This window comes from Williamsia sp. M5A3_1d, assembly GCF_053345315.1.
This window is the reverse complement of the sequence record NZ_JBKEZX010000002.1, coordinates 345,032-571,614: the sequence shown is the minus strand read 5'-3', so window position 1 is coordinate 571,614 and position 226,583 is coordinate 345,032. Positions and strand designations below refer to the sequence as shown.

The 226,583-nt window shown below is 68.5% G+C and carries 214 protein-coding genes, 4 tRNA genes, 1 pseudogene and 1 riboswitch (2 of these 220 running past the window's edge); of the genes and pseudogenes, 123 read left to right on the top strand and 96 right to left on the bottom strand.

Annotation, left to right across the window (positions count from 1 at the left end):
- Positions 1 to 90: the final stretch of a ferritin-like domain-containing protein gene (locus ACLBW1_RS10225; RefSeq protein ID WP_447811722.1), read on the top strand. The gene continues 903 nt to the left of window position 1, outside the view; 90 of the gene's 993 nt are visible here — the last part of the coding sequence; its start codon lies off the left edge, out of view; the stop codon is at positions 88 to 90.
- A 64-nt stretch (positions 91 to 154) separates the two neighbouring features.
- The gene (locus ACLBW1_RS10220; RefSeq protein WP_447811721.1) at positions 155 to 1,069 is read left to right on the top strand and encodes a hypothetical protein; all 915 of its coding nucleotides are present in this window, start codon (positions 155 to 157) and stop codon (positions 1,067 to 1,069) included.
- Between the two features lie 42 nt (positions 1,070 to 1,111).
- On the opposite strand, the gene ACLBW1_RS10215 is transcribed toward ACLBW1_RS10220, so the two are convergent.
- Complete coding sequence (locus tag ACLBW1_RS10215) at positions 1,112 to 2,017, bottom strand: LysR family transcriptional regulator (protein ID WP_447811720.1); 906 nt, start codon at positions 2,015 to 2,017, stop codon at positions 1,112 to 1,114.
- Between the two features lie 114 nt (positions 2,018 to 2,131).
- Here ACLBW1_RS10215 and ACLBW1_RS10210 point away from each other — a divergent pair, with 114 nt between their 5' ends.
- Positions 2,132 to 2,980, top strand: a complete 849-nt coding sequence (locus tag ACLBW1_RS10210; protein WP_447811719.1) for an SDR family NAD(P)-dependent oxidoreductase — start codon at positions 2,132 to 2,134, stop codon at positions 2,978 to 2,980.
- 12 nt (positions 2,981 to 2,992) lie between these two features.
- On the opposite strand, the gene ACLBW1_RS10205 is transcribed toward ACLBW1_RS10210, so the two are convergent.
- Entirely contained in the window at positions 2,993 to 4,771 is a 1,779-nt protein-coding gene (locus tag ACLBW1_RS10205; protein ID WP_447811718.1) for an acyl-CoA dehydrogenase, read from the bottom strand.
- 116 nt (positions 4,772 to 4,887) lie between these two features.
- Here ACLBW1_RS10205 and ACLBW1_RS10200 point away from each other — a divergent pair, with 116 nt between their 5' ends.
- Complete coding sequence (locus ACLBW1_RS10200) at positions 4,888 to 5,469, top strand: TetR/AcrR family transcriptional regulator (protein ID WP_447811717.1); 582 nt, start codon at positions 4,888 to 4,890, stop codon at positions 5,467 to 5,469.
- Positions 5,470 to 5,483: 14 nt separating this feature from the next.
- On the opposite strand, the gene ACLBW1_RS10195 is transcribed toward ACLBW1_RS10200, so the two are convergent.
- From ACLBW1_RS10195 to kstR, 3 genes are read right to left on the bottom strand one after another with little or no spacing between them, the layout of a single operon-like run.
- Positions 5,484 to 5,897, bottom strand: coding sequence for a hypothetical protein (locus tag ACLBW1_RS10195; RefSeq protein WP_447811716.1), 414 nt, complete (start codon positions 5,895 to 5,897; stop codon positions 5,484 to 5,486).
- Positions 5,898 to 5,945: 48 nt separating this feature from the next.
- Entirely contained in the window at positions 5,946 to 7,109 is a 1,164-nt protein-coding gene (locus tag ACLBW1_RS10190) for an iron-containing alcohol dehydrogenase (RefSeq protein WP_447811715.1), read from the bottom strand.
- Positions 7,106 to 7,816, bottom strand: coding sequence for a cholesterol catabolism transcriptional regulator KstR (kstR, locus tag ACLBW1_RS10185; RefSeq protein ID WP_447811714.1), 711 nt, complete (start codon positions 7,814 to 7,816; stop codon positions 7,106 to 7,108). Before kstR ends, ACLBW1_RS10190 begins: the two co-directional genes overlap by 4 nt.
- 205 nt (positions 7,817 to 8,021) lie before the next feature.
- On the opposite strand from kstR, the gene ACLBW1_RS10180 reads away from it, so the two are divergent.
- A complete protein-coding gene (locus ACLBW1_RS10180) occupies positions 8,022 to 10,208 on the top strand; it encodes an acyl-CoA dehydrogenase (RefSeq protein WP_447811713.1) in 2,187 nt (728 codons plus the stop codon).
- Between the two features lie 23 nt (positions 10,209 to 10,231).
- Here the strand turns inward: ACLBW1_RS10180 and ACLBW1_RS10175 are convergent, their stop codons facing one another.
- Positions 10,232 to 12,646 (bottom strand): sensor domain-containing protein, encoded by a 2,415-nt coding sequence (locus tag ACLBW1_RS10175; RefSeq protein WP_447811712.1) that lies wholly within the window; start codon positions 12,644 to 12,646, stop codon positions 10,232 to 10,234.
- Positions 12,647 to 12,922: 276 nt separating this feature from the next.
- Here ACLBW1_RS10175 and ACLBW1_RS10170 point away from each other — a divergent pair, with 276 nt between their 5' ends.
- From ACLBW1_RS10170 to ACLBW1_RS10140, 7 genes are all read left to right on the top strand, one after another.
- The gene (locus tag ACLBW1_RS10170; protein ID WP_447811711.1) at positions 12,923 to 14,083 is read left to right on the top strand and encodes a beta-ketoacyl synthase N-terminal-like domain-containing protein; all 1,161 of its coding nucleotides are present in this window, start codon (positions 12,923 to 12,925) and stop codon (positions 14,081 to 14,083) included.
- A gap of 155 nt (positions 14,084 to 14,238) precedes the next feature.
- Positions 14,239 to 15,291: an acyl-CoA dehydrogenase family protein gene (locus tag ACLBW1_RS10165; RefSeq protein WP_447811710.1), complete on the top strand. Its 1,053-nt coding sequence runs from the start codon at positions 14,239 to 14,241 to the stop codon at positions 15,289 to 15,291.
- A 1-nt stretch (position 15,292) separates the two neighbouring features.
- Positions 15,293 to 16,459, top strand: coding sequence for an acyl-CoA dehydrogenase family protein (locus ACLBW1_RS10160; RefSeq protein WP_447811709.1), 1,167 nt, complete (start codon positions 15,293 to 15,295; stop codon positions 16,457 to 16,459).
- A gap of 6 nt (positions 16,460 to 16,465) precedes the next feature.
- Positions 16,466 to 17,464: a bifunctional MaoC family dehydratase N-terminal/OB-fold nucleic acid binding domain-containing protein gene (locus tag ACLBW1_RS10155; RefSeq protein WP_447811708.1), complete on the top strand. Its 999-nt coding sequence runs from the start codon at positions 16,466 to 16,468 to the stop codon at positions 17,462 to 17,464.
- Positions 17,461 to 17,916, top strand: a complete 456-nt coding sequence (locus ACLBW1_RS10150) for a MaoC family dehydratase (RefSeq protein ID WP_447811707.1) — start codon at positions 17,461 to 17,463, stop codon at positions 17,914 to 17,916. The genes ACLBW1_RS10155 and ACLBW1_RS10150 overlap by 4 nt, the downstream gene beginning before the upstream one ends.
- Complete coding sequence (locus ACLBW1_RS10145; RefSeq protein ID WP_447811706.1) at positions 17,913 to 19,088, top strand: lipid-transfer protein; 1,176 nt, start codon at positions 17,913 to 17,915, stop codon at positions 19,086 to 19,088. The genes ACLBW1_RS10150 and ACLBW1_RS10145 overlap by 4 nt, the downstream gene beginning before the upstream one ends.
- Entirely contained in the window at positions 19,085 to 20,734 is a 1,650-nt protein-coding gene (locus tag ACLBW1_RS10140) for an AMP-binding protein (protein ID WP_447811705.1), read from the top strand. The genes ACLBW1_RS10145 and ACLBW1_RS10140 overlap by 4 nt, the downstream gene beginning before the upstream one ends.
- Here the strand turns inward: ACLBW1_RS10140 and ACLBW1_RS10135 are convergent.
- Positions 20,731 to 22,392, bottom strand: a complete 1,662-nt coding sequence (locus ACLBW1_RS10135; RefSeq protein WP_447811704.1) for an MFS transporter — start codon at positions 22,390 to 22,392, stop codon at positions 20,731 to 20,733. The genes ACLBW1_RS10140 and ACLBW1_RS10135 overlap by 4 nt on opposite strands.
- A gap of 137 nt (positions 22,393 to 22,529) precedes the next feature.
- On the opposite strand from ACLBW1_RS10135, the gene ACLBW1_RS10130 reads away from it, so the two are divergent.
- Together ACLBW1_RS10130 and ACLBW1_RS10125 are read left to right on the top strand one after the other, a co-directional pair.
- Positions 22,530 to 22,658, top strand: coding sequence for a hypothetical protein (locus tag ACLBW1_RS10130; protein ID WP_447811703.1), 129 nt, complete (start codon positions 22,530 to 22,532; stop codon positions 22,656 to 22,658).
- Between the two features lie 95 nt (positions 22,659 to 22,753).
- Complete coding sequence (locus ACLBW1_RS10125; protein ID WP_447811702.1) at positions 22,754 to 23,368, top strand: TetR family transcriptional regulator; 615 nt, start codon at positions 22,754 to 22,756, stop codon at positions 23,366 to 23,368.
- Here the strand turns inward: ACLBW1_RS10125 and ACLBW1_RS10120 are convergent.
- Together ACLBW1_RS10120 and kstD are read right to left on the bottom strand one after the other, a co-directional pair.
- Positions 23,352 to 24,215, bottom strand: a complete 864-nt coding sequence (locus ACLBW1_RS10120) for a MaoC/PaaZ C-terminal domain-containing protein (RefSeq protein ID WP_447811701.1) — start codon at positions 24,213 to 24,215, stop codon at positions 23,352 to 23,354. The genes ACLBW1_RS10125 and ACLBW1_RS10120 overlap by 17 nt on opposite strands.
- Positions 24,215 to 25,933, bottom strand: coding sequence for a 3-oxosteroid 1-dehydrogenase (gene kstD / locus ACLBW1_RS10115; RefSeq protein ID WP_447811700.1), 1,719 nt, complete (start codon positions 25,931 to 25,933; stop codon positions 24,215 to 24,217). The genes ACLBW1_RS10120 and kstD overlap by 1 nt, the downstream gene beginning before the upstream one ends.
- 172 nt (positions 25,934 to 26,105) lie before the next feature.
- Here kstD and ACLBW1_RS10110 point away from each other — a divergent pair, with 172 nt between their 5' ends.
- The 3 genes from ACLBW1_RS10110 to dmpG are packed head-to-tail and all read left to right on the top strand — an operon-like array spanning position 26,106 to position 28,859.
- Positions 26,106 to 26,912: a 2-keto-4-pentenoate hydratase gene (locus tag ACLBW1_RS10110; protein ID WP_447811699.1), complete on the top strand. Its 807-nt coding sequence runs from the start codon at positions 26,106 to 26,108 to the stop codon at positions 26,910 to 26,912.
- Positions 26,909 to 27,808 carry an acetaldehyde dehydrogenase (acetylating) gene (locus tag ACLBW1_RS10105; protein WP_447811698.1) on the top strand — a complete coding sequence of 300 codons (900 nt, stop codon included), beginning with the start codon at positions 26,909 to 26,911 and terminating at the stop codon, positions 27,806 to 27,808. The genes ACLBW1_RS10110 and ACLBW1_RS10105 overlap by 4 nt, the downstream gene beginning before the upstream one ends.
- A gap of 1 nt (position 27,809) precedes the next feature.
- Positions 27,810 to 28,859 (top strand): 4-hydroxy-2-oxovalerate aldolase, encoded by a 1,050-nt coding sequence (gene dmpG / locus ACLBW1_RS10100; protein ID WP_447811697.1) that lies wholly within the window; start codon positions 27,810 to 27,812, stop codon positions 28,857 to 28,859.
- A gap of 62 nt (positions 28,860 to 28,921) precedes the next feature.
- On the opposite strand, the gene ACLBW1_RS10095 is transcribed toward dmpG, so the two are convergent.
- The 4 genes from ACLBW1_RS10095 to ACLBW1_RS10080 form a co-directional block, all read right to left on the bottom strand.
- A complete protein-coding gene (locus tag ACLBW1_RS10095; protein ID WP_447811696.1) occupies positions 28,922 to 29,842 on the bottom strand; it encodes a type IV toxin-antitoxin system AbiEi family antitoxin domain-containing protein in 921 nt (306 codons plus the stop codon).
- A gap of 113 nt (positions 29,843 to 29,955) precedes the next feature.
- Positions 29,956 to 30,756, bottom strand: coding sequence for a VOC family protein (locus tag ACLBW1_RS10090; RefSeq protein ID WP_447811695.1), 801 nt, complete (start codon positions 30,754 to 30,756; stop codon positions 29,956 to 29,958).
- A gap of 68 nt (positions 30,757 to 30,824) precedes the next feature.
- Positions 30,825 to 31,187, bottom strand: a complete 363-nt coding sequence (locus ACLBW1_RS10085) for a hypothetical protein (protein WP_447811694.1) — start codon at positions 31,185 to 31,187, stop codon at positions 30,825 to 30,827.
- A 4-nt stretch (positions 31,188 to 31,191) separates the two neighbouring features.
- Complete coding sequence (locus ACLBW1_RS10080) at positions 31,192 to 32,409, bottom strand: Rieske 2Fe-2S domain-containing protein (RefSeq protein WP_447811693.1); 1,218 nt, start codon at positions 32,407 to 32,409, stop codon at positions 31,192 to 31,194.
- Positions 32,410 to 32,591: 182 nt separating this feature from the next.
- Here ACLBW1_RS10080 and hsaA point away from each other — a divergent pair, with 182 nt between their 5' ends.
- Genes hsaA through ACLBW1_RS10050 form a run of 6 tightly spaced genes read left to right on the top strand, consistent with a single transcriptional unit; the run spans position 32,592 to position 38,481 of the window.
- Positions 32,592 to 33,773 (top strand): 3-hydroxy-9,10-secoandrosta-1,3,5(10)-triene-9,17-dione monooxygenase oxygenase subunit, encoded by a 1,182-nt coding sequence (gene hsaA, locus ACLBW1_RS10075; RefSeq protein ID WP_447811692.1) that lies wholly within the window; start codon positions 32,592 to 32,594, stop codon positions 33,771 to 33,773.
- A 4-nt stretch (positions 33,774 to 33,777) separates the two neighbouring features.
- Positions 33,778 to 34,704, top strand: coding sequence for an iron-dependent extradiol dioxygenase HsaC (gene hsaC, locus ACLBW1_RS10070; protein ID WP_447811691.1), 927 nt, complete (start codon positions 33,778 to 33,780; stop codon positions 34,702 to 34,704).
- A gap of 1 nt (position 34,705) precedes the next feature.
- A complete protein-coding gene (gene hsaB, locus ACLBW1_RS10065; RefSeq protein WP_447811690.1) occupies positions 34,706 to 35,278 on the top strand; it encodes a 3-hydroxy-9,10-secoandrosta-1,3,5(10)-triene-9,17-dione monooxygenase reductase subunit in 573 nt (190 codons plus the stop codon).
- Positions 35,269 to 36,489: a hypothetical protein gene (locus tag ACLBW1_RS10060; protein WP_447811689.1), complete on the top strand. Its 1,221-nt coding sequence runs from the start codon at positions 35,269 to 35,271 to the stop codon at positions 36,487 to 36,489. Before hsaB ends, ACLBW1_RS10060 begins: the two co-directional genes overlap by 10 nt.
- A gap of 7 nt (positions 36,490 to 36,496) precedes the next feature.
- Positions 36,497 to 37,279 carry an SDR family oxidoreductase gene (locus ACLBW1_RS10055; protein WP_447811688.1) on the top strand — a complete coding sequence of 261 codons (783 nt, stop codon included), beginning with the start codon at positions 36,497 to 36,499 and terminating at the stop codon, positions 37,277 to 37,279.
- Between the two features lie 35 nt (positions 37,280 to 37,314).
- Positions 37,315 to 38,481 carry a sulfotransferase family protein gene (locus ACLBW1_RS10050; RefSeq protein WP_447811687.1) on the top strand — a complete coding sequence of 389 codons (1,167 nt, stop codon included), beginning with the start codon at positions 37,315 to 37,317 and terminating at the stop codon, positions 38,479 to 38,481.
- Here ACLBW1_RS10050 and ACLBW1_RS10045 read toward each other — a convergent pair.
- The 6 genes from ACLBW1_RS10045 to ACLBW1_RS10020 all read right to left on the bottom strand — a co-directional run bounded on the left by ACLBW1_RS10045 (position 38,478) and on the right by ACLBW1_RS10020 (position 44,889).
- Complete coding sequence (locus ACLBW1_RS10045; protein ID WP_447811686.1) at positions 38,478 to 39,725, bottom strand: sensor domain-containing phosphodiesterase; 1,248 nt, start codon at positions 39,723 to 39,725, stop codon at positions 38,478 to 38,480. The two genes, ACLBW1_RS10050 and ACLBW1_RS10045, sit on opposite strands and share 4 nt — an antisense overlap.
- Positions 39,726 to 39,800: 75 nt before the next feature.
- Complete coding sequence (locus ACLBW1_RS10040; protein WP_447811685.1) at positions 39,801 to 40,913, bottom strand: acyl-CoA dehydrogenase family protein; 1,113 nt, start codon at positions 40,911 to 40,913, stop codon at positions 39,801 to 39,803.
- Positions 40,910 to 41,878 carry an acyl-CoA dehydrogenase family protein gene (locus tag ACLBW1_RS10035; RefSeq protein WP_447811684.1) on the bottom strand — a complete coding sequence of 323 codons (969 nt, stop codon included), beginning with the start codon at positions 41,876 to 41,878 and terminating at the stop codon, positions 40,910 to 40,912. Before ACLBW1_RS10035 ends, ACLBW1_RS10040 begins: the two co-directional genes overlap by 4 nt.
- Complete coding sequence (locus ACLBW1_RS10030; protein WP_447811683.1) at positions 41,875 to 43,056, bottom strand: acyl-CoA dehydrogenase family protein; 1,182 nt, start codon at positions 43,054 to 43,056, stop codon at positions 41,875 to 41,877. Before ACLBW1_RS10030 ends, ACLBW1_RS10035 begins: the two co-directional genes overlap by 4 nt.
- Entirely contained in the window at positions 43,057 to 43,953 is an 897-nt protein-coding gene (locus ACLBW1_RS10025; protein ID WP_447811682.1) for an enoyl-CoA hydratase, read from the bottom strand.
- 42 nt (positions 43,954 to 43,995) lie between these two features.
- Positions 43,996 to 44,889, bottom strand: a complete 894-nt coding sequence (locus ACLBW1_RS10020; protein ID WP_447811681.1) for a helix-turn-helix domain-containing protein — start codon at positions 44,887 to 44,889, stop codon at positions 43,996 to 43,998.
- A gap of 58 nt (positions 44,890 to 44,947) precedes the next feature.
- Between ACLBW1_RS10020 and cysD (ACLBW1_RS10015) the strand changes: the two genes are divergently transcribed.
- From cysD (ACLBW1_RS10015) to ACLBW1_RS09995, 5 genes are read left to right on the top strand one after another with little or no spacing between them, the layout of a single operon-like run.
- On the top strand, positions 44,948 to 45,862 hold the full coding sequence (gene cysD, locus ACLBW1_RS10015) for a sulfate adenylyltransferase subunit CysD (protein ID WP_447811680.1): 915 nt from the start codon (positions 44,948 to 44,950) through the stop codon (positions 45,860 to 45,862).
- Positions 45,862 to 47,724, top strand: coding sequence for an adenylyl-sulfate kinase (cysC, locus tag ACLBW1_RS10010; RefSeq protein ID WP_447811679.1), 1,863 nt, complete (start codon positions 45,862 to 45,864; stop codon positions 47,722 to 47,724). Before cysD (ACLBW1_RS10015) ends, cysC (ACLBW1_RS10010) begins: the two co-directional genes overlap by 1 nt.
- Positions 47,721 to 48,494 carry a 3'(2'),5'-bisphosphate nucleotidase CysQ gene (locus ACLBW1_RS10005; protein WP_447811678.1) on the top strand — a complete coding sequence of 258 codons (774 nt, stop codon included), beginning with the start codon at positions 47,721 to 47,723 and terminating at the stop codon, positions 48,492 to 48,494. Before cysC (ACLBW1_RS10010) ends, ACLBW1_RS10005 begins: the two co-directional genes overlap by 4 nt.
- On the top strand, positions 48,491 to 48,853 hold the full coding sequence (locus ACLBW1_RS10000; protein WP_447811677.1) for a DMT family transporter: 363 nt from the start codon (positions 48,491 to 48,493) through the stop codon (positions 48,851 to 48,853). Before ACLBW1_RS10005 ends, ACLBW1_RS10000 begins: the two co-directional genes overlap by 4 nt.
- Positions 48,853 to 49,173 carry a DMT family transporter gene (locus tag ACLBW1_RS09995; protein ID WP_447811676.1) on the top strand — a complete coding sequence of 107 codons (321 nt, stop codon included), beginning with the start codon at positions 48,853 to 48,855 and terminating at the stop codon, positions 49,171 to 49,173. The genes ACLBW1_RS10000 and ACLBW1_RS09995 overlap by 1 nt, the downstream gene beginning before the upstream one ends.
- 16 nt (positions 49,174 to 49,189) lie before the next feature.
- Here the strand turns inward: ACLBW1_RS09995 and ACLBW1_RS09990 are convergent, their stop codons facing one another.
- On the bottom strand, positions 49,190 to 49,600 hold the full coding sequence (locus ACLBW1_RS09990) for a YbaB/EbfC family nucleoid-associated protein (protein WP_447811675.1): 411 nt from the start codon (positions 49,598 to 49,600) through the stop codon (positions 49,190 to 49,192).
- A complete protein-coding gene (locus ACLBW1_RS09985) occupies positions 49,597 to 50,070 on the bottom strand; it encodes a hypothetical protein (RefSeq protein ID WP_447811674.1) in 474 nt (157 codons plus the stop codon). Before ACLBW1_RS09985 ends, ACLBW1_RS09990 begins: the two co-directional genes overlap by 4 nt.
- 255 nt (positions 50,071 to 50,325) lie before the next feature.
- Between ACLBW1_RS09985 and ACLBW1_RS09980 the strand changes: the two genes are divergently transcribed.
- From ACLBW1_RS09980 to ACLBW1_RS09950, 7 genes are all read left to right on the top strand, one after another.
- Positions 50,326 to 50,643, top strand: a complete 318-nt coding sequence (locus tag ACLBW1_RS09980; RefSeq protein WP_447811673.1) for a type VII secretion target — start codon at positions 50,326 to 50,328, stop codon at positions 50,641 to 50,643.
- Between the two features lie 71 nt (positions 50,644 to 50,714).
- Positions 50,715 to 51,962, top strand: coding sequence for a hypothetical protein (locus tag ACLBW1_RS09975; protein ID WP_447811672.1), 1,248 nt, complete (start codon positions 50,715 to 50,717; stop codon positions 51,960 to 51,962).
- Between the two features lie 57 nt (positions 51,963 to 52,019).
- Positions 52,020 to 52,322: a WXG100 family type VII secretion target gene (locus tag ACLBW1_RS09970; RefSeq protein WP_447811671.1), complete on the top strand. Its 303-nt coding sequence runs from the start codon at positions 52,020 to 52,022 to the stop codon at positions 52,320 to 52,322.
- 39 nt (positions 52,323 to 52,361) lie between these two features.
- The gene (locus ACLBW1_RS09965; protein WP_447811670.1) at positions 52,362 to 53,318 is read left to right on the top strand and encodes a PPE domain-containing protein; all 957 of its coding nucleotides are present in this window, start codon (positions 52,362 to 52,364) and stop codon (positions 53,316 to 53,318) included.
- A complete protein-coding gene (locus tag ACLBW1_RS09960) occupies positions 53,315 to 54,100 on the top strand; it encodes an ESX secretion-associated protein EspG (RefSeq protein WP_447811669.1) in 786 nt (261 codons plus the stop codon). Before ACLBW1_RS09965 ends, ACLBW1_RS09960 begins: the two co-directional genes overlap by 4 nt.
- 86 nt (positions 54,101 to 54,186) lie before the next feature.
- Positions 54,187 to 54,516, top strand: a complete 330-nt coding sequence (locus ACLBW1_RS09955; RefSeq protein WP_447811668.1) for a WXG100 family type VII secretion target — start codon at positions 54,187 to 54,189, stop codon at positions 54,514 to 54,516.
- Between the two features lie 45 nt (positions 54,517 to 54,561).
- On the top strand, positions 54,562 to 54,855 hold the full coding sequence (locus ACLBW1_RS09950) for a WXG100 family type VII secretion target (protein WP_447811667.1): 294 nt from the start codon (positions 54,562 to 54,564) through the stop codon (positions 54,853 to 54,855).
- Between the two features lie 82 nt (positions 54,856 to 54,937).
- On the opposite strand, the gene eccE is transcribed toward ACLBW1_RS09950, so the two are convergent.
- Positions 54,938 to 57,016, bottom strand: coding sequence for a type VII secretion protein EccE (gene eccE / locus ACLBW1_RS09945; protein WP_447811666.1), 2,079 nt, complete (start codon positions 57,014 to 57,016; stop codon positions 54,938 to 54,940).
- 113 nt (positions 57,017 to 57,129) lie between these two features.
- Here eccE and eccB point away from each other — a divergent pair, with 113 nt between their 5' ends.
- Positions 57,130 to 58,569, top strand: a complete 1,440-nt coding sequence (eccB, locus tag ACLBW1_RS09940) for a type VII secretion protein EccB (protein WP_447811665.1) — start codon at positions 57,130 to 57,132, stop codon at positions 58,567 to 58,569.
- Between the two features lie 25 nt (positions 58,570 to 58,594).
- Here eccB and ACLBW1_RS09935 read toward each other — a convergent pair whose 3' ends face one another.
- The 5 genes from ACLBW1_RS09935 to eccD form a co-directional block, all read right to left on the bottom strand.
- Positions 58,595 to 60,286 carry a hypothetical protein gene (locus ACLBW1_RS09935; protein ID WP_447811664.1) on the bottom strand — a complete coding sequence of 564 codons (1,692 nt, stop codon included), beginning with the start codon at positions 60,284 to 60,286 and terminating at the stop codon, positions 58,595 to 58,597.
- 83 nt (positions 60,287 to 60,369) lie between these two features.
- Positions 60,370 to 61,092, bottom strand: coding sequence for a hypothetical protein (locus tag ACLBW1_RS09930; protein ID WP_447811663.1), 723 nt, complete (start codon positions 61,090 to 61,092; stop codon positions 60,370 to 60,372).
- A 118-nt stretch (positions 61,093 to 61,210) separates the two neighbouring features.
- Positions 61,211 to 61,987, bottom strand: a complete 777-nt coding sequence (locus ACLBW1_RS09925) for a hypothetical protein (RefSeq protein WP_447811662.1) — start codon at positions 61,985 to 61,987, stop codon at positions 61,211 to 61,213.
- Positions 61,987 to 63,426: a type VII secretion-associated serine protease mycosin gene (mycP, locus tag ACLBW1_RS09920; RefSeq protein WP_447811661.1), complete on the bottom strand. Its 1,440-nt coding sequence runs from the start codon at positions 63,424 to 63,426 to the stop codon at positions 61,987 to 61,989. Before mycP ends, ACLBW1_RS09925 begins: the two co-directional genes overlap by 1 nt.
- A 47-nt stretch (positions 63,427 to 63,473) precedes the next feature.
- Positions 63,474 to 65,039 (bottom strand): type VII secretion integral membrane protein EccD, encoded by a 1,566-nt coding sequence (gene eccD, locus ACLBW1_RS09915; protein ID WP_447811660.1) that lies wholly within the window; start codon positions 65,037 to 65,039, stop codon positions 63,474 to 63,476.
- Between the two features lie 78 nt (positions 65,040 to 65,117).
- Between eccD and eccCa the strand changes: the two genes are divergently transcribed.
- Entirely contained in the window at positions 65,118 to 69,128 is a 4,011-nt protein-coding gene (gene eccCa, locus ACLBW1_RS09910; protein ID WP_447811659.1) for a type VII secretion protein EccCa, read from the top strand.
- Positions 69,129 to 69,148: 20 nt separating this feature from the next.
- Here eccCa and ACLBW1_RS09905 read toward each other — a convergent pair whose 3' ends face one another.
- From ACLBW1_RS09905 to eccA, 5 genes are all read right to left on the bottom strand, one after another.
- Entirely contained in the window at positions 69,149 to 69,901 is a 753-nt protein-coding gene (locus ACLBW1_RS09905; protein WP_447811658.1) for an SDR family oxidoreductase, read from the bottom strand.
- Positions 69,902 to 70,174: 273 nt separating this feature from the next.
- The gene (locus ACLBW1_RS09900; RefSeq protein WP_447811657.1) at positions 70,175 to 70,516 is read right to left on the bottom strand and encodes a hypothetical protein; all 342 of its coding nucleotides are present in this window, start codon (positions 70,514 to 70,516) and stop codon (positions 70,175 to 70,177) included.
- Between the two features lie 743 nt (positions 70,517 to 71,259).
- Positions 71,260 to 73,422 carry a TPR repeat region-containing protein gene (locus ACLBW1_RS09895; protein WP_447811656.1) on the bottom strand — a complete coding sequence of 721 codons (2,163 nt, stop codon included), beginning with the start codon at positions 73,420 to 73,422 and terminating at the stop codon, positions 71,260 to 71,262.
- A gap of 200 nt (positions 73,423 to 73,622) precedes the next feature.
- Positions 73,623 to 73,970 (bottom strand): hypothetical protein, encoded by a 348-nt coding sequence (locus ACLBW1_RS09890; protein ID WP_447811655.1) that lies wholly within the window; start codon positions 73,968 to 73,970, stop codon positions 73,623 to 73,625.
- Between the two features lie 84 nt (positions 73,971 to 74,054).
- Positions 74,055 to 75,851, bottom strand: coding sequence for a type VII secretion AAA-ATPase EccA (gene eccA / locus ACLBW1_RS09885; RefSeq protein ID WP_447811654.1), 1,797 nt, complete (start codon positions 75,849 to 75,851; stop codon positions 74,055 to 74,057).
- A 153-nt stretch (positions 75,852 to 76,004) separates the two neighbouring features.
- Here eccA and purL point away from each other — a divergent pair, with 153 nt between their 5' ends.
- From purL to ACLBW1_RS09855, 6 genes are all read left to right on the top strand, one after another.
- Complete coding sequence (gene purL / locus ACLBW1_RS09880) at positions 76,005 to 78,290, top strand: phosphoribosylformylglycinamidine synthase subunit PurL (RefSeq protein ID WP_447811653.1); 2,286 nt, start codon at positions 76,005 to 76,007, stop codon at positions 78,288 to 78,290.
- Positions 78,291 to 78,338: 48 nt separating this feature from the next.
- Positions 78,339 to 78,992, top strand: coding sequence for a hypothetical protein (locus ACLBW1_RS09875; RefSeq protein WP_447811652.1), 654 nt, complete (start codon positions 78,339 to 78,341; stop codon positions 78,990 to 78,992).
- 13 nt (positions 78,993 to 79,005) lie between these two features.
- The gene (locus ACLBW1_RS09870; RefSeq protein WP_447811651.1) at positions 79,006 to 79,347 is read left to right on the top strand and encodes a DMT family transporter; all 342 of its coding nucleotides are present in this window, start codon (positions 79,006 to 79,008) and stop codon (positions 79,345 to 79,347) included.
- A gap of 40 nt (positions 79,348 to 79,387) precedes the next feature.
- The gene (locus tag ACLBW1_RS09865; RefSeq protein WP_447811650.1) at positions 79,388 to 80,452 is read left to right on the top strand and encodes a GGDEF domain-containing protein; all 1,065 of its coding nucleotides are present in this window, start codon (positions 79,388 to 79,390) and stop codon (positions 80,450 to 80,452) included.
- A gap of 77 nt (positions 80,453 to 80,529) precedes the next feature.
- On the top strand, positions 80,530 to 81,609 hold the full coding sequence (locus tag ACLBW1_RS09860; RefSeq protein WP_447811649.1) for an NAD(P)H-dependent amine dehydrogenase family protein: 1,080 nt from the start codon (positions 80,530 to 80,532) through the stop codon (positions 81,607 to 81,609).
- A gap of 44 nt (positions 81,610 to 81,653) precedes the next feature.
- Positions 81,654 to 82,499, top strand: a complete 846-nt coding sequence (locus tag ACLBW1_RS09855) for a phytanoyl-CoA dioxygenase family protein (protein WP_447811648.1) — start codon at positions 81,654 to 81,656, stop codon at positions 82,497 to 82,499.
- Positions 82,500 to 82,508: 9 nt separating this feature from the next.
- On the opposite strand, the gene ACLBW1_RS09850 is transcribed toward ACLBW1_RS09855, so the two are convergent.
- Positions 82,509 to 82,961, bottom strand: coding sequence for an Rv0361 family membrane protein (locus ACLBW1_RS09850; RefSeq protein ID WP_447811647.1), 453 nt, complete (start codon positions 82,959 to 82,961; stop codon positions 82,509 to 82,511).
- Between the two features lie 29 nt (positions 82,962 to 82,990).
- Positions 82,991 to 84,499, bottom strand: a complete 1,509-nt coding sequence (locus ACLBW1_RS09845; protein ID WP_447811646.1) for a glutamate--cysteine ligase — start codon at positions 84,497 to 84,499, stop codon at positions 82,991 to 82,993.
- Positions 84,500 to 84,701: 202 nt separating this feature from the next.
- Between ACLBW1_RS09845 and ACLBW1_RS09840 the strand changes: the two genes are divergently transcribed.
- Both ACLBW1_RS09840 and purF read left to right on the top strand, forming a co-directional pair.
- Positions 84,702 to 85,085, top strand: a complete 384-nt coding sequence (locus tag ACLBW1_RS09840; RefSeq protein ID WP_447811645.1) for a sterol carrier family protein — start codon at positions 84,702 to 84,704, stop codon at positions 85,083 to 85,085.
- Between the two features lie 120 nt (positions 85,086 to 85,205).
- A complete protein-coding gene (gene purF, locus ACLBW1_RS09835) occupies positions 85,206 to 86,801 on the top strand; it encodes an amidophosphoribosyltransferase (RefSeq protein WP_447811644.1) in 1,596 nt (531 codons plus the stop codon).
- A gap of 16 nt (positions 86,802 to 86,817) precedes the next feature.
- Here purF and ACLBW1_RS09830 read toward each other — a convergent pair whose 3' ends face one another.
- Positions 86,818 to 88,809 (bottom strand): OPT family oligopeptide transporter, encoded by a 1,992-nt coding sequence (locus ACLBW1_RS09830; protein WP_447811643.1) that lies wholly within the window; start codon positions 88,807 to 88,809, stop codon positions 86,818 to 86,820.
- A gap of 147 nt (positions 88,810 to 88,956) precedes the next feature.
- Here ACLBW1_RS09830 and purM point away from each other — a divergent pair, with 147 nt between their 5' ends.
- Complete coding sequence (gene purM / locus ACLBW1_RS09825) at positions 88,957 to 90,066, top strand: phosphoribosylformylglycinamidine cyclo-ligase (protein ID WP_447811642.1); 1,110 nt, start codon at positions 88,957 to 88,959, stop codon at positions 90,064 to 90,066.
- A gap of 64 nt (positions 90,067 to 90,130) precedes the next feature.
- Here purM and ACLBW1_RS09820 read toward each other — a convergent pair whose 3' ends face one another.
- From ACLBW1_RS09820 to ygfZ, 3 genes are all read right to left on the bottom strand, one after another.
- The gene (locus tag ACLBW1_RS09820; RefSeq protein WP_447811641.1) at positions 90,131 to 90,310 is read right to left on the bottom strand and encodes a DUF3073 domain-containing protein; all 180 of its coding nucleotides are present in this window, start codon (positions 90,308 to 90,310) and stop codon (positions 90,131 to 90,133) included.
- A 155-nt stretch (positions 90,311 to 90,465) separates the two neighbouring features.
- Positions 90,466 to 91,134, bottom strand: coding sequence for an MOSC domain-containing protein (locus tag ACLBW1_RS09815; protein WP_447811640.1), 669 nt, complete (start codon positions 91,132 to 91,134; stop codon positions 90,466 to 90,468).
- Positions 91,131 to 92,252 (bottom strand): CAF17-like 4Fe-4S cluster assembly/insertion protein YgfZ, encoded by a 1,122-nt coding sequence (ygfZ, locus tag ACLBW1_RS09810; RefSeq protein ID WP_447812150.1) that lies wholly within the window; start codon positions 92,250 to 92,252, stop codon positions 91,131 to 91,133. The genes ACLBW1_RS09815 and ygfZ overlap by 4 nt, the downstream gene beginning before the upstream one ends.
- 78 nt (positions 92,253 to 92,330) lie before the next feature.
- Here ygfZ and ACLBW1_RS09805 point away from each other — a divergent pair, with 78 nt between their 5' ends.
- The 5 genes from ACLBW1_RS09805 (at position 92,331) to cydC (ending at position 99,355) form a co-directional block, all read left to right on the top strand.
- On the top strand, positions 92,331 to 93,248 hold the full coding sequence (locus ACLBW1_RS09805) for an aminodeoxychorismate lyase (protein WP_447811639.1): 918 nt from the start codon (positions 92,331 to 92,333) through the stop codon (positions 93,246 to 93,248).
- A gap of 134 nt (positions 93,249 to 93,382) precedes the next feature.
- Entirely contained in the window at positions 93,383 to 94,891 is a 1,509-nt protein-coding gene (locus ACLBW1_RS09800) for a cytochrome ubiquinol oxidase subunit I (RefSeq protein ID WP_447811638.1), read from the top strand.
- Positions 94,892 to 94,900: 9 nt separating this feature from the next.
- Positions 94,901 to 95,944 (top strand): cytochrome d ubiquinol oxidase subunit II, encoded by a 1,044-nt coding sequence (cydB, locus tag ACLBW1_RS09795; protein WP_447811637.1) that lies wholly within the window; start codon positions 94,901 to 94,903, stop codon positions 95,942 to 95,944.
- The gene (cydD, locus tag ACLBW1_RS09790) at positions 95,941 to 97,605 is read left to right on the top strand and encodes a thiol reductant ABC exporter subunit CydD (protein ID WP_447811636.1); all 1,665 of its coding nucleotides are present in this window, start codon (positions 95,941 to 95,943) and stop codon (positions 97,603 to 97,605) included. The genes cydB and cydD overlap by 4 nt, the downstream gene beginning before the upstream one ends.
- Positions 97,598 to 99,355, top strand: a complete 1,758-nt coding sequence (cydC, locus tag ACLBW1_RS09785; RefSeq protein ID WP_447811635.1) for a thiol reductant ABC exporter subunit CydC — start codon at positions 97,598 to 97,600, stop codon at positions 99,353 to 99,355. Before cydD ends, cydC begins: the two co-directional genes overlap by 8 nt.
- 164 nt (positions 99,356 to 99,519) lie before the next feature.
- Here cydC and ACLBW1_RS09780 read toward each other — a convergent pair whose 3' ends face one another.
- Together ACLBW1_RS09780 and ACLBW1_RS09775 are read right to left on the bottom strand one after the other, a co-directional pair.
- Positions 99,520 to 100,104 (bottom strand): mycothiol transferase, encoded by a 585-nt coding sequence (locus ACLBW1_RS09780; RefSeq protein WP_447811634.1) that lies wholly within the window; start codon positions 100,102 to 100,104, stop codon positions 99,520 to 99,522.
- Between the two features lie 55 nt (positions 100,105 to 100,159).
- Positions 100,160 to 100,840 carry an FABP family protein gene (locus tag ACLBW1_RS09775; protein ID WP_447811633.1) on the bottom strand — a complete coding sequence of 227 codons (681 nt, stop codon included), beginning with the start codon at positions 100,838 to 100,840 and terminating at the stop codon, positions 100,160 to 100,162.
- 183 nt (positions 100,841 to 101,023) lie between these two features.
- On the opposite strand from ACLBW1_RS09775, the gene ACLBW1_RS09770 reads away from it, so the two are divergent.
- On the top strand, positions 101,024 to 101,389 hold the full coding sequence (locus tag ACLBW1_RS09770; protein ID WP_447811632.1) for a nuclear transport factor 2 family protein: 366 nt from the start codon (positions 101,024 to 101,026) through the stop codon (positions 101,387 to 101,389).
- Between the two features lie 72 nt (positions 101,390 to 101,461).
- On the opposite strand, the gene ACLBW1_RS09765 is transcribed toward ACLBW1_RS09770, so the two are convergent.
- From ACLBW1_RS09765 to ACLBW1_RS09755, 3 genes are all read right to left on the bottom strand, one after another.
- Complete coding sequence (locus tag ACLBW1_RS09765; protein WP_447811631.1) at positions 101,462 to 101,770, bottom strand: DUF1416 domain-containing protein; 309 nt, start codon at positions 101,768 to 101,770, stop codon at positions 101,462 to 101,464.
- A 2-nt stretch (positions 101,771 to 101,772) separates the two neighbouring features.
- Positions 101,773 to 102,609 (bottom strand): sulfurtransferase, encoded by an 837-nt coding sequence (locus ACLBW1_RS09760; RefSeq protein ID WP_447811630.1) that lies wholly within the window; start codon positions 102,607 to 102,609, stop codon positions 101,773 to 101,775.
- A gap of 245 nt (positions 102,610 to 102,854) precedes the next feature.
- A complete protein-coding gene (locus tag ACLBW1_RS09755) occupies positions 102,855 to 103,787 on the bottom strand; it encodes an LmeA family phospholipid-binding protein (protein WP_447811629.1) in 933 nt (310 codons plus the stop codon).
- A gap of 108 nt (positions 103,788 to 103,895) precedes the next feature.
- On the opposite strand from ACLBW1_RS09755, the gene ACLBW1_RS09750 reads away from it, so the two are divergent.
- From ACLBW1_RS09750 to pstB, 6 genes are all read left to right on the top strand, one after another.
- The gene (locus ACLBW1_RS09750; protein ID WP_447811628.1) at positions 103,896 to 104,663 is read left to right on the top strand and encodes a winged helix-turn-helix transcriptional regulator; all 768 of its coding nucleotides are present in this window, start codon (positions 103,896 to 103,898) and stop codon (positions 104,661 to 104,663) included.
- Positions 104,653 to 105,582 carry a mycothiol synthase gene (gene mshD / locus ACLBW1_RS09745; RefSeq protein WP_447811627.1) on the top strand — a complete coding sequence of 310 codons (930 nt, stop codon included), beginning with the start codon at positions 104,653 to 104,655 and terminating at the stop codon, positions 105,580 to 105,582. The genes ACLBW1_RS09750 and mshD overlap by 11 nt, the downstream gene beginning before the upstream one ends.
- A gap of 309 nt (positions 105,583 to 105,891) precedes the next feature.
- A complete protein-coding gene (gene pstS, locus ACLBW1_RS09740; RefSeq protein ID WP_447811626.1) occupies positions 105,892 to 107,004 on the top strand; it encodes a phosphate ABC transporter substrate-binding protein PstS in 1,113 nt (370 codons plus the stop codon).
- A gap of 160 nt (positions 107,005 to 107,164) precedes the next feature.
- Positions 107,165 to 108,196 carry a phosphate ABC transporter permease subunit PstC gene (pstC, locus tag ACLBW1_RS09735; RefSeq protein ID WP_447811625.1) on the top strand — a complete coding sequence of 344 codons (1,032 nt, stop codon included), beginning with the start codon at positions 107,165 to 107,167 and terminating at the stop codon, positions 108,194 to 108,196.
- Positions 108,193 to 109,092, top strand: coding sequence for a phosphate ABC transporter permease PstA (gene pstA, locus ACLBW1_RS09730; protein WP_447811624.1), 900 nt, complete (start codon positions 108,193 to 108,195; stop codon positions 109,090 to 109,092). Before pstC ends, pstA begins: the two co-directional genes overlap by 4 nt.
- An 83-nt stretch (positions 109,093 to 109,175) precedes the next feature.
- The gene (gene pstB / locus ACLBW1_RS09725) at positions 109,176 to 109,952 is read left to right on the top strand and encodes a phosphate ABC transporter ATP-binding protein PstB (RefSeq protein ID WP_045824265.1); all 777 of its coding nucleotides are present in this window, start codon (positions 109,176 to 109,178) and stop codon (positions 109,950 to 109,952) included.
- Between the two features lie 156 nt (positions 109,953 to 110,108).
- Here pstB and phoU read toward each other — a convergent pair whose 3' ends face one another.
- From phoU to ACLBW1_RS09680, 9 genes are all read right to left on the bottom strand, one after another.
- Complete coding sequence (gene phoU / locus ACLBW1_RS09720) at positions 110,109 to 110,777, bottom strand: phosphate signaling complex protein PhoU (RefSeq protein WP_045824264.1); 669 nt, start codon at positions 110,775 to 110,777, stop codon at positions 110,109 to 110,111.
- A gap of 90 nt (positions 110,778 to 110,867) precedes the next feature.
- Positions 110,868 to 112,871 carry an LCP family glycopolymer transferase gene (locus tag ACLBW1_RS09715; RefSeq protein ID WP_447811623.1) on the bottom strand — a complete coding sequence of 668 codons (2,004 nt, stop codon included), beginning with the start codon at positions 112,869 to 112,871 and terminating at the stop codon, positions 110,868 to 110,870.
- 77 nt (positions 112,872 to 112,948) lie between these two features.
- Positions 112,949 to 114,034, bottom strand: a complete 1,086-nt coding sequence (dusB, locus tag ACLBW1_RS09710; RefSeq protein WP_447812149.1) for a tRNA dihydrouridine synthase DusB — start codon at positions 114,032 to 114,034, stop codon at positions 112,949 to 112,951.
- A 139-nt stretch (positions 114,035 to 114,173) separates the two neighbouring features.
- Positions 114,174 to 115,166, bottom strand: a complete 993-nt coding sequence (locus tag ACLBW1_RS09705; RefSeq protein ID WP_434216373.1) for an acyl-ACP desaturase — start codon at positions 115,164 to 115,166, stop codon at positions 114,174 to 114,176.
- 135 nt (positions 115,167 to 115,301) lie between these two features.
- Complete coding sequence (locus ACLBW1_RS09700; RefSeq protein WP_447811622.1) at positions 115,302 to 115,808, bottom strand: nuclear transport factor 2 family protein; 507 nt, start codon at positions 115,806 to 115,808, stop codon at positions 115,302 to 115,304.
- A gap of 17 nt (positions 115,809 to 115,825) precedes the next feature.
- Positions 115,826 to 116,641, bottom strand: a complete 816-nt coding sequence (locus ACLBW1_RS09695) for an amino acid ABC transporter ATP-binding protein (RefSeq protein WP_447811621.1) — start codon at positions 116,639 to 116,641, stop codon at positions 115,826 to 115,828.
- On the bottom strand, positions 116,638 to 118,110 hold the full coding sequence (locus ACLBW1_RS09690; RefSeq protein WP_447811620.1) for an ABC transporter substrate-binding protein/permease: 1,473 nt from the start codon (positions 118,108 to 118,110) through the stop codon (positions 116,638 to 116,640). Before ACLBW1_RS09690 ends, ACLBW1_RS09695 begins: the two co-directional genes overlap by 4 nt.
- An 88-nt stretch (positions 118,111 to 118,198) precedes the next feature.
- A complete protein-coding gene (locus tag ACLBW1_RS09685; RefSeq protein ID WP_447811619.1) occupies positions 118,199 to 119,050 on the bottom strand; it encodes an endo alpha-1,4 polygalactosaminidase in 852 nt (283 codons plus the stop codon).
- Positions 119,029 to 119,937: an alpha/beta fold hydrolase gene (locus ACLBW1_RS09680; RefSeq protein ID WP_447811618.1), complete on the bottom strand. Its 909-nt coding sequence runs from the start codon at positions 119,935 to 119,937 to the stop codon at positions 119,029 to 119,031. Before ACLBW1_RS09680 ends, ACLBW1_RS09685 begins: the two co-directional genes overlap by 22 nt.
- A 185-nt stretch (positions 119,938 to 120,122) precedes the next feature.
- Between ACLBW1_RS09680 and ACLBW1_RS09675 the strand changes: the two genes are divergently transcribed.
- The 4 genes from ACLBW1_RS09675 to ACLBW1_RS09660 all read left to right on the top strand — a co-directional run bounded on the left by ACLBW1_RS09675 (position 120,123) and on the right by ACLBW1_RS09660 (position 124,344).
- Positions 120,123 to 121,559 carry a CitMHS family transporter gene (locus ACLBW1_RS09675; RefSeq protein ID WP_447811617.1) on the top strand — a complete coding sequence of 479 codons (1,437 nt, stop codon included), beginning with the start codon at positions 120,123 to 120,125 and terminating at the stop codon, positions 121,557 to 121,559.
- A gap of 82 nt (positions 121,560 to 121,641) precedes the next feature.
- Positions 121,642 to 123,309 carry an ATP-binding protein gene (locus ACLBW1_RS09670; RefSeq protein WP_447811616.1) on the top strand — a complete coding sequence of 556 codons (1,668 nt, stop codon included), beginning with the start codon at positions 121,642 to 121,644 and terminating at the stop codon, positions 123,307 to 123,309.
- Positions 123,309 to 123,977 carry a response regulator gene (locus ACLBW1_RS09665; protein ID WP_447811615.1) on the top strand — a complete coding sequence of 223 codons (669 nt, stop codon included), beginning with the start codon at positions 123,309 to 123,311 and terminating at the stop codon, positions 123,975 to 123,977. The genes ACLBW1_RS09670 and ACLBW1_RS09665 overlap by 1 nt, the downstream gene beginning before the upstream one ends.
- Positions 123,978 to 124,056: 79 nt before the next feature.
- A complete protein-coding gene (locus ACLBW1_RS09660) occupies positions 124,057 to 124,344 on the top strand; it encodes a hypothetical protein (RefSeq protein ID WP_447811614.1) in 288 nt (95 codons plus the stop codon).
- Between the two features lie 22 nt (positions 124,345 to 124,366).
- Here ACLBW1_RS09660 and ACLBW1_RS09655 read toward each other — a convergent pair.
- Both ACLBW1_RS09655 and ACLBW1_RS09650 read right to left on the bottom strand, forming a co-directional pair.
- Positions 124,367 to 124,439: transfer RNA gene (locus tag ACLBW1_RS09655), tRNA-Lys, on the bottom strand.
- A gap of 44 nt (positions 124,440 to 124,483) precedes the next feature.
- Positions 124,484 to 125,179 (bottom strand): TetR/AcrR family transcriptional regulator, encoded by a 696-nt coding sequence (locus ACLBW1_RS09650; protein WP_447811613.1) that lies wholly within the window; start codon positions 125,177 to 125,179, stop codon positions 124,484 to 124,486.
- Positions 125,180 to 125,280: 101 nt separating this feature from the next.
- Here ACLBW1_RS09650 and ACLBW1_RS09645 point away from each other — a divergent pair, with 101 nt between their 5' ends.
- The 4 genes from ACLBW1_RS09645 to ACLBW1_RS09630 all read left to right on the top strand — a co-directional run bounded on the left by ACLBW1_RS09645 (position 125,281) and on the right by ACLBW1_RS09630 (position 127,238).
- Positions 125,281 to 126,795: a DHA2 family efflux MFS transporter permease subunit gene (locus ACLBW1_RS09645; protein ID WP_447811612.1), complete on the top strand. Its 1,515-nt coding sequence runs from the start codon at positions 125,281 to 125,283 to the stop codon at positions 126,793 to 126,795.
- 115 nt (positions 126,796 to 126,910) lie between these two features.
- A tRNA-Glu gene (locus ACLBW1_RS09640) sits at positions 126,911 to 126,983 on the top strand.
- A 61-nt stretch (positions 126,984 to 127,044) separates the two neighbouring features.
- Positions 127,045 to 127,121, top strand: a tRNA-Asp gene (locus tag ACLBW1_RS09635).
- 43 nt (positions 127,122 to 127,164) lie between these two features.
- Positions 127,165 to 127,238, top strand: a tRNA-Phe gene (locus tag ACLBW1_RS09630).
- A gap of 59 nt (positions 127,239 to 127,297) precedes the next feature.
- Here the strand turns inward: ACLBW1_RS09630 and ACLBW1_RS09625 are convergent.
- Positions 127,298 to 128,503, bottom strand: coding sequence for a Fic family protein (locus ACLBW1_RS09625; protein ID WP_447811611.1), 1,206 nt, complete (start codon positions 128,501 to 128,503; stop codon positions 127,298 to 127,300).
- 55 nt (positions 128,504 to 128,558) lie between these two features.
- Positions 128,559 to 129,500: a GTP pyrophosphokinase gene (locus tag ACLBW1_RS09620; RefSeq protein WP_447811610.1), complete on the bottom strand. Its 942-nt coding sequence runs from the start codon at positions 129,498 to 129,500 to the stop codon at positions 128,559 to 128,561.
- 169 nt (positions 129,501 to 129,669) lie between these two features.
- Here ACLBW1_RS09620 and ACLBW1_RS09615 point away from each other — a divergent pair, with 169 nt between their 5' ends.
- Positions 129,670 to 131,070, top strand: coding sequence for a DUF222 domain-containing protein (locus ACLBW1_RS09615; protein ID WP_447811609.1), 1,401 nt, complete (start codon positions 129,670 to 129,672; stop codon positions 131,068 to 131,070).
- Positions 131,071 to 131,165: 95 nt separating this feature from the next.
- On the opposite strand, the gene ACLBW1_RS09610 is transcribed toward ACLBW1_RS09615, so the two are convergent.
- Positions 131,166 to 131,387, bottom strand: a complete 222-nt coding sequence (locus ACLBW1_RS09610; RefSeq protein ID WP_447811608.1) for a PASTA domain-containing protein — start codon at positions 131,385 to 131,387, stop codon at positions 131,166 to 131,168.
- A gap of 331 nt (positions 131,388 to 131,718) precedes the next feature.
- Here ACLBW1_RS09610 and ACLBW1_RS09605 point away from each other — a divergent pair, with 331 nt between their 5' ends.
- From ACLBW1_RS09605 to ACLBW1_RS09595, 3 genes are read left to right on the top strand one after another with little or no spacing between them, the layout of a single operon-like run.
- Positions 131,719 to 132,759, top strand: coding sequence for a spore photoproduct lyase family protein (locus tag ACLBW1_RS09605; protein WP_447811607.1), 1,041 nt, complete (start codon positions 131,719 to 131,721; stop codon positions 132,757 to 132,759).
- 49 nt (positions 132,760 to 132,808) lie between these two features.
- The gene (locus ACLBW1_RS09600; protein WP_447811606.1) at positions 132,809 to 133,111 is read left to right on the top strand and encodes a putative quinol monooxygenase; all 303 of its coding nucleotides are present in this window, start codon (positions 132,809 to 132,811) and stop codon (positions 133,109 to 133,111) included.
- 3 nt (positions 133,112 to 133,114) lie between these two features.
- Positions 133,115 to 133,795, top strand: a complete 681-nt coding sequence (locus ACLBW1_RS09595; RefSeq protein WP_447811605.1) for a TetR/AcrR family transcriptional regulator — start codon at positions 133,115 to 133,117, stop codon at positions 133,793 to 133,795.
- A 9-nt stretch (positions 133,796 to 133,804) separates the two neighbouring features.
- Here ACLBW1_RS09595 and ACLBW1_RS09590 read toward each other — a convergent pair whose 3' ends face one another.
- The 4 genes and pseudogenes from ACLBW1_RS09590 to ACLBW1_RS09575 form a co-directional block, all read right to left on the bottom strand.
- Complete coding sequence (locus tag ACLBW1_RS09590) at positions 133,805 to 135,235, bottom strand: Na+/H+ antiporter NhaC family protein (RefSeq protein WP_447811604.1); 1,431 nt, start codon at positions 135,233 to 135,235, stop codon at positions 133,805 to 133,807.
- Positions 135,236 to 135,310: 75 nt separating this feature from the next.
- Positions 135,311 to 136,323: pseudogene (locus ACLBW1_RS09585) on the bottom strand (zinc-dependent alcohol dehydrogenase).
- On the bottom strand, positions 136,320 to 136,535 hold the full coding sequence (locus ACLBW1_RS09580) for a hypothetical protein (protein ID WP_447811603.1): 216 nt from the start codon (positions 136,533 to 136,535) through the stop codon (positions 136,320 to 136,322). Before ACLBW1_RS09580 ends, ACLBW1_RS09585 begins: the two are co-directional and overlap by 4 nt.
- Before the next feature lie 101 nt (positions 136,536 to 136,636).
- Positions 136,637 to 137,281, bottom strand: coding sequence for a TetR/AcrR family transcriptional regulator (locus ACLBW1_RS09575; protein WP_447811602.1), 645 nt, complete (start codon positions 137,279 to 137,281; stop codon positions 136,637 to 136,639).
- A 131-nt stretch (positions 137,282 to 137,412) separates the two neighbouring features.
- Between ACLBW1_RS09575 and ACLBW1_RS09570 the strand changes: the two genes are divergently transcribed.
- Complete coding sequence (locus ACLBW1_RS09570) at positions 137,413 to 138,873, top strand: MFS transporter (protein WP_447811601.1); 1,461 nt, start codon at positions 137,413 to 137,415, stop codon at positions 138,871 to 138,873.
- Positions 138,874 to 138,894: 21 nt separating this feature from the next.
- Here ACLBW1_RS09570 and ACLBW1_RS09565 read toward each other — a convergent pair whose 3' ends face one another.
- From ACLBW1_RS09565 to ACLBW1_RS09555, 3 genes are read right to left on the bottom strand one after another with little or no spacing between them, the layout of a single operon-like run.
- Positions 138,895 to 140,508 (bottom strand): MFS transporter, encoded by a 1,614-nt coding sequence (locus tag ACLBW1_RS09565; RefSeq protein WP_447811600.1) that lies wholly within the window; start codon positions 140,506 to 140,508, stop codon positions 138,895 to 138,897.
- 29 nt (positions 140,509 to 140,537) lie between these two features.
- On the bottom strand, positions 140,538 to 141,539 hold the full coding sequence (locus tag ACLBW1_RS09560) for an NADP-dependent oxidoreductase (protein WP_447811599.1): 1,002 nt from the start codon (positions 141,537 to 141,539) through the stop codon (positions 140,538 to 140,540).
- Position 141,540: 1 nt separating this feature from the next.
- On the bottom strand, positions 141,541 to 142,425 hold the full coding sequence (locus ACLBW1_RS09555) for an alpha/beta fold hydrolase (RefSeq protein ID WP_447811598.1): 885 nt from the start codon (positions 142,423 to 142,425) through the stop codon (positions 141,541 to 141,543).
- A gap of 181 nt (positions 142,426 to 142,606) precedes the next feature.
- Here ACLBW1_RS09555 and ACLBW1_RS09550 point away from each other — a divergent pair, with 181 nt between their 5' ends.
- From ACLBW1_RS09550 to ACLBW1_RS09535, 4 genes are all read left to right on the top strand, one after another.
- The gene (locus ACLBW1_RS09550; protein WP_447811597.1) at positions 142,607 to 143,056 is read left to right on the top strand and encodes an SRPBCC family protein; all 450 of its coding nucleotides are present in this window, start codon (positions 142,607 to 142,609) and stop codon (positions 143,054 to 143,056) included.
- A gap of 123 nt (positions 143,057 to 143,179) precedes the next feature.
- The gene (locus ACLBW1_RS09545; RefSeq protein WP_447811596.1) at positions 143,180 to 143,878 is read left to right on the top strand and encodes a GAF and ANTAR domain-containing protein; all 699 of its coding nucleotides are present in this window, start codon (positions 143,180 to 143,182) and stop codon (positions 143,876 to 143,878) included.
- 25 nt (positions 143,879 to 143,903) lie between these two features.
- A complete protein-coding gene (locus tag ACLBW1_RS09540; protein WP_447811595.1) occupies positions 143,904 to 145,163 on the top strand; it encodes an acyl-CoA dehydrogenase family protein in 1,260 nt (419 codons plus the stop codon).
- Positions 145,160 to 145,912 carry an SDR family oxidoreductase gene (locus ACLBW1_RS09535; RefSeq protein ID WP_447811594.1) on the top strand — a complete coding sequence of 251 codons (753 nt, stop codon included), beginning with the start codon at positions 145,160 to 145,162 and terminating at the stop codon, positions 145,910 to 145,912. The genes ACLBW1_RS09540 and ACLBW1_RS09535 overlap by 4 nt, the downstream gene beginning before the upstream one ends.
- Positions 145,913 to 145,928: 16 nt before the next feature.
- On the opposite strand, the gene ACLBW1_RS09530 is transcribed toward ACLBW1_RS09535, so the two are convergent.
- On the bottom strand, positions 145,929 to 146,669 hold the full coding sequence (locus ACLBW1_RS09530) for a hypothetical protein (RefSeq protein ID WP_447811593.1): 741 nt from the start codon (positions 146,667 to 146,669) through the stop codon (positions 145,929 to 145,931).
- A gap of 112 nt (positions 146,670 to 146,781) precedes the next feature.
- On the opposite strand from ACLBW1_RS09530, the gene ACLBW1_RS09525 reads away from it, so the two are divergent.
- Positions 146,782 to 147,345 (top strand): TetR/AcrR family transcriptional regulator, encoded by a 564-nt coding sequence (locus ACLBW1_RS09525; RefSeq protein WP_447811592.1) that lies wholly within the window; start codon positions 146,782 to 146,784, stop codon positions 147,343 to 147,345.
- A 9-nt stretch (positions 147,346 to 147,354) separates the two neighbouring features.
- On the opposite strand, the gene ACLBW1_RS09520 is transcribed toward ACLBW1_RS09525, so the two are convergent.
- Positions 147,355 to 148,413: a hypothetical protein gene (locus ACLBW1_RS09520; protein WP_447811591.1), complete on the bottom strand. Its 1,059-nt coding sequence runs from the start codon at positions 148,411 to 148,413 to the stop codon at positions 147,355 to 147,357.
- A 100-nt stretch (positions 148,414 to 148,513) separates the two neighbouring features.
- On the opposite strand from ACLBW1_RS09520, the gene ACLBW1_RS09515 reads away from it, so the two are divergent.
- The 8 genes from ACLBW1_RS09515 (at position 148,514) to ACLBW1_RS09480 (ending at position 157,434) form a co-directional block, all read left to right on the top strand.
- Positions 148,514 to 148,915: a winged helix-turn-helix transcriptional regulator gene (locus tag ACLBW1_RS09515; protein WP_447811590.1), complete on the top strand. Its 402-nt coding sequence runs from the start codon at positions 148,514 to 148,516 to the stop codon at positions 148,913 to 148,915.
- A 143-nt stretch (positions 148,916 to 149,058) separates the two neighbouring features.
- On the top strand, positions 149,059 to 149,622 hold the full coding sequence (locus tag ACLBW1_RS09510; RefSeq protein ID WP_447811589.1) for a thioesterase family protein: 564 nt from the start codon (positions 149,059 to 149,061) through the stop codon (positions 149,620 to 149,622).
- Positions 149,619 to 151,109 carry a flavin-containing monooxygenase gene (locus ACLBW1_RS09505; RefSeq protein WP_447811588.1) on the top strand — a complete coding sequence of 497 codons (1,491 nt, stop codon included), beginning with the start codon at positions 149,619 to 149,621 and terminating at the stop codon, positions 151,107 to 151,109. The genes ACLBW1_RS09510 and ACLBW1_RS09505 overlap by 4 nt, the downstream gene beginning before the upstream one ends.
- Positions 151,106 to 151,972, top strand: a complete 867-nt coding sequence (locus ACLBW1_RS09500) for a short-chain dehydrogenase/reductase (RefSeq protein WP_447811587.1) — start codon at positions 151,106 to 151,108, stop codon at positions 151,970 to 151,972. The genes ACLBW1_RS09505 and ACLBW1_RS09500 overlap by 4 nt, the downstream gene beginning before the upstream one ends.
- Positions 151,969 to 153,723 (top strand): alpha/beta fold hydrolase, encoded by a 1,755-nt coding sequence (locus tag ACLBW1_RS09495; RefSeq protein WP_447811586.1) that lies wholly within the window; start codon positions 151,969 to 151,971, stop codon positions 153,721 to 153,723. Before ACLBW1_RS09500 ends, ACLBW1_RS09495 begins: the two co-directional genes overlap by 4 nt.
- Positions 153,720 to 154,547: an SDR family NAD(P)-dependent oxidoreductase gene (locus ACLBW1_RS09490; protein WP_447811585.1), complete on the top strand. Its 828-nt coding sequence runs from the start codon at positions 153,720 to 153,722 to the stop codon at positions 154,545 to 154,547. The genes ACLBW1_RS09495 and ACLBW1_RS09490 overlap by 4 nt, the downstream gene beginning before the upstream one ends.
- 23 nt (positions 154,548 to 154,570) lie before the next feature.
- The gene (locus tag ACLBW1_RS09485; protein WP_447811584.1) at positions 154,571 to 155,722 is read left to right on the top strand and encodes a PucR family transcriptional regulator; all 1,152 of its coding nucleotides are present in this window, start codon (positions 154,571 to 154,573) and stop codon (positions 155,720 to 155,722) included.
- A gap of 230 nt (positions 155,723 to 155,952) precedes the next feature.
- Positions 155,953 to 157,434: a DUF222 domain-containing protein gene (locus tag ACLBW1_RS09480; RefSeq protein WP_447811583.1), complete on the top strand. Its 1,482-nt coding sequence runs from the start codon at positions 155,953 to 155,955 to the stop codon at positions 157,432 to 157,434.
- Positions 157,435 to 157,473: 39 nt separating this feature from the next.
- Here the strand turns inward: ACLBW1_RS09480 and ACLBW1_RS09475 are convergent, their stop codons facing one another.
- From ACLBW1_RS09475 to ACLBW1_RS09465, 3 genes are all read right to left on the bottom strand, one after another.
- Positions 157,474 to 157,581 carry an LPXTG cell wall anchor domain-containing protein gene (locus tag ACLBW1_RS09475; protein WP_447811582.1) on the bottom strand — a complete coding sequence of 36 codons (108 nt, stop codon included), beginning with the start codon at positions 157,579 to 157,581 and terminating at the stop codon, positions 157,474 to 157,476.
- A 250-nt stretch (positions 157,582 to 157,831) separates the two neighbouring features.
- Entirely contained in the window at positions 157,832 to 160,069 is a 2,238-nt protein-coding gene (locus tag ACLBW1_RS09470) for an NADP-dependent isocitrate dehydrogenase (RefSeq protein ID WP_447811581.1), read from the bottom strand.
- 113 nt (positions 160,070 to 160,182) lie between these two features.
- A complete protein-coding gene (locus ACLBW1_RS09465; protein ID WP_447811580.1) occupies positions 160,183 to 160,803 on the bottom strand; it encodes a TetR/AcrR family transcriptional regulator in 621 nt (206 codons plus the stop codon).
- An 84-nt stretch (positions 160,804 to 160,887) separates the two neighbouring features.
- Here ACLBW1_RS09465 and ACLBW1_RS09460 point away from each other — a divergent pair, with 84 nt between their 5' ends.
- Positions 160,888 to 162,603, top strand: a complete 1,716-nt coding sequence (locus tag ACLBW1_RS09460; RefSeq protein WP_447811579.1) for an N-acyl-D-amino-acid deacylase family protein — start codon at positions 160,888 to 160,890, stop codon at positions 162,601 to 162,603.
- 19 nt (positions 162,604 to 162,622) lie between these two features.
- On the opposite strand, the gene ACLBW1_RS09455 is transcribed toward ACLBW1_RS09460, so the two are convergent.
- Positions 162,623 to 162,922 carry a hypothetical protein gene (locus ACLBW1_RS09455; protein ID WP_447811578.1) on the bottom strand — a complete coding sequence of 100 codons (300 nt, stop codon included), beginning with the start codon at positions 162,920 to 162,922 and terminating at the stop codon, positions 162,623 to 162,625.
- A 129-nt stretch (positions 162,923 to 163,051) separates the two neighbouring features.
- Here ACLBW1_RS09455 and ACLBW1_RS09450 point away from each other — a divergent pair, with 129 nt between their 5' ends.
- The 5 genes from ACLBW1_RS09450 to ACLBW1_RS09430 all read left to right on the top strand — a co-directional run bounded on the left by ACLBW1_RS09450 (position 163,052) and on the right by ACLBW1_RS09430 (position 168,554).
- Positions 163,052 to 163,270: a dodecin gene (locus tag ACLBW1_RS09450; RefSeq protein ID WP_447811577.1), complete on the top strand. Its 219-nt coding sequence runs from the start codon at positions 163,052 to 163,054 to the stop codon at positions 163,268 to 163,270.
- 138 nt (positions 163,271 to 163,408) lie between these two features.
- Positions 163,409 to 165,040, top strand: coding sequence for an ABC transporter substrate-binding protein (locus ACLBW1_RS09445; protein WP_447812148.1), 1,632 nt, complete (start codon positions 163,409 to 163,411; stop codon positions 165,038 to 165,040).
- A 4-nt stretch (positions 165,041 to 165,044) separates the two neighbouring features.
- The gene (locus tag ACLBW1_RS09440) at positions 165,045 to 166,043 is read left to right on the top strand and encodes an ABC transporter permease (RefSeq protein WP_447811576.1); all 999 of its coding nucleotides are present in this window, start codon (positions 165,045 to 165,047) and stop codon (positions 166,041 to 166,043) included.
- Entirely contained in the window at positions 166,036 to 166,929 is an 894-nt protein-coding gene (locus tag ACLBW1_RS09435) for an ABC transporter permease (RefSeq protein WP_447811575.1), read from the top strand. Before ACLBW1_RS09440 ends, ACLBW1_RS09435 begins: the two co-directional genes overlap by 8 nt.
- Positions 166,926 to 168,554: a dipeptide ABC transporter ATP-binding protein gene (locus tag ACLBW1_RS09430; protein ID WP_447811574.1), complete on the top strand. Its 1,629-nt coding sequence runs from the start codon at positions 166,926 to 166,928 to the stop codon at positions 168,552 to 168,554. Before ACLBW1_RS09435 ends, ACLBW1_RS09430 begins: the two co-directional genes overlap by 4 nt.
- Before the next feature lie 21 nt (positions 168,555 to 168,575).
- On the opposite strand, the gene cysC (ACLBW1_RS09425) is transcribed toward ACLBW1_RS09430, so the two are convergent.
- The 4 genes from cysC (ACLBW1_RS09425) to ACLBW1_RS09410 all read right to left on the bottom strand — a co-directional run bounded on the left by cysC (ACLBW1_RS09425) (position 168,576) and on the right by ACLBW1_RS09410 (position 172,747).
- On the bottom strand, positions 168,576 to 170,450 hold the full coding sequence (gene cysC, locus ACLBW1_RS09425) for an adenylyl-sulfate kinase (protein WP_447811573.1): 1,875 nt from the start codon (positions 170,448 to 170,450) through the stop codon (positions 168,576 to 168,578).
- Positions 170,450 to 171,379 (bottom strand): sulfate adenylyltransferase subunit CysD, encoded by a 930-nt coding sequence (gene cysD, locus ACLBW1_RS09420; protein WP_447811572.1) that lies wholly within the window; start codon positions 171,377 to 171,379, stop codon positions 170,450 to 170,452. The genes cysC (ACLBW1_RS09425) and cysD (ACLBW1_RS09420) overlap by 1 nt, the downstream gene beginning before the upstream one ends.
- Positions 171,376 to 172,194, bottom strand: a complete 819-nt coding sequence (gene stf0, locus ACLBW1_RS09415) for a trehalose 2-sulfotransferase (RefSeq protein ID WP_447811571.1) — start codon at positions 172,192 to 172,194, stop codon at positions 171,376 to 171,378. Before stf0 ends, cysD (ACLBW1_RS09420) begins: the two co-directional genes overlap by 4 nt.
- 67 nt (positions 172,195 to 172,261) lie before the next feature.
- Complete coding sequence (locus ACLBW1_RS09410) at positions 172,262 to 172,747, bottom strand: DUF309 domain-containing protein (protein ID WP_447811570.1); 486 nt, start codon at positions 172,745 to 172,747, stop codon at positions 172,262 to 172,264.
- A gap of 109 nt (positions 172,748 to 172,856) precedes the next feature.
- Between ACLBW1_RS09410 and ACLBW1_RS09405 the strand changes: the two genes are divergently transcribed.
- Positions 172,857 to 173,648: an HpcH/HpaI aldolase family protein gene (locus ACLBW1_RS09405; RefSeq protein ID WP_447811569.1), complete on the top strand. Its 792-nt coding sequence runs from the start codon at positions 172,857 to 172,859 to the stop codon at positions 173,646 to 173,648.
- Between the two features lie 7 nt (positions 173,649 to 173,655).
- Here the strand turns inward: ACLBW1_RS09405 and ACLBW1_RS09400 are convergent, their stop codons facing one another.
- Positions 173,656 to 174,867: an acyl-CoA dehydrogenase family protein gene (locus ACLBW1_RS09400; RefSeq protein ID WP_447811568.1), complete on the bottom strand. Its 1,212-nt coding sequence runs from the start codon at positions 174,865 to 174,867 to the stop codon at positions 173,656 to 173,658.
- A gap of 180 nt (positions 174,868 to 175,047) precedes the next feature.
- Here ACLBW1_RS09400 and ACLBW1_RS09395 point away from each other — a divergent pair, with 180 nt between their 5' ends.
- On the top strand, positions 175,048 to 175,410 hold the full coding sequence (locus ACLBW1_RS09395; protein WP_447811567.1) for a TraR/DksA family transcriptional regulator: 363 nt from the start codon (positions 175,048 to 175,050) through the stop codon (positions 175,408 to 175,410).
- Positions 175,411 to 175,512: 102 nt separating this feature from the next.
- Positions 175,513 to 175,974 carry a DoxX family protein gene (locus ACLBW1_RS09390; RefSeq protein ID WP_447811566.1) on the top strand — a complete coding sequence of 154 codons (462 nt, stop codon included), beginning with the start codon at positions 175,513 to 175,515 and terminating at the stop codon, positions 175,972 to 175,974.
- An 11-nt stretch (positions 175,975 to 175,985) separates the two neighbouring features.
- Here the strand turns inward: ACLBW1_RS09390 and ACLBW1_RS09385 are convergent, their stop codons facing one another.
- The gene (locus tag ACLBW1_RS09385; RefSeq protein ID WP_447811565.1) at positions 175,986 to 176,471 is read right to left on the bottom strand and encodes a MarR family winged helix-turn-helix transcriptional regulator; all 486 of its coding nucleotides are present in this window, start codon (positions 176,469 to 176,471) and stop codon (positions 175,986 to 175,988) included.
- Positions 176,472 to 176,637: 166 nt separating this feature from the next.
- On the opposite strand from ACLBW1_RS09385, the gene ACLBW1_RS09380 reads away from it, so the two are divergent.
- The 4 genes from ACLBW1_RS09380 (at position 176,638) to ACLBW1_RS09365 (ending at position 179,980) form a co-directional block, all read left to right on the top strand.
- On the top strand, positions 176,638 to 178,233 hold the full coding sequence (locus ACLBW1_RS09380) for an AMP-binding protein (protein WP_447811564.1): 1,596 nt from the start codon (positions 176,638 to 176,640) through the stop codon (positions 178,231 to 178,233).
- A gap of 49 nt (positions 178,234 to 178,282) precedes the next feature.
- On the top strand, positions 178,283 to 178,936 hold the full coding sequence (locus ACLBW1_RS09375; protein ID WP_447811563.1) for an NUDIX hydrolase: 654 nt from the start codon (positions 178,283 to 178,285) through the stop codon (positions 178,934 to 178,936).
- A gap of 127 nt (positions 178,937 to 179,063) precedes the next feature.
- Positions 179,064 to 179,615, top strand: a complete 552-nt coding sequence (locus tag ACLBW1_RS09370; protein ID WP_447811562.1) for a YceI family protein — start codon at positions 179,064 to 179,066, stop codon at positions 179,613 to 179,615.
- 155 nt (positions 179,616 to 179,770) lie between these two features.
- A complete protein-coding gene (locus ACLBW1_RS09365; protein WP_447811561.1) occupies positions 179,771 to 179,980 on the top strand; it encodes a hypothetical protein in 210 nt (69 codons plus the stop codon).
- Positions 179,981 to 179,991: 11 nt separating this feature from the next.
- Here the strand turns inward: ACLBW1_RS09365 and ACLBW1_RS09360 are convergent, their stop codons facing one another.
- A complete protein-coding gene (locus ACLBW1_RS09360) occupies positions 179,992 to 180,573 on the bottom strand; it encodes a TetR/AcrR family transcriptional regulator (protein WP_447811560.1) in 582 nt (193 codons plus the stop codon).
- Positions 180,574 to 180,703: 130 nt separating this feature from the next.
- Here ACLBW1_RS09360 and ACLBW1_RS09355 point away from each other — a divergent pair, with 130 nt between their 5' ends.
- The gene (locus ACLBW1_RS09355; RefSeq protein WP_447811559.1) at positions 180,704 to 182,491 is read left to right on the top strand and encodes an adenylate/guanylate cyclase domain-containing protein; all 1,788 of its coding nucleotides are present in this window, start codon (positions 180,704 to 180,706) and stop codon (positions 182,489 to 182,491) included.
- Between the two features lie 12 nt (positions 182,492 to 182,503).
- On the opposite strand, the gene ACLBW1_RS09350 is transcribed toward ACLBW1_RS09355, so the two are convergent.
- A complete protein-coding gene (locus tag ACLBW1_RS09350) occupies positions 182,504 to 183,493 on the bottom strand; it encodes a threo-3-hydroxy-L-aspartate ammonia-lyase (protein ID WP_447811558.1) in 990 nt (329 codons plus the stop codon).
- Between the two features lie 77 nt (positions 183,494 to 183,570).
- Here ACLBW1_RS09350 and ACLBW1_RS09345 point away from each other — a divergent pair, with 77 nt between their 5' ends.
- The 3 genes from ACLBW1_RS09345 (at position 183,571) to ACLBW1_RS09335 (ending at position 187,004) form a co-directional block, all read left to right on the top strand.
- Positions 183,571 to 184,443, top strand: coding sequence for an oxidoreductase (locus tag ACLBW1_RS09345; protein ID WP_447811557.1), 873 nt, complete (start codon positions 183,571 to 183,573; stop codon positions 184,441 to 184,443).
- A gap of 104 nt (positions 184,444 to 184,547) precedes the next feature.
- Positions 184,548 to 185,246, top strand: a complete 699-nt coding sequence (locus ACLBW1_RS09340; RefSeq protein WP_447811556.1) for an LppU/SCO3897 family protein — start codon at positions 184,548 to 184,550, stop codon at positions 185,244 to 185,246.
- A gap of 279 nt (positions 185,247 to 185,525) precedes the next feature.
- Positions 185,526 to 187,004, top strand: coding sequence for a DUF222 domain-containing protein (locus tag ACLBW1_RS09335; protein WP_447811555.1), 1,479 nt, complete (start codon positions 185,526 to 185,528; stop codon positions 187,002 to 187,004).
- Between the two features lie 4 nt (positions 187,005 to 187,008).
- Here the strand turns inward: ACLBW1_RS09335 and ACLBW1_RS09330 are convergent, their stop codons facing one another.
- Positions 187,009 to 187,641 (bottom strand): alpha-ketoglutarate-dependent dioxygenase AlkB, encoded by a 633-nt coding sequence (locus ACLBW1_RS09330; RefSeq protein ID WP_447811554.1) that lies wholly within the window; start codon positions 187,639 to 187,641, stop codon positions 187,009 to 187,011.
- A gap of 47 nt (positions 187,642 to 187,688) precedes the next feature.
- Positions 187,689 to 188,849 carry a pyridoxal phosphate-dependent aminotransferase gene (locus ACLBW1_RS09325; RefSeq protein ID WP_447811553.1) on the bottom strand — a complete coding sequence of 387 codons (1,161 nt, stop codon included), beginning with the start codon at positions 188,847 to 188,849 and terminating at the stop codon, positions 187,689 to 187,691.
- Between the two features lie 101 nt (positions 188,850 to 188,950).
- Between ACLBW1_RS09325 and ACLBW1_RS09320 the strand changes: the two genes are divergently transcribed.
- Both ACLBW1_RS09320 and ACLBW1_RS09315 read left to right on the top strand, forming a co-directional pair.
- Positions 188,951 to 189,733, top strand: a complete 783-nt coding sequence (locus ACLBW1_RS09320) for an LppU/SCO3897 family protein (protein ID WP_447811552.1) — start codon at positions 188,951 to 188,953, stop codon at positions 189,731 to 189,733.
- A gap of 13 nt (positions 189,734 to 189,746) precedes the next feature.
- The gene (locus ACLBW1_RS09315) at positions 189,747 to 190,358 is read left to right on the top strand and encodes an LppU/SCO3897 family protein (protein ID WP_447811551.1); all 612 of its coding nucleotides are present in this window, start codon (positions 189,747 to 189,749) and stop codon (positions 190,356 to 190,358) included.
- A gap of 19 nt (positions 190,359 to 190,377) precedes the next feature.
- On the opposite strand, the gene ACLBW1_RS09310 is transcribed toward ACLBW1_RS09315, so the two are convergent.
- Positions 190,378 to 192,030 (bottom strand): DNA repair helicase XPB, encoded by a 1,653-nt coding sequence (locus ACLBW1_RS09310; RefSeq protein WP_447811550.1) that lies wholly within the window; start codon positions 192,028 to 192,030, stop codon positions 190,378 to 190,380.
- A gap of 118 nt (positions 192,031 to 192,148) precedes the next feature.
- Here ACLBW1_RS09310 and ACLBW1_RS09305 point away from each other — a divergent pair, with 118 nt between their 5' ends.
- The gene (locus ACLBW1_RS09305) at positions 192,149 to 192,652 is read left to right on the top strand and encodes a GrpB family protein (protein WP_447811549.1); all 504 of its coding nucleotides are present in this window, start codon (positions 192,149 to 192,151) and stop codon (positions 192,650 to 192,652) included.
- 232 nt (positions 192,653 to 192,884) lie between these two features.
- Here ACLBW1_RS09305 and ACLBW1_RS09300 read toward each other — a convergent pair whose 3' ends face one another.
- Positions 192,885 to 195,248 carry a helicase-associated domain-containing protein gene (locus ACLBW1_RS09300; RefSeq protein ID WP_447811548.1) on the bottom strand — a complete coding sequence of 788 codons (2,364 nt, stop codon included), beginning with the start codon at positions 195,246 to 195,248 and terminating at the stop codon, positions 192,885 to 192,887.
- Positions 195,249 to 195,281: 33 nt separating this feature from the next.
- On the opposite strand from ACLBW1_RS09300, the gene ACLBW1_RS09295 reads away from it, so the two are divergent.
- Genes ACLBW1_RS09295 through ACLBW1_RS09280 form a run of 4 tightly spaced genes read left to right on the top strand, consistent with a single transcriptional unit; the run spans position 195,282 to position 196,872 of the window.
- Positions 195,282 to 195,476 carry a hypothetical protein gene (locus ACLBW1_RS09295; RefSeq protein ID WP_447811547.1) on the top strand — a complete coding sequence of 65 codons (195 nt, stop codon included), beginning with the start codon at positions 195,282 to 195,284 and terminating at the stop codon, positions 195,474 to 195,476.
- 60 nt (positions 195,477 to 195,536) lie between these two features.
- Positions 195,537 to 195,962 (top strand): cyclic pyranopterin monophosphate synthase MoaC, encoded by a 426-nt coding sequence (moaC, locus tag ACLBW1_RS09290; protein ID WP_447812147.1) that lies wholly within the window; start codon positions 195,537 to 195,539, stop codon positions 195,960 to 195,962.
- The gene (locus ACLBW1_RS09285) at positions 195,959 to 196,435 is read left to right on the top strand and encodes a MogA/MoaB family molybdenum cofactor biosynthesis protein (protein WP_447811546.1); all 477 of its coding nucleotides are present in this window, start codon (positions 195,959 to 195,961) and stop codon (positions 196,433 to 196,435) included. Before moaC ends, ACLBW1_RS09285 begins: the two co-directional genes overlap by 4 nt.
- Positions 196,435 to 196,872 (top strand): molybdenum cofactor biosynthesis protein MoaE, encoded by a 438-nt coding sequence (locus ACLBW1_RS09280; RefSeq protein WP_447811545.1) that lies wholly within the window; start codon positions 196,435 to 196,437, stop codon positions 196,870 to 196,872. Before ACLBW1_RS09285 ends, ACLBW1_RS09280 begins: the two co-directional genes overlap by 1 nt.
- A gap of 180 nt (positions 196,873 to 197,052) precedes the next feature.
- On the opposite strand, the gene ACLBW1_RS09275 is transcribed toward ACLBW1_RS09280, so the two are convergent.
- The 5 genes from ACLBW1_RS09275 to ACLBW1_RS09255 form a co-directional block, all read right to left on the bottom strand.
- The gene (locus ACLBW1_RS09275) at positions 197,053 to 197,694 is read right to left on the bottom strand and encodes a transglycosylase family protein (RefSeq protein ID WP_447811544.1); all 642 of its coding nucleotides are present in this window, start codon (positions 197,692 to 197,694) and stop codon (positions 197,053 to 197,055) included.
- A gap of 9 nt (positions 197,695 to 197,703) precedes the next feature.
- Positions 197,704 to 197,842: riboswitch (cyclic di-AMP (ydaO/yuaA leader) on the bottom strand.
- A gap of 390 nt (positions 197,843 to 198,232) precedes the next feature.
- A complete protein-coding gene (locus ACLBW1_RS09270; protein ID WP_447812146.1) occupies positions 198,233 to 198,481 on the bottom strand; it encodes a MoaD/ThiS family protein in 249 nt (82 codons plus the stop codon).
- 17 nt (positions 198,482 to 198,498) lie between these two features.
- Positions 198,499 to 199,530, bottom strand: coding sequence for a GTP 3',8-cyclase MoaA (gene moaA / locus ACLBW1_RS09265; RefSeq protein ID WP_447812145.1), 1,032 nt, complete (start codon positions 199,528 to 199,530; stop codon positions 198,499 to 198,501).
- Between the two features lie 154 nt (positions 199,531 to 199,684).
- Complete coding sequence (locus ACLBW1_RS09260) at positions 199,685 to 200,194, bottom strand: flavin reductase family protein (protein WP_447811543.1); 510 nt, start codon at positions 200,192 to 200,194, stop codon at positions 199,685 to 199,687.
- Complete coding sequence (locus tag ACLBW1_RS09255; RefSeq protein WP_447811542.1) at positions 200,191 to 200,400, bottom strand: hypothetical protein; 210 nt, start codon at positions 200,398 to 200,400, stop codon at positions 200,191 to 200,193. The genes ACLBW1_RS09260 and ACLBW1_RS09255 overlap by 4 nt, the downstream gene beginning before the upstream one ends.
- Before the next feature lie 223 nt (positions 200,401 to 200,623).
- On the opposite strand from ACLBW1_RS09255, the gene ACLBW1_RS09250 reads away from it, so the two are divergent.
- The gene (locus ACLBW1_RS09250; RefSeq protein ID WP_045824184.1) at positions 200,624 to 201,046 is read left to right on the top strand and encodes a cold-shock protein; all 423 of its coding nucleotides are present in this window, start codon (positions 200,624 to 200,626) and stop codon (positions 201,044 to 201,046) included.
- Here the strand turns inward: ACLBW1_RS09250 and ACLBW1_RS09245 are convergent.
- A complete protein-coding gene (locus tag ACLBW1_RS09245; protein WP_447811541.1) occupies positions 201,043 to 201,630 on the bottom strand; it encodes a DUF2771 family protein in 588 nt (195 codons plus the stop codon). The genes ACLBW1_RS09250 and ACLBW1_RS09245 overlap by 4 nt on opposite strands.
- 6 nt (positions 201,631 to 201,636) lie before the next feature.
- Entirely contained in the window at positions 201,637 to 203,469 is a 1,833-nt protein-coding gene (locus ACLBW1_RS09240) for an MFS transporter (protein ID WP_447811540.1), read from the bottom strand.
- An 80-nt stretch (positions 203,470 to 203,549) separates the two neighbouring features.
- On the opposite strand from ACLBW1_RS09240, the gene ACLBW1_RS09235 reads away from it, so the two are divergent.
- The 3 genes from ACLBW1_RS09235 to ACLBW1_RS09225 are packed head-to-tail and all read left to right on the top strand — an operon-like array spanning position 203,550 to position 207,909.
- Positions 203,550 to 204,458, top strand: a complete 909-nt coding sequence (locus tag ACLBW1_RS09235) for a DUF3027 domain-containing protein (protein WP_447811539.1) — start codon at positions 203,550 to 203,552, stop codon at positions 204,456 to 204,458.
- A 36-nt stretch (positions 204,459 to 204,494) separates the two neighbouring features.
- Positions 204,495 to 207,335, top strand: coding sequence for a sacsin N-terminal ATP-binding-like domain-containing protein (locus ACLBW1_RS09230; RefSeq protein ID WP_447811538.1), 2,841 nt, complete (start codon positions 204,495 to 204,497; stop codon positions 207,333 to 207,335).
- Between the two features lies 1 nt (position 207,336).
- On the top strand, positions 207,337 to 207,909 hold the full coding sequence (locus ACLBW1_RS09225; RefSeq protein ID WP_447811537.1) for a phosphatase PAP2 family protein: 573 nt from the start codon (positions 207,337 to 207,339) through the stop codon (positions 207,907 to 207,909).
- Here ACLBW1_RS09225 and ACLBW1_RS09220 read toward each other — a convergent pair.
- Positions 207,888 to 208,745 carry an MmyB family transcriptional regulator gene (locus tag ACLBW1_RS09220; RefSeq protein WP_447811536.1) on the bottom strand — a complete coding sequence of 286 codons (858 nt, stop codon included), beginning with the start codon at positions 208,743 to 208,745 and terminating at the stop codon, positions 207,888 to 207,890. The genes ACLBW1_RS09225 and ACLBW1_RS09220 overlap by 22 nt on opposite strands.
- 131 nt (positions 208,746 to 208,876) lie before the next feature.
- Here ACLBW1_RS09220 and ACLBW1_RS09215 point away from each other — a divergent pair, with 131 nt between their 5' ends.
- Positions 208,877 to 209,767 (top strand): alpha/beta fold hydrolase, encoded by an 891-nt coding sequence (locus tag ACLBW1_RS09215; RefSeq protein ID WP_447811535.1) that lies wholly within the window; start codon positions 208,877 to 208,879, stop codon positions 209,765 to 209,767.
- On the opposite strand, the gene ACLBW1_RS09210 is transcribed toward ACLBW1_RS09215, so the two are convergent.
- The gene (locus tag ACLBW1_RS09210; protein WP_447811534.1) at positions 209,760 to 210,017 is read right to left on the bottom strand and encodes a DUF2530 domain-containing protein; all 258 of its coding nucleotides are present in this window, start codon (positions 210,015 to 210,017) and stop codon (positions 209,760 to 209,762) included. The genes ACLBW1_RS09215 and ACLBW1_RS09210 overlap by 8 nt on opposite strands.
- Positions 210,018 to 210,178: 161 nt before the next feature.
- Between ACLBW1_RS09210 and ACLBW1_RS09205 the strand changes: the two genes are divergently transcribed.
- The 3 genes from ACLBW1_RS09205 to ACLBW1_RS09195 all read left to right on the top strand — a co-directional run bounded on the left by ACLBW1_RS09205 (position 210,179) and on the right by ACLBW1_RS09195 (position 213,501).
- The gene (locus ACLBW1_RS09205; RefSeq protein WP_447812144.1) at positions 210,179 to 211,618 is read left to right on the top strand and encodes an NCS2 family permease; all 1,440 of its coding nucleotides are present in this window, start codon (positions 210,179 to 210,181) and stop codon (positions 211,616 to 211,618) included.
- A 106-nt stretch (positions 211,619 to 211,724) separates the two neighbouring features.
- Positions 211,725 to 212,156, top strand: a complete 432-nt coding sequence (locus ACLBW1_RS09200; protein ID WP_045824141.1) for an Rv0880 family HTH-type transcriptional regulator — start codon at positions 211,725 to 211,727, stop codon at positions 212,154 to 212,156.
- 94 nt (positions 212,157 to 212,250) lie between these two features.
- Positions 212,251 to 213,501, top strand: a complete 1,251-nt coding sequence (locus tag ACLBW1_RS09195) for an MFS transporter (protein ID WP_447812143.1) — start codon at positions 212,251 to 212,253, stop codon at positions 213,499 to 213,501.
- 87 nt (positions 213,502 to 213,588) lie between these two features.
- Here ACLBW1_RS09195 and ACLBW1_RS09190 read toward each other — a convergent pair whose 3' ends face one another.
- A complete protein-coding gene (locus ACLBW1_RS09190) occupies positions 213,589 to 214,812 on the bottom strand; it encodes a GNAT family N-acetyltransferase (protein ID WP_447811533.1) in 1,224 nt (407 codons plus the stop codon).
- 67 nt (positions 214,813 to 214,879) lie between these two features.
- Between ACLBW1_RS09190 and ACLBW1_RS09185 the strand changes: the two genes are divergently transcribed.
- Entirely contained in the window at positions 214,880 to 216,127 is a 1,248-nt protein-coding gene (locus tag ACLBW1_RS09185; protein ID WP_447811532.1) for an MFS transporter, read from the top strand.
- Positions 216,128 to 216,200: 73 nt separating this feature from the next.
- A complete protein-coding gene (locus ACLBW1_RS09180) occupies positions 216,201 to 217,031 on the top strand; it encodes a TrmH family RNA methyltransferase (RefSeq protein ID WP_447811531.1) in 831 nt (276 codons plus the stop codon).
- 4 nt (positions 217,032 to 217,035) lie between these two features.
- Here ACLBW1_RS09180 and ACLBW1_RS09175 read toward each other — a convergent pair whose 3' ends face one another.
- Complete coding sequence (locus tag ACLBW1_RS09175; RefSeq protein WP_447811530.1) at positions 217,036 to 218,445, bottom strand: phytoene desaturase family protein; 1,410 nt, start codon at positions 218,443 to 218,445, stop codon at positions 217,036 to 217,038.
- 78 nt (positions 218,446 to 218,523) lie between these two features.
- Here ACLBW1_RS09175 and ACLBW1_RS09170 point away from each other — a divergent pair, with 78 nt between their 5' ends.
- Complete coding sequence (locus tag ACLBW1_RS09170; protein WP_447811529.1) at positions 218,524 to 218,799, top strand: DUF2537 domain-containing protein; 276 nt, start codon at positions 218,524 to 218,526, stop codon at positions 218,797 to 218,799.
- On the opposite strand, the gene ACLBW1_RS09165 is transcribed toward ACLBW1_RS09170, so the two are convergent.
- The 3 genes from ACLBW1_RS09165 to serC all read right to left on the bottom strand — a co-directional run bounded on the left by ACLBW1_RS09165 (position 218,800) and on the right by serC (position 222,110).
- Positions 218,800 to 219,594: a DUF6928 family protein gene (locus ACLBW1_RS09165; RefSeq protein WP_447811528.1), complete on the bottom strand. Its 795-nt coding sequence runs from the start codon at positions 219,592 to 219,594 to the stop codon at positions 218,800 to 218,802.
- 36 nt (positions 219,595 to 219,630) lie between these two features.
- Positions 219,631 to 220,665, bottom strand: coding sequence for a septation protein SepH (sepH, locus tag ACLBW1_RS09160; protein WP_447811527.1), 1,035 nt, complete (start codon positions 220,663 to 220,665; stop codon positions 219,631 to 219,633).
- 311 nt (positions 220,666 to 220,976) lie between these two features.
- Positions 220,977 to 222,110, bottom strand: coding sequence for a phosphoserine transaminase (gene serC / locus ACLBW1_RS09155; protein WP_447811526.1), 1,134 nt, complete (start codon positions 222,108 to 222,110; stop codon positions 220,977 to 220,979).
- Between the two features lie 160 nt (positions 222,111 to 222,270).
- Between serC and ACLBW1_RS09150 the strand changes: the two genes are divergently transcribed.
- The 4 genes in view from ACLBW1_RS09150 to ACLBW1_RS09135 are tightly spaced (at most 35 nt apart) and all read left to right on the top strand, a layout consistent with a single transcriptional unit that may run on beyond the window.
- Entirely contained in the window at positions 222,271 to 222,903 is a 633-nt protein-coding gene (locus tag ACLBW1_RS09150; protein WP_447811525.1) for a TetR family transcriptional regulator, read from the top strand.
- A complete protein-coding gene (locus ACLBW1_RS09145) occupies positions 222,900 to 223,847 on the top strand; it encodes an ATP-binding cassette domain-containing protein (protein WP_447811524.1) in 948 nt (315 codons plus the stop codon). Before ACLBW1_RS09150 ends, ACLBW1_RS09145 begins: the two co-directional genes overlap by 4 nt.
- Positions 223,834 to 225,450: an ABC transporter permease gene (locus ACLBW1_RS09140; RefSeq protein WP_447811523.1), complete on the top strand. Its 1,617-nt coding sequence runs from the start codon at positions 223,834 to 223,836 to the stop codon at positions 225,448 to 225,450. Before ACLBW1_RS09145 ends, ACLBW1_RS09140 begins: the two co-directional genes overlap by 14 nt.
- A 35-nt stretch (positions 225,451 to 225,485) precedes the next feature.
- Positions 225,486 to 226,583: the 5' portion of a THUMP-like domain-containing protein gene (locus tag ACLBW1_RS09135; RefSeq protein ID WP_447811522.1), read on the top strand. Its footprint extends 93 nt past the window's final position; only the first 1,098 of its 1,191 coding nucleotides appear in the window; its start codon is at positions 225,486 to 225,488; the stop codon falls past the right edge of the window.

Here is a 226,583-nt window from a genome sequence, read left to right as displayed (position 1 = left end):
GAAGAGGCCCACAAGGATCGCCAGGGCGTCGTCTCGGCCGCGCAGACGCAGCTCGCGTCGATCGCGAAGGAGATCGCCGGCACCAACTGAGTCGAACCCCTTCGCTCACGCTTGATACCGTACGGACGTCAAGCGCGAGCGAGAGGTCGAACCGGTGAGTTTTTCGAGTCACGAGCCGAATTCGGGTGCGCCCTTTGGCCGCCCACCGCTGCCACCGCCCCCACCGGGCGGTGGCAGCGGTCGTTCACTGCTCATCCTCACCGTGGTGCTGGCGGTACTGGTCGCCGTCATCGCTGCCGTGGGTGTGGTGGCATACCAGCAGTTCGGTCCGGGCGAGGATCCGTCCACGGTCGCGGCCACTGCATCGACGTCGTCGACGGCGGCCGAGGCTGAGCCCGGTGAATCGGACGAGGCGCCGCCGTCCTCTGCCGAACCGTCGTCACCGGACTCCGGTGACAGCGATCAGTGTCCGACGCCGTCGGCCGGTCCCGCCACTCCGGCCGGGTGGAAAACGGTGACCGGCAAGCGCGGCCTCGCCTACGACGTCCCGCCCACCTGGACCGTGCAGTCCTGCGGCACGGTCATCGGCTGGGAGAAGAAGTGCGCCGACGGACCCTTCGGGGTCTGTCCGATCCGCACCATGAGCGGCGCCGCGACCCTCGAGTCCCCGGCGTGCCCGAAGAGCACGTTGGCCGACGCCGGTCTCCCCGGAGCGTCCGACACCAGCGACATCGTGCAGGCGGTGCGAGACGAGTCGGCATTGGTGGCCGACATCTACACCTCCGATTCCGGCCGCGTTCCCCGCGTGCAACTGAGTGCGCCCAGGCGTTTCAGAGTCGGCGGAGCCGACGCGGTCCAGGTGGTCGCGTCAGTCACCGGTATCGAGACGACGCCCTGCCAGGGCCCCACCGCGTTGCACAGCATGGTGGCGACCACCGTTTCCGGGCAACCCGGTTCGGTGATGTTCGTGATCGCCCTCCCGCAGGGCATGGCCGGTGCGGTCGCGCCCGCGGTCGGCGACCAGATGGTCGCGACCCTTCGTCGTGTCGGCGGAGGGATGCCCGGCTAGGTGTGTGGTCAGGTGGGTTCCGGCCCTGGGGTCACGGCCCGCTCAGGTGAGCTGGTCCCGAAGCAACGATGCCTCTTCGCGTATCGCCCGCACGGCCGACACGGTCCGCGGGTCTCCGCCCGGCCTGGTGAGGATTAGACTGCCCCGCCCGGTGTCGGGCTGATCGGCGACTCGTGCCGCCGTGACACCCGGGGGAAGGGCGGCGGCCAGGGTCCCGGGCAACACGCTGAGGCCGAGCCCCGCCGCGACCATGCCCAGTCGTGTCGACCAGTTCCGGGCACTCTGCACGATGCGCGGGTCACGTGCTCCGGGCCACGGTCCGAACTGTGGTTCACCCGGTGACCCTGCGCCGACGATCCACGACTCGTCGGCGAGGTCGTCGACCGTGATCTCGGCACGCTGCGCGAGACGGTGACCGACCGGGATCGCCACGCACAGTCCGACGATCGGGAGAGCAAGCGACACCAGATCGCCGATGTCCGTCTCGTCTGTCCCGGCGCCGACGACCGCCACGTCCAGCCGCTTCGCGCGCAGTCGACGAAGCAACACGGGGGTGGAGGCCTCGTCGACGACGACCTCGACGCCGGGGTGCGCTCGCGTCAGTGCGACGACGGATCGCGGGATCAGCACGGCGCACGCGGTCGGGAAGGCTCCGATCGCCACGCGCCCCGCGAGGCGGTCTCGACGACCCGCGAGCTGGTTGTCGGCTGCCTCGAGTTCGGCGACGACGCGACCCGCCGTCGCCAGGACGATCCGTCCGGCAGGCGTCGGCGTGACGCCACGCCGTCCGCGGTCGAACAGCGGCTCGCCGACAGCGGCCTCGAGCACGCGCATCTGACGCGACACCGCCGACTGGGTGTAGTCGAGCTCCAGCGCGGCACCGGAGAACGACCCTGTCGCCGCCACCTGTCGGAGCACTCTGAGCCCGATCAACGTCACGTCGTCCACACCGTGATCCTGCCATGAGCAACCAGCATGGCTCGCGCGCCGAACCATCACTACAGATCAGAGCACATCAGGGGCAGGGTGGGAGGTGCACATCGGACGAGAAGAGGGGACACCATGACGGCACACGAATCGAAGGTCTGGTTCATCACGGGCGCATCGAGCGGATTCGGGCGGCAATGGACCGAAGCGGCACTCGACCGCGGCGACCGGGTGGTCGCCACCGCGCGATCGGTGGACCGGCTCGACGACCTGGTCGACCGCTACGGGGAGGCCCTGTTCGTCCAGCGCCTCGACGTGACGGACCGCGACCGGGTCTTCGCGGTGATCGACGTCGCGGCGCGGCATTTCGGTCGGCTCGACGTCGTGGTCAACAACGCGGGGTTCGGCCACGTCGGGATGATCGAGGAACTCGACGAGGACGAGATCAGGGCCGTCCTCGACACGAATGTCCTTGGGACCCTGTGGGTCACGCAGGCGGTGCTGCCCGTCCTGCGCGCGCAGGGACGTGGGCACATCCTGCAGGTGACGAGCGAGGGCGGCGTCACCGCCTTCCCGGAGTTCGGGGCCTACCACGCCGCGAAATGGGCCGTCGAGGGTCTAGCGCAGTCGCTTCGGCAGGAGGTGGCGGACTTCGGTGTCCGTGTCACCTGTGTCGAGCCGGGTCCGTATGCGACGTCGTTCGCCGGCAGTGGACTCGGCCGGAGTCCCCACCTCGGCGCATACGACGACCTCCGCGATCGAATCGACCGCAGCGCATGGCAACTCGGTGACCCCGCGGCAACTCGCGCGGCGATCCTCGAGGTCGTCGACGCCGACGATCCGCCGTCGCGGATCATCCTCGGGCGGGCGCTCGAGGGGATCGAACGCGACTACGCGGAACGACTGCGTGTGTGGCGCGCATGGCGGGAGACCTCGCTGGCCGCTTTCGGTGCTCCCGTCGCGCCCACCGCGTCCGGCATCTGATCCGCCTCGGCACTACAGCCAGGCGGGTTCCAGGTCGAGGGTGGTGCGGTCGAGGGATGCGAGGAGGTCGAACTGCGGTCCGGTCTTGGGGAGTTCGTAGCGGAAGAAGTACTGTGCCGCAGCCCGTTTGCCGTCGTAGAAGTCGCCGGTGGAGTCACCGACCGCGAGCAGCTGCTCGAGCCAGATCCAGCTGATCACCACGTGGCCGGCGGCCTCGAGGTACACCGTGGAGTTCGCCAGTGACACCGACACGTCCCCGGCCGACCACAGCGCGACGGTCACCTCGGCGAGGCGGTCGGCCGCGGCCTTGAGCAGCGTCGCGTACTCGGCGACCGGTCCACCCGCGGCCGTCCCACGCACGGCGGTCTCGGTGATGGTCCCGACGAGGAGTTGTAAACCCTTGCCGCCGTTCATCACGACCTTGCGCCCAAGCAGGTCGAGGCCGTGGATCCCGTGGGCGCCCTCGTGGATCGGGTTGAGGCGGTTGTCGCGGTAGTACTGCTCGACGTCGAACTCCTTGGTGTAGCCGTAGCCTCCGAGGACCTGGATCGCGAGGCTGTTCGCCTCCAGGCACCACTGCGACGGCCAGCTCTTCACGATCGGGGTGAGCACCTCGAGCAGCGTGTGCGCGTTCTCGCTCGCCTCGCCGTCGGTCGTCTGCTCCTCGTCGACGAGCTTGGAGGCGTAGAGCCCCAGGGCGAGAGCGCCTTCGACGTAGGACTTCTGCGCCAACAGCATGCGGCGCACGTCGGCGTGGTCGATGATGGGGATCGCCGGCGACGACGGGTCCTTGTTGTCCAGCGGCCGTCCCTGGGTGCGCACCTTCGCGTACTCCAACGATGCGAGGTATCCGGCGTATCCGATCGCCGTGGCGAGGAATCCGACCCCGATACGGGCCTCGTTCATCATGTGGAACATGTACATCAACCCGTGGTGCTCCTCGCCCACGAGATAGGCAACCGCACCCTTCTCGGGTGCGGGGGAGTGGGTGCCGTCACCGAAGTTCAGCAGGCAGTTCGTGGTTCCGCGGTTGCCCATCTTGTGGTTGAGGCTCACCAGCGCGATGTCGTTACGGGTGCCGTCGGCGAGGTACTTCGGCGCGATGAACAGCGAGATGCCCTTGACGCCCGCGGGCGCTCCGGGGGTCTTCGCCAGCACCAGGTGGACGATGTTCTCGCTCAGTTCGTGTTCGCCCGCGCTGATCCACATCTTCGTGCCGGTGAGGCGGTAGCTGCCGTCGTCGGCGGGGATCGCCTTGGTGGTGATGTCGGCGAGCGTCGAGCCGGCCTGTGGCTCCGACAGGCACATCGTGCCGTAGAAGCGGCCCTCCACCATCGGACGTACCCAGGTGTCGATCTGCTCGGGTGTGCCGTACTCGGCGAGGAGATTCGCGTTGCCGATGGTGAGGAAGGGATACGTCGACGACGACGGGTTCGCGGCCTGGAACCACGCCAGCGACGCTTTGCTCACCACCGACGGCAGCTGCAGTCCGCCGACGGACTCGTCGAACGATCCCGCGATGAGACCCGACTTGGTGAACTCGGCCAGCGCGGTGCGCACCTCGTCGATCAGGACGACCTTGCCGTCCTCGCCGACGTACGGCTCGTTCTGGTCGCCCTTCTTGTTGTGCGTCGCGAACAGCTCGATCGCCATGTCGGCGCTCAGCGACAGCACGTCGTCGAAGGTGTCACGGGAGTGCTCGGAGAAACGCTCGCGCTCGGTGAGCGCGGTGACGTCGAGCCACTCGTGGAGCAGGAAGTCGATGTCGCGACGGGACAACGGGTCGGCCATGAAGATCTCCTCGATATGAGCGCTCGCTAATAAATGAGCGCCCGCTTATGATGCTCCCCGGGTGCGCGGATCGTCAATGGTCGACACCCGTCACACGTCACGAGTCGAGAAGGTTCATGAGCATCACCACCGGGCGGGCCGGGGCCGCCGATCGTATTCGTCGCGCCGCGATCGACGCCTTCGCCGAGTCGGGGTACGCCGGCACCTCCACCCGCGAGATCACCCGGCGACTCAACATGAGTGCGACCGCGATGTACCCGCACTTCGACTCCAAGGAGGAGTTGCTGTTCGACATCGCGCTGGAGGGTCACCGCAGTGTGCTGGCCGCGATGCGTGCCGCCGACGACCCCGCGGCGACGCCGGCGGTTCGACTCGAGGCCGTCGTCGCGGCCTTCGCGCGGTGGCAGGCCGAGTTCTCGAGCCTCGCCCGTGTGGTCCAGTACGAACTCGGTGCCCTCACCCCCGCCCACTACCGCGAGATCGTGGCGATCCGCCGGGAGACGATGGGCGTGATCGCGGCGATCGCCGAAGCGGGCCGCGCAGCAGGCGATTTCGACATCGACGACGTCGACGGGATGGTGCTGGCGATCTCCTCGCTGTGCGTCGACGTGTGCCGGTGGTTCCCGTCGGGGGCCTATCGCGACCCCGTCGACCTCGGTGTCGCCTACGCGCGCATCGCGTTACGCATGGTGCGCTGAACCACTCGCGTCGATCACGGCACGACGGTGCCCATGAGCCCGAACCACACCGCCACCAACAGGCACTGGATCGCGATGCCGGCCAGCGGCACCCAGAAGGCGATGCGGCGGCGCGCCATCAGCACGATCGCTGCGATCGACGCGGCGAGCAGCACGATCCCGCCGACCCCGTCGAGCAGGATGTAGGCGAGGTTCATGTTCCCGTAGTTGCAGTCGTTCACCCCGCACGAGTCGGTGATCATCATCCCGAACAGGCTGAAGAACGCGACGAATGCGAAACCACCCCAGTAGAGGGCGAGCAGCAGCGAGGTGACGATCACGTCGGCGGTACGCGACGGACGCTGCGGGGTGCGGTACGGATACACCGTCGACGATCCCGGCCCGGGTGGCATCGGTGGGGGCGGGTAGAAGCTGAACTCGTCTCTCATAGCGGAGACGGTAGGTGACCCGAGCCGGTCTGATGAGGGTGAAACTACCTACTGATAGATCCCGCGGTAGATCTCGACGATCTCGTCGGCGTCGGGGATGCGCGGGTTGTTCGCCGGTGATCCCGAGGCGAGGGCCTGCGACGCCATCACCGGCAGGTGCGCCGCCCAGTCATCGGCGTCGATGCCGTAGATCGCGGGGGTGGGGACCTCGACATCGGCGCACAGTTGCGTGAGCTCGTCGACCAGCGAATGGGCGGCGGTCCGGTCGTCGGCGGTGTCGGCGACCACGCGCATGGCGCGGGCGCAGTCGGCGTAGCGCTCGAGGGCCGCGTCGACCGAGAACCGCGTGACCGCGGGCAGCAACATCGCGTTCGACAACCCGTGCGCGACATGGAAGTGGCCACCGATGGGGCGACTCATGCCGTGCACCAGGGCGACCGAGGAGTTCGAGAACGCCATCCCCGCCTGGGTGGAGGCGACCATCATCGCCGCACGGGCCTCACGGTCGAAGCCGTCGGCGTACACCCGACGCAGGGCCCCGGCGACGGTGCGCATCGCGGCGAGCGCGAGACCGTCGCTGAACGGGTTGGCCTTGCGGCTGACGTAGGCCTCGATGGCATGTGTCAGCGCGTCGACGCCGGTGTCGGCGGACAGGCGCGCCGGCATCGACATCGTGAGGTCGACATCGACGATGGTGGCGATCGGCAGGAACGACAACCCCGGGCACAGCATCTTCTCGTCGGTGTCGCTGTCGGTGATCACCGTGAACTGTGTTGCCTCCGAGCCTGATCCGGCGGTGGTCGGGATCGCGATGATCGGCAGGGCCGGACCGGTGTAGGGACCGGGCGCCCGGTAGTCGCCCATGGATCCGCCGTTCGCGAACAGCACCGACAGGGCCTTCGCGGTGTCCATGGGGGAACCGCCGCCCAGCCCGATGACGGCGTCGGCGTCGGCCGCGCGCACCGCCTCGAGCCCCGGACCCAGCGATGCGGTCGTGGGGTCGGGCACGGTGCCGTCGAACAGGGTCGGGGTGACCCCGGCGTCGGTGAGGAGGTCGAGCACCCGCTGTGCGACGCCCGCGGTGACCATGAACTCGTCGGTGACGACCACCGGGCGACGCACCCCGAGGGTCGTGACCACCGACCCGAGGCGGTCGAGGGCGCCGGAGCCGATGTGCGCCAATCGCGGCAGGGCGATGGCCGCGACGGTCACGGGCGCGACTCGCGCCCGGCCAGCAGGAGTTCGATCGTCAGCTCGAGGCGGTTCGTGACGTCGGTCGCCGTGGCACGCCGCGTCAGCCACTGCACCAGGTTCGACATCCACACGTCGGAGATGACGCGCGCGATCTTGAGGTCTTCGTCGGTCGGCGTGCCGGTCACCATCGCGTTGGCGAGCAATCGGTCGATCACCGCGGCGACGGCGTCGACCTCGGCGGCCGCCGAGGCGTCGGCGAACATGAACGCGCGGGTCATGGCCTCGGTGAGCAGAGGATCGCGCTGCATCGCGAGGGTGATGAGGTCCAGGACGTGGCGGAGACGCTCGAGCGCGGTGTCGCCCTGCAGTTTGCTGCGGTCGGCCCTGCCCTCCACGCGTTCGAGTTCCCGCGCGAGGGCGGTGACCAGCAGGTGGACCTTGGAAGGGAAGTACCGGTAGAGCGTCCCGACGGCGACGTCGGCGCGGTCGGCCACCGCGCGCATCTGCACGGCGTCGTAACCGCCCTTCGAGGCCAGCGCGAGGGTGGAGTCGAGGATGCGGCGCCGTCGTTCGCGCTGCGCGGTGGAACCGAGGTCGGTGTCGGCGCCGCTCTGCTGCGCGGCGGCAGGCCGACGGGAGTCCGCGGCACTCTCACCCGGTGGGTTCTGCGCAGGTGGGCTGTCGGTCGTGGGCGCGTATCCGCCCGGTGTCGCCGGCGTGGCCATGGGTCACATCCTCACTTCGCACGCCTCGCGGCGCACGAACCGGTTCTCGAATGGATCAACGATATGCCGCGGCCGCCGAAGTCGACGACTTGCCGCACCGTTCCCACCACACGACGTCCTCCCCGGCTTCCGGCCAGGCCGGGCGCCTGGCATGATTAGAACACGTTCTAGTTTCGTGATCGGTGAGATAGATGAGGGCGGATCCATGGCGATTGCCGACAGCAGCGAACACGCGTCGTTCATCGACGCCGTCCACCAATTGGCGCAGCACGTCGACACCGTCGGCCTGGTCCGCACCGACATCGACCACACCGACCCCCGCGGCGGCACGGACACGTGGACCGAGGTGTGGTCGCAGGTCGCCGACCTGGGACTGTTCGCGGTCACGGTGCCCGAGCAGCACGACGGACTCGGCGCCTCGGCCGTCGACCTCGCCGTGATGCTCGAACAGAGCGGACACGATCTCGTGCCCGGTCCGCTGGTCGCGACCGCGGTGACCGCCCACCTGCTCGCCGGGTCCGAACTCGGAGCCACGCTGCTCACCGGTGCGCGCGCTGTCGCCCTCGCACCGGCGGGGGTCGCCCCCGGCGCGGACGTCGGCGCGAGCATCCGCGAATCTCCCGATGGCACGCTGGTCGACGCCGACGGGATCACCGTCGTCGGTGCGATCGACAACGGTCTGGTCCTGCTCGCGGCCGACAGCGACAGCGACAGTAGCGGCGAGCGGCGTCGGTGGCTGGTCGTCGAACTGAGCTCACCCGGTGCCGACCTCAAGACCGCCACCGCGCTCGACGGCCGGGCCGGGGTGGCGTCACTGTCGCTGCGCGGGGTCGCCGCGGCCGCCGTGATCGACACCCGCTCCGAGCTCGTCGCGGCACGCCTCGTCGCCGGACTCGCCGCCCAGGCCTCGGGCATCACGCGCTGGGCGCTCGACACCGCCGTCGCGTACGCGAAGGTCCGCACCCAGTTCGGCGCCCCGATCGGGTCGTTCCAGGCCGTCAAACACCTGTGCGCCGAGATGCTCTGCCGCAGCGAGCAGATGACCGCCGCCGCCTGGGATGTCGCCCACGCCGTCGCCGACGGGGCACACGGGGACGGGGACCAACTGGCGCTGTCCACCGCGGTCGCCGCCGCAGCGGCCGCCGACCTTCCGGTGGCGACGACACAGGACTGCATCCAGGTGCTCGGCGGCATCGGGTTCACCTTCGACCACCCGGCGCACCTCTATCTCCGTGCGGCCCTGTCGATCCGGACCATGCTGGGCGGCACCGAACCGTGGCGGGCCCACTGCGCCGACGCGGCGCTGGCCGGGGTCCGCAGGCGGGTCGACATCGATCTCTCGGCCGTCGAGGACCGACGGACCGAGGTACGCGCGACCTGTGAGCGCATCGCCGCGTCGGCAGACACCCGTCGGGCCCTCGCCGAGACCGGCTACCTCATGCCGCACTGGCCCGCCCCGTACGGCCTCGGTGCCGGCGCCGCCGAACAGATCCTCCTCGACGACGAACTCGAACGCGCCGGGGTCGTGCGTCCCGACATCGTCATCGCCGGCTGGGCGATCCCCACGATCCTCGAGCACGGCACCGACGCGCAGCGGAGCCGGTTCGTCGCACCGACCCTCGCCGGCGACATCGTGTGGTGTCAGCTGTTCTCCGAACCCGAGGCGGGATCCGACCTCGCGTCGCTGCGCACCCGCGCCACCCGCACCGACGGCGGGTGGCGGCTGCAGGGTCAGAAGATCTGGACCTCGGAGGCCCACACCGCAGACTGGGCCATCTGCCTCGCCCGCACCGACGCCGACCTACCGAAACACAAGGGCATCAGCTACTTCCTCGTCGACATGCGCAGCTCCGGCGTCGATGTGCGGCCGCTGCGGGAGATCACCGGCAACGCGCTGTTCAACGAGGTCTTCCTCGACGACGTGTTCGTGCCCGACGACTGCCTCGTGGGGGAGGTGAACGGCGGCTGGCGGCTCGCGCGCACCACCCTGGCCAACGAACGCGTCGCGATGGGCGGCTCGGGCCTGGGCAAGGAGATGGAATCGCTGCTCGACCAGCTCGCCGACGCCGACCCGCTCTCACCGGTGGGCCGCGACACCCTCGGCGCCCTGTGCGTCGACGCGCAGATCGGCCGCGTGCTCGACGCGCGCTCGGTGCAGGCGAGCATCGCAGGCATGGATCCCGGCGCCATCTCCAGCGTTCGCAAACTGATCGGCGCGCGCCATCGGCAGGCGGTTCCCGAGTTCGCGGTCACCGCGCTCGGTCAGGCCGGACTCGCCGCGTCCGACGCCGCCGATCTCTATCTGCGCAACCGATGTCTCACCATCGCGGGGGGTACCTCGCAGGTGCTCGCCTCCGCGGCCGCTGAACGGATCCTCGGCCTCCCCCGCTGAGAAACCCTGGTGTCGGGACGATCTCAGGCCGGCCCGACACCGTCGTGGCCGGCGGCGACGACGAGCGGCCTGATCGCGGCCAGTGACGTGGGTGTCGCGTAGTAGTACCCCTGCGCGAAATCGCACTCGACGCCACGCACCTTCGACGCCTGGCTCGAGGTCTCCACACCCTCGGCGACGACCCGCATACCCGTGGTGTGCGCCATCGCGACAATGCTCGAGAGGATCGCGCGGGCCTGGACGCTCTCGTCGAGCGCGTCGACGAACGGCTTCGCGGTCTTCAGGATGCTGATCGGCAGGCGGTAGAGCTGGTTCAACGACGATGCGCCGGTGCCGAAGTCGTCGATGGCGACCTGGATGCCGAGTTCGCGGATGGCCGCGAGGGTCGCCGGTGCACGCGCGTCGCTCTCGGCGAGCGCGCTCTCGGTGATCTCCACGCACAGTCGCTCCGGTGCCATACCCGACTCCGCGATCGCCTCGGTGAGGCGCGACAGCAACCGACGGTCGGTGAGCTCGCGTCGGGACATGTTGACGCACAGGGTCAGCTCCGACGTCCACGGCGCGGCTGCGAACTCCGTTGTGGCGGTGCGCACCACGTGGTCGCCGATGAGATCGATGAGATCGGTCATCTCGGCGATCGGGATGAACTCCGTCGGCGAGATCCGGCCCAGCGTCGGGTGATCCCAGCGCAGCAGCGCCTCCACCGCGACGACCCGCTGATCACCGGTCGCCACGATCGGCTGGTATTCCATGAACAGGCCGCGAGCCCCCGAGTGCAGGGCCTCGCGGAGATCCTGCTCGATCGACTGACGGCGTTGGAGGTCCTCGCGATGCTCCACCCGGAAGTGCACATAGGGTGTGCGCGAACTGGATTCGAGCTTGGCCTGGTAGAGCGCGATGTCGGCGTCACGCAGCAGATCGGTCGGCGACCGTCCGTCGCCGATGCCTGCGACGGCCACGCCGATGCTCAGCGTCAGACGTTCGCTGCGGCTGCCCAGCGCGATCGCCGAGACCATCGCGGCGTGCACGGCCTGACTCTGCGCGTCGATGCGGTCGGCGAAATCGTCCGACAACGGGGTCACGATCACGAACTCGTCGCCCCCGATCCGGCCGATCGCGCTGCCCGCGGGGGTGATCGCGTCGAGCCGGCGCGCGATGGTCTGCAACACCTCGTCGCCCACGGAGTGGCCGAGGGAGTCGTTGACGAGTTTGAAGTTGTCGAGGTCCAGGTAGTAGACCGCGACGCGGTCGTCGGGGTCGGTCAGACCGTCGAGTTCCCGTGCGAGCCTGCGCAGCACCCCGCCGCGGTTGAGCAGGCCGGTGAGGTGGTCGTGGTTGGCCTCCCACGCCAGCTGTGAGGTCCGCTCGTGCCGGTCGGTGATGTCGACGATGGAGACCAGTGCCGCCGCGCCGTGGGCGTCGTCGTCGATGATGCGGGCGCTGCACGACAGCCACCGGCGGCCGTCGCTCGTGGTGAGTTTCGCGGTGCGGTCGGCCACCGGTAGCCCCGTGCGCAGGCACGCGGTGATGGGTGACTCGACGTCGTCGGGGAAATCCAGTGCGAGCGAATCGATGTCGACTCCGGGCACCGCGGTCGGGTGCAGTTCGAGCATCGCCACCGCGGCGGGATTGGCCAACTCGATGCGGCCGCCCTCGCGCACCACGATGACCGCCTGGTGCAGGGACATGAGGATCGCGCCGAGCCGCTCGATGAGCGGACGGCGGGTGGCCGCACAGACGAGCAGGTAACCGTCGCCCATCGCCGTCGCCGACACCCGCGTGAGCAGTGACCGACCGTTGTCGTAGCGGTGGTGCAGCTCGTCGACCACGCCGCCCATCGCGACGATCGCGCTCGGATCGGTGCCGGCGCCGACGACCGTCCGCAGGGGGCGGCCGATCGCGTCGAGCGCGCTGAGGCCGTACATCCGCGACGCGCCGCGGTTCCACGACCGTACGTGCAGATCGCGGTCGACCGAGATCACCGCGTCGCTGACGTGGTCGATGAGCGCGGCCTGGTGTCGCAGCGCGGTCTCGGCCGCCCGGATCGCGGCGACGTCGCGCAGGATGACCTGATAGGCGGGGGCGTCCTCCCAGATGGTGCGGACGGAGGTGACCTCCATCGGCCGCGTCTCCCCGCCGGCGTTGCGCATCAACACCTCTTCGGGCATCGTCGCCGCGCCCGGCTCGTCGCCCATGTCGGTGAAGCGTTCGAGCATCCGCGGCAACGAGTCGGGATGGACGAAGTCGGTGATCGGCAACCCCAGGAGTTCCTCGCGGGTCTCCACGCGCGCGAAGCGCATCGCCGCGGAGTTCACGTAGACCACGCGGCCGTTCTGGTGGACCACGATCGGATCCGGGCTGAGCTCGAGCAGCAGCCGGTACCGCTCGGCGACCGGAGAGATCGCCGACGGCGTCATCGGGGCCGCAGCCGGGGCCACGACATCCCCGCGGACCTCCCCGTCCGACGTTCCCCCGACCGACACGACCACCCCGATTCCTCGCCTGCGGCCGACTCGTCGCGAATCGACGGTGCCCATTGTCTCGCACATGGGTAGCCCATGGGCCGGGTGATGCGGAAGTGCATCCGCGAGGTCTGTGAAATCTCCCGGACTCGCCATCCGGGACGAAAGTACGGGATCGTGGGAAGTGCCGTCTGACCTGGGCGGATTAACGATAGGCGACTGCTTATCGCGACAAATGACAAGGAGTTCATCATGGCAAAGAACCTGCACTCTCGTGTGTCCGGTGTCGGCGCGGTGACCGGTTACGGATGGGGTCGCGACCGCCTGTGGGAGGGGTTGGCGTCAGGCAAGCCCGCGGCCGGCCTGCACGCGGGATTCGGCTCGACACCCGACGAGGCCGGCTGGATCGTCGCGATACCCGACGGCGGCGAGCCCACCGACGGCGCCACACGTTTCGCGCGTGCGATGCGGTGGGCGGCCCGCGAGGCGATCGAGGACGCCCTGGCGCGCGGGTGGACGCCCGGCCGCCGCGTCGGACTGGTCCACGCGACGGTCATGAACGACACCGCCATGCACCCGATGTTCTCGTGCGCGCCCGGTGCGTTCAGCCCGAGGCAGTACGTGGCCGTCACGCCGTCGACACCCATCACGTTGCTGATGAGTGAATACGGGTTCCACGGTCCCGCCATCAGCGTGTCGGCCATGTGCACCTCGGGGTCGGCGGCGGTGATCACCGCGAAGATGTGGCTCGACGCCGACATGGTCGACGACGTCGTCGTGGTCGCCACGGACCTCTCGGCCACGCCCGAGATCGTCAACATGTTCATGCGTCTCGGGGTCGCGATCACCGACGACGAGCCGCTCTCGGCCTGCCGCCCTTTCCAGGAGGGCAGCCGCGGCTTCACCTTCGGCGAGGCCGCGGTCGGGTACGTGATGACCAATCGGCGTGATGTCGACGGATACGCCGACGTCCTGGGCGGCGCCATGGCCCACGACGGTTTCCACCCGACCTCGATCGACCCGGAACTGACCCACGTCCTCGGGTGCGTCGATGAGGCGCTGGAGAACGCAGGTGTCTCCGGCAACGACATCGCCTTCCTCAACGCACACGGGCCCGGCACCGCCCAGTGCGATGCCGCCGAGGGGACGATCGCGACCACGCGTGTGCCCGACGCGGGGGTGTTCTCGGTCAAGCCGTTGGCCGGGCACTGCCAGGCCGCGGCGGGTGCGGTCGAGTTGGCGGCGTCGCTGCTCGGGTTCACCCACGGTGAGGTGCCGGCGACCCCGCAGGTGTCGCACGCGGCGATCCCGAACCTGCTCGACGGTCTCACCCGCGCCGAGCCGGGTCTCACCCTCAAGACGTCGCTCGGCATGGGCGGCTACACCTCGGCCCTCGTCGTGTCACCGGTCTGACCCCTCACCCGAACACTCCGGGGGTGTTCGGTGCGATCGGGGGCGGTCGCGAGTCGTGACCGCCCCCGACGATCGGCCGGTCGCCGCCCTGTGGTCCGGGGCCCATCTCTGCTACAACTAGAACAGGTTCTAGTTGGAGATGAGGTGTTCGCCCCGTGGACTTCACCGTCGATGCCACCGCGACCGCGGTGGGCGATGTGGTGTCGGACCTGCTGCGCCGTCACACACCGGTCTGGGATGCCGACTTCGCCGATCCGGGCGGATTCGACACCGATCTGTACGCGTCGGTGCACCGGGCCGGTCTGCTCGCGCTCGCCCTACCTGCCGCCCACGGCGGCGACGACGTCGGCCTGATCGGCCTGCACCCGCTGCTGCGCGCGCTGGGCGCTGCGGCCGCCGTCACCCCGACCCTTCCGACGGTGGTCGCCGCCGCGGTCGCGACCGATCCGGACACGGCCTCGGTGATCGAGGAGATCGTCGGTTCCGGCGGCCACATCGCGGTGGGGGTGTCGGAGCCGGGTTCGCCTCTCACCACCACCCCGCAGACTTCCCTCTCCGACGGCCGCCTGCGCGGCACCAAGACCGCGGTCCTGCACGCACAGGGCAGCGCGGCCCTGCTCGTCACCACCGACTCCGGTGCGGTACTCGTCGACACCGCCGCCCCCGGGGTGGAGGTGACGGCGACCCCGTCGTCGACGGGCTGGGGCGAGTACACCGTGCGTTTCGACGACGTCGCCGTACCCGACGACCGCGTGGTGGCCCGAGATGCGCGGGTGGTCCGCGACGCCCATCGCTTCGCACTGTCCGCCTACGCCGACGGTGTCCTCGCGGGCGCTCTGCGCATCACGGCCGACCACGTGACCAACCGTGTCCAGTTCGGCAAACCGATCGCGACGTTCCAGGCCGTCACCCAGCAGCTCGCCGACATCTACGTCGTCGGGCGCTCGATGAACCTGGCCGTCACCTCCGCGGTCTGGCGGATGTCGGAGGGCCTCGACGCCGACCGCGACCTGTCGATCGCCGCGTACTGGCTGGCCGCGGAGATGCCGTCGACACTGCGGACCATGACCCATCTGCACGGCGGTGTCGGGGTCGACATCACCTACCCGCTGCACCGCTACGCCTCCATCGTCAAAGACCTCGCACGGCTCGTCGGCGGCCCCACCGCTCGACTCGACGAGCTCGCGGAGTCCATGGAAGGGATCTGACGTGTTCATCGATCTGACACCCGTGCAGAAGGCGCTCAAAGCGGAGCTGCGCGAGTACTTCTCGTCGCTGATCTCGCCCGAAGACGCGGCGACCATGCGCACCGAACGTCACGGACCCACCTACCGGAAGGTGATCCGGCAGATGGGGTCCGACGGCTGGCTCGGTGTCGGTTGGCCGACGGAGTACGGCGGCAAGGGTTTCGGTGAGATCGAACAGCAGATCTTCGTCAACGAGGCCGCGCGCGCCGACGTCCCGCTGCCCGCGGTCACCCTGCAGACGGTGGGGCCCACCCTGCAGGTCCACGGCACCGCCGAGCAGAAGGCGACGTTCCTGCCCGCGATCCTCGCCGGCGAGGTGCACTTCGCGATCGGCTACAGCGAGCCGGGCGCCGGGACCGACCTGGCGTCGTTGACGACCGCCGCGGTCCGCGACGGCGACGACTACGTCGTCAACGGCCAGAAGCTCTGGACCACAGGCGGTCACGACGCCGACTACGTGTGGCTCGCGGTGCGCACCGACAAGACCGTGGCCAAGCACAAGGGCATCTCGATCCTCATCGTCGACACCCGCGACCCGGGCTACAGTTTCACCCCGATCATCACCGCCGACCGCGCGCACCACGTCAACGCCACCTACTACTCCGACGTCCGCGTCCCGGCGAGCATGCTGGTCGGTGACGAGAACGGCGGCTGGAAGCTGCTGACCACCCAGCTCAACCACGAACGGGTGATGCTCGGTCCGGCGGGCCGGATGGACGGGCTGCTGGCGCGGATCACCGCATGGTCGCACCGCCCGGCCGCCGACGGCGCCGTCCCCGCGAAGAACCCCGACGTGCGGCGCGCGCTGGCCGAGATCGCCGCCTACACCCGCATCAACGAACTGCTGAACTGGCAGATCGCGTCGTCGGGCGACGAATCCATCTCGATGGCCGACGCCGCCGCGACGAAGGTGTTCGCCACCGAACGGGTACAACGGATCGGACGGTTGATCGACGAGATCATCGGTCGCTACGGCGATCTCACCGATCCGGCCACCGCGGAGCTGGCGGAGTGGTTCGACGCGCAGGCCAAACGCAACGTCGTGATCACGTTCGGCGGAGGGGTGAACGAGGTGATGCGCGACATGATCGCGACCGCGGGCCTCGGTCTGCCACGAGCGGCGCGGTAGCCGCACGTGACCGTCGACTCCACCATCCGCTCGGCCACCGACGCGGTTCGCGCCGCGGGTGCGAGCACCCCCGTTCGTGGTCGCGATCCGATCAACACGCCCATGATCGCGAACTGGGTCGAGGCCATCGGAGACACCAACCCGATCCACACCGACGACGCCGCGGCCCGCGCCGCTGGGTGGGACGGTGTCGTCGCGCCACCGGCGATGGCACAGGTGTGGACCATGCGAGGGCTGCACGGTGCGCGTCCCGACGACGACCCGCTCTCGGCGGTGTCGCAGATCTTCGACGACGCCGGCTACACCTCGGTCGTCGCGACGAACTGCGACTCGATCTATCACCGCTACACCCGTCCCGGCGAGGAGGTCGCGATCTCCTCCGCGCTGACCGACGTGGTCGGTCCCAAACAGACCGGGCTCGGCGAGGGCTGGTTCTTCACCACCCACAGCGTGTGGACGGTCGGCGACGAAGTGGTCGCCGAGATGGACTTCCGCATCCTCAAGTTCCGGCCCGCCGAGCAGGCGGGCACACAGTCGATCACCTCGTCGCTGGGTGCCGACACCGCCGACCTCGACGCCGAGACGATGATGCGGCCCAGCGCGTCGCGCGACACCGCGTTCTTCTTCGACGGTGTCGCCCGACACGAATTGCGGATCCAACGCCTCCCCGACGGGACCTTCACCCACCCCCCGGTCCCCGCACTGTGGAAAGACCACACGGAGCCGACCGACTATCAGGTGGCCGCGGGCACCGGCACCGTCTACAGCTTCGTGGTGCACCACGCGCCGAAGGTGCCCGGCCGCGCGCTGCCGTTCGTGATCGCGCTCGTCGAACTCGACGAGGGTGTCCGCATGCTCGGTCAGTTGCGCGGGGTCGACCCGTCCGAGGTCGCCATCGGGATGGGTGTGACCGTCGAATTCCTCGACGTCGCGGCGGGTGCCGCAGACGAATCCCCCTGGAGTCTCTACGCCTGGCGACCCCTCGAAGAGCAGGAGCGATCATGACCGCCCCGACCGTCCCGGCCCAGCCGCCGACCGCGGGTGTCGGCGACACGTTGCCGCCGTTGACGATCGAGGCCACCCCGACGTTCGTCGTGTCCACGGCCCTGGCCACCCGCGACTTCCAGGACGTCCACCACGACCGCGATCTCGCCCACGCCAAGGGCTCGAAGGACATCTTCGTCAACATCCTGACCGACACCGGTCTCGTCGGCCGCTACGTGGCGCACTGGGCCGGGCAGCGGGCACAGATCCGGTCGATCACCCTGCGCCTCGGGGTGCCGTGGTACGCCTACGACACCCTGACCTTCGCAGGCACCGTCACCGCACTCGAGAAGGGCACGGCCACGGTCGACGTCGTCGGGACCAACTCGCTCGGCAAGCACGTCACCTCGACCGTGGTCGTCACGCTCGATCACACTGCGGTGGATCATCCCGGACAGGAGGCGGTGTCGTGAGCGGCGGACTGTCCGGGGCGGCCGCCATCGTCGGGATCGGCGCCACCGACTTCTCCAAGGACTCCGGTCGCAGCGAACTGCGGTTGGCCGCCGAGGCCGTGCGGGCCGCGGTCGTCGACGCCGGGCTGTCGCCGTCCGACGTCGACGGGTTGGTCTCGTTCACGATGGACACCAACACCGAGATCGCCGTCGCCCGCGCGGCCGGGATCGGTGAGCTGACGTACTTCTCACGCATCCACTACGGCGGCGGCGCAGCGTGTTCCACCGTCCAGCAGGCCGCGATGGCCGTCGCCACCGGTGTCGCCGACGTCGTCGTCGCATACCGCGCGTTCAACGAACGTTCCGGCATGCGCTTCGGACAGGTCAACGCCGGCCTCGCCGCACAGGACAACTCCTCCGGCACCGACAACGCCTTCAGCTACCCGCACGGACTGTCGACACCGGCCGCGTTCGTGGCCATGGTCGCCCAGCGCTACATGCACGAGTACGGCGCCACCAGTGCCGATTTCGGTGCCGTCGCCGTGGTCGACCGCAAACACGCCGCGGTCAACCCGAACGCCTTCTTCCACGGCAAACCCATCACCATCGACGATCACCAGAACTCGCGCTACATCGCCGAACCGCTGCATCTGCTGGACTGCTGTCAGGAGTCCGACGGCGGTGTCGCACTGGTCATCGTCTCCGCCGAACGCGCCCGCGACATGCCGCACACCCCGGCGATCATCGCGGGTGCGGCGTCGGGAAGCGGCACCGACCAATACATCATGACCAGCTACTACCGGGACGACCTCGCCGGTCTGCCCGAGATGGGGCTCGTCGGACGACAGCTGTGGGAACAGTCGGGTCTGGGCCCCGGCGACATGGATGCGGCCATCCTCTACGACCACTTCACGCCGTACACGCTGATGCAGCTCGAGGAGCTCGGCTTCTGTGGACGCGGTGAGGCCAAGGATTTCGTGCGCGTCCACGGGGCGCTGGAGGTGGGCGGCGCACTGCCGCTCAACACCCACGGCGGTCAGCTCGGTGAAGCTTACATCCACGGCATGAACGGCATCGCCGAGGGCGTCCGGCAGTTGCGGGGCGACTCGGTCAATCAGGTCGACGGCGCGGCACGCGTCGTCGTCACGGCGGGGACCGGTGTCCCCACGAGCGGATTGGTGTTGACCCGATGAGCGAGATCTCCACCGACTTCAACCTGGGCGACATCTTCGAGACCATCGCCGATGCGGTGCCCGACCGGATCGCGATCGGCTACGAGGGTGTCGACGTCAGCTACCGCGAGCTCGACGAGCGATCGAACGCGATGGGTCATCTCCTGCGCGACAACGGGATCGGCGCCGGTGACCATGTCGCGCTGTACCTGAAGAACAGTCTCGAGCACGTGTACGCGATCGTGGCGCTCCTCAAGATCGGCGCCACGGCGATCAACATCAACTACCGCTACACCGCCACCGAGCTCGCCTACATCCTCGACAACTCCGATGCCGTCGCGGTACTCGTGGAGCTACCCGAGCATCAACGCACCCTGTCCACGGTGCTGCCGCAGACGTCGGTGCGTTCGGTGTTGGTGATCGGCGACGTCACCCCGGAACTCGATGCCGCACAGGGGGATCAGGTGTCGATCGGAGGCGTCGACCTGAGCGCGCACAGCACCGCCCGCGATTTCCCGACCCGCTCGGGGGATCAGCGCTACATCCTCTACACCGGCGGTACCACCGGCTACCCGAAAGGCGTGGTGTGGCGCCACGACGACTTCTTCCACAAGCCGCTCTCGGGTGGGAACCCCTACGGCCCCGAGCCGCTGGCCGATCACGCCGCGATCGCCCACAACGCGAGCACCTTCGCGCCGATCTCGTTCCTGCTCGCGGCGCCGCTGATGCACGGTGCGGCCATCTATTCGCTGTTCATGTTCTTCATCAACGGCGGACGCCTGGTCCTGCAGCGTGATTTCGTGCCGTCGGCCGTCCTCGACTCGATCGAGCACCACGGTGTGCAGATCGTGCTCATCGTCGGCGACGGCATGGGTGCGCCGCTCGTCGAGGAGATGGAACATCGAGCGGCACAGGGCACGCTCGACGTGAGCGGTCTGCTGTCGATCACCAACGGCGGGGCCATCTGGTCGGCCGCGGTGCGCGAGCGGATGCGGGCGATCAAGCCCGACCTGTGGTTCCGCGACAACTTCGGTGCGTCGGAGACCGGGAACGACGGCGAGTTGGTGATGGGCGACGACGGTCTGTTGCGCTCCACCTCGAACCCCGCGTTGACCGTCCTCGACGAGAAGCTCGAACCGATCGAGCCCGGGTCCGACGAGATCGGTTTCATCGCCCGCGTCGGGCGCGTCCCGGTCGGTTATCACAAGGACCCGGAGAAGTCGGCCCGCACCTTCGTGACGCTGCCCGACGGGCGTCGGGCCGCGATCCTCGGCGACATGGGGCGTCTCGACGCCGATGGCAGTGTCGTGTTCCTCGGCCGCGGCTCGGGATGTATCAACACCGGTGGCGAGAAGGTGTTCGCCGAGGAGGTCGAGGCCGCGGTGCAGGCGCATCCCGCGGTGCACGACGTTCTCGTGGTCGGTGTCCCCGACGAACGGTTCGGTCAGAAGGTGGCCGCGGTGGTCTCGGTGGTCGAGGGGTCGCCCGCGCCCACGCTCGACGACGTCCAGAGCGTCTGCCGCGAGCACATCGCGGGCTACAAGGTGCCGCGCGCGCTCACCGTCGTCGACGCCGTGAAACGCTCCCCGGCGGGCAAGGCCGACTACAAGTGGGCCACATCGGCGGCACAGGGTGCTGCTGCGGAGGGATCGGCCGCGGTGGTCTAGCGGACCGGATCGGTCTCGCGGCCGGCGGGTGCCGCGACGACCGTGGTCCCGGTCGCCTTCTCGTCCAGGCGGTTCGGGGCCCAGAATCCCAGGACGACAGATCCAGCGATCACGAGTGCGCCGAGCACGATGTAGGCCTGGTTCGACGGGTCGAGGAACGCCCGTTGCGCCCCGTCGAAGATGTCGGGGCCGATCCGGCCGGGGATGTTCTGACCGATCTGATCCGACACCGCTCGCGCCTGCGCCAGTGACCGACCGATCGTGTCGCGCACGGTGTCGCTCTGCGAGATGAGCATCTGACCGCGGACGGTGTCCCCGCTCGCGACGACCTGGTTGCCGAGGGCTCGCAACTGTTCGCGCGCCGCGTCGGCGGTGGTCCCGATGCGCGCGGTGTACCCGGCGGCCACAATGCTTCCGGCCAGCGCCATACCGATGGCGGCACCGAGCTCGCGCGCGGTGTCGTTGACGGCCGAGCCGACGCCCTGGTTCTCCACCGGGGTCGACACCATGATCGCGGTGGTGGCCGGGGCGGTCGCGATACCCAGCCCGAAGGCCATGACCGACAACAGGATCGCGATGGTGGAGTACTCGGTGTAGCTCAGCGCGCCGAGCAGCACGATCCCGATGCCGAAGATGCACATCCCCGGCGCCAGCACCGCGCGGAAGTTGAAACGCACCGCGAGCCAGTTGCCGAGGAGCGACATCACCATCACGACGACCACCAGCGGGAACATGGCCACCGCCGACTTCAGCGGCGAGTAGCCCATCACCAGTTGCAGTCGCTGCAGGATGAGGAAGAACGTCCCGAACGAGCCGAGGAACTGCAACGCGATCGCGAAGGCACCCGAACCGAATGCGCGACGGCGGAACAGCCGGACATCGAGAAGTGGGTGTTCCCGCCGGATCTCGAGCCGGATGAACGCCCCGGCGAGACCGAGACCCACGATGAGGGCGGCCAGCACCAACGGATCGTCCCAGCCGCGTACGGGGCCCTCGATGAGCCCGAACACGAACGCCGCGATGGCGACCGCGGAGGTCACCGACCCCGGGAGGTCGAAGGGCGGCGGGTTGCTGTCGCTCGAGGAGCCGATGGTCAGGGCGAGCAGCACGATCAGCACCGACGCCCCGGCGAACGTGATGAAGATGGAGTGCCAGCTGAAGAACTCGAGGAGGATGCCGGTCACGAAGAAGCCGCCGATGGCCCCGGCGCCGGCGACACCGGCCCAGATGCTCACCGCGATCGGTCGTTTCGACTCGGGGACACCGGAGGTGATGAGCGACAGCGTCGCCGGCATGACCAGCGCAGCACCCGCCCCGGCCAGGCAGCGGGTGGCGATGATGAGGTTCGGGTCGCCGAGGAACACCGGCAACGCCGAGGCCACGCCGAAGACGACCATGCCGCCGATGAGCATGCCGCGCCGCCCGAACCGGTCGCCGAGAGCGCCGGCCGGCAACAGCAGGGCCGCGAGCGTGAGCGTGTAGCCGTCGACCAGCCAGGTGATCTGTGCGGAATCGGCGGAGATGTCCGGCGCGATCTCGGCGAGTGCGGTGTTCAGCGCGGCCATCGCCGCGACGACCGCGGACAGTGCCGCGCACGCGACGGCGATCAGCCAGATGTCGCGCATCGCGAGACGGTCGGCGCTGCTCTGCTCGGTCATGTGTTGCCCAATCGTGACGTCGCGATGCGGCGTCGTTTCTCCGCCACAAGTGTTACTTCTGTCACTCTTTTCACACGAGCACCACACAGCTCGCCCGACCGGGTCATCGCTGCCCCGGGGTGAAAGGAACCGATCCCATGTCCGTCACCATGCACAATCGCCATCACTCACCCGCGTCCATCCGCCTCTGGCGCGTCGTCGCGATGATCGCGCCGCTCATCGCACTCGTCATCGGCATGCTGCTCGTGGTCGGCTCGATGGGCTGACCCTCGCTCGATCCCCTGAGGTCGTCGAGATTTTTGAGACTAACAGTCTTGTGTAGTCTCGTCCTCGATTCGCCCAGAGTGGAGGTGGTGTCCCGGTGCGTCGTCGCGACCCCCGCCCCGCGCAATCGCGCGCGAAACTGATCGACGCCGCCGCAGACCTCCTGCGCGATGCGGGACCGTCGGCGGTCACCGTCGATGCCGTCGTGGCCGCCGCAGACGTCTCGCGCGCCACCTTCTACCGCCACTTCGCGGGTACCGCCGAACTGGTCGCGGCCGCGTTCCACGTCGTCATCCCGCCCGCGCCCGCGCCGCCGGTGTCCGGTTCGGTACGAGAGCAACTCCTGGCGCTGACCTTAAGTCAGGCCCGACTCATCGCCGCGGTCCCGGCGACCACGACGTTCCTCGCCTGGCTCTCGCTCGGCGCCGATCTCGGTGAGGGCTTCCGGCCCGGTGATCCCGACCAGCTCGTCGAGCAGCGCACCCTGCGTGAGCGTGTCGCCGAGCAGTACCTGCGACCGTTCGACGAGGTGCTCGGCAGTCCGCAGGCCGTGGCCCAGCTCGGCCATGTCGACCGCATCACCGCGATGGCGTTGCTCGTGGGGCCGTTGGCGATGGGGCGTCTGAGCACGCTCACGACGTTCGACTACGAGGCCGTCGCCCGCGCGGCCGTCGACGGCTTCTGGGCCGCGCGGGTCACGAACGACGACTGAGGACCACGTTGCCCAACACAGGGGCGTCGTCGCGTTCGGCGACCGTCGCGGTCGCGAGGATGTCGGCGCCGTTGTCCCACAGCGAGATCCGGAACGTCTCACCGGGGAAGAAGACGCCGGCGAACTTCGCGCCGAATGATCCGACCTCCTCCACGTCGCCGCCGAGCACCTCGTCGACCAGGGCCCGACACACCGTGCCGTAGCTGCAGAGCCCGTGCAGGATCGGCGCGGGGAAGCCAGCTCGCGCGGCGAACGCGGGATCGGAGTGCAGTGGGTTGCGGTCGCCGCAGAGTCGGTACAGCAGGGCCTGATCGGGTCGTGTGGGCACAGTCAGCACGGTGTCGGGGGCGCGGTCGGGGTACTCGACACGGTCGGATGTCCCGCGCTCGCCACCGAAACCACCCTCGCCCTTGGCGAAGATGGACGACCGTGCGCTCCACAGCAGTTCGCCGTCGCTGTCGAAGGTCTGCGACTCGGTGAACACGACCGCCGCCGAACCCTTGTCCTGGACCTCGGCCAGTCGCGATCGGGTCGTCGCCTTGCCGCTCGCGGGGATCGGCCGGTGCATCGTGACCTGCTGACTGCCGTGGACCACCTTGGCGAGGTCGATCTCGATACCCGGGAACGACACCGTCGGCGCCGCGGTCGCGTGGAAGTTCTCCGCGACGGTCGCGAAGGTCGGCAGCACCGCGGGTGCGGTGTCGTCGACGTAGCGCAACCCGCGGGTGTCGAGCGGGTCGGCCGCCGCACCCACGCCGAGGTTGTAGAGCGCGACGTCGGACGCACTCCACTCGAACGACGTCTCGCCGAGGTCGGCGCCGACCGCGACCGACGGATCGATCGGCATCAGCCGGCCCGTCGATCCGAGCCGACCTGCTGTGCCGGCGCCGATCCGGCGCAGTCCATCGCCGCGAGGTAGCCGAACACCATGGCCGGGCCGATGGTGGCGCCGGGTCCGGCGTAGGTGTGGCCCATCACCGGGCTGCTGGTGTTGCCCGCGGCGTAGAGGCCGTCGATGATCGAACCGTCCTCGCGCAGAGCGCGTCCGGCGACGTCGGTGTTGATACCACCTTTGGTGCCGAGGTCGCCGGGGTACATCTTCACCGCGTAGAAGGGGGCCTTCGTCAGTTCGCCGAGACTCGGGTTGGGCTTGTTGGTGATGTCGCCGTAGTAGTGGTCGTAGCGGCTGACGCCACGCCCGAAGTCGTCGTCGGAACCGTTGCGCGCGAAGCCGTTGAAGCGTTCGGCGGTGGCCACGAGTGCGTCGGCGGGCACCTCCATCTTCTCGGCGAGGCTCGCCAGCGAACCGGCCTTGAGCACGGCGCCGGTCGTGAACCACTTCGCGGGCAACGGCTGCCGACCCGAGACGGAGGCGAACATGTAGCGGTCGCGGTAGGTCTGGTCGAACACCAGCCACGCCGGGATGTTCTCGCCGGGACCTTCACCCTGGCCGTACTCGCCGCCGAACATCTGGTGCACGGCCTCGACGTAGGGGAGTGACTCGTTCATGAACCGCTTGCCGCGGGTGTTGACCATGAACGAACACGGCAGCGAGCGTTCGGCGAGGGCGAACCACGGGCCCCGGGGCAGCATGATCGTGGGACCCCACCACGAATCCTCCATGAAGCTCACCGCCGCACCGATCTTGATGCCCGCGTTGATGCCGTCGCCGGTGTTGCTCGGTGCGCCGGTGGTCCATTCGGTGCCGATCGGCTCGCGCTGGTACTTCTTGCGCATCTCCTCGTTGTGCTCGAAACCGCCGCAGGCGAGGATCACGCCCCTGCGGGCGCGGATGGTGCGTGGGGTGCCGTCGGCGTCGACGGTGACCCCGACGACCCGGCCGTTCTCGGTGACGAGATCGGTGAGACCGGTGTTGAGCATCAGCGGGACACCGAGTTTCCGCACGCCGAGCAGCAGTTCACCCATCAGCGCCGCGCCCATCCCGATGAGGTGCTTGCGGGTCACGCGGCCCCAGATCATCCGCAGACCGACCTGCATGATCTTGAGCGGTCCGCGCCAGTGGCGCAGTCCGGTCGACAGCCAGCGGTAGTCGGACTGCTTCACCACCACACCGAGGGGGGCCTTGGTGTACTGCGGGTGCAGGGTCGCGAAGTCGGCGCCGAGTCTGCGGGCGTCGAACGGTCTCGGTTCACACGACCGCCCGCCGACCCGGCCGCCGGGCGCCTCGGGGTAGTAGTCGGAGTAGTTCTTCACCCACTCCAGATCCAACGGTGCGTGTTCGGAGAGGAAGTCGAGCACCTTCGGGCCGTTGTCGATGTAGGCGTCGATGCGTTCGGGGGCGACGACGTCTCCGACGATCGACCGGACGTAGGTGCGCGCGGCCTCGGGGTCGTCCTTCACGCCGTCGCGCTCGAGGACGGAGTTGTTGGGGATCCACACGCCGCCGCCCGAGCGTGACGTCGAGCCTCCCCAGTAGGCCGACTTCTCGATGATGACCGTCTTCAGGCCCTGTGATGCGGCGGTGATCGCGGCACTCATCCCCGCTCCACCCGCGCCCACGACGACGACGTCGTATTCCGCTTCGAGGTGGTCTGTGCTGGTCATGGCCGGCCCTTTCGCCTGTCTTGCGTGGGCCGATCGGTGGGCACCGGCCTCCCGCAAATCTAGAACACGTTATAGAATTGCTCTTCGTGCAGGCTATATCAGGTGGACGATGGTTCACCACCGACGTTTGTCGGCGAAACGGCAACACGTTCATACGGAAGAGGGCGCAGACGTGACGGTCCCCGACAACGTGCGCGATCACATCGCCCACACCCTCGCCGACGCCGAGGCGCGTGCGCAGGCCATCGAGCCGCCGACCGCGTCGCATCCCGATCTCGACGTCGTCGACGCCTACGAGATCCAGTTGCGCAACATCGGTCGGCGCGTGGCCGGCGGCGCCCGCGTGGTGGGCCACAAGGTCGGCTTGGCGTCGGAGGCGATGCAGCAGATGATGGGCGTCGACGAGCCCGACTATGGGCATTTGCTTGACACGATGGGCTACCGCCAGGACGCGCCGATCGACGCGCGGCGGTTCTGCTTACCCCGCGTGGAGGTCGAGGTCGGGTTCATCCTGGGCACAGATCTGCCCGGTGCGGGCTGCACCAACGACGACGTCATCGACGCGGTCGAGTGGGTGGTCCCGGCGATCGAACTGATCGACTCGCGTATCCGTGACTGGCGGATCACTCTGTGCGACACGATCGCCGACAACGCGTCGTCGTGTGGGTGGATCCTCGGCGACGAACGTGTCGCGATCGCCGACATCGACACCGGTGACATCGACGCCGAACTCACCCGCAACGGCGAGGTCATCGCCAAGGGGAACTCCTCGGCGGTGCTCGGCCACCCGCTCAACGCGGTGTCGTGGCTCGCGCGCAAGGTCGACGCCTTCGGCGTGCGCCTACGCGCCGGCGACGTGATCCTCCCGGGCACCGCGACGCGGGCGATCGACGTGCGACCGGGCGACGAGTTCCGTGCCGAGTTCATCGGTCTGGGCACGGTGACCGCAGATTTCCGCACCAGCAAGGAGACGACGTGACGACCAAGGTCACCGCCGCGATCATCGGATCGGGCAACATCGGGACCGACCTGATGTACAAACTCGAACGCTCCGAGGTGATCTCGCCGCGCTGGATGGTCGGGATCGACTCGGACTCCGAGGGCATGAAGCGTGCCGCCGACCACGGGTTGATCACCATGTCGGGTGGGGCCGAGGAGTTGTTGTCGTCGTCGGAGAAGCCGGATCTGATCTTCGAGGCGACGTCGGCGTACGTCCACCGCGAGTACGCGCCGCGGTACGAGGCGGCGGGGATCACCGCGATCGACCTGACGCCGGCCGCGGTCGGCCCGGCGGTCGTGCCGCCGGCGAACCTGCGCGAACACCTCGACAAGCCCAACACGAACATGATCACGTGCGGCGGTCAGGCGACGATCCCGATGGTGCACGCGGTGTCGTCGGTGGTGCCGGTGGCCTACGCCGAGATCGTCGCGTCGGTCGCCTCGGTGTCGGCGGGTCCGGGCACGCGGGCGAACATCGACGAGTTCACCAAGACCACGTCGAAGGGCATCGAGACGATCGGCGGCGCCGACCGGGGGAAGGCGATCATCATCCTCAACCCGGCCGACCCGCCGATGATCATGCGCGACACCATCTTCTGCGCCATCCCCGAGGACGCCGACACCGACGCGATCGCCGAGTCGATCCACCGGCGTGAGAAGGAGATCCAGGCCTACGTGCCCGGATACCGGCTGCTGCAGGACCCACAGTTCGACCCGCCGAGTGTGGTCAACGGCGGCATGGCGCGGGTGTCGATCTTCGTCGAGGTCGAGGGCGCCGGGGATTTCCTCCCGCCGTACGCGGGCAACCTCGACATCATGACCGCCGCCGCCACCAAGGTCGGCGAAGAGCTGGCCAAGCAGAAGCTGGGGATCTGACATGACCGCCATCGCGTACTCCGACACCCTCGACATCCGCGTCACCGACTCGTCTCTGCGCGACGGGAGCCACCACAAGCGCCACCAGTTCACCGAGCAGGACGTCCGCGACATCGTCGGCGCGCTCGACGGCGCCGGGGTCCCGGTCATCGAGGTGACCCACGGCGACGGCCTCGGTGGGTCGTCGTTCAACTACGGGTTCTCCAAGACACCGGAGCAACAGCTGATCCGCGCCGCGGTGGAGACCGCCACGACGGCGAAGATCGCGTTCCTGATGCTGCCCGGGCTGGGGGTCAAGGACGACATCCGTGCCGCGCAGGACAACGGCGCGCAGATCTGCCGCATCGCCACCCACTGCACCGAGGCCGACGTCTCCATTCAGCACTTCGGGCTCGCCCGCGAGCTCGGGTTGGAGACGGTGGGGTTCCTGATGATGAGCCACAGCCAGCCGCCGGAGGTCCTCGCGCAGCAGGCCCGCATCCAGGTCGACGCGGGATGTCAGTGCGTCTATGTCGTCGACTCCGCGGGTGCCCTGGTGCTCGAGCAGGTGTCGGATCGGGTGTCGGCGCTGGTCGCCGAACTCGGTGACGACGCGCAGGTCGGCTTCCACGGCCACGAGAACCTCGACATCGCCGTCGCCAACTCCGTCGCCGCGGTACGGGCAGGCGCACGTCAGATCGACGGCTCGGTGCGACGGTTCGGTGCCGGCGCGGGCAACACGCCGGTCGAGGCGTTCGTCGCGGTCTGCGACAAGCTCGGCATCCGCACCGGCATCGACTTCATGAAGATCGCCGACGCCGCCCAGGACGTCGTCGCGCCGATCATGCCCAGCGAGTGCCTCGTCGACCGCGCCGCGATGATGATGGGCTACGCCGGCTGCTACAGCTCGTTCCTCAAGCACGCCGAGGGTCACGCCGCGAAATACGGTGTCTCGGTGGCGGAGATCCTCCTCGAGGCCGGCGCCCGCAAACTCGTCGGCGGCCAGGAGGACCAACTCATCGACATCGCCCTCGAACTCCGCAAGAAGCAAGACGCCAACGCCGGAGTCTGAACGCGCGCCCACCGTTCGTTCGCGTGCCGAGTGTGCCGCGCGGATGAGCGGCGGGTCCGCGTTCACGCCGCTACGAGTCGCAGACGCGCGAGCCAGTCCCGGATCATCGGCACCACTCGTCCGCGTTCGAGGTCCTGCCACGTCCACCGGATCACCATGATGCCCCTTCGTCGCAACGCATCTTCGCGCTCCTTCTCGCGTCGCATCGCATCGAACGGGGTCTCGCCCGAACGCAGGTGCTTCTGATATTTGGCCATCCCGTCGAACTCCCCGACGAGCAGGCCTGCCCAGTCGAAGTCGGTACGCGCGATGAGGTTCCCGTCGTCGTCGCGGAACTCGTGCTGAAGACGCGGGGACTGTAGGCCGGCCTCGATCATCTGTGCACGACTCCACGATTCGCCCGGGTTCTCCGCCTCGCCGTCGGCATGACGAAGGGCTCTCCGGGCCTGGCCGATACCGCGAGCCGACGTCGTCATCATGGCGGCCATGACCTCGCGATCGGCGCCGAGGCGCAATGCCGAATCGAGGACGGCCAGTGCGCCTGCGAAGCCCATGGTGGTCGTCCGCGCAACGTCGACCGCGGTGCGTTCGAGCGAGGTCGCTCGGACACCGTCGATGGTGACGATCTCGGACTCGGTGAGAACGCCGACATGCTCGTGACGCACCGGACTCCGACGACCTCCCGAGGGCGTCCCCGTCGTCAGGTGGACGCGCCGAAGATTCGGGCGGAGCAGTTGCAGGTTGTGCACCGTTGCCGCCGACTGGTGACTGAGAACGGACGACGTGGAGGCGTCGATCGCGATCGCGGCCAGCCGGTGCAATTCCTCGGGTGTGCGATCGGCGGGCACCACGAAGACGCCCCGGGTCACCCGGACCAGCTCGCGGCGGGAGACCGCACGCGTGACGTCGGTGTCGCTGAAGCCGGAAGCGAGCGCTGCGGCGCGGTGGATCAGTCCGTGACGATCCGTGGGAAATATGGTCACGGCACTTCGACGCTGCCGTGCAGCCGCCGGTTCCCCGGCACCCGTTCGCGCGGCCGCCGTTCATCTGCGCCCCATGATGGAAGCGCGAATGAACGGTCGGCGCGCGAAGCCGGCTACATGCCGCCGGCGGGAGGGGAGGCGTAGCAGAACATCGCACCCATGGGGTCCTTGGCGGAGGCGAGGGTGCCGTAGGGGGTGTCCTCGCCGGCCATCATGACCTCGCCTCCGAGTTCGGAGATCTTCGCGGTGGCGGCGGCGACGTCGTCGACCATGACGTACACCTGCCAGAACGACGGGGCCTCGGGCGGCAGGAGTGTCGCGGCGTCCATGATCCCGCCGTAGCCCATCTCGCCGAACATCATCTGCGAGTACCGATCCGGTCCGACCGAGTCCGGGTCCCCGCCGGTGCCGACCTCGAGGAGCGAGACGCCGGTGACCGCCGGGTAGAACGCGGTCGACGCCGCGTAGTCCTTGGTCAGACAGTCGAACCAGTACGGCGCGCCGTGCTCGCCCCAGGTCGTGAAACCGACGTGGTCGGCGGGCTGCCAGAAGCCGATCGCGGCACCGGCCGTGTCGGTCACGATCGCCATGGAGCCCTCGGTCCCGACCGCCATGGGCGGGAACATGGCCTGGGCGCCCGCCTTCTCGGCGGCCGCGACGGTCGCGGCGATGTCGGGAGCGTGCAGGTACACCGTCCACACGTCGGAGACGACGCCGGCGCCGTCCATGACCGGGCTCATGCCGGCGACCCGTCGGCCGCCGCGGGTGAAGTTCTGATAGCCGCCGAACTCCGCTCGCGGCGCCTCGACCTCCCAGCCGAAGAGCGCGCCGTAGAAGTCCGCGGCACGCGCGGGGTCGGAGCTCATCAGGTCGAACCAGATGGGTGCGCCGGTGGGCGCGGAGTACTCGGTCATCGTCAGATCCTCTCGCGGGTGGGTGTCATCGGTACAGACCACCGATACCGCGAGAAGTCATCGGCGCCTCACTGGTGCGGCGGGATGATCCCCTCGATGACTCCGTGGTCGATGCTGGCCGAGAGTCGCGAACACGTCGGGGTCATCGCCGGGTTGCCGCCGTTCTCGCGGACGCGGGTCAGCTCGGAGCACTGCGCGCGGGCCTCACCCGACCACTGGACGCTCGTCTGGAACTCGCTGATCTTCTTCACCATCACCCGGGCGTGACAGGCGCGGCATTCGATCTCGCGCAACCCGTCACGTAGGTAGTGGGCCCGGTCGCGGTCGGTGGCCGAGGCGATCTCGGCGCGCCGCTGCGGGTTGTCGGTGAAGTCGGGGGCCTTGGCCCAGGTACCTGCCGAACCGGCCGGTCGGTCGACGGCGCGCGTCACCGCGTCACACCTTCGCGGCGTCGTTGGTGGCGGCGAGCTTCGACTGTTCGGCGCGCACCGACGCCTCGGTGTCCTCACCCGCGGCCTTGCGGCGCAGGTTGTCCTCGACCTCCACGCCCCAGTTCTCCAACGCCTTGGTGGTGTCGATCTCGTACTCGTAGCGCGCGGTCATCTCGTCGGTGACGTCGGCGACGTCGACGTAGAACTGCTCGTACCACCGACGCAGTTGGTACACCGGCCCGTCCTCTTCGACGAGGAGCGGATTGTCGATGCGGCTCTTGTGCTTCCAGATCTCGACGTCCTGCAGGAAGCCGACCTCCACTCCCTCGGAGATCTTGCGCGCCATGCCCTGGGCCTGCTTCTCCGACAGCCCCTCCGGCTTCTTCGCCATCACGCCGAACATCAACACGAACGAGTTGTTGTCGATGGGGTAGTGGCAGTTGGTGAGGATCGTCTCGATCGCGTAGCCGCCGTAGGTCTGGTGCATCGGGTTCAGCATGTAGGCCGGACCGTAGTACGCCGCAATCGATTTGAGGTAGCTGTCGCCGTATGCCGAGGTGAGCTCGATGTCGGGCCGGCCACGCGAGTTCATGTACTGCGCGGCGGTCTCACCCTCGAAGACGTTCTTGAAGTAGTCGGGCAGTGCGTAGTGGATGTAGAAGAAGTGCGCCATGTCGACGACGTTGTCGATGATCTCGCGGCAGTTGGAGCCCTCGATGACGATGCGGTTCCACGTCCAGTCGGTCCATTCGTCGGTGGCGTACTCCTCGATCTCGGGGATCACGACGTCGGCGGGCGGCGGGTTGCCCTCGGGGTCGTTGTAGACGAACAGCTGTCCGTTGCGGACCATCGTGGGCCACGACCGGGTCTTGGCGAGCTTGGGTGTGCGCTTGGCGTAGGGGACGCCCGCACAGCGACCGTTGCCCTTCCAGCGCCAGTCGTGGAACGGGCACGCGATGTTGCCGTCCTTCACGCTGCCCTTGCTCAGGTCGCCGCCCATGTGTCGGCAGTAGGCGTCGAGGATCTTGATCTCCGGGTCGCCGCCGTCATCGGACGCGGCCGACCAGACCACGAGCTTGGTGCCGAACGCCTCGATGGAGTGCGGCGTGCCGTCGGTGAACTCCGAGGCCAGGCCCAGGCAGTGCCATCCGCGGGCGAAGCGGGTGGGTGGGGTGCCGGTGTCGATCTCGCGGACGGCGACATCGGTCTGCAGATCAGTCATCTCAACGCTCCTCGCGTACGGCCACACGCGGCGTGTACCCGCGGCATCATCAGTAGAACACGTTACAGAAATGCCCCTCGGGACGCCACTGTACCGGCGCAAACGCGCAGGCCTCGACATAAATGAGAACGTGTTCTAGTCTTGATTCCGAGATTGTTCACCATGAGTTGGGAGTTGCGCGCATGACACAGCGGAGTGAGATCGGCACCGAGGTGCTGAACAAGATCGATTCCCTGCTGCCCGAGATCGAGAAGCGTGCCCAGGAATGCGAGGACCAGCGTCGCATCCCCGTGGAGACCATCGACAGCCTCGACGAGGTGGGCTTCTTCAAGCTCGTCCAACCCGCCCAGTGGGGCGGCTACGAGGTCGACCCCGTCACCTACTACGAGGCGGTCCGTCGGCTCGCGAGCGCGTGTGGATCCACCGGGTGGGTCTCGTCGATCCTCGGTATCCACAACTGGCACCTCGCCCTCTTCCCGCAACAGGCGCAGGAGGAGGTGTGGGGTGACGACCCGACCACCCGCATCGGTTCGTCGTACGCCCCGATGGGCATGGGCGAGGTCGTCGACGGTGGCTACAAGGTGAACGGTGAGTGGCATTGGTCGTCGGGATGTGACCACGCCGCATGGACATTCGTCGGCGGGCCCGTGTTCAAGAACGGCAAGCCCGTCGACTTCGTGAGCTACCTGCTGCCCCGCAGCGACTACGAGATCCGCGACGTCTGGCACGTCGCCGGGCTCAAGGGCACCGGCTCGAACACCCTCGTCGTGAAGGACGCGTTCGTACCCTCGCACCGCATGCTGAGCTTCAAGGCGATGGCCACCGGCACCGCACCCGGGCTCGAGACCAACACCGCCCCGGTTTACAAGATGCCCTGGGGCACCATCCATCCGACCGTCATCTCGACCCCGGTCGTGGGCATGGGCTACGGCGCCTACGCCGCGCACGTCGAGGCCCAGGGCAAGCGTGTCCGTGCGGCCTACGCCGGCGAGAAGGCGAAGGACGACCCGTTCGGCAAGGTCCGAATCGCGGAGGCCGCCAGCGACATCGACGCCGCGTGGCGTCAGCTGTCGGGCAATGTGCAGGACGAGTACGACCTCATCCTCGCCGGCAAGGAGGTCCCGATGGAGCTCCGCCTGCGTGCCCGTCGCGACCAGGTGCGCGCATCGTCGCGGTCCATCTCGGCGATCGACCGGCTCTTCGAGGCCGCCGGTGCCCGCGCGCTCGACAGTGACCAACCGCTGCAACGTTTCTGGCGCGACGCGCACGCCGGTCGCGTACACGCCGCGAACGACGCCGAGCGTGCCTACCAGGCCTTCGCCAACGGGGAGTACGGCATCCCCATCGGCGACACGATGGTCTGACCGCATGGTCTCGGCAACCACCGACACCGGACCGATCCGCTCCCTGGGGTACATGCGCATCGAGGCCACCGACATGGCGGCCTGGCGTGAGTACGGCCTCAAGGTGCTCGGCATGGTGGAGGGCAAGGGCACCATCGACGGTGCGCTGTACCTGCGCATGGACGACTTCCCGGCGCGACTCGTGATCGTCCCGGGCGACCGTGACCACCTCGCGTCGTCCGGGTGGGAGTGTAAGAATGCCGCAGGGCTGCAGGAGGTCCGCGACCGCCTCTCGGCGGCGGGCATCGTCTACCGCGAGGCCAAGGACGAGGAGCTGCTCGACCGCCAGGTGGTGGAGATGATCGTGTTCTCCGACCCCACCGGCAACGTGCTCGAGGCGTTCCACGGCGTGGCGCTGCAGCACCGGCGTGTGGTGAGTCCGTACGGTCACACCTTCGTCACCGGCGAGCAGGGTCTCGGTCACGTGGTGCTCACCACCGACGACGACGAAGCCTCGCTCGAGTTCTACCGCGACGTCCTCGGCTTCCGGCTCCGTGACTCGATGCGTCTGCCCCCGCAGGTGGTGGGGCGCAACGAGGGCGATCCCGCCCCGTGGTTGCGGTTCTTCGGGTGCAACCCCCGCCACCACAGTCTTGCGTTCCTGCCCATCCCGAACACCACCGGGATCGTGCACCTCATGGTGGAGGTGGGCAGCACCGACGACGTCGGCCTCGCCCACGACCGTGCCCTGCGCAAGAAGGTCCCGATGTCGGCGACGTTGGGCCGCCACGTCAACGACCTCATGTACTCCTTCTACATGAAGACCCCCGGCGGCTTCGACATCGAATTCGGTTGCGAGGGGCGGACGGTGGACGACCACGAATGGGTCGCGCGGGAGAGCACCGCGGTCAGCCTCTGGGGCCACGACTTCTCCATCGGGTTCGCGAACTGACATGAGTCACGCCTCGCGAGGCACCACCGATTTCGACCCGCGGCAGTTCCGCACCGCGATGGGGCAGTTCTGCACCGGGGTCACCGTGATCACCACCCTCGACGCCGAGGGTGCACCGGCCGGGTTCGCCTGCCAGTCGTTCGCGGCCCTGTCGCTCGATCCGCCACTCGTGCTGTTCTGTCCCCAGAAGACCTCGCGTAGTTGGAAGGTCATCGAGACCGCGGGCCGGTTCTGCGTGAACATCCTGTCCAACCACCAGCAGGACGTGAGCGCCACGTTCGGTGCGCCCGGCACCGACAAGTTCGCGAACATCGACTGGGACCCGTCTCCCGAAGGCCTCCCGGTGATCCGTCACAGCATCACCTGGGCGCAGTGCGACGTCGAACGCGTCGACGACGGCGGCGACCACTTCATCGTGATCGGACGGGTGACGGTGCTCGGGGAGATGTTGCAGGACAAGCCGTTGCTGTTCTACCGCGGCGGCTATCTGTCGACCGAGCACCCGCGGGTGACGCCGGCGCAGGCCGAGCTCGAGAACTTCCTCACCTGGACCGGAGGCGACACATGGCTGTGAGCAGCGACATCCCGGCTCCGGCGTTGCTGCCGGTCACCGACATCACCGCGCCGCTGACCGCGGCGATAGCCGAGGCCGAGGAGCTGATCCGGGGAGCGGAGTTCATCCGCACCGACATCGATCTCGCCGAGGGGTACAGCTACCTCGGGCAGAGCATCCACGCGGTGATGGCGCTGGCGTGGACGCGGGCGCTGACCCACCCCTTCTTCGTCACCTCGACCGGCCCGTACACGAAGATGGGGCTCGACAATCCCGACACCCTCTACTACGGCGCCGATCTCGTGGCCGGTGCCGAGTACCGGGTCACCGGGACGCGCGGTACCACCACCGACCTCAGCTTCCAGGTGATCACCGGCAACTACGACCCCGACCGCGTCCCCGGCGGCGACGATGCGTTCGATGACCGACGCCTCGACGTCGCCGCCGACGGCACGTTCGAGCTGTGGTTCGGGCCCTACGGTCCCGATGAGTCGCGACCGAATCGCTTCACCCTCGCCGAGGGCGCGACGACGCTCGCGGTACGAGAGGTGTTCGGCGACTGGCAGGCCGAGCAGAAGGGGACCATCGCGATCGAACGTGTCGACACCGTCGGGACCCCGGCCGACGAACCCGACATGACGGTGCTCACCAAGCGGTACCGGGTGGCCGGCAAGATGCTGCTCTCCCGGATCAACACCTGGTTCAACTTCCCGAAGTGGTTCTATCTCGACCTGCCGGTGAACACCCTCACCGAACCACGCCTGACCCCCGGCGGACTGTCGACCCAGTTCTCCTCGGTCGGTCACTACGACCTCGCCGACGACGAGGCCATGATCATCACCGTCCCCAGATCCGATGCGCCGTACCAGGGTTTCCAGCTGGGCAGCATGTGGTACATCTCGCTCGACTACATCAACCACCAGACCAGCCTCAACACCGCCCAGGCGCAGACCGACCCCGACGGCATGATCCGCATGGTGGTCTCCCGTCGCGATCCCGGTGTCGCCAACTGGATCGAGACCACCGGACGCAGCCACGGCATCCTCCAGATCCGGTGGCAGCGTGTCTCCGCGCCGATCCCGTCGACCTCAGGCCCCACCGCGCAGGTGATCGCCTTCGAGGATGTGGCACAGCACCTCCCGTTCCACGCCCACAACGTGATCGACGCCGACGGTTGGCGGGAACGGATCGCCGCCCGTCAACGTGGCGTCGCGAGCCGGATGCTGGGGTGAGGGCGAGATGACCGGACTCCTGCACGACAAGGTCGTCGTGGTCGGCGGTGTAGGGCCCGGGTTGGGTCGGTCGATCTGCCTGCAGGCCGCCGCGGCCGGGGCGTCGGTGGTGCTGGCCGCGCGCACCGCCGAGCGCCTGCGAGCGGTGGCCGACGAGATCACCGCCGCCGGCGGGGTGGCACATGTCGTGCCCACCGACATCACCTCCGACGACGCGGTCGATGCCCTCGTCGAGGCGTCGGTGGAGCGGTTCGGTCGTGTCGACGCACTGGTGAACAACGCCTTCGCCCTCCCGTCGATGAAACCGCTGGCCCGCACCGACTTCGACGCGATCACCGCCGGCCTCGACCTCACGGTCCTCGGCGGGTTGCGTATGACGAAGGCGTTCACCGACGCCCTGGCCGCGACATCCGGCGCGGTGGTGATGATCAACTCGATGGTGCTGCGCCACAGCGAACCCCGCTACGGCAGTTACAAGCTCGCCAAGGCCGCGTTGCTGGCGATGTCGCAGACCCTCGCCACCGAACTGGGCGACAAGGGCATCCGGGTGAACTCGGTCGCCCCGGGATACATCTGGGACGACCAGCTGAAGTGGTACTTCGGCGAGGTGGCGAAGAAGTACGAGATCAGCCCCGACGACGTCTACCGCGAGACGGCGTCGAAGACGGATCTGAGACGCCTGCCCGAACCCGACGAGATCGCCCGCGCCGTGGTGTTCCTCGCCTCCGACTGGGCCAGCGCGATCACCGGACAGACCGTGGACGTCAACTGCGGCCAGTTCCACAGTTGATTCCGACACCACTCGTAGCGGGAAAGGGTGAACCGATGACCGGACGTACCGGAGTGGGAACCGTCGAGGACCTGCACGCCTCGGCGATCAAGGCCTGCGGCCTCGAGGATTTCGGCAGCGACGAGCCCGGCGGGGACGACTACCGCGAAGGCCTGGCCGTCCTGCTGGAGAGCTATCAGCGCGACGCCGGGTTGACCGAGCTGGGCAGCAAGATGTCCCGGTTCTTCCTCCGCGGTGCACTGGTGGCGCGGCTGATCAGCCAGGCCTCGTTCACCGCCAACCCCGGACTGTCCACGGTTCCGATCACCCGACCGATCTTCGTCACCGGGTTGCCGCGCACGGGCACCACCGCGCTGCACCGCCTGCTGACCGCCGACCCCGGTCACCAGGGGCTCGAGATGTGGCTGGCGGAGTTCCCGCAGCCGCGCCCACCCCGCGACACGTGGGCGACGAATCCGGTGTTCCAACAGATCAATTCCGGCCTCGAGCAGCATCACGTCGAGAACCCGGAGTTCATGGGCCTGCACTACATGAGCGCCGACGACGTCGAGGAGTGCTGGCAGCTGTTACGACAGACCATGATGTCGATCTCGTACGAGTCGCTGGCCCATCTCCCGACCTACTCGCGCTGGCTCGACGGGCGCGACTGGACACAGGCCTACGAACGGCATCGCCGAAACCTGGCCCTCATCGGCTCGAACGAACCCGAGAAACGGTGGGTGCTCAAGAATCCGAGCCACCTGTTCGCCCTCGATGAACTCCTCGCCGTGTATCCCGACGCGCTCGTGGTGCAGACGCACCGCCCGCCGCGCACCATCATCGGGTCGATGTGTTCTTTGGCCGCGAGCGCCACCGACGGGTGGTCGACCACCTTCGTCGGCGAGACCATCGGCGCGACGCAGCTCGAACTGTGGTCGCGCGGACTGCAGCGCTTCACCGAGTCCCGTGCCCGCCACGACCCGTCGTCGTTCGTCGACATCGACTTCGCCGATCTGCGCGACGACCCCATCGGTGCGGTCGAGACCATCTACGCCGCCCTGGGCACCCCGCTCGGTGACGAGGCGCGCGCGGCGATGGTCGCGATGGACGCCGAGAGCAAGAGCGGCGATCGCAAACCGGCGCACCGTTACTCGCTGGCGGACTTCGGTCTCACCGACACCGCGGTCGACGAGGCCTTCGACGGTCTGGTGGCTCGGCGCTAGATGCTCTCGGTCTGCTCGGCCGTGCGCAGCGCGATCGGATAGGGCTGCGGGATCTGGAAGTGGTACCCCTGCGCCAGCGGGCAGTGCAACGCCACCAGCGATGTCACCTGCTCAGGGGTCTCGATACCCTCGGCGATCACGCTGAGATCGTTGGCCTCGGCATGGGTGATGAGCCCGCTGAGCAGGTGGTCGACGACATCGGTCCCCAGCCCGGCGGTGAGGGACGCGTCGATCTTGAAACCGTCGATGGGCCAGGTGATCATGCGGCTCAGGGACGACCATCCGCGTCCCACGTCGTCGATCACGATGTGGGTGCCCAGGGCGCGCAGGGCGGAGATCGCCTCGATCGCCGGGTCGTCGTCGAGGGTGGCCGACTCGACGAGCTCCAGGCAGAGGCGTTCGGCGGGCAACGCGCCCTCGGAGACCGCGTCGCGCAGCAGTTGCAGCCGCGCCGGCCGGATCAGGTGCGCGCCGTCGATGTTGACGTGCAACACGGTGTCGGCCGAGCCGGCCATCACCGTCATGGCGGTGCGCATCACCGACAGGTCGATGTCGAGCATGATGTCGGTGTCGCGGACCGCGGGCAGGAACCGACTCGGCGGCAGGAGACCATCGGTGGGGTGCACCCAGCGACACAGCGCCTCGTACCCGTGGGTGCGGCGGGTCCGCGGGTCGACGATGGCCTGGAAGTAGGGGCGGATCTCGCCGCGCTGCAGGCCGGTGATGATCTCGTCGAGCGGGTAGACCCCGGCGGTCACCTCCCGGTCGCGCTGCAGTTCGAGTTGCTCCTCGAGGACGCGGGCGTATTTCTGCAGCAGCGTGAGGCCGTCGGCGTCGAGTTCGTGGGGTTCGGTGTCGGTGAGGCACAACGTCCCGATCGCGGTGTGTTCGCGGCTGAACAGCGGTACACCGACGTAGGTGCGCAGACCGGCTCTGCGGAGCGGGTCGAGCAACGAATCGTCGATGGTCGATTCCGTGGCGTCGGTGATGACGAGAGGTTGACCGGTGTCGACGACCTCGCGACACGTGGTGGCCTGGCGCCGTGTCACCACGCCGTCGGCCCCGCGGATGCCGTGTGAGGCGAGCACGTACTGGTTCTCGTCGTCGAGGATGTGCAGGAGTGCGATCGGATAGCCGACCGCGCGCGCGGCGAGCTCGAGCGTGGTGGTCAGCGCAGCGCTGACGGCGTTCGGGTCCACGTAGTTCGCCGCGTTGCCACCGCGCGAACTCGAGCGGTCGTTCATCATCGCGATGGTAATACGACAGGAACGGTGGCGGACCGATGTCGCCGCAAGTCGGTCGATCGGCTGAATTCTTTTCTAGAGACCGAGGGACTCGGCGAGGCCGTCGGTCACCGTGCGGGGTCGTCCGAACAGCTGAACACCCGCGTGGGCTCGTTTGAAGTACAGGTGTACGTCGTGCTCCCAGGTGATGCCGATGCCACCGTGCATCTGGACCGCCTCGCCGGCGACCGCAACCGCCGCCCGGGAGCAGTGGATCCGGGCCGCGGCGATGGCGGGGTCGGTATGGCTGTCGGCCGCCAGCGCGTACGCGGCGGCGTAGGAGATCGATCGCGCCGACTCTACCGAGACGAACATGTCGGCCATCCGGTGCTTGAGGGCCTGGAACGAGCCGATGGGGCGGCCGAACTGGGTCCGCGAGCCGGTGTGGGCGACAGTGCGGTCGAGCAGTTCGGCAGCGACGCCCACCTGCTCGGCGCTCACGGCGACCGCCGCGACGGCCCGCAACCGTTCGACGAGGTCGCCCGGGGCGGCGATCGTCTGCGACGGCGTGTCGTCGAAGGCGACCCGGGCGAGCGGTCGCGTCGGGTCGAGGACGGGCAGCGCGACCCGCGAGACGCCCTCGGCGTCGGGGGAGACCTCGTGCAATGTCGTGTGGGTCCCCGAGCGGGCGATGACCAGCAGCACGTCGGCGTACTCGCCGTCGAGCACGTAATGGGCTGTCCCGGTCAGCAACCCCCCTTCGGCGACGACACCGTCGACGACCCCGGGTGTGTCCCATCCCGATTCGTCGGCCCAGCACACCGCGGCGACCGACGTGCCCTCGGCGATCGGTGGGAGCAGCCGCTCGCAGGCGTCGTCGTCGCGCGTGAGCAGCAGGGCCTGCGTCGCGAGCACCGAGCCGAGCATCGGCACGGGGTGCAGCGACCGCGCGAGTTCCTCGAGCACGATGTGGCTCTCCACCAGGGTGGCCCCGACCCCGCCGAACCGTTCGGGGACGGCGAGGGCGGCGACCCCCACCTGCTGGGCCAACGTCGTCCACAGCGCGTGATCGACCCGGGGGCTCGCGGCCATCGCCGTGCGCAGCGCCGCCGAGCCGCCCTGGCGGGCCAGCACCGTGCGCACCGAGTCGCGCAGCGCGGCCTGCTCGGCGGTGTCGATGCCGGGTGCGGCGAACACGGTGTCGCTCATGCGGTGATCGCCGACAACACCGTGCGACGATGTCGCGCCGCGGTTCCCCACGCGGACTGCAGCGCACGGGTCTTGGTCAGGTACAGCGACAGGTTGTGTTCGGCGGTGTAGCCGATCGCGCCCAGGGTCTGCAGGGCGGTGCGGGCGGCGAGGTCGGCGGCGCGGCCGCAGGCGACCTTCGCGGCCGAGACGTCGCGGCCCGTCGTCGCGGCACCGGCGTCGATCGCGAGTGCGGCCCCGTGCACGAGAGGACGCGCCATCTCCACGGCGATCGCGACGTCGGCCAGGTGGTGTTTCACCGCCTGGAACGATCCGATCGGGCGGCCGAACTGGGTGCGGTTGCGCGCGTGATCGCTCGCGGTCGCGAGCATGGCCGACGCGAGACCCACCAGCTGCGCTGCGGTGGCCAGCGCGCCGAACTCGAGGGCCCGGCGCGCGTCGACGTCGGTCGCCACCGATTCCCGGGCGACGACGGTGGAGATGCTGCGCGACCGGTCGACCGAGGGGTGGGTGACCTCGGGCTCGGCGAGGTGCAGTGTCGAATCCTGCAGGAGCAGAACCAGGTCGGAGGTGACCGCGTCGGCGGCGTAGGGCACGTCGTGCGGTACCGCGATCGTCGCGAGTCCCCCCGCGAGCAGGGATTCGGCCAGATCGTCGCGCCCGGCGTCGGACAGCACCACCGGGACGGCGGCGACAGTCTCGGCCACCGGGCCGGGGACGCAGTGGCGACCGAGTTGCTCGGCCGCGACGACCATCTCGACCGCGCCCGCACCGACCCCGCCCGACTCCTCAGACACCAGTAGCGCGGTGACGCCGGTGTCGGCGAGCCTGCGCCACACCGCCCGGCCGGGCGCGTGATCGCCGTCGTTCCACGCGCGCACCACCGCGGGCATGTCGGCGCGGGCGAGCATCGCGTCGATGCTGCCCGCGAGGTCGAGGTGCTCGGTGTCGAGCAGGAATCTCATCGGTCGCCTCTCGGGAGGCCCAGCAGGCGTTCGGCGATCACGTTGCGCTGGATCTCGTTGGTGCCGGCGTAGATCGGGCCCGACAGCGAGAACAGGTGACCGCCCATCCAGTCGTGCCCACCAGGCGCGTCGGCGCGTTCGGCGTCGGCGCCGAGGAGGTCGAGTGCGGTCTCGTGGGTCGCGATGTCCCACTCCGACCAGAACACCTTGGTGATCGACGACTCCATCCCGAGCTGCCCACCCTCGGCGAGGCGGCTCACCGTGGCGTAGGTCGCCAGTTCGTAGGCGCGGGCACCGATCCAGGCGTCGGCGACGCGCGCACCGAGCGCCGTGGTGTCGGGGTTCGCGGGATCGTGGTTCCCCCACAGTTCGAGCAGTCGGTCGGTGGTCGCGAGGAACCGGCCCGGCGACCGCAACGACAGGCCGCGTTCGTTGGCCGCGGTGCTCATCGCGATCTTCCACCCGTTGCCCGCCTCACCGATGACCCCCGACTCGCCGGGGTTCTCCGGGTCGTCGGGCACGAAGACGTCGTCGAGGAACAGTTCGGCGAAACCCGGTTCACCGTCGAGCTGGGCGATCGGCCGGACCGTGACACCCTCGGCGCGCAGGTCGAACATGAAGTACGTCAGCCCCTTGTGGCGGCTGGAATCGGGGTCGGTGCGGAACAGTCCGAAGCCGCGGTCGGCGAAACTCGACCGCGAACTCCACGTCTTCTGCCCCCGCAGCAGCCAGCCGCCGTCGGTGCGGACCGCGCTCGACCGCAGCGACGCGAGGTCGCTGCCGGCCTCGGGCTCGCTCCACGCCTGTCCCCAGATGTCCTCCGCGCGGGCCATTCTCGGCATGATGCGGGCCAACTGGTCGGGATGTGCGTGGTCGAACAGGGTCGGGGCGAGCAGGAAGATGCCGTTCTGGCTCACCCGGCCCGGGGCGCGGGAGCGGTAGTACTCCTCCTCGAACACCACCCAGTGCAGCAGGCTCGCGTCGCGACCACCGAACTCCTCCGGCCAGCTCACCACCGACATCCGCGCGTCGGCCATGGTGGCCTCCCACGCGCGGTGCGCCTCGAATCCCTCAGCGGTGTCCATCGACGGCAGCGGCGTCGGAGGAACGTTGGCCTGCAACCAGTCCCGTACCTCGAGCCGGAAATCCTCCACGTCGCGCTCGACATCGAGATCCATCTACGACGCCCCTCTGGCCTTCATCGATCGGGCGTCCATGCCGCCCAGGGCATCGCCGTCGGTCGCCTCGGCGTTCGCGCTGTGGGCGAAGTGATGCCAGCCGAACACCGAGTCCATCGAGTTGCGAAGACCCATCTGATCCTCGGAGATGTTGACGGCCTTCTTGCACAGCGCCAGACCCAGCGGGGGCATCTGGGTGATCGAGGAGGCGATCTCGGCGACCTTCGCCGACAGCTCGTCGCGCGGCACCACGTGGTTGACCATGCCCCAGTCGAGCGCCTCGGCCGCGGTGAAGCGCCGCCCGGTGAAGAGGATCTCCTTCGCCCGGCGAGGGCCGAGCACGAACGCGTGGGCGAAGTACTCCACCCCCGGGATGCCCATGCGGGCAACGGGATCGGAGAAGAAGGCGTCGTCGGAGGCGACGATGAAATCGCAGATCCAGGCGAGCATGAGACCGCCTGCGATGCAGGCGCCGTGCACCTGTGCGATCACCGGCTTGGGGATGTCGCGCCACCGGCGACACATCCCGACGTAGACCTCCATCTCGCGTGCGAGACGTTGATCGCCCCCGGTGCGATCGGTGTGGTCCCACCAGATGGTCGCCGTGTTGGGGTAGGCCACGTGGAAGTCGCGTTCCGGCGTGCCGATGTCGTGGCCGGCGGAGAAGTGTTTCCCGTTGGCCCGCAACACGATCACGGACACGGCGCGGTCGGCTACCGCCTTCACGAACGCGGCGTCGAGCGAGTAGGTCATCACCGAGTTCTGCGCGTTGCGGTAGTCGGGACGGTTGAGGGTCACGTAGGCGACACCGTCGACCACCTCGTAGGCGACCGGGGTGGAGTCCGCGGTCAGCTCGGCACCGGTCAGCGGTGCCGGGATCTCCGGTGGCGACGTCATGAACCGACCATACCTAGCAAGTGCTTGGTTGGTAAAGCGACCTCAGGGCGCCGTCGCACCGTCGGTGGAGGCGACGACCTCGCGCAGGCGCGCGACGATGCGGTCGACCCCGTTGGTGTCGGTTGCCGCGCCCGGACAGGCCACCAGCGATGCGATCACCCGGTGCGACCCGCCGGCCCCGACCTGGCCGATGCTCGCGATCGGTACCGCCACCGACATCGTGGGCACGGTCGCCGACAGTTCCTCCGGGCGGTAGTCCGAGGTCATGAGGTCGATGAGCAGGTCGGCGACACGGCGTTGCACGGCCGGGGCCGAGTCGGCGCGATGTACCGAGTGCAGCGTCGCCATCACCTCGGTCGCCTCGCGTCCCAGGTTCTCGACGGTGAAGCCGCGGTCGCGCACGGTGTCGAGCAGCCGCGCGACCGTCTCGCGGGCCGGCGGCGGCACGGTGTCCAGCCACTCCGAGCGTTCCGTCGGCTGTTCCCACGCGATGAACTCCCGACACAGGGGAGCCCCGACGGGTATGCGCGTACCGACCTGCGCCCACGCGATGTCGCCGGCGATGTCGGTGACGATGATCGACGCGTCCTCGCGTTCGGCGAGGAGGATCGGCATCGCGAGATCGTCGGCGGCGGCGCGTATCGCCGGACCGCAAATGGTGACCATTGGACGGGTCCGCGCCGATGCGGCCATCCGACCGAGGAACGCCGACGCGGGGGCGAAGCGGTTGTCGTCGCCCCGGACCACCCACCCGTCTGCACACAACTGGGTGAGCACGGCGTGTGCCGTGGCCCGTGTCATCCCGACCGCACGCACGATCTCGGCGAGGGAGGGACGCGCGGTGGGGTCGGAGACGAGGAACTCGACAACGGTGACCACGCGGTGCGTCGGGGCCGACACCGGTTGACGCTCCGATGCTGCGGTGTTTACTGTCACATAGTCGAACGCTACTGTCGAATAATCGACACCACAAGTTCTGAGCCGAAGGATCCACATGCTCGACGGCGGATATGAGCTGTCGCACCTCGCTGCCCTCGAGGCGGAATCGGTGCACATCATCCGGGAGGTCGCGGCCACCGCGCAGCGCCCCGGTCTGCTGTTCTCCGGCGGCAAGGACTCGGTGGTGATGTTCCACCTGGCGCGTAAGGCCTTCTGGCCCGCGCCGGTGCCGTTCGCCCTGATGCATGTCGACACCGGGCACAACTTCGACGAGGTGATCGAGTTCCGCGACCGGATCGTCGCCGAGACCGGGGTGCGGCTGCTCGTCTCGAGCGTGCAGGACGACATCGACGCCGGCCGCGTGGTGGAACAGACCGGGCCGGGCGCGAGTCGCAACCGGTTGCAGACAGCCGCCCTGCTGCGCGGCATCACCGACAACCGCTTCGACGCGGTGTTCGGCGGGGCCCGCCGCGACGAGGAGAAGGCTCGCGCGAAGGAGCGGGTCTTCAGCTTCCGCGACCGGTTCGGCGCCTGGGACCCCCGCGCACAGCGCCCCGAGCTGTGGAACCTCTACAACGGCAGACATGCTCCGGGAGAACACATCCGGGTGTTCCCGCTGAGCAACTGGACCGAACTCGACATCTGGCAGTACATCGCGGCCGAGTCGATCGATCTCCCGCCGATCTACTACGCCCACGACCGCGAGGTCGTCGAGCGGGACGGGATGTTGTTGGCCCACACCCGTTTCCTCGAGACCGCCGAGCACGAGACGACCCGTACCGAGACCGTGCGCTTCCGGACCGTCGGTGACGCGACCTGCACGGGATGCGTCCTGTCGACCGCGACCACCGTCGCCGAGGTGATCGACGAGGTCGCGGCGACCCGTCTCACCGAGCGCGGCGCCACCCGGGCCGACGATCGCATCTCCGAATCGGGGATGGAAGACCGCAAGAAGGAGGGCTACTTCTGATGGCGCTGCCGATCGCGGCCGAGGGCCGAAAAGAACTGCTGCGCCTCGCGACCGCGGGAAGCGTCGACGACGGGAAGTCGACGCTCATCGGACGGCTGCTCTACGACTCGAAATCGATCTTCACCGATCAGATGGAGTCGATCGAGCGGACCAGCGCCGAACGCGGCGACGACTACGCCAACCTCGCGCTGCTCACCGACGGCCTGCGCGCCGAGCGCGAGCAGGGCATCACCATCGACGTCGCCTACCGCTACTTCGCGACCCCGCGGCGCAAGTTCATCGTCGCCGACACCCCGGGGCACGTGCAGTACACACGCAACATGGTGACCGGGGCGTCGACCGCCGACCTCGCGATCGTGCTGATCGACGCCCGCAAAGGGGTGCTCGAACAGACCCGCCGCCACGCGTTCCTGTCGTCGCTGCTCGGCATCCCGCACCTCGTGCTGGCGGTGAACAAGATGGACCTCGTCGATTTCTCGCAGGCCCGCTTCGACGAGATCCGCGACGAATTCGCCTCCTTCGCATCAAAACTCACCGTCACCGACCTCACCTTCATCCCGGTGTCGGCGCTGCTCGGCGACAACGTGGTGACCCCGTCGGCGAACATGGACTGGTACCACGGCGCGCCACTCCTCGACCATCTCGAGGAGGTGCACATCGCATCCGACCGCAACCTCATCGACGCCCGACTGCCCGTGCAGTACGTGATCCGACCCCAGCGCGGCGACGGATCCGACCACCGCAGTTACGCCGGGACCGTCGCAGGCGGCACGTTCTCGCCCGGCGACGAGGTCGTGGTCCTGCCCGGAGGGTTCACCACCACCATCGACCGCATCTGGGCGCCCGGCGGGGTCGAGGTGGCGCAGGCCTTCCCGCCGATGGCGGTGTCGGTGTCGTTGCGCGACGAGATCGACATCACCCGGGGCGAGATGTTCGCGCGACCGAACAACCGTCCGTGGGTGGGCCGCGACGTCGACGCGATGCTGTGCTGGTTCTCCGACGACACCACCCTCGCGCCGGGCAACCGGTACGTCATCTCGGCGACCACGGCGTCGGCGCGTGCGGAGATCACCACTCTCAACTACCGGCTCGACATCAACACGCTGCACCGCGACGAGGCCGCGGAGGCGTTGTCGGTCAACCAGATCGGGCGTGTCACCCTGCACGCACAGCAACCGCTGATGTTCGACGCCTACCGCCGCAACCGCGACACCGGCAGCTTCATCCTCGTCGACGAGGCGACCAACACGACCGTCGCCGCGGGGATGATCAGCGGCCCCGTCGACCGTCAGAGCACCATCGTGTGGCACGGGTCGAAGGTGTCGGCCGATCAGCGCCCGTATCGTGGTGCCACGATCTGGCTCACCGGACTGTCCGGATCGGGAAAGAGTTCGATCGCGGTGGAGGTGGAGCGTCGCCTCGTCGCGGCCGGGCGCCCCGCCTACCTGATGGATGGTGACAACTTGCGGCACGGACTCAACTCCGACCTCGGCTTCGGTGACGACGACCGGCGGGAGAACATCCGACGCACCTCCGAGGTCGCGTCGCTGTTCGCCGACTCCGGATCGGTCGCGATCGTCTCGCTGATCAGTCCGTTCGCCGCGGAACGGCGGCGCGCGCGCGAGATCCACGCCGCCGCGGGACTGCCGTTCTTCGAGGTGTTCGTCGACACCCCGCTCGCCGAGTGCGAGCGGCGCGACCCCAAGGGGCTCTACGCCCGCGCTCGCCGGGGAGAGGTGAAGCAGTTCACCGGGATCGACTCGCCCTATGAGCGTCCTACCGACGCCGAGCTCGTGGTGACCCCCGACCATGGGTCGCCGACCGACATCGCCGAGGCGATCATCCGGGACCTCGGCCTGTGAACGGCGGCGCGTCCTCGGATGCCCGTCTCGCCGCCGACCTGGCCACCGCGGCCGGGGAGTTGCTGGTGCACCTACGGACCGAGAGTGGGTTGACCGGCACCGATCTCGGTGACGCCGGCGACCAGCAGGCCAACGAGCTGCTGCTGGAACGGTTGCGGGCGGAGCGCCCCGACGACGCGGTGCTGTCGGAGGAGTCGGCCGACGACCGGCGGCGGCTCGCCGCCGACCGCGTCTGGATCGTCGACCCCCTCGACGGGACCCGCGAGTACCGCACCGAAGGTCGTCGCGACTGGGCCGTCCACGTGGCGCTCTGGTTCGCCGGCAGCGGCCTCGTCGCCGGTGCCGTCGCCCTCCCCGCGCTCGGGGTCACCTACGACACCGGCTCGCTGCCGGTGGAACCCGTTGCCGGACTCCTCGATCCGCGTACCGACGACACACCCCGCGTGGTCGTGAGCGGATCGCGACCGCCCACGTTCTCGGATGCGGTCGCCGACGCTGTCGGGGGCGTCGTGACGCCGCTCGGATCGGCCGGGGCCAAGGCCATGGCCGTGGTCCGCGGCGAGGCCGATGCCTACGTCCACGCCGGTGGACAGTACGAATGGGACTCCGCCGCACCGGTTGCCGTCGCCGAGGCCGCCGGGTTGTTCTGCAGCCGTGTCGACGGGTCGCCGCTGCGCTACAACTCCGACGACGTGTACCTGCCCGACCTGGTGATCTGTCGGCCCGAACTCTCCGACACCATCCTGTCGGCGCTGCGCCGGGCGCGGTGACCCACGCGGTGGCCCCGCGCACCTGGGGGCTGCTCGGGTGCGCGATCGCCGCCGAGGTCGCCGGATCGCTCGCCCTCAAGGGCGCGCTCGACCACCCGGCCCTCTATGCGGTGGTCGCCGCCGGATATCTCGGCGCGTTCGTACTGCTCGACCGCGTATTGCGCGCCGGGCTCGGACTCGGTGTCGCCTACGGGATCTGGGGTGCGCTGGGCGTCGCCGCCACGGCGCTGCTGTCGGCGGTGATCTTCGGCGAGGCGTTCACCGCGCTGATGATCGTCGGCATCGTCCTGGTGATCGGCGGTGTGCTGTGTATCGAGTTCGGCTCACCTGCACGACGCTCGCCGGGAACGGGCGACTGATGGGGTGGCTGTTTCTCGCGATCGCGGTGCTGGCCGAGGTGTCGGGCACGGTCGCGCTACGTGTGGCCGCGGGCGGGCGCCGAGCGTTCTACGCCGCCGTCGCGGTGGGGTACGCGATCTCGTTCGTCGCGCTCTCGGCCACGCTCGCCGCGGGTGTCGGACTCGGTGTCGCCTACGGCATCTGGGCCGCGACCGGCGTCGCCCTCACCGCGCTCGCCGGGCGCATCCTGTTCGCCGAGGCGCTCACCCGGGTGATGGTGCTCGGCATCGTGGCGGTGATGGCCGGCGTCGTCCTCATCGAGGTCGGTGCCGGGCACTGACCGTCCGTCGGAGGCGTCAGTCTCGCGGGGCCTCGCGATCCTGCAGAACGGCCAGGACGCCGGGGTCGTTGGCCATCGTCTCGGTGAGCTGCTGGATCTGATGACCGAGCGACCCGAACGCCTGCCCCGCGGCGGCCTGCGCGGTGGAGACCACCAGCCGAGCCAACTCGTCGGGATCCATGCTCATCGCCGAGTCGGAGATCCGTAGGTCGAGGAGTTCACCGGTCCCCGACACCACGACGGTCACCCGCTCGTCGTCGTCGGTGTGTTCATTGCGGATCCCCGCGATCGCCTCCGAGGCCGACTGCATCCGGTCGAGTGCCCTGCGCGCACTGGCCTCGAGGTCGTCGAAGGTGATGGGGAAGGTGGGGGGCATGGGTGCCGTCGCGGGCAACGGGGCGCGCGGCGGAAAGTTCTGGTCGCTCATACTCGCCTCATCCAGGTTCCGGTCTCGTCCTCGTCGAAGAAGTCGTCGACCGTGCGATCGATCGCCGCTACCTCGCGGTCGCCCGGCAGCCCGGTGTACGAGACCGCCTCGAGGGTGTGGCCGTCGGCGAGCAGTGCCGCCCGCTGACGCGCGCCCGCCCGGACACCGGCCTGTCGACACAGCAGCAGGATGGTCTTGGCCAACGTCGCCGCCGGCTTGTCCATCTCGGACCGTTCCAGATGGATCGCCGTCGGCAGCCCGCCGAGTGTCGTGCGCACCTCGATCGAACCGGTCGGTGTGGCGGCTCGCCCGACCGTCTCGAGGGAGTGTTCACCGTCGGGTGTCGAGGTGCTGTCGGCGTCGTCGTCGGTGCTCGCCGCGTGCTCGTCCTGCGCCTGCTCGTCGTCGGGTTCGTCGTCCCATTCGTCCCAGTACGGATCCGGGGAGGAATGGCCGGTGTGTCGTGTCACGCGTCCATCGTGGCATCTCCGGGACGTATCGGCCCGTGCCACGGGCAGGTTCTCCACAGACGTCTGCGAAAAATTTTCGAGGTTGCGGGAACCGATCGGGCTGCTCGCGCATCAGAGATGTGAGCGCGGTCGACACCGATCGTGACAGTCTCTAACTACCGCGTGGAATACCGATCCGAACTCGGCTATTCTCTCCAACGACATGACTGCTGGACATGCGTCCGGCTGCCTCGACACCCAGGGGGTCGATCTCTGATGACGAACATTTCGGTAGCACCCGACGCGATCCGCGCCTACGGCACGACCGTGGCCGGCATCGGCACGGCCATCGAGAGCGCGAGTGCCATGGACCTCGCCGCGAACGTCGCGGTGATGGTGCCGGTGTTCGGTCTCATCGGCCAGGATTTCCTCGCGTCATTCGGTGGCGCCCAGTTCGCGAACGCGGTGTCGACCGCGTCGCTGGTCGCGGTCCACGCCTCGACCGCCGCCTCGGCCTTCGAGTCGGCGGCGGGCTACGAGTCCACCGACGGCGGGACCGCGGGCGCGCTGGGCTCGGCGGGCTCGACACTGTGACGCCCGGCGCGGGCAACGCGCCGGCACCGGGAGCCGATGGTGGTGCGGCCCACGGCCCCACTGTGCTCGACATGCTCGAGCACAGTGGTGTGGCGCCGCTTCTTCACATGCCCGTCGGCGACATCCTCGCCGGCCGCGGGATCACTCTCCCGCATATGCCCCCGGCGCCACCGCTCCCGCAGCTGCCGCCTATACCCACCATCGACCTCGCGCAGCTGTTCAAGCCGCTGACCGATCTGCTGGCGGGTTTCGGCTCGGGCAACATGGCGTCGGCGCCGTTCGATCCCACCCAGCTGTTCAGTGGCCTGCAGCAGGCTTTCGAGAGCGTTGTCGGCGTGGGAACGCAGGCCGTGTCCGCGGTCGCGCCGTTCTGGGCGGGAGCGGGTGGTGCGTCGGCCGTCGTGAAGGGCACCGAGACGACCACGAACAGCGCGACCACCGGCGCGCAGAGCGGTGACATCTCGCGGATCGTCGCCACCGCCACCGCCACCGTCGGAAAGGGTGTCGCGCTGCTCGAGGGGGTGATCGCGAACTTCGCGGCCTCCCTCGGCGCGATCATCCCGTTCATCACCACCCCACCGGGTATCGCCGCGGCGGTCGCGTCGGCGTCGGCGCACCTGACCACGGGACTCGGGATCGTCGCCGAGACGAGAGCGGAACTCACCGCCCACACCGCCAACATGACCTTGTCTGGTACCCCCGTACCGATCACGGCGGCACCACAGATGATGTCGGCCGTGCCGGGTATGGCCTCCTCGGCCATCGGTGCGGTGACCACTCCCATCCAGTCCATCGCCGGTGCCCTCGGAGGTGCCGGAGGAAGCGGTGGCGCAGGTGGCCGGTCGTTCGCCGCCGAGCAGGCGAGACTGCGCGGAACCGACGGTGTGGGCAAGCCGGCGTCGACCACGCCGGGCAGCGCAGGCGGCGTCGGAGGTGCCGGCGGCGGCGCGATCCCGGGCCTCGCCGGACTCGGTGGCGCGGGCGGCGGGAGCAGCGCGCCCACCACCCCGTTCAGCGCCCGAGCCGCCGAGACGCCGGTGGCGTCCGCGCGCGGTGCCGGGGGTAGTCAGTCGGAGGAGGTCGTGACCCGCACCTCGGCCACCGCAGCGCCCGGCGCCATGCCGATGGGGGCAGGTGCGGCCGGGGCGACGGCGTCGTCGACGTCCAATCACTCTGCCGACCGTGACACCTCGGTGGACGCACGTCACGCCTCGGAGGTCGTCGGCGACGTGCCGACGGCAGGTCCCGCGGTCCTCGGCGGCGTCGAGCCGTCGGTCGCCGAATCCGTCTGGGACAGCCCCGATGAGATCGAGTCCTGACATCACCGTCCGCCGACACCGGTCGGCAGTCCACATCGTGAACAGAGGAGCGAGACAATGGCAGAACTTTCGGTCGATCCGCAGCAGATCCACAAGGCGGTGAGCCGACTCGAGGGCATCGCCACGGAGATCGAGCGCACTGTCGGCGAACACAGGAGTGCTCTCGACACGGCTCCGGCCGGCCGCGACGAGGTCTCTGTCACCGCCGCGAAATCTTTTTCGGAAACAGCGGAACTTTTCGACCAGGAGATCGTCAAAGGAGTGAAGGCGATACGCGATGTCGCGAGCGCGCTGCGCGACGGGACCGCGGCGGTCAGTGCCACCGACGATGCGATGGCGGAGAACCTGTCCGGCATCTGAACCACAACACGACCAGGTACATGAGAGAGGGCGAGGACGATGATCGGGTTCACCGGGGTGCGGTGGGAGACGCGGCAGGCCGAGCGCCTGAGTCGCGACCTGTCCGCGGGCGCCGGACCGAAGCCGCTCTTCGAGGCCGGACTGGCGTGGTCGGCGGTGGCCACCTCGCTCTCTGAGCTCGAGAAGGAGATCGTCCACCTGCGCAAGTCTGTTGTGGAGGGGTGGTCGGGCGATTCGCTCGCCGGTGTGTTGGCTGCTCTCGATTCCCTCCACGCCTGGGTCCGTGACACCGGCGACATGGCGACGCGCACGGCTCAGGCCGCCGAGCGGCAGGCCATCGCCCACACCGTGGCTGTCGCCGCCATGCCCGATGCCGCGGTGATCGAGGGTGTCGCGCAGATCGAGGCGGCCATCAAGATGGTGGCCGCGCCGCCGTCTGCCCTCATCTCGGGCAGTCTCGCCCGCCTCGACGACCAGGCGGTCAGCATGAAGGCGCAGGCGTCGCGGGTGATGGAGTCCTACGAACAGGCGACCACCCCGGTGTCGAAGCCGACAGTTCCCCCGCACGCGCCGTCGAACGCCGCCAAGCAGCATCTGGCCAGGCAGTCGAGGGAAGAGGCCGAGGCGAAACTCGCCGCCGCGAACGGTTCGGCTCTCATGGCCGCGCAGGCGGCCATGCTCGGAGCGATGACCCGGCCCACCGGCACCCTCCGGGCGTCAGACCAATACGTCACCCAGACCCGACGCGCACAGACCGTGGTGGAGGTGACCGCGGCGCAGGAAGCCGCGACGGCCGAACGGACCACCGTGGCGTCGACCGCCGCGGGTTCCACACCATTCGTCCCTGCGGCCGGCGCATCGGCGTCGGGTTCGCAGGGCACTTCCTCCCCGGTCGTGGCATCGACGAACTATGATTCTGTACAGGACGTCGTGCCTGCTACGAGCGCCACTGCGGCCCCATCGGTCATCGGTGAGGCAGAACGGGAGGGATCGTGACCGTCATCGGTGTCGACACCCCCCACGAATTCATGGGCGACGAGATCCTGGTCCTCTGCGCCGCCCTCGGCATCCAGACCCTGCCGTCGGTTCTGCGCATCGAGGGACACGACGTGGACTTCCCGGCCACCGATCTTCCGGGCGCGCGGGAACGACTGCTGGAATCTGAGGTGATCGACGACGCGGGCAATGTGTCCCCCGATGTCCGCATCGCTCTCGAGTCCGCCGTCGCGCCCGACTGGTCGGTGCAGATCCGCCGGATCGATGCGACGCAGATGCTGCGCGGATGCCTCGTGGGTGTGGGCGAGCGACGGTTCCTGGTCACACGCAACGGACGTCGAGTCACCACCCGTGAGGTGCTGGCCGGCGACGATGTCGCGCTGGTCCAGATGCAGATCGGGATGCTCATCGGTGAGGCGCCGGGAGCGGACATCCGGGAGCTACAGCATCCCAGTGACGAGCTCGATCGAGACCTCGCGACATGTGTCACCGAGGACGATCACGCAGAACTGTTCTTCCGACGCGGCCTCGACGTCACCGACGCACGCGCGCTGGCTTCGGCGCTGATGGCCTGCAACGGACAGACACAGATCATCGCCAACGATGATGTGCCCGCCGCGCGCACGGTGGTGGCGGTGTTCGACACCCACCGCGGACGCATCGTCTCGTCGGCGACGCCGTCGGTGACCGGGGAGCGATGGACCACCATCGCGCCCGGTGACCCGCATCGCGTTGCTGCCGCCTTGCGGCAGCTCGCCCACACACTTCCCGGAGGAGTCTGAATGGCTGCCGGCGGGGATCGGCGGGAGGTCCACTCCCGTGACAACGCAGAAGTCCGACAGTCGGACAACCATGGAGGGAAACGCGAATGAGCGGACCGGGTAACGGTACGAATATCAACACCACCGACGCGGCTGGGTTCTCCAACCGCGCGATGGACATCCAGCAGCACATGCAGAGCCTTCTCGGAAAGACCCAGGGCGCTGTGCAGGATGCGGTCAGCCCCGCTGTGTGGCAGGGCAGCGCCTCGACGCAGTTCGCCGGTGTCACCGAGCGCTACAACACCGCCGCGAAGAAGCTGCAGACCCACATGCAGGACATCCTCGAGCTGGTCAAGCAGGGTGCGCAGCAGTTCGACAGCAAAGAAGAGGCGAACAAGGCCAGCATCGGCTCGGCCGGCGCCAGCCTCAACCTCTGACGGTTTCCCGTCACCCAGCCAACCTCGACCAACAAAGGACATTTCATGGCAAGCGATGGCCAGATCACTTACAACCCCGCGATTCTCGATCACCTGCACACGATCCAGCAGTGCAAGACCGAGTTCGACGGTCTGCTCAATGACGTGACCACACTCCAGAAGAACCTCGGCGAGAGCTGGCACAGCAGCTCGAACCAGGCGTTCAACACCACGTTCGACAACTGGCGCAAGGACGTCACCGAGATCCAGGAGACGCTCAGCCAGATCATCCGCGCCTCGACCGACGGTGTCGGGGACATGGGTGAGCAGGAGCGTGCGGTGGCAAAGTCGTTCAGCTGATCCAACTCGCTCGACAACAAGGGCGGGGAGCCCCGAAAGGGCTCCTCGCCTTTGTCGTTTCCGTGCCTCTGGTGACGGTGACTCAGTCGTCGTCGGCGGACCGCGTGTGGCGTCCGCTGCCGGGGCCCTGCTCGAATCCTGGGGGCACCTGACGCGGATCGGGCGGTGGAGGGCCCGGCTGCATCGGGCCGGGCATGCGGAATCCGTTGTCGGGCATCGGGGGTCTGTGTTGCGGCGGGGGACCGTCGGGACCCGGCCGGAAAGGCTCGCGACGAGGAGGGCCTCCGGGGCCATCAGGAAGGCGGCCGCGGAACCCGGGGCCGTCAGGGCCATAGCCGCCGCCGGGTCCGGGTCCGGGTCCGGGTCCGGGTCCGTCGGGATTGCGTCTCCAACCGTCACCCGGGCCAGGGTCCGACGGCGGTCGCGAATGATCGGCGTGCCCAGGATGGTTCGAGATCGGGGGAAGCGGAGCGCCCGCGCCAACCGGCTCGGGAACCCGAACCCGTTGCCGTGGCCGCTCGATCAACTCACCCTCCGCCGGCAGTGCCACCAACGACACCGCGAGCGTCCCCGACCGCGTCACGACGTACACGCGATGGACGTCGGACTGGACCTGATAGATCGCGACGTCGGAGGCGTCGTCGATGCGGGTGGGCGTCGCGGCCGTCCGGTGGATGCGCAGCTGCGTACCCACCATGTGGTCCTCGGTCGCCTCTCGGGCGTCGAGGATGCACAGGGTGTAGACGTTGAGCGTGTTCCGCTGCTCGACCGGAGAGTCGAACATGAACAGCGTGCTGGAGTCGTTGACGTTGTCGACCATCGCCCGCCACACCTCGGGCCGATCGGTCCTGATGACGACGCGCGCGCCGACGGCGATGGCGCGCACCACGATCTGTTGTGCGAGGAAGGCGGAACCGAAGAGATCGACGCGACGAACATCGGAGCCGAACAGCGGCACCGCGACCGCCTGCCCCTCGGTATCGGCGCCGAACAACTGGCCGTGCCCGCCGTCCACGAATCGGAGCGCGTCGAGTTCGTCGAGTGTCATCGAGGTCGTCGGCAGGCCCGGCACGTGATCGCGACCGACGGGGAGCGTGCGCCGCAGCGCCGGCATCTGACGTCCGTCGAGTAGGCGTAGTTCCTCGGGAACAGTCAGCGATGTCCCGCCGGCGGTGGAGTACCGCACGACGGTCGTCATCGCGTAGCGGTCGCCGTCGCGTTGCAGCCTCACCGCGCAGGTCGTGGAGCCACTCGGTGTGGTCCAGATCGACGTCATCAACTCGTCGTCGAGCGGTCCGTCGACGCTGTACGCGGTGGTGGAGTGCGAGCCGTGGTCGACCGACGTCCACTGCTCCACGGGATCGCTCGTCGAGGCCCGGTCGATGAGATCGGAGGCCATGTCGGTGATGCCGCGGGCGGTCAGGATGGTCGGTCGGTACCCCTCGTGGGCGAGTTGGTTGGCGACCCTGCGGGTGGCGGCCATCGCCGTCTTCAACACCCCGGCCGAGCCGCCGCCACGGGATGCGATGGCGTCGGGGCAGCGGAGCGGGTCGAGGCGCAGCACGATCCACACATCCTGCTGGGGCACGGTGGGCAGCCGTGCGATGAGGCGCAGGTAGGGATCGGTGAGGTGCGCCGCGGCGCGTGCGCGCCATCCGTGGGCGATCACGTCCACCGACTCGAGCTCGATGTCGAACTGCGACAGCGCTTTCGCGACCGCGCCGAGAGACAGCTGCGACTTCGAGACGATCGTGCTGGACGGGATCAGTCCGGTCGGTGCCACCGGTCGCGCGATGCGCACCACGGTGATCAGACGGTCGTCGGCCCAGCGCGCGCCGATCGTGGTGCCGTCGGCTTGCGGCAGGTCGAACGGGATCGCGAGATCGGCCGGGTAGCGACGTGTGCGCCGGAGGAATGCGAGTCGCCGGCCGATCCGGCCGTAGACCGAGATCCCCGTGGAAGGGTGTGCGGCGAGCGCGGCGCCGATGAGACCGACGGCGACAGCTGCTGCTGCCGCCACGGCGAAGGTGTTGCCGGTCGACCGCAACAGCACGAAGACGCCGATCGCGACGACCTCGGATGCGATGACCGGCCACAGGGGCAGAATTCGCGTCAGGCCCCCCGTCGGCGCGGAGGTGCCGAGGCGAGTCGATGAGGCCACGTCGAGTACCTTAACAGCAGTTCTGTACAGGTGAATGGCTGCTCGGACCGTCGCTTTCGGCGTCGCAGGGCGGTGCGGGGCAGCGGGCCTTCGAGGGCGAACGGGGTCGAGACATGGCACAGCGAACTACCAAGTCACAGGTCAGCGGTTACCGCTTCCTCCTGCGTCGGCTCGAGCACGCGCTGGTCCGGCGTGATGTCCGGATGATCCACGATCCGATGAGCGCGCACGTGAAGTCGCTCGTCGTCGGTTTGGTGCTGACGCTGGTCGTGCTCGGTGGTGCGGTCGCCGTGTCGTTCTTCAAGCCGCAGGGTTCGGTCGGCGACTCGAAGATCCTGATGAGCAAGGACTCCGGTCAGCTCTACGTGCTGCTCAACGGACAGCTCCGGCCCGCGCTCAACCTCGCGTCGGCACGGCTGGTCACCGGTTCGTCCGCCAAGCCCAACTCGGTGAAGGACTCCGTGCTCGCCGACTATCCCCGCGGACCTCAGGTCGGGATCCCCGGCGCTCCCAGCAGTCTCGCGGCGCGGGGCGCTCCCGGTGTGTCGGAGTGGACGGTCTGCGATCGACTCACCGAGCCTCGTGACCCGGAGGGATCTCCGACGCTCGGCGTGGTCGCGGGCACGCCCAGCTACGCCACCGGGACCCAGCAGCTCGGATCGAACGACGCGCTCTTCGTGCGTAACGGGGACTCCTCGTATCTGATCTATCGCAACACCCGGGCTCAGGTCGATCCCGACGATCCGGTGATCCGACAGGCCCTGGCACTGCAGTCGATCCAGCCCCGTGCGGCCAGCACGTCGTTCCTCGACTCGGTGCCGCCGGCACCGCCGATCGTGGCCCCGACGATCGTCGGTGCCGGTGACCCCTCGAGCTTCACACTCGGCGGCGCACGTGTCGGCTCGATCCTGCGGGTGTCGAGCCTCGACGCACAGGCGGGTTCCCGCGAGCAGCTCTATGTGGTGTTGAACAACGGGATCCAGGCGGTCTCGCCGTTCGTGGCCGACCTGATCCGCGCCTCGATCGCCTCGAGTGGGCAGCCCGTCACGCTCGAGCCCAACGCCATCGTCTCGGTGCCGCAGGTCGACACGCTGAAGCTGGACGGATACCCCGACACCACGCCGGTCGAGGTCGACGGGACCTCCCAACAGGCGCTGTGCCTCGGGTGGCGCAAGGATCGGGATCGACCCGCCACCCTGTCGGTGTCGTTGACCCCCTCGATCCCGGTGGCCGATCAGAAGGAGCTGATCCCTTCGGTCGGTTCGCGAGTCGACGGCGTGAGCGCCGACCTCACCTACATTCCGCCGGGATCGGGCTATTTCGTCCGCACCACGGGCTCGAACCCAGACAGCGGAGCGACGGCGTCGGACTTTTACGTCTCCGACACCGGTGTCCGTTACGGGGTGCCGGACAGTTCGATCCAGGCGCTGGGGATGCCCGAACCCCTGCTCGCGCCGTACCCGGTGGTGAAGCTGATCCCGCCCGGTCCCGCGCTGGCCCGCAATGCCGCCCTGATCGCGCAGTCCGACATCGAGCCCGGCGTCGGTTCCTAACCGCGGACCTACGGCCCGCAGTCGCTCACGGTGTGGGTGGGTTGTCGGTGGTGTCGAGGTTGAGTCCGCCGATGACGTCGGGTGCGACGTCGGGGAGTTCGCCGGCGATTTCGTCGCCGTGTTCGGCGGTGATGAGGTAGCGGGCGACGGTGTGTTCTTTGTCTTCTTCTTTGTTGCCTGCGCCGCGGCCGCCCATGCCGGGTGACATTGCGCCTGCGCGTCCGGTTGCGGGGGCGGCTTGTTGTCCGGCGAGGGCGCGTTCGGCGGCGGTGAGCGCTGAGCCGCTGGAGCGTGCGGACAGTGATCCTTCTGCGGCGGCGGCACCTGCTCCGGCGCCGATGCCGCCGAGTTTCCCGGCACCACCACCACCGCTCGCGCTACCACCTCCGCCTGCACCGCCACCGGCTTTACCGAGAGCTGCTGCTTTAGCGGCCTTCTCCGCGTCGGACAAGCCACCGAGCCCAGCGGAGCGGGTCAACGGTGACCCGCTACCGCTGTTGCCGCCGAGGCTTTTCGCACTGTCACCGGCTTTCGACATCGCTGATTGCGCCGCCGACGCCGGATTCTGACCACCTTGCCCTGTTTGGTTGGCTGCGGTTTTCGCGGCGTTGGCTGCGGGGTCACCGGTCGCTTGGCGGCTCAGGGTGCCGGCGGCGTCATTTCCTGTGCGGTTCCCGCCGGGCCCGGATCCTCCGCCGGCACCTGATGACCCACTACCGCCGGATCCTGTCAGCCCAGTGGTCGATCCGCTGGCCGGGTTGGTGGCGCCACCGCCGCCTTGGCCGGTGGCGCCGCCGACACCGATGGCAACCCCGGTGACCGGGCTGGCGGGGTCGGTGAGGTTGGACAGTCCACTGGCGATCGCGGTGACGCCAGGGTTGTAGATGGTGTCGATGGTGGTTCGGGCCAGTGTGTCGAACTGGTTCTGGGTGGCGATCATCGCCTCAGGCGGCGTGGTCGCCATCGCGGCTGTACGTGAACCTGTGATTTGTTCGATGGCGGTTTTGGTGGTGCCCAGGGCGCCGGCCCAGGCGACGATGGCGCCACCGTTGGCGGCTGCTTCGGCGGAGATCTCGACGCTGGTGTTGACCAGTTTGTGTGCTGCAGCCCCGACCGCTGGCCCGGAGGTGCCTGTCCATCCTCCGGCCGCCATCTTCGACTGCACGATCTGGTGGAACGCGGTCACTGCGTCGGTGAGGTCCGCGCCGAGTTGCTGCCACTGTTGGGCCAGGCGCTGTAGATACCCGGCATCTGCGGGCGACAGGTTGGCCTGGCAGATGTCGAGGGTGAGACCACCGGTTCCCTCCGGTGCTGCTCCGCACGGGAATCTTCCTGCCGCGTCCGGGCTTCCGGAAGGCACCGGCGGCAGGTCGTAAAAGGTGGACTGCATCTGATCGGCGAGACTCGGACCATTGGGGATCACGGTGGGTGTGCTTCCCGGCAAAGCGCTGCTGGCCCCGAAAGGGAGTGGTATCGAAGACGGCTTGTCGCTGCTCCCGGCCGCGCCGATTGAACGAGCGTTGTCGGACTCTTGCTGCGTGATCAAACCGCCCGCCGCGATGATTGCTTTGTTGTATTCCTCGATTGCCGAATTAAGTCGGTCGCTCATCTGGCTCGCAACATCACCGAGTGTGGAAAGTGCGGCGCCGACCGCCTGTCCGGACGCAAAAGTGCCATTACCGCCGCTTTTGCGAAGGCCACTCACTAGATCGGACAATCGAGAAACCGCTCCAGCGAACCCCTGGGCTGCGGAGGAGACACTCTCCGCTGTCGACGGTCTGAAGGTGAAACCCGGAGGGGTCATGGAGCGGCTCTCATTTCGGACGGACTTTTGGGCATATTCGGCGCGAGGATGCGGGCGGCGCGGATTGCGCCTTCGCAGGGGTCATCGGTCGCAGGAGTCTTGGTTCGATAGTTGACGTTAATGGAACCAAAGAATGTTCCCCAGGCCGCGCCGCACTCCTCTCGAAATGTGGAGTCGTCTGGCCCGTAGGGTGGCAGCTTTGTAGTGATTGCCGTGATCTTGTCCGTGAGTTTTATTCCGCGCTGCTGGATTACAGCTACATCAGGTGTGGTGATCTGAGAAAAATTGCTTACATAAAAGGATGGGGTGACGCTATACGTGACGTTTCCGGAATCGAGGTGCTGCATCACACAGGACTGTGTTACCAGCTGTGTCCCGCGGAATCCGCGAGACTTGTTCTGCACGCCCAGTTGTTGCATTGCGGTGTCGGGGACGAGGCCGCAGATGTCGGGAAGGTGATCGATGTAGGGGCTTTCAGGTCCGCTGACCGTGGTGACGACGCCGGTCATGTCTTTGGTGGAGTTGAGGTCGAGGACGGAGTCCTTCTGGACGCCGGGTGGGACGGATTCTGACGGGAACGCTGGTGACGATGCAGCGGCGTCGGCGCTCGACGAGGAGGACGCGTCGTTTGTGGTGGTGGCGGAGCTGCAGGCGGTAATTGTCGCGAGGAGCCCGGCGAGGCCGATGGTTGCCAGTCGGGCGGTGCGGCGGGACGTCACTGTGTAAGCCTCGTTACCTAGTCGAACGGTCGGTGGGACATCGAGCGTATGCCATCTCGACGGGATTGTTCCTGCCAGCGCGCCTACTTTTCTACCAGACGCTGTACATGTGTACCGGTCAGGTGCGAGCCCGTTGATTGTGTCGATTGCGCAGTGTGTTGATGACACGGTTGAGGGTCTTTGCGAACGAGGTGTCGTCGATGGGGAGGGCGGCGCCGGGCGAGTCGATGATGAGCAGGTAGCGGCCGTCACCGGGGATGTCGCGGTAGCGCAGTTCCATGCTGAGCGGGCGGAGTTCGTCGGTGATCGATCCGACTTGGACTCGAATGCTCCCGCACGTGGCGGGCTGTGGATTGGTGAAAGCGCTCGCAGCGCTCGGGTGCTGCGGAGCGACGACGGTGGCGACGGTCGAGGTGTCCGCGCCGGGGAGCCGGCCGAAACCGACATTCGTGTCCGACGGGAGAGAGCCGGCCGATGCCGCGGCCGGTAGCAGCCCGACGAGATCCCTTGTCCACGTTTTGAGGGCGTGGCGGGTGATCGACACCGTGGCGCCGATGCTGGGTGAGTCGCCGAGCTTTTGTCGGGCGATGTAGACGTGTTCGGTGTCGCGGGTCGCCGACACCAGTCGCGACTGGTGCGAGGTGTCGGTGAACGGTTTGCGCGCATCGAGCCCCCCGACGCCGATGGTGATCGACGGTTTGCACAGCGCGGTCATGGCCTCCCGTTGCGGGGTCGTGAGGCGCTCGGCTCTGATCGACGGTGCCGAGGGACCGTCGGAACCTCGATGAATGTCGTCGGTCCCGGTGTAGGCGAACTCGAGCGGGTAATCGCTGGCATCGAACTCTTCCCACAGCAACCGGAACTCGCGGGTGCTCAGGTTCCAGGCGTCGGGCATCAGTAGTCGATTCCCTCACGGAGTTGCCTGCGGTCGCCGTTTCGGCGGTGGAGCAGCAGCCAGCCGATGGCGGCGAGTGCGAGGGCGCCGGCGCCCACGCCGATGGCGATGTAGCGGGGGACCGGGTCGGGGCCGGGGTTGTTCGCAGGGGGCGCGATGGGGGCGGCGGCATAGACGTTGCGGGTGTCGCCGGTGCGGGGGTCGGCGGGGTTGGCGCCCGTTTCGAGGGTGTCGGGGCTGGTGGTGGTCAGCGCTGCGACGGGGTCGATGAGGCCGTATCCGACGGCGCCGTCGCGACCGTCGGCGGGATGGTGCGCGGTGCGGGTGATCCGGTTGATCACCTGTGCAGCAGTGAGATCGGGGAATCGTGCTCGGATGAGTGCGGCGAGTCCGGACACGAACGGTGCGGCGAAGCTGGTGCCGGTGATCGGGGAGACACCGTTCTGGGTTCTGGTGCCGTCGATGATCGCCGGCGTGGCAGCGATGTTGAGTGAGGCGAGGTCGGAGCCGGGTGCGGCGACGGTGACCCAGGGGCCGGCGAGGGAGTAGCTCGATGGGCGACCATCGTTCTCGACTGCGCCGACGCTGACCACGTACGGGGAGAAGTAGGCGGGCGATGATTTGGTGATCACACTCGCCCACGGGTCGGCGTCACGACCACCCAGCGCCGCGGGGTTCTGCGCGCTGCACCCCTCTTTGCCCTGGGTGACGTTGTCGGCCGCGGCCACCACCACCACGTTGCGCTGGTAGGCGTACTTCACCGCCGCGCCCAGCGACTGATCGCGTAGATCGGTGCCCGCCGAATTGCAGGCCCCCTCGGAGATGTTGATGACCGTCGCTCTTAGATCGACGGCTCGCACAACAGCTTTGGCGAGTGTGGTCACGTCGCCGTAGCCATCCGGCGTCAGTGGGGTGCCATCGGGCTTGCGCTGCGAATCGGCGGCCTCGTACGCCCCCGAGGTCTGCCGGATCGCGATGATCGATGCGTCGGGCGCGACGCCGGCGAAGCCGTCGGAACTCGACTGCTTGGCGGCGATGATGCCGGCCACCTGGGTGCCGTGTCCGTCGCAGTCGCGCGTGCCGTCGGAGTTGGAGACGTAGTCGCCGCCACCGCTCACCGACAACCGCGGGTGCCGGAACACGCCGGTGTCGATCACCGCGACACGCTGGCCGGCTCCGCGGGAGAACGCCCAGGCCTTCTCGACCCCGAGAAGGCTGAACGCAGCGGGTGGGGAGATGTAGTCGCTCTTCGACGCCACCGTCTCGACACACGTGGCGACGGTCTGCTTCGTCGGCACCGTGGGCCCCACGGGATTCTGCGACGGCACGGGACCCGAGATGGTGGGCGGGGTCAGAGTCCGCGCGGGACCCGGGAGTGCGAGGGCCGTCATGGGCGCCGCCGATGTGGCGCCCATCGCGATGGCCGAAGCCAGCAGCACACGCGGGACGATGGCGCGACGTCCGAGGACGCGTGACGTCCGCGCCCTCATAACCCGCGAGCGAGCGAGTACAGGCCCACCACCCAGGCCGCGATCGGCACGGTCGCGGTGATGATGAGGTATTCGATGATCTCGCCGATGCGCCGCAGCACCGGTGAGAACTCCATCGACGGGGTGATCACGCCGAAACCGAAAGCGGCGCCCGCCAGGAGTAGCGACACCCCGACGCCGAGCACCACCCAGCCGCCACCGGCGAACACCTGGGCACCGATGACTCCGAGCAGGGTTGCCGCGCCGACACCGATCATCCCCGCGGCCTGCACCAGATCGGTGTGCGAACGCCCGCGCAACACGATCGCCGCAGCGATCAGCACGCCGAGAAGCGCCGACTTCCAATCGAAATCCGGTGTCGGCACCGCGACGATCACCGCGCAGACCCCGGCGACCGCGGCGGCACCGAGCATCAGCCCGGACATGTGAGCGTTGGCGGCCTTCGCGCGCAGTTCCAGCGCGGCGGTCTCGGGGAGGGCGACGGCGCCGATGGCGGCCACACCGGCGTTGATGTTCTGTTGATTCGGCGGGTCGATGTCGTCGAGCGAGGCACCGGCCGAGGGGACGGTCGGGATCGGCAACCGCACAAGAAGGATGGTGAGGCGCGGCGCGATGAGGGCGACGAGCAACGCCGCGACACCGAGCGCGGCCGCCGTGTGCTGCACCGGCGCGGCGGACAGCAGCTGACCGAGGGCGCCCAACGACACCAGCGCCGAGACGGTGATGAGGGCGAGGTGCGTGAAGGGCTCGCCGGTGGTCATGCGCAGTGCCATCACCGCCACGAGGACCGAAATCCCAGCTCCGAGCAGGACGTTTGCGGAGTGATCGTCGGCGGGAAGGGTGGCGAAACAGCCTACGAACACGGTCATGCACATCGCGACGGTGAGTGCGGCGCCCACCGATCGGTGGTCGGCCGCGCCGCGCGAGGCGATCCCGGCCACGGCAAACACCACGAACGCGACGAACGCGACCGCACCGATGTCGAGTCGCTGCTCCGACCACGACGCGATCATCGCCAACACCGTTGCCGCGGTGACAGTGGTCAGGAAGGCGATCACACCGACCCATCGCGCGGCGACCGGCGACCACGACTGGAACTCCCGGCGGGTGATGCCGGCGACGGCGTCGATCACGTCGTCGTAGACGGTGGGCAGTTCGGTGGTGGCCTCCGAACGCAGCACCAGCAGGTCACCGTCGACCACACCGGATTCGAGGAGGGTGCGGGTCTCGTCGAGGACCTTCTGGCCCACCTTGCCCAGCGTCCAGTGCAACGACAGATCGTCGGGAACCCGTTCGGGCTCGCCGAACTGGTTGCGCAGCAGCAGGCCCGCGAGTTCGGGGATCAACGACGCGATAGGCACCTCGGCCGGCAACGCGACATCGACCTGGGTGCGACCCGACAGCACCGATACGCGGCACAGTTGCGGTTCGACCCGCGTGGGCGTCGCCGAGGGAGTGGGGTTCGACAGCATGGCGCCGGCCGACATCGGCGGGGCGAACGCACCCGCGGTGGCCATCCCGCCCGGCGGTCCCGACACCGGATGAGGCGGTTGAGTCGTCATCTGTATCCAGTGCCTCCCTGTCACCTGTGCGAAACGTACGATAGCCGACGCAACGACTCGCAGCACCGGGGAGGTCACATGACGACTGAGGGATTCGTTCGTCGGGCACGGCCGCCTCGTCCACGGCTCCCCGGCGGCGAGATGTCGGTGCAGCCACCGCCCGAGATCCCCCGCAACGTGCCGGGCAGCATCCTCATGCGTCTGCTGCCGCTGGTGATGGTGGTCGCCATGGTCGGCATGATGGCGCTGTTCTTCACCGCCGGATCGTCGGCACTGCGCAACCCCGTCACACTGCTCTTCCCGATGATGATGCTGATGTCGATGGTCGGCATGTTCGCCGGCGGCGGCCGGGGAAACGGGCCCAAGGCCGCCGAACTGAACGAGGAACGCAAGGACTACCTCCGCTACCTGGGTCGGCTCCGCAAAGACGTCGACGACACCGCGCACGACCAGCTCAAGGCCCTGTCGTGGTCGCATCCCTCGCCGGGATCGCTGCTGCCCGCGGTGGGTTCGCGCCGCATGTGGGAGCGACGTTCCGACGATGCCGACTTCGCGCACGTCCGGCTCGGTCTCGGTGCCCAGCGACTCGCGACCCGACTCGCCCGACCCGAGACCGGTCCACTCGAAGACCTCGAACCGGTGTCGGTGATGGCCCTTCGCCGCTTCATCCGCATGCACGCGGTGGTCCGCGGGCTCCCGACGGCGGTGTCGCTGCGGGCGTTTCCTGCCATCACCATCGAGGGCAACACGGATGCGGTGAACTCGCTGGCGCGCTCGATGGTGCTGCAGCTGTGCATGTTCCACGGTCCCGACCTCCTGCGTGTCGCGATCGTGTGCCGCGACCCCGACACCGCCGAGTGGTCGTGGGCAAAATGGCTCCCGCACGCCGGACACCCCACGCGCCGCGACGGCGCCGGCCCCGCACGCATGCTCTATCAGTCGCTGCGCGAATTCGAGCAGGATCACGATCCCGAGCTCACCGAACGACCGCGGTTCTCGCGCAACGCATCCCCGGTCGACGGACGGATCCAGTGGGTGGTCGTCCTCGCCGGCGGCTTCGTCGCCGGCGACGAGCGCAGCATCAACGACGGCGGACTCGACTCGGTGAGCGTGATCGGGTTGAGCGAGACCCCGGTGACCCTCGCCGCGCGCCGCGGGACGCAGCTGGTGATCGACGGCTCCAACCTCGGCGCGCGTTCGGCGTTCGGGGTCGAGAACTTCGCCCGCCCCGACGAGATGCCCGTAGCCACCGCCGAGGCCATCGCCCGTCGCATGGCGCGGTTCTCGCTGGCGACCGCAGCACAACTGATGAACCTCGACGCCGACACTGGCCCCCGCGACCCCGGGCTGATGCGGCTCATCGGTGTCCCCGACGCCGCGGCCATCGAACCCGACCGCGTGTGGCGGCCCCGGACGCCACGTGATCGGTTGCGTGTCCCGGTGGGGGTCACCGAGGACGGCGCGCCGCTCGAGATCGACATCAAGGAGGCCGCCGAGAACGGCATGGGCCCGCACGGCCTGTGCATCGGTGCCACCGGTTCGGGCAAGTCGGAGTTCCTGCGAACACTGGTGCTGTCGATGGTGACCACCCATGCGCCGGAGTCGTTGAACCTCATCCTCGTCGACTTCAAGGGTGGTGCGACGTTCCTCGGGCTCGACGAGTTGCCGCACGTCGCAGCGGTCATCACCAACCTCGAAGACGAGTTGGCAATGGTCGACCGTATGCGGGACGCGCTGGCCGGTGAGATGAACCGACGCCAGGAGCTGCTGCGGTCGTCGGGCAACTTCGCCAACGTGGGTGAATACGAGAAGGCGCGTATCAACGGCGCGACCCTCGACCCGCTCCCCGCATTGTTCATCGTGGTCGACGAGTTCTCCGAGTTGCTCTCGCAGAAACCGGATTTCGCGGAACTGTTCGTGATGATCGGTCGCCTCGGTCGGTCGCTGCAGATGCACCTGCTGTTGGCGTCGCAGCGACTCGAGGAGGGCAAGCTCCGCGGCCTCGATTCGCACCTGTCCTACCGCATCGGCCTGAAAACGTTCTCGGCCAGCGAATCTCGTGCCGTTCTCGGTGTTCCCGACGCGTATCACCTGCCCGCGGTCCCGGGCTCGGCGTACCTCAAGTGCGATTCGCAGGAGCCGACCCGGTTCAACGCCTCCTATGTGTCGGGCCCGTACCTGCCGGGTCGAACGGTCGTCCGCGGGGCCGGCGGGGCGGCCCGGTCGGGGCCGAGTGTGCCGATCCGGGTGTTCTCCGCGACGTATGTGCCCGAGGTGGTGATGCCCGAGCCGACGGTGATCGAGGAGCCCGTCGCCGACGACGCCGGACCGATCCTGCAGGATGGACGCACCGTCACCGAACTCGACATGGTGGTCTCTCGACTCGTCGGACACGGTCGGCCCGCCCACGAGGTGTGGCTGCCGCCGCTCGAGGACTCCCCGCCGGTGTCGTCGTTGCTGCGTGCACGCGACTGGCGATCCGCGGCGTCGGCATCGACACCGTCGCTGCGTTTCCCCGTCGGGATCGTCGACCGCCCCTACGATCAGCGTCGCGACGTCCTCGAACTCGATCTGTCGGGAGCGCAGGGCCACGCCGCGATCGTCGGTGGCCCGCAGTCGGGCAAGTCGACGGCAGTGCGCAGCTTCATCATGGCCGCGGCCATCACCCACACCCCCGAACAGGTGCAGTTCTACTGCCTCGACTTCGGTGGCGGCACCCTGGCCGGTCTCGCCGGTCTCCCGCACGTGGGATCTGTCGCGACACGACTCGACGAGGATCGCGTGCGGCGCACCGTCGCCGAGGTGATGTCGGTGCTGCGGCAGCGCGAAGCGCGTTTCCGCGACCTCGGTATCGATTCGATGCAGGAGTTCCGGCGTCGCCGCGCCGCGGGCGACGAGCGCCTCTCCGCCGACAAGTTCGGCGACCTGTTCCTCGTGGTCGACGGCTGGGCCACGGTTCGCTCGGAGTTCGACGTGATCGAGGACGCGTTCAGTGCCATTGCCGCGCAGGGACTGTCGTTCGGTGTTCACCTGGTGATCACCGCGTCGCGCTGGATGGAGATCCGTCCGGTGGTGAAGGATCTGCTGGGCACCCGCATCGAGCTGCGTCTCGGTGATCCGTCCGATTCCGAGGTCGATCGCAGGGTCGCGGTCACCGTCCCCGTGGGTCGCCCGGGTCGCGGCCTGAGCCCCGACAAGCTGCACATGCTGCTCGGTCTGCCCCGTGTCGACGGATCGTCGGCGACCGATGATCTGTCCACAGGTGTCGCCGACGCTGTCGGGCAGGTCGGTGAGTTCTACCGGGGCCGGTCGGCTCCGGGGGTGCGGATGCTGCCCGAACGGGTGGATCGCGACGAGGTCGTCGCACGCGCCGAATCGCTGGTTCCCCGCTCGGCCATGAGGGTCACGATCGGTATCGACGAGGCCGAATTGGCGCCTGTCACGCTCGATTTCGCCACACAGCCGCACTTCATGGCGTTCGCGGATGTCGAGAGCGGCAAGACCACGCTGCTGCGGACCATCGTGCGCGGACTCGTGGCCAACGGTTCGCCCGCGCAGACGAAGATCATCGTCGTCGACTACCGGCGTTCGCTGCTCGGCGAGGTGGAGGGCAACCACCTCGCGGGGTACGCGAGCACGGCGGCGCAGGCCGAGCCCTACCTCCTGCAACTCGCCGGCGTACTGCAGGAGCGGATCCCGGGGCCCGAGGTGACCGCAGCCCAGCTGCGAGACCGGTCATGGTGGCAGGGGCCGGAGATCTATGTGGTGGTCGACGACTACGACATGGTGGCGGTCGCCTCGGGCAACCCGCTGAGTCCACTGGTCGATCTGCTCGCGCAGGGACGCGACATCGGTGTGCACCTGATCCTGGCCCGCCGCAGCGGCGGAGCATCACGCGCGATGTACGACCCGATCATCGCCCGCCTGAAGGACCTGTCGGTCGACGGTCTCGCGATGAGCGCGTCGAAAGACGAAGGCGTCCTGCTCGGCTCGGTACGCAGCGCCCCGCGTCCACCGGGGCGGGGTGTGCTCGTGGCGCGCAGCGGCGAGCGCCTCATGCAGGTCGCCTGGTCGGCTCCGCTCGACTGAGACGCCGGTGCGCAAGCCGCTCAGAGCGACTGCTCACTCGGGCGGATGAGGATCTCGTTGACCGCGGCATGATCGGGCCGGGTCACCATGTAGACGATCGCGTCGGCGATGTCCTCAGCGAGCAGCGGGGTGCCCTGCGTGGCGTCGGGTGCGCCTTTGGAATCGCCGGTCGTCATCTCGCTGCGGACCACGCCGGGCTCGACCACCCCGACTCGGACCTGCTTCTCGGCGAGTTCGCGACGAAGTGCCTCGGAGAACGCGGTGACGGCATGCTTCGTCGCCGAGTAGACATTGCTCTCGGGTCGGGGCACCCGCCGTCCGGCGACAGAGCTCAGGGTCACGATGTCGGCTATCCCGCGGACGCCTCCAGGTGCGGCGGCGACGAGCGGAAGGGCGGCATGGGTGATGTTGAGGACGCCGTTGATGTTGACGTCGACCATCTGGTGCCAGTCGGCGAGATCAGCCTCGAGAGCCGGTGTGTTGGCAAGGAATCCGGCGTTGTTGACGAGGATGTCGATGCGTCCGAACTCGTCGCCGATGGACGCGATGGCCCGAGCTACTGCGTCAGCGTCGGTCACGTCGACCTCATGGGCCTGCGCGCTACCGCCGGTTGCCTCGATGTCGGAGACGAGCTCGGTCAGACGGTCGACGCGTCGAGCCAGGACCACGACTGTCGCACCCTCGGATGCGATCGCCCGCGCGGTGGCGGCCCCGATCCCGCTCGATGCCCCGGTGATCACCGCAACCGTTCCGCTGAGTCGTGGCTGGTTCATGTCCGTCGTTCCTCCCGTCGACCGAGTGTGTCAGTCAGTACGGACACCCCCACGGCAGGGAACATTCCCGCTGCCTTTTAGCGGCGATTGGGACTGATCGCCGATCGGCGCAGGGTTTACGACGGCTCGCCGTCGCGAGTACCGAAGTCGTCCGACACCTTGGGCGACGAGACGCTGCAGGAGGCCCCCGAGACCGTCCACAGTAGATGTTGCTTTAAGCGGCCGGCGACTGCTTTCGGTGCCGATTCTGCATAATCAACTATCGGACAAGCTTCAGCTCGATGTCATGCGCGCGGCGAGGTGCGCGCGGTGACGCCGGACCATGTCATTCAAGACGTCCTGAGGAATGGTGCCGCCGTTGTCGTCGAGCCACTCGTCGATCTGCTCGTCGAGTGTTTGGAATCGGCCTCGATCGTCGATTTCCTGCTGTCGTTCGGCGGGAGTAAGGACCGGATGTCGCAAGTGGGCGGGAACCCCCTCGGATTCTGGCGACAGCGAGAGAGCGGGCTGTTTTCGCCCCTCGGCGACGCGTGCCTGCAAGGCCTCGATCTCGCCGGGTCGCGCGGATCGCCGCAGAGCGTCGGCGACACCATCGGGAAGATCGCTCAGCCGCACGGGGCGACCGGACGCTGGATGGTTCATCGGGTTCCCGTGGACGAGGACGGAACTTGTGGTGGGGCGGGCCAACCCGGGCTTGAAGTTCGGCCTAAATACCGGTCGAGCCCCATATCTGCACAACGCTGACTTTCAGGCGATGCGTCGGCCCTCAGTCGGTTATACGACTGAAGGCGCCAACCGCCAAAGACATCGATGGATGGCCTGCTCGCGGGACCGGGTGGCGAGGCAATGGGATCAGGGCCCGTCCGGAGGTAGCGAAGCTCTAATCTATCGATCTCGATGTCGGAGGGCTGCATTCCTTCAAATGTTTGTTGCGCCGCCGAGCAAATCACAGCACGCCTGACACTTCCGCCAAGGTCGCCGATTGACATGACAGAGTAAGCCGATGTCGACTTCGGCCTCATCTGATCGAGGGGCGCCGCGGGAATGGCGTTCACGTACCTGATGTCGGAGCTGTCAACGAAGCCCGGGTACGCGAAACTGCCGTCGGATGAATAGACAATCCCGGCGTATGACTCGAGAGCGGCGCGTAGGAAAGTACCCTCCGGAGAAGAGAGACGAACCGGGTCGGTTTGCAACCAGAAGTTTTGTGCGGAGTCAGGCCCATTGACGATGGTGCTGGTCGGTCCGACTGCTACATCTGGCTGCTGATTGTTGCCACACGCTCCGGTAAGCACAAAAAGGGTTGCCAGTAGCGGACACAACCACAGGCCCTTGCCCGCAGTCTTCACTCTAAGGTCCTATCGTGGTTTCGGGTTCAGGTCATCGGCTTGCAAGCCGCCATCGTAGTAGGTCTTCCACTTGTCCGACTCTGGCATCCGTGCGAACAAGTCGGTGAAAACCTTGGGATCGTCGTGCACTTTGGTCCAGTCCAGCCGGCCGTCGGTCATGAAGTCCTGAAACAGAGGTATGGCATCGCGATGCTGCTGCAGGTAGCCCTCGGTCCAGGCGATCTGCGGCGGAAGGGGGTTCACGCCCGACCGGCTCTGCAACTGCGCCAGGTCGCGGAGATCTTGTGTGGTCGGAGGTGCTCCCGGAACGTCTGGGCCGCCCTGAAGGGCCAGTTTCGCCTCGGGAGAAATGACACCCACGAGAGGTCCAACGCCGGGAATGAGGGAGGCTGCACCACTCGCGGTGTCGTACATTGTGCCCCATTGATTGTCGTGGACTGCCTTGCCATAGTCGCTGTTCTGCTGGATGGCTTCGTATTGGCTGGCAAGCCCATCTTTGAGAGCCTGCTGAAGCGATCCAGCGTTTGACGCGAAACCGGTATCGAGCTCAGGATGCTGGCCCGCCTCGAACGCGGCCACCCGAATCCAGTCTTGTGCTCCATGGTGAATCGTTTGCGCGGCCTGCGGATCGCCCGCGAAAACGCCAATCATGTCCGACAGTTGCTGTCGGTGTTCAAACCCGGACACAAACGTGTTCGACAGTGTCGAGTCGGGCATTCCGGCGAGCCCACCCAGGTGTGGTGTCAGGTCGCTTGCCACGCCGCGTGTCAGTTCTGGGTTGATTCGACCCAACGAGGTGTACTCGTCGCCCCCTGAGACCTGAATATGATTCAACGAGTGGGCATTCTCTGATAGATATCGACCGAGACCGGTGGCGGTCTCCCCGGTCAGCTGGCCCTGGTGCCCGTGGTCGACCACCGATCCCGGATCTCGCACCCAATCGAACAAGTTCCGCGCGCCTTGCTCGTCTGGCGACCATTGGTGCTGCATCAAGCCGTTCAGGTGGTCGTTGACGTTGTACGCACCGCCGCCGCTGATGGTTGCTTTCATGTTGTCACCGGTCACGAGGTCGTGGACTGCCTCGTGGTCACCGGAGGCATTGTTGAGCATTGCGTCGAGTGTCTTGCGCACCTCGATGTCCTGGTTGGGGATGTTGGAATCAGCGGTGTATTCCTGCGCATCGGTCGACGGAGTAACTTGCCCCGCGATCTCGGAGGCTTGCTTCAACAGGCCGCGATCCACATCGGAGCCCAACCTGAGATCCTGATCGCCCGAACTGAGCGTGTTGGTGAACGCGCGCCAGTCGTCGAACCGCTTGAACTCCGATGTCGGAACAGACTCTGTGGTGTTCGGGTTCTTGGCGTCGATGGGGTGACGGGACACCGATCGGGTTCCGGTTGGGCTCTCCGTCAGCAAAGTGCGGACATTCTTGGGAAGTTTGTCCATCCCGCCCCGATCGCCGTTGAGCGTGCTCACGGACGGGTTCCCGAGTATGCGCAACGTGTCCGCGACGTCGCCCTGAACGGCCTTGTGCTGCTCGGGGGTGAGATCGCCGCCGATGTCGTCGTAGTTGCTGACATTGTCCGGGAGTTGCGCCGCAACGCCTTCGAGATAGTCGTACTTCTCCTGCGAGATCCCCGCTTGTCCTGACGATTTCAGGGCGTCGCGAGTTCCGTCACTCAGATCGGCCGCGGCATGGAGGCGGTCGGCCGCGGCCTTCTTCTGCGCGTCGGTGGGCTCACTGCCGTCGAGGTTCTGTCCCGACAGCGTCGCCATGTCCTGCGTCGCTCGCTTCTTCGACAAGTCGGCGGAGGCCGGCGTCAGCTTCGCGATGGTGTCGAGGTGTGAGGAGATGGCCTTTGCGGCCTGCTGATCGATCTGGGTCAGCTCAGTCGCGTTCGCGACGAGGTGTCGCGTTTCGTTGGCGGCCTCCTGAGCGCGCTGTTGTTGCAGCTTTTCGAGCTGAGCGCGAGCAGCTGTGTCATCGTTGGCGTCGGCTATGAGGAAGCCCAGCTCGTAGTTGTACAGATCTTTCACGGTCCAGTCGTCGGAGACGCTGTACATGTCTCCTTCGAGAGCTGACGCGTCGCGGACGAGTCCTTTGCACAGGGTGTCCATCCGGTCGGCGTCGTTGTTCAAGCTCCGCGCGAGCGCACGAAAGTCGGTCGACACCTTCCGATGCTCACGTCGCTCCTCCTCAGCCCTGTGGTCCGCCGAGTTCTTTGCCGCTCCAACCCAGGGCGCTCCGGCAAAAGTCGACGTGAGAGTGTCCGCGTTCGTATCGATCGACTGTGCCTGGGCTACCAGCGCTGAGGCTGACGACCTCATCGGAGCGAAGTTCGCAGCCGACACAACCGCACGCCCCAGCATCGTCAGCGACTCCCCGGATCGTTGAGGTAGCCGGCGGTGTTGATGGCGCGCGCGGCGGCCGTGTCGCTGTCGTGGTACCTCGCGGCGGCGGTGTCGACGAGCTCCCCCAGAACGTAGAAGCGGCCCGCGAGCGTGTGCGCGGCCTGGGCGGCTGCGTCGGGTATGCGTCGGAGTGGTCCGTCGGTGGCGAAGCCCGAGAGGTTTCCGCCCGCCAACGCGCCGGCGATCAACTGGGTGAGGCCGGAACCGCCGGCAACCGCACCGTCGGTGCTGTCACCGAGTTCGATGATCTTCTTCGACGCCGCTTGCAGGCCGTTCAGATCGACCTGCAGCTTGTCTCCGTCAGCCATGTTCTACCTCCCGAGTCGAATGATCTGAATCCTTGGACGGGTGACGAGTCAGATGGGTTCCACTGAGATCCGAGAAAGTTTCTCTCAGCGCACGCGGGCATCCAGGTTCATCGACGCGATGATGCTGTCGACGGCGGTCTGGATGTCTTGGGGCTCGATGCGCATGAGGGCGTCGGCGTCGAGTTCGGTGATGTCGATGTCGCCGGAGCTGAGGCGGAACTCGCGCTCCTCCTCGGCGCTCTCGATGACGTTGCGGACGAAACGGCCGTTGCCGGCGAGGTCGATGAGGCGGACCTGCTGGCCGCTCTGGTCGGCCACGACGGTGTCGTAGAGGGGGATGCACGCGCGGTGCAGCACCGACGCCGACGCCGCGGGCAGCACCGAGTCGCGTGCCTGCGCGATGACCTCGGCGATCTCGGCGAGTTCCTCGGGGCGGTAGGAGTCGAAGCGGATGCGGCGGGCGAAGCGCGACGCGAGACCGTCGTTCGACGACAGCAGGCGGTCGATCTCGCCGTCGTACCCGGCGATGATGACGACGAGCCGGTCGCGGTTGTCCTCCATGCGGGCCAGCAGCGTGTCGACGGCCTCACGGCCGAACGCGTCACCGCCGGACAGACCGGTCTGGATGAGTGTGTAGGCCTCGTCGATGAACAGCACGCCGTCCAGCGCGCGGTCGATGACCGCCGAGGTCTTGGGGGCCGTGGAGCCGAGGTGTTCACCGACGAGGTCGCGGCGGCTGGCCTCGACGATGGAGTCGGTCTTGAGCAGTCCGAGACCGCAGTAGGTCTTGGCGATGATCCGCGCGATGGTCGTCTTGCCGGTACCGGGAGGGCCGGTGAACGCGAGGTGCAGGCTGCGCGACTGGCTCGCGAGTCCCTTGTCGGCGCGCACCTTCGCCAGGGCCACCGCCGACGACAGCTTCGCCACCTGGCTCTTCACCGAGGCCAGCCCCACCTGGCGTTCGAGTTCGGCCTTGGCAGCGGCGAGCTTGTCGGTGGAATCACCTGTCACCGGGTCGATCACCGACGACGTCTCCTCAGGGACCGACGCCGGGTCCCAACGATCGGTACGGCGCGCGATGCGGTCGGGTTCGACCACCACGAGGCGATAGCGCTGGTCGGCCAGAGCGCTCGCGTTGGCGGTGAAGCTGGGGTCGCGGGAGTAGACCTGCTCGAACAGCGCGCGGGCCTTGTCCTCCTGGCCCTCCTCGCGGAGCACGAGCCCGTGGGTGAACATCGCCGCGGTCGACGCGGCCGGGATGGGGCCGGTCTCGGCCTCGGACAGCCTCCGGTTCGCCTCGGCGAACATGCCCAGTTGCGCGCACGCCGAACCGGCCATCACGTTCGCGCCCGCCTGCATGTACTCGTCGGTCCACGAACCCGAACCGGAGAGGATGGTCAGCACATCGGGCCAGCGCTGGGTGCGGAAGTGCATGATCGCCCGCACGTAGGCGGCGATGGGGGCGTCGGTGCCCGCGGGGATCTCGTCGAGCACCTCCTCGGCCCCGGTGTAGTCGAGACCGCCGATGAGCGACGCCGCGTAGGCGGCGATGATCTCAACACGATCGGTGATGGGGTAGTCGATGTAGAGCCCTGTCGCGAACCGGCCGACCAGGGTGCGCGGCGGCAGGCCCAGGCGCCGCAGTTCGGCGTTCACCGCGCCGCGCGAGCGGTAGAGGTTCATGATCGCGTCGGGGGCGTCGTCGCCGCAGGCGAGGCGGCCCAGCCAGGCGTCGCACATCTCCGGCGCGTACTCGGTGGCGCGGGTGAACGCGAGCTTCGCCTGGTTCGGATCGCGCGCGGCCTCCTGGCCGTCGACGGGGATCCCCAGCGACAACACACCCAGATCGAACAGCGCACGCGCCTGACGGATATCGACCACGACCACGACCCCCGGCATGTCTGGAGCGGGTGCGGTACGAACGCTCCCGCACATTCCTACGATTGCGCCCGCAAGACTATCGCGCGGATGTGACGGCGACCTCGCTCGGGCGCGAGGAGGCGGCGCGGGGACCCGACCACCTACGATGTTCCCGTGATCGCACAGGTAGATACCGTCTCCGTCGCCGCCGACACCCCCGACGTCCCCCAGCCCTTCCGCGAGCTCGGTCTCAAGGACGACGAGTACGCGCGGATCCGCGAGATCCTCGGCCGGCGTCCCACCGACGCCGAGCTGGCCATGTACTCGGTGATGTGGTCCGAGCACTGCAGCTACAAGTCGTCGAAGGTGCACCTGAAGTACTTCGGTGAGACCACCACCGACGAGATGCGCTCGGCGATGCTCGCCGGGATCGGCGAGAACGCCGGCGTGGTCGACATCGGCGACGGCTGGGCCGTCACCTTCAAGGTCGAGTCGCACAACCACCCGTCCTACGTCGAGCCGTACCAGGGCGCTGCGACCGGCGTCGGCGGCATCGTCCGCGACATCATGGCCATGGGCGCCCGACCGATCGCGGTGATGGATCAGCTGCGGTTCGGCGCGGCCGACGCCCCCGACACCCGTCGCGTCGTCGACGGTGTGGTTCGTGGTGTGGGTGGCTACGGCAACTCGCTCGGACTGCCGAATGTCGGTGGCGAGACCGTCTTCGACGCCAGCTACGCGGGCAACCCGCTCGTCAACGCGCTGTGTGCGGGCGTACTCCGGGTGGAGGACCTACAGCTCGCCTTCGCCTCGGGCGCGGGTAACAAGATCATCCTGTTCGGCGCCCGCACCGGCCTCGACGGCATCGGCGGCGTGTCGGTGCTCGCATCGGAGACCTTCGACGACACAGGCGAATCCGGGCCGAACCGGAAGAAGTTGCCGGCCGTGCAGGTCGGTGACCCGTTCACCGAAAAGGTGCTCATCGAGTGCTGCCTCGAGCTGTATCACGCAGGCCTCGTGGTCGGCATCCAGGATCTCGGTGGTGCGGGGTTGTCGTGTGCCACCTCCGAGCTGGCGTCCGCCGGTGACGGCGGCATGAGCATCGCGCTCGAGACCGTCCCGATGCGCGCCGAGGGCATGACGCCGGCCGAGGTGCTCTCCAGCGAGTCGCAGGAACGCATGTGCGCCGTGGTCACACCAGAGAACGTCGATGCGTTCCTCGCCGTGTGTCGCAAGTGGGATGTGCTCGCCACCGTGATCGGTGAGGTCACCGACGGTGACAACCTCGAGATCACCTGGCACGGAGAGACCGTCGTCGACGTGCCGCCGCGCACCGTCGCCCACGAGGGCCCCGTGTACCAGCGTCCGGTGGAGCGGCCCGAGTGGCAGGACACCGTGATCGCCTCGCGTAGTGCCGATCTCGCCAGGCCCGCTTCCGATGACGAGCTGCGTTCGACGCTGCTGACCATGCTCGCCTCGCCTGCGCTGTGCAGCCGCAAGTTCATCACCGAGCAGTACGACCGCTACGTCCGCGGCAACACGGTGCTGGCCGAGAACGCCGACGGCGGGGTGATCCGCATCGACGAGAACACCGGTCGCGGAATCGCTCTCGCCACCGACGCCTCGGGTCGCTACACCTATCTCGATCCGTACCGTGGCGCGCAACTGGCGTTGGCCGAGGCCTACCGCAACGTGGTGGTCACCGGGGCGACCCCCAAGGCGGTCACCAACTGCCTCAACTTCGGTTCGCCCGAGGACCCCGCGGTGATGTGGCAGTTCTCCGAGGCCGTGAAGGGCCTCGCCGACGGCTGCGCGCAGCTGGGCATCCCGGTGTGCGGCGGCAACGTCAGCTTCTACAACCAGACCGGCTCGACCCCCATCCTCCCGACCCCCGTGGTCGGGGTGCTCGGCGTGATCGACGACGTCCACCGCCGTATCCCGACCGACATCGGTACCGAGCCCGGCGAGACCCTGATCCTGATGGGCGACACGAAAGATGAACTCGACGGGTCGATCTGGGCGCAGGTCACCCATGATCACCTCGGCGGCGTCCCGCCCGAGGTCGATCTCGACCGTGAGCGACTGCTCGGTTCGATCCTCACCGCGGCCTCACGCGACGGACTGATCTCGGCGGCACACGACCTGTCCGAGGGCGGGCTCGCGCAGACCGTCGTCGAATCGGCGCTCGCCGGTGAGACCGGTTGCCGCATCATCCTCCCCGAGGGTGCCGATCCGTTCGTGTGGCTGTTCTCCGAGTCGGCCGGCCGGGTGCTCGTCGCCGTGCCCCGCACCGAGGAGACACGGTTCTGCTCGATGCTCACCGCTCGCGAGATGCCGTGGACGCGAATCGGTGTGGTCGATCAGGGCAGCGACTCCGTCGAGATCCAGGACCACTTCTCGGTCACCCTCGCCGAACTGCGCGAGGTCCACGAGGCCACGTTGCCCGCCCTCTTCGGCTGAGCCGTACACTCGTGCGGTCGAGATGCAGCGCCCGCACAGGAGGCAGTGATGACCGGTCCGGACCCCTCGTACGACCTGAATCGATTCCCGCCGCCCCCGAATTACGGACCCCCGCAGGGCTACGGACCCCCGCAGGGCTACGGACCCCCGCAGGGATACGGGCCGCCACAGGGATACGGTCCGCCTCCCGGTTACGGACCCCCGCCCGGATACGCACCGACGCAGGGGTATCCGCAGCATCCCGGTGGTCCGGGTGGCTGGACGCCTCCTCCTCCGTCGTCGGCGACCGCGGTGATCGCGGCGGTTCTCGCGTTCCTCGGCGTCATAGCTGCTGCGTTCGGGCTTATCGGCGACGCAGTGGTCCTCGGTGGATCGGATGTCGACCTGCCGACCTGGTACGTCGTGTTCGAACTGCTGGGCAACCTGGTGCGGGTGGGCGTCCTGATCGCGGGCGGAGTTCTGCTGCTGCGCAGGCGAACCCTCGGGCGGAACCTGATCTTCGTGGGTGTCGGTGTCAGCATCGTGATCGGGATCGTCGGTGCGATCATCGCCACCACGGCATCGAGTTCGGACAACGGCGCGGCGTTCGCGGTGGGTGCGAGTGTGGGCTCGTTGTTCGTCCTGCTGTTCCCCGTGGCCACCGTGGTCCTGCTGCTCGTCCCGCCCACCACACGATGGTTGCGAACGGCGCCACCCTCGTGATCGATCGGCGGCGATGACACCGGCGGCAGCGCTGCTGCTGTGCGGAGCCATCGGATGTGATGTCTCGGCCGCGGTGTCGTTGAAACTCGCCGAGGGGTTCACCCGTCCGGTGCCGTCGGTGGTCGTGGTCGTCGGCTACATCGGCAGCGTCGTGTTCCTCGGCCTCGCCATCGACCGCGGACTCGACATCGGCATCGGATACGCGCTGTGGTCGGCCGCGGGCACCACACTCGTCGCCCTCGCCGGCGCGGTGTTCTTCCGGGAACGCCTCGGGATCGTCGCGCTGGTGGGGATCGCGTTCATCGTGGTGGGTGCCATCCTGGTCAACCTGGGGACCGCACACCTCGACGCGTAGTCGTCCTCGACGCCGCCGCACCGGCTTGTACGCTTGTCCGATGGCCTGGGGGAGTCGCGAGATCGTTCGGTGGTGGTCGTCGCCGTCGGTGTATCGCAACACCGTGCAGTATCTGCGCAGCGTCGGGTTGCGGCGTCCGATCGAGGTGACCGTCGGTCTCTGCTCGTTCCTGTACGGCGCCGGGGCGGTGCTCTCCGCCGTGTATTTCAGCAAGGGGCCGGGCATTCCGTATTCGGTGCCCGTCACGCTGGCCGTGGCGGCCACGTCGCTCGCGATCGGTGCGTTCTGGCTGCGCGGTGGCGAGGTCTCGGAGCGGTCCTCCCTCTTCTTCCTCGGCTACAGCGACGTCTCGGTCCTCGTGGTGGTGCTGTGCTACTCCGACACGTTCACGGCGTTTCCCGGTCTGGCGCTCCTCGCGGTCAACGGCATCTACGCCGCCTTCCTGCACAGCGCGCGAGCGGTGGCGGGTCACTTCGCCATCTCCGCGGGCGCGATGATCTGGTGTGCAGCGGCATCGGTGGCCGACGGCGTCGAGCCGGTCCTCGTGGCGATCCGTGCACTCGTCCTGCTGCCCATCGTGATGGTGGTGCCCCTCGTCGTCCTGCCGGGCGTGCGCGTACTCAACGCCGACGCCATCGGCGCCCACCGCGACAGTCTCACCGGCCTTTTCAACCGTCGAGGCCTCATCGCGAGCGCAGGCGACCACATCCGCCATTCCGGTCCGGTCTCCGTCCTGGTGCTCGACATCGACAAGTTCAAGTCGATCAACGACAGGTACGGGCATCGATGCGGCGACGAGGTGCTGACAGAGTTCGGTGCAGCGTTGCGATCGGCCGTCCCCGCCGATGCGGTGACCGCGCGGATCGGTGGCGAGGAGTTCGCGATCCTGCTTCGCGACGACGACACCCACGCCGATGGGGTCGCCGAGCGCGTCCATGCCTGCCCGATCGCGGTGCGGACGGGTATCGCGATCACCGTGAGCATCGGGATCGCCACGGCGGCGCGACTGGAGTCGGTCGACGCACTGACCGGGTTGCTCGACCGCGCAGACGCGGCCATGTATCGGGCGAAGGCCGACGGTGGGCGACGCACGGCATCGGGCTGACGCAGAAAGCCCCTCGCGAGTACTAGAACGTGTTCTACCCTGAGGCGGTTGCCAGCATTCGGACACGGAGGTCTCGCGTGGTGCTCAGAGTCGTCGAATGGTCCACGGGAACTGTGGGCCGGCACGCGATCGCCGGGATCGACGCCCGCCCCGACCTCGAACTCGTCGGGGTGTGGGTGTCCAACCCCGACAAGGTCGGCAAGGACGCGGGACAGCTCGCCGACCTCGGCCGCGACCTCGGCGTCATCGCCACGAACGACCGCGACGCCCTCATCGCGTTGAAGCCCGACGCCATCGTGCACACCGCTATGGTCGACGACCGGATCTTCGAGGCGTTCGAGGATCTGCTGCTCTTCCTCGAGGCGGGGATCAACGTGGTGTCATCGGGTCCGGTGCTGCTGCAGTACCCGAAAGGCGTGATCCCCGACGACATGATCGCCCGCGTCGAGGCGGCGGCCGCGAAGGGCAACGCCAGTCTGCACGTGAACGGCATCGACCCCGGTTTCGCCAACGATGTTCTCCCACTGGCGATGACGAGCCTGTCGCAGCGTATCGACCAGGTGTGCTGCTACGAGATCGCCGACTACTCGACGTACTACCAGCCGGTGGTGATGAGCGAGATCTTCGGCTTCGGCAAATCCCTCGACGAGACACCGATGCTCTTCACCCCGGGTGTGCTGTCGATGGCGTGGGGGAGTGTGGTCCGTCAGATCGCCGCCGGCCTCGACCTCACCCTCGACGAACCGCTGGTCGAGAAGGTGGAACGGATCCCCGCCGAGCGCGACATCTCGACGGTGTCGTGCGACATCGCCGAGGGCACCATGGCGGCCGTGCGGTTCCAGGTGATCGGCACCGTCGACGGTGTCGAACGCGTGGTGCTCGATCACATCACCCGTACCGACCCGACGCAGCGACCCGACTGGCCGACACCTCACACCGGTGACGGCTGCTACCGGATCGAGATCACCGGCGAACCGATGATGACCGTCGACTTCACCCACCACGGCGAGCACGGCGACCACAACGTCTCGGGCATGATCGTCACCGCCATGCGGCTGGTCAACGCGGTCGAGGCGGTCGTCGCCGCGGAGCCCGGCCTCGTGACGGCACTCGACCTGCCGCTGGTCACCGGTCGGGGACTCGTCCCGCCGGCGTGATCGCTCGACACGCGAAGATCGGCGCGCAGTCGTAACCTCGGCCCATGGGAGCCCTCCACGCCCTCGGCGTCTTCGGAACCGACGAGATCGAGGACCTGCTGTGGTTCTACGACATGCACGGGTACGCGATCCTGCGTGGCCTCATCGACGAGACTCGGCTGGCCCGGATCGAATCGGAGTGCGCCGAGGCGCAGGAGAACGTGCGGTCGGGAGTCCTCGGTGACCGGTACGGATCCACGGTGTTCCTCGACGAGGCCACGTCGGCAACAGGATTCGTCAACTACGTCGAATACGTGTCGGAGGTCTCGCCCGCGGTGTCCGATGCGGTGTCTGACCCGGTGCTGCGCTCGATCATGGCCTCGCTGCTCGGTGAGAGTTGTTGGCTGCGTGCCCACGAGCAGTTCGGTGTCGTCTATCAGGACGCGCGTCCGGGACGGGAATCCGGGTACGCCCGCATCGGCTGGCACACCGACTGGCAGGCCGGTCCCAGCCTCGACGTCTGGCCCAGCACGGCGTTCACGATCCACGTAGACGGCACGAGCCCGGCCAACGGGTTCCTCAGAGTGGTTCCCGGAAGCCACCTCTGGGCGACGCCCGCGCCCTATCGGAACGCGACGGGGGTGACGGTGCCCGCCGGAGCGCGTCCCGCCCGCGGTCGCACCGACCGCACACCACCGTTCGAGATGCCGCTGCGATTCGAGAAGGTTCGCGGTGAGGTCGCGGTGTACGCCGACGCCGGCGACATCATCCTGCACGACGCCTACCTCTGGCATTCCGCGGCGCGGGCGACCGACGACGGCGAATGGCGTCGGCACGTACGCGGCGGATACTTCGGGGGCAGCCGACCACCCGCGGGCGTCGAGGAGTTCGTGAAGAACGCGGCTCGATAGCCGGCGGGGTCAGCCGGCGAACTTCGCCTTCGACGACGGGCAGAGCTTCCAGTCCGCACCGTCCTTGTGGAAGTAGATCGCGCCGTCGGGCTGACCGGTGGTCTTCACCGTGCCGGTCGCATCGTCGCCGGCGAATTTCACGTCGACCAGGGTGAAGGCGGGAAGCGGCTGGGCGAGCGGTTGCGTCGACAGGTTCGCGTACCGACTCTTGTCGGCGGTGCACACCGCGTCGCGGGCGGTGGTCGCGTCGCCCTTGCTGGCGGCATCGGTGAACTGGTGCGCGACATCGCTGACCTGCTGGGTGTCGGTGCGGCCACCCTTCGCGTCGTCGCTGCTGTCGGAGAAGTAGGCGATCAGCCCGACAGCGAGTGCGGCGATGGCGACCACCACCACGACGGCCACGATCACGAACCCGCGGCGGTTGGAGCGGTCAGGTGTCGTCGGATCGGGTGCGGCGGTCATGTATGCCACGGTAGCCGCGCGGGCGGGACTCACAGATCCCAGGTGTGCACGGCCTCGCCCTCGTGCATCCGTTCGACGTACTCGCGCATCATGCCCGAGAGCGCCCGGTCGCGGGAGTCGCCGGCACGTTCGCGCGCGGCGACCGATTCGCGTTGCCACACCGCGCCGGTCTGTCGGGCGAGGCATCGGCCCTCGATCACCGACAGGTAGCGGCGACGCGCCCGGTCGGACACCCCGTAGGCGGCCAGGCCGCGGTCGGCGAGGGGGAGCAGTCGTCGCAGCACCAGCTCGTCGGGCGACACCCAGCCGACCGCGGGCCAGTACAGCGCCGCGTCGAGGCCGTCACGGGCGCCCGAGTGCAGGTTCTCGGTGGCGGCGTCGAACGACATCTGTGACCACAACGGTCGGTCGGCGTCGACGAGCGCACGGACCACGCCGTAGTAGAAGGCCGAGTCGGCCATCGTGTCGAGCACCGTGGGCCCGGCCGGCAGCACCCGGTTCTCGATGCGCAGGTGCGCGTGACCGTCGACGACGTCGTAGATCGGGCGGTTCCACCGGTACACGGTGCCGTTGTGCAGTTTCAGTTCGGTGAGTTCCGGGATGTCGCCCGCCGCGAGGGTCTCCAGTGGATCGTCGTCGCTGCAGACGGGCAGCAGCGCCGGGAAGTAGCGGGTGTTCTCCTCGAACAGGTCGAAGATGGTGGTGATCCACCGCTCGCCGAACCACACCCGTGGCCGCACGCCCTGGTTCTTCAGTTCCAGGGGTCGGGTGTCGGTGGCCTGTTCGAACACCGGGATCCGGCTCTCGTGCCACAGCGCCTTGCCGGCGAAGAACGGGGAGTTGCCGGCCACGGCCACCTGCACCCCGGCGATCGCCTGCGCGGCGTTCCAATGTGCGGCAAAGGTTTCCGGCGCCACCCGCAGATGCAGCTGCACTGATGTGCAGGCCGCCTCGGGGAGGATCGAATCGCTGGTGGTGACGAGTCGTTCGCCGACGCGCTCGTCTCCGAGTGGAACCCCGTCGATGTCGAGGGCGATGTCCTCACCGCGCGCGGCGAAGATCTGCTCGTTGAGAAGGCCGTAGCGGGGGTTCGCCGAGATCCACCGGTGCGAGAGGTGGTCGGCGCGCAGGGTCGGCAGCATGCCGATCATCACGATGTGGTTGTCGGTGGCCGCGGCGCGCTGTTCGGCGCGGTTGAGCGATGCGCGCAGGGCCTGCTCGAGGGCGATGGTGTTGTCGTCGGTCAACGGGCGGGGTGCGACGTTGATCTCGATGTTGAACTGACCCAGCTCGGTCTGGAACTCGGGGTCGGCGATCGCTTGCAGCACAGTCGCATTCGACATCGCCGGGTTCATCGCCCGGTCGATCAGGTTGAGTTCGACCTCCATGCCGAGCAGCGGTTCGGACTGTCGGTGGGCGTCGGTGAACATGCCCTCGGTGAGCATCCGCGCGATGGCATCGGTGCCGCGGCTGACCTGTTCGCGAAAACGGCGCCGGTCCTCTCGGGTGAACTCACGCTTGGAGACCTCGGCACCCATCGGACCATCGTGTCATCGCCGAGGGGGTCCGCGCCTGCGGTATCGGCCAGCCCGAGGATGTCGGTGTGGTGCCGACTCGCCGCCGCGATGTCGGCGACGGTGATGATCGGCATGATCCTTCTCACGGCCATGGCGGGAATTCCTTCGTCGGGGTGATCTCCGGCGGCGTGGGTGCGCGCGCCTGCTGACATCATCGATGCTCATGGCCCCCAAGTCCGTCGACCCCGCACAGATGCGCGAATCGGTGCTGGTCGTGGCTGCGTGGCTGCGCGACGACACGCTGCCGACGCCGTCCCGCACCGAGCTGGCCGCGGCGGTCCGGATGTCGGCGCGCACCGTCGCCCAACTCGCACCGGGGGCATCGGTCGAGGTCAGGGTGCCGCCCTTCGTCGCCGTGCAGTGCATCCAGGGGCCGCGGCACACCCGGGGTACGCCACCGAACGTGGTCGAGACCGACCCGCGCACCTGGTTGTTGCTCGCTACCGGGCTGCTCGGCCTCGACGACGCGGTCGCCGAGGGCAAGGTGTCGGCGTCGGGGAGTCGCGCGGTGGAGCTCGTGGCGTACCTGCCGGTGGTCGCGATCTGAACCGGTGGTGCCTGCGGGACGCACGGGGCAGACGCGCACTCACATGATTCGCCCAGGTCGGCGCGCGGGCCCTAGACTCATCATCACGCCCTCCACCGCCCACCTCTTGGGAGCGTCACCGTGACCGAGCTGTCGATCAACAGCCCGAATCTTCTCGCGCCGAACGGCGTGAACTCCGCCTCCCGACCCGATGGCGGCGAACTCGACATCCACGAGAACGAACCGCGTGAGGAATGCGGCGTCTTCGGTGTGTGGGCTCCCGGCGAGGACGTCGCGAAGCTCAGCTACTACGGGCTCTACGCCCTGCAGCACCGCGGCCAGGAGGCCGCCGGTATCGCCGTCGGTGACGGTTCGCAGGTCCTGGTGTTCAAGGACCTCGGCCTGGTCAGTCAGGTGTTCGACGAGCAGACGCTGGCCTCGATGCCCGGCCACGTCGCGATCGGGCACTGCCGGTACTCCACCACCGGATCGACCACATGGGAGAACTCGCAGCCCATCTTCCGCACCACCGCAGCGGGAACCGGTGTGGCACTGGGACACAACGGCAACCTCGTCAACACCGCCGACCTCGCCAGCACGGCTCGCGCGGCGGGTCTGATGGAATCGCGGATGCACGGAGGCGCGACCTCGGATTCCGACGTCGTCGGTGCGCTGCTCGCACACGGCGCCGCCGACCGCACCATCGAGCAGGCTGCTATGGAGCTGCTGCCCACCCTCAAGGGTGCGTTCTGCCTGACCTTCATGGACGAGCACACCCTCTACGCAGCCCGCGACGCCCACGGCGTCCGTCCGTTGTGTCTCGGTCGTCTCGACCGGGGGTGGGTCGTCGCCTCGGAGACCGCTGCCCTCGACATCGTCGGTGCGTCGTTCGTCCGCGACATCGAGCCCGGTGAGCTGCTCGCCATCGACGCCGACGGCGTCCGCAGCTCGCGGTTCGCCCAGCCCACGCCCAAGGCGTGCGTCTTCGAGTACGTCTACCTCGCGCGTCCTGACAGCGTCATCAACGGCCGCTCGGTGCACTCCTCGCGGGTCGAGATCGGTCGCCGCCTGGCGCGTGAGTTCCCCGCCGAGGGCGATCTGGTGATCCCGGTGCCCGAGTCGGGGACGCCGGCCGCCACAGGTTTCGCGCAGGAATCGGGTATCCCCTACGGCCAGGGTCTGATGAAGAACGCCTATGTGGGCCGCACCTTCATCCAGCCGTCACAGACCATCCGCCAGCTCGGCATCCGCTTGAAGCTCAATCCCCTCAAAGAGGTCATCCGCGGCAAACGGCTTGTGGTGGTGGACGATTCGATCGTCCGCGGCAACACCCAGCGCGCGCTGATCCGCATGCTCCGCGAGGCCGGAGCCGCTGAGATCCATGTGCGCATCGCGTCGAGTCCGGTCCGGTGGCCGTGTTTCTACGGCATCGACTTCGCCTCGCCCGCCGAACTCATCGCCAACGGCATGGAGTCCGAGGAGGGCATGGTCGAGGGCGTGCGCCAGGCGATCGGCGCCGACACCCTGGCCTACATCAGCATCGACGAGATGATCGCCGCCACCGAGCAGCCACGCGATGCGCTCTGCGCCGCGTGTTTCGACGGCAGGTACCCGATCGATCTCCCGACCGAGACCTCGATGGGCAAAGCGGTTCTCGAGACGATGCTGTCGAACGCGGTCGGTTCCGACCCGCTCGGTGCGGTCAACGACAACGCCAGCGCGCTGCGTCGCCCCTGACCGCCACCGCGGTCGATCAGATCGCGGCCTCGGGTTTCGCCGAGACATCTTCCGACACCTTCTGGGTGCGCTTGTAGAGCCAGCCGACCACGAGGACGAACGCGAGGATCCCGACGATCTGGGCCCAGTTGTCCCAGCCCTCGCCGACGATCCGCAGTGGGTCGTCGTCTCCCGACGCCGCGACGATGCCGGCGAACACCACGCCGAACAGGCTCTCTCCCACGATGAGTCCGCAGGCGAGCAGCACCCCGAGTCGTTTGGTGCGCTCGACGTTCGACGCGTTCCGATCGGCCCACCGGTTGTAGAAGAACCCGAGCACCGCACCGATCGGGATCACGAGCGTGAGCGAGATGGGCAGGTACATACCGAGTCCCACCGCCAGCGGGGGCAACCGGAAACGGGTGGTACGGCTCATGGTCTCGTCGATCGCGATGACGCCGAGTCCGATGAGCGCGCCGAGTCCGATCAACGCCCAGTCCAGCGAGCCGCCGAACACGCCGCTCACCAGTGACGAGATGAGGGAGGCCTGCGGTGCGGCGAGGGCGTCGTCGCCCGCGTTCGGTGCGCCGGCGAACCCGAACGCGGTCTGCATCAGCTGCAGGATCGGCGGGATGACCGCAGAACCGAACAGCACGCCGATCACCAACGCCACCTGCTGTTTCCACGGTGTCGACCCGACCAGCTGACCGGTCTTGAGGTCCTGCAGGTTGTCGTTGGAGATGGTCGCGACACCGAACACCACCGACGTCGTGAACAACGTGTAGGCGACAAGTGCGGTCATCTGCGAGCCACTGGCGTCACCGAAGGTGACCTTGATCAGCAGGGCCGCGCTGATCGCGACGAGGATCCCGACACCCGACAGCGGGCTGTTCGAGGAACCGATGAGGCCGGCCATGTAGCCGCACACCGCGGCGATGACGAGACCGAACACCAGCAGGTACACCAGGCTCACCGTGATGATTCCGGCGACACCGCCGTTCAGCGCGGTGTCACTCGTGAAGTCCCACAGCAGCCAGCCGATGGGGATGAGCATGAACACGGCGACGCCGGCGACGATCTGAACCGGGATGTCGCGCTCCACGACGTCGACCTCGGTGCCCCCGCGGCGAAGACGCGCCGAGCGCGCCGACTCGATGATGCCGGTGACGATGGGACGCAGGATGGTCACCAGCGTCCACACCGCGGCGACCGCGATCGCGCCGGCCCCGATGAAACGCACGTCGGAGGAGAAGGTCGACGAGACCGTGTCGGCGAGAGCCTCCGACCCGGACAGGTTCCCCGAGGTGCGAATGGGCAGCAGGATGCCGAACGAGATGACGAGCCCGACGACCATCGCGATCGCGACGGTGAGCCCGACCAGGTGGCCGACGCCGATGAGGGCCATCGACAGGCTCGCGCCGACCATCGTGCCGCCCGAGCCGACCTTGAACGACGTCGCCACCGAGTTGCTGATCACCTTGAGCGACGACACGAGCGAGAAACCCGCGGCCACGAGCGCGGCCACCGACAGCATCCGCAGTCCGGTCTTGTTGTCCGCGGCGGCCTGCGCCGAATCCGAGGTGCCGACCTTGAGGACCTCGGCGCCCGCGACACCCTCGGGGAAGGGGAGATCGGATCCGGTCACCAACGCCCGACGCAACGGGATCGAGAACGCGACACCCAGGATGCCGCCGGTCGCGCACACCGCGGCGGTGGTCCAGTACGGGAAACCGGTCCACCAGCCGACCATGATGAGGCCGGGAAGCACGAAGATGATCGCCGAGAGCGTGCCTGCGGCCGAGGCGATGGTCTGCACGATGTTGTTCTCGACCAGCGAGTGGTTGCGGAAGTACCGCAGCACGCTCATCGAGATGACCGCCGCGGGGATCGAGGTGGCGAACGTGAGTCCCACCTTCAGTCCGAGGTAGACGTTGGCGGCGGTGAAGACGAGCGTGATGATCCCGCCCAGGATCACACCGCGAACGGTGAGTTCGCGGACGGCGCTGCCCGTGGTGCGCACATCGGTCATGGAAGCCACCTGTTCGATCGCAGGACAATGGTTACGAAGTATGGCCGACGCGGCCCGACGGTGTGCGACCGACGCCACACCCGGTAGGGGGCACGATGGCCGAAGTGGGGCGATACGGGCGGTGTCCGCTCCGGTAGCGTGTGGCGCGTGACCAATCAGGACTCCGATCCCGCAGGTGATAACGCTCCAGTCCGGCGGGGGGCGTCCTATGCCGATGCCGGCGTGGACATCGACGCAGGTGATCGAGCCGTCCGACTGTTCGCCCCGCACGCCAAGCGTGCGTCCCGTCCAGAGGTGCTCGGCGGCATCGGTGGGTTTGCCGGCCTGTTCGCGCTGAAGGGCAACTACCGCGAGCCCGTTCTCGCGTCCTCGACCGACGGTGTCGGGACGAAGCTCGCCATCGCCCAGGCCATGGACAAGCACGACACCGTGGGTCGCGATCTCGTCGCGATGGTCGTCGACGACCTCGTGGTGTGCGGTGCCGAACCGCTGTTCCTGCAGGACTACATCGCCGTCGGGAAGGTGGTCCCGGAGACCGTGGCGGAGCTGGTGAAAGGCATCGCCGACGGGTGTGTCGAGGCGGGGTGCGCCCTGCTGGGTGGCGAGACCGCCGAGCACCCCGGGCTGATGGAGGACGCGCACTACGACCTGTCGGCCACCGGAGTCGGTGTGGTGGAGGCAGATTCGGTGCTCTCGCCGGACCGCGTGCGCCCCGGCGACGTGGTGATCGCGATGGGGTCGTCGGGTCTGCACTCGAACGGCTACTCCTTGGCCCGCAAGGTGCTGCTCGAATGGGGCCACATGGATCTGGGTGGACACGTCGAGGAGTTCGGCCGCACCCTCGGCGAGGAACTGCTCGAGCCGACCCGCATCTACGCCAAGGACTGCCTCGCGCTCGTGGCCGAGACCGATGTACGCACGTTCTGCCACGTGACCGGCGGCGGGCTGGCCGAGAACCTCGCGCGCGTGATCCCCGACGGTCTGCTCGCCGAACTCGATCGGGGCACGTGGACGCCCGACCCGGTGTTCGCGATGATCGCCCAGCGCGGACGTGTCGAACGGCTCGAGATGGAACGCACCTTCAACATGGGGATCGGCATGGTCGCGATCGTGGCGCCCGAGGACACCGACCGTGCGCTCGCCGTGCTGACCGCCCGGCACCTGAACAGCTGGGTGCTCGGCACCATCACGAAGTCACACGACGGAAAAGACCACGCGGGAGCCGCGGCACTGAAGGGTGAACATCCGCGCTTCTGATCCGACCTCGGCCCTGTCGGGCTGTGAGGTCAGATCAGTGCGCCGGTGGTGACTGGTGCGGGTGTCAGGCCCGACGCCACTCGTCCTCGTCGGTCCACGCGTCAGCGGGGTCCGGTCGGTCGGAGGGGCGTTCGGGTTCGTTCGCAAGCTCTCGCTGCAGGCTGGTGAGGTCCATGTTCGGGGAGCTGTACTTCAACTCCCGAGCAACCTTCGTCTGCTTAGCTTTTGCTCTGCCGCGGCCCATAGGGGGACCCCCTCGCACAATGACGGGGCGGCCAATCGTGACTGGCGGCCCCATTCTGAGTTTATAGATCTTGTCGTGTGCAACAGTCTAGCGCGCTCGGAGCATCGATGCGGACCAGCCTGCACTGCGCGATGCCGGGCGTGGCCGCATCGGGCTCACTGTCGTGCGCGTGCGGCCTCGCGGGTGTGTCTGCGCAGCACCTTCGACGCCTCCCGGTGCACCTTGCCCGTATAGCGGGGGTCGTTGGTCAGGTGCTCGAGGGCATCGATGCTCACCTCGCCGGTGAACAGTGCGCGGGCGGTGACACCGTGGTCGGGGCGGTCGAGCACGACGATCGTGTCGCCCGCGGTGATCGTGCCCGGCACGAGCACCTTCAGGTAGGCGCCGACGTCGGCCCGATCGGCGAACCGTGCGATCCAGCGGTCCTCCTCGGCCCACGCCGCGAACGTGCGGCACGGGACGCGGGGGATGGTCACCTCGAGTTCGACGGTGTCGCCGACCCGCCAACGTTCGCCGATCACCGCATCGCTCGCCGCGACACCGTCGACGCGCAGGTTCTCCCCGAACCAACCCGGGGGCAGCTCTCGGTCGAGTTCCTCGGCCCACCGCCGGGCCTCGACGTCGCTGTAGGCGTACACGGCCTGATCGATGCCGCCGTGGTGCTTGGTGTCGCAGATCAGGTCGCCCGAAACACCCTCGGCGGTCACCGACACCGCGCCGGTGAACGGCGTCTTGGCGATGCCGCTGTCGCCGATGCGATCGAGCGTGACCGCGCGGTCGGCGCCACAGATCGCGAGGACCGAGCCCGTATGAGGTGTGGTCACCGGTTCCGCAGTCCCTCGATCGCGGCGCGACCCGCCTGGATCCGGTCGTCCTCCCGCAGCGACGACGGGTCGATGGCGGCCGCGGCACCGCCGGCGAGGAGTGCGGTCCCGGCCGGGACGCTGCGCTTGACCAGTGCGAGCGCGATGGGCCCGTATTCGTGGTGGTCGACCACGGTGCCGATCCGGCCGACCGTGCGTCCGTCGGCGGTGACGGCGTCGCCGGTGACGGGCCGGGTGTCGGAGCTGCCGTCGAGCTGCAGCAGCACCAGCCGCCGCGGAGGCTTGCCCAGGTTGTGCACCCGCGCGACGGTCTCCTGGCCGCGGTAGCAGCCCTTCTCGAGGTGGACGGCGCCGAATTCCTCGGGCCCGCCGATCCATTCGACCTCGTGGGGGATGGTGCGGTCGTCGGTGTCGATGCCCAGGCGCGGGGACACCGCGACCACCCGTGTCGCCTCGTAGGCCCACGTGCCCGCCGGTCGGGCGCCGGCCTCGACCAGCGAGTCCCACCAGCGCGCGAGTTCGGTTTGCGGCACGACGACGTCGACGCGGGGGATGGTCGGCCGTCCGTCCGCGCCGCGCTCACCCAGCGGGGGCATCACGCGCCAGAACCCGACAGGCTCGGCGTCGTGGTGTTGCTCGGGGATGCTGCCGGCCTGGTAGACCACCGCGTCCTCGGGTATCTCGAGCAACGCCGCGACGGGTCCCGACATCGCGTTCGGACCGAGCAGCGTCAGCACGGCGAGGTCGTCGCGCAGGACCGGCTCGGCCTTGGCCCAGAACACCATTCGCTGCAGGAAGCCCAGCAGCGGTTGTGTCCGTTCGTGTTCGGTGTCGATGACGGTGAGTCCGTCGATGTCGGTGACGACGAAATGCTCCTCCACGCGACCGTTCACGTCGAGGCTGAGGTTCTCGGCCGACCGCCGGTCGGGGAGGTTGCTGACGAACTGGCTCGTGATGGTGTGCAGCCAGCTCAACCGCTCGTCGCCGCTGATCTCGATCACGCCGCGGTGCGATCGATCGACCACCACCAGCGACTCGGCGGCGGTGCGTTGCTCTCCCAGCGGGTCGCCGTGATGCCATGCGACACCGGCGTCGGGGGAGTCGTCGGGGGCCGGGATGGGGGTCGAGGTGACGGGGGCGTCACCGTTGCGGTCGGTCACGTTTCCATCGTACGAGCACCCGCTACTCTGATCGCCATGCCGCATCCGATCCTGGTGACCTACGACGGTGCTGTTCTCGACCCGGACGTGCCCTACCTGCACGCCGACGACCTCGCCGCCGTGCGCGGCGACGGGGTGTTCGAGACCCTGCTGGTCCGGTCGGGTACCGCCCGACTGGTGGGACTGCACCTCGAGCGACTGGCCCGCAGCGCGGCGCTCCTCGATCTGCCCGAGCCCGACGCGGGGAAGTGGCGGTCGGCGATCGCGACCGGCGCACGGGTGTGGGCCGAGGAGAACGGCAAGGACACCGAAGGCCTCATGCGCCTGGTCTACTCGCGTGGTCGTGAGAGCGCGCCGGTGGGTGCGCCGGGACCTCGGGACGGCGTTGAGACGGGCATCAGTCGTGAATCCAACGAGGCGACCGCGTATCTCACCGTCGGTCCGGTGGCCGACCGCGTCGCCTCGGCGCGCGAGAACGGGACGTCGGTGATCACCCTCGACCGCGGGTACTCCATCGACCTTGCCTCCTACGCGCCATGGCAGCTGATCGGCGCGAAGACGCTGAGTTACGCCACGAACATGGCGGCCCAACGGCATGCCGCGGCCCAGGGTGCCGAGGACGTCATCTACGTCAGCAGCGAGGGTGAGGTGCTGGAGAGCCCCCGTTCGACGGTGATCGCGCTCTTCGGCGACACCCTCGTGACGGTCCCGCCGGAGTACGGCATCCTGCACGGCACCACCCAGCAGGCGCTGTTCGCCATCGCCGAGAAGGAGGGTTTCGCCACCGAGACCCGTTCGCTGCGTACCGCCGATCTCATCGCGGCCGACGGTGTGTGGTTGCTGTCGTCGATCACCCTCGCCGCGCGCGTGGTCACCCTCAACGGCTACGACATGCCCGTACCCGCCCGCGCCGCGGAGTTCGCCGCGCTGGTCGATCGCGCGATCGAGGACTGACCTCCGCGCCGGTGATGGGCGCCCGCTGTGGCGCACGAGACACCGCCGGCCTCTCGCTTCTCTGTCCGATTCGGTCTACTTTCGGCGGTAGTACTACGAACAGTAGTAGTGCATGACGACAGCGAGGTCGACCCATGAACGCCCTGGACATCTCTCGTTGGCAGTTCGGGATCACGACCGTCTACCACTTCATCCTCGTGCCGCTCACCATCGGACTCGCGCCGATGATCGCCGTCATGCAGACGGTGTGGACCGTCACCGGCAACGAGCAGTGGTATCGCGCCACCAAGTTCTTCGGGAAGCTCTTCCTCATCAACTTCGCGCTGGGCATCGCGACGGGGATCGTGCAGGAGTTCCAGTTCGGGATGAACTGGAGCGAGTACAGCCGCTACGTCGGTGACGTCTTCGGTGCGCCCCTGGCGCTGGAGGGGCTCGTCGCGTTCTTCCTCGAGTCCACGTTCCTCGGGCTCTGGATCTTCGGGTGGCAGCGACTGCCGAAGAAGGTGCACCTCGCGTGCATCTGGCTCGTGGCGATCGGCGTCAACGCATCGGCGTACTTCATCATCGCGGCGAACTCGTGGATGCAGCACCCTGTCGGGGCCCGTCTCAACCCGGAGACGAAACGACCTGAGCTGACCGACTTCTGGGCGGTCATGACCAACAACACCACGCTCGCCGCCTTCCCCCACGCCGTCGCCGGATCGTTCCTCACCGCGGGCACCTTCGTCGCGGGCATCGGGCTGTGGTGGATGATCCGCAACCGCCGTCGCGCGCAGTCCACCACCGACGTCGAACTCGCCGACGCCCTCGATCGGGACGCCCGCACCCTGTACCGGCCCGTCACCCGTTTCGCGCTGTGGGTGATCGTGGTCTCCGGTGTGGCGCTGGCGATCACCGGTGATGTGCAAGGCAAGCTCATGTTCGAACAGCAGCCCATGAAGATGGCCTCGGCCGAATCGTTGTGCCACACAGAGACCGGCGCCGCGTTCTCCGTCCTCACCATCGGCACGCACAACAACTGCGACTCCATCACCCGCGTGATCGAGCTGCCCAACCTGACGTCGTTCCTCGCCACCAACACCTTCGACGCGACACTGCCCGGTGTCGCCGAGATGCAGCAGCACTACAACGAGACCGTCGGGCCGGGTGACTACCGACCCAACCTGTTCGTCACCTACTGGGCGTTCCGGGCGATGATCGGCTGGGCGGGCGGTTCGGCGCTGCTGGCGCTGGCCGGGCTCTGGTTCACCCGGAAGGGCCGCGTCCCCGACGCGCGCTGGTTGGGCCGCCTCGCGATCGCGGCGATCCCGACTCCGTTCCTGGCCAACAGTTCCGGCTGGGTGTTCACCGAGATGGGGCGCCAACCGTGGGTCGTGGTGCCCAACCCGACCGGCGACCCGGGCATCCACCTCACCGTCGCCCAGGGCGTCTCGGCCAACGGTGTCGGAGCGGTGCTCACCTCACTCATCACGTTCACGGTGATCTACGGCGTCCTCGCCGTGGTGTGGTTCGGGCTCATCCGGCGCTACGTGATCGAGGGACCGCTCGATCACGACGCCCACCCACCGGGCACCGACGACGACACCCACGACGACGATCCCCCGGATCGTGCCGCGTCCGAACGACTCTCGTTCGCCTACTAGGAGATCGACATGACTCTCCCCGAGATCTGGTTCATCGTGATCGCGGTGCTGTTCGCCGGCTACTTCCTGCTCGAGGGGTTCGACTTCGGCGTCGGCATGCTCATGCCGTTCCTCGGACGTCGCCGGGCTGAGACCGCCGTGGAGGCCGACACCCGTCGTCGCGTGCTGCTCAACACCATCGGCCCGGTGTGGGACGGCAACGAGGTGTGGATCATCACCGCCGTCGGCGCGCTGTTCGCCGCGTTCCCCGGGTGGTACGCCACCATGCTCAGCGCGATGTACCTGCCGATGCTGCTGCTGCTCGTAGGCCTCATCGCCCGCGTGGTGGCCATCGAGTGGCGCGGCAAGATCGACGACCCGCGCTGGCGACGGTGGTGCGACGTCGGCATCGGCCTCGGTTCGTGGTTGCCCGCCTTCCTGTGGGGCATTGCGTTGGCGAACCTGTTGCGCGGCTTGCCGATCGGCGCCGACCAGCGCTTCACGGGCAGCGTCGCCGATCTGCTGCACCCCTATGCGCTGCTCGGTGGTCTGGCCACCACCGCGCTGTTCGCCACGCACGGCGCGGTGTTCCTGTCCCTGAAGACCGCGGGCCCCCTGCGTGCGGACGCGATGCGTGCGGCGCGGCGACTCGCCGTACCCGCCGCGGCGATCACCATCGCGTTCGGCCTGTGGACGTGGATCGATCACGGGCACCCGATGGTCGTCGCGGTGCTCGCCCTGGCCGCGCTCGCCACCGTCGCGGCCACCGCGGCCGGTCGTGAGTGGACGGCGTTCGCGACGACCAGCATCACCATCGCCGCCCACGTGGCGATGCTGTTCTCGGCCCTGTGGTCGGCCGTGATCCCCTCGACCCTGGGTTCCGCCTTCGACCTCACCATCGCCAACACCGCCTCGAGCGACTACACGCTCACCGTCATCAGCTGGGCATCACTGGCCGTCCTCCCGGTCGTGATCGGCTACCAGGCCTGGACGTACTGGGTGTTCCGGCAACGCATCTCGACCGCGCACATCCCCGCGCCCATCGGGCTGCCGTTACGCACCCCGGGCCGATGAGCGTCGCACGGAGCGGTCCGATCGACCCGCGGTTGCTCCGCCGGTCGCCCGCCGCGCGCGCCCACATCGCGGTGACGTCGGTGATGGGCATCGTGACCGCCGCGGCCGTCGTCGTCGGTGCGGTCATGATCGCGACGATCCTCGCCGAGGTGGTCACCGACCCCGCGGCGCGGTCGCTGCACGCCCAGTCCGGTCACATCGCGGTGCTCGGGGCGGCATTCGGCATCCGGGTCGCCGCGACCGTCCTCGGCGACCGCCACGCCCACCGGGCGTCGGCGTCGGTCATCGCGCAGCTGCGCGATGCGGCCCTGCGTGCGGTCACCGACCCCGCGCGGACCACGCCGCGCACCCTGCACCGGATGCGGGGTGAACTCATCACCACCCTCGGCGCCGGTCTCGACGCCCTCGGCCCATATCTGACCTCGTTCGTGCCGTCGCTGGTCCTGTCGGTGACGGTCACGCCTGCGGTCATCGTCGTGATGGCCCTGATCGACCCGACCTCGGCCATCATCGTGATCGTCACGCTCCCGCTGATCCCGGTCTTCATGGTCCTCATCGGACTCATGACCCGCGACCGGACCCGCGCCCGTCTCGACGCCACCGCGGCCCAGGGCGCACAGATGCTCGATCTCGTCGCCGGCATCGGGACCCTGCGTGCACTGCACCGGGCGTCGGAGCCGACCGAACGCGTTGCGGCACTGGGGCAACGGAGCCGACGCAGCACGATGGCCGCGCTACGGATCGCGTTCCTCTCCGGCGGCGTGCTGGAGCTGCTGTCGACGTTGTGTGTCGCGCTCGTCGCCGTGGGGGTGGGGTTCCGCCTGGTCTTCGGGGACATGTCGCTGCAGGCGGGTGTCCTCGCGTTGATCCTCGCGCCGGAGGTCTACCTGCCGTTGCGGTCGGTGGGTGCGCAGTTCCACAACTCCGAGGCCGGTCGTGCGGCGGCCGACGACGTTCTCGACCTCATCGACACGCCTGCGAACCACACGACGGCCCAGCGGACGGGAACGACGGCCCAACCGACGGGAACGACGGCCCACTCGGCGGGGGTGGAGTTGCGTGACGTCGGTGTCGTCGACCGCGACGGTTGGGCGCCGCGGCACCTCGACATCCACTGCACGCCCGGCACCGTCACCGTGCTGACCGGACCGAACGGATCGGGGAAGACCACGGCACTGCAGGTGATCGCCGGTCTCATCGAACCCGACGAAGGGGTCGTGTGCGGCGCCGGGACTGCGGCCTGGCTGGCCGAGCCACCGGTGATGATCCCCGGCACGGTGGCGGAGAACCTGGCACTGTTCGGGATCCGATCCGACGACGACATCGCCCGCATCGCCGTCGCAGTCGGCTTCGACACCGTGCTCGCCGACATCGGTGGCCTCGACACGACCATCGGCAACGGCGGTGCCGGGCTCTCGGCGGGACAGCGTCAGCGCCTTGCGTTGACGCGGGTACTGGCGTCGCCGGCACCGGTCCTGTTGCTCGACGAACCGACCGCGCACCTCGACGCGGAGTCCGAGGCCACGGTGATGCGCGCTGTACGTGCCCGAGCGGAGGACGGGGCGACGGTGATCGTGGTGAGCCACCGTCCGGCGGTGCTCGCCGCCGCCGACGTCGTGATCGACCTGGGCGTGGTGGCGAGGGGGCGAGTCGATGCGTGACCCCCTCGTGGAGTCGATGCGCCTGCTCGGCGTCCGACCGCGCCCGGTCGCGTGGTCGCTGTCGCTGGGTGCGGGCGCGTCGCTCAGCGCACTGGCGCTGGCCGCCCTGTCGGCGTGGCTGATCACCCGTGCGTGGCAGATGCCGCCGGTCCTGGCGCTGTCGATCGCGGTGACCTCGGTGCGGGCCCTGGGCATCTCGCGTGCGCTGCTGCGCTACCTCGAACGCCTCGCCACCCACGATCTCGCGCTCGACGCCATGGCCACCGCCCGCGCCCGCATGTTCCGGGCCCTGGCGACTGGCGACGCCGCGCACCCGCTGTCGGTGAAACGCTCCGAGATCGTCGGACGCGCAGGCGACGACGTCGACGAGATCGGCAACGCGCTCATCCGCGGGCTCATCCCCATCGGCGCCGCGGCGGTGACCGGGGTCGCCGCGGTGGCGGTGATGACGCTGGTGTCGCCGTGGGCGGGCCTCGCCACCGGCGTCGCGTGGCTGCTCGTCGCAGTCGCGGCCCCGCGGGCGGCCGCAGCCGGGACCGCACGCTCGGAGGCCGACGACCGTGCCGCGCGCGACGAGTTGCTCGACATCACCGCCACGCTGCTCTGGCACGCACCCGAACTCGAGGTCGCCGGTCGTCGAGAGGAGCTGCTGGCCGATGCCCGCGCCGCGGCGCACCGGGCGACCGCGGCCGCCGACCGGGGCATGCGGGTACAGGCCTGGGCTGCCGGGGTGATGCCCGCGGCGACCGGCGTGAGCGCGGTGATCGCCTGTCTGCTCGGGGTCGGTCTGAGCGGACGCGTCGACGCGACCACGCTCGGCGTCCTGATCCTGCTGCCGCTCAGCGCTTTCGAGGCCGCGAGTGGTCTTCTCGACGCGGCGCGCCAACTGCAACGCAGCCGCGGGGCCGCGCGCCGCGTGCTCGCGCTCCTCGAGGGCACCGGGATCGACGCGACCGCCGACGCGCTCCCGGACGAGAAGGTGGATCCGCGTGCCGCCATGCCGGGTTCGGCGGGTCTCGTCGCCGACCGACTGCGGTGGGGACACGCCGATGCGTCCGCGCTCGGCCCCCTCGATGCCCTGTCGTCGATCGGCGCGGGAGAGCGCATCGCCGTCGTCGGGGCCAGCGGATCGGGCAAGACCGCGTTGCTGCTCACCCTCGCGGGTCTGCTGTCGCCGCGGGGCGGCGAGGTGCACGTGACCGGAGCGGCCGGCCCCGCACACGCGGTGCGCTACTTCGGCGAGGACGCGCACCTGTTCGCGACATCGGTCCGCGAGAACCTGCTGGTGTCGCGCGGCGACGCCGACGACGAGCAGATCGCTGCGGCGCTGGCGTCGGTCGGCCTGGGGGAGTGGGTCGCCGGACTACCCGAGGGACTCGACACCGTGCTCGACGCCGGCGTCGATGCGGTCAGCGCCGGACAACGACGCCGACTGTTGCTCGCCAGGGCTCTGATCAATGCTGCGCCGATCGTGCTGCTCGACGAACCGTGCGAGCACCTCGACCGCGACGAGTCCGACCGCCTGCACCGCGAGCTGCTCGATCGGCGCAGCGGACTCGTCGACCCGCGACGCACCGTGATCGTCGCGACCCACACCCTGCCGGTCGACACCGCGGCCGACCGTGTGATCGATCTCGACCGGTTAATCCGTTGCACAGGATCAGATCCCGGCGTAACTTCGGCTGTACACGAGGAAGGAGGTGGTCTGCAGTTGAATGACATATGGACACGTGAGGTGACCATCAGTTAGGTGGTGTGCTGCCCGGGTTTGCCCAGCGGCGCCGCCGCCCAGCGAATCCACGGTGGTCACCCGGCCCCCGCATCCCTGTCACGTCCTGACAGGCCTCGGCTCGAGAGAGCGGTGCGGGGGTCGTTCCATGTTCGGGGCGTTCCACGTGCTGGGGACGAACGAGGTCAGCTGCGTTCGAAGCTGCGGATCGCGTCGCGGGCCATCGTGGTGGTGGTGCTCTGTCCGTCGATCGCCTCACGGATGAGATCGGCGTGCCCGCTGTGGTGTGCGGTCTCGCGGAACAGGTGCAGCAGGATGCGACGCACCGTGTGGTGCTGACGCACCGGTGCCCACGGCGCGGTCGGGATCGGGATCAGGGCGTCGAGATCGGCGACGGTCGCGATGAACTCGTCGGTGAGCTGCGCCTGCTCCCGGTATGCCTCCACCCAGTCGGCGAAGGTGTCGTCGTCGGTGAGGCGGTAGGCGTCGGCGGCGGCGTCGACATTGAACTCGGCGTCGGGGTCGGCCTCGGTCACGGTGGTGATCCAGTACTGCTCGAGGATCGTGAGGTGTTTGACGAGGCCGCCGAGGGTGAGTTCACCGACGGCGGCGGCACGCCGGGCGTCGGCATCGGAGACGCCGTCGATCGCGATCAGGAAATTGGTGCGTTGGTCGCCGTAGATCTCGATGAGCGTTTCTCGCTCTCCCGGGATGTTGGCGCTGGCGATCATCATGGGGAACAGCTTCGCACCGGTCGCCCCCTCGCGCATCCATCCATGGTCGGACACGCGGGCAGATGCACGTAGTCGCTGCGTATCTTCGCTCTCAACCGATGTGGCGACTCAGCTTCGCCGACAGCCGGGGCACGAGGTCGCCGTCGGCGTCGACCCGCTCCTCGACGTATGCGAGGTCACCGTCGTCGACGAGACCGTAGAGCCGCTTCGCGCCGCCGATCTTCAAGCCGTTCTCGGTGCCCGACGCGGAGGTGATGACGACGTCGGTGACGAGCTCCCACGAGGTCTGGTTCAGCGGCTTGCCGTAGAACAGTTCGATCCACCCCTCGGCGTGGGTGAGCAGGAACTCGATGGTCTCGTCGGAGTCGGGTCCGCTGATGCGCCAGTAGCCGGTCTCGCGCAGACCGGGTTCGAGGTAACGGGCGTCGGGGTCGACGATCCACGACCGCGACTCCCACATGAGGAAGTTCTCGCCGCTGTGGCTGATGGTGATCTGCTGGCCGAAGTGGAAGTCACCGTGGACGGGGTCGTTGCCCTCACCGAGACCGCGCCACACACCCACCAGCGGGAGCAGGCCGAGCAGTCCGGGATGCAGATCGGGACCCTGGCGCAGGTTCGCGGTGTCCTCGGGCAGGGGCAGTCCGGGCAGGGTGGAGATGTTCTTGTCGGCGGTGCGGGCCGCGCGTTCCTCGGCGTGCGCTATCGCCTCGTTGCCCGCGACAGTGCTCTTGCCGGGCTCGTCAGGAGTGGGTTCGGGGGCGCCCGAGGTCACGACTCGTCGTTGATCAGGCGGTACAGGGTGTACAGGCCGAACCAGACGATCGCGATCGTCGCCAGAACCAGGAGTATCTCGAAGAAGATGACCACGACGTCGATTCTACGACGGTGGCCGGACCACCCGATGTGTCGGCCCCACCCGGTAGCTTCACCCCATGGCGCGAACGAACCGCTCGACGTGACCGCAAAGACCCAGATCGCCGACGTGATGCGTCGCAATGTGCTCGAGGTGTTCAACACCACCGACGACAGCGCGCGGCGGCGTCTGATCGAGCAGCTGTATCAGCCGGACGCCGGCTTTCACGATGCCGAGGGCTCGGTGACCGGCCACGATGCGATCGACGCCAAGGTGCGGTCGTTGCAGCAGGACGCCCCAGGGCTGAGCTTCAGCGTGACGGTCGAGCCCGCTGTGGTCGAAGACCTCGGTCGAATCTCGTGGGCGCTCGCACCCGAAGGTGCATCACCGGTGGTGAGCGGCATGGATGTCGGACTGGTGCGCGACGGCCGCCTCACCGCGCTCTACACCTTCGTCGACCCGCGCTGAGACCCCGCTCGACAGCGATGCCCTCACCGCCGCGGCGGTGAGGGCATCGGGCGTGCCATCGATCAGATCAGATCAGCTCGCGGCGATCGTCACGTCCTGATCGAAGATGCCGGTGCCGTCGGGGCTGATGGTGGCCTCGCCGTTGCCCTGCGACGAGAGCGCGCGCAGCGTCCAGGTGCCCGGCGCGGCGAAGAACCGGAAATCGCCGGTCCCGCTGGAGACGACCTCGGCGGTGAACTCACCGGTGCCGTCGAGCAGGCGCACATAGGCGCCACCCACGGGCGATCCGTCGGAGCCGAGGACCTGACCGGTGATCACGGTCTCCTTCTCGACGTCGACGCCGGCCGGCAGCTTCTGACCCTGTTTCGGTGCGGAACACATGCTTACTGCTCTCCCAGCTCGATCGGGGCGCCGACCAGCGAGCCGTACTCGGTCCAGCTGCCGTCGTAGTTCTTCACGTTGTCGTAGCCCAGCAGCTGGGTCAGCGCGAACCAGCTGTGCGACGAGCGCTCGCCGATGCGGCAGTACGCGATGGTGCCCTTGGCCGGGTCGATGCCGACACCGTCGTACAGCTCCTTCAGTTCCTCGTCGGACTTGAAGGTGCCGTCCTCGTTCGCGGCCTTGCTCCACGGCACGTTGACCGCTCCGGGGATGTGTCCGGGACGCTGGCTCTGCTCCTGCGGGAGGTGGGCCGGCGCGAGGATCTTGCCGGAGTACTCATCAGGCGAACGGATGTCGAGGAGGTTCTTGGTGCCGATGGCGTCGAGCACCTCGTCACGGAAGGCGCGGATCGACAGATCGGGAGCCTCGGCCTTGTACGAGGTCGCCTCGCGCGAGACGGCGTCGGTGCTCAGCGGGCGGCCGTCGAGCTCCCACTTCTTGCGCCCACCGTCGAGCAGGCGAACGTCCTTGTGCCCGTACAGCTTGAAGTACCAGAACGCGTACGCGGCGAACCAGTTGTTGTTGCCGCCGTAGAGGATCACGGTGTCGTCGTTGGCGACGCCGCGCGCCGACAGCAGGTCGGAGAACTGCTCCTGGTTCAGGAAGTCGCGACGGACCTGATCCTGCAGGTCGGCCTTCCAGTCGAGCTTGATCGCGCCGGCGATGTGGCCGCCGTCGTAGGCGGTGGCGTCCTCGTCGACCTCGATGAAGACGGTCTTGTCGGCGGTCAGGTTCTGCTCAGCCCAGTCGGCGCTGACCAGGACATCGGAGCGAGCCATGGTGTTCCTTTCGTGGTGGGTACGTGATGAGGGGTCGCAGCGCGCGGGTAAACAGAGAAGAAGGCGCGCGGCGGGGAGGAGCGAATGCGGACGCGAGCAGGCCGGGAGACGCGCGGGGCGCGACGGACCCGACTATCGACAGCGGCAGGTGGCGAATCGACAGAAGTCGATCGCCCGGCGGCGGGTGAGCAAGAACTCACGACGCGTCAGCATGGGCTGAGGGTAACAAAGGCCGGGCCCACGACTCACCGGCGGAACATCCAGTAGACCTGTGACGCGTTGAGGAACAGCATCGGAGCGAACACCTGCGGGTGTGCGGTGCCCTCGATCATCAGGTCGCTGCCGCTGCTGCGTGCGGACCCGGGCTCCGCGCCCCAGGCCATCGGGAGCCTGGGCAGAGTGGCGGTGAACCGGGCGAGAACGCCCTCCCGCTCGGCGGGCGCCACCACGGTGTCGGAGTGTTCCTCGGGTCCGTCGTAGAACCCGGTCGCCTGCAGGTGCAGCAACCCTCGACGGATCGACAGGTCGACGTTCACGCTGACCTTCACCCGGCGATCGTCCACCGATGCTGTGGCGACGGTACCGGTCAGAAGGATTCCGGTCGTGCGGGAAAGCAGCCCGTCCTGAGGGCCACCGCCGCCCGCCTTCCCGCGGGGCGCGGGGGTGTTGATCGTGAGGTCGTCGATACCGAGGAAGCGGCCGACGGCCACGGAATCCAGGGTCGTTGACGCGCTGGCCGACCCCACACTCAGCCCCTGTCCACGCGGAAACGGGTTCGTGAGAGAACGCGGCCCACCCACCCGTACGTCTCTGAGGCGCGAGCGCACGTCCACGTGACACGGATCGTCGCCGTCGCACGAGCGAGCCATGCGGGGCTGTCTGCTGCCGCCGAAAGTGGTCGTGCCGGTCGCGTCCACAGCCCGTGCGGTGATACCGATGGCGGAGTAGTGGCCGTCGAGGATCGACCGGGTGGCGGGGAAGCCGGAGATAGTCACCTCGGGCTCGTACCGGAGGCCGGGGGACTCCCCGTCGGAGGTGGTCGATTCCATCAGCGCGCGCGCAAAACTGCGTTCGGCGTTCATGGCGAATGCGGTGTCGACGGCGAGCGCACCGACCACGAGTACGACGAGCGCAACCGCCAGACAGACGAGCGCCTTGCGCATCACGGTCCCCCGCATCAACGGCTGATCACAGGCTGCCGCCTGTTTGCGGTTATTCTGTCATCTGACTCGCACACGCCCGTAAAGCGGCGTACACATCTGAACTCGTCCAGATCGGAGCGTGGAGTGGATCTCCTGCTGCTGACCGCCGATCCCACCCCGGAAGCCGTGCTGCCGTCGTTGTCGCTGTTGGCACACACCGTCCGTGTGGTGCCGACCGAGGTCTCGTCGTTGATGGAGGCCGGCAACGCCGATGTCGCCATCGTCGACGCGCGAACCGATCTGGCCGCTGCGCGGGGGCTGTGTCGGCTCCTGGGAAGCACGGGCTCATCGGTCCCGGTGGTGGCGGTGCTCACCGAGGGTGGGCTCGTCGCGGTGAACGCGGAGTGGGGCCTCGACGAATTCCTCCTGCCGGGAACCGGTCCGGCCGAGCTCGACACACGCCTGCGCCTGCTGGTGATGCGTACGCGCGGTGTGGCGGCCGAGGAGTCGAGTGGCAAGGTGTCGCTCGGTGAACTCGTCATCGACGAGGGCACCTACACCGCGCGGCTGCGCGGTCGCCCCCTCGACCTGACCTACAAGGAATTCGAGCTCCTCAAGTACCTCGCACAGAACGCCGGCCGCGTGTTCACCAGAGCGCAACTGCTGCAAGAGGTCTGGGGTTACGACTTCTTCGGTGGCACACGGACGGTCGACGTGCACGTGCGTCGTCTCCGCGCCAAGCTCGGCACCGAACACGAGTCGCTGATCGGCACCGTCCGCAACGTCGGGTACAAGGCGGTACGCCCCAGCAGCCGCGGTCGCGGCGAGGCCGCCGATGACGCCGACGACCTCGAGAACATCACCGATGACACCGATCTCGACGATCAGGAGCTCGCCCCCAATGGTGGCTGAGGTGCGAGTGGCGGTCATCCGCGAAGCGCTCGACGACGAGACCGCCCGCGCCGCAGACGAACTCGTTGCGAATGCGGAGACGACCGACGGTGTCGCGGGTCTGTCGGAGCAGGCGGTCGCCGCCATCGTCTCCGATCGCGTGACCCACGTGGTCGCCCGTCGTGGCGACCTGCTCGTCGGCTACGCGAACATCCTCCCGGGGCGCGACAGCGAGCCCGCGATGATCGAGGCCGTCGTCGACCCCGGGGCCCGCGGTCAGGGGACCGGCCGCACGCTCGTCTCCACCGCGCTCGACGAGGCCGGTCCGAGCGCTCGCATCTGGGCGCACGGGGACCTGCCGGCCGCGAAGGCGGTGGCCCGGTCCCACGGACTCGCGCCGCTGCGTGAACTGCTCTCGATGCGACGCCCACTCGGCGATCCGGCAAATTCGTTGCCGCCGTTGACCGTTCCCGACGACCTCGTGCTGCGGACCTACGCCGGCCCCGACGACGACACCGAGATCCTGCGCGTGAACAACGCCGCGTTCGACTGGCACCCCGAACAGGGCGGCTGGTCGATCGACGAGATCACCGCGCGCACCGGTTCGGACTGGTTCGATCCGGAGGGCCTGTTCCTCGTGTTCGACCACGCCGATCCCGACACCCTGCTCGGTTTCCACTGGACGAAGGTGCACCCCGCTACAGACACCGAGCCCAGCATCGGCGAGGTCTACATCGTCGGTGTCGACACGGGGACCCAGGGGCGTGGGCTCGGGAAGCTGCTCACCCTGGCCGGTCTGATCCACCTCGAAGAGCGTCGACTGCCGACGGTGGAGCTCTACGTCGAGGGCGACAACGTCGCCGCGCTGCACACCTACGAGAAGCTGGGCTTCTCCCGGCATTCGATCGACGTCGCCTACGGGCGTCCGAACGACGCCTGAGTCGCCCGTTTCGCCACGTGTGTGTGGCCTCTCTCACGTGACGTGTCACAACCCGGAAAACAGTTCCCCACCTCGGCTAATGACTTACGCCGGGCGTTCGCGCGGTGACCATGTCGACCGGTGATGTATTCACCGTCCGTTCACCCACCGTCGGCTGCTCGTCCACCACCGGGCCCTAGCTTTCCAGATGACCGCAGCATTCGACGCGGGTCGACTCGACGGGTTCGAGTGCGGAGCGGTTGCACCGTGCGCGCGGACATCCCTCGGGGAGCCACACACATCTGTCACATCACAACGGAGGACCCTGGAGTGAAATTCAATCGGAGCTCGGCAGTTCGCAGCAGCAGCGCGGCCGTCGGCATCGCGGTCGCGGCCACGCTGACCCTGTCGGCGTGCAGCGGAGGCGGCAGCGATTCGGGCAGCGGCGACGCCAGCTCGGACAACAGCTTCAGTGGCCAGTCGGTGAGCGGCGAGGGATCGACCGCTCAGCAGAAGGCCGTCGAGAAGTTCCAGGACGTGCTCGCCTCCAACGGCGGCATCGTCCTCAACTACACCGGCAGCGGTTCCGGTGACGGCGTGAAGAAGTTCATCAGCGGCGATGTCGACTTCGCGGGCTCCGACTCCGCGCTGAAGACCGACGAGGCCGCCTCGGCCAAGACCCGCTGCGCCGGCAACGACGCATGGCACATCCCGCTCGTCGCGGGCCCGGTCTCGATCGCCTACAACCTCGACGGCGTCGACGACCTGATCCTCAACCCGAGCACCCTGGCGAAGATCTTCGACTCGAAGATCACCACCTGGAACGACCCGGCCATCGCCGCGCTCAACCCGGGCAAGAGCCTCCCCTCGGAGAAGATCGTCCCGGTCCACCGCAGCGACAGCTCGGGCACCACCGACAACTTCCAGCGCTTCCTCGGCGACACCGCCAAGGCGGACTGGCCCTACGCCCACGACAAGACCTTCAAGGGTCAGGGTGGCTCGGCCGCGGCCAAGTCGACCGGCGTCGGCGACACCGTGAAGAAGACCCCGGGTTCGGTCACCTACGTCGAGTGGGGCTTCGCCGAGCAGAACAAGCTCAGCCTGGCGCAGCTCGACTTCGGTTCGGGTGCCACCAAGCTCGACGCCGACACCGCCGGCAAGGCGCTGGAGAGCGTGCAGTTCAAGACCCCGGGTTCGAAGGACCTGCAGGTCGACACCGACAAGCTGTTCGCGACCAACACCGCGGGCGCGTGGCCGCTGCTGCTGACGACCTACGAGATCGTCTGCTCGAAGGGCTACACCGGCAACAAGGGCGCCATCCTCAAGTCGGCGTTCACCACCATCCTGAACAACGGTCAGGAAGGCCTGTCCGACGCGGGCTACGTCGCACTGCCCGACAGCTACAAGAACACCCTGCTGGGAACGGTCAACGCGCTGAGCTGACCGCTGCCACGCCCGATCGGGCCGGCATCGATGAACCCGGTGTCGCGGGGCCGCGCAATTGCGGCCCCGCGACGTTGGTTGAGAGACTTGGGAGACATTGCTCATGACCGAAGTGCACGGCGAACTGCGCGCCGGCCAGACGGCTGATTCAGAAGGATCCATGACCTCCTCGCTCAGCGGCCCGGACCCGATGGCCGGAACGATTCCCGGTCCCACACCCACCGGCGACAACGCCGACAAGTCCGGATCGGGCAGCGCGGGCACCGTCACCCGTCTCGGCGACCAGATCTTCCGCACGCTCTCTGTCGGTTCGGGCATCTTCATCTCGGTGCTCATCGCCCTGATCGCGGTGTTCCTCGTCATCCAGGCCGTGCCGGCGCTGCTGAAGAACTCCGAGAACTTCTTCACCTACTCCGGTGACTGGGTCACCTCGGGTGACACCCTGCAGTTCGGCATCCTCAACCTGCTCTACGCCACCGTCGTGGTGTCGGTGATCGCGCTGATCCTGGCCATGCCGATCGCACTGGGCATCTCGATCTTCCTCACGCAGTACGCTCCGCGCCGTCTCGTCAGCCCCATCACCTACCTGGTCGACCTGCTCGCCGCCGTGCCGTCGATCGTCTACGGCCTCTGGGGCATCCTCGTCCTCGGTCCCGCGCTGGTCCCGCTCGACAAGTGGCTGGTGAACAACCTGTCGTTCCTGCCGTTCTTCCAGGAGCCGACGCAGGTGTCGAACCTGTCGACCGGCGGCACCCTGCTGACCGCGGGCATCGTGCTCGCCGTGATGATCCTGCCGATCATCACCGCGGTCACCCGCGAGGTCTTCGTGCAGACCCCCATGGGTCACCGCGAGGCGGCGCTGGCCCTCGGCGCCACCAAGTGGGAGGTCGTGCGGGTCTCGGTCTTGCCGTTCGGCTTCTCCGGCTACATCAGTGGCTCGATGCTCGGCCTCGGTCGTGCGCTCGGCGAGACCATGGCGCTGCTGCTGATCATCTCGACCGCCGGTCCGCTGAACTTCAACCTGATGGAGAGCGGTGAGACGTTCGCCACCAAGATCGCGAACAATGCCGCCGAGTTCGACTCGCCCATCAAGACCGGCGCCTACATCTCGGCCGGCCTCACCCTGTTCGTGCTGACCTTCATCGTCAACGCCGCGGCCCGCTCGGTCGTCGCAGGAAAGGCGAAGTCATGACCGCCACCCTCGAGAGTCCCAGCGTCGGCCCGGTCAAGCGGGACCCGTCGGGCTTCACCCCCGTCATCGCCCGCCGCAAGGTCACCGACAAACTGGCCCTGGTGCTGGTGTCGACCGCACTGCTGATCGCGCTCGCGCCGCTGGTGTGGCTGCTGGTCACCCTGATCGTCCGCGGCATCAGCCCGATCCTGTCGGCTGAGTGGTGGCAGTTCGACGAGCTGCACGGCGGCGCCTTCAACGCCATCGTCGGCACCCTGCAGCAGACCCTGCTCGCCGCGGTCATCTCCATCCCGGTCGGCATCTTCGTCGCGATCTACCTCGTGGAGTACGGCAACAAGTCGCTGCTGGCCCGCTTCACCACCTTCATGGTCGACATCCTCTCCGGTGTCCCGTCGATCGTCGCGGCGCTGTTCATCTACGCCGTGTGGCGCACCACTTTGGGCCTGCCCCGGTCGGGTTTCGTGGTGGCGCTCGCCCTGGTGCTGCTGATGATCCCGATCGTGGTGCGCTCCACCGAGGAGATGCTCAAGATCGTCCCGCAGGATCTGCGCGAGGCGAGCTACGCACTCGGCGTCCCGAAGTGGCGCACCATCGTCAGCATCGTGCTGCCGACGGCGCTGTCGGGCATCGTCACCGGCGTCATGCTCGCCGTGGCCCGCGTGATGGGTGAATCCGCCCCGGTGCTGATCCTGGTCGGCTCGACGAGAGCGATCAACAACAACCCGTTCGAGGGCAACCAGCAGTCACTGCCCCTGATGATGGTGCAGCAGTACAACAACGGCCCCGACGCGCTCGACAAGGTGTGGGGTGCCGCGCTCACCCTCGTGCTCATCGTCGCGGTGATCTACTTCGGCGCCAAGCTGGTCTCGCGCCTGTTCGCCCCCAAGAAGGCGTGACAGTACAGAAGGCCTGAGGCGTTCGCGCCGGACCATCAACGCCCACACAGACATTCGCACGACCGGAAACGAAAGAGCCCGACATGGCAAAGCGTCTCGACATCAAAGACCTGAACATCTACTACAGCGCGTTTCACGCGGTGAAGGACGTCTCGCTCGAGGTGCCGCCGCGCTGCATCACCGCCTTCATCGGCCCCTCTGGCTGCGGCAAGTCCACCGTTCTTCGGACACTGAACCGCATGCACGAGGTGACCCCTGGCGCCCGCGTAGAGGGCAAGGTGCTGCTCGACGGCGAGGACATCTACGGCCGTTCGGTCGATCCGGTGAGCGTGCGCTCCACCATCGGCATGGTGTTCCAGCGCCCGAACCCGTTCCCCACCATGTCGATCCGCGACAACGTCGTGGCCGGCCTGAAGCTGCAGGGCATGCGCAACAAGAAGGAGCTCGACGAGGTCGCCGAGCGCAGCCTGCGCGGCGCGAACCTGTGGGAAGAGGTCAAGGACCGCCTGGGCAAGCCCGGCGGCGGCCTCTCCGGCGGTCAGCAGCAGCGTCTGTGCATCGCGCGCGCCATCGCCGTGTCGCCCGAGGTGCTGCTGATGGACGAGCCGTGTTCGGCCCTCGACCCTATCTCCACCCTCGCGATCGAGGACCTCATCACCGAGCTGAAGAAGGACTACACGATCGTCATCGTCACCCACAACATGCAGCAGGCTGCACGTGTGAGCGACCAGACGGCGTTCTTCAACCTCGCCGGCGTCGGCCAGGCCGGACAGCTCATCGAGATCAACGACACCGAGACCATGTTCTCCAACCCCGAGCAGAAGGCCACGGAGGATTACATCTCCGGCCGCTTCGGCTGAGCCGACAGGTTCGACGACAAAGCCCCGGCCTCCTCGCGGAGGACCGGGGCTTTGGCACGTTCGGAGTGCAGTTTCGGCACAGTCGGCGGAAAGAACGGCACGCTCGGCGGAGATCCGCCGAGCGTGCCGAAAAACTATGTCGAGCGTGCCATCACGTCAGTGCGGCTGTGCCTCGACGAACTGCTCGGGGGTCTTGCCGGTCGACTGGAACACGACGCGACGACCGATGAGCACGGCGTGGTCGGCGAAACGCTCGTAGTAGCGGCCCAGCAGGGTGACGTCGACGGCCGCGGCGACTCCGTGCTTCCAGTCGCGGTCCATGAGGACCGTGAAGAGGTGACGGTGCAGGTCGTCCATGGCGTCGTCGTCACTCTGCAGGCGCAGGGCGTCGGTCGGCTCCTGGCTGTTGAGCACCTCGCGGGCCGAGAGCGCCATCTGCACGGCGAGGCGACCCATCTCGGCGAAGTAGCCGTTCACCTCTTCGGGCAGCGCCTTGCTCGGGTGGCGACGACGCGCGACCTTCGCGACATGCAGGGCGAGGGCGCCCATGCGGTCGACGTCGGCGACGATCTGGAACCCGGACACGATGGCCCGCAGGTCACCGGCGACCGGTGCCTGCAGCGCGAGCAGGGCGAACGCCTGCTCCTCGGCCTGTGCGGAGAGCCGCACGATCTGTTCGTGATCGGAGATGACCGATTCGGCGACCGCCAGGTCAGCCTGGAGAAGTGCCTGGGTGGCGCGCTCCATGGCGACGCCGGCGAGCTCTGACATGTGACCGAGGATGCCGTTCAGTTCGGCCATCTGCTCGTGGTACGCGTTACGCATGCGCCAAGGGTACTGGCAGACGCCGATCGGACGGTTGTCTCGCGGTGAACGCGTGGTGAACGCGCAGGAAGATCGAGGGTTCCGGCCCGGTCAGCCGCTGCAGGACGTGTCGGCGGCGTTGGTCACCGACAGGTCGCTGGGGAGGTCGACGGCCTCGTCGGATCGTGGGTTCTCGGTCACCTGCAACGATTCGCCCGCGGTGGGGACCGCGCCGATCTCGCCGGGGTAGTCGCTGCCCAGGAGGACCTCGACGCCGGACTTCACGGTCCGGTCCGACTGGATCACGGCGCCGGTGATCATCGAGGCGACCGTGGCGGCCGCGGCCTGCTGACCGGGGCCGTAGCGCACCACGGTCTGCGTCTGGTTTTCCGAGGCGTCGGCCACGCCTCGCACGTCGAAGCCGAGCTGCGACATCTGATCCGACACCCGCGTGGCGAGCCCGCTGGTACCGGTGCCGTTCAGCACCCGCACACCCACCGCCGACGGCGACAGCGCCGAGGCGGTGATGACTTTCGGGGCCGCGGGCGGCGTGCTCGGAGCAGTCGACGACGGCGCCTTCGTCGACGAGGACGACGGGGCGGCCGCCTTCTGCTCGCCGGGCAGCGGGTCGTCGTTGATGATGGCGTCGAAGATCGCGTTGATGTCGTCGGTGCGCGGGATCTCGTTGTTCGATCCGTCGGTGGTGGTGCCCGAGGTCGGGATGGTCAGGAACGTCACGCGACCGGCCTGCAGACCCTCGAGGGACTGCGCGAGGTTCACGAGGCTGTCGGTGTCGATGCCGTCGACGTAGCTGTACTTGGTGAAGGTGTTGATGATCCCGTTGAGTCGCGACGGATTCGACAGCACCTGACCGGAGAGCATGCCGCGCAGCAACGCCGACATGAACAGCTGTTGGCGCTTGATGCGGCCGTAGTCGCCGTTGCCCTCGGTGTCGACGGTGCGCGCGCGCACGTAGTTCAGTGCCCGCTGACCCTTCACCGTCTGCTTGCCCGGACGCGACAGGATCTGGCCGAGCTCGTAATCGTAGAGCGGCGTGGGGGAACACACCTGGACGCCGCCGAGCTTGTTCACCACCTGCTCGAACCCGAAGAAGTCCATCGCGATGAAGTGGTTGATGTTGAGGCCCGAGAGCTGCTGGATCACCTTCACCGCGCACTTGGGGCCACCATCGCCGTAGGCGGTGTTGAGTTTGGCTCCGGTCTCGGCGGGGACGATCGTGTTCGGGTCGTAGGTGGCTGTGTTGTTGTCCCAGCTCTCGCAGTCGGGCCGGTCGATCTGCAGGTCACGCGGGAACGAGACCGCCACCACGCGACTGCGGTTGGCCGGGACGTTGACGAGGATGACGGTGTCCGAGCGCGCGCCCTCGGCGTCGGCGGTGGTGCCGGCCCCGACTTTGCCGTTGTTCCCCACGCGGGTGTCTGTGCCGACGATCAGGTATGTCTGGTCGCCGTACTGGGCGCCCTTGTTGCGGATGTTCTTGTCGTTGCCGTCGACGGCCTCGACGGTCTGGAAGCCACCGTTGGTGACCCTGAGGTATCCCCACACGGTGCCGGTCCCCACCAGGGCCAACACCGCGCCGACCACGATCACCACGCGCGCGGCCGTCCGGGCGGTGCGGACACGACCGCTGCGTTTGGCGGCTTTGGCCACCCGGTCGTGGCGCGGTGGCAGGACCTCGGGTGCCGCGGCGGCACGTGGGGTGCTCAGGCGGGGGCGAGCAGGTGGGGCGGGGGTGTCGTCGACAACCGTCGGGATGCTCTCGGTGCGGTCGTCGTCGGTCTCGCCGGTGGGCCCAGCAGGAGTGGACGCAGGGGGAGTGGGCGCCGGAGGTGTGGGTGCGGGAGGAGTGGTCTTGGGCGAGGGTTGCCCGGACGAGGGTTGCGCAGACGCGTCGTTCATCTGCGCGAGCAGTTCGGCGACGGTCAGACGGCCGGCGGCTGCCCGGCGCAGGCGTTCCCGGTCGGAGGGCTCGCGCAGTACGTCGTCAGACGGCTGGTCGAGGCGGCGTCGGATGTCGTCGCGACGGGAGCCGGGGGCGGGGCGACGCGAAGGATCACCCGGATCTGTTGATCCGGGAGTGGGGTCGTCGCTCACCGGACTCCTCTGCCGTTATGGGAACGTGACCGATGGTACGTGCCGCTACGGCCGGATGAACATGTCATGGATTCCGGTCAGCCCCCGGAGTGCATGACGTCGGCGCCCGCGGGCACCGCGTCGTCGTCGGGATCGTCGAGCCAACCCTGGGGCAGGGCGACCGCGGCGGGCGATCCCTGACGTCCGCGCGGGCCGTGGCCGTCGCGCGGGAATGCGACGTCGGCGTCGAGGGTGCCGACGAGGTCGACGAGCTGATCGACCGTGGTGACGAGTGCGAGGTCGCGGCGCAGGTCCGAGCCGACGGGGAATCCTCGCAGGTACCACGCGACGTGCTTGCGGATCTCGCGCATGCCTTTGTCCTCGCCGTGGTGGTCGGCGAGAAGACGTCCGTGGCGGACGATGATCTGCGCGACCTCGCCCAGCGTCGGCGGGGTGGGTGCGGGAAGGCCGTTGAGCTCCGCGCTCAGCTCGGCGAACAGCCACGGGCGACCGAGGCAGCCGCGACCGATGACGACGCCGTCGCATCCGGTCTGCTCCATCATCGCCACGGCGTCGGGCGGCTCGAAGATGTCGCCGTTGCCGAGCACGGGGACCTCGGTCACGTGCTCCTTGAGGCGCGCGATCTCCGACCAGTCGGCCTCACCCGAGTACCGCTGCGACGCGGTACGGGCATGCAGCGCAACGGCTTTCGCACCCTCGGCGGCAGCGATGCGGCCGGCGTCGAGGTGGGTGTGGTGGTCGTCGTCGATGCCGATGCGGAACTTCACGGTCACCGGGATGTCGGTGCCCTCGGTGGCGCGCACGGCCGCGGCGACGATGTTCTGGAAGAGCCGTCGCTTGAACGGGATCGCCGCCCCGCCGCCCTTGCGGGTCACCTTGGGTACCGGGCAGCCGAAGTTCATGTCGATGTGGTCGGCGAGATCCTCGTCGACGATCATCTTCGCCGCGGCGTAGGTGTACTCGGGGTCGACGGTGTAGAGCTGCATCGACCGCGGGTTCTCGTCGGGCCCGAAGGTGGTCATGTGCATCGTCGACTCGTGACGCTCGACGAGCGCGCGAGCGGTCACCATCTCGCAGACGTAGAGCCCGGAGACGGTGCCCGTGCGCTCGAGTTCGAGTTCGCGACACAGAGTGCGGAACGCGACGTTGGTGACACCGGCCATCGGCGCGAGCACCACCGGGCTGCCGAGTGCGAAACGGCCGATGGAGAGCGCCGGACGGCTCGATCCCGATGCCGAAACCGCCGCACCCGAGGAGTCGGGGGCGGCGGTTGCCGGATCCAGCAGCGTGGTCAAGGGCTGCCTACGACGCGCGGGCCTCGCGCTTGGCCGCCTCACGGGCCAGCGCGCGATCGCGCATCTCCTCGAACTTCAGGGTGTCCTCGCCGAGCTTCTCGACGAATGCGCCGAGCCGCTCGCGGTCGGCCTCGCCCTGCGCGCCGAAGTCGTCACGGTCGAAGACGTTGAGCTTGCGGAGGATCGGCAGCACGACCTCCTCGTGGTGCTGGCGCAGGTCGTAGATGCCGTGCTTGGCCATCAGCACGCCGTGTCGACGGAAGTTGGGCATGCCGGCGCCGGGCATCTGGAAGTTGCAGATCACGTCGGTGATCGCACGCATCGTCTGGTCCGGCGTGAGGTCCATCGCCGCGGAGACGATGTTGCGGTAGAAGATCATGTGCAGGTTCTCGTCGGCGGCGATGCGCTGCAGCATCTTGTCGGCGATGGGGTCGTTGCACGCGCGGCCGGTGTTGCGGTGGCTGACGCGGGTCGCGAGCTCCTGGAACGTCACGTACGCGACGGTGTAGAGAAGGCCGAGCTCGCCGCCGTGGGCCTCGACCTCGTCGGCGCGGTCGCCACCGACACCGACGGAGGTGAACCCGTTGGTCATATGGATCATGCGGGCCTCTTCGAGGGCCACGGGATCGACACCGCGGGTGACCACGAGGTAGTCGCGCATCGCGAGTCCGTGACGGTTCTCCTCGGCGGTCCAGCGACCCACCCAGTGACCCCAGGCGTCGTCGGTGGAGAAGTTGTTCGCGATCTCGCGGTGGTACGAGGGGAGGTTGTCCTCGGTGAGGAGGTTGGTGATCATGGCCGCCTTGGCGACATCACCGAGCTCGGACTGCTCGGGCGACCAGTCCTGGCCACCGAGCATCGCGAAGTTGCTGCCCTCGTCCCACGGCACGTAGTCGTGCGGGTTCCAGTCCTTGGCGACGGCGAGGTGACGGTTCACGTTCTCCTCGGCGGCAGGCGACAGCTCCTGGAGGAGTTCGAGTTGGGTCATCTCGCGTGCCATGTGTTCAGCCCCTCTTCGACGTGCGCGGATCTACGACAACAGTGTCTCAGCGTACGGGCTGTCCCTGTGCGACCCAAGTTTCCGCAACACGGTCGTGACGAATAACAGACACGGTCCGCCGGGGTACCGCTGACCTCAGGGGAAGTACGCGCCCGTTGTGTCGAGCCACCGTTGCGCCTCGGCGGTGATGGTGCCGTTCTCTTTCGCCCGCACACACCATGTTTTCGCGGCCTGCCCGAACTCCATCGGGTTGTAGACGTCCTCCTCGCACGACCACAGCCCGTCGCCGGCGTAGGTGAGGATCGTGATGTTCGTCGCCGACACCACCGAACCGTCCCCGGGGTCGCGCATCGGGTTGTCGATCTCGCAGATCACGCGGGCCGTCGCCGGATCGGTGACGTGCCACAGCGACGGGAACGCCACCATGTGGTTGCCCGGGAAGCTGCCCATCGTCTTCGCGATCCACGGCCGTATCTGCTCGCGCCCCTTCATGGTCCCCATCGCGTGCTCGATGTAGTCGGCGTCGACGGTGAACTGCTCGGCCCACGGGTTCCAGTCACCGCTCGCCGCGCACGCCTCCGTGGTCGCCTCGAAGCGCGCGAAGGCGGCGCTCAATTCCTCGGCCGAGAAGCGTGCGGACATGACACGCACCCTAGGCGTCAGGCCGGGTCGAGGATGCGTTTGAGGAAGGTCTTGGTGCGATCGTTGGTGGGCGCGCCGATGACCTGATCGGGCGACCCGCGTTCCACGATCGCCCCGCCGTCGATGAACAGCACCTGTGAGGCGACCTGCGCGGCGAAGCGGATCTCGTGGGTGACGATCACCATCGTGGTGCCGGTGGTCGCGAGATCCTTGATGACACCGAGGACATCACCGACCAGTTCGGGGTCGAGCGCAGAGGTCGGTTCGTCGAACAGCACGACGGTCGGCTTCATCGCCAGCGCCCGGGCGATGCCGACGCGCTGCTGCTGTCCGCCGGAGAGTTGGTGGGGGAGTTGGTCGACCTGTTTGCCCAGCCCGACCTGGTCGAGCAGCGCCAGAGCGTCGGTGCGGGCCTCCTCGGCGTCGCGCTTCTGCACGACGATCGGGCCCTCGGTGACGTTCTGCAGCGCGGTCTTGTTGGGGAACAGGTTGTGGCTCTGGAAGACCATGCCGCTCTGCAGGCGGTAGCGGGTGAGCAGTGCGTTGTCGGCGCGCGAGTACTTGCGGCCGCCGACGGGGCCGCGGCGCAGGGAGCCGACGTCGGCGAAGTCGACGCTCACGTCGCCGATGCGGATCGTGCCGGCGTCGGGGATGTCGAGGGCGTTGAGCGATCGCAGCATCGTCGTCTTGCCCGATCCGGACGGGCCGATGATCACGGACACCGATCCGGGATCGACGGTGAAGTCGATGCCGCCAAGAACCGGGATCGTCTCGCCGCGGCCGCGCGGGAACGACTTCGTCAGGCCGGTCGCCTCGATCACGGGTGTGCTCATGTGGCCACGTACTTTCGCAGTCGGGTCTCGAGAGTGGATTGACCGAACGACAACACCAGGCAGATGACCAGGTAGTACACGGCGGCCGTGCTGTAGAGCGCGAGGTAGTCGAAGGTCGCCGCGGCAGCGTTCTGCGCCTGGCGGAACAACTCGGTCACGAGGATCGTCGACGCCAGCGAGGTGTCCTTCACGAGCGAGACCAGCGTGTTCGACAGCGGCGGGACGGCGGTGCGGGCGGCCTGCGGGAGGATGATCCGCCGCAGGGTGGTGGCGTACCCCATGCCGATGGTCGACGCGGCCTCCCACTGACCCTTGTTGATCGACTCGATCGCCGACCGGATGATCTCGGCGGCGTAGCCACCCACGTTGAGGCTGAACGCGACGATGGCCGCCGGGAACGGGCTCACCACGATGCCCAACTCCGGCAGCGCGTAGAAGATGACGAACAGCTGCACCAGCAGCGGGGTGCCGCGGATGATCGAGATGTAGATCTGCGCAACGCTGCTGAGAATCCGCCGGCTCGACATCCGCGCCAGCGCCACCGCGAGCGCGATCGCCAGGCCGATGACAAAGCTGATCGCGGTGAGCGGGATCGTCCCGGTGACCGCTGACTTCAGGAGCGGGACCAGATTGCTGCGGATGACCGACCACGCGCTCGGCGACGTCGCGGTCGCGTCGAAGTACTTCGCGTAGGTCTTGTCGAGCGTTCCGTTGTCGCGCAGCGCGGCGATCTCGGTGTTGATCGCGGGCATCAGCCCGGAGTTCTTGCGCGCCGCGAACACCTGGCGGCTCTTGTCCGCTGTGGTCGCCGCGATCTTCACGGACTTGTCTTTCTTGCGGGTCAGGTAGTCCTTGACGGTGAGCTCATCGTTCACCGTCGCCTGCACGCGCCCCTGTCGGAGAAGGGTGATCGCCTGGTCGAAGCCGGGTACGGGTTCGATGACCGCGCCGGCGGACTTGGCGATCTCGGCGTAGTTGCTCGTCAGCGACTGCGCCGCGGTCTTGCCGCGCAGGTCGTCGACCGATCGGATGGAGTCGTCGTCGGAGCGCGCGACGACCACGCTCGCGGATTCGACGTAGGTGTCCGAGAGGTCGTACTTCGCGGCGCGCTCGGCCGAGTACGAGATCTGGTTGGCGATGAGATCGAACCGACCGGCCTCGAGCGCGGGGAAGAGGCTGTCGAAGCTCGCCTCGACGAACTTCACCCGAAGGCCGAGCTTCTTCGCGATGTCGGTGATGACGTCAACGTCGAAACCGGTCAGCGGCCCGGCGCCGTTCTCGTGGTAGCTGAACGGGGTGTAGGTGCCCTCGGTGCCGACGGTGAGCACGCCCGGTTCGACGGTGGAGAGTGTCGGTGCGGCGTGCGCCTCGGGTGTCGACACGCCGCCGATCACCAGGCTCGCGGTTGCCGCCAGCACGATCAGCATCAGCCCGATGGCGCGCCGGATGAGCGGCGGTCTGCAGGTCATGGCTCATCCAACCACCGCGTGCTGCTGAAAACGTCCCCGTGGGGCCGGTCCGAGGGCATATTGCCCTCGGTGGGCCGAATGGGGGCAGTTATCGGCAGCGCTGGTATCGGTACGCCGGATCGCCTCGCGGCAGAAGGTCCCGGTCGCGCAGGATTGTCATCGGCGGGGTCGACGGACGCCGGCACACCTCGGCGAACGACCCGCGCAGGTCGTCGGTGTACTCGATGTCGAACACCCGCGGGCCGTAGACGTCGGTCGCGGCGGTGCACTCGTCGAAGCGATCGCACTCCTCGGTGACGGCGAAATCGAAACCGATACCGTCGCGGCCGCGTGTGCCGAGATCGGTGGTGTTCTTCTGGCCGGCGGCGAGGCCCGCGCGGTGGGCGCGGGCGGTGAGGTCGGTCGCGAAGGCGACGGCGTCGTCGAGGGTGAACGCCCCGCGCGAACGTGTGTAGGAGTCGAGGTTGTCGAACTCCACGGCACGGAAGCCCTTCCGGGCGCACGTGTCGATGGTGGCCTGTTGCCTCGCGGCGGCCGCGGCGCGCTGTTCCGTCGTCGACAGGTCGAGGAGGTGTTCGTCGGGCCAGCCCGGGTCGACGAGCAGCGACCCGTCGTCGCGACGGACCAGCAGATCGTTCGGCCACTCGACGCCGGGCTGGGTCTGGAAGCCGTTGACGTAACAGATCGAGTAGATCCCGGCCGCGGGCTCGGCGGTGCTGTCGCGCGCGACCACGGTCACGCCCTCGGCGGGCGGGTACGCGCCACCGAGTTGGTAGTCGAAGGACCCGGTCGTCGGGGGTGCGGCGATACCCGAGCGCGAACCGGCCGAGCTCGTGTCGACCGCGCGGTCGGGGGTCGTCGAACTGCAGGCGGCCACGACGAGGAGAAGCGTCACGAGCAGCGACCGGCGCACCGACGTCAGCGACCGGTGCTGTCCCACACCGACATCAACTCGGTGAGGATGTCGGTGGCCATGCCGAGGCCGCCGAGGTGGCTGTCGCCCGGCATCGGGTAGAGCTTCGCGTCGGGGAGCAGATCCACGACGTGCTGTCCGTGGCGGAACGGGATGATGTGGTCGCGGTCGCCGTGCCACCAGCGCACCGGGACGGTGACGTCGCCGACGCGGAAGCCCCAGTCGCGCGAGAACACGACGACGTCGGCGAACGGAGCCTCCATGCGGTGCTTGCCGCCGTTGAGCAGGTCGTCGAGGAACATCGCCTTGAACTCGGGTCGTGCCAGCAGTTGCCGGTCGGCGCGCGGGGACAGGAGTCCGTAGAGGCCGATGGCCGGGCTCGCGATGGGACGCGCCACCCGGATGAACGAGCTGACCGTCCGCCCGATCGGCGCGCCGGCCACCTCCAGTACGCCGGCGGCGTACCTGCCGAGCCCCATGGCGCCGCCGTCGATGGCGTCGGGCCCGACGGTCGGTGCGACACCGCCGAGGACACCGGCCACCACGACCCGCTCGGGCAGCGCGTAGGCCGTGCCGAGGGTGTACGGACCGCCGCCCGACAGGCCGATCACGGCCATCTCCTCGACGCCGAGCGCGTCGGCCACGATGCGGAGGTCGTCGGCGAAACCGAGCACCGACGGATAGCGGTGGGGAGTCGACGAGCCCACGCCGGGACGGTCGAGGCCGATCACCCGCACGTTGTTCTCACCCGCCCAGCGACGGGCCTCGAGCGGTATCTGCCGACGCGCCCCCGGGGTGCCGTGGAGCCAGATCACCGCACGTCCGCGGGGGGATCCGAATTCGGCGAAGCCGATCCGACGGCCCTGACGCACGGCGACGGAACCCTCGATCTGCGGCCGGTCGATGTCGATCACCTCTCGAATATGCCATCGGCCTCGTATCGGTCGTCGGTGTTCCGCCACGCAAACCCCGCCCGGGCCGCGCGAAATGCGCAGAACGTGCCTTACGCACTCAAGCGTGACTGTGATCTGCGCGACGTCCAGAGTCTCGATGTAGCGGAGATCACTCCGACGACGTTTGTGAGAAAGCGGTAGACGCCATGCTCGTAGTCCTAGGCCTCCTGATGGTGGTCACGTTCATGTTCCTGATCATCACCAAACGCGCCACCCCGGTGGTCGCGCTGATCCTGGTCCCCGTCGCATTCGGTCTGTTCGCCGGCGCCGGGCTCGGCATCAGCGACATGATCAGCGACGGCATCAAGGATCTCGCGCCGACGGCCGCGATGCTGTTCTTCGCCATCGTGTTCTTCGGGATCATGATCGACGTCGGACTCTTCGACCCGGTGGTCCGTCTCGTGGTGAAGCTGGTCCGCGACGATCCCGCGAAACTCGTTGTCGGGACCGCGGTTCTCGCGATGATCGTCTCCCTCGACGGCGACGGCTCGACCACCTTCATCATCACCACCTCGGCGCTGTTGCCGCTGTACCTCAAGCTCGGCGTGAGCCCGGTGGTCCTCACCGTGGTCGCGGGCCTGGCGAACGGCACCATGAACATCCTCCCGTGGGGTGGCCCCACCACCCGCGCCGCCGCCGCTCTCGGCGTCTCGCCCTCGGATGTGTTCGTCCCGATGATCCCGTCCCTGGTGGTCGGCCTGATCGTCGTGATGATCTTCAGCTACCACCTCGGCATCATGGAGCGACGTCGCATCGGCAAGATCGAGATCCGTGAATCCGTGCTCGCCCGTTCGGGTTCCGGCGGTGGGTCCGCAGTGGCGGTCCTCGAAGGCCCCGGCGGCACCGGCACCACGCCGCCCGCTCGCCCGTCGATGGGTACCGGCGACGGACCCGATGACATCGACGAGACCCCGGCCCCGAACTCCGGTTTCACCGGGGGAGCGCTCGATGAGAACCGCGCCACCCTGCGCCCGAAGCTGTTGTGGGTCAACGCCGGCCTCACCGTCGCACTGCTGGCCGTCCTCGGCATGGACGTCATCTCCATCCCGGTGCTGTTCATGATCGCCGCAGGCATCGCGCTGGTCATCAACTTCCCCCGCGTCGCCGAGCAGCAGGCCGCCATCACACGGCACTCGTCGTCGATCGTCTCGGTGGTCGCGATGGTGCTGGCCGCAGCGGTTCTTACCGGCGTGATGTCGGGAACCGGCATGGTCGAGGCGATCGCGCAGTGGCTCACCTCGGTGCTGCCGACGTTCCTCGGACCGCACATGGCGATCGTGATCGGCATCCTCTCGATCCCGTTCACCTTCTTCATGTCGAACGACGCCTTCTACTTCGGTGTGCTGCCGGTGCTCTCGGAGACCGCGGGCAAGTACGGCATCGACCCCTCCGAGGTCGCCCGCGCCTCCATCACCGGGCAGCCGTTCCACATGCAGAGCCCGCTGGTGCCCGCGATCCTGCTGCTCGTCGCCCTCGCCGGTGTCTCACTGGCCGACCATCACAAGAAGGTGCTGTGGCGAGCGGGCATCGTGTCGCTGTCGATGCTCGGCATGGGTGTGCTGGTCGGGGTGATCCCGTTCTGATCCCGAGTCCGTTCTGATCTCCGACACATCGAGTTCGATCAAGGTGGGCACCCGTCGTTCGACGGGTGCCTACCCTTTTCGGATGAAGCTGCGCAACCAGGTGCTGGTGCTGCAGATCGTCGTCATCGTGCTGAGCCTCGGTGTCGGCTTCGGTGTCCTCGTCTCCGGTTCCGGTGACCGCCTGCGCGACGAGTACGCACAGCGGGCGCTCGCCATCGCGCGGTCGGTCGCCAGCGATCAGCAGGTTCGTTCCGAGGTCACCCGATATTCGAGGCTGACGCCCGGAGCGCTCGATCCCACCCGCGCCGCCCTGCAGGACGGGCCGCTCGAGCAGCAGGCCCTGGCCGTGGCCGCACGTACCGGCGCGCTGTTCGTGGTGATCGCCGACGACCGTGGCATCCGCCTGGCCCACCCCGAGGTCGACCAGCTCGGAGAACCGTTGAGCACCGACCCGTTTCGCGCGCTGTCGGGATCCGACGACCTCGCCACCGAACGCGGCACCCTCGGTGAATCGGTGCGCGCCAAGACGCCGATCCGCGGGTCCGACGGACGCGTCGTCGGTCTGGTCAGTGTCGGCATCTCCACCGAGCAGGTGCGCCGCGACATCCGCGGCGACATCGTCACCACCACCGCGCTCGCCGCGGCGGCGCTCCTCGTCGGCATCATCGGGTCGGTGCTGCTGTCGCGGCGGTGGCGCAGGCTCACCCTCGGCCTCGAACCCGACCAGCTCTCCGAGCTGGTGCGCGAGCAGGAGGCGGTGCTGCATTCCATCGGCGACGGCGTGGTGGCCGCCGATGCGCGCGGCATCGTGCGCGTGATCAACGACAGGGCGCGCGATCTCCTCGCCATCACCGGCGATGTCGGCGACCGCATCGACGACATCGGCCTCACGCCGAGGGTTCTCGAGGTCGCCCACGATCCGGTCGAGACCCCTCGCGCAGCGGCGGTGGGCGACCGCATCGTGCTGGTGAGCTCACGGCGGGTGCGCCGCGACGGCCGCGATCTCGGCCTGGTGGTGTCGGTGATCGACCGCACCGATGTCGAAGGACTCACCCAGGAGGTCGCCTCGATCAAGGTGATGACCGACGCGCTGCGGGCGCAACGCCACGAGTCGGCCAACCGGATCCACGTGGTGGCGGGCCTCATCCGACAGGGCCACGCCGACGCCGCACTGGAGTATCTCGACGAGGTCGCCGGCACCGGGCGCTTCGCGATCGAGACGCCCGGCCTCGACAACGTCGCCGAACCGCACCTGCGGGCGTTCCTCGACGCGAAGGCCGCCTCGGCCCGCGAGCACGGGGTGACGCTGGTTCTCGGTCCGCAGACCTGGATCGACGGGGAGCTCACCTCGCCGGTCGACGTCATCACCATCGTCGGCAACCTCGTCGACAACGCGATCGACGCGGCGGCCACCGGCGTCCGCGAACCACGGACGGTCGAGGTCGAGGTGGTCGCCGACGGTGACACCGTCCACGTCACCGTGAACGACAGCGGCGACGGCATCGTGTTCGACGACCGGGACGACGTGTTCATCGAGGGTGTCACCAGCCATCGCGACTCGACCGTCCCCGGTGGCCGCGGGATGGGTTTGGCGCTGTCCCGTCAATCGGCGCGTGGCCACGGCGGGGATGTCAGCATCGGTGACCCCGGTGGCGAGGTATCGGAAGAGAACCCGTTGGGTGGAGCGGTGATGGTCGCGCGGGTACCCGGGGTCTTAAGGGTGGTCGGCGACGGGAACGGGGGGACGTGATGGCGAGAACCGACCTGTCGCTGCTGGTGGTCGACGACGACTTCCGCGTCGCGGCCCTGCACGCCTCCATCGCCGACGCGATGATCGGCTTCACCACGACCGCCCGAGTCGGGAGCGTGGCCGAGGCGCGCACCGCGCTCGTCGACCACCCCGAGATCGATCTCGCCCTCGTCGACGTACATCTGCCCGACGGGTCGGGCATCGAGCTGATCCGCGAGATGCGGTGCGACGCGTTCGTGGTCACCGCGGAGGACAGCGCCACCGCCGTCCGACATGCGCTCACCGCGGGCGCCCTCGCGTACCTCATCAAGCCGTTCGAGAACACCGAACTCGCGCGGCGTCTCGCCGGGTACGCGCAGTACCGCAGGATCGTGGAGGCGTCGAATCTGGTCCAGTCGCAGGTCGATTCGGCCATCGCCACGATGCGCGGTGAACGCGTGGCGGCACCGCGTTCGGAGGAGATGTCGCAGACCGAGCAGTCGATCCTGGCTGCGGTCACCGAGGCCCGGGGGCCCGTGTTCGCCGACGAGATCTCGGTGTCGGTGGGGATCTCGCCGCCGACCGCCCGACGCCACCTCGCCACGCTGGTCGCCGACGGGCGGTTGTCGATGAAGCTGCGGTACGGGACCACCGGCCGCCCGAAGCAGGAATACAGGCTGCCGGAGTAGCGATTGCAGATGTCGCATGTTCGTATGCTTTCTCAAATTATCCGTACAAAAGCGCGATAATTTGGGACATACTCCACATGTGGCCCCCATCACTCTCACGAAGCCGGCGACGTCCGACGTCGAGTTCTGTCCGCTCTGTGAGCATCGCGTACATCGCGACCACTCGGCGCTGATCGACCGGCCGGTCCTGCGGACGCTCCATCGCTGGAATCGCGCCGTCGACGACGCCGTCGAGCGGGTGACCGACTGGCTCGCGTTCCACGGCGACGCTCACATGTCGTGCTTCTGCGACGAGATCTCGGCCGGTCATGGATTCGGCTGGAGCGGTGAACTCTGCGACTGCTGTCATCCGAGCCACGCGCACTGAGCGAAGAGTGCCCCCAGAAGAGTGCCCCCAGTAGGGCTCGAACCTACGACCTGCGGATTAAAAGTCCGTAGCTCTACCAACTGAGCTATAGGGGCGGATGCCTGCGGCGAACCGCGGCACGAGGGAGTTTACAGACGGCTCACCGGGTCCGGCATCGCGCGGCCTGCGCGTCGCGGATCTGCTCGTCGGTCAACGCGGGGATCGTCAACGGGTGGCGTTCACCGTCGGCGCGCATGCTGTCCAGCATCAGTTCCAGGTAGCGCCGCCACGTGCCCGGAGCGGTCGACTCGGTGACCTCGGCAATGGACGAGAGCATGGTGAAGAAGGCGAAGAAGTCGGTCCGTTCGATCTCTGGACGCACCACGCCCTCGTCGACCCCGCGGCGGTGCACCTCCTCGATCAACGTGGTCATGGCCGTCTTCGCTGTCTCGATCGCCGGCGCGGTGTGGTCGATGCGCATCATCACCGCCGCCAGGCCTCGGTCTCCCGCCATCGATTCGCCGACGTAGGTGAACAGCGTGACCACCCCGTTCCAGGTGTCGGGTGATTCCAACACCGCGGTCAGTCGCGTGGCCACCTCGTGGAGATGTTCGACGAACACGCCTTCGATCAGTTGGTCGCGATTGTCGAAGCGGCGGTAGACCGTTCCCACCCCGACCCCGGCATGTGCGGCGACGTCGTCGAGGGTGACCTCGAGTCCCCGCTGGGCGAACAGTTCGCGCGCGGCGGCGATGATGCGCAACCGATTGCGTTCGGCGTCGGCGCGCAACGGTCGCGCGCAGGGCGCATCCGCGACGGCTGTCCGTTCTGTCCGGGTCGCATCGGCAGTGGTCATGATCACAGCATATCAAGTGGAGCCACAATCTCCACTTAGTGCTAGCGTGATCTCCGTAACCGGAGGCAATACCTCCGCCTAGCTACTTGTTCGGAGATGTCATGACCACGTTGACCAAGAACCTCGACCCGCAGGGAGTCGAGGAGAGCGCAGGGGACCGGCACCACCGGCTCCGCTGGGTGATCCTCGGCGTCCTCGCCCTCGCCCAGCTGATGGTGGTGCTCGACGCCACCATCGTGAACATCGCGCTGCCGCACGCGCAGTCGTCGCTCGGTTTCGACAACGCCGACCGGCAGTGGATCGTCACCGCCTACGCCCTCGCCTTCGGCAGCCTGCTGCTGCTCGGCGGTCGCCTGTCCGACATCTTCGGTCGGCGCACCACGCTGATGATCGGCCTCGTCGGCTTCGCCGTGATGTCGGCCGTCGGTGGCGCCGCGGTGAACTTCGAGATGCTCGTGTTCGCCCGCGCCGGCCAGGGTGTCTTCGGTGCGTTGCTCGCACCCGCGGCCCTGTCGCTGCTGACGACCACGTTCACCGACCCGAAGGAGCGCGGCAAGGCGTTCGGCATCTTCGGTGCGATCGCCGGCGGTGGCGGTGCCATCGGCCTGCTGCTCGGCGGCATGCTCACCGAGTGGGCCGACTGGCGCTGGTGCCTCTACGTGAACCTGGTGATCGCCGCGATCGCCCTCGTCGGTGCGCTGCTGTTCATCGGCTCGCAGAAGGCCGCCGTGCGGCCCCGTCTGGACATGCCCGGCGTCGTGACCGTCTCGGCCGCGCTGTTCTCCATCGTCTACGGCTTCTCCAACGCCGAGACGAACGGCTGGGCCGACTGGGCCACCATCACCTGGCTGGTCGCCGGTGCAGTGTTGCTCGCGGTGTTCGTCTACCTGCAGTCGCGGACCGCACACGCCCTGCTGCCGCTGCGCATCGTCCTCGACCGCACCCGCGGCGGCTCGTACCTCGTGGTGTTCATCGCCGGCATCGGGATGTTCGGCATCTTCCTGTTCCTCACCTACTACCTGCAGCAGAACCTGGGGTTCAGCCCCATCAGCACGGGCCTCGCGTTCCTGCCGATGATCGGCGCTCTGGTGCTCACCGCGACGCTGTCGACGTCGGTGCTGCTGCCCCGCTTCGGGCCGCGCTGGCTGATGACGGTCGGCATGCTCGTCGCCGCAGGCGGCATGCTCTATCTGACGCAGCTCACCGAGACGAGCACCTATGCGGCGCACATCCTGCCCGGCCTGATCGTCATGGGCCTCGGCATCGGGTCGTCGATGGCTCCGGCCATGCAGGGAGCGATCTCGGGCGTCTCCGCCGAGGACGCGGGCGTCGCGTCGGCCACGGTCAACACGATGCAGCAGGTCGGTGGCTCGGTCGGTACCGCGCTGCTCAGCACCATCGCCTCGAGTGCCGTCGCGAGCTACCTCACCGACCATGCGTCGGCGGTGGCCTCGAATCCGGCGTACTCGGGCCAGCTCGCCGCGGTGCACAGTTACACCACGGCGTTCGGGTGGGCCGCGGGCATCTTCGCCGCCGGCGGTGTGATCGCCGCGGTGCTGGTGCGCAGCGGCAAGCTGCCGGCCACCCCCGAGGGTGCGGCCGTCGTCCACGCCTGACGAACCACCTGGAAGGGCCCGGGGTCGCTTCGGCGACCCCGGGCCCCTGGTCAGCGGATTTGAGAAAATTCCGACCCATGTCCTAAGCTCATCTAGCTCCCCACGGAGATAACTGGCCCCCTTCGTTTAGCGGCCTAGGACGCCGCCCTTTCAAGGCGGTAGCGCGGGTTCGAATCCCGTAGGGGGTACGCTGACCCGGCGTTCGAGGTGACAACTCGAGATACGCCGGAGCACGTGTTGTACAAGCAAGGCCCTGTGGCGCAGTTGGTTAGCGCGCCGCCCTGTCACGGCGGAGGTCGCGGGTTCGAGTCCCGTCAGGGTCGCCAGGTTTCTGGTGATCAACCGGAGGTCGGTGCATCGGCACCATCCGGCCAGGTAGCTCAGTTGGTACGAGCGTCCGCCTGAAAAGCGGAAGGTCGTCGGTTCGATCCCGACTCTGGCCACACACTGATCTTGCGTGATGCCTCCGCAGCCACACCGCCCCTGGCGCCAAAGCCGTAGCTCATCTCCCGAACGTCCGCCGCCCGGCGCGTTCGGCGAATGCATCCAGTGCGCCGAGCACCTCGGGTGCTCGCCATGCACGATTACGCGCGCGATCGGTGAACTCGACGATGACACCGGCCGTGACGAGTGGGTCGATGTATCTGCGGGCGTTGCCCGTGGTGATGCCGAGTTCGTGCTGCAGGGTCACCGCGTTGAACACGGGTTGTCTGACGAGCAGATCAGCGACGCGGTGGACGGCCGAGTCGCGACGCGCCGTGATCTGCGAATCCCATCGTGCTCGTATCGTGCGGAGATCACTGATCAGGTGTCGGCCATTGACGACGGCGAGAACTGCTGCGGAGGAGAATCTTTCGACGATAGGGTCGGGGTCTCCCTCTCGGTATGACCCGAGTGCAGCGAAGTAGGCGTCGGTGTCGGCCAGGAGACCCGCAGAGACCGGGACAGTGATCTGCCGGGTGAGTCGCTTGTTGCGCAGCATGGCCTGCACCAGGGCGCGCCCGGTGCGGCCGTTGCCGTCGGTGAACGGGTGAATCGTCTCGAATTGTGCATGGGCTATCGCGACCTGGGGCAGCGTGGGGATGTCACCGCGCCCCGCGAAGGCCAGCAGGTCGGAGATGGCCGGCGCAACGCGATCGTGTTGGGGCGCAATGAAGTCGGCTCCGCGGGGTCCGAAAGAGCCGCCTCCGATCCACACCTGCTCCGTGCGCCATCGGCCGGCCGCCCCGGGGTCGCCGGTTCTCATCAGAGCGGAGTGCATCGCGAGGATCGCGTCGTGGTCGATGTGATCTGCCAGTGCGACGGCCGCTCTCATCGCATCGGTGTTGCCGACGATCAGCGCCGCGTTGCGGCGCCCGGTCAAGCCGAGTGTTTCGGCCTCGGCGATGGCGCGCGCGGAGGCCGTGAGGTTCTCGATGGTGGAGCTGGCCGCGGACTCCGATCGGAGGAGGACCGAAGCGAAAGGCGCGATCTCATCTCCGAGCTCGGCGTCGAACCTCGCCACCTCGCGACTGGCCTCATCGGCATCAGCAAGTATGTGCGCCGGCAAATCGATCTGCAGCCCTGCGATGACCGCCGGTATCGCGGCGCGGTAGTGGCCCGCCTGTCGTCGAGCGGCGCGTAGGTCCGCCAGTCCGTGGCCCGCGTCGTCAGGAATCGGCCACTGCAAAGTCTCGTAGCTGATCGCTGTCCCTGAAAGTGATGCCATCGATCGACGATAGCATCACTTATGGGCTAAGTGATGTCATCAATGAGTGTGCCCATCACTTCTGCGTGAGCCGCCCCAGTCGATAGCGGAGCTTCGGTTCACGATCCCTGTCCGAGGCCATGCCGGCGGTCCGTTCGATGTGGTCCTCACCGAAACGGGCGAGGAGGAGGTCGTCGACCAGCCGGACGTGCGTGGGTTCGAACTTGTAGTCCATCGCCGCCACGACGGCCTCGACGTCGGCGGTGGCGAGGAACTCGTCGAGATCCTCACGCACCACGATCCCGTTCGCGGCCAGCAGCGCGATCAACCATTCGTAGGCGTTCGCACGTGCCGGATTGATGTGGGGGAGAGCGGCTGTCAGCACTTCCTGCAGCGTGTTGATCTCGATCTCCTCGGTGGCGCGGGCGTGCGCGAGATCGTTCTTGTGGAGCGTGTCGACCTCGGCGAACTGTGCGTCGGCCAACTCGATCAGACCGGCGGCGAGCGTGAACGCCCGGTCGATCGGAGCCGACTGCCCGGTGCGCGAACCCTTGTAACGGATGCCGTGCTCGATCTCGGCCCACGCATGTTGCAGCACCGTGCGGATCTGCACCTCGAAATCGAATTCGTCGTCGGCGCGCAGGATCAGATGCCTTCCCGCGTAGCCGAAGGTGCCGGCGCTCTGCGTGACCGAGGTCTTGTCGACCCGCTGCCGCACCTCGAACGTCGACGTCAGCGCCTGCTCGACGCGATCGATGTCGGACGTGAGGTACGTGATCACCCGGACGCCCACGAGGTCGGTGACCTCGTGCAGCGGGTCGGTGAAGATCGGGACCCCGGACTCGTCGAGCCGCGCGAACTTGCCCGCCGCGGAATCGGGCTCCTTCGTACGGGATTGGACAGCATGGACCGCGATGAACGACTCGGTGAGCCGCAACGTGACCGCCCGCTCCATCTTCGCGGTGATGGCTTGGAACCTGCTGAAGTCGCGAAGATACGACTCGATCGCCGAGGTCATCATCGCTCCCTTCTTCGGTGGGCCACGTCACGGACTTCGAACATTCTAGAAGGGTGCGGCACGGTGGCGGTCATGGACGCCGCGCTCCGCGGAGCGCGGTCGGATCCGAGTGTCAGACGCCTCCGATATCCTTGTGCCACTTCATAACCGCAGGTCATCGGGGGGATACATGACGGTTACAGCTATCCGTACGGCGCAGCCGGGGCCTGAGGACCTGTTCAGCACCATGGGTCCCGAGGGGTTGTCGGACGATCAGTTGACCGAGCGGGTGGTGGTATACGCCTCCCAGATCGCGGCGCTGACCGCCCGGTTCCTGGACCTGTTACGTGAGTTCGACACCCGTGGGGTGTGGTCAGGTGAGGGCATCGCATCGTGTGCGCACTGGTTGTCATGGCGGACCGGGTTGTCGCTACGCACCGCCCAGGACCACCTACGCATCGCCCACGCCTTGGCTGACCTGCCGCAGATGCACGCAGCGTTCGCCGACGGCCGCCTGTCGTATTCGAAGGTCCGTGCACTGACACGGGTCGCGACCCCGGATCGGGAGGAAGAACTTGTGTCGGTGGCGTTGTCGGCGACCGCGGCGCAGGTCGAACAAATCGTCCGGTCGATACGCCACATCGACCGCGCCGCCGATGAATCCGATACCGGCCGAGTGGACTCGAGCGCACGGTGGGGGTGGAACGACGACGGCACTCTGTCGGTGACGATGCGCCTCGCCCCGCTCGACGGCGCCCGGTTCCTGGCCGGCGTCGTCCGCAGCGAATACGAACGCACCCGCACCGCCGACGACCCCGACCTCCCACTCCCCGACCCCACCGCGACCGACGCCGCCGACGTTCCGCGGAACGCGCCGTCGTCGACCGATCTGTGGCGCCATGTGCCGTCGAACATCGCCGAGGCGGTGGTGGCGATGGCCGACACCATGCAGGCAATCGTGGCGATGCCGGAGTTCGCGCCGGGCGCCGAAATCGTCATCCACACCGATTCCGACGTCGACGACTCCCCGACCGACTCCCACCTCGACACGGGCCCGGCGATCTCGGAGGCCGAGGTCGATGAGGCGTCGTGTGGCGGATCGACACGGGTCGTGAAGAAGCGGAAGGGCCGAAACGGTGTGGTGTTGCGGTGGGGACGTAAACGCCGCCTACCGACACACACGTTGCTGCGGTTGGTGTTCGAACGCGACCGTGGGTGCCGGCATCCCGGATGCGGCCGGACCCGACATCTCCACGCCCACCACGTGCGGTTCTGTAGCGAGGGCGGCACCACCGATCCCGACAACCTGATCATGCTGTGCTCCACCCACCACCGGGCGTTGCACCACGGCCAATTCGGAATCCGAGCCCACGGTGAGCAACATTTCACGTTCCACCGCCCCGACGGCACTTTGATCGAGACCGCACCCACCACGTCAGCTCCGGTGACCTGGCGGGCCGACCCCGCCATCGCCCCCGACGCCATCGAACCCGTCGGCGGCGGACGCCTCGACCTCGGCTACACCCTCGAAGTCCTCTACGCCGGCTGGGAATGGCGCACCGGACAACACCTCACCCCGAACGCCGCCTGACCGCGTTCCGCGGAACGCGGACAGGATGTTGCGGCGATCAATTCGACGATGCGTGGGTGCAGTACTGGCGATCTTGAGTCAACGCACAACAGCTGTCAGCAATTGTTTGGTTCGGACTCCCTGACCACGGACAGAACAGCCTCAGCCTCAGACACTGGAGAGCCGGGCGCTGGATCCTGCGCCACCACGATCCAGTTCCGATCCATGACTTGCCGCCGGCCCTGACCGGTCGCGTCTTCGCTACGCGAGAAGAACACACCGTTCTCTTGAATGCGGTCCTGTGCATCTTGCAAGTTCATGCGCACCACTGCAGGCATGACCGCAGGCTCGGCAGCGGGAGGGGGTGTCGTCGACGTTTCTGTGTCCGATTGAGGCGGCGCGACGGGCGCCGCCTGAGTGGGGGCCTGTGTCGTCGTGGGCTCGGCGATAACGGTGACCGTGCTCGCCGGTGGTGTTGTACCTGCCGCGACGTCGGTTGGGGGCTTCTCGTCACCGCCCCCGGCGATGCCGGCGACGACGAGGATGAGAACTACCACGCTCACGGTCGATGCAACGACTGGCGGGAAGGATCGACCTGGTCCCCGGCGTTGACCAAGGGTGGATGACCTATTGACCCCTCCAGCGAAGATCTGGACTCCGTCACGCGTCATGGTCACCCGATCGGCGTCCGAGTTGCCGCATGCCGCCGAGATCATCCGGAGGTGCGAGGCTGCAGGCGTTTCCGACATCGACATGTTGTCCGGGGACCGGCTGACCGGCCTGCGCGGCGCGACCGAGCGCCAGACGTACGCACTCGCGAAGAAGACGCTCGCGGTCGTGGTCGCCCCTCCGAGTGCGGTGAAGCCTCAACCGATCCCGCCCAGCGCCGACTGGCGTATCGACCTCGCGAAGGGCTGTCCCGCCCACTGCCAGTACTGCTATCTCGCCGGCTCACTCTCGGGCCCACCGATCACCCGGGTGTACGCGAACATCGACGACGTGCTCGCCGGGATCGGCACCCACGCCGGTCGCGGCACCATCACCTCGGGGACTGCCGAGCGTGGTCACGAGGGGACCACGTTCGAGATGTCCTGCTACACCGACCCGCTCGGTATCGAACACGTGACCGGGTCCCTGTCCGAGGCCATCAGGAGAGTGGGCGCAGGAACCTACGGCGACGGGGTGTCGTTGCGGTTCACCACCAAGTTCGACGACGTCGCCGACCTGCTGGCCATCGATCACGGCCGTCGTTCCCGCGTGCGACTGTCGGTCAACGCCGATGACATCGCCCACCGGTTCGAGGGCGGCACCGCCCGCATGCCCGCCCGCATCCGCGCGCTACGACAGCTCGCCCTCGCCGGTTACCGGGTGGGCCTGACCATCGCCCCGATCATGCCGATCCCCGGGTGGCGCGAGCAGTACGGCCGTCTGCTCGCCGACGTGGCCGAGGCGCTGAAGACGGTGCCCGATCTCGATCTCACCGTCGAGATCATCACCCACCGGTTCACCGCGTCGAGCAAAGACGTATTGCTCAGCTGGTACCCGGCGACCAAACTCGAGATGGACGAGGACTCACGAACCGCGAAACGCAACAAGTTCGGCGGCGTCGAGTACGTCTACCCCCGCGAGACCATGTCGGCGATGCGGTCGTGGTTCGTCACCGAACTCGATGCCGTCCTGCCCGACGCACAACTTCTGTACTGGACCTGACCCGCTGATCGTGGGGACTCCCGAACTGGTGATACGGCAGGATGGAGGTATGGCCACACTTGTCCTCCTGGAACTGCACCTCGACCCCGCGCAGCTCGACGCCGCGCCCGGCATCATCGACGAGACGCTGGTCGCGACCCGGGCCTGGCAGGGGAACGAGGGCATCGAGGTTCGTGTCGACGACGACGACCCGTGCCACATCATGGTGGTCGAGCACTGGGCGACGACCGAGGATCATGCCGCGTACGCCCGCTGGCGCCTGACCCCGGAAGGCAAGAGCCGACTGGGCGAGATCGTCGCCGCGGCACCGGTCAAGACGATCTGGTCCACCACCGTCCCGCTGCGGGACTGACCGGTGACCGAGCCCTCCGTCCCCGATCGACTCGTGGCCGCCACGATCGATCTGCTGGGACAGGTCGGCCCGTCGGAGATCAAGGTGCGGCGCATCACCGAGGCGGCCGGGTTGTCGACGATCACCGTCTACCACCACTTCGGCGGCATGACGGAGCTTCTCGCCGCGGTGGTGGCGCAGGGCTATCGAACCTTGACGGACACGATGGACCGGGCCGCGCATTCCGGGCCCGACCCGGGGGCGCAGTTGTTCGGGATGGCCCTCGTCAACCGCGAACTGGCGCAACGAAACCCGCACCTGTACGACATGATGTTCGGCCTGTCGACCCGAGGCACCTATCGCGCCGTCGCACCCGGGGCCGACAGCGACCCCGCCGCGCGGTTCGCCGAGACCTACGACGTGTTGGCCGCGGCGTCGCACCGGTTGGTCGACACCGGTCGCATCTCGATGACCGACGGCCACCAGGTGGCGGCCGGACTGTGGAGTTTCGTGCACGGCTTCGTGACGCTGGAGGCGGCCGGCAATTTCACGCGATTCGCCGATCCGGTGCTCGAGGTGCTCGCCCCGATGGCCGTGAACCAGTTCGTGGGGATGGGCGACGACCGTGCCCGCGCCGAGCAGTCCGCCGCAGACGCGCTCACGTGGTGGACCGACAACGGCTCGGGTGGCGCCGAGCGCGGATGAGTCCTGCCCCTAGCGAGTACCGAGAAATATCAGCGCGGTGTACATCAGGACTGCGGGGACGAGCACGCACCACCCGACGATGAGGATGTTGCGCACATCGGCCGATCGGCACAGCCCCATCACGCCGAGCATGTTCACGTTCGGCAGCGGCCCATAGGTGTCGGCCTTCGAGGCGAACAGCAGCACCACCACCCACACTCCGGCCCCGATCCCGGCCACCGCAGCCAACTCGCCGAACACTTTGTCCAGCAACACGACCTGGGCGGCAGAGGCGCCCGGTACCCCGACCCAGCCGATCGCCGCGACGGTCATCGCGAGCAGGAACGGCGACAGGTGGCCGATGTCGTCACCGTAGGAACCGAGGACGACGGCGAACGGGTTGATGCGTGCGATCGCGGTGAACAACACGGCCAACAGCACGAAGAGGGCGAACAACCACGCCAGGTTCGCCGCACCGCGAACGGCGCTGAGCACGAACGCCTTCGGTGACATCCCAGCTCCGAGAGCGGTGGCCACCGACATCAGGGGCAATGCGATCAAGGGCAGTGCGACACCTGCCGTCGTGACGGTCGCGACGACGAGTACAACCACGAGCGTCACGGCGAACACGAGGGCGGCGCGGGTGGCGCGACGGTCGTCACCGATCTGTGCCGCATCGGATCCCACTGCGATCAGCTCGTCGGGGGAGTAGTGGTCGTCGGTGTCCCGGGTGCGTCGCTGCATCCACGGGACCACGATCATGCCCACCGCGATGGACACCACAGCCAGCGGACCACCACCGTGGAGCAGGTACGACAGGTAGCCGACATCGGCCGCGCCCATGATCGCGATGTTGCCTCCGGCGAACGGTGCGACCGCGAAACCCGCACAGCCGCCGATGAACACGGCGGCCGCGGTCGCCGAACGAGTGAGGCCTGCGCGTGCGGCGACGGGCAACAACACCGGCACCGCGACGGCGAGCGCGCCTGCCAGGGTGCCCAGCGCCGCCACCAGGAGAAGGCACGTCAGCATGATTCCGTTGGCCACCGCCGTCGGATTCGAGGTGCCGACGAGACGGATCGCGGTCGTCACGATCGTTTTCGCGGCGCCCGTCGCGCGGAGGATCTCCGCGAGCGCGCCGCCGAGCAGGATCACCACACCGATCACGGTCACTTGATCGGTCGCGGCCTCGCGGGCCATGTCCAGTGCGACGCCGGGGCCGGGTAGCAGGATCGCCAGGCCCGATCCCACCGCGACGACGGTGGCCTTCAGGATCGGCATCCCGAGGGCGGCGAGAATCCCGTACAGGCCGATCGGGAGGAAACCCCACAGCGTGAATCCGTCGACCGTGAGCCCGATGACCAGCGACAGCACCAGAGAGGCGGCCGCGACCAGAGGGAGGAGGCGCGCCCCCTGCCTGCGGCCGGTGGCGCGTGGCGCGGGTCGCGCGGTGGTGTGCACCCGCAGGACGATAGCGACAAACACGGCACGGTGGTGACAAATGCCGACGGCGCGGGTTCACCGTGAGTGCACCGCTCAGTCGAAGGTGACGACCACCTTGTCGGCCGCGCCCGGCGTGCCTGCGGTCTCGAGTGCGGTGCGCACGTCGTCGAAGGCGAACCGATCGCTGACGATGACCGCGAACTTCTCCCAGTGGTCGGCGATCTCGTCGGTCACCTCGAAGATCTCATCCGGATAACCCATGGCGGTCACGATGTTCACCTCCGGTCCGAGCAGGGCGCCGAAATCGACCGGGACCGGCTTCTTGTGCACGGCCACGATCCCGATGGTCGCGTTCTGTTTCGCACACGCGAAGGCGGTGTCGAGCACGGCGGGGACGCCGGCGGCATCGAGGTAGATGTCGGTGCCACCGCGCGGCTTGCCCATCGCGGTGCTGCCCGGGCCGTGCAGCTCGTCAGCCGTGCTGCCAGGTCCTCGTCGAGGGAGTTGATGACCGCGTCGGCGCCGACGACGAGAGCCTTCTCCAGACGTGAGGCGATGATGTCGACAACCACCACATGCGCTGCGCCACTGAGCTTGTACCCGATCACCGCACCCAGGCCGATCGGCCCGGCCCCGAAGACCATCACGGTGTCACCGGAGTTCGGCGCGGTGCGGTTGACGGCGTGCCGGGCCACGGCCATCGGCTCGTTCAATGCGGCCACGTGAAAGGGCACGTCGTCGGCGATGACGGCGACGTTGGTGCCGATCTCGGCGTCGGAGATCACCACGTACTCCGAGAGTCCGCCGTGGGGGCCGCCGCTTCCCATCAGTTCGCTGCCCGCGCCGATGGGATTGACCACCACGTGATCCCCCACGGAGAGGCCTCGGACCTCGGAGCCGACCTCGACGACCTCTCCTGCCGGCTCATGGCCCAGCGGGGTGGCGCCCTGTCGCGGTGGGATGCCACCGATCTGGATGTAGAACGTGTCCGAACCGCAGATGCCGCATGCGCGGACGCGGACCAGGATGTCGGTGGGACCGCATGTGGGCATGGGGACGTCGATGACGTCGACCGTTCCCGGCCCGCTGACGATGACGGATCTCATGCCGACACCGCCACGGGAACGGCGAGTTGGGCACGCCGGGTGCGGTGCTTGGCGAGCAGCGCACCGCCGGCGCCCAGCGAGATGACGGCCATCACGGCCGGCACGGCGATCTGCTGGAAACCTTCGAGGACGAACAGTCCGCCGACGGCGACGGCGAGGTTGAACAGGAACAGGAATCCGAGGACGGGAGTGGAGCCGAGGATCTTCTTCATGGTGGTCACGCTGTGCCTTCGATGGTGGTCGGCCGGGCGTGATGCCCGGCCGCCCCATCAGTAGAAGGCAGCGGCCGTTAAAAGTCAATCAATTGACTTAATCAAGGGGTGACGGGTGCTGCCCAGATACCCACGATCGCGTCGACGAGGTCGTGACCGCATCGCTCCCACGAGGTCGACGGGTCCGCATCCTCGCGAGCCAGGTAGCGCTCGAACTCGGCGCAGCCGTGTGTGACGAGCAACCGCGCCATCGAGTTGCGGACGTTGCGGATGTTGTCGTCGAGATCGGGAGTGCACTCTGCGAGCTGGTTGACGGCGATACGCAGCGACTGGGACACGGTGGCCTCGTTGACCAGCAACGGGCGGAGTTCGGGATCGGTGGAGACCTGCGCGCAGAAGCGCGCGTACCAGCTCTCACCGCCGAGGGTGGCGAGATGATCCGTGACCGGCAGTACCAGGCACGACACCCACGCACGGATGTCGCCGGAGCCTCGGTGAGCGCGCACCAGGTCGGCGCGACCGCGATCGATCGAGGGGGCATGTCTGGCGATGATCGCGCTCACCAGATCGGCCTTGGTGCCGAAGTGGTAGCCGACTGCGGCGTTGTTCCCCTGTCCCGCCGCTTCGCTGACCTGCCGATTGGAGACCGTGTTGATGCCGTCTTCGGCGAAGAGCCGCTCGGCGGCGGCCAGGATCGCGTCCCGGGTCGCCTCGGCACGGCTGTTCCTGGTCGTCTTCTGACTCACCTGATCCTCCTTCGAGGGAGAACGCGACGTCCCTGCCACCTCCGAGCCTAGTCGATCAATGTGCTTGTTTAAGTCAGTCAGTTGCTTTACTTTCTCCCCAGAACGCCCACCTTCCGAAGGGATCGACCGTCATGTCCACCCACCTCACGACGCGAGAGTCGACGGCTCCGAACGTCACACTGATCATCGTCTCGCTCGCACTCGCCGGCATCGTCGTCTCACTGATGCAGACACTGCTGATCCCGATCATCCCGCAACTTCCCACGCTGCTCGAGGCGAAACCGTCGGACACGTCATGGGTCATCACCGCGACACTGCTCGCCGGCGCGGTGTCGACTCCGATCGTCGGCCGACTCGGCGACATGTTCGGCAAACGTCGCATGTTGCTCATCAGCGTGGTGTCGCTGATCGTCGGTTCGGTGATCGGGGCGCTGAGCGGATCACTCATCCCGCTGATCATCGGCCGTGTGCTGCAGGGGCTTTCCGCAGGCGTCGTGCCCCTGGGCATCAGCATTCTTCGCGACGTGTTGCCGAAAGAGAGGCTCGGCTCGGCGACCGCGATGATCTCTGCCTCGCTCGGCGTGGGCGGCGCACTGGGCCTACCGATCTCGGCTGTCATCGCCGACAACTTCGACTGGCACATGCTGTTCTGGGTCTCGACCGTCCTCGGTGGCGTGGTGCTCGTGCTCATCGCCGTGGTGCTGCCGGAATCGCAGGTCCGCACCGGCGGCTCGTTCGACCACGTCGGAGCGGTCACCCTCTCCACGGCGCTCGTCGGGCTGCTGCTCGCGATCTCCAAGGGTGGGGACTGGGGTTGGACCGGTCGTCTGACGCTGGCGATGTTCGCTCTCGCTGCGGCGGCCTTTGCCGTGTGGGCCTTGTGGGAGCTGCGCACCCCGCGCCCGCTGGTCGACCTCCGGGTCACCGTCGGCCGCCAGGTCCTGCTGACCAACCTGGCCGCGGTCGTGTTCGGTGTCGCCATGTTCGCGATGTCGTTGGTGTTCCCGCAGATGCTTCAGCTGCCCGAATCGACCGGCTACGGACTCGGCAAGTCGCTGTTGGTCGTCGGCCTGGTGATGGCTCCGTCGGGCTTCGTGATGATGCTGGTCTCGCCCATCTCGGCGAGGATCAGCGCCTCGATGGGGCCGAGGGTGACTCTGATGGCCGGGGCGGTCGTCGTCGCCGGCGCCTACATCCTGGCCGCGCTCACCCTGACGAGCCTGTGGGAGTTCGTGCTCGTGTCGATCCTGATCGGCGCCGGTATCGGACTCGCCTACGGCGCCATGCCCGCGTTGATCATGGGGGCGGTGCCCGCCACGGAGACCGCGGCGGCCAACAGCCTCAACACTCTGATGCGTTCGGTCGGAACGTCGTTCGCCTCGGCGATCGCCGGTGTGGTGCTGGCGGGCATGACCCTGTCCGATGGACTCACCCCGTCGGAGAATGCCTTCAAGGTGGTCCTGCTCATCGCGGCCGCCGGCGCGATCGCGGCCCTCGTTCTCGCCGCGTTCCTTCCCGGTCGTGCGCAGTCTGCGGACTCGGCCGATGCCGGGGTCGGTGCGGAACTGCAGGCTGTGCGACCCACGGTCTGACCGAGCCGGGGACCGCGCACGTCACGCGCGGGGTCGTGTCGCCGAGTCCATCAGCGCCGCCGCGGGATCGCCGTCGGCGGCGCTGATGCCGTCGGGGTCGCCGGGATGGGAGGGGAGGAAGATCAGCGTGAGGACGCCGACGACCGCGGTCACCGCTCCGGCGACGATGCAGCCGGTGGTGAAACCGTCGACGAATCCCGATCGGGCGATGTCGGAGAGCTGCGCCCCGGCACGGGCTCCCACCTCGCCGAACTGGCTCGCGGCGACCTTCGAGGCCTCGAGCGCGGCGCCGATGGAATCGCGGGCGGGATCGACGAGCTGCGCGGGCAGCGACCGTGCGTCGGTGTCGAGCGATTCGCGGTAGACCGACAGAGCGATGGAACCGATCACCGCGACGCCGAGGGTGCCGCCGAACTCGCGGGTCGCGTCGTTGACCGCCGACCCCATGCCGGCCTTCTCCGGGGAGACCACACCCATGATCGCCTCCGTGGCGGGTGCGCTGATGAAGCCCAGACCGGTTCCGAGCAGCAGCATCTGACTCGCGATGATCGCGTAGGCGGTGTCGACCTCCGACGTCGCCGTCCACCAGAACATGCCCGTGATCAAGGCGAGTCCGGCCGCGACGACGACCTTGGTGCCGACCCGCACCGCGAGCTGCGGACCGATGAGGGAGGCCACGGCGATCGAGCCGGCGACGGGCAGCATGCGCAGACCGGTCTCGAGGGGGCCGTAGCCGAGCACCGATTGCAGGTACTGCGTGACGAGGAAGATGAAGCCGAACAACGCGAAGAACGCACCGGTAACCGCACCGCTGGCGGCGGTGAACCGCATGTTGGCGAACAGCCGCACGTCGAGCATCGGGTGCTCCACCCGGATCTCCTGCAGGACGAACACCGTCAGCAACACCGCCGCGGCCGCGAAGCCGCCGAGTGTGGCCGCGCTCGCCCAGCCGCGGTCGGGGGCCTCGATGATCGTGTAGACGAGGCTGCCGAGCGCGAGGGTCGACAGGACGAGACCCAGCACGTCCAGTGGCGGGACCGAGGGATCCCGCGACTCCGGGACGAAACGGAGTGCGAGCATCAGCGCGACGAGCGACGCGGTGGCGACAAATACGAGAATCGAACCCCACCAGAAGGATTCGACGAGTGCACCGCCCACCACCGGACCGACGGCGACGGACATGCCGGTCGCCGCGCCCCACAGACCGATCGCCTTGACGCGCTCGGACCGCTCGATGAACACGTTGGTCAGGATCGACAACGTGACCGGGTAGACGACCGCCGCGGCCACACCGGCCAGGACGCGCCACGCGATGAGCACGTCGGGGTTCGGGCTCCACGCCCCTGCCAGCGACGCGATCACCGACACCGCGAGACCACCGATCAGGAAGGCGCGCCGACCGAATCGATCGCTGAGCGATCCCGCCGCGAGCACAAGCGCCGCGAAGGCCAGGTTGAACGCGTCGACGATCCACAGCAGGTCACGCGTGGAGGCGTCGAGTTCGACGACCATCACCGGCAGTGCGATGTTCACGATCGTGGTCGCGACGTTGACGACGAACACCGCGGCGCACAGCGCCACGAGGACCGCCGCCTTGTTCACCGGGCGTGCGGATGTGGCTCCGAGGGGGGTCATAACGAAGTTTTATCATGCGTCGATCGGGGTCACAAGGCGTGCGTGATGACGACCTTCCCGGCTGCCGTCTTTCCTGACTCGACGTACGCGAGCGCGTCCAGGGTGTCCTCGAACCCGAACGTCGAGTCGACGACCGGACGCAGCACACCCTGGTCGTAGAGAACTCCGAGTTCGCGCAGGCGCGCACCGTCGGCGTGCATGAAGAAGAACCGGTAGGTCACACCGCTCTTGCCCGCCGCCCTGCGGACCTTTCGACTCAGCAGCGACAGCACGAACTCGAACGGTTTCGGTGCCCCGAGTTGCCGGGCGAAGCCGGCGTCCGGCGGACCGGTGACGCCCAGGGCCAGTCCGCCGGGCCGCAGCACGGTGAACGACTTCAGCAGGTTCTCGCCGCCGACCGCGTCGATGACGAGGTCGTAGCCGGAGACCACGTCGACGAAATCGGCTGTCCGGTAGTCGATCACCTCGTCGGCTCCGAGGCTCGCCACGAGATCGCGGGAGCGTGTCCCCGCGGTGGACGCCACATGGGCGCCGAGGTGATGGGCGAGCTGCACCACAGTCGACCCGAGGCCGCCGGCGCCCGCGTGCACCAGCACCTTCGAGCCCGGCCCGATGTGAGCGGTGTCGACCAGCATCTGCCACGCCGCGAGCGCGACGAGTGGCACCGCGGCCGCCTCGGCGAACGACAGCGATGCGGGTTTGGGCGCCACGTCGCGCTGATCGATCGCGATGTACTCGGCGAAGGTGCCGATCCGCAGATCCCGAGGGCGCGAGAAGATCTCGTCGCCGACCGCGAACCCCGTGACATTCGAGCCCACCTCGGTCACGGTGCCGGACACGTCGTGGCCCAGCGTGAGCGGGAACCGGTATTTGAGGAGCTGCTTGAACGTGCCGCCGCGGATGAGCATGTCGAGCGGGTTGACGCTCGCCGCCGCCACCTTCACCAGCACGTCATCGGGGCCGACGGTGGGCGACGGGACCTCGGCGGCGTGCACCGGGCCGGAATACTTGTCGATGACGAATGCCTTCATCTCAGGCCTCCAGGAATTCCAGTGCGGTGGGCACGAACTGGTCGTGAGCCTGGAAGATCCCGCCGTGGCCTGCATCGTGGTAGATCCGCAGGGTCGCGTTCGGGATGCGGCGCGCGAGATCGTGCGAGTTCGAGGTCGGGACCATGCGGTCGTCGTCGCCGTTCGCGACCAGTGTGGGCGCGCTGATGGTGCCGATGTCGGCGGGTGTCTGGGCGCCCCAGGAATGGATCGCCGTGAGCTGCGTGCGGAAGGCGCGCAGTGAGATGGCCCTGTCCCGATCGTCGGTGCGCTCCTTCAGTCGGGAGAGGAAGGCCTTCGCCTGTGCTTTGCCGTTCGCGGTCCGGGTGAAGAACAGGCGGGTCTTCGGGTCTTTCCCGGTGAGGACCGACTTGATGCTGTCGGAGTAGGTGACCCGCGTGACGTCGGTGATGCCCTCACCACCGGCCGGGCCTGTTCCGGTGAGGATCAGCTTCCGGACCAGGTCGGGGCGGACCGTGGCGATCACCTGGGCGACGAAGCCGCCGAGGGAGAAACCGAACAGGTCGACCTGCGTCAGGCCGAGTGCCTCGATCACGGCGATCGCGTCGTCGGCCATGCCCTCGACGGTGTCGGGGACGCTGCCTCCGGTGGCGCCGACACCGCGGTTGTCGAACGCGATGACGTGATGGCGCGCGGCGATCCCGTCGAGGATCCGGGGATCCCAGTTGTCGAGGTTGGCGCCGAGGTGGTGCAGGAACACCACGGGCACACCGCCGGTGGGGCCGTAGCTGCGGTAGGCGACGTCGATGTCGCGCACGGAGACGGTGCGTGTGGGCACGGTCGCCCACGACTGCGCGCGATCCGGTCCCGAGGTCGCGGGGTCGTGGTCGGTGTTCGGTGTGCTCATGGGGTCCTCCCCGATCTGGGTAAACTGATCTGTGTACTCGAACGGTAACCGACCGGCACCCGAAAGTAAACAGGTCGGTCTACCCGAGCGCGTTACAGTGGCCGATAGGTGGGTTCAGCGATCAGCCCGCGCCCTGGTCGGTCCCGTCGCGGGCCGCCGCCCCACCTCATCGGAGCTCCTCATGCCCACTGTCTCCCGCACCTTCACCGTGACCGCGTCGCCCGCGCAGGTCATCGAGTACCTGTCCGACTTCGGCAACGCGCCCGAGTGGGATCCGGGCACCCAGACGTGCACACGCAACGACGACGGGCCGATCCGCGTCGGGGCGAACTGGCACAACAAGTCCGAGATCGCCGGTGTCAGCACGGAATTGACCTACACGCTGACCACCCTCACCTCCGACACCATCGTGTTGGTCGGCACCAACGACACCGCGACCTCGACCGAGACCATCACCGTCCATCCCGACGGCAGCGGCAGCGAGGTCACCTACACCAACGAGATCGACCTGCAGGGGATGGCCAAGATCGCGGCGCCCGCGATGAAGCTCGTCTTCGAGAAGGTCGGCGTCGACACCGAGAAGCAGCTCACCGAGGTGCTCGACGGATTGGCCGGCGCCGAGACCCGCTGATCGGGCGGTCCTGCCGGGCTGACGGTGGGACGCCCACACCCCGACCGGTGCCGGTCGATACAGTTCGCAGCAGTGAGCGGTACCGACCGAGGATGTGGGATGGGCGAGGAAACGACAACGAACGTGCATGTGGCGATCGCCGAGGTGGCCCGGCGACTGCATGCCGCCGACGACCGGCCGGCCGAGGCGGTTCTCGGTGACGTGGTGGGTGGGGCCATCGAGCACGTGCCCGGCGCCGAGGCCGCGAGCATCTCCATCACGCACGGCAGGAACTCGCTGACCACCGAGTTCTCGACCGACCCGCTGGCGACCCGACACAACGAGATCCAGACCGCGCACGGTGAGGGCCCCTGCCTCGCTGCGGCGTGGGAGGAGGCCGTGGTCCGCATCGACGACCTGCAGACCGACGACCGATGGCCCGAGTACGCCGCGCAGGCGCGTGCCGAGGTGCCGTTCCGATCGATCCTGTCGTTCCGGCTCTACACCGCCGACGAGAAGCTCGGGACGCTCACGCTGTACTCCCGGGTCCCCGGCAACTTCGGGATCGAGAACGAGGAGATCGGTCTCGTCTACGCCGCGCACGTCGCCAACGCCTGGATGGCACGCGAGCGCACGAGTCAGTTCACCAGTGCCCTGGCCAGCCGAGACATCATCGGCCAGGCCAAGGGGATGATCATGGAACGCTTCGGCATCGACGCGGTGCAGGCCTTCGAGCTGCTCCGTCGGCTGTCCCAGGACAGCAACGTCAAACTCGCCGACCTCGCCCGACAACTGGTCGAGACCGATCACCCCGCCCGTGAGGAGCTGTCGAGGTCGCGCTAGACCGGCGATCGTTAGGGTTCAGTTCATGGACCTCAGCCACTCACCGCGGGCCACCGATCTCCGCGATCGTGTCCGCTCCTTCATCGAGACCCACATCGAGCCGGTGGAGCACGATCACCATCGCGAGATCGCACGGCTCCGCAATTCCGGTGGCGACCCGTGGGAGCCCCTTCCGCTGATGGCCGAGCTGCAGACGAAGGCGCGCGCCGAGGGTCTGTGGAACCTCTTCCTGCCCGCCGGTCACGAGATGCACTACGCCGAGAAGTACGGCACCGACGGCGGTGTCGGGCTGAGCAACATCGACTACGCGCCGGTCGCCGAGGCGATGGGCCGGTCGTCGCTCGCCCCGCAGGTGTTCAATTGCAACGCCCCCGACACCGGCAACATGGAGGTGCTGCTGCGCTACGGCACCGAGGCGCAGCGGGAGGAGTGGCTCGAACCGTTGCTGGACGGACGGATCCGTAGCGCGTTCTGCATGACCGAGCCCGACGTCGCCTCCAGCGACGCCACGACGATGGAGCTCACCGCCGTCGCCGACGGCGAGGACATCATCCTCAACGGTCGCAAGTGGTGGTCGACCGGCGTGGGCAGCCCGGAATGCGAGATCCTCATCGTCATGGGCCTCACCGCCCCCGACGCCGATCGCCATCATCGGCACTCGATGGTGCTGGTCCCGCGCAACACACCCGGTGTCGAGGTGGCGCGCATGCTGCCGACGATGGGCTTCTTCGACGAGCCCGGCGGCCACGGCGAGGTCACCTTCACCGACGTCCGTGTCCCGCGGGAGAACTTCATCTCCGGTCCGGGACAGGCGTTCGAGATCGCCCAGGGACGACTCGGGCCGGGCCGCGTGCACCACGCCATGCGGGTCGTCGGTCTCGCCGAGAAGTCGCTGGAACTCGCCTGTCGCCGCGGCAGCGAGCGCATCGCCTTCGGCACACCGATCGTGAACCTCGGCGGCAACCGCGAACGGATCGCGCAGGCGCGCATCGCGATCAACTCCACCCGACTGCTCATCCTCGACGCCGCCTACAAACTCGACACCGGCGGGCCGTCCAACGCCCTCAGCGAGGTCGCGCAGATCAAGGTCGCCGCGCCGCGGATGGCGCAGGAGGTCATCGACTTCGCGATACAGATGCACGGCGGCGGCGGACTCTCCGACGATTTCCCGCTGGCCGCGGCGTGGACGAACGCGCGGGCCCTGCGACTGGCCGACGGTCCCGACGAGGTGCACCTGGGCATGGTCGCCCGCATCGAGCTGGGGTCGTACGGGGTGAAGCGATGAGCGCCCCGATGACGACACTCATCACCGGGGCCAGTTCCGGACTCGGCGCCGAGATGGCCCGGCAGTTCGCCGCTCTCGGGCACGATCTCGCGCTGTGCGCGCGCCGAACCGACCGGCTCGAGGAACTGCGTGCGGAGATCGTCGCCGCCCACCCGGGTCGCCGGGTCGAGGTCGCCGCTCTCGACGTCACCGACGACGAGGCGGTGTTCACCGTCGTCGGTGATCTCGCCGATCGCCTCGGCGGACTCGACCGCGTGATCGTCAACGCGGGATCGGGCTCGGGCGCGGCCCTGGGCACCGGCAAGCAGCACGCCAACCGTCGCACCGCGATGACCAACTTCGTCGGGGCGCTCTCGCAGACCGAGGCGGCCCTCGAACTGTTCCGCGCGCAGGGCCACGGCCACCTGGTCATGATCTCGTCGGTGTCGGCGCTGCGCGGGATGCGCAAGGCGATGACCAGCTACGCCGCGACCAAGGCCGGTGTCGCGGCCATCGCCGAGGGGGTGCGATCGGAGAACATCCGCGGCGTCGACGTGTCAGTGATCTACCCCGGCTACATCGCCTCGGAGATGAACGACCACATCGAGCAGAAGCCGAAGCTGATGGTCGACACCGAGACCGGTGTGCGCGCGATGGTGAGGGCGATCGAGAAGCGGACCCACAAGGCCTATGTCCCGACATGGCCGTGGGCGCCGATCTCGATGGCCATGAAGGTGCTCCCGCTGTCGGTGGTGCGCAGGATGGTCTGACCGGGCGGACGTGCGCCTAACCGCTGCGTTGCGCCGCAGGCAGATCGGGGAAGACCGGCTCGGCCAGGCCGAGCGTTCCGGAGCTCGCGACCGGCCGGATTTGCAGGTAGCACCCGGTCCGGTGGGTGTCGGCGGTGCGCGCGTGCTTCATCGCGTTCGCGTGCCCGCCGGGTGCATAGGCGTAATCACGCGCGAGCTTGACCGTCTTCCACATGCTGATCGACGTGTGCTCGAACGGCAGGGCCGACGAGACGTCGACGCTGCCGCGATGTCCGGGGTGAAAGGCCGCACGCGACGCCGCATGGACGTTGTTGCGGACGAAACCGAGTAGGTGTCGCGGCCGCAGGACACCGTGCACGACGACGACCATCGGCTCGTCGAGGCGCATCGTCTCGCTTCCCTCGTCGCAGGGATCCCAGCCGTGCCAGTTGTCGCCGTCGTGCTCGCGGCTCACCCGCGCCACCTCGCCGTCGAGGTGGAATCCGCCTCCGCCTCGCACCGCGACGGCGAGTGGTCCGCGAAAGGCCGCGGCGGCGGACTCCGGTGAGTCCCACGCCGCGACGAGGGCGCGTCCCGGTGGCACGAAGCTCCTCAGGCTCAGTGAATGTGTCGCGTGGTTGGAGTGGTTCACCGTCGCCGACCGCAGTCCCGGAATCGGTTGACGTAGGGCCTTCTTCACCCTCCGGCTCCACATCCACGGGCCTCCCGATGGCCGGTCGAACACGTCGATCGTCACGAAATCCGCGGTGTCGGGCACGGTGTGCTCCTCGGTGGTCGGCGAGACCTGTCGTGAGCCCGGACGCACTCGTAAACAGATCGGTGTACATTGCTGGGGCAAGGGTAGACCACGAACGGACCAGGTGACGAACATGACCACGGAGACGACAGCGACCGCGACACCGGGCGTGCGAGATCGGATCCTGGCCGCCGCGACGGAGTTGTTCTACGTCGAGGGCATCAACGCCACGGGCGTCGACCTCGTCGCCTCGAAGGCCGGCGTCTCGAAAAGGACTCTCTACAAGTACTTCCCGAGCAAGGTCAACCTGGTGGAGCAGTACCTCGCGCGCATCGTCGAGATGGTGGTGGCCCCGCGTGACGCACCGGCCGACACCCCGCGCGAGCGGCTGATGTCACTGTTCGCCGTTCCCGAGCCCGACGGAGGGCTCATGCGCGGTTGCCCGTTCCACAATGCGGCGGTCGAGGCGGCGGCGGTGATGCCCGAGGTGGCCGAGTTCGTACACCGACAGAAAGAGGCGTTCGCCGAGTCGATCGTCGACGTCTGTCGTGACCTCGGCGCCGATGACCCCGACCTGCTCGGACGGCGGATCGCGCTGATCTATGAGGGCGCGGCCGCCCTGTCGACGTCGTTGAACGCGGTGGAACCGTGGGTGCGTGCGCGGTCGACGGTCGAGCTGCTGCTCGATCAGGAGTAACGATGACCCTCAGTCGGCGTCGCGCCCGGCGGTCCTGCGCTCCTTGAGCAGCGTGAGCCCGCCGGCGACGACGATCCACACGATCAGCACAAGCCATCCCGACCACTGGTGTGCCCCGCCGAAGTAGCTGAGGTCGGTGATCGACCGGATGGCCGCGCCCGGCGGGAGGATCTCGGAGAACACGCGGGCGAAGCCCGGCAGCAGGTCGACGCCGATCGTCGCCCCGCTGGTCGAGTTGCCGATCGTGATCAGCAGGATGGTCGCGATCGGCACACCGACGGGCCCGAACCAGGCGGCGAGAGCCTTGGTCGCCAGAGCCGTTGCCGCCGACAGCAGGGCGAGGGTGACGGCCAAGGAGACGAAGTGGCCGGGGAGTGCGCCGAAGACGGGACCCGCGAGCACCGAGGCCAGCACGCCGACGACGCCGGAGAACACGGTGATGGTGAGGAGTCGGTGGCGCAGATGCATCTGGGCGGCGGCCATCATCAACATCTGCGCGAGCACGAACGACGCGAGCGTCACGCCGAACGCGACGTAGAAGCCGGCGGTGCCACGACTGTCGTAGCGCACCAACGGGTTCACGTCGTCGACGACGACCTGCTCACCGGTCGCACGGGCGTAGACGCCCACCAGACGCTGCACCGCGCCGACCGTCGACGGCCCGTTGGCGCCGGCGACCTCGAGGGTCAGGGTGGTGGGCGCCGTCTGCGAGACCACGGCGACGGCGTCGCGCCCGGCGACGAGGTCACGTCCGGCTGCGCGATCGCCGACGATCTGCACCTGCGCCGCGTCGCCGAGCGCCTCACTCAATCGACCGCCGAGATCTGCGCCCACGACCGCGACCGGGACCTGGTGGGGGGACGGGTCGCGCGACAGCCCGACGTACATCCCGATGAACGCGATCGCGATGAGCGCCGCGATCACCAGCGGTTGTAGCCACACGCGAACCGGCGGACGGGTTCGCTTCACCGCCGACGTCGGTGGTGTCTGCGGGGTGACGCCGCGATCGTCGGCCGCGTGACGTGGCCCGTGATCGGGCGCGGACACCGCTGATGTCGATTCGGACATGCCGACCCTCCGGTAAGGTAGTTGGAAATCCCAACTCAATGTAGAGGCACTTGGTTTGAAAGTCCAACTTTCTGACGCGTTGTCGGTGGCGCTCGACGCCGTGAGTGATCGGTGGTCGCTGCATGTCGTCCGGGTGCTCGCTCTCGGCGCGGTCCGCTTCACCGACATCGCGACCGCGACCGGCGCGCCCCGGGATGTCCTCACCACACGTCTCCGGAAGCTGGTCGAGGAGGGGATCGTCGAACGCCGCCCCTATCGGGAGGGCTCCAAGCGCGACGGGTACTTCCTCACCGCCAAAGGGCGCGACCTCGCGAGGGTCCTGCTGGTGCTCAAGACCTGGGGCGACACCCACAGTCCGCCCGACACGCAGCGGCGGGAGTTCCGCCACACCACCTGCGGCGAGAGGTTCGAGGCACTCATCGTGTGTGCGCACTGTCGTGAGCTCGTGAGCGAGGGAACCCTGCTCGACGTCACCGACGACGGGGCCCCGGACCGCCGCTGACGCACGACACCGAACCCGCCTCGGTGTGCGCCGTGCACATCGATACCGCACCGATGGTGTCGTTGCGTCCCTGTCACGTCGCCCGTCGGTGCATCACGATGAATCGGGCCCGGACGTGGGCAAGGGACATGGTGGGAGTGGACATGCTGATGACCGTGCGGTGGATCCTCGCGATGAAGCCGTTGCGCGCGAGCGGGACCGCCCCGGTCGGTGCCTCACTCGAGGCGCCGTTCCGCGTGCTGCCGTCCGACCTGGACATGCTCATGCACATGACGAACGGTCGGTACCTGTCGATACTCGACGCCGCCCGCATCGCCTACATGTCGGACACGGGGTTGTGGCGCGCCCTGCGCGCCCGACGCTGGCACCCGGTCGTCGTCGCGCAGACCATCACCTACCGCAAGCCTCTGACCTTGGCGACGCGCTACGAGGTGCGCACCACCATGATCGGCGTCGACGCCCGTAACGCCTACTACGAGCAGGAGTTCCACGTGGGCGAGGTGACCCACGCGATCGCTGTGGTCGCGGTGCGCTACCTCGACCGCGCGGGCGCATCGATCCTGCCCGAGCAGCTCCTCGCCCTCGACGTCGATGTCGCGCTGCCGCAATCACTCCCGGACTGGGTGAGCGAGTGGTCGGAGGCGGCCAGAACGCACTCCGGGGCCGAGCGATCCCTCACCGATTCCGCGAGAGGAACCCACGCATGACACCCACCACCACCCACGGCGGCGACCACCACGTCCTCGCCGTCATCGGATCGGGATTCGCCGGCGTCGGCGCCGCGATCCGACTGGCCCACCATCACCAGGGCAGCGTCGTGATCTTCGAGCGCGCCGCATCGCTCGGCGGCGTGTGGCGCGACAACACCTACCCGGGCGCCGCCTGCGATGTGCAGAGCGTCCTCTACTCCTTCTCGTTCGCCCCGAGTGCGGAGTGGCGCAACATCTTCGCTCGCCAGTCCGAGATCCGCGCCTATCTCGAGCGAGTCGCCCGCGACCAGGGCTTGATGCCCAGACTTCGGACGCGGTGCGCGGTGACATCGGTGAACTGGGACCCCGCCCGGTCGCGGTGGGTCCTCGAGACCGAACGCGGGATCTCCACCGCCGACCACGTGGTTCTCGCGACCGGTGCGCTGGCCGACCCCGTCATCCCCGACATCGCCGACCTCGATGTGTTCGAGGGACCGGTGTTCCACTCCGCGCAGTGGGACCACTCGCTGGACCTGACGAACCTCCGTGTCGCGGTGGTGGGTACCGGGGCCTCGGCCATCCAGTTCGTCCCGCAGATCCAGCCGGTGGTGTCGTCGCTCACGCTGTTCCAGCGCACCGCGCCCTGGGTGATGCCCCGCCACGACGCGCCCATCTCGCGGCGCACACGAACCGCGACCCGGCTCATCCCCGGCGTGCAGAAACTCCGTCGCGCCAAGGTGTTCGCGATCCGGGAGCTGAAGCTGGCTGCCTTCCGGTACCCCAAGCTGATGGCGATCGGCGAGAAGGAGGCGCGCGCACACCTCGCGCACGCGGTGACCGACCCCGAGCTGCGGGCGAAGCTGACACCGGACTATCGGATGGGGTGCAAGCGGATCCTCATCTCCGACAACTACTATCCGGCGCTCGCCCAGGGCAATGTCGACGTGCGCACCGCCGGGATCTCGCGCGCGACCCCCCGCGGGCTGGTCGACACCGACGGCGTGGAGCACGAGGTCGACGTCATCATCTTCGGCACCGGCTTCGACACCAGCCGCCTCCCGCTGACCGACGAGATCACCGGCCCCGAGGGCTACACGCTGTCCGAGCACTGGGGTGAGAGCCAGCGCGCCCACATGGGGACGTCGGTGGCGGGGTTTCCGAACCTCTACCTGATGCACGGACCCAACATCGGGCTGGGCCACACCTCGGTGATCATGATGCTCGAGTCGCAGCTGCGCTACATCGACGCCGCGATGACCCTGCGCAGCAGGCGGAACGCCGCGACCGTCGAACCGACGGAGAGCGCACAGTCGGCGTTCGTCCGAGATGTCGATGAACTCACCGACGGCACCGTGTGGACCAGCGGCGGCTGCTCGAGCTGGTACCTCGACGCCACCGGCCGCAACAGCAACCTGTGGCCCGCGAGCATCGTCGGATATCGCCGGCGTGCAACGGCTTTCCGTGACTCAGACCATCTCACCCGAACAGCAGGAGGACACTCGTGAGCCGCAGGATCTCGGTCGGGGGAAAGGTCGTCGTCATCACCGGCGGCGCGTCGGGCATCGGTGCCGCGACGGCGCGACTGCTGGCGTCGAAGGGCGCCCATGTGGCGATCCTCGACCGTTCCGACGCCGCGGCGAGCGCGGCCGGCGCCCTGCCGCGTGCGAAGGGCAACCGACACATCGGACTCCGCACCGACGTCACCGACAGTGCATCGGTCACCGCCGCGGTCGCGGCGGTGGTGGACGAGTACGGGTGCATCGATGTCGTCATCGCCAATGCCGGTGTGGCGGAGGCGGGAACGGTCGCGGTCACCCCGATAGACGCTCTCGTCCGTACCGTGGAGGTCAACCTCATCGGTGTGATGCGGACGGTGCACGCGGCGTTGCCCCACGTGATCGCCCAGCGCGGCCACATCCTGCTGGTGTCGTCGGCAGCAGCCCTGAAGAACGTCCCCGGCGGATCGGCGTACGCGGCATCGAAGGCCGGCGTCGAGTGGTTCGGGGGATCGCTGCGACTCGAGGTCGCGCACAAGGGTGTGTCGGTCGGGGTCGCCCACCCCGCGTGGATCCGCACCCCGATGTACGAGGCGCAGGACAAGATCGACGCCGTGCGTGAGGGGATCCAGCGTCTGCCATGGCCGTTCAGTGTCGTGACCGACGTCGACGACTGCGCTGCGGCGTTCGTGACGGGCATCGAGAAGCGGAGCCGCAAGGTCTATGTGCCGGCCGCGCTGGCCGCCGTCGACAAGGTGCGCGGTGTGTTCACCGGGCGGCTCTGGGACATCGGCGTGGGCCTGCGGGCATCGTCGACCGTGCCCGCTCTCGAACGCGAGATGTCGGCCCTGCGCGCAACAGAATCGGCATGACCGGTCGAGACGTCGTGCTGCTGCACGGTCTGGGTGGGTCGCCGGCGACGTGGACGCGGGTCGAGGAGCTTCTCGGCGGCACCGTCCGCACTCTCGTCCCGCACCTGGTGGGTGGCGCCTCGATCCCCGACGACGCGTTGACCGTCGCCCGACTTCTCCGCGAGAGTGGCGCCGTACCGGCCACGATCGTCGGACACTCACGTGGTGGTCTGGTCGCCACGGCGCTGGCCGAGCAGTTCCCGTCGCTCGTCGAGCGGCTGATCCTGGTCGCCACCCCGCCCACCGTCGCGAGCCGTCTGACCGCGAGCAGTGGCTCCGAACGCATTCTGCGCGTTCCGCTCCTGGGGCGTGCGATCTGGTCGGCGCTCCCCGCGTCATCGTTACGTCGCGGCCTGGGAACGGCTTTCGCCCCGAGTCGGCGGGTTCCGCAGTTCGCGGTCGACGATCTCGCCGCGCGGACCCTGAAGGAGTTCGTCGACGAGAGCAACGCCATCGATCTCTACCTCGACGAGGCGACCCTGGGCGACCGGCTGTCGGCGGTGTCGTGCCCGGTCGACGTGGTCTACGGACTCGCCGACCATCGGGTCGAACCGGGTGCGATGGCGCTGTCGGCGTCGGGTCCCGGGCGCCACGCGTTTCCGCTGGCGCACGAGGGTCACGGTGCGCCGTGGTCGTCGGCCGGGGTGGTCGCGGCCGTCATCTCATGCGCGGCGACGCCGGGTGTACCGCTCGGCGCTCCGGAACGACCGACGCCGCAGGTGCGGCCCCGGCGCTGGAACCCGCCGCCGTACCCCGAACGCGCGAGTCGCACCGAGAGCGCCGCACCGATGGGTGACCTGCGGCGCGTCGAGCTGCCCGGTGTGGGCCCCGAGGACGTCCGGCTCGACTCGCAGGGGCGAGTGCTGACCGGTGTCGACAGCGGCGACATCCTCCGGGTGACCCTGCACGACGATGCCCCCGCGACCGTCGAGACGGTGGCGAACACCGGCGGTCGGCCGCTGGGCATCGCGGTGGTCGACGATGACACCCTGCTCGTGTGCGACTGCGAGCGCGGACTGCTGCAGGTCGATGTCCACGGTGGCGAGGTGACGGTGCTGGTGGACGCGGTCGACGGGGAGCCGCTGAACTTCGCCTCCAACGTGGTCCGGGTCCCGTCGGGTCGGATCTACTTCACCGCCTCGACCCGTCGTTTCGGCCTGGAGGACTATCTGGCCGATTTGCTCGAACACTCGAGTACTGGGCGCCTTCTGGTGCGTGACACCGACGGCACGGTCCGCACCCTGGTCGACGGACTCGACTTCGCGAACGGTCTGGTGGTCGACGACGACGAGCAGTGGATCGCCGTGGCCGAGACCGGTAGCTACCGTCTCGGTCGCCACAGTGGAGGCGGCGGAGCGGTCATCGAGAACCTCCCGGGTTTCCCGGACAACATCTCTGCCGACGGCGACCTCACCTGGATCTCGATCGCCAACCCGCGCGATCGGCGTCTCGACCTGCTGGCCACGCTGCCGGGGTTCTTCCGTCGGCTCGTCTACAGCCTGCCCGAGGGTCTGCGGGCCGGGGTGGAGACCACCTGGGTGATGGCCGTCGACCGCGATGGACGCGTGGTGTACGACCTGCAGTCGTCGACCGCGGACTACGCGATGGTGACGTCTGTGGTGCGCCAGGGCACGCGCCTCATCCTCGGGAGTCTCACCGAGTCGGCACTGGGCGTCATCGAGCTACCGGATCGACCAGAGGAGTTCTCGTGAGCAGACATTCGGTCGCCGGACAGGTGGTCGTGATCACCGGTGGCGCAGGCGGTCTGGGTGTGGCGGCCGCACGTGGCCTCGCGTCGCGTGGGGCCGTGGTGGCGTTGCTCGACCGCGACGCCGACGCCCTCGAACGGGCTGCCGCGAGCATCGGCGGCAAGGTCAGCACCCATGTCCTCGACGTGACCGACCCGCAGGCGTGCGCGCGCGTGATCGCCGAGGTGGTCGACGAGCACGGTCGGATCGATGTGCTGTGGGCGAATGCCGGGGTGTCGGTGTTCGGTCCGGTCGACTCTCTCGCCGACGGCGAGTGGCAGCGGGTGATCGACGTCAATCTGATCGGCGCACACAACATCGTGCGTGCCGGCCTGCGCCCCATCCTCGAGACCCGCGGCTACATCGCGATGACGTGCTCGTGGGCCTCGTTCGCCCACCAGCCCGCGCACAGCGCCTACGCCGCCGCGAAGGCCGGACTCGAGGCGTTCGCGGACTCGCTACGACTGGAGTTGTCGGGTACCGGGGTGTCGGTGGGGTCGTTCCATCCGGGATGGATCGACACGGCCATGGTGACGGGGAAACTCGAGACCCAACCGGCTTTCGCCGCTCTCCTCGAGGCGCTCCCGGGTCCGTTCGGCGCCGTCAGCACGGTCGACGCGATCACCCCGCACCTGGTCTCCGCGATCGAGCGGCGCGCGTCCCGCATGATCTACCCTCGTGTCGGATGGGCGTTGCTCCTCGGGCGCGCTGCGCTCCAGACGTCGGTGTTCACCCGTCGCAGCAGGGCGGTCGCACCGGAGATCAGACGGCTGCACGCACGCAGATGACGGAACGGTCGAGGGTGACACGGATGGACGTCGACACATCGGATATCCGGGAACGCGAGGCCGCCGCGCGCATCGCCTCCCTCATCGACGACGCCGAGGTCGAGATCGACGGGATGGCGGCGGAGCTGACCGCGCTCTATCGCGAACGGATCCCGGTGTACGACCTCATCGCTCGCGACGAGATCGAACGGAACACCCGCGCTGTGCTCGAGATGGTCCTGCGGCAGGTGCGCAGCGATTCGCCTCAGATCAACACCGTCGAGCTGACCGAACTCGCTCGTCTGTGGTCGACCCAGCAGATCCCGCTCGAGCTCGTCGCGCACAGCATCCAGGTGGGAGCGCGACTGCTCGCCAAGGTGATCCGCGAACGTGCCACTGCCCGCGGGATGGCTCCGGAGGTGATCGACGATCTCCAGGACATGATGTGGCACTGGGCGACATCGTATTCCGCGGTCATCAACGCCGTCCTGCAGGAGGACGCGGTCTCCCTCGCCGCGCGTCGCAGTACATTTCTTCGGCGCCTTCTCGAGGGTGAGTACGCGGCGGCGTCGCTGCCGGCCCGCCTGGCCGAACACGGTGTCCGGCCCGATGTGCACTACTCCGTCGCCTGCGCCGAGCACGACGATCCACGGTTCGGCTCCGATGTCCGTGCAACGGTGCGACTTCGGTGTGCTGCGCGGGACATCCCCGTCGTCGATGCGGTGGTCGACTCCCACTATGTCGCCCTCCTGCCGGATGTTCCCGACGACCTTGTCGTCGACGCGCTCGTCGCGGTCGGACCGCCGGAGGTCCCGGCGAACGCCGGCTCGTCCTACCGGCGCGCTCGACACACCCTCGACATAGCAGCACGTTTCGGCCGTACCGGGATCGTGGAACTCGCCGACCTCGGTGCGTTGCCGTTGCTCGCGGTCGACGACGACACCGCCCGCCACCTCGCCGACGTGCACCTCGCGCCGCTGCGTGCCCGGGGAGCGGCAGGTGCCGAGATACTCGACACCGTCGCGGCGTTCCTGCGCAACAACCGGCGTGTCGACGACACGGCCACGGCACTCTTCCTGCACCGCAACACCGTTCGCAACCGTGTGAGCCGCTTCAGCGACATCACCGGCCTCGATCTCGACCGCACCGACGACCTGGTCCTCACCTGGTGGCTACTCGGCCGCCAACCAGGCTGACTGCGCTGACTGTGTGGAAACGCCGTCGAGTGTGCTCACCACACGACGTGACCCGACGACGAGACAACGCACACTCGGCGACCGGCTTCCGCACCGTCAGCGGCAGTAGAACGCAACCAGACAAGCGAAATACACCAGCGTTCAACAACATTCACTGAATTCAACCTCACATCCCTCGAACATCCGTGCTAGGATAGATGTACAGAACCACCTGGGGAGGGGGCAGACCGATGAACGACATCCAATCGGATTACGCTGCCCTGGAACAGATCGTGGACAGAATCCTTTCCGCCGACTCCTCCTCGTGCACCGAGGAGGAGGTCGCGGATCTTGCCATCCGCCACGAGCGCATCGCCCGCAAACTCGAGGCCGTCGGCAATCGCCGGATCCTCGAGGTCTCTGACCGCGACGCCCACCGCGCCGTGGGATGTGTGAACCTGACCGAGTTCCTGCGGACGACACTGCGCGTGACGCAACCGAAGAAGCGTCTGAAAGAAGTGCAGGCGCTGGAGTCGTTGCACGCGATGACCGGAGAGAAGCTGCCACCGGTGTGCCCGAACACGGCACGGGAGTTGGCCGCTGGTGCGATCGGACCCGACCACGTCCACGCCGTGTTGGACGTGCTGGCCAAGATCCCGACCGCGGTCGAAACTGAGCACCGGGAATTTGCAGAGAAGACCCTCGCCGAGTTCGCGACCACACTCACACCGAAAGAGATCGCCGCGGCCGGGGTACGCATCCTCGCGCATCTCGATCCCGACGGCCGGTTGACCGATGATCGTGACCGAGCCCGGAACCGTAAGCTGAACCTCGGCTGCCAGGACTCGCAGCTCATGTCGAAACTCACTGCCACCCTGGATCCGGTCACCCGCGCGCTGTTCGATGTGGTGCTCGCGAAGTGGGCAGCACCGGGCATGAACAATCCCGACGACGAGCAATCCCCGAAAGGCGATCACGGCGACGCCGACCCCGCACTCCTCCGAGAAGCGGCGGACCGGGATTGCCGCTCGCAGAGCCAACGCAACCACGACGCCCTCAAAGCTCTGTTGGAGGCCGCGGTCAACGGTGGACTGCTCGGCAACTCGCACCGTGGGCTACCGCCACAGATCATCGTCTCCATCACCGACGCCCAACTGCGCGAACACGCCGGCGTCGCGCACACCGCCACCGGCAGCGACCTCCCGATGACCGACGTGGTCAAGCTCGCCGCCGGCGCCCAGACGCATCTCGCGGTGTTCAGCGACGTCACCAACGAGCCCTTGTTCTTCGGGCGCACCCGCCGCCTTGCGTCACAGGCACAGCGGTTGATGGCTTTCGCGCAGTACCGCGGCTGCAGCAAAGGCGACTGCGGTGTCCCGTTCGCGCACACCGAGATGCATCACGCCGAAACGGATTGGGCTGAGGGCGGACTCACCGACTCCACCCACATGGCGCCCGCGTGCGGACCGCACAACCGGGCCGTCGGGATCGAACCGCATCAATGGGTCACCGAGAAGATCGCCGATGGTCCCGACAAGGGCCAATACGGCTGGCGCCGCAACACCGACCCACCCGACAAACTCCGCGCCAACCACCTGCACCGCATCGACGAACTCCTCCGACGCCACCTCACCGACGGCGGAGAAGAGTCATGCGTCGAATCGCCACACCCGGTGCAGCGCGCCTTCGACATCACCTGGCCACAGGACTGCGTCTTCGATGACGCAGCGTGAGTCACCAACGCAACCCGCTGAGTGATCCCGCTGGCTGGTTCAGTGTTGATCGCGTCGGCGCCTGACGACCACGAGGGCGCTGCCCACCAGGGCACCCAGCCCCGCGAAGAGGAAGAGCGCGACCCAGGGACTGTTCTCCACCTCCATGTCCTCACCCTCCACCGGCTGCGGCGCCGACGTCCGAGGAGGAGCAGTCGCGTTCGATGATGGAGCACCCGATGGGGTGACCACCGCGGTGACAGGGATCCGACCGGGCGGTACATCGACAACGTCTCTGGTGTTGGCCGATGCGTGTGGCGACGCCAAGACCCCGACGGCGACGATCGTGACGCCGGCCAACAGTCGCAGCGTCGCGACACGACATCGCCGCACGGTCAGGATCCGCGCCGTGCGCCGGTCACTCGCGCGCGGACTCCAGCGCCGAGTTGAACGTCGAACTCGGGCGCATCACCTCGGCGGTCTTGTCCCAGTCGGGGTAGTAGTAGCCGCCGATGTCGACCTTGTCTCCCTGGACCTTCGCCAGTTCCTCGACGATGGTGTCCTCGTTGCTCGACAACCTCTCCGCCAGTTCACCGAAATGCTTCGCAAGGCCCTCGTCCTCGGTCTGTGCCGCGAGCTCCTGCGCCCAGTAGAGCGCGAGGTAGAAGTGGCTACCGCGGTTGTCGAGCTCGCCGGTCTTGCGTGACGGACCCTTGTCGTCCTCGAGGAGGCGACCGGTCGCGGAGTCCAATGCCTTGCCCAGCAGGGTCGCTCGCTTGTCGCCGGTCTTCTTGCCCAGGTCCTCCAGGCTGACCGCCAGCGCAAGGTACTCACCGAGCGAGTCCCACCGCAGGTGGTTCTCCTCGAGCAGCTGCTTGACGTGCTTGGGGGCCGAACCGCCGGCGCCGGTCTCGTACAACCCGCCGCCCGCCATCAGCGGCACGATCGACAGCATCTTCGCGCTGGTGCCCAACTCGAGGATCGGGAACAGGTCGGTCAGGTAGTCGCGCAGGATGTTGCCGGTCGCCGAGATGGTGTCGAGCCCGCGGATCAGGCGCTCCATCGTGTACCGGATGGCGCGGACCTGCGACATGATCTGGATGTCGAGGCCGTCGGTGTCCTCGTCCTTGAGGTACGTCCGCACCTTGGTGATCAGCTCGTTCTCGTGCGGGCGGTACGGGTCGAGCCAGAACACAACCGGCATCCCCGAGTCGCGGGCACGCGTGACGGCCAGCTTCACCCAGTCACGGATCGGTGCGTCCTTCACGATGCACAGCCGCCAGATGTCGCCCTCCTCGACGTTCTGGGTCAGCAGCACCTCACCCGTCGCGTTGTCGACGATGTCGGCGACACCGGCCGCGGGGACCTCGAAGGTCTTGTCGTGCGAGCCGTACTCCTCGGCCTTCTGCGCCATCAGTCCGACGTTGGGGACGGTGCCCATGGTGGTGGGATCGAACTGCCCGTTGGTCTTACAGAAGTTGACCATCTCCTGATAGATCCGGGAGAACGTCGATTCGGGGTTGACGGCCTTGGTGTCCTTCTGGCGGCCGTCGGCGCCGTACATCTTGCCGCCGGAGCGGATCATCGCCGGCATCGACGCATCGACGATGACGTCGCTGGGGGAGTGGAAGTTCGTGATGCCGCGCGCGGAGTCGACCATGGCCAACTCGGGCCGGTGCTCGTGGCACTTGTGCAGGTCGTCGACGATCTCCTCGCGCTTGGTCGCGGGCAGCGAGTCGATCTTGCTGTAGAGATCGGACAGGCCGTTGTTGACGTTGACGCCGAGCTCGTCGAACAGCTCGCCGTGCTTGGCGAACGCCTCCTTGTAGAACACGCGGACCGCGTGGCCGAACACGATGGGATGCGACACCCGCATCATCGTCGCCTTCACGTGCAGCGAGAACATGACGCCGGTCTCGTAGGCGTCCTGCATCTGCTCCTCGTAGAACTCGATGAGCGCCTTCTTCGACATGTACATGCTGTCGATGACGTCGCCGTCGGTGAGCGACACCTTCGGCTTGAGCACATGGGTCTCGCCGTCGGCGGTGGTGAGCTCCATGCGGACCTCGCGGTCGCCGTCGACGGTCATCGACTTCTCGCCGTGGTAGAAGTCGCCCTCCTCCATGTGCGCGACGTGGGTGCGCGACGCCATCGACCACTTGCCCATGCTGTGGGGATGCTTGCGGGCGTACTCCTTGACCGCCTTGGGTGCGCGACGGTCGGAGTTGCCCTCGCGCAGAACGGGGTTCACCGCGCTGCCGAGACACTTCGTGTACTTGTCGCGGATCGCGGCTTCCTCGTCGTTCTTGGGGTTGCCGGGGTACTCGGGCAGGTCGTAGCCCTTGTCCTGCAGCTCCTTGATCGCTGCGCGCAGCTGGGGGACCGAGGCGCTGATGTTGGGGAGCTTGATGATGTTGGTCTCGGGCAACTGCGTCAGCCGACCCAACTCGCCGAGGTTGTCGGGCACCCGCTGATCCTCGGGCAGGGTGTCGCTGAACTCGGCGAGGATCCGACTCGCCACGGAGATGTCGCTCGAGGTGACCGTGATGTCGGCCGCGTCGGCGAAGGCGCGCACCACAGGCAGGAATGCGTGTGTCGCCAGCATGGGCGCCTCGTCGGTGAGCGTGTAGATGATGGTCGGCTGCTTCGCGTTCATGTATCGCCTTCGCCTCGTAGTACGTGGACTGTTCCGGGGGTCTGCCCGTGTCCGCCTACACCAGTATCACGGACGGGCCCGACTGCCGAGCGATGGCTCGGTCGTGCGTGCCGTCAACTCTGCTGCGCGGGTCGGGTGAGCAGCCCGCCGATCACGTCGCCGAGCAGGGTGGACGGCACCGCGTCGTCGTCGGCGAAGGCCTCTACCGACAGTCCGTTGATGAGGGCGAGGATCACCAGGGCCATCTGGTCGGCCGGTATGTCGAGCCGAACCGATGTCTGCGCCAGCGCGAACTCGATCCGCTCGGTGATCTGCGCGCGCACCGCTCGGCGATGTTCGGCGTAGGCGGCCCGTCGCTGCGGGTCGCGCATCGCCCGCACCCAGTACTCGAAGAACAACATCTGCCACTCACGGTTGCCGCTCATCGACGCCGTGAGACGCGTGCCGAGCTCGGCGATCGCGGCCTCGATCGTGGGGGGCAGATCGGCCAGCACCGCGACCGCCAGATCGGTGCGGGTGTCGATCTGTTGGTGCAGGAGCGCGTAGAAGAGGTCGTCCTTGCCGCCGAAGTTCGAGTAGACGGCGCCCTTGGTGAAACCTGCCGCCTCGGCGATCGCATCGACCCGGGCGTCGGCGAAACCCTTCGCCGCGAACTCGTCCCTCGCGGCGTCGAGGATGCGTGCGCGCACGTCGTCGCGGGACGGGCGCGACGGCACCGTTCTGTTCCTCGACACGCGGCAACACTAACTGCCCGAGTACGATACTGTCGGTATCCGATACCGATGGTATCGACCCGCGCCGGCCGACCAGGAGAAGCCATGACCCACTTCGACGTCCTCATCGTCAACGGCACCGTGTTCAGCGGAGACGACACCGCTCCGGTGCGCGCAGACGTCGGCATCTCCGGTGACACGGTGACCGCGATCGACGATTTGTCGGCGGCGACGGCGTCGCGGACCATCGACGCGGACGGCAAGTGGGTGATCCCGGGCATCCTCGACGTCCACACCCACTACGACGCCGAGGTGCTGGGCAATCCCGGTCTGGGGGAGTCGACTCGACATGGTGTGACGACGGTGGTGATGGGCAACTGCTCGCTGTCGACGGTCCACGGCACCCCCGACGACATCGCCGACTGCTTCGCCCGTGTCGAGGCGCTTCCGTGGGACGTGGTCGCGGGAGCGGTCAAGGAGCACAAGGTCTGGCACGACGCGGGCAGCTACGTCGAACACATCGACTCCTTGCCGCTGGGAGCCAACGTCGCTGCCTTCATCGGCCACTCCGACATCCGCACCACGGTGATGGGGATGGAACGATCGACTCGCGAGGCGGCGACGTCGGCGGAGATCGAGGAGATGAGCGCTCTGGTCGCCGACGCGCTCGACGCGGGCTTCGTCGGTCTGTCGACCATCCGCAGCTCGTTCTCCAAGCTCGAGGGGACCCGCTGGCCGGCGCGGCAGCTGCCGTCGACCTTCGGGACGTGGCGCGAGTTCCGCCGGCTCAACCGCGAGGTCCGCTCCCGCGGGCGCGTACACCAGAGCACCCCGAACCTCACGCGACGGCTCGAGATCGCCAAGTACTTCGCGCAGTCGATCCCCTTCGGTGGGCGACCGGCACTGCGCACCAGCCTCATCTCCGCGGCCGACATCAAAGCCGACCGCACCGTGATCAAAGCCGCCACCATCAGCGCGCGCATCATCAACCGGGTCTTCCAAGGCGACTTCCGTTGGCAGCATCTGCCGGTGCCGTTCGAGGTGTACGCCGACGGCGTCGATCTCGTGGTCTTCGAGGAATTCGGTTCGGGCACAGCGGCACTGGACATCCGCGACACGATGGAGCGGACCGAACTGTTGAAGGACGAGACCTACCGGCGGGCGTTCCGCAAAGACATCTCGAAGCGGTTCGGTCAGCGGGTGTGGCACCGTGACCTCGGTGACGCGTTCATCGTCTCGTGCGCCGACTCCTCGGTCGTGGGTCGGTCGTTCGCCGATGTCGCCGCCGACCGCGGTATCGACCCCGCGGACGCCTTGCTCGATCTGGCCGTGGAGCACGGCACCGATCTGCGATGGCGGACCGTGATCGCCAACGACCGCGACGACGAACTCGACTCCATCGCGCGCAGCGGCGAGGTCCAGGTGGGCTTCTCCGACTCGGGTGCGCATCTGCGCAACATGGCGTTCTACAACTTCGGTGTCCGGTTCCTCGAGCGGTGCCACGAGCGCGGGTTCATGCCGGTCCACTCGGCGGTACACCGGCTCACCGGCGAGTTGGCCGACTGGTACAGCCTCGACGCCGGCCACCTGCAGGTCGGTCGACGGGCCGATGTCGCGGTGATCGATCCCGCCGGGTTCGACGGCTCGTCGGCGCGCTACGCCGAGGCCGAACTCCCGGGGACGGGGGTGTCACGGATGGTCAACCGCAACGACGCGGCGGTCGCGGCGACCGTCGTCGGCGGCCAGATCGTGGCCGAGTACGGCACGCTCGCGCCGGTCACCACACGTGCCGGTCGGTTCCTGCGGGCGCGTACACGCTGACCATGACGCCCTGTCGGGGTCAGTCCGGCCGTGCGACGTCGGCCTCCCACCGTGCGCGGCGTTCGGCCATCGTCTGCTCCCACCAGGGAGTGCCGCGCTCGCCCAGGGCGAGCTTCGTCGCCTGCACCCCGGCGCGTGATTCCGGCGCTCCGCTGGTGCGCTTCACCTCGCGGCGCCACGCCATCAGGATCGACCGCAGTTCGGCGTCGCGCTCGGCGGGGATCTCCGGATCGGTGGCGCGCCACCTGCGGCCCTTCACCACGATGTAGCGCCCGTCGGGGGTGCGCTCGGGTCCGTCGCTCGTGGCATCGCCGCTCATGGGTCAACGGTGCCACGTTTCCCCCGGGCTGGGTCGAACCGTCCCGCCGGCGGCGCACCCGGACCTAGGGTGACGGTTGTACCGCGTTCCACGACAGGGACATTCGCCACCGGCCCAAGGGAGAACCACATGAGCGACAGCGTCTACCGCATCACCGAGATCGTCGGGGCGTCGCAGACCAGCATCGACGACGCCATCAAGGGCGCGATCGCCCGCGCGAACAAGACCGTGCGCAACCTCGAGTGGTTCGAGGTCGTCGAGACCCGCGGCCACATCGAGAACGGCGAGGTTGCCCACTTCCAGGTGACCCTCAAAGTCGGCTTCCGACTCGCCGAAGAAGGGGAGTAGCCCCAGGACCGCGGCGGGCGGCCGAGGATATTCCCGGTCGCCTCCCGTCGGCGGCATACCGTCAGCGTGGGCGCAACCCTGTCGGGTGCGGCGGGGTCGCGCCGAGGATCGTCTGTGATGCGCACCGTCTCTGCCCCGATGAAGTCCCGCCCCGCCTCCGCCACGAGATCGGCACGCGTGGCGATGCTCGCGACGGCACTCGTGCTGGTCGTGGCGGGATGCGCCGGCACGGGCGTCGGGGGTGACGACAGCGGTCCGCCGCAGCGCGGGGGCACGCTCAAGTACGGGCTCTCCCTCGCGCCGACATGCGCCGATCCGGCGCAGTCCTCGAGCAATCAGACCATCTACGTCACCCGCCAGATCGTCGACTCGCTCACCGATCAGAACCCCAGGACAGGCGAGATCGTGCCGTGGCTCGCGCAGAGCTGGCAGGTCGACACCACCTCGCGCGAGTTCACTTTCCGCCTACGTCCGGGCGTCACGTTCAGCGACGGCACGCCGGTCGACGCGACCGCCGTCGCACGCACCCTCGATGCGATCGTGAAGAAACTGGGCGGGGTCAAGGCGCCGCTCGCCGCCAGCTACCTCGCCGGCTACACCGGTACCACCGTTGTCGATCCGCTCACCGCGCGCGTGACCTTCTCCGCCCCGAACGGCCAATTCCTGCAGGCGTCGTCGACACCGCAGCTCGGCATCCTCGCGGCATCGACGAACGCCGAATCGCCCGAGACGAGGTGCCAGTCGGGGATCGTCGGATCAGGGCCGTTCACCTACGCCGACTACCAGCAGGACCGTTCGGCCAAGCTCGTTCGACGCGCCGGATACGCCTGGGGTTCGGCGGCTTTCGGGCACACCGGCGAGCCGTATCTCGACGCGATCCAGTTTACCGTGGTCCCGGAGTCGGGGGTGCGCACCGGCGCCGTGTCCTCAGGTCAGCTCGACGCCGTCAGCGACGCGCTACCGCAGGATGCGCCCCTGATCGAGAACACCGGCGGCGCCATCAGGACCACACCCAACCCGGGCCTCACCTTCGGCCTCCAGCCCAACGTGTCGCGCGGCGTCCTCGCCGACCCTGCGGTGCGGCGTGCCCTGATCCCGGCCATCGACCGCAAGGAACTGGTCGACACCGTTCTCGGCGACGACTTCTTGCCGGCGACGGGGGTGCTGTCGGTGAAGACCCCGGGCTACCGGCGTGCCGACGCGGTCACCTTCGACCCCGATCGCGCGAGATCGATCCTGCAGCAGGCCGGCTGGACGCCCGGATCAGACGGCATCCGGACCAAGAACGGCACGCGGTTGCGCTTCTCCATTTTGTTCAGCGCAGTGTTCGCCGGCAATCAGACCATTCTCGAGCTCGTGCAACAGCAGCTCCGGAAGGTCGGGGTGGATGCGCAGCTCGACCTGGTGTCGCTCCCCGAGTCGGTCTCGCGCCAGAACAGCGGTGATTTCGAGGCGACGTACTACAACTCGACCCGCGGCGACGGCGACATCCTGCGGACGTCGTTCTCGGTGGAGCAGCGAAACCTCAACCAACAGGCCACACCCATCCCGGCCCTCGAGCAGGCCTTCGTCGGCGAGTTGTCGACGACCGACGTCGACGCGCGCAACAGGTTCTTCGCGCAGGCGCAGCAGCAGATCCTCGACAACGGTCTGTGGATCCCCACAATCGAGCTGTCGCAGGCGATCGGCGTCGGGCCCCGGGCGCACGCGATCACCTTCGACGCGTCGGCTCGGCTCCAGTTCTACGACACCTGGGTGAACGGAGGCTGATGACATGGTCCGCTATCTGACCCTGCGGGTGCTACAGGCGATCGGTGTGCTGTGGGCGGCGTTCACGGTGTCGTTCGTCGTGTTGTTCCTGCTGCCGTCGGATCCGGTGAGCCTGGCCGCCGAGGGCGGGGGCGCGGGCACCCCGGTCGACAAGGCGGCCATCGCCGAACTGCAGTCCCGTTACGGACTCGACCAACCCGTGTGGGAGCAGTACTGGACCGCGCTCACCCACGCCGTGCGCGGCGACCTCGGGTTCTCCATCTCGACCGGGCAGACGGTGACCGGCGCCATCGCCGCGGCGATCCCCAGCACCCTGGCGCTCGCGGTGACGGCGCTGGCGCTGGCCGTCGGAGGTGGCGGACTGCTCGCGTTCCTCGGCGTCTACACCCGCGTCCGCTGGCTGCGGACCCTGTTGTTGTCGCTGCCGCCGCTCGGCGTGGCCGTGCCGACCTTCTGGGTGGGACTGATCCTGCTGCAGTGCTTCTCGTTCGGACTCCCGGTGTTCCCGGCGTTCGGCGACCGCACCCCGGCCGCGGTGGTGTTGCCGGCCATCACCCTGGCCATCCCCACCGGGGCGGTGATCGCGCAGGTGCTGGCCAACTCGCTGATCTCCACGTGGCGCGAACCGTTCGTCGAGGTCGCGGCGACCAAGGGGGCGTCGCGCTGGTACATCCACACCCGACACGTGTTCCGGCTCGCCACCGTTCCGACGCTGACCATCGCCGGAGTGCTCGTCGGCGAACTGCTGGCCGGATCGGTGGTGGTCGAGACCGTGTTCGCACGAGCCGGGGTCGGTCGGCTGACGCAGACATCGGTGCTGTCGCAGGACATCCCGGTGGTGCAGGGTGTCGTCGTGCTGACGTCGCTGGTGTACGTGATCGTCACCCTGGCCGTCGACATCGTGTACCCGTTCATCGATCCCCGGATCGTCGAGGGCAGGCGAAGCCGTCGCGCGTCCACCGCCCCGAAGGCCGAGGCGACATCGGAGGAAGCCCATGTCTGACCATCTGGTGATCGAATCGCCTCGACTCGACGAGCCGGCGCCGGCGACGGGTGCAGCACGCCCCGTCGTGCGGCGATTCGTGTTGTCGCAGTGGGGTGGCCGCGTGTCGGTGGCGCTGTCGGGGCTCGTGGTCCTCATCGTCATCGGATGGGCAGCGGTGCCGTCGCTGTTCGCGAGTGGCGACCCGCTCACCGGCACCCCGCGTGAGAAGTTGCAGCCCCCGAGCCTTTCCCACTGGTTCGGCACCGACAACATCGGTCGCGACGTGTACACCCGCGTGGTGCACGGATCGCAGCTGTCGCTGACCGCCACGCTGCTCGCCGTCGGCATCGCCTTGGTCGCGGGCTCGATCGTGGGCCTGCTCGCCGGCGCGATCGGCGGACCCGTCGACGCACTGTTGATGCGCATCGTCGATGTACTGCTGTCGATCCCGCTGCTGCTGTTGTCGCTCGCCCTGGTCACCGCGCTCGGGTTCGGCACGATCAACGTGGCCATCGCCGTCGGTGTCACGATGGTCGCCAGTTTCGCCCGGGTCATGCGGTCGGAGGTGCTGCGGGTGCGCCGCGCTCCCTACGTGGAGGCGGCGTTCGCGGTCGGATCGCGGTGGCCTCGTGTGCTGGTGCACCACATCCTGCGCAACTCCTACGCGCCGGTGATCGGCTTGGCCGCGGTCCAGTTCGGGATGGCTGTTCTCGCGGTGTCGGCGCTGAGCTTCCTCGGCTACGGTGCGAAACCGCCGACACCGGAATGGGGTTCGCTGGTGTCGGAGGGTCGCAACTACCTGGCGACGGCATGGTGGCTGACCACGGTGCCCGGCCTGGTGATCATCGCGGTGGTGCTCAGCGCGCATCGGCTCGGTCGCGCCGTCCAGGACCGTCGATCGTGACGCGCGAGCGCGAGTTGTTGCTGGAGATCAACGGGCTGCGGATCGCCTATGGGGACACCGAGGTGGTGCACGGGGTCGATCTCACCGTCGACCGAGGCGAGGTGGTCGCACTGGTCGGCGAATCCGGTTCGGGGAAGACCACTCTGGCGCACGCCGTGGTCGGGCTCCTGCCTCCCGGCGGCGAGGTGACCAGAGGCGAGATCCGGTTCGATGGCGAGCGCATCGACTCCGCACCTCCCCGTCGACTGGAGAGACTTCGCGGCGCGCACATCGGTGTCGTACCCCAGGATCCGACGTCGTCGCTGAACCCGGTGCGGCGCATCGGCGACCAGGTGGCCGAGATCCTCCGCATCCACGGTCGTGCCACGCGGCGCACCGCCGCCCTCGAAGCGGTCCGCATCCTCGACGAGGCGGGCATCGATCGCCCCGCCGTCCGCGCTCGGCAGCATCCATCGGAACTGTCCGGCGGGCAACGCCAACGCGTCCTCATCGGCATCGCGCTCGCCTGTTCACCCCAGCTCGTGATCGCCGACGAGCCCACCAGCGCACTCGACGTGACCGTGCAGAAGCGGATCCTCGATCACCTCGACGAGCGCGTCGACTCCACCGGCGCCGCAGTCCTGTTCATCACGCACGACCTCGGGGTCGCGGCCGACCGGGCCGATCGCATCGTGGTGCTGCGTGACGGGGTCATCGTCGAGGACGGGCCGACGGCGCAGATCCTCGCCTCGCCGGAGCACGAGTACACCCGCCACCTACTGGCCGCCGCGCCCAGCCTGTCGCAGCCGCGGACCCGTCGGACGCCGCCGCGGGTGGACGGGTCGCCGCTGCTGTCGCTGCAGGAGGTCGGCAAGACCTTCCGGGCCGGAGGCGAGGAACTCGTCGCCGTCGACGGTGTGTCCCTCGAGATCCGGCGCGGGCAGACGGTGTCGCTGGTGGGCGAGAGCGGCTCGGGCAAGTCCACCACCGCCCGCATCGCCGCTCGACTCGAGACGCCGACCACCGGATCCGTGCACTTCGACGGCGCCGACATCAGCAGAGCACGCGGAAATCAGCTACGGGTATTCCGCCGTCGAGTCCAGTTCGTGCACCAGAACCCGTACCTGTCGCTCGATCCGAGCCTGTCGGTCGGTGACACGATCGCCGAACCGTTGCGAGCCTTCGGTGTCGGCGACCGATCCGGCCGTCGGACGCGGGTCGCCGAACTCCTCGCGAGCGTGTCGCTCCCGGGCGACGTCGCAGACCGTCGGCCGGCCCGACTCTCGGGGGGACAGCGTCAGCGGGTCGCGATCGCACGGGCGCTGGCGCTCGAACCCGATCTGGTGATCCTCGACGAACCCGTGTCCGCACTGGACGTCTCGGTGCAGGCGACGATCCTGCAGCTGCTCGACGACCTGCAGCGCGACCTCGGTCTGACCTACCTGTTCATCTCCCACGATCTGGCCGTGGTGCGGCAGATCAGCGACGAGGTCGCGGTGATGCGGGCGGGGCGCATCGTCGAACACGGCGACGCCGCATCGGTGTTTGACTCGCCCTCGCATCCGTACACGGCCGAACTGCGCGACGCGGTCCCCGGGCGGGGTCATGTGCCCGATCGACGAGTGGAAGTGCCCGATCGACGCTGATGAGTGCCCGATCGACGGGGGTCAGGGGCGGGGGGCGACCTCGTCGAGGACGGCGAGGATCTGACGCACCAGGTCGTCGATGTCGGCGTCGGTGGTGTCGATGGTGAGATCCGGGTTCAGTGGTGCCTCATACGGCGCATCGATCCCGGTGAGGCCCTTCAGTTCCCCTGCACGGGCGCGGGCGTAGAGCCCCTTGGGGTCGCGACGTTCACACTCGGCGAGCGGGGTCGAGACCGCGACCTCGACGAACGGCAGATCGGCCGCGTCGTTGAGAGCACGGGCGATGGCCCGATCGGATTCGAGCGGCGACACCAGCGACGCGATGGCGACGACACCCGCATCGGCGAGCAGGCGGGTCAGGTGCCCGACCCGGCGGATGTTCTCCGCCCGGTCACCCGGGGTGAACCCGAGATCGTCCGACAGGCCGTGCCGCACGTTGTCGCCGTCGAGAAGGTACGCGGTGCGGCCGGATTCGACGAGCGCTCGCTCGAGCGCCACCGCGACGGTCGACTTGCCCGACGCCGGGAGCCCGGTGAGCCACACCGTCGCGCCGGACTGGCCGGTGGCACCCCAGCGGTGCGCCCGATTGAGGGCCGACGGATGCCACTTCACGTCCTTGCGGACCTGGGCGCCGGGCTTCACCTCGCGGGCGTCGAGGATGGTGCCCGCGCCGACGGTGTCGTTGGTGGTCTCGTCGATGAGGATGAACGCGCCGGCATCGCGGTTGCCGATGTAGGGGTCGGCCACCACGATCGAGCTGGTGCGCAGCGTCACCACACCGATGTCGTTGAGCGCCAACTCGACCGGGCTGTCCTGGGAGTCGAGGGTCTCGGGATCCAGTCGCGACGACAAGCCCTGCACGGTGGCGCGCACGGTGGTCGCGGTGTGCTTGAGCGACAACCGGTCCCCGGCCCGCAACGGGGTCTCGCCGAACCAGCAGACGGTGGCGTCGAGTTCGCGGGCGAGCACGGGCACATGTGCGGCGTCGTCGCCGCTGACGAGCACATCGCCGCGGCCGATGTCGATGTCGTCGGCGAGCTGCACCGCCACCGACAGTGGGGCGACCGCGACATCCCGGTCGTCGTCGAGGGTGTCGAGCGCGGTGACCGTGCTGCGTGATCCCGACGGCAGCGCCACGATCGGATCGCCCACGGCGAGGGTGCCCGCCGACAGCCGGCCCGTGTAGCGACGACGCTCGGTGCCCACCGGCCGCGACACCCACTGCACCGGCAACCGTAGTTCGGTCGACTGCGCCGACGGTGCGACCAGTTCGATCGACTCGAGGTGTTCGAGCAGGGTGGGCCCGGTGTACCAGGGTGTGTTCGCCGACCGGTGCACCACGTTGTCGCCGGCTTTGGCCGCCAGCGGGATCACGGTCAGGTCGTCGGCGCCGAGACGGTCGGCCAGCGCGCGCAACTCGGTCTCCAGCTCGGAGAACCGCGCTTCGTCGAAGTCGATCAGGTCGATCTTGTTGACCGCGGCGACGAGGTGTTTCACGTTGAGGAGGGTCGCGATCCGCGCGTGCCGACGCGTCTGGCGCAGCACACCGGCGCTCGCGTCGACCAACAGGATCGCGACGTGTGCGGTGGATGCACCGGTGAACATGTTGCGCGTGTAGCGCTCGTGGCCGGGGGTGTCGGCGAGGATGTAGTTGCGGGTCTCGGTGGAGAAGAAGCGATAGGCGACATCGATGGTGATGCCCTGCTCCTGCTCGGCGCGCAGACCGTCCGACAGCGCCGCGAGATCGGGGACCCCGTCTTTGAGGACCGCCTCGATGTGGTCGAGCGGCAGGCTGTCGGTGTCGAACATGAGGCGACCGATGAGTGTCGACTTGCCGTCGTCGACCGAGCCGGCGGTGGCCAGACGCAGCAGTTGGCGGTGGGTGTGGGTGCTCATCAGAAGTATCCTTCGCGTTTGCGGTCTTCCATCGCCGCGATCGACGTGCGGTCATCGGCGCGGGTCTCCCCGCGTTCGGACACCGTGGCCGCAGAGATCTCGGCGATCACGCCCGCGATGTCGGTGGCGTGCGAGCGCACCGCGCCGGTGATGGTGAGGTCGCCCACGGTGCGGTAGCGGACCCACTCCACCGCGGCGCTCTCCGACTCGCCGGGCGTGGTGAACTCCGATGTGGCGAGCAGGATCCCGTCGCGCTCGAACACCTCGCGCTCGTGCGCGAAGTAGATCGACGGCAGCTCGAGCCCCTCGAGTTCGATGTAGCGCCAGATGTCGAGTTCGGTCCAGTTGCTCAGCGGGAACACCCGTACCTGCTCGCCCCGACGGATGCGCCCGTTGTAGAGCGACCACGGCTCGGGTCGCTGTGCGCGCGGGTCCCATTGGCCGAACTCGTCGCGGAAGCTGAGCACCCGCTCCTTCGCGCGGGCACGCTCCTCGTCACGACGTGCGCCGCCGAACGCGGCGTCGTAGCGTCCTGCCTCCAGCGCGTCGAGCAGGGTGCGGGTCTGCAGTCGGTTGCGAGAGGCGTTGGGGCCCCCGATCTCCTGGGCGCGCCCAGAGTCGATCGACTCCTGCACCGAACCCACCACGAGGGTGTGTCCGGCGTCGCCGAGGCGGCGGTCGCGGAACTCGATGACCTCGCCGAAGTTGTGGCCGGTGTCGACGTGAAGCACGGGGAAGGGTAGCGGGGAGGGCCGAAAGGCTTTCTCGGCCAGCCGCAGCAGGACGATCGAGTCCTTGCCCGCGGAGAACAGCAGCACGGGGCGTTCGAGTTCGGCCACCACCTCGCGGATGATGTGGACCGACTCGGCCTCCAGGGCGCGTAGTTCGTCGACGTGGGTGGTGTCGTCGGTGAGCGTGGGCACGGTCATGTGGACGCTCCTTTCTCGAGGGGGTCGGTGCCGTGGGTGTCGCGCTGGTATCGGGCTATCCAGTCCGACGATCGCGCATTGGCCTGTCGTTGCAGTGCCGGTGGGGGAGCCAGCGCCGGATCGAGGTCCAACGCCTCGAGCACCCGGGCCACCTCGGCGGTGGTGTCGTGCGCCAGTCGTCGGTAGTCGATCTCGATGGGGGAGATGTCGGCCTCGACGAACCAGCGCCGCCAACTGCGTTCCTGCTCGGCGAGGATCTGGTGCAGGTGCGCGATGCCACCCGCGTGGTACTCGGCGCGGGCGTCGACCTCGGGATCGGCGGCGCCGCGCCAGACGCGCGTCTGCACGGCCCGCCACATCGAGACCGCCTGCGCGGCGATGTCGTCGCGATACACGTGGACGTACACCACGTCGGGGCCGAGCAGGTCCTCGATCGCCGAAAGCAGATCGGTACCCGAGCGGTTCGGCAGGCCCGCGGCGTGCGCGGTGAGCAGCGGCGTCTGGTTCCACATCAGCTTGCCGCCCCAGACCCCGTTGTCGGTGGCGCCGGCTGTGCGGATCCGCTCGGCCCACTCCTGCGCGGTCTCGGTCTGCGGGGTCCCGGGTTCGAGCGGGTCGAGCAACCGCAGGATCGACTCGTCGGTGACATCGGCGAACCACTCGCGCGGTTGCGGGGCGAGGTCGCTGTGGGGCAGGTACTGGAAGAACTCCTCGGGGTGCCCGGCCTGTCCGGTGGCGCGCAGCGACTCCACGAGCAGCGTGCTCCCGCTGCGTTGGGTCGCGAGCACCAGGTAGGCGCGTGGAGTGCTGGTCACCGATGGATCTTAGCGACCGCGTGGCCCTGGGGCCGCTGTGCAGCAGGACTTTTGGCTCAGCGTGCGCCTAAGGGTTGTCGGTCGCTGCCCGACGCCGCAGGGGGGGCGGGGGGCCGTCGTCCGGATCGCGCGCGAAGGCGATGAGCCCGGCGACGTCGATGCCGTGCGGCGGCTGCGACGAATACCGTTCCAGGCCGGTCACCGATCGGTCGAAGAGGCGTCGTGAACCCACGGGACGTCCCCGCATCCGATGGGTGAGCCCGACGGCCCACTGCGCGAGAGCCTTCCACAGCTCGGTATCGGTGTCACCTCGATCGCGAGCGGCCTTCCAGGCGTCTTCGAACACCTCGTGGGCGTGGAAGGGTCGACCGGTGTCGAGGAGGTGCTGCGCCTCGTTCAGGGTCTCGTCCACCGTGCGCACGACACCCTCGGGCGCTCGCGGCACCCCCTGGGCGCCGCGGGGGAGCGGCCGCCCCAGCCCGTCGCGGGGTCGGGCGTTGCGTGGGCGGCCGTCGGGGTCCCTGTCCCGTCGGTCGCCGCTCACACCTGTCATCGGTCCACCCTGCCACGACACTAAATTGCATTATTTTCGGTCACATCGCCGTTGACGCCCCGGTTGCCGCGACGACAGGGTGAGAGCCAGGCAACAGAAGGGCTCACACATGGACGCCATCACATTCGCACGCACCATCCGGGCGCGCGACGAGTCGATCGGATACTGGGTGACGCTCGACGCGCCGCCGGCCACCGAGCGCATCGCACGCGTCGGCTACGACTTCGTCTGCCTCGACGAGCAGCACGGGATGATGGGCTACGCGGGCATCCTCAACGGCATGATGGCGATCGACGCCGGTCGCACCGCCGTCGGACTCGTCCGCGTCGGGGAGAACTCCGAACGTCTCATCGAACGCGCACTCGACGCCGGCGCCGTCGGCGTGATCGTGCCGATGGTGAACACCGCGGCCGACGCGGTGCACGCGGTCGCCGCGACCCGCTACGCCCCGCTCGGTGTGCGCTCCTACGGGCCGGCACGGTCGGCGCTGCGGATCGGGCCGCGCCCTGCCGAGGCCAACGAGGCGACGGTCGTGATCGCGATGATCGAGACCCTCGAATCGCTCGAGAACATCGAATCCATCTGTGCCGTGGACGGTCTCGACGGCGTCTACGTCGGTCCGTCCGATCTGTCGATCGCGCTGGGCGGCGCTTACCCGTACGACCCGTCGATCGGCGAGGTGTACGAGCAGGCGTTGACCACCGTCGCCGACGCCGCGCGACGCCACGGGGTCGCGGCGGGTATCCACGCCCCCGACGGCGCCACCGCGGCACTGCGGATCGACCGCGGTTACACCTTCGTCTGCATCGCCAACGACCTCACGCACCTCGAGGTCGCCGCGGCCACCCACCTGCACGCCGCGCGGGCCGGCGTCCGGGACGCCGAGACCGTCTCGCGCTGAACCGTTCTCAGGTCAGTCGCACGCCCGAGATGGCGCGGGCGATCACGAGCTGCTGGATCTGCTCGGTGCCCTCGAAGATGTCGAAGATCTTGGCGTCGCGGTGCATCCGCTCCACCGGGTACTCGCGGGTGTAGCCGACACCGCCCAGAATCTGGATCGCGCGCTCGGTCGACCACACCGCGACGCGGCCGGCCTTGAGCTTGCTCATCGATCCCTCGGCCGCGGCGAACGGCTGCTTCGCCGCACCCATCCAGGCGGCGCGGCGCACCAGCAGTCGTGCCGCGTCGATCTCGGTGGCCATGTCGGCCAACAGGAACGAGATCGCCTGGTTCTCGATGATCGGCTTGCCGAACACCACGCGATCCTTCGAGTACTCGAGGGCGTACTCGTACGCGGCTCGAGCCACGCCGATCGCCATCGCGCCCACGGTGGGGCGCGTTGTCTCGAACGTCGCCATCGCGGCCTGGGCGCCGGTCTTGCGACCCTCCTTCGCACGAGCGATCTTCGCGTCGAGCTTCTCCTTACCGCCGAGCAGCGCGCTGCCGGGCACGCGGACGTCGTCGAAGAAGATGTCGGCGGTGTTCGAGGCGTGCAATCCGTGCTTGCGCAGCTTCTTCGGCGAGGCGATGCCCGCGGTGTCGGACGTGAGCACGAACGCCGCCTGTCCACGGGAGCCGAGGCCGGGCTCGACGACGGCCTGTACCACCAGCACGTCGGCGATACCGCCGTTGGTCACCCAGGCCTTCTGTCCGGAGATCACCCACTCGTCGGAGGCCTCGTCGTACTTGGCGGTGGTGCGCATGTTCGCCACGTCGGAACCGGCCTCGGGTTCCGAGGAACAGAACCCGGCGACCTTCACCTCGTCGGCGGTGCCGTAGCAGCGGGGGACCCACTCGATGATCTGCTCCACCGTTCCCGCCGCGGCGATCCCGGCCGCGGCCAGGCCCGTGCCCATGATCGCCAGACCGATGCCGCCGTCACCCCAGAAGAGTTCCTCGGTGAGGATCGGGAAGCTCTGGCCGCTCTCGTCCTCGCGCAGGTTCGACATGATCTCGAACCCGTAGAGCCCCGCCTTGGCTGCCTCCTGCAGCACCGGCCACGGCGTCTCCTCGCTCTCGTCGTACTCCGCCGCGGCGGGCCGGATCGTCTTCTCGGCGAACTCGTGCGCCCAGTCGCGAAGCGTGATGTGGTCGTCGGTCAGAGCCAGCGAGAACGTCATCGAACGCCTTTCGTACAGGTGAGGATCGGCGCGGAGTGACGCGATCTCCTCGACTCTAGGGTCGGGGGTCGTGGCGCGCCGAGAGATCGACGCAAGACCGGTCGTTGCCCGTCGGCAGACCCCGGCGCGCTGTGACCTTCTCCCATCGGCGGTGTCGGGGGCGCGCCGTACCGTTCGCCCATGGATCCCGGGATGGCACGCGGTCTGCTCGACGCCGAACGCGCGGAGGCATCGGCGCTCATCGACTCGATGCGTGCCCGTCTCGCAGCGGTCGTCGACGCGTCGATCGACGAACACGCCGATGACGAACACGATCCGGAGGGTTCGACGCTGGCGTTCGAACGAGGACAGCTCGTCGCCCAGATCGAACGGTCGACTCAGCGCGTCGCCGAGGTCGACGCGGCGCTGGCACGTCTCGAGGCCGGCACCTTCGGGCAGTGCCTCGACTGCGGCCGCGACATCGCAGAGGTGCGACTCGAGGCGCTGCCGGCCACCGGGGTCTGCATCAGCTGTGCCTCCCGGCGTCATCGATCGCGGTGGTGACCGCATTTACTTGCAGCGTGAAGTGAACTGCTGATACTTTTGCTTCACGCATGAAGTGAACTGATGCGTCCCCCTGCTCGACCGCCCGCGAAAGGCCCACCCATGACCACCACCCTGCCCCGCGATGTCGCCCTCCTGATCGCCCGAGTCGGCGTCGGCGTCGTGTTCCTCGCGCACGGACTGCAGAAGTTCGACGTCTGGGGATACTCCGGGACCAAGACGGCCTTCGCCGGGATGGGCGCTCCCGTCCCGGGCGTCTCGGCGTTCCTCGCGACGTGGATCGAGATCCTCGGAGGGGTCGCCCTCATCGCCGGCGTGTTGACGCCGATCGTCGGTCTCCTGCTGGTCGCGGACATGCTCGGCGCCTACTTCATCGCCCACATCGGCAACGGCATCTGGATCTCCGACGGCGGCTACGAGCTGGTGCTCGGACTCGGCGCGGCCGCACTCGTCATCGCCGCGGTGGGAGCCGGACGTTTCAGCGTCGACGCCGCCCTCGGTGATCGGCTGCCGTGGGTCCGCCCGGCCGCCGGCCCGGCACGCGCGCGGGTCGACGCCCGCTGACGAGACCGGGCTCAGCCGCGCTGTTCGGCGTCGAGGCTTGCCCGTAGTCGTGTGCCGATCTCGCGGAGGTGGCGGATCTGGGTCGCGGTGAGCGGGTCCAGGACGAGGCGCCGGACGGCATCGACGTGACCGGGGGCGGCGTCGACCACCACGGCCATCCCGGCATCGGTCAGCTCCGCGAGTGTGGAGCGACCATCGGCCGGGTCGGGACGGCGCACGAGCCATCCCCGTCCCTCCATACGCGCGGCCACCTGAGACAGCCGCGGCAGTTGCGACTGCGTGAACTCGGCGAGCTCGCTCATCCGCAGCGTGCGCTCGGGCGCATCGGACAGTCCGCCCAGGACCAGGTACTCGAAATGGGTGAGACCGGAGTCGCGCTGGAGCTGGCGGCTCAGTGCGCCGGGGAGCCGCATCATCACGGTGGTGAGTGCCATCCACGCGTCGAGCTCCTCGCTGTCGAGCCAGCGTGTGGAATCCTCCGGGGTGGGGTCGGCCATGCTGGGGAGCGTACTGCAGGCGCCAAAAACGCCGTCGCAGAACCGACTTGCGATCTGAACGGCCGGTTCGGGGTGAGGCCTCGATGGTCGCGTGTCCGATTCCGCGGAAGCCGGGTGTGATCGCCGTTACACTCGCGGTCATTCGACACCAGGCATAGGAGTTCCGATGACCGCCGATCTCGACCCGGGCCCGCAGACCGTCACCGACGGCCGGGGGCTGCTCACGGACTTCGTCACGCGGTGGGCGCAGGAACGTCCCGACGCCACCGCCATCACCTACGGCGAGACCTCGTGGACGTGGGAGCAGTGGGATCTGCGGATCCGGCGACTGACCGGGGCGTTGGCGTCGGCGGGCATCGGGCGCGGTGACACCGTCGCGTTCGTCGACAAGAACCACCCGGCGTGCCTCGAGGTCACCTTTGCCGTCGCCGCGCTCGGCGCCGCCGTCGCGATCGTCAACTGGCGCCAGGCCGGCGACGAACTCGTCCACGTCCTCGTCGACAGCGGCTCGACGCTGGTGATCGCGGGTGCCGAGTTCGCCGAGTCGGTCGGGGCGGTCGCCGACCGCGACACCGCGGTCACGCGCACGCTGATCGTCGGCGGGGACACTGGTGAAGGGGCCGACGACTACGAGGCCTTCCTGGCCTCGGGGGAGCCGACCTCGGCCGGTGCCGACGTCACCGACACCGATGCGCTGCTGGTCATCTACAGCTCCGGCACCACCGGCCGACCCAAGGGCGTGGTCCTCGATCAACATGCACTGATCACCCACACCGTCGACAACAGCGACGTGTTCCCCTACGCCGCAGGCGACATCAGCCTCGTGGCGATGCCGCTGTTCCACGTCGGCGGGATCTCGTACGCGTTCATCGGGATCCGCGCGGGGGTCCCGAGCATCATGACCCGCGAGCCCGACGCCGCGTCGCTGGTCGGCGCCTTCATGGCCGGTGCCACGCACGCCTTCTTCGTGCCGCCGGTGCTCGCCGGTTTCCTCGCCGCGGGCGACGGTGCCATCGGCGCGTTCGGCAAGCTCAAGTTCGTCGGATACGGCGCGGCCCCGATGCCGCTGCCCCTGTTGCAGCGGGCGTTGAACGCGTGGCCGCACATCGACTTCGTCCAGGTGTACGGGCAGACGGAGATCGCGGGCGTGGCCACGGTCCTACGTCCGGAGGTGCATCGGGATCCCGCGCGTGAACACCTGCTCGTATCGGTCGGCACCGCGCTGCCCGGCGTCGAGATCCGCGTGGTCGACGTGGTGACCGGCGAGGACATGGCCCCGGGCGAGGAGGGCGAGATCTGGCTGCGCACAGCGCATGCCATGACCGGATACCTCAACCGGCCCGACGCCACCGCGGAGACCATCACCGCGCAGGGTTGGCTGCGCACCGGCGACATCGGTCGCATGGACGCCGACGGGTATGTGTTCGTCGACGACCGGATCAAGGACATGATCATCACCGGCGGTGAGAACGTCTACGGACCCGAGGTCGAACGGGTGCTGATGGAGCACCCGGCGGTCACCGACGCGGCCGTGATCGGAGTCCCCGACGAGCGGTGGGGTGAATCGGTGAAGGCGGTGGTCGCGGTGTCGGAGCCCATCGACGCCGAACAGGTCATCGCGTTCTGTCGCACCCGCCTGGCCGGATACAAGTGCCCGCGCACGGTCGACGTGATCGACGCACTCCCGCGCAACCCCAGCGGCAAGATCCTCAAGCGCGAACTGCGTGCCCCGTTCTGGGAGGGCCAGGGCCGCCGGGTCTGACATCCACCCCGGACGTGAGCGCCGTGCGGCGGCGTTGGACAGTGGTGTGATGGGTGACGCGACGGTGGACAGCAGCGGGACCCCCATCGATCTCACCGGCGACGACTCGGCCGTGCGCGCCCGCATCGCCGACCGCCTCACGTCGTTGCCGTTCACCCGCGTCGATCCGCCGAACACGCGCCGGGCGGCGGTGGTCATCGCGGTCACCTCCGTCGACGGCGTCCACGGGATCTGGCTGACCAAACGTCCCGATCGGATGCGGGAACACCCCGGTCAGTACGCGTTGCCCGGTGGGCGTCTCGATCCCGGTGAGGACGACGTCGACGCCGGGTTGCGGGAACTGCACGAGGAGATCGGCGTGAACGTCGGCCGGGACGACGTCCTCGGGCGGCTCGACGACTACCCCACGCGGTCGGGATATGTGATGGCACCGATCGTGGTGTGGGCCGGACCCGACCGTGTGACCTCACTGAACGTCGACGAGGTCGCGACACTGTTCTTCATCCCGATGGACGAGGTGGCGGTGGAGCCGCGGTTCATCTCGATTCCGGAGTCGCCGCGCCCGGTGATCCAGCTGCCGATCGTGGGTGCGCTGGTGCATGCGCCGACCGCGGCGGTGATCTACCAGTTCGCCGAGGTGGTCCTCGCCGGACGCCACACCCGGGTGGACGAGCTCGAGCAGCCGGTGTTCGCCTGGCGCTGACCTGCGGAAACCAGATGTTCACCACGTATGTGCTCCCCGGTGGAATACATCCGGACCGTGGTCCGGTTAAATGGATGTCAGCAACGCGAACCGCCCCGGTTCACACCATCCCTGTAGGAGAAACCTCATGGCCGACACCATCACCACCACCGATCTCGCCGCGGGCACCTGGAATATCGACCCCGTCCACTCGGCCATCGCCTTCTCGGTCCGCCACCTGGTCGTCAGCAAGGTGCGGGGCACCTTCGACACCTTCAGTGGCGCGATCACCATCGCCGAGGACGGCACCCCGTCGGTCACCGCCGAGATCGATGTCACCTCGATCAACACCAAGAACGAGCAGCGCGACGGCCACATCAAGTCCGCCGACTTCTTCGACGCCGACACCCACCCCACCGCCACCTTCGTCTCGAAGTCCGTGGCGAAGAAGGGCGGCGACTACGTGCTCACCGGTGACTTCACCCTGAAGGGCGTCACCAAGTCGGTCGATCTCGACCTGGAGTTCAACGGCGTCAACCCCGGCATGGGACAGGGTGAGGTCGCGGGCTTCGAAGCCTCGGTCGAGTTGAACCGCAAGGACTTCGGCATCGACATCGACATGCCGCTGGAGACCGGTGGCGCCGTGGTCGGCGACAAGATCACCATCACCCTCGAGATCGAGGCGCTCAAGGCCGCCTGATCCCGGCAGCCACGGTAGGCGCGGTCATCTTCGCAGACGCGAGGGTGACCGCGCCAATCCTTTTCCGGGGCAATTAATTCAGGTGACGACGGCGACCGGGCCGCCTACCTTCATCGGTGAAAGTGATTACCGCACTCACCGATTGGAGGAAGATGATGACCACGTTGCATGTCGCCTGGGCGCCACGCGTCTCGCAGGTCCCCGATCGCCGGTCGGTGCTCGCGCGGTTCCTGCGCCCGCGTCGCGCGTCCACCAGGCTGACCGACGCGGAGCGGGTGGAACACCAGCTGCGCCGGCGCAATCGCAGGGAATTGGAACGCGCGGCGTGCCGCGCCGCCTACGACCAGCTCTGGTTCCGACGCTGATCGACGATCGATCAGCGGGGCGCGATGCCGTTCACCACCAGGTCGACGAGGCCGGTCAGATAGGCCTCGTCGACCTGTTGGTGTGTCAGCAGCAGGCGGGCGTAGATCGGTGCGTAGAGCGATTCCAGCGCCAGGCGGTGATCGACGGTGTCGGTGATCTCGCCGCGGGCGACCGCGCGCTCGAGGATGACGCCGACGGTGGCCATGCGGTCGTCGACGAGCCTTTGCCGGGCCTCGTCGAGCCGCCCGGAGTCGAGGGACATCGTAGCCAGCCGGAGCAGGGCCTTGCTCTGCGGCGACGAGAGTGAATCGCGCAGCCCGATCGTGAGTTCGAGGAGGTCGCTGCGGAGGTGGCCGGTGTCGGGGACGGTCACCGAACCGATGTCGATGTGGTTGAGCAGCGCATCGGTGATGAGCTGGTCCTTGGTTTTCCAGCGCCGGTAGACCGATGTCACATGTACGCCTGCAGCCTCGGCCACCGACGCGATCGTCACACCGTCGAAACCGGTGTTGAGCAGCTCGTTCACCGCAGCATTGAGGACCCCGTCGACGACCGCTTTACCGCGACGATGGGTCTTCTGGGGCGCTGACACGTCGGCGAGCCTATCGCAATGGGTGTTGCGTTATGTATATTTTCCGCAAAAGGTGTTGCGTTAGGAAGCGGTCACATTCTCGGCCGGTCCCCGTGTCACCCATGACAACACCGGGAGGGTGGTGACCGGCATGACAGGACGTGCGACAGCGCGTGTGCGCAGGCTCGGTGGCCGCAGTGCCCGGGAGCGTCTCCTCAACCCCTCCCGACTCCCCGGTTTCGGCCTGGTGCGGTCGGTCGCGGGCGAGTACCCGTTCGCCGGTCGCGACTGGGAATCGATCGATCCGGCCGAACGTCGGACCGTCGCGCGGCGTCTGATGACCATCGCGGTGCTCGGCATCGTGGTCGCCAACGTGGCGGTCGGTATCGAGACCGTCGTGCTCGTCGCGCTGGTCACCAGCGGCGGCGATCTGTCGATGATCTCCGAGGACGGGACGTCGATCGTCGCGGTCGCCCTCGCACTCGTCGTCGGGGTGGTCGTCGACCTCATCGCCGGTGTCTCGATGGTCCGCCCCCAGACCGCATGGTTCACCAGCGGCGAACCCGCCGACGCCCACCGCCGGCGCTCGGTGCAGCGGATGCCGATGCACGGCGTCGTCGCGACCGCCATGGGCTGGGCCGCCGGTGTCGCCACCTACGCGGTGGTCAGCGCCGACGCGTCACCGATCCAGATGCTCATCGTCAGCTGCGCCTTCGCGCTCGCCGGGGCGTCGTCGGGCTGTGTCACCTACATGGTGCTCGAGCGCGCCGGCCGTCCCATGGTCGCCGCCGCGATGCGCGACGCACCGCCGCGCCGGCCGATGCTGGGTGTGCGCGAACGCATGATCGTGCTCTGGGTGGTGTGCAGCGGCGTGCCGCTGGTCGGCATGTTGATGATGAACATCGGCCGCGCGATCGGGTGGGTACCTCCGAGTCACACCGCCCTCGACGTGCCCACGGTCGTGCTGTCGGCCATCTGTCTGCTCAGTGGCGCCCGCGCGATCGCGCTGGTGTCGAAGTCGATCACCGACCCCCTGCGTGGCCTGCGCCGCGCCGTCGACCGCGTGGGAGAGGGCGGATACGACACCAGGGTCGACGTCTACGACTCCTCGGAGCTCGGGGTGCTGCAGCACGGCTTCAACGAGATGGTCGACGGCCTCACCGAACGCGAGCGGCTGCGCGACCTGTTCGCCCGCCACGTCGGCAGTGAGGTCGCAGCACAGGCGTTGTCACACGATGTCGGCATGCACGGCGTGAACACCGACGTCGGCGTGCTGTTCGTCGACATCGAGGGATCCACCCGTTTCGCCGAGTCGGCCGATCCCACGGTCGTCGCGGAGATGCTCAACCGCTTCTTCACCATCGTCGCCGAGGTCGTCGAACGCCACCACGGCTTCATCAACAAGTTCGAGGGTGACGCCGCGCTCGCGGTGTTCGGCGCACCCAACGCCATGGACGACCCGTCGGCCGCGGCACTGCGCGCCGCCCGTGAACTCGGCGCGGAACTCGAGGCCCTGCACCCGCTGCGGGTGGGTATCGGGGTGTCGGCGGGCCGTGTGTTCGCGGGCAACATCGGCGCGGAGACCCGCTACGAGTACACGGTGATCGGTGATCCGGTGAACGAGTGCGCCCGCCTCGCCGAGGTCGCCAAGAGTGCGAAGTCGAACGTGCTCGCCGGCGGCGCGGCCGTCGCGGACCTGCTGGGCGACGCGCCCGCCACCGACAGCGATGCCGACGACACCGACGCCGGCTCCGAGATCGTGGCCCACGACGAGATGTGGGAGTGGGTGTCGATGGGGTCGATCACCCTGCGCGGCCGAGGCGCGGCGACCGAACTCTTCGCGCCGATCGACCTCCTGCCCGACGGGGAGTCCCCGATCACCGATCTCGTCGACGGCCTCATCCGCAGGCCGCTGTCGATCCTGCGCGGCCGTCGCTGACCCTGCCGGGGTTCAGGGTGTCGGGGACGCCAGGCGCGCCAGATCCACGTTGCCGCCGGAGAGGATGACCCCGACACGCAAGCCTGTGAAGCCGTGTCGGTCGTCGAGTGCCGCGGCCACACCCAGTGCGGCGGTCGGTTCGATGACGAGCTTCGCGCGGGTCGCCACCAGGTGCATCGCCGCGATCAGCGCGGTGTCGTCGACGGTGAGGATGTCGATGACCCGCTCGGCGATGACGCCGAACGTGTGCTCGCCGAGGTGGGTGGTCTGCGCCCCGTCGGCGATGGTGCGCGGCGGGTCGATCGTCACGATCGACCCCGACCGCAGTGAGCGCAGCCCGTCGTCGCCGGCCGCCGGTTCCACCCCGTAGACGCGGGTGTGCGAGGCGAGCCCACCCGCGGCCAACAGCGAGCCGCTCAGCAGCCCGCCCCCGCCGAGGGGCACCAGCAGCACGTCGAGATCGGTGACGTCGGTGAGCAGTTCGAGCGCTGCGGTGCCCTGCCCGGCGATCACGTCGGGGTGGTCATACGGCGGGATAACCGTCGCCCCGGTCCGCTCGGCGATGTCGGCCGCGATCGCCGCGCGGTCCTCGGTGTAGCGGTCGTAGCGCACGAGGGTGCCGCCGTATCCCTGCGTCGCGGCCACCTTCGGTGCGGGTGCGTCGTGCGGCATCACGATGGTCGCATCGATGCCGTGCAGTCGGGCGGCCAGCGACAGCGCCTGGGCGTGATTGCCCGAGGAGAACGTCACGACACCGCGCCGCCGCACCTCCGGGTCGAGCCGGGCGACGGCGGTGTAGGCACCGCGAAACTTGAAGGCCCCCATCCGTTGCAGGTTCTCGCACTTGCAGAACAGGTGTGCACCGGCGGCGTCGTCGATCGCCGTCGAGGTGATGACCGGCGTGCGGTGGGCGACACCGGCGAGCGTGGACGCGGCGTCCTCGACATCGGCGAACGTCAACGGCTCCGGGGTCACCGGGTCCGGGGTCACGGGGTCGGCCATGAGCGCGACCCTACCCACGCGACCGGGTCGCGCTCTGGAGAACATCGGCGCGGGTGGGCGCGGGTAGCATCGGCGCCGTGAGCACATGGTCGACGAACGACATCCCGGATCAGACCGGCCGCACGGTGGTCATCACCGGCGCCAACAGCGGCCTCGGCGCCCAGGCGGCCAAGGCTCTCGGCGCCGCGGGGGCGACGGTGATCCTGGCCTGCCGCACGGTGTCGAAGGCCGAACCGGTGGCCGCGGAGATCGGCCCCAACGCCTCGGTGGCCGCGCTCGATCTCGCCGACCTGTCGTCGGTGCGGGCGTTCGCCGCGGGCGTCGATCACCTCGATGTGCTGATCAACAACGCCGGCGTGATGGCCGTCCCGAAGTCGCGCACCGCCGACGGTTTCGAGATGCAGTTCGGCACAAACCATCTCGGTCATTTCGCGCTGACCGGCCTGCTGCTGCCGAAGATCACCGATCGGGTCGTCACCGTGTCGTCGTTCGCCCACGCGATCGGCAAGATCGATCTCGATGATCTCAACTACGACCACCGCCGGTACGAACGGTGGTCGGCCTACGGTCAGTCGAAACTCGCGAACCTGATGTTCGCGTTCGAGCTGGCGCGCAAGCTGGGCCGATCGGGTTCGTCGGTGTCGTCGATGTGCGCCCATCCCGGTTACGCCAGCACCAACCTGCAGTCGCACACCGAGTCGTTCTACGACCGGTTCATGAAGCTGAGCAACCTCGTCGCGCAGTCGGCCGCCGACGGCGCACTTCCCGAGCTGTACGCGGCGACCTCGCCCGAGGCGGCGTCGGGTGCGTTCTACGGTCCGCGTGGTCTCGGTGGGCTGCGGGGTGCACCCACGCTCACCAAGCCGCTGCCCAAGGCGCGCAACGAGAGTGTCGCCCAGTCGTTGTGGGTCGCATCGGAGAAGCTGACGGGCGTCTCGTTCGATCTGTGATCGCGCGGGGTTGACCCGTTCGCTCCCGTCGGTAACAGTCGCTTTCGCGGGGTCAGCGCTGTACCTTGTCACCGATCAGCACCCGCGTTGATCGGAGACCTGTCGTGACCAGCCCTGATGAACCGAAGCCGGAGCAGTCGTCACCGCCGAGTCCCGCGGGTGAGCCCCCGACGTATCCGCCGACCTATCCGCCGGCCGGGTCACCGCCAGGGTCTGCACCGCCGCCGTACGGGGCCGCGCCCTACGGTGCTGGGCCCTACGGCGAACCGCCGAAGAAGTCGCGAAAGAAGTTGTTCGGCATCATCGGCGGTGTCGTGGTGCTGCTTCTCGTGGTCGTCGTGATCATCGGGGTCGTCGCCTCCAAGGACACCATCACCGACATCAACGACGCCAAGGCCGGCGACTGCATCACCGTGAGCGGCAGCAGCACCGACGCCACCCCCAAGACGGTGAACTGTGCCGGTGACACCTTCAACTTCGTCGTCGCCGAGAAACTCGACGGCGGCGCGAACTGCGCCAATGAGCAGTACTCCCAGCTGACGCAGAAGGACAAGGGCAAGTTGTGCCTGGTCCCGAACATGCAGGTCGACAAGTGCTATCAGCTCGCCGGGCCGGGTGGATCGATCACCGACTTCACCGAAGTCGAGTGTGGCGCGGCGCCGGCCGAGGGTGGCGCCCAGGTGGTGACGGTGAAGAACCGTGAAGACGGCACCGAGATCGATTGTGCCGACGGCATTCCCGTCACCTTCGAGAAACCCAAGCCCCTCGGCTACTGCCTGGCCATCAACAACGCGACAGGCTAGCCACCGCTGACTGTGCCGGTGGTGCTGACTGTGTGGAAAGCCGGCCGGTGGTGCTGACTGTGTGGAAACGGCCGTCGAGTGTGCTCACCACACAACGTGAGCCGACGACGAAACGACGCACACTCGGCGACCGGCTTCCGCACCGTCAGCGGCAGTAGAACGCAACCAGATAAGCGAAATACACCAGCTTTCAACACTATTCACTGAAATCAATCGCCCAACCCTCGAACATCCGTGCTAGCATAGATGTACAGATCCACCTGGGGAGGGGGCAGGCCGATGAACGCTATCAAAGCGGATTACGCTGCCCTGGAACAGATTGTGGACAGGATTCTTTCGGCGGACTCCACCTCGTGCACCGAGGAGGAGGTCGCGGATCTCGCCATCCGCCGTGAGCGCATCACCCGCCAGCTGGAAGCCGCCGGCAACCGCCGGATCCTCGAGGTCTCGGACCGTGACGCCCACCGCGCCGTGGGGTGTGTGAACCTGACCGAGTTCCTGCGGACGACAGTGCGCGTGACGCAACCGAAGAAGCGGCTCAAAGAAGTGCAGGCGCTCGAACCGATGCACGCCATGACCGGCGAGAAGCTCTCACCGGTGTGCCCGAACACCGCACGAGAGCTCGCCGCGGGTTCGATCGGCCCCGACCACGTCCACGCCGTCCTGGATGTGATGGCCAAGATCCCTACCGCGGTCGAGCCCGAGCACCGCGCGTTCGCGGAGCAGACCCTCGCCGAGTTCGCAACGACGCTGACCCCGAGGGAGATCGCCGCGGCCGGTGTGCGGATGCTGGCGCACCTCGATCCCGACGGGACCCTCACCGATGATCGTGATCGAGCCCGGAACCGGAAACTGTCGCTGGGTTGCCAGGACTCGCAGCTCATGTCGAAACTCACCGCCACACTGGATCCGGTCACCCGCGCCCTCTTCGATGTGGTGCTTGCGAAATGGGCGGCACCGGGGATGAACAATCCCGACGACGAGCAGTCACCCGCGGGCGACGGCAATGACGTCGACCCTGCCGTGCTGCGCGACGCGGCGGATCGGGACTGCCGATCGCAGTCCCAGCGGAACCATGACGCGCTCAAATCCATACTTGCTGCTGCCGTGAACGGAGGCCTGCTCGGCGGCTCGCATCGCGGGTTACCGCCGCAGATCATCGTCTCGATCACCGACGCCCAACTCCGCGAGCACGCAGGCGTCGCACGAACCGCCACCGGCAGCGATCTACCGATGACCGACGTGATCAAACTGGCCGCCGACGCCCAGACGCACCTCGCGGTGTTCAGCGACATCACCAACGAGCCGCTGTTCCTCGGGCGCTCACGCCGGTTGGCGTCCCAGTCGCAGAGGTTGATGGCGTTCGCGCAATACCGCGGTTGCAGCAAAGACGACTGCGGTGTCCCGTTCGCCTACACTGAGATGCACCACGCCGAGGCCGACTGGGCCGATGGCGGGCTCACCGACTCCCCGCACATGGCCCCCGCCTGCGGAGCCCACAACCGGGCCGTCGGGATCGAACCTCACCAGTGGGTCACCGAGAAGATCGCCGACGGCCCTGACAAAGGTCGCTACGGTTGGCGTCACAACACCGACCCACCAGGCACGGCGAGAGCCAACCACCTTCATCGGATCGACGGACTCCTCGAACGCCACCTGGCCGAGGGTGGAGACGAATCATGCGATGAATCGACACACCTGGTGCAGCGCGCCGTCGACATCACCTGGCCGCGGATGCACCTGAACCCGGCTGCCTAGCGCGTCACCACAACCCGGTGGGCCTGAACTGGATGCTGATCCTCGGTCCGACTCCGGTGACCTTGGGTACCGCGTGTTCCCAGGTGCGCTGGCAGCTGCCACCCATGACGAGCAGGTCGCCCTGCGCGACAACGAACTTGAGAGATGCGCCGCCTCCGCGTGGACGCAGCATCAGCGGACGGGGCGCGCCGAGCGACACGATCGCCACCATCGTGTCCTCGGTGCTCCCACGTCCGATGGTGTCGCCGTGCCAGGCGACACTGTCGGATCCGTCGCGATAGAGGCACAGGCCTGCGGTCGCGAAGCCCTCGGGGAGTTCGGGTCGGTAGTGCGCCGACAGCGTGTCGCGCATCGTCGCGAGAAGGGGATGGGGGAGCGCGACACCCTCGCCGTACTGGCAGAGGAGCCGGGGCACGTCCACGACACGGTCGTACATGGCGCGCCGCTCGGCCCGCCACGGCACATCGTCGGTGAGACGCTCATGGAGCTGCGCGGCGCCGGCAATCCATCCCGGTGCGACATCGACCCACGCGCCGTCGGTGAGGGTGCGCCGCACGATGATCGGTGCGAGGGCGGAGCATGTCGGCTCGTCGGTTGCCTCGTCGAACAGGGAACCCTGTAGCCCGGCCGCACTCATCGCTCGAGTCTAGCTGTGATCGAACACGTGTGCGAGGGGTTCGCAGGTCACCGCCGTAGCGCGCGGAGGCGCTCGGCCCCCTCGATCAGGACCTCGTCACGCTTGGCGAACGCGAACCGGACCAGGTGCGACCAGTTCTCCCTCCGGTCGACGAAAGCGCTGACCGGCACCGCGGCGACACCGATCCGCGCCGGCAGGTCCCGACACAACTGCTCGCCGTCGGTGTATCCGAGGGGGCGTGGATCGGCGCAGACGAAGAACGTCCCCTCGGTGCGGTGGACGTCGAAACCCACGTCGCGAAGCGCCCCCGACAGCAGGTCGCGCTTGCGCTCGAGCGCCGCACGCGACGCATCGACCCAGTCCATCTCGTGGTTCAGCGCGTGCGCGACCGCCGGTTGGAAGGGGCCGCTGCCGACATACGACATGAACTGCTTGGCCGTGCGCACCGCGGCGACGAGACGGGCGGGGCCGGACACCCAGCCGACCTTCCACCCGGTCACGTTGAACGTCTTGGCCGCGCTCGACACCCGCAACGTGCGCTCGGCCATCCCGGGCAACGCCGCGATCGTCGCGTGCGAGCGGCCGTCGAAGACGAGGTGCTCGTAGACCTCGTCGCTCACCACGATCACGTCGTGGCGGATGCAGGCGTCGGCGATCGCCGCGAGATCGTCGTCGGAGAGGACCGTACCGGTGGGGTTGTGGGGACTGTTGACGATGACCATCGCGGTGTTGTCGGTGATGGTCGTCGCGAGTGCGTCGCGGTCCAGGACGAACCCGTCGCCGTCGGCGACGAGCGGCACGGTGGACCGGAACGCACCGGCCATCGCGGTCGCCGCGGCGTAGGCGTCGTAGAACGGCTCGATGAGCACCACCTCATGGCCGGGCTCCACCAATCCGACAACCGCCGCGGCGATCGCCTCGGTGGCGCCGACGGTGATGAGGACCTCGGTGTCGGGATCGTAATCGATTCCCACACAACGGGACTGATGATCGGCGACCGCGTGCCGCAGCACCGCGACACCCGGGCCGGGCGGGTACTGGTTCTGGCCGTCGGCGATGGCGGCACACGCGGCGTCGAGCATGGACTGCGGACCGTCGGTGTCGGGGAAACCCTGACCGAGGTTGATGGCGTCGTGTTCGGCGGCGAGCTGCGACATCTCGGCGAAGATGGTGGTCGCGAACGGCGCCAGGCGGGCAACGGTGGTCATGGGATCCAGGCTGTCACACCCCCGGCGGGGCGTTCGTCGTTGGCAGTAGTCTCGGTCACAGGCCCAGTTCGGCCCGCAGACGAGGAAGCGGAGGGAGTGCGATGACCGGTCCCGAGGACTCGCCGCCGCCCGGGTGGGCCCCCGCCGACGGCGCCCCGTCTTCGGGATCAGCCGTCCCGCCGCCGCCCTACTACCCGCCGCCCGGTTCCCCGAACCCGCCGCCGCAGGTGCCGTATTACCCGCCACCGGGACAGCAGGCCCCGTTCCCGGCGGGTCCCGGCCCGTACGGTCCCGGGGTGCCGGCGGCAGCGATGGGGTACGGGATGAGCCCGTACGGCACCCCGCCGCCACGTCGTTCCCGACTGAAGTGGGTTCTGCTCGCGGCCGGGGTGATCATCGCGCTGATCGGCGCGATCGTGGTGGCCTTCGCCGTGCTGAACCGCGACACCATCACCCGCATCGACGACGTGTCGGTGGGCAGTTGCATCACCGTGACCGGCGAGAAGAACGATGCGACACCGAAGAAGGCCTCATGCGATGAGCAGTCGTTCAACTTCATCGTCGCCCAGAAGACCGACAGTGCATTCAGCGTCTGCGGCGACCCCCTCGACGCCCAGCTGACCCAGGACGATCGCGGCAAACTGTGTCTCGTGCCGAATCTCCGGACCGGCAAGTGTTACGTGTTCCCCACCGCGAACGGCTCGATCGTCGATTTCGCCGAGATCGACTGTGCTGCAGCCGCACCGGAGGCCGGAAACCTCGCCGTCAAGGTGGTCGACCGGGTCGAGTCCGCGTCGGTGAACGTGTGCACCGCGGGGACGCCGCTGCAGTTCACCCGTCCGAAACCGCTCACCTACTGCGCCACCCTGCTGACCCCGCGATGACAGGATCTCGTCCGTGACCCACCCCGGCTTCGGGCCGCCACCCCTCGGCCCGCCCTCTCCCTACGGGGGATACCCGCCGCTGCCGTCGGCGCGACGACGCGCGGTGCCGCCGATCCTCTGGCTCGCCCTCGTGGTCATCCTCGGACTCGTGATCGCCGTCGCGGTGTTCGCGTTCACGAACATCCACAACCGTGTCGACTCCACCGACGACGTCGCCGTCGGTGACTGCGTCTCGGTGAAGAACACCGACGACGACGAGGTGACCGTCCGGCGGGCCAGCTGCGGTCGCGACGCGGTCACGTACTACGTCGCGAGCAGGTCGGACCTGTCGCGGTCGCGATGCGCGGGTCCGGCCTACGACCAGGTGTCGCTCTCCGGCGACGGATCGCTGTGCCTGTCACCGAATCTGCGCGAGGGGCGGTGCTACGAGATCGGCTCACGGTCGGCGTTCGTCGACCGCGCGTGCACCGCGATCGCCCGTGGATCGAACACGATCGTGCAGGTCGCCCGTCGCACCGCAGGTGACATGACGCCGCAGTGTCCCTCGGGTAGTCGGGCGGTCGGCTTCGCGCTCCCGCGTCCCGTCGGTTACTGCCTGGCGCCGCCCTCGGGCACACCCACCTGAACCGACGCGGTGCGGCGGCTCAGCCGATCGCCGGCCCGAGCAGGTCGTCGGCGTCGGTGATGCGGTAGGCGTACCCCTGCTCGGCCAGGAAACGCTGGCGGTGCGCGGCGTAGTCGGCGTCGAGGGTGTCGCGGGAGACCACCGAGTAGAAGTGGGCCTGACCCCCGTCCTTCTTCGGGCGCAGCAGCCGGCCGAGGCGCTGCGCCTCTTCCTGACGTGACCCGAAGGTGCCCGAGACCTGCACGGCGACAGACGCTTCGGGCAGGTCGATGGAGAAGTTGGCGACCTTGCTCACCACCAGCGTCGAGACCTCGCCGCGACGGAACTGATCGAACAGGATCTCGCGGTCCTTGTTCTTCGTCGACCCCTGGATCACCGGGGCGTCGAGCGCCGCACCGAGCTCTTCGAGCTGATCGATGTAGGCCCCGATGATCAGCGTCGGCGACCCCTCGTGGCGCGCGAGGATCGACTTCACCACGTTGACCTTGGTGTGCGCGGTCGAACAGAGCTTGTACTTCTCCTCGGGCTCGGCCACGGCGTACTGCAGTCGCTCCTCGTCGGTGAGCGTGACGCGGACCTCGATGCAGTCGGCGGGCGCGATCCAGCCTTGCGCCTCGATGTCCTTCCACGGTGCGTCATAGCGTTTCGGGCCGATGAGGCTGAACACATCGCCCTCGCGGCCGTCCTCACGCACCAGCGTCGCGGTGAGTCCGAGGCGACGTCGTGACTGCAGGTCGGCGGTCATCCGGAACACCGGTGCGGGCAGCAGGTGCACCTCGTCGTAGATGATGAGTCCCCAGTCGCGGGAGTCGAACAGCTCGAGGTTGCGGTACTCGCCCTTCGAGCGACGGGTCATCACCTGATAGGTCGCGATGGTGACCGGACGGATCTCCTTGCGCTCGCCGGAGTACTCGCCGATCTCCTCCTCGGTCAGCGAGGTGCGGGCGATCAGCTCGCGCTTCCACTGTCGACCCGCGACGGTGTTCGTCACCAGGATCAGGGTGGTGGCGCCGGCCTTGGCCATCGCCGCGGCACCGACCATCGTCTTGCCCGCGCCACACGGCAGCACGACGACGCCCGAGCCACCGGCCCAGAACGAGTCGGCCGCCATCTGCTGGTAATCGCGGAGCTCCCAATCGGTTTCGGCGAGTTCGATGGGATGGGCCTCGCCGTCGACATATCCGGCGAGATCCTCCGCGGGCCAACCGATCTTGAGCAGCAACTGCTTGATGTGGCCGCGCTCGGACGGGTGCACCACGATGGTGTCGTCGTCGAGACGCGCGCCGAGCATCGGGGCGATCTTCTTGTGTCGCATCACCTCTTCGAGCACCGCCCGATCGAGGCTGACCAGGGTCAGGCCGTGGACGGGGCTCTTCACCAGCTGCAGCCGACCGAAGCGGCCCATCGTGTCGACGATGTCCATCAGCAACGGCTGCGGCACCGCGTAGCGGGAGAAGCTGACCAGCGCGTCGACCACCTGCTCGGCGTCGTGGCCCGCAGCACGCGCGTTCCACAGCGCGAGCGGGGTGATGCGGTAGGTGTGCACGTGCTCGGGGGCACGTTCGAGCTCGGCGAACGGCGCGATGGCGCCACGCGCGGCGGGCGCATCGGGGTGGTCGACCTCGAGGAGCAGGGTCTTGTCGGACTGGACGATCAAAGGGCCTTCGGTCACCGATCCATTGTCCACGGTTTTCGGCGGGCGTGTTCTGGCCGGGTGACCGGGCCCCACCACCCGTCGGACTGACGACAGGCGTCAGCTCATCGCAGATCGGACCCGGTACGGTTTCTCCGTGTTGTCGCCGTACGACCCCACCTGGCAGTCATCCTTTGCGAGTGCCGCCGCTCACCTTCGCCAGCACGGCAACCCTCAGCGGCTCATCGAGCACATCGGTTCGACCGCGATCCCGGGAATGATGGCCAAGCCGATCATCGATCTGGCCGTGTGCTTGTCGACCGAGAACGAACTGGACAGGTATCTCGCGCGGTTGGAGACGCACGGATGGCGAGTGCGCAGCGGGGTGACGTCCCACGAAGTTCTCTTGTTCGAGGTCAACGGAGTGAGGGAACGGATTGCGCACTTCTTCCGACCCGGCGCCTGGCCTACCGCTCATCAGCGGGTGTTCAGGGATTGGCTCCGGTCTCATCCTGCTGACGCGGAGCTGTATGCCCAGGCAAAGATCCAGGCCGCCGCGGAGCAGAACTACAACGCAGCGAAGACATCGACCGTGCAAGAGATCATGAACCGTGCCAGAACGGCTCGCGGACTTCCCGTCGTGGACATCAACGACAAGTAGGTCCTCCTGTCTGAGGCCCCGTAGGCCAGTAGCACGGCTGACGCCACCGGCGCACGGACAATGTCCAGCTCCAGAGCGTCGCGTTCAGTGGAACGAAGAGTTCGAACTCCCCGCGACGGTGCTGAACTCGCTTTCTGTACACAAAATGCACCGCTCGGGGTCGGCGCGTGGAATCTCCACACGCCCGGACCTATCGGTGCACCTTGTGTATCGAATCGGAGCCTTCGCGGCGTCACGACCCCTCGAGCAGCTCCACCGAGGTGATGCGGTGCAGGGCGTAGCGTTCGTCGGCGCCGTCGGCATCGTTGACGACCAGTTGACCTGCGCCGACGAGCTTCGGGAGCACGACGTGCTTGCTCGCCGAGCCGTGTGCGTCGACGTAGCCGATGCGCACCTCGCGACCCACGCGCATCGCCAGTTGCAGCAGCGCGGTCGCCGGTTCGCCGCCCCCGGCCCGAACCGCGCTCGTCGACTGCGCCGGCACCGCCGAGACGGCCGTGTCCTGCATCCGCATACGCGTGACCACCGTCGCCAACTGATCGGTGTTCGGGGTGGGCGGACGGCGCGCCGAGCGGCGCTGGTTGCGCTGGATGGGGACGCGTGCGCCGCGCTCGCGGAGATCGACCAGGTCGCCGGCACTGTCCTCACCTGCGGGCGCGAAACCGGCCGCGCGCAGCTCGTCGAGCACCTGACGTAGCGGGGCCTGGGACACCGCGACGGTGGGGGCGAGCGCCCGCAGCGCCAACGCCTCGGTGACCGGCGACGACAGCACCGCCGCCAGCGTGGTCGCGTCCTCGCAGCGGATGAACGACGATGCGACACCGACGCGCAGCTGACCGTGCCGACGAGCGACGTCGTCGATGAGGTATTCGAGCGACTGCGGTACCGGGGTCTTCGAATGCGCGGTGAAGAAACCCATCAGCTCGGTGCCGGTGCGCCCGGTGTCGAGGGCGCGGCGCACCGAGGTGTCGGTGACGCGATACACCGATGCGGCGCCTCCGGATTCGAGGTCGGCGACCAACGCGAGCTCGGCCGACAGCTCGGCGGTCAGCGGTCCGGGCGCGGTCACCGTGAGATCGGCCTGGGTGAGGAAGAAGTCGATGGGATCGGGCAGCGCCTTCGCCATCGCGGCGACCACCGGTTTGTCGACATCGAGCGCGGTGGCGTCACGTTCGGCCATCGTCAGCAGCGCGCGACCCGACGCGGTCAGCGCGCCGTGTGCGACGAGCCCCAGTGCGCGGGCCTCCTCGAGGGTCGCCTCGACGAGTCGGCGGGACAGCCGGCGCTGCCACCGCGGGTGGCGCCAGGCGATCAGCGACATCAGTGCGTCGACGTCTATCGACTTCCCCGGGGCGCCGGCAGTCAAAGCGCTCAACACCATTCGTCGTTCGACCACGGCCGACACGTCGTAGAGGTCGCCGGCCAGCGATGGGATGGGCGACCCCTCGGTGCTCGCCTCGCCGATCTGCCACGGCCGCCGCGGCAGCGTCAGCCAGGCGTCGGCGATGGCGAACCAACGCCGCTCGGGTGGTTGGTGCAGCCACGGGTCGGCCGACACCGTCGGCGCCCAGGCCGGCTCGCCGCTCTCCAGCGGCGGGTCGGGGAACCCGCTGTCGATGAGGCGGGCACCGGCCAGCAGTTCCACCACGAGACCCTGTCGCGTGGAGTCGATCCCGGTGGTCTTGCACAGCTTGCGCAGTTCGCGGACGCCCAGGCCACCGGCACGCAACACCAGAGCCGGGGTGCGGCCCAGCGCGTCGACGGTGTCGGTGAGGTGTCGCAGCAGTTCCAGGGCCTCGCCACCGGCGGCCGCCTCCACGTCGGCGACGGTGAACTTCCGCGCCCCGGCCACCGCCACCAGCGCCGGCTCGCGCAGATCGTGTGGCTCACCGGGCTTCTCGCCGCGCAGCAGCTGTCCGAGGACGGGCGGCAGCTCCACGGTCTGGTCGTCGACGCGGGCCAGCAGGCCCAGCGACACCAGCCGCGGGACGGGGCGCTGCGGATCGGCGTCGGGGGCGGCGTCGCGGGTGCGGCCCAGCGGCGACCCGGTGGCGAGGGTGTCCAACAGTTCGCGTTCGCGCTCGCTGACCGACGAGAGCGTGTCGGAGATCTCGGCGAGGGTCTGATCGGCGAGTGGACCGGTGAGATGCAGTGCGCGGGTGGGCAGCAGGGCCGGGGTGTGGGCCCCGGTCATCAACTCGGTGTCGGGACCCCACACGAGCGCACGGGTGCGCAGCAGGTCGAGTCGCGCGACGATGTCGTCTTTCTCGGCTCGTCCGTCGAGTGCTTCGACCACCGCGTCGACCGAGGTGGGGACGCCGATGCGTCGGCGTGAGGTGTCGGTGCCGAGGCGGATCGTCTGTTCGGCGACGGCCACCGTCAGGAGGTCGAGGTCGTCGGCCGCGAGGTTGATCGACGGCCCGGCGAGTGCACGCTGGGCGAGGACGGCGGTGCCGGCGGGTGGGGGACTGGCGAGATCGGGGCGCGCGGACATCAGCGCGACGAGCTGGTCGTCGGTGCGGGCGGCGAGGTCGGCCGCGAGCCCGCCGGGACCTGCGGCATCGATCGAGCCGTCGCGTCGATCCCCAGAACTCATCCCACCGATGATAGGGACCGCTCTCATGGCAGAATGACCGCCGTGGCTGAAAAGAAGAGATACGTCGACAACGGCTGGCCCCAGTCGGACGAGGGTGATCACGAGCACGCCGTGTCGGAGTTCGCCGCCAGCATCTCCGGCGCGTTGTCGCCCTTCGGCGATGTCGAGTTCCCGCTGCCGGTCGATCAGCTGCCGTACACGCACGCCAAGACCACTCCCAACCGCTGATCTGTGTCTGATCCCGCCGGTGGTGGGCTCACCCACATCGACGAGACCGGCGCGGCGCGCATGGTCGACGTCGGGGGCAAGGTCGTCAGTGATCGTGTCGCCGTGGCCGGCGGGACGTTCCGTACCACCGCGCAGGTGATCGACGCCCTGTCCGACGGTGCGCTCGCCAAGGGTGATGCCCTCGCGACCGCCCGCATCGCGGCCATCATGGGCGCCAAACGCACCCCCGACCTCATCCCGCTGTGTCACCAGGTGGCGTTGTCGTCGGTGGCGGTCGATTTCGCGATCGCGGCCGACAGCATCGACGTCACCGCGACCGCTGCGACCTCCGACCGCACCGGGGTGGAGATGGAGGCCCTGACCGCTGTCGCGGTGGCCGGTCTGACCCTGCACGACATGGTCAAGGCTCTCGATCCGTGGGCGAGCATCACCGACATCCGTCTGCTCACCAAGTCCGGTGGCAAGCGCGGCACCTGGACCCGATGACCACCCACACCGCGCGCGTCGTCGTCTCGTCGAGTCGGGCCGCGGCCGGTGTGTACGCCGACCGCACCGGGCCCGTGATCGCGGCATGGCTCGGTGAACGCTCGATCGAGGTCGACGATGTCGTGGTGGTCGCCGACGGGGACGGCGTCGGGGTCGCGCTGCGCGCCGCCATCGACGACCAGGTGTCGTTGATCATCACCACCGGCGGCACCGGACTGCACCCCACCGACCTGACGCCCGAACAGACCCGCGCCGTGCTCGACCGCGAGATCCCGGGCCTCGCCGACGCCGTGCGCGCTGCCGGGGTCGACAAGGTCCCCACTGCGATCCTCTCGCGGGGCACCGCGGGCATCGCCGGCACGACACTGATCGTGAACCTGCCCGGCTCCACCGGCGGAGTGAAGGACGGCCTCGCGGTGCTCGAACCGGTGCTCGCGCACGCGCTCGATCAGATCTGCGGCGGCGACCACTGATGGCCGCGGTCGTCGCACGCGCTGTCGTGACCGCCGACGTCATCGATCTGGCCGACCACGAACAAGCCGTCGAGACCGCCGCCGACGGCGCCGCGGGCGCGGTCGTCGGTTTCGTCGGGGCGGTCCGCAACCACGACGGTGGTCGCGACGTGCGCGCACTGCACTATTCGGCGCACCCCACCGCCGGCGATGTCGTGGCCGAGGTCGTCGCGAAGGTCGCCGCGGAATCAGACGGCGTGCGGGCGATCGCCGTGTCGCATCGGGTCGGCGATCTCGTGATCGGTGACGCCGCGCTCGTCGTTGCCGTCGCGGCCGATCACCGCCGCGCCGCGTTCGACACCTGCGCGCGCCTCGTCGACGACGTCAAAGAGGCCCTGCCGGTCTGGAAGCACCAGATCTTCGCCGACGGCAGCGACGAATGGGTCGGCTCGGCCTGACGGTTCGGCACGCTCGGCGGCGACAACGGCACGCTCGGCGGCGACAACGGCACGGTCGGCGGCGACAACGGCACGGTCGACGTGGAGTTTCGGCACGGTCGGGGAATGGAAAAGGGCCCCGCACGGACCTGAGGTCACGTGCGGGGCCCTTCGTCTCAGAGAGTCGGTGCCGTCAGACGGTCACCGGGGCAGAAGACCCTTGTTCTGGTTGAACAGGGCGATCTGGCCTGCGTCGAGCTGGAAGCCACTGCGCTTGGCCTGCTCCCAGAACCCGGCGATCGCGGGGTTGATACCCGGTCGCTTCACGGCCTCGTCGATCTGCTTCTTCACGTCGTCGGTGGTCTTGGCCGCAGTCTCCTGCAGGGCCTTGACCGGGGCCGAGGCCTCGCCGTCGAAGCTCGGGGCCTTGAACTCGGGGAGCTTCGGCACGTCGGTCGGCGCGCTGCGCGGGGTCGGGGCTCCGAGGCCGGTGCCGCAGACGGGCCATGCGCCCTTGCCCTGGCCGGCGAGCACGCGCTCGGCGACGGCGATCTGCTGCTCCTTGGTGGCCTCGTTGGCCGTGGGCGCGTACTGGGTGCCGCCGTGCCCGGCCCAGGTGCTCTGGCTGAACTGCAGCCCGCCCTGGTAGCCGTTGCCGGTGTTGATTCCCCAGTTGCCGCCCGACTCACACTGTGCGACCTGGTTCCACTCTGCATCGGTGGCGGCCGAGGCGTTTCCGACTCCCATGAGGAGGGTGGCGCCACCGCCGAGAACGGCGGAGGTCACGGCCACGCGGGCGACGGTACGGGTGGCGGATGACTGTTTGCGATGACGTCCGGACATAGAGCTGTTGTTTCCTCTCTCCACGCGCCGACGAAGTGAGCTGTCGGGTTCGGGCTGAGAGGTTGCCCGGCTCCGCAGTGCGGAGCTTCACCCCGAGGGACTCGTCGTGGATGACGAGTTCCGTTTCCGATGTCGGCGGCCGAGACCGTCGATGTCGGAGGTGGGTCCCCCGCCCTCGTTCCTGAAGTGTGTCTCTGGAGGCTCTGTCCACGGAACGAGGTTTGGCGCGGCAGACAGAACGTGTTGTTTCGGGTGTGGCCACAGGTGCGGCCAACCGAGACGCTACGTGTTCGTCTCAGGTGTGTCATACCTTCGCATGACGAACGAGTCGTGGTGCTGCGGTACGTGTCGATCGGGTTTCGGTCGTCCTCGCAGGCCACAGCGGTGATAGCCGGTCCGTGTCCGATCCGTTATCGCCCCGTGATGTGAACAAGGTCACAGCGGTTGCGGGACATGAATTCACACGGGCGGGAATGGTTCCGCGGACACCCGAAAAGTGGTCGCGCAGTCGGGATCTCGCAGATGCGCAGTTGTGACCTCAGCCACCGGCGAAGGGTGGTAGAACCTCGATCACAGCGCACGGGATCACCGGCATCGAGCGGTCTCGCACGGCGACCGAGTCGCGCAGATAGGTGCAACGCCGCAGGACCTGCGCCAACGCCGGGTTCTCACGCCCCAGCGCCGACTCCAGGTCGCCCACCGTCGCCGACGAACCGAGCTCGACGGTCTCCTCGTCGTGACCGGCCGCAGCGCGCGCGGCCGCGAAGTAGCGCACCTGCACGGCCACGGTGTCGCGGTCGACGCTCATCCGCCGATCGCAGACATCGGTCGTGTGGGCTGCAGGAAGCCCGGGTCGTTGATGGCGTGCCCGGGCAACTTGCCCCAGGTGGCGCCGCGCCACGCCAGGGCGATCGCAGCATCGTCGGCGCCGGTGCGCAGCAGTGCGCGCAGGTCGGTCTCGGTCGTCGAGAACAGGCAGGTGCGCAACTGCCCGTCGGCGGTGAGGCGGGTGCGGTCGCAGTCGCCGCAGAACGGCCGGGTCACCGAGGCGATGATCCCGACACGGGCGGGGACGACGGTGCCGTCGGCCTGGGTGACGTGATGGCCCCCGACGATCCAGGTCTGTGCCGGTGCCGACCCCCGCGGGGCGGTGTCGGCGACGAGGTCGAAGTCGCGCGAGAGCCGCTCGACGATCTGATCGGCGGTGATCATGTCCGTCCGCGACCACGTGTGCCCGGCGTCGAGAGGCATCTGCTCGATGATCCGCAGCGAGAAGCCGTGCTCGAGACACATCGCCAGCAGGGCAGGTGCGTCGTCGAGACCGCCGTCGGGATGCAACACCGCGTTGACCTTGACCGGTGTCAGACCTGCCTCGGCGGCCGCATCGAGTCCGTCGAGCACATCGGCGATGCGGTCGCGACGCGTGATGGCCGCGAAGCGTTCGCGGTCGAGGGTGTCGAGGGAGACGTTCACCCGGCTCAGGCCCGCGGCGGCCAGCGCCCTCGCATGGCGGCGCAGACCCAGACCGTTCGTCGTCACCGAGGTCTCGGGATGGCCCGGCAACGCCGACACCGCTTCGACGATGCGCGGCAGGTCTTTGCGCAGCAGCGGCTCACCGCCGGTGAAGCGGACGGCCTCGATGCCGAGGTCGGTGACGCCGATGGTGATGAGGCGGATGATCTCGTCGGTCGACAGCACGGCGTCACCGGGCAGCCAGTCGAGGCCCTCGGCCGGCATGCAGTAGGTACAGCGAAGATTGCAGCGGTCGGTCAGCGACACACGCAGGTCGCGGGCGGCGCGACCGTAGGTGTCGACCATCGGGCCCTCGGTGGGCATGCCGTCGGTGTCGACGCCCATGCCCGACGTCGCCGCGCCCGAGCCGCCGGGCACGGCGAGCGGGATGCCCAGGGCGATGGCTGTCATGACACCAGCGTAGCCAGCTGCGACCGCGAGCGACGATCACATCGACGGCAGGTGGGTGCTCGGGGAGTCAGGCGCGGGCTTCGAGAGCCCGGAACGTACTCGCGTGGAACACCAGCGGCTCGATGTCGGGATCGGCGTCGAGCTCGGTGATCTCGAGCAGCACCAGATTGTGGTCGCCGGCCGGGATCTCGTTGTAGAGGGTGCACGAGAGGATCGCGGCGGCATCGGGGACGAACAGCGCGCCGGAGTCGGTGACCGAGGGGGTGACGCCGTCGAAGCGATGGGCGGCCGCCCCGGCCAGCTGGCGACACAGCGCATCCTGGCCCGCGGAGAAGACACTCACCCCGATCGACGGGGCGTCACGCAGCTTCGGCCAGGTGCTCGAGGTGTGTTGCACGCACAGCGACACCAGCGGCGGGTCGAGCGACACCGTCGCGAACGAACTCGCCGCCATCCCGACCGCGACACCGTCGATCTCCGCGCACACCGCCACGACTCCCGACGGGAAACAGCTGTAGGCGCTGCGCAGGGCGTCGCCGTCGGCGGCGGGACGCAGATCGGCCACGGTCACGGTCATCGGTGTCGCCTCCCCGAACGCAGGGCGAAGACGAGCGCGAGCACGAAGCCGATCGGCAGGCCGAGGGTGAACAGGTACACCAGGGCGGGCGCGCGGGTGCCGTCGTCGAGTGCGGGGACGGCGAACATCGTCGCGGTCGCCACGATGCCGATCGCGAAGAAGATCAGCGCTGCATAGAGCAGTCGGTTCCCGGAAGCCGATGGCATACCCACGACGGTAGAGCAGCGGGCCGGTCGGGTGCGCATCGGCGCCCGTCGTCGGCGGTGATCGAGTCCGTGCGGGCAAATCTCTCGACGCAGGAGGGCATAGAATGGTGGAGTAGCGCGTCGGTGAGTGGGACTGATGTCTCCACCTCGGTGCGCTTTCGTCGTGCCAGGGGATCCCTTCGCCCGACGACTCGAGACGCTACGACGATGTGAAGGTGACACGGTGCCTACCGGCAAGGTGAAGTGGTACGACGCAGAAAAGGGCTTCGGATTCCTGTCCCAGGAGGGCGGGGAGGACGTCTACGTGCGTTCGAGCGCGCTGCCCTCGGGCGTCGAGGGGCTCAAGCCCGGCCAGAAGGTCGAGTTCGGCATGGCCGCGGGTCGTCGTGGCCCGCAGGCGCTGTCGGTGACCGTGCTCGAACCCGCCCCCAGTGTCGCCAAGAACGCCCGCGAGGCCGCCGCCGCGCGTGAGCCGGCCGCGAAGCGCCACTCACCCGACGAGCTGCACGGCATGGTCGCCGACCTCATCACCCTGCTCGAGGGCAAGGTGCAACCCGATCTCCGTCACGGTCGCTACCCCGATCGCAAGACCGCGCAGCGCATCTCCGAGGTCGTCCGCGCCGTCGCCCGGGAGCTCGAGCACTAGCTCCCGAGGTTGTTCTGATAAAGGTCGCTGGCGTAGTCGCCGGTCGTTCCCGCATCGCTCGGGACCGGGGTGTTCGGCGGCAGGGTCTTCAGTGACCAGAAGCCGCGGGTGATGGGTGCGCCACCGGCGTCGGTGCGGCCCGAGGGGAGACGGACCTCGACGTTCGACACGATCTTGTCCTTCGTCGACGACACCGTGAACGTGAACCGCTCATTGGGCGCGTAGAACACCGGAGGCTCCTGCTCGAATCCCTTCGGCGTCAGGTATTCGACGGTGAGCGCCCACGGTGCGTCGGCGATGCCCTGCGACACCGAGATGATGGCCTGCTCGCCCACCGGGACGGGTAGCTCGCGCGCGAAGGTGCCCTCCTTGCCCTTGCGGCAGTTCGAGAGGTCGATGTCGCACAGGATCGTCGGCTGCACCTTCACCAGCGTCTTGCCGGTGGTGGCCTGCAGGTAGGGCGCCTCCTCCTCGGAGCCGGAGGTCAGCGCGAACACGCCTCCCGCGACCACCGCCACGAAGACGACGCCGAGGATCGTGATGATGGCGAAGAACTTCTTCTCGCCGGAGCTCAGTCTGAACACAGGGCTCTACTGTCCGTTCTTCTCGTGTGACTCGACGCGGACACGGCGGGTGGCCAAGCGGTCGAGGTCGATGGCGCCGGTGGGTCGGGTCTGCTCGGGGCGGCGACCACCGAACCCGGGGACCAGGGTGGCGCCGCGGTAGGTGAAGAACGTCTGCGACAGGCCCAGCGCCAGCAGCACCGACACCACCGTGAAACCGATCCACAGGGTCGAGGGCAGCAGCACGCCGAGCGCGGCCCCGATCACCCAGCACAACTGCAGCACCGATTCCGAGCGGCCGAACGCCGAGGCGCGCGACTCGTCGGGCAGGTCGTCCTGGATGGACGAGTCGAGACACACCTTGCCGATGGCGCTGGTCCCCGACGCGACGAGCGCCGCCAGCGCGGCGAACAGGACCGACCCGAACACCGCGGCGAGCACCGCGGCGGCCAGGCTCGCGCCGGTCACCGCGACCACGATCTTCTGCGGATTGCGGAGCTCGAGCCGGGTGCCGGTCGCGTTGCCCACGAAGTTGCCGACACCCGCGGCCGCACCGACCGCACCGAGCAACGCGAGCTGCATCCAGCCGGTGTGGGTGTTCTGGTTCGATTTCGCCCAGAACGCGATGTAGAGGGTGAGGAAGCCGGTGAGGACGCGGATCGTGCCGTTGCCCCACAGGCCGGTGAGCACGTTGCGTCCCAGCGGCTGTCGCATCTTGGCGGCCAGTGCCGCGGGGGTGAAGCTGCGTTCCTTGCGGTCGCCGTCGGGGCGTGCGGGCGGCTCACCGTGGTAGGCCAGCGTCGCGGGGATCTCGCCCGCGGTCACCTCCACCCACGCCGGGATGCGCATGCAGAACACCGCGCCGGCGATGGCCAGCAGCGCCAGGCACACCATCGCGCCCGGCACATGGAGGGGCAGCACCTGCCCGAGCATGGTCTCGAACAGCGCAGCGGTGGCGCCGCCGATGACCGTGCCGACGACGAGCCCCCACGTGGTCAGCCGCGAGTTCACCCGCACCAGGTCGATGCTCGGCGGCAGCACACGTGGTGTGACGGCCGATTTAAGCACCCCGAACGATTTCGACAGCACCAGCAGACCCAGCGCGCACGGGTAGAGCACCCACGGGTCGTAGGTCAGCTGGTCCTTCACCGGATCCCATCCGGCGTTGGTCATGATCAGCAGCGCCAGCAGGACACGGACACCGAAGGTGGTGGCCATCGCGATGCGCCGTCCGCGCTGGAGTTTGTCGAGCGCGGGCCCGATGAGCGGCGCGATGAGCGCGAACGGCGCGATGGTCAGCGCGAGATAGAGCGCCACCTTGCCCTTCGACTCCGCGCTGGCTGCGGCGAAGAACAGTGTGTTGGCGAGGGCGACGGTCATCGCGGCGTCGACGGCGTTGTTCAGGATCACCGGGAACGTCAGCGCGGTGAGGCCCGATCGGTCGGCGCCGTCGGCGGTCGCCGCGCGGTGGAGTCTGTCGATGCCCTTCGAGGTCAGTTCGCGACCGCGCAGAGCGGCCACCCGGGTGACGGTGAGCTTGCGTGGCATCGCCCGCGCTCCGTCGCGTGTCGGGCCGCGGTCGGGCTCGGGCTGCCGACCCCGAGCGGCGTGATCGTCGAGGGGATCGAGGTGCGGGTTGTGTGTGGGCGGCGGGCGGTAGGCCGACGCGCCGGGACCGACGGTCGATCGCGGTGGCGTCGGGACGCGACGGCGCCCGTCGACGGGATAGTTGGCGGCGCCGGGATGTTCACCGGCGGGCCGGTCGGAGGGCCCCACGAAGCGGTCGGTCGGAGCCGCGGGATCGGCCTGCGGACGCCGCACACGCGGACGCACTCCACGACGCTCTCCGGGCCGGTTCACCGTGCCGATTCTTCCCTATTGCTCCGATCGCGACCAACCCGCAACGCTGGTGTCGGCGCCCGATGCGGCAGAATAAGGGTGTGGATACTGCGTTCGAGGACTCGCCGACCGACCGGTCGACGCCGACTGCCGATCTCGAGGCGCGTCTGATCGCCGCCGTCGACATCGCGCGTGGGGCCGTGGAGGCCTCCGGCGAGGGTGCGGTGGGCGATCACATCGAGGCCGTCGTCGAAGGTGACTGCACCGTCTCGCACTACTTCACCGCCGACATCACCGGATACCGCGGCTGGGTCTGGTGCTCGGTGCTCGCGACCTGCCCGCCGACGCACCCCGGCGACGACATCGACATCACCGTCAGCGAGATCGCCCTGCTGCCCGGTTCCGACGCGCTGACCGCCCCGCAGTGGGTGCCGTGGTCGCAGCGGATCGCCCCCGGGGATCTCGGGCCCGGCGACGTGCTGGCCGCACCCGCCGACGACCCCCGACTCGTCCCGAACCACATCGACTCCGATTCGCTGCAGTCGGAGTCCGACCTCGACGAGGTCTCCGACGTGATGCTGGAACTCGGGCTCGGCCGCACCCGCGTCCTCTCCCGTGAGGGCCGCGACGACGCGGCGACCCGCTGGTTCGAGGGACCCCATGGCCCCGACAGCGACATGGCCGTGGCCAGCAAGCTGCACTGCGGGAGTTGCGGTTTCTATCTTCCGGTCGCCGGCGCGCTACGCGTCGCGTTCGGCGTGTGCGCCAACGAGTACGCCGCCGACGGCTCCGTCGTCTCGGCCGAATACGGATGCGGCGCACACTCGGACGCGGTCGCACCGTCGGGTGAGGGATCGCCCGCCTACGACGCGTACGACGACGGCGCCATCGAGATCGTCCCCGCCGCGCCCGCCGCCACTGCCTCGCCCGACGCCGGATCGAACGCCGACGCGCCGGTCGAGGCGCAGGACGCGCCTGCCTCCGCAGAGCCCGTCTCCGCCGACAGCTGACGCGTCTTCCCGCCGGCGATGCCGCCCACTGCCGTTGTGCCGGAGCATGACCCGTTCGACACCGCGTCGCTGCGCTCGTCGACGCTGCGATCGTGGGAGTCGTCGGTCACCCGACTCGCCGAGGATGCCGCGGCCGAACGCGAGCTCGTCGAATTCGGCTATCGCGACCGCCTGCTGACCGAACTCGCAGCCAACGCCGCCGACGCCGCCCACGACACCGGTGGCGGAGCCCTTGCAGTGTGGCTCGAGCCCGCGAATGTCCTGCACGTCGCCAACACCGGTGCGCCGCTGCACGCCGAGGGTGTGCGCTCCCTCGCCGCCCTGCGGGTGTCGGCGAAGCGGGCCGCGCCGGGATCGGACACGGGATCGGCTCAGGTCGGACGATTCGGGGTGGGTTTCAACGCCGCCGCCTCGGTCGGTGTCGAGGTGTCGGTCCGTTCGCGGACCGGCGGTGTCGTGTTCGGGCTGCAACGTACGCGGGAAGCGTTGGCCCGCAGTGACATCGCAGGGGGCATCGACGCTCCGGAGGTGGACGTCCCGATGCTGCGGTTGCCGTGGCCGGACCCTCTTCCCCCCGCCGACGGGTACGACACCGAGGTCGTCATCACCCTGCGCGACGACGTCGACGGACCGGCGCTCCTCGGGTCGATGACCGGTGAGATCACCACCCTGCTGCTCGAACTGCCTGCGCTGGAGACGATCACCTGCGGCGACGTCACAGCGCAGCGCGCGGTGAGCACGGCCGACGGAGTCGACACGCTCACCATCGGCGATGCGACGTGGACGCAGATCCACACCGCGTACGCCCGGTGGCTGATGCCGGGCACCCCGGATGCGCCGGCGCCGCTGACGGCCGACGTCCTGCACGCCCCCACCCGCACCGATCTGGCCCTGACCCTGCCGGCGATGTGCGTCGCCGACGTCGCGGTCACCCCGGACCGGCGAGCGCTGCACCCCGACACCGACATCACCGTCGCCGCAGAGGGATATCACTGCCTCGCCCTTGCTCTCGAACCGGCGCACCGCCTGGCCGTCCTGCCGTCGGCGGGGTTCCCGGCAAGCGCCACCGACGGCGTCCTGCGCGACGCCGTGATCGCCGACCTCACCACGCACCGCTGGCTACCGACCGCCAACGGCGAGCTGGTCGCCCCGAATCGGGCGGTTGTGATCGCTGATGCCACACCATCTCTGACGGTCCTGCTCGCCGAGTTCCTCGACGGTGTCGTCGTCGCCGACCTGTCCGACACCACGTCACTACGCCGTCTCGCCGCGGTCGGCGTCACCGAGACCTCACTGGTCGAGGTGTGTGAGCGACTGTCGGGTGTGACGCGCCCGCCGCGGTGGTGGCGTGACCTCTACGAGGCGATCTCGCCGATGATCGCTGACGACAGGGTGCGCGGTGAGATCGCGACCATCCCGGTGCCGCGGGCCGACGGTCGGATGTCGATCGGGGCCCGCGGGCTGGTGCTCGCCGATCTCCGCACGCGGTCCGACACCGCCGACGACACTGCGGCGCCGACGATCTCGTGGGTCGCGACCGTGCACCCCGACGCCGAGCACCCGCTGCTCGAACGGCTCGGCGCGCAGCGTCGCTCCGTGGGGGAGCTGCTCGCCGATGCCGCACTGCGGGCGGCGATCACCGACACCCACGAATCCGACTCGTGGGGATCCGAGGACGGTGATCCGGCTGAGGCCCTGGCGCACGAGGTGCTCGGTCTCGTGGCCGCCGACACCGACGCCGACATCCCTCCCTGGTTGGGGCAGTTGCTGATCCCCACACAGGCGACCCCGTCCGGCGATGATCCCGACTCCGACCCGCTGCGTCCCGCCGACGAGCTTCTGCTGCCCGACAGTCCCATCGCCTCGGTGCTCGTCGACGACGCGCCGTTCGGTCGTGTCGCCGCCGATGTCGTCGCCCGCCACGGGGTCGACGCATTACGGCGCATCGGTGTCGGCTGGGGCTTCACCGTCATCGCCGACGAACTGCCCACCGGCCCCGACCACGACCTCCCCGACGAGGTGCAGTGGTGGGACCACCTCGATTCCGAGCCGCAGCGACTGGTCGCGGTACGCGATCTCGACCTCGTCGACCCCGATCGGTGGCCTGCCGCCCTGTCGCTGCTCGCCACCGACCCGACGACGGCGGCGACACTGACCGACCCGGGCGGCTACACCGCCTGGTGGCTGCAGACCTTCGCCGAGGTCGACGGCACTCCGCTGGGATGGTTCCGCGCGCCCGACGACGACACCTTCGCCGGTGTCCTCGACCCGCTCGACCATCCGCACGCCGCCCTGCTCGCCGGAGCACTGGCCGGGGCCGAGGTGACCTCGACCGATCTCGCCGCCGTGGTGCTGCGCCGCCTGGGTGACCCCGACCGCGCCATCGTCCCCGGCGTCGCCGCGACGGCTCACGCCGCGCTGGTGCGCGCGCATCGGCGCGGCGCGCTCGACCTGAACCGGCTCGATCCGCCGGTCGGAGTACGCACCCTGGCCGGGACGGTCGGCGACGACGCCGTCGTCATCGACGCACCGTGGATGCTGCAGATCGTCGACGCCGCCGACGCGGTGGTCCTGCCGCCCCCACTCGTGCCCGTCGACGCGACCCGGTTGGCCACGATCCTCGACATCGCCACCGCCGGTGAGGACATCGCGGTGACCGTCGCCGAACCCGGCGAGCCGTCGACGTGGGCGGCGAGCGCGGTGGCGTGGGCGTTCGCACTGCGCACCGGCATCGAGTCGCCCGGCGGTGAGGTGCGCCTGCACGACGTGGTGCGACTCGATGTGCGGCGCGGCGACGACACCCGTCGCGTCGAGGTCGACTGGTGGGTCGACGACAACGGCATCCACCATCTCCGCCGCCGTCGGGAAGGACAGTGACATGCAGCTGACGACACCGGGTGTCGACCACGACATCACCGAGTGGGTCGCCGATCACCGGACCGGCTGGCTCACCGACGTCTTCCGTGTCATCACCACCGTCGGCAACACCGCCGCCATGACGCTGATCGCGATCGTCGCAGCGATCGTGCTGTGGCGGATCGGCTCTCGCGACCGTGCGCTGACCGTCCTGATCGGCTCGGCCTCGGGATGGCTGCTCATGCAGGCCCTCAAACACCTCGTCGCACGTCCGCGTCCCGAACCCCGGTTCCGGGTGATCGCCATCGACACCTTCTCGTTCCCCTCGGGACACGCCATGATGTCGGCGGTCGTCCTCGGTCTCGTCGCGGTCGCGGCGTGGCAGACCTCGGCGTGGGTACGCGCGCATCGGGCGGTTCTCGTGATCGCCCCTGTCGCGTCACTGCTCATCGGCGCCAGCCGCATCTATCTGGGCGTGCACTGGACGACCGATGTGGTGGCGGGGTGGGTGATCGGTGCGATCTGGGTGGTGCTGGCCTACGCAGTCGCACGCGCGGTGCGACGCCGTCGCGTTCAGGTGGCCGCGTCGGACTGACCTCGCAGGATCCGCTCGCATGCGTCTACGGTCGCGGGGTCCGCGGCGAACCACTGTTCGACGCGCACGTCATCGATGCCCACCATCAGTGGGGCGAGCAGGGCGGTGACCGTCACGACGAACCGCAGGGTGTCGGGACCGGCGCGGATGACGAGTTCCAACGACGGTGCCGCAGGGATCGTCGGGTCGGGGTCACGCCAGTCTTGGTCCACCAGAGGGGACCTCACGAGATCGTCGTACAGGGCGGCCACCTCGTCGCGTGCGTCGCCGAGCATCTCGTGGTGTATGCGCCACAGCAGATCCCGCGCGACCTCGCGGTGGTTGACGATGATCGCCGGACCGATCTCCGGGTCGAGAGTCAGCCGGGCCAGATTCATGCCGACGGCCGCGACGCGGTCGGTCCCCAGATCGGCCACGGCCGCCATCAGCAGTGCCTCCGCACCGCGGTTGAGATCGAGGATGGCGTAGCAGCGGTCCAAGACCACGAGAGGTTGCGGGTCGTGATGAGACTTCATCACCTCGACGACCGAACGGATCGGTGCCAACGGATCGGTGTCCGCCGGGGTCTCGGGGAAACGCGGCGAGTGCCCGGCAGCGAGCAGCATCTCGTTGGTCGCGTGCAGCGGCGCGTCGAGTGCGGTCGCGAGCCGCACCACCATCGCGGCACCGGGTGCCGATCGTCCGGTCTCGAGGAAGCTGATGTGACGGCTCGACACGTCGGCGGCGATCGCGAGATCGAGCTGACTCAGCCCGCGTGCGTGCCGCCAGTGCCTCAACAGTGCCGGGTACACCCCGCCACGGCGGGCGGGGGAGTCCGACTGCTGCGACGACGCCATGGACGGAGGGTAGGGCAGGCGACACCGCGCCGGCACCTACCTCCGGAGGTCATTGCGGGTCGCCGCGTCGGTGCGCTCGGATGGGCTGGTCGGGTCCGCGAGTGCGTACCGTCGCGACGAGAGGGCGAATCATGAGAGACCGCAACACAACCACGATCACCGACGTGTTCCGTGCCCCGCCGGGAAGATTTGTGGAGGTGTCCGGTGGCGCTGTCGCCGTCCGCAGTGTCGGTGCGGGGCCCGACATCCTGTTTGTCCACGGCTGGCCCGTGTCGGGCGCGACCTTCCGCCATCTCGTCTCGCATCTGGCCGACCGTTTCCGCTGTCATGTCATCGACCTCCCCGGCGCCGGGGACAGCCGGTTCGACCGGTCGACACCGCTCGGGATCGCAGAGCACGCCGATTCGGTGCGGACGGTCGTCGATGCCCTCGCCCCCGACGATGTCGCGGTCGTCGGCCATGACAGCGGCGGCCTGATCGCGCGGCACGCGCTCGCGGGTGACCCACGTGTACGGGCCTGGGGGCTCGTCGCGACGGAACAGACCGGCCGCCCGAGCATGCGGCTCGCGTCGTTTCTCGCACTGCGTCACCTGCCGGGTGTCGGCCGTCCGCTCACTGCAGCGCTCACCACACCCGCGCTGCGACGGTCACGCCTCGCGCTCGGGGACTGTTTCGCCGACCGCGGTCGACTCGACGGGGAGTTCGCGGAGTTCTTCCTCGACCCACTTCGTGACGACCCCGACCGACGCTGGGCGGTCGGAGAGTTGTTGCGCAACTTCGATGTCGGCGCGATCGCCGCACTGCCGGCCATCCATCGACGGATCGAGGTGCCGGTGGGGCTGGTCTACGGCGATCGCGACGCGTTCTTCCCCCTGGAGAGGTCCCGCGAGATGGTGTCGACCTTCGGCGGGCCCGCGACCCTCTCGGTGATCCCCGGCGGGCGTCTGTTCGTCCACGAGGAGTCGGCGCAGCAGGTGGCCGAGGCGCTGGTGCCGGTCCTGAGTGGCGGTGGTGTCAGCTGAGGCCGCGTTGCGCGGCGCGGTCGCCGCGACGGCTCGCGCGACGCTGCACCGTGAAGACGGTGGTGCCGAAGACACCCACGACCAGTCCGATGATCGCGCTCACCAGGGTCGAGGTGGATCCGATGCCGGTCGCCGCGATCACGATCGTCGCGACCAACCACGCCGCCATCCCGACGTAGACGACGTTGTCGGGCGTCATCAGCCATCGAGGGGGCTGGGGGAGGGCCTGCACATCGCCCGCATCGGTCATGGTTGCCAGCGTAGGGTCTGCTCCGGGCGGGGGACAGTCCCACGAGCCATCATCGCGAGAATTCGACACACCAGGAGGCGGGCGTGCCGCGCACCCCCAGCGAGAAGACCGAACCTGTCGACCCCGGCGCCCCTCGTCCGGTTCCCGCTGAACCGGGCTCGGTGCGTGGTCGGGTCGATCGCTTCTTCCATGTCTCCGAACGCGACTCGACGATCTCCCGCGAGATGCGCGGCGGACTGGTCACCTTCTTCACGATGGCCTACATCGTGGTCCTCAACCCGATCATCATCGGCGGCGTCGTCGGCAGCGACCGCAACGCCGACGTCCTCGGCAACGTGCTGCCGATCGCCGCCGTCGCCGCGGTGACCGCGCTCGTCGCCGGGCTGATGTCGATCGCGTTCGGTGTCATCGCCAACTACCCGTTCGCCATCGCGACCGGCCTGGGCATCAACAGCCTGCTGGCGGTGAGCATCGCGCCCGACGTGACCTGGCCCGAGGCGATGGGCCTCGTCGTCATCGACGGCATCATCATCGTGCTGCTCGCGGTGACCGGACTGCGCAGCCGCGTGTTCGCGGCCATCCCCGCCGAACTGAAGGCCGCGATCGCCGCCGGCATCGGCTGCTTCATCGCGTTCATCGGCCTCGTCGACGCCGGGTTCGTCACCCGCACCCCCGACGCCGCGGGCACCACCGTCCCCGTCGGCCTCGGGGTCGGCAACTCGATCACCACCCTGCCCACCCTCGTGTTCGCGGTCGGGGTGCTCGTGATGGGTGTCCTCGTGGTGCGCAAGGTGCGCGGCGGACTGCTCATCGGCATCGTCGTCACCACCCTGCTCGCGGTCGTGGTGCAGGCCTTCGCCGACCTGCCCGCCTCGGGCAACGGCCGCAGCGGGTGGAGCCTGAACATCCCGACGTGGCCCGGCAGCGTCGGCGACCTCCCCGATCTCAGCCTCGTCGGCGACGTCGACATCTTCGGCGCCTTCGTCCGCATCGGCGTGCTGTCGGCGTCGATCTTCGTGTTCACCCTCGTGCTGTCGAACTTCTTCGACGCCATGGGCACCATGACCGGGCTCGGTAAAGAGGCCGGTCTCGTCGATGCCGACGGCAATCTGCCGAACGTGGGGCGTGCGTTGGTCGTCGAGGGCGTCGGGGCCATCGCCGGCGGCACCGCATCGGCGTCGTCCAACACGGTGTTCGTCGAATCGGCGTCGGGTATCGCCGAGGGCGCGCGCACCGGACTCGCGAACGTCGTCACCGGACTGCTGTTCCTGGTCGCGATGTTCTTCACGCCGCTGTATCAGATCGTCCCGCTCGAGGCCGCCGCCCCGGCGCTGGTGGTGGTGGGTGCGTTGATGATCGCCCAGATCCGGTCGATCGACCTCACGCAGTTCGAATACGCGTTGCCGTGCTTCCTCACCGTCGTCGTGATGCCGTTCACCTACTCGATCGCCAACGGCATCGGAGTCGGGTTCATCAGCTGGGTGGTGCTCGCCGCGGCCCGCGGGAAAGCGCGCTCGGTGCACCCGTTGCTGTGGATCATCGCGGTGCTGTTCGTGGTCTATTTCGCCAAGGGCCCCATCGAGACACTGATCGATCGTTGACCACCGATTTCATACCGATGACTGATGCGCATTCTCGTACACCAGTTGGCGCGCCACATTGGTAGTTCGGCATGCATTCGGTATGACGTGACCTATTGTTGAGCCCGTGAATGCCAAAGACGACAAGCTGGCCAGCGACCTGGCCCTTGCGGTTGTGCGCCTGGCGCGGCACCTTCGCGGGCGGCGGCAGTCGTCCACGGTGTCGCTGACTCAGCTGTCGGCTTTGTCGACCCTCGATCGCGAGGGGCCCATGACCCCCGGCGCGATGGCCGCCCAGGAGCGCGTCCAGCCGCCATCGATGACCCGCGTCATCGCCTCACTCGCCGATCTCGGCATGGTCAAGCGTGACCCGCACCCCACCGACGGGCGCCAGATCATCGTCACCCTGTCCGATCTCGGCAACGAGGTCGTCCGCGACGAGACCAACGCCCGCGAGGCGTGGCTGCGCGGCCAACTCGAGAAGCTCGACGGATCCGAACAGGCCGTCCTCCGTCAGGCCGTCGAGATCATGTCGACGATGGTGTCGAGCAGCGACTAGTCGCAGGGGTGTCGAGCAGCGACTGAACGCCGGGCGTTCGTCCGTTCTGCGCTGTTCTTAGCGGCGGTAAGATAGGGCAGTGCCGCTGCCCATGATGTTCTCGTCCCTCGGGGTACGGAACTATCGTCTGTGGGCCGGCGGCCAGGTGGTGTCGCTCGTGGGCACCTGGATGCAGCGCATCGCCCAGGACTGGTTGGTCCTGCACCTCTCCGGGGGCAGCGGCCTCGCCGTCGGCATCGTGATGGCCCTGCAGTTCGGACCCACCGCCGTGCTCTCCATGCCCGCCGGCGCACTCGCCGACCGTTTCGACAAACGTCGCCTGCTGATGGCGACCCAGATCGGGATGGCGCTCTGCGCACTGTTCCTCGGTGTCTCCGACACCCTCGGCCTGGCCACCCTCGGACAGGTGTACGCGCTGTCGCTCATCCTGGGCTGCATCTCCGCGATCGACGCGCCGATCCGTCAGTCGTTCACCGTCGAGATGGTCGGTCCAGAACACCTGCCCAACGCGGTCGCGCTGAACTCGATGACGTTCAACCTCGCCCGCATCATCGGCCCGGCCATCGCCGGTGTGCTCATCACGGTGATCGGTACCGGCCCGGTGTTCCTCGTGAACGTGGTCAGCTTCGTCGCCGTGCTCATCGGGTTGGTGCTGATGCGTCCGGGGGATCTGCTGCGCAGCGAACGCTCCACCGGACGGTCGTCGGTGCGTGCAGGCATCGCCTACGTCCGTGCCCGACCACACCTCGTCGTCGTGTTCGCCACCGTCTTCATGGTGTCGACGTTCGGGATGAACTTCCCGCTGTCGCTGGCGCTGTTGACCGCCAACACCTTTGCCGGTTCGGCCGGTGGCTACGGCTTCCTCTCGACCATGCTCGCCGTCGGGACGCTGGCCGGTGCCACCCTCGCCGCGCGGCGTCGTAACCCGGCCCGCCTGCGGCACTTTCTTGCCGCCGCAACGGTGTTCGGGGTCCTCGAGGTGGTCGTGGGTCTCATGCCGAACTTCGCCTGGGTCGCCGTCATGCTCGTCCCGACCGGCGCGGCCGTCCTCACGTTCAGCACGTCGGCGATGAACATCGTGCAACTGTCGGTCGACTCGTCGATGCGCGGGCGTGTGATGGGGGTCTACATGCTGTGTTTCCTCGGTGGCACGCCGCTCGGCAGCCCGCTGCTCGGGTGGATCGCGCAGGTCACGAGTCCCCGCGCGCCGCTGTGGATCGGCGGTGCGATCAGCGTGATCGCTGCGATCGGCTGCATCGGAGTGCTCATGCGGGTACGCCACATCCGGCCGCACGTCGACCACGGCAAGCTCGTCCTCGAGCCGGTCGCCGCAGGGCGCTGCTGAGAACTGCCCCGTGACGAGCCTCCGAGGGGAATATGCCCTCGGAGGTCGCTCACGGGGACGATCTCAGCACGACCGGCCGGGCACCGGTCAGAAGAAGGTGCCGGAGAAGGGTTTGCGGTCGGTGAGGAACGCCTGATCGAGGTCGCAGAGGGTGGTGTGATCGGCGGCCCAGAGGCGATCGGCGGCGGCGAACTCGGTGGCGCGATAGCCACCGAGGTAGATGCTGCCCAGCACCGACACGTCCATACGCACCGTCGCGGGCTCCTCGGTCGGCGTCGCGGTCGCCTGGCCGTCACGCACCGACATGGCGAACCGACCGCCGTTGCCGCGGAAGGTGTCGGTGATCTCGAGGACCGCGTCGAAGTCCTCGGAGTAGGTCCGCGCCTCCAGCGCGGCGGGGATGTCGATGATGCGCAACCACATCGAGTCCGAGATCGCCGTCACCGTCGGCGCTCGCAGGTTCGTGAGCTTCATCGGCAGCGGGTCGTCGACCGGGATCGACGCGGTGACCGTCGGCATCAGGTCGAGACCGATGAGCACCCGCCACAGATCGGTGTGGGCGGTGTCGGTGATCGCGACGAACTCCGACACCTCCGCGCGCGACTTCCCGTCGACGTGGTTGATGCGGTAACTGACGTACCCGTCGGGATGCACGAGGTAGTGCAGCGCAGAACGCCCGTCGCGCAACATCTCCCGGTCGGCGAAGATCATGTTCCACCACACCCGCGACCGCACGATGGCGCCCGGGTTCATCGACGCCCACCGGTCGTGCAGATCCGGCACGAGCGCCCGCACCTGCTCGTCGGTCGCGAACCGCACGGGGGAGTACGACGGCGGCGGGTCGCGCAGCTCGGCCTTGTTCAGGTCGATCGTCGCACTCTGCTCGAAGCAGGCGGGGCCGTACCCGAACCGCTCGTAGATCGTGGCCTCGCTGGCGGTGAGGATCGAGAAGACGCTCTCCTCGCGCTCCCACTGCTCGAAGAGCTCGGTGATCATCATGCGCAAGATGCCGCGACGACGATGCGTGGCCGCCACCGACACCCACGACAGCCCCGGCAGGTCGGCGCGCGTGCCGCCCGGCAGCGTGAGGGTCATGCGATAGAACATGGCGACACCGGCGAGCACGGAGCCGTGCGGGCCGGAGTCGTCGTAGACCACCACCACGTCGGAGTCGCGCAGCTTGCTGCGCAGGTCGGCCTGTGCCTCGGCGTCGAGTGGGTGGATGAACGCGAACGCTCGGGCGTCGGCCGCGATGATCGCCGGCCAGTCGTCGTCGGTGGCCCGCCGCAGGGTCAGATCGGAGTCGGTCACACCTTCTACGCTGTCACATCGCGCGGTCCCGGAAATAATGGGACTCGATCCACGCTTGATTGTGGTCATGAGCCAGACGAACCGCCCCGCGTCGCACGAACGGGCCGGTAGCCGCGCTCTGCCCGCCGCCGGACTCGCCGTCGTGCTCGGCGCGGTGATGCTGGGCACCACGATGCCGACCCCGCTGTACTCCACCTACGAGCGCGAGTTCGGGTTCTCGCTGCTCACCGTCACCATCGTCTACGCGATGTACGCCGTCGGCGTTCTCGCGGCGCTCATCGGGCTGGGCACCTGGTCGGATGTGCTGGGTCGCCGCCCGATCCTCGCGCTGGGTGTCGTGTTCTCCGCGGCCAGCGACGTGGTCTTCCTCCTCGCCGACGACACCGCCGTCCTGTTGGTCGCGCGGGTGGTGTCGGGGCTGTCGGCGGGCGTGTTCGTCGGCACGGCATCGGTCTCGATCATCGAGATGGCCCGCGGCCGACTGGCCGGACGGGCCCCGGTCATCGCGTCGCTGGCCACGATCGGTGGACTCGGACTCGGACCTGTCCTCGCGTCGATGCTGATCACCTGGGCTCCCGCGCCGCTGCACACCACCTACTGGGTGCACCTGGGCCTGATGGCCGTCGCGCTGGTCATCATCGCGGCCGTCCCCGAGACCCGCGGCCGCCACCGTGAGCGGTCGCTCGGTCTCATGCCGGTGCGGGTGCCCGAGGACATCCGGGCGTTCTTCCTGCGTGCGGCGCTGCTCGGGTTCGCGGGCTTCGCCGTGATGGGCCTGTTCACCGCCCTCGCGCCGACCATCTCCGCAACCATCGTCGGTGTGCACTCGGCGATCGGTGCGGCGCTGCTGACGGTGTCGGTGATGGCGGGATCGCTGCTGGGCCAGCTCTCCGGCCGCGCGCTGGCCCGAGAGGTCGCCGACATCCTCGCCATCGTCGCGATGATCGGCGGCATGGCGGTTCTCATCGCCACCCTCGTCGTCGGCCGGTGGGAGTTGCTCGCGGCCGCGGGGATCATCGGCGGCTTCGGGCAGGGCATCGCGTTCGCCCGCGGACTGCAGGGCATCGCCACCGGCGCCCCGGCCGACGCGAAGGCCGCGGTCACCTCGGCGTACTTCGTGATCACCTACATCGCCATCAGCCTGCCGGTCGTCGCCGAGGGCTTCCTCTCGCGGGCGGTCGGGGTGAAGTCCGCGGGCATCACCTTCGCCGCGGTGGTGATCGGGCTCGTCGCGGTCGCCGCGCTCCTGCTGGTCCGCGAGCGTCGTGTCGAGGCCGCGCGCTCGGACCCCGTCACCGCCGACGCATCCGCCTGAGGCGCGCACCGGGACCTGCCTCGCCGTCGGGTCGTGGGCCGTCGGGTCGTGGGCCGTCGGGTTGGATGGGCCCATGCCCGTAGACGTCATCGACATCGTCGATCCCGGCGATCCGCGCGTCGACGACTTCCGTGACCTGAACTCCGTCGACCGCCGCCCCGATCTCCCCGTACTGCCGGGCGGTCGGCCCGGGCGGGGACTCGTCGTCGCCGAGGGTGTGTTGGTGGTGCAGCGGATGATCGCGTCGCGATTCACTCCGCACGCGTTCCTCGGGGTCGACAAACGCCTGACCGAACTCGCCGACGACCTCGCGCTCCCGACGGTCGCCGGGCTGCCCTTCTACCGTGCGACCGCCGAGGTGATGGCCGAGATCGTCGGCTTCCACCTCAACCGCGGCGTGCTCGGTGTCGCGCGCAGGCCTGAGCGTCTCACCGTCGACGACGTCGTCGGCGACGCGCGCACCGTCGTGGTGCTCGAGGGCGTGAACGACCACGAGAACATCGGCAGCATCTTCCGCAACGCCGCCGGCCTCGCGGTCGACGCGGTCGTCTTCGGACGTGGCTGTGCCGACCCGCTCTACCGCCGCTCCGTACGCGTCTCCATGGGACACGCGCTCCTCGTCCCGTTCGCCGCCGCCGACGACTGGCCCGGCGATCTCCACCGACTGCGGGATCGCGGGTTCACCGTCGTCTCGTTGACGCCGGACGCCGACGCGGTCCCGCTCGCCGAGGCCGTCGCCGCCGACCGCGTCGCGTTCATGGTGGGTGCCGAGGGCCCGGGCCTGTCGGAGACGGCGATGCGCGCCGGCGACGTCCGCGCACGCATCCCGATGGCCCGCGGGACCGATTCGCTCAACGTCGCCACCGCCGCGGCGATCTCGTTCTACGCCCGCGTCGCCCGGTGACCGCTCAGAGGTTCCGCAGGGCGGAGCGTGCCGCGTTGTACCCACCCATGCCGTGGGCACCGGCGCCCGGTGGCGTCGACGCCGAGCAGAGGTAGACCCCGGCGACGCCCGTGGCGTACGGGTCGATGGCAGGGCGCGGACGCAGCAGCACCTGCAGTCCGCCGTTCGACCCGCCGATGACGTCGCCGCCAGCGTAATTCGGGTTGCCGGAGGCGAAGTCGGCGGTCGTCGTCACCGTGGAGGCGCGGATGCGGGACCGGAAACCGGGTGCGAACCGCTCGATCTGCGCGGTGATCGCCTCGGTCGCGTCACCGGAGAACCCATGCGGCACATGGGCGTAGGCGTACAGCGGGTTCAGGTCGCCGGCCGACCGTGAGGGATCGGCGACGTACTGCTGCCCGACGATGAGGAACGGACGTTCGGGCATCTGCCCCTGGGCGACGAGCTTCTCGGCGGCGAACACCTCGTCCGCGTCGCCGCAGACGTGCACGGTGCCCGCCGAGGCGACGCCGGGCGCGGTCCACGGGACGGAGCCCTCGACGGCGAAATCGACCTTGAACGCGCCCGGCGCGCGGCGAAATCGTCGGTAGGCGCGCTCGACTCGGTGGTGCAACGCGTCGCCGTAGATGTCGGCCGCCACCTGCGGCGAGGTGTCGAGCAGCACGATGTCGGCCGGCGGGAGGTCGGCGGTGCTCCGGACGCGACGACCCGTCTCGACGGTGCCGCCCAGGTCGACGAGCATCGCCGCGAGGGCGGAGGTGATGGCGGCCGAACCGCCGCGCGCGACAGGCCATCCGAAGCGGTGGCCCGACGCGGCCAGCATCAGTCCCACCGCCGACGTCAGGGGCCGGTCGAGGCGTGTGTAGGCGTGCGCGGCCGCACCGGCGAACGCCGCCCGACCCTGCGGCGTGGTGAACAGACGTGCGGTCACCGTCGCTGGTGGCAGCGCGCGCGGCCCCAACGTCGCCAGGGCGAGCAGGTGTCGGGGGACGTGGGCGATGGGTTGCATGACCTCGGCGGCGAGGTCGTCGAACCGCGCGGCCAGAGGACCCACCAGTGCCCGCCACCGACGGCCGTCGCGACCGAGGCCGTCGGCGGTGGTCTCGATCGACCGGTGGATGAGCGCGGCGGTGCCGTCGTCGAGGGGATGCGCGCAGTCGATCGGGGCGTGGTCCCACTGCAGGCCATACCGCGCGAGGTCGAGGGTCGCGAGGAACGGTGAGCCCACGCCGAGCGGATGGAACGCCGAGCAATGGTCGTGCGTCAGCCCGGGCAGTGTCAGCTCTGCGGAGCGCGTGCCGCCCCCGATGGTGTCGGCGGCCTCGAGCACGGTGACCGTGACACCGCGACGCGCCAGGTGGACCGCGCCGGCCAGCCCGTTCGGGCCCGACCCGACCACCACGGCGGTCGTCATCGGGGGATCACCTGCGACACGACTTCTCGACCCATACTTCGACGCTACCGACTCGCGCGGTGGGGGAGACAATGAGTCATGTCGTCCGCCGAGCCGACGCCCTGGGCACTGGGCATCACGCTGGCCGCGGTGTCGGCGGTGGTGGTGGCCGGGGCGGTCCTCGGCGTCTACAGCGTCATCGCCGAGACGGGCCGCGTGCTCGCCGTGTTCGCGGTGGTCGTCGTGTGCGGTGGTATCGGTCCCTCGGCGTGGGTGTGGCGAGGACGACCGGTGCTGCGGTGGATGGGCGGCGGTGCGCTCGTCGGCCTCGCCGTGGGGCTGCTGGTCGCGGTCGGATACGCCGCGAGCCGGTGATCAGCGCTTGCCGAAGCCGAACCAGCGCGCGACCTTGACGACCGGTGGCGCGTTGTCGTCGGCGGGCTCTACGTTGTCGTCGGTGGGGGTGCCGTCGGCGCGCGGCGCAGACACCGGCTGCGCGGCGTCGTCGTCGGTCGGCTGGTGACCCGGGGGCCGGATCACGAAGCGCAACACAGGAAGTCGAGAGATCGGGTAGTCGGCGTCGGGATCATCCGGCGACCCCGACGCAGCGTCGAGGCGCAATCCCAGCCAGGTGTGCGCGGCGCACGCAGCGAACTCCACGGGGTGGAACGGCAGCGCCTGGGGGTCGTGGGCCACGCCGTCGACGTACTGCAGCGGGTGTTCCCCGGCCCAGAAGGGGCCTTCGAAGAGGAAGGGCAGGCCCTCGTTCTCGACGATGTCGACCGGGTCGGCGGCGAAGGAACGCCGGAGCCGTCCGTTGTCCCACTGCGCGAACACGCCGTAGGCGGCGTGGGTGTCGGTGTGGACGAGATAGGCGTGTGCGGTGGGGCGCGCGGTGACGAGCTCATCGGGGAGTTCCGAGGGCGGCGTCGCGGCGAGGCGGGGACCCGCGATCACCGCGAGGCGCCCGTACACGCCGACGCCGATCTCGTCGTCTGCGCCCGAGGCGACACGATCGAGGGTGGTCTCACCACGCGGGACGAGGACCGAGTCGCCGATGACGCTGCGCGCCAACGTCTCGGCGGTCATGTGATCGTTCACGACGCCGAGACGCAGGTCGGCGATCGGGTTATCGCTGTCGATCAGCCAGAGCATCGATGTCGTTGCCACGACAGGCACCCCTTCGGTCACTAACGCCTCAACCCGCTACTGGTGTCCGTTGCTTCGAACTCCGAGGAGAACATCTTCCCACGCCGGAACCGCGGGTTTGCGTGCGGCCTTGCGGCGACGGGGAGTCGGTGCCTCGTCCGATGTGGGTGCGCTGCTGCGCATGTCGAGCGGATCGGCGGCGGGCCCGGGCACCTGTCGCGGCGGCTCGGTGTCGTCGGTCGTCGGCGTCGTCGCCTCGGCCGTTGTCTCCGTGTCGATCTCGGCCGCGGGCACGTCGTCGATGTCGATGTCGTCGTCGAGATCGTCGATGTCCACCCGATCGAGGACGACATCGGCCGGGTGGTCGATGAGGGCGGGCTGGTGCGGATCGGGGGTGTGGGTCGAGATGACCCGCGCGCGTTGACGACCGATGAGATCGTCGGCGCCGACGGTGTACTGCTCACCGGCCGAGGCGAGGGAGACGACGGAGGTCAGTCCGCGCAGCGGCCGACTCAGATCGGGGTCGGTGATCTCGTCGGCCGTCTCGTCGAGCGGTTCGGTGGTGCCGCCGCCCGACCCCGGCAGGTAACGCCAGTGGGCGTGGTTCTCCGACCGTCCGACCCGCCAGCTGACCTGGACGATCCATCGACCGTCCTCACTCTTCCAGGCGTCCCAGTCGGTGTCCTCGGGGTTGTGGCCCCGCGCGCCGAGGGCAGATGCGACGACCTCGCCCAGCGTCGACAGGGCCGGCCCGTCGATGCGGATGGGGTGCGACGACGACGCGAGTTCGGCGGCGCGCGAACGCTCGAGGAGCACGGGGTGGGCGAACCGGGAGACCTTCTCGGGCGTCACGCCGGCCGCGGCGGCGACCTGCGCCACGCTGGCCCCGGCGCGGATGCGGGCCTGGATCTCGCGCGGACGCAGGGAGCTCTCCATCTCGATCTCGATCTGTCCGAGGCGGGAGATGTCGCCGCGGGCCGCGGCGCGCAGCCGGTCGTCGGCGGGGAGGTGGAACTTCTCGCCGGAGTCGGGATCCTGGCAGATCACCGACCCACCGTCGGTGTCCAGACCGATGACACGCAGTTCACGCATCTGCCCCTCCTCCTCGAGTGAGAGCGGGTGTTACCGATCTGCGGCGACCGATGATCATCCGAGCGACTGTTCACCCGACCCTAGTGCAGCGACGGCGTGTCGGGTCGATGACACACCGGGAAACACCAGCTCAGCAGGGCTGTGACCGATTGTCCCACGGGCCACATGCGTCACGCCCGCCCCCACCAGTTGGGCCCTCGTTCTCGTCTGTTGGGCCGTTGTTCGGATCGAACGGGCATCGGAGCCCACCCGGAGTGATTGTCGGCCCAACTGGCGCGAATGTCGGCCCAACTGGCGGTGCGTCGGTGGGGTCAGAGGGCGGCGACCACGTGGTCGATGCATGCGGTGAGCTTCGAGATGTCGTCGGGCTCGATCGCCGGGAACATGCCGATCCGCAGCTGGTTGCGACCGAGCTTGCGGTACGGCTCGGTGTCGACCACGCCGTTGGCGCGCAGGGTCGCCGCAACCGCGGCGGCATCCACCGAGTCGTCGAAGTCGATGGTGCCCACCACCTGGCTGCGGTGCTCCGGGGCGGCGAACGGCGTCGCGAACTCGCTGGCCTCGGCCCACTCGTAGAGACGCGACGAGCTGTCGGCGGTGCGCTTGGTGGCCCAGTCGAGTCCGCCCTGGCCGTTCATCCACTCGAGCTGGTTGGCCAGCAGCAGCAGCGACCCGACCGCGGGGGTGTTGTAGGTCTGGTTCTTCGAGCTGTTGTCGACCGCGGTCGGCAGCGACAGGAAGTCGGGGCACCAGCGGCCCGAGGCCTCGATCTTCGCGATCCGCTCGAGAGCGGCCGGGCTCATCAGCGCCAGCCAGATGCCGCCGTCGGAGGCGAAGCTCTTCTGCGGCGCGAAGTAGTAGACGTCGGCGTCGGCGGCGTTCACCGGCAGGCCGCCGGCACCCGAGGTCGCGTCGATCACGATCAGCGCGTCACCGGCCGCCGACGGACGCGACACCGGGACGGCGACACCGGTCGAGGTCTCGTTGTGGGCCCAGCCGATCAGGTCGACGTCGCCGGCCTGTTCGGCGGTGATGTCGGCCGGGTTCGGGGCGGTGCCCGGGTCGGTCGAGATCACGGTCGGGTTGTCGATGAAGGGGGCCTTCTTCGCGACGCTGGCGAACTTCGACGAGAACTCGCCGTAGGTGAGGTGCAGCGACTTCTTCTCGATGAGCCCGAACGAGGCGGCGTCCCAGAAGGCGGTCGATCCACCGTTGGACAGGACCACCTCGTAGCCGTCGGGCAACGAGAAGAAGGTGTGCAGGCCGTCGCGGATGGCGCCGACGACGTTCTTCACCGGCGCCTGGCGGTGGCTGGTGCCGAACACCGATGCACCGGTGTCGACGAGCGACTGCAGCTGCTCGGGGCGGACCTTCGACGGGCCGCAACCGAAGCGGCCGTCGGCGGGCAGGAGGTCGGCGGGGATGGTGATCGCGGAATCGCTCATGGGCGCAATCGTAGTTGCCGCATCCGAGGCTGATGTCGGCGCGTCTACCGCGCTCGACACCGCCGCGACGTCCGCGGTCTTGCCCGCGATTGAACAAACGTTTAGTGTTCTGAACAGTTGTTCAAACAACGCCATACCGAGTCATGAGGGGCGAGTGCACATGAGCGATCTGACCGCACGTGCGCGGGTACGCGACGCCGCGATCGCCGTCTTCGCGCGCGACGGGTTCGTCGCGTCGGTCCGCACGATCGCCGAGGAGGCCGGTGTGAGCCCGGGTTTGGTCATCCACCACTTCGGCTCGAAGGAGGGTTTGCGCGCAGAGTGCGACGCGCACGTCCTCGACCTGACGCGACAGCGCAATCTCACCGCCCTGGCTGACGCCGAGAGCAGTGCTGCGGCCGTCGGCGACCGGCTCGCGGGTCTGGCCGACGCCGGTCCATCCCTGATGTACCTGGTGCGCAGCATCGCCGACGGCGGTGAGTTGGCGCGGTCCTTCATCGCGCGCCTCGTCTCCGACACGCAGGAGTCGATGCGGGTCGGTGTGGCCACCGGGGTGATCCGGCCGTCGGTCGACGAGGCTGCTCGCGCCCACTACCTGGTGGCCGTGTCGCTCGGCGCGATGCTCGTCGACCTGACCGTGCATCCACCGGCCGACCACGCCGACAGTGCCGCCATCGTGGGCGATCACGTGCACCGGACGATGCTTCCTGCCGCCGAGTACGCCACCCACGGCGTTCTCACCGACACCTCGATGCTCGACGCCGTCCTCGCCTACCGGGAGGGTGGGCGGTGACCGCGTCGGGTCCGGCGGTGATCGCCGTGTCGGACCTCCGGAAGCGGCTGGGGCGCAATCAGGTTCTCGACGGTCTCGACCTCACCGTCGAGAAGGGTTCCGTCGCGGGCTTCCTGGGGCCGAACGGTGCCGGGAAATCGACCACGATCCGGGTTCTGCTCGGGACCTACCGCCGGGACTCCGGATCGGTCCGAGTTCTCGGGGGTGATCCGGTGCGTGACGCCGTGGACCTCCATCGCCGGATCGCCTACGTCCCCGGCGATGTCGACCTGTGGCCGCAGATGACCGGCGGCGAATGCATCGACGCCCTGCTGGCGTTGCGAGGGGCGACCCCGCGCCCGGCCGATCGCGCGGCGATGATCGACCGCTTCGATCTCGACCCGACGACACGGATCTCGGCGTACTCGAAGGGCAATCGCCAGAAGGTCGTCCTGGTCGCGGCGTTCGCCGCGCCCGCGGACCTGATGATCCTCGACGAGCCCACGTCCGGCCTCGATCCGCTCATGGAGGATGTCTTCGCGCAGTGTGTGCGCGCGGCCGCCGACGCGGGTACCTCGGTGTTGCTGTCGAGTCACATCCTCGGCGAGGTCGAGAAGCTGTGCGACACCGTGACCATCATCCGGGCCGGGCGCACCGTCGAGAGCGGGACGCTCGCGCAGATGCGCCACCTCACCCGGACGCGGGTGACCGCCGAGGTCGTCGGGTCGACCGAAGGCCTGGCCGACCTGCCGGATGTCGCGGACCTCGAGACGACGCCACCGACGGGCGACTCCGACGCCACCGGGGTGACGCTGTCGGTCGCACCGGCGGGCCTGTCGGCGTTACTGGTGGACCTCGGCGCGCGCGGGGTGCGGTCGCTGCAGATCGCGCCGCCCACGCTGGAGGAGATGTTCCTGCGCTACTACGGCGCACACAGCGATGAGCCCGACCGTGTCGACCACTGACCTCCGGCGACCGATCGCAGGCGCAGGTGTGGTGGCGAGGCTCGCCGTACGGCGTGAGCGGATCCGCACCCCGTCGGTCGTCGTGGCGCTGCCCGTGCTGGTGGTGGTCACGGGCGCGGCGATGGCGTCGCTCTATCCCGACGCCGCCGCTCGGGCGGCGTTGCGATCGGGTGCCGCGGACAATCCCGCGTTCCGGCTGCTGCTCGGCCCGCTGGGTGCGGACACCTCTGCCGCCGCGATCACCACGTGGCGGATCGGGCTGTTCCTCGTACTGGTCGCCGGGATCCTTCTGGCTCTCACCGTCATCCGGAACTCCCGCGCCGAGGAGGAGGCGGGTCGGGGAGAACTCGTGCGCGCCGGTGTCGTCGCACCGACGGCCCCGATACTCGTCGCCGCTGGGGTCGCGACCGTCGCCGGCTCCGCGGTCGCGATCGTGATGGCCGGTGCGACAGCGCTTGTCGGTGCGTCGGCGGCATCGGCGGTTATGGTCGGCCTCGGATACCTGGCGGTCACCGTCGCCGCCGTCGGGATCGCCACGGTTGCCGATCAGGCGTTCGCCACCGCACGCGGTGCGAATGTCGCCGTGGTGACGGTGCTGGCCGGTGGGTACGTGGTGCGGGGCGTCGGTGATGTCGTCGACGGGTTCACCTGGTTGCGGTGGATGTCGCCGGTCGGGTGGGCCGAGTTGATCGACCCGTTCGGTCACCGCAGGGCGCTCCCCGCGGTCGTCGGTGTGGTGGTGGGTGCTGTCGGTGTCGCGGTGGCGGCGGCGCTCGCTCGTCGCCGCGACCTGGGGCAGGGGTTGGTGGCGCGCGGACCCGGGCCCACCGGATCGCGGCGGTTACGCACCGTGGGCGCGGTGGTGGCGCGGGTGTCGGTGCCGACGATCGCGCCGTGGGTGTCGGCGACCGCGGCGTATTGCCTGCTGCTGGGGTTCCTGCTGTCGTCGGTGGGTGACCTGGTGCCCTCGGGCGGCGGGGTCACCGACATCGTTCGTGACCTGGGCGGTGGGGGCGCGCTCGCCGAGTCGGTGATGACCGCGGTGCTCGGGTTCGTCGGGGTGATCGCCGGTCTCGCGGGTGTCGCGGTGGTGATGCGGACGCGCGTCGACGAGACCGCGGGCCGTACCGAGCAGATCCTGGCCACGGCGACGTCGCGTTCGCGGTACTTCCTGAGCACCGCCGCCGCGGCGTTCGCGGCGTCGGTCGGGGTGATCGTCGCCGCGTCGGTCGCCACCGCGGTGGCTCACGTGATCAGTGCCGGGACCTCGGCGGCGCCCGATGTGGGTACCGTCCTGGGCGCGGGGGCGGTGCAGATCCCCGGCACCCTGGCTGTCGTCGCGGTCGGTGTCGCCGCGTACGGCCACCGGCCCCGAGTCGTCGCGGTGGGATGGGTTGCGGTGCTGGGGGACATGCTGCTCGCGCAGTTCGGCGAGCTGTTCGGACTGCCGATGTGGGTGCGAGATCTCGCCCCGCACACCCACGTGTCGGGTATGCCGCCCGGCGACGTCGGTCTCACCGCGCCGATCCTGAGTCTGGCGGTCGCCGCGGCACTGCTCGGCCTCGGCTGGTGGGGGTTCCACCGGCGCGACATCCCCGGCTGATCGGTCGGCCAGGGTCGAGGTGACACGATGCGGTCGTGGATGCCGAGACGTTTCGCCGACTGCTGACCGAGCCGGGGCAGGCGCTGCTGGCCGAGATCGCACAGCGGGCCGGTGTCGAATCCGACCACGCGTTGGGCGCGCGACTCCGCACGGTCCACGACGGCGACTTCGTGGCCGCCGCGGTCACCCAGAACCATCTGCGCGGCCTCGCGGCGGCCAAGTTCGGCGACGACGCCGCACGCATGTACTTCACCCACGACGCCCTCGAGCAGGCCACACGCGCATCGGTCGCGACCCACCGCGCACAGACCCTGCGGTCGCTGGGTGTTCGGAAGGTGGTCGATCTCGGCTGCGGCATCGGGTCGGATCTCATCGCCGCCGCGCGGGCAGGGATCGCGGTGCGGGGTGTCGACATCGACCCGGTGCGCGTCGAGATCGCGCGCGCCAACCTCGCCGCCCTCGACCTGCCGGGCACCGTCGAGGTCGGCGACGCCACCACCGCGACCGTCGCCGATGACGAGGTCGCGTTCTTCGATCCCGCCCGGCGCACCGCGCGGGGTCGGGTGTTCCGGCTCGACGGCCTCACGCCGCCATGGGATCTCGTGGCGCAGCGGCTCGCCGGGCGCGCCGTGGCCAAGGTGATGCCCGGCATCGGCCACGACGACATCCCCGACAGCGTGCGCGCCGAATGGGTGTCCGAACGCGGGAAACTCGTCGAATGTTGCCTGTGGGGAGCGGGATTCGACCACCCCGACCCCGGTCTGCGGGTCGCGACCGTGCTGCCGAGCGGCGCCACGATGAGCGGGGATTCTCGCTCCGAGGCCCGGGCCGACAGCGACGAGGCAGGGCCGGTGGGTCGCTACCTCTTCGAACCCGACGACGCCGTGATCCGCGCCGGTCTCGTCGCCGACCTGGCGCAGCGGATCGACGGATGGCTACCCGACCGGCACATCGCCTACATCACCACCGACGACCCCGCGGACACCCCGTTCGCGCGGGGGTATCTCGTGCTCGACGAGCTGCCCTACCGCACCAAGCAGCTACGCGCGGCCCTGCAGGACCTCGACGTCGGGACGCTGACCGTGAAGAAGCGTGGGGTGCAGGTGGTCCCGGAGGATCTCATCGCCAAGCTC

Excerpts from the sequence above, each read along its gene's own strand:
- ACLBW1_RS10210 (WP_447811719.1), top strand. The coding sequence starts at position 2,132 with ATGACGGCACACGAATCGAAGGTCTGGTTCATCACGGGCGCATCGAGC.
- ACLBW1_RS10205 (WP_447811718.1), bottom strand. The coding sequence starts at position 4,771 with ATGGCCGACCCGTTGTCCCGTCGCGACATCGACTTCCTGCTCCACGAG.
- ACLBW1_RS10200 (WP_447811717.1), top strand. The coding sequence starts at position 4,888 with ATGAGCATCACCACCGGGCGGGCCGGGGCCGCCGATCGTATTCGTCGC.
- ACLBW1_RS10195 (WP_447811716.1), bottom strand. The coding sequence starts at position 5,897 with ATGAGAGACGAGTTCAGCTTCTACCCGCCCCCACCGATGCCACCCGGG.
- kstR (WP_447811714.1), bottom strand. The coding sequence starts at position 7,816 with ATGGCCACGCCGGCGACACCGGGCGGATACGCGCCCACGACCGACAGC.
- ACLBW1_RS10180 (WP_447811713.1), top strand. The coding sequence starts at position 8,022 with ATGGCGATTGCCGACAGCAGCGAACACGCGTCGTTCATCGACGCCGTC.
- ACLBW1_RS10170 (WP_447811711.1), top strand. The coding sequence starts at position 12,923 with ATGGCAAAGAACCTGCACTCTCGTGTGTCCGGTGTCGGCGCGGTGACC.
- ACLBW1_RS10150 (WP_447811707.1), top strand. The coding sequence starts at position 17,461 with ATGACCGCCCCGACCGTCCCGGCCCAGCCGCCGACCGCGGGTGTCGGC.
- ACLBW1_RS10140 (WP_447811705.1), top strand. The coding sequence starts at position 19,085 with ATGAGCGAGATCTCCACCGACTTCAACCTGGGCGACATCTTCGAGACC.
- ACLBW1_RS10135 (WP_447811704.1), bottom strand. The coding sequence starts at position 22,392 with ATGACCGAGCAGAGCAGCGCCGACCGTCTCGCGATGCGCGACATCTGG.
- ACLBW1_RS10130 (WP_447811703.1), top strand. The coding sequence starts at position 22,530 with ATGTCCGTCACCATGCACAATCGCCATCACTCACCCGCGTCCATCCGC.
- ACLBW1_RS10120 (WP_447811701.1), bottom strand. The coding sequence starts at position 24,215 with ATGCCGATCGATCCGTCGGTCGCGGTCGGCGCCGACCTCGGCGAGACG.
- kstD (WP_447811700.1), bottom strand. The coding sequence starts at position 25,933 with ATGACCAGCACAGACCACCTCGAAGCGGAATACGACGTCGTCGTCGTG.
- dmpG (WP_447811697.1), top strand. The coding sequence starts at position 27,810 with ATGACCGCCATCGCGTACTCCGACACCCTCGACATCCGCGTCACCGAC.
- ACLBW1_RS10090 (WP_447811695.1), bottom strand. The coding sequence starts at position 30,756 with ATGACCGAGTACTCCGCGCCCACCGGCGCACCCATCTGGTTCGACCTG.
- ACLBW1_RS10080 (WP_447811693.1), bottom strand. The coding sequence starts at position 32,409 with ATGACTGATCTGCAGACCGATGTCGCCGTCCGCGAGATCGACACCGGC.
- hsaA (WP_447811692.1), top strand. The coding sequence starts at position 32,592 with ATGACACAGCGGAGTGAGATCGGCACCGAGGTGCTGAACAAGATCGAT.
- hsaC (WP_447811691.1), top strand. The coding sequence starts at position 33,778 with ATGGTCTCGGCAACCACCGACACCGGACCGATCCGCTCCCTGGGGTAC.
- hsaB (WP_447811690.1), top strand. The coding sequence starts at position 34,706 with ATGAGTCACGCCTCGCGAGGCACCACCGATTTCGACCCGCGGCAGTTC.
- ACLBW1_RS10060 (WP_447811689.1), top strand. The coding sequence starts at position 35,269 with ATGGCTGTGAGCAGCGACATCCCGGCTCCGGCGTTGCTGCCGGTCACC.
- ACLBW1_RS10055 (WP_447811688.1), top strand. The coding sequence starts at position 36,497 with ATGACCGGACTCCTGCACGACAAGGTCGTCGTGGTCGGCGGTGTAGGG.
- ACLBW1_RS10050 (WP_447811687.1), top strand. The coding sequence starts at position 37,315 with ATGACCGGACGTACCGGAGTGGGAACCGTCGAGGACCTGCACGCCTCG.
- ACLBW1_RS10045 (WP_447811686.1), bottom strand. The coding sequence starts at position 39,725 with ATGAACGACCGCTCGAGTTCGCGCGGTGGCAACGCGGCGAACTACGTG.
- ACLBW1_RS10040 (WP_447811685.1), bottom strand. The coding sequence starts at position 40,913 with ATGAGCGACACCGTGTTCGCCGCACCCGGCATCGACACCGCCGAGCAG.
- ACLBW1_RS10035 (WP_447811684.1), bottom strand. The coding sequence starts at position 41,878 with ATGAGATTCCTGCTCGACACCGAGCACCTCGACCTCGCGGGCAGCATC.
- ACLBW1_RS10030 (WP_447811683.1), bottom strand. The coding sequence starts at position 43,056 with ATGGATCTCGATGTCGAGCGCGACGTGGAGGATTTCCGGCTCGAGGTA.
- ACLBW1_RS10025 (WP_447811682.1), bottom strand. The coding sequence starts at position 43,953 with ATGACGTCGCCACCGGAGATCCCGGCACCGCTGACCGGTGCCGAGCTG.
- cysD (WP_447811680.1), top strand. The coding sequence starts at position 44,948 with ATGCTCGACGGCGGATATGAGCTGTCGCACCTCGCTGCCCTCGAGGCG.
- cysC (WP_447811679.1), top strand. The coding sequence starts at position 45,862 with ATGGCGCTGCCGATCGCGGCCGAGGGCCGAAAAGAACTGCTGCGCCTC.
- ACLBW1_RS09995 (WP_447811676.1), top strand. The coding sequence starts at position 48,853 with ATGGGGTGGCTGTTTCTCGCGATCGCGGTGCTGGCCGAGGTGTCGGGC.
- ACLBW1_RS09990 (WP_447811675.1), bottom strand. The coding sequence starts at position 49,600 with ATGAGCGACCAGAACTTTCCGCCGCGCGCCCCGTTGCCCGCGACGGCA.
- ACLBW1_RS09980 (WP_447811673.1), top strand. The coding sequence starts at position 50,326 with ATGACGAACATTTCGGTAGCACCCGACGCGATCCGCGCCTACGGCACG.
- ACLBW1_RS09975 (WP_447811672.1), top strand. The coding sequence starts at position 50,715 with ATGCTCGAGCACAGTGGTGTGGCGCCGCTTCTTCACATGCCCGTCGGC.
- ACLBW1_RS09970 (WP_447811671.1), top strand. The coding sequence starts at position 52,020 with ATGGCAGAACTTTCGGTCGATCCGCAGCAGATCCACAAGGCGGTGAGC.
- ACLBW1_RS09965 (WP_447811670.1), top strand. The coding sequence starts at position 52,362 with ATGATCGGGTTCACCGGGGTGCGGTGGGAGACGCGGCAGGCCGAGCGC.
- ACLBW1_RS09955 (WP_447811668.1), top strand. The coding sequence starts at position 54,187 with ATGAGCGGACCGGGTAACGGTACGAATATCAACACCACCGACGCGGCT.
- ACLBW1_RS09950 (WP_447811667.1), top strand. The coding sequence starts at position 54,562 with ATGGCAAGCGATGGCCAGATCACTTACAACCCCGCGATTCTCGATCAC.
- eccB (WP_447811665.1), top strand. The coding sequence starts at position 57,130 with ATGGCACAGCGAACTACCAAGTCACAGGTCAGCGGTTACCGCTTCCTC.
- ACLBW1_RS09925 (WP_447811662.1), bottom strand. The coding sequence starts at position 61,987 with ATGCCCGACGCCTGGAACCTGAGCACCCGCGAGTTCCGGTTGCTGTGG.
- eccD (WP_447811660.1), bottom strand. The coding sequence starts at position 65,039 with ATGACGACTCAACCGCCTCATCCGGTGTCGGGACCGCCGGGCGGGATG.
- eccCa (WP_447811659.1), top strand. The coding sequence starts at position 65,118 with ATGACGACTGAGGGATTCGTTCGTCGGGCACGGCCGCCTCGTCCACGG.
- ACLBW1_RS09905 (WP_447811658.1), bottom strand. The coding sequence starts at position 69,901 with ATGAACCAGCCACGACTCAGCGGAACGGTTGCGGTGATCACCGGGGCA.
- ACLBW1_RS09890 (WP_447811655.1), bottom strand. The coding sequence starts at position 73,970 with ATGGCTGACGGAGACAAGCTGCAGGTCGATCTGAACGGCCTGCAAGCG.
- ACLBW1_RS09875 (WP_447811652.1), top strand. The coding sequence starts at position 78,339 with ATGACCGGTCCGGACCCCTCGTACGACCTGAATCGATTCCCGCCGCCC.
- ACLBW1_RS09870 (WP_447811651.1), top strand. The coding sequence starts at position 79,006 with ATGACACCGGCGGCAGCGCTGCTGCTGTGCGGAGCCATCGGATGTGAT.
- ACLBW1_RS09865 (WP_447811650.1), top strand. The coding sequence starts at position 79,388 with ATGGCCTGGGGGAGTCGCGAGATCGTTCGGTGGTGGTCGTCGCCGTCG.
- ACLBW1_RS09855 (WP_447811648.1), top strand. The coding sequence starts at position 81,654 with ATGGGAGCCCTCCACGCCCTCGGCGTCTTCGGAACCGACGAGATCGAG.
- ACLBW1_RS09850 (WP_447811647.1), bottom strand. The coding sequence starts at position 82,961 with ATGACCGCCGCACCCGATCCGACGACACCTGACCGCTCCAACCGCCGC.
- ACLBW1_RS09845 (WP_447811646.1), bottom strand. The coding sequence starts at position 84,499 with ATGGGTGCCGAGGTCTCCAAGCGTGAGTTCACCCGAGAGGACCGGCGC.
- ACLBW1_RS09840 (WP_447811645.1), top strand. The coding sequence starts at position 84,702 with ATGGCCCCCAAGTCCGTCGACCCCGCACAGATGCGCGAATCGGTGCTG.
- ACLBW1_RS09830 (WP_447811643.1), bottom strand. The coding sequence starts at position 88,809 with ATGACCGATGTGCGCACCACGGGCAGCGCCGTCCGCGAACTCACCGTT.
- ACLBW1_RS09820 (WP_447811641.1), bottom strand. The coding sequence starts at position 90,310 with ATGGGCCGCGGCAGAGCAAAAGCTAAGCAGACGAAGGTTGCTCGGGAG.
- ACLBW1_RS09805 (WP_447811639.1), top strand. The coding sequence starts at position 92,331 with ATGCCGCATCCGATCCTGGTGACCTACGACGGTGCTGTTCTCGACCCG.
- ACLBW1_RS09800 (WP_447811638.1), top strand. The coding sequence starts at position 93,383 with ATGAACGCCCTGGACATCTCTCGTTGGCAGTTCGGGATCACGACCGTC.
- cydB (WP_447811637.1), top strand. The coding sequence starts at position 94,901 with ATGACTCTCCCCGAGATCTGGTTCATCGTGATCGCGGTGCTGTTCGCC.
- cydD (WP_447811636.1), top strand. The coding sequence starts at position 95,941 with ATGAGCGTCGCACGGAGCGGTCCGATCGACCCGCGGTTGCTCCGCCGG.
- cydC (WP_447811635.1), top strand. The coding sequence starts at position 97,598 with ATGCGTGACCCCCTCGTGGAGTCGATGCGCCTGCTCGGCGTCCGACCG.
- ACLBW1_RS09780 (WP_447811634.1), bottom strand. The coding sequence starts at position 100,104 with ATGCGCGAGGGGGCGACCGGTGCGAAGCTGTTCCCCATGATGATCGCC.
- ACLBW1_RS09765 (WP_447811631.1), bottom strand. The coding sequence starts at position 101,770 with ATGTGTTCCGCACCGAAACAGGGTCAGAAGCTGCCGGCCGGCGTCGAC.
- ACLBW1_RS09760 (WP_447811630.1), bottom strand. The coding sequence starts at position 102,609 with ATGGCTCGCTCCGATGTCCTGGTCAGCGCCGACTGGGCTGAGCAGAAC.
- ACLBW1_RS09755 (WP_447811629.1), bottom strand. The coding sequence starts at position 103,787 with ATGCGGGGGACCGTGATGCGCAAGGCGCTCGTCTGTCTGGCGGTTGCG.
- mshD (WP_447811627.1), top strand. The coding sequence starts at position 104,653 with ATGGTGGCTGAGGTGCGAGTGGCGGTCATCCGCGAAGCGCTCGACGAC.
- pstC (WP_447811625.1), top strand. The coding sequence starts at position 107,165 with ATGACCTCCTCGCTCAGCGGCCCGGACCCGATGGCCGGAACGATTCCC.
- pstA (WP_447811624.1), top strand. The coding sequence starts at position 108,193 with ATGACCGCCACCCTCGAGAGTCCCAGCGTCGGCCCGGTCAAGCGGGAC.
- pstB (WP_045824265.1), top strand. The coding sequence starts at position 109,176 with ATGGCAAAGCGTCTCGACATCAAAGACCTGAACATCTACTACAGCGCG.
- phoU (WP_045824264.1), bottom strand. The coding sequence starts at position 110,777 with ATGCGTAACGCGTACCACGAGCAGATGGCCGAACTGAACGGCATCCTC.
- dusB (WP_447812149.1), bottom strand. The coding sequence starts at position 114,034 with ATGGCCGGTGTCACCAACGTCGCGTTCCGCACTCTGTGTCGCGAACTC.
- ACLBW1_RS09705 (WP_434216373.1), bottom strand. The coding sequence starts at position 115,166 with ATGGCACGCGAGATGACCCAACTCGAACTCCTCCAGGAGCTGTCGCCT.
- ACLBW1_RS09700 (WP_447811622.1), bottom strand. The coding sequence starts at position 115,808 with ATGTCCGCACGCTTCTCGGCCGAGGAATTGAGCGCCGCCTTCGCGCGC.
- ACLBW1_RS09695 (WP_447811621.1), bottom strand. The coding sequence starts at position 116,641 with ATGAGCACACCCGTGATCGAGGCGACCGGCCTGACGAAGTCGTTCCCG.
- ACLBW1_RS09690 (WP_447811620.1), bottom strand. The coding sequence starts at position 118,110 with ATGACCTGCAGACCGCCGCTCATCCGGCGCGCCATCGGGCTGATGCTG.
- ACLBW1_RS09675 (WP_447811617.1), top strand. The coding sequence starts at position 120,123 with ATGCTCGTAGTCCTAGGCCTCCTGATGGTGGTCACGTTCATGTTCCTG.
- ACLBW1_RS09670 (WP_447811616.1), top strand. The coding sequence starts at position 121,642 with ATGAAGCTGCGCAACCAGGTGCTGGTGCTGCAGATCGTCGTCATCGTG.
- ACLBW1_RS09665 (WP_447811615.1), top strand. The coding sequence starts at position 123,309 with ATGGCGAGAACCGACCTGTCGCTGCTGGTGGTCGACGACGACTTCCGC.
- ACLBW1_RS09650 (WP_447811613.1), bottom strand. The coding sequence starts at position 125,179 with ATGACCACTGCCGATGCGACCCGGACAGAACGGACAGCCGTCGCGGAT.
- ACLBW1_RS09645 (WP_447811612.1), top strand. The coding sequence starts at position 125,281 with ATGACCACGTTGACCAAGAACCTCGACCCGCAGGGAGTCGAGGAGAGC.
- ACLBW1_RS09625 (WP_447811611.1), bottom strand. The coding sequence starts at position 128,503 with ATGGCATCACTTTCAGGGACAGCGATCAGCTACGAGACTTTGCAGTGG.
- ACLBW1_RS09620 (WP_447811610.1), bottom strand. The coding sequence starts at position 129,500 with ATGACCTCGGCGATCGAGTCGTATCTTCGCGACTTCAGCAGGTTCCAA.
- ACLBW1_RS09615 (WP_447811609.1), top strand. The coding sequence starts at position 129,670 with ATGACGGTTACAGCTATCCGTACGGCGCAGCCGGGGCCTGAGGACCTG.
- ACLBW1_RS09610 (WP_447811608.1), bottom strand. The coding sequence starts at position 131,387 with ATGCCTGCAGTGGTGCGCATGAACTTGCAAGATGCACAGGACCGCATT.
- ACLBW1_RS09605 (WP_447811607.1), top strand. The coding sequence starts at position 131,719 with ATGGTCACCCGATCGGCGTCCGAGTTGCCGCATGCCGCCGAGATCATC.
- ACLBW1_RS09600 (WP_447811606.1), top strand. The coding sequence starts at position 132,809 with ATGGCCACACTTGTCCTCCTGGAACTGCACCTCGACCCCGCGCAGCTC.
- ACLBW1_RS09580 (WP_447811603.1), bottom strand. The coding sequence starts at position 136,535 with ATGAAGAAGATCCTCGGCTCCACTCCCGTCCTCGGATTCCTGTTCCTG.
- ACLBW1_RS09570 (WP_447811601.1), top strand. The coding sequence starts at position 137,413 with ATGTCCACCCACCTCACGACGCGAGAGTCGACGGCTCCGAACGTCACA.
- ACLBW1_RS09565 (WP_447811600.1), bottom strand. The coding sequence starts at position 140,508 with ATGACCCCCCTCGGAGCCACATCCGCACGCCCGGTGAACAAGGCGGCG.
- ACLBW1_RS09560 (WP_447811599.1), bottom strand. The coding sequence starts at position 141,539 with ATGAAGGCATTCGTCATCGACAAGTATTCCGGCCCGGTGCACGCCGCC.
- ACLBW1_RS09555 (WP_447811598.1), bottom strand. The coding sequence starts at position 142,425 with ATGAGCACACCGAACACCGACCACGACCCCGCGACCTCGGGACCGGAT.
- ACLBW1_RS09550 (WP_447811597.1), top strand. The coding sequence starts at position 142,607 with ATGCCCACTGTCTCCCGCACCTTCACCGTGACCGCGTCGCCCGCGCAG.
- ACLBW1_RS09540 (WP_447811595.1), top strand. The coding sequence starts at position 143,904 with ATGGACCTCAGCCACTCACCGCGGGCCACCGATCTCCGCGATCGTGTC.
- ACLBW1_RS09535 (WP_447811594.1), top strand. The coding sequence starts at position 145,160 with ATGAGCGCCCCGATGACGACACTCATCACCGGGGCCAGTTCCGGACTC.
- ACLBW1_RS09525 (WP_447811592.1), top strand. The coding sequence starts at position 146,782 with ATGACCACGGAGACGACAGCGACCGCGACACCGGGCGTGCGAGATCGG.
- ACLBW1_RS09520 (WP_447811591.1), bottom strand. The coding sequence starts at position 148,413 with ATGTCCGAATCGACATCAGCGGTGTCCGCGCCCGATCACGGGCCACGT.
- ACLBW1_RS09510 (WP_447811589.1), top strand. The coding sequence starts at position 149,059 with ATGCTGATGACCGTGCGGTGGATCCTCGCGATGAAGCCGTTGCGCGCG.
- ACLBW1_RS09505 (WP_447811588.1), top strand. The coding sequence starts at position 149,619 with ATGACACCCACCACCACCCACGGCGGCGACCACCACGTCCTCGCCGTC.
- ACLBW1_RS09495 (WP_447811586.1), top strand. The coding sequence starts at position 151,969 with ATGACCGGTCGAGACGTCGTGCTGCTGCACGGTCTGGGTGGGTCGCCG.
- ACLBW1_RS09485 (WP_447811584.1), top strand. The coding sequence starts at position 154,571 with ATGGACGTCGACACATCGGATATCCGGGAACGCGAGGCCGCCGCGCGC.
- ACLBW1_RS09480 (WP_447811583.1), top strand. The coding sequence starts at position 155,953 with ATGAACGACATCCAATCGGATTACGCTGCCCTGGAACAGATCGTGGAC.
- ACLBW1_RS09475 (WP_447811582.1), bottom strand. The coding sequence starts at position 157,581 with ATGGAGGTGGAGAACAGTCCCTGGGTCGCGCTCTTCCTCTTCGCGGGG.
- ACLBW1_RS09470 (WP_447811581.1), bottom strand. The coding sequence starts at position 160,069 with ATGAACGCGAAGCAGCCGACCATCATCTACACGCTCACCGACGAGGCG.
- ACLBW1_RS09460 (WP_447811579.1), top strand. The coding sequence starts at position 160,888 with ATGACCCACTTCGACGTCCTCATCGTCAACGGCACCGTGTTCAGCGGA.
- ACLBW1_RS09455 (WP_447811578.1), bottom strand. The coding sequence starts at position 162,922 with ATGAGCGGCGATGCCACGAGCGACGGACCCGAGCGCACCCCCGACGGG.
- ACLBW1_RS09450 (WP_447811577.1), top strand. The coding sequence starts at position 163,052 with ATGAGCGACAGCGTCTACCGCATCACCGAGATCGTCGGGGCGTCGCAG.
- ACLBW1_RS09445 (WP_447812148.1), top strand. The coding sequence starts at position 163,409 with ATGAAGTCCCGCCCCGCCTCCGCCACGAGATCGGCACGCGTGGCGATG.
- ACLBW1_RS09440 (WP_447811576.1), top strand. The coding sequence starts at position 165,045 with ATGGTCCGCTATCTGACCCTGCGGGTGCTACAGGCGATCGGTGTGCTG.
- ACLBW1_RS09435 (WP_447811575.1), top strand. The coding sequence starts at position 166,036 with ATGTCTGACCATCTGGTGATCGAATCGCCTCGACTCGACGAGCCGGCG.
- cysC (WP_447811573.1), bottom strand. The coding sequence starts at position 170,450 with ATGAGCACCCACACCCACCGCCAACTGCTGCGTCTGGCCACCGCCGGC.
- cysD (WP_447811572.1), bottom strand. The coding sequence starts at position 171,379 with ATGACCGTGCCCACGCTCACCGACGACACCACCCACGTCGACGAACTA.
- ACLBW1_RS09410 (WP_447811570.1), bottom strand. The coding sequence starts at position 172,747 with ATGACAGGTGTGAGCGGCGACCGACGGGACAGGGACCCCGACGGCCGC.
- ACLBW1_RS09405 (WP_447811569.1), top strand. The coding sequence starts at position 172,857 with ATGGACGCCATCACATTCGCACGCACCATCCGGGCGCGCGACGAGTCG.
- ACLBW1_RS09400 (WP_447811568.1), bottom strand. The coding sequence starts at position 174,867 with ATGACGTTCTCGCTGGCTCTGACCGACGACCACATCACGCTTCGCGAC.
- ACLBW1_RS09395 (WP_447811567.1), top strand. The coding sequence starts at position 175,048 with ATGGATCCCGGGATGGCACGCGGTCTGCTCGACGCCGAACGCGCGGAG.
- ACLBW1_RS09390 (WP_447811566.1), top strand. The coding sequence starts at position 175,513 with ATGACCACCACCCTGCCCCGCGATGTCGCCCTCCTGATCGCCCGAGTC.
- ACLBW1_RS09385 (WP_447811565.1), bottom strand. The coding sequence starts at position 176,471 with ATGGCCGACCCCACCCCGGAGGATTCCACACGCTGGCTCGACAGCGAG.
- ACLBW1_RS09380 (WP_447811564.1), top strand. The coding sequence starts at position 176,638 with ATGACCGCCGATCTCGACCCGGGCCCGCAGACCGTCACCGACGGCCGG.
- ACLBW1_RS09375 (WP_447811563.1), top strand. The coding sequence starts at position 178,283 with ATGGGTGACGCGACGGTGGACAGCAGCGGGACCCCCATCGATCTCACC.
- ACLBW1_RS09370 (WP_447811562.1), top strand. The coding sequence starts at position 179,064 with ATGGCCGACACCATCACCACCACCGATCTCGCCGCGGGCACCTGGAAT.
- ACLBW1_RS09365 (WP_447811561.1), top strand. The coding sequence starts at position 179,771 with ATGACCACGTTGCATGTCGCCTGGGCGCCACGCGTCTCGCAGGTCCCC.
- ACLBW1_RS09355 (WP_447811559.1), top strand. The coding sequence starts at position 180,704 with ATGACAGGACGTGCGACAGCGCGTGTGCGCAGGCTCGGTGGCCGCAGT.
- ACLBW1_RS09350 (WP_447811558.1), bottom strand. The coding sequence starts at position 183,493 with ATGGCCGACCCCGTGACCCCGGACCCGGTGACCCCGGAGCCGTTGACG.
- ACLBW1_RS09335 (WP_447811555.1), top strand. The coding sequence starts at position 185,526 with ATGAACGCTATCAAAGCGGATTACGCTGCCCTGGAACAGATTGTGGAC.
- ACLBW1_RS09330 (WP_447811554.1), bottom strand. The coding sequence starts at position 187,641 with ATGAGTGCGGCCGGGCTACAGGGTTCCCTGTTCGACGAGGCAACCGAC.
- ACLBW1_RS09325 (WP_447811553.1), bottom strand. The coding sequence starts at position 188,849 with ATGACCACCGTTGCCCGCCTGGCGCCGTTCGCGACCACCATCTTCGCC.
- ACLBW1_RS09320 (WP_447811552.1), top strand. The coding sequence starts at position 188,951 with ATGACCGGTCCCGAGGACTCGCCGCCGCCCGGGTGGGCCCCCGCCGAC.
- ACLBW1_RS09300 (WP_447811548.1), bottom strand. The coding sequence starts at position 195,248 with ATGAGTTCTGGGGATCGACGCGACGGCTCGATCGATGCCGCAGGTCCC.
- ACLBW1_RS09295 (WP_447811547.1), top strand. The coding sequence starts at position 195,282 with ATGACCGCCGTGGCTGAAAAGAAGAGATACGTCGACAACGGCTGGCCC.
- moaC (WP_447812147.1), top strand. The coding sequence starts at position 195,537 with ATGGTCGACGTCGGGGGCAAGGTCGTCAGTGATCGTGTCGCCGTGGCC.
- ACLBW1_RS09285 (WP_447811546.1), top strand. The coding sequence starts at position 195,959 with ATGACCACCCACACCGCGCGCGTCGTCGTCTCGTCGAGTCGGGCCGCG.
- ACLBW1_RS09280 (WP_447811545.1), top strand. The coding sequence starts at position 196,435 with ATGGCCGCGGTCGTCGCACGCGCTGTCGTGACCGCCGACGTCATCGAT.
- ACLBW1_RS09275 (WP_447811544.1), bottom strand. The coding sequence starts at position 197,694 with ATGTCCGGACGTCATCGCAAACAGTCATCCGCCACCCGTACCGTCGCC.
- moaA (WP_447812145.1), bottom strand. The coding sequence starts at position 199,530 with ATGCCCACCGAGGGCCCGATGGTCGACACCTACGGTCGCGCCGCCCGC.
- ACLBW1_RS09260 (WP_447811543.1), bottom strand. The coding sequence starts at position 200,194 with ATGACCGTGACCGTGGCCGATCTGCGTCCCGCCGCCGACGGCGACGCC.
- ACLBW1_RS09255 (WP_447811542.1), bottom strand. The coding sequence starts at position 200,400 with ATGCCATCGGCTTCCGGGAACCGACTGCTCTATGCAGCGCTGATCTTC.
- ACLBW1_RS09225 (WP_447811537.1), top strand. The coding sequence starts at position 207,337 with ATGCAGCTGACGACACCGGGTGTCGACCACGACATCACCGAGTGGGTC.
- ACLBW1_RS09220 (WP_447811536.1), bottom strand. The coding sequence starts at position 208,745 with ATGGCGTCGTCGCAGCAGTCGGACTCCCCCGCCCGCCGTGGCGGGGTG.
- ACLBW1_RS09215 (WP_447811535.1), top strand. The coding sequence starts at position 208,877 with ATGAGAGACCGCAACACAACCACGATCACCGACGTGTTCCGTGCCCCG.
- ACLBW1_RS09210 (WP_447811534.1), bottom strand. The coding sequence starts at position 210,017 with ATGACCGATGCGGGCGATGTGCAGGCCCTCCCCCAGCCCCCTCGATGG.
- ACLBW1_RS09195 (WP_447812143.1), top strand. The coding sequence starts at position 212,251 with ATGTTCTCGTCCCTCGGGGTACGGAACTATCGTCTGTGGGCCGGCGGC.
- ACLBW1_RS09185 (WP_447811532.1), top strand. The coding sequence starts at position 214,880 with ATGAGCCAGACGAACCGCCCCGCGTCGCACGAACGGGCCGGTAGCCGC.
- ACLBW1_RS09180 (WP_447811531.1), top strand. The coding sequence starts at position 216,201 with ATGCCCGTAGACGTCATCGACATCGTCGATCCCGGCGATCCGCGCGTC.
- ACLBW1_RS09175 (WP_447811530.1), bottom strand. The coding sequence starts at position 218,445 with ATGACGACCGCCGTGGTGGTCGGGTCGGGCCCGAACGGGCTGGCCGGC.
- ACLBW1_RS09170 (WP_447811529.1), top strand. The coding sequence starts at position 218,524 with ATGTCGTCCGCCGAGCCGACGCCCTGGGCACTGGGCATCACGCTGGCC.
- sepH (WP_447811527.1), bottom strand. The coding sequence starts at position 220,665 with ATGCGTGAACTGCGTGTCATCGGTCTGGACACCGACGGTGGGTCGGTG.
- serC (WP_447811526.1), bottom strand. The coding sequence starts at position 222,110 with ATGAGCGATTCCGCGATCACCATCCCCGCCGACCTCCTGCCCGCCGAC.
- ACLBW1_RS09150 (WP_447811525.1), top strand. The coding sequence starts at position 222,271 with ATGAGCGATCTGACCGCACGTGCGCGGGTACGCGACGCCGCGATCGCC.